At 53.8% G+C, this 230,686-nt stretch carries 191 protein-coding genes, 6 tRNA genes, 7 pseudogenes, 1 riboswitch and 1 other annotated feature (1 of these 206 running past the window's edge); of the genes and pseudogenes, 76 read left to right on the forward strand and 128 right to left on the reverse strand.

The window, feature by feature from the left end; genetic code table 11:
- Window positions 1–3 carry the start of a hypothetical protein gene (locus tag RHH53_RS00295; protein ID WP_206200573.1) on the reverse strand. 324 nt of this gene lie to the left of the window's left edge, so the window shows 3 of its 327 coding nt (coding positions 1–3); the start codon lies at window positions 1–3; its stop codon lies off the left edge, out of view.
- Between the two features lie 3 nt (window positions 4–6).
- On the reverse strand, window positions 7–555 hold the full coding sequence (locus RHH53_RS00300; protein WP_310743908.1) for a thioredoxin family protein: 549 nt from the start codon (window positions 553–555) through the stop codon (window positions 7–9).
- A 264-nt stretch (window positions 556–819) separates the two neighbouring features.
- Between RHH53_RS00300 and RHH53_RS00305 the strand changes: the two genes are divergently transcribed.
- Window positions 820–892 (forward strand) — tRNA-Val (locus tag RHH53_RS00305).
- 16 nt (window positions 893–908) lie between these two features.
- Here RHH53_RS00305 and RHH53_RS00310 read toward each other — a convergent pair.
- From RHH53_RS00310 to RHH53_RS00325, 4 genes are read right to left on the reverse strand one after another with little or no spacing between them, the layout of a single operon-like run.
- On the reverse strand, window positions 909–1,607 hold the full coding sequence (locus RHH53_RS00310; RefSeq protein ID WP_310743909.1) for an OB-fold-containig protein: 699 nt from the start codon (window positions 1,605–1,607) through the stop codon (window positions 909–911).
- A gap of 4 nt (window positions 1,608–1,611) precedes the next feature.
- Window positions 1,612–2,400 carry a TIGR03943 family putative permease subunit gene (locus RHH53_RS00315; protein WP_302678543.1) on the reverse strand — a complete coding sequence of 263 codons (789 nt, stop codon included), beginning with the start codon at window positions 2,398–2,400 and terminating at the stop codon, window positions 1,612–1,614.
- A 33-nt stretch (window positions 2,401–2,433) separates the two neighbouring features.
- Window positions 2,434–2,886 (reverse strand): diheme cytochrome c, encoded by a 453-nt coding sequence (locus RHH53_RS00320; protein WP_225901605.1) that lies wholly within the window; start codon window positions 2,884–2,886, stop codon window positions 2,434–2,436.
- Window positions 2,887–2,923: 37 nt separating this feature from the next.
- The gene (locus tag RHH53_RS00325) at window positions 2,924–3,298 is read right to left on the reverse strand and encodes a DUF4346 domain-containing protein (RefSeq protein ID WP_149817099.1); all 375 of its coding nucleotides are present in this window, start codon (window positions 3,296–3,298) and stop codon (window positions 2,924–2,926) included.
- A gap of 120 nt (window positions 3,299–3,418) precedes the next feature.
- Between RHH53_RS00325 and RHH53_RS00330 the strand changes: the two genes are divergently transcribed.
- A tRNA-Met gene (locus tag RHH53_RS00330) sits at window positions 3,419–3,491 on the forward strand.
- A gap of 19 nt (window positions 3,492–3,510) precedes the next feature.
- Here RHH53_RS00330 and RHH53_RS00335 read toward each other — a convergent pair.
- From RHH53_RS00335 to RHH53_RS00380, 10 genes are all read right to left on the reverse strand, one after another.
- Window positions 3,511–6,180 carry a DEAD/DEAH box helicase gene (locus RHH53_RS00335; RefSeq protein WP_310437797.1) on the reverse strand — a complete coding sequence of 890 codons (2,670 nt, stop codon included), beginning with the start codon at window positions 6,178–6,180 and terminating at the stop codon, window positions 3,511–3,513.
- Window positions 6,177–10,439, reverse strand: a complete 4,263-nt coding sequence (locus RHH53_RS00340; protein WP_310743910.1) for a response regulator — start codon at window positions 10,437–10,439, stop codon at window positions 6,177–6,179. The genes RHH53_RS00335 and RHH53_RS00340 overlap by 4 nt, the downstream gene beginning before the upstream one ends.
- 18 nt (window positions 10,440–10,457) lie before the next feature.
- Entirely contained in the window at window positions 10,458–13,625 is a 3,168-nt protein-coding gene (locus tag RHH53_RS00345) for a methyl-accepting chemotaxis protein (protein ID WP_310743911.1), read from the reverse strand.
- A gap of 199 nt (window positions 13,626–13,824) precedes the next feature.
- Window positions 13,825–14,355, reverse strand: coding sequence for a chemotaxis protein CheW (locus RHH53_RS00350; protein WP_149817107.1), 531 nt, complete (start codon window positions 14,353–14,355; stop codon window positions 13,825–13,827).
- 4 nt (window positions 14,356–14,359) lie between these two features.
- A complete protein-coding gene (locus tag RHH53_RS00355) occupies window positions 14,360–14,725 on the reverse strand; it encodes a response regulator transcription factor (protein ID WP_149817109.1) in 366 nt (121 codons plus the stop codon).
- Window positions 14,726–14,805: 80 nt separating this feature from the next.
- Window positions 14,806–15,996, reverse strand: a complete 1,191-nt coding sequence (locus tag RHH53_RS00360; protein WP_302676941.1) for a response regulator — start codon at window positions 15,994–15,996, stop codon at window positions 14,806–14,808.
- A 57-nt stretch (window positions 15,997–16,053) separates the two neighbouring features.
- Complete coding sequence (locus tag RHH53_RS00365; RefSeq protein WP_149817113.1) at window positions 16,054–16,689, reverse strand: MerR family transcriptional regulator; 636 nt, start codon at window positions 16,687–16,689, stop codon at window positions 16,054–16,056.
- Window positions 16,690–17,012: 323 nt separating this feature from the next.
- Window positions 17,013–18,335 carry a 3-phosphoshikimate 1-carboxyvinyltransferase gene (aroA, locus tag RHH53_RS00370; protein ID WP_310453070.1) on the reverse strand — a complete coding sequence of 441 codons (1,323 nt, stop codon included), beginning with the start codon at window positions 18,333–18,335 and terminating at the stop codon, window positions 17,013–17,015.
- 48 nt (window positions 18,336–18,383) lie between these two features.
- Entirely contained in the window at window positions 18,384–18,926 is a 543-nt protein-coding gene (locus RHH53_RS00375) for a hypothetical protein (RefSeq protein WP_302678547.1), read from the reverse strand.
- A gap of 14 nt (window positions 18,927–18,940) precedes the next feature.
- A complete protein-coding gene (locus tag RHH53_RS00380; protein ID WP_310437801.1) occupies window positions 18,941–19,792 on the reverse strand; it encodes a hypothetical protein in 852 nt (283 codons plus the stop codon).
- 73 nt (window positions 19,793–19,865) lie between these two features.
- Here RHH53_RS00380 and RHH53_RS00385 point away from each other — a divergent pair, with 73 nt between their 5' ends.
- Window positions 19,866–20,891, forward strand: a complete 1,026-nt coding sequence (locus RHH53_RS00385) for an alpha/beta fold hydrolase (RefSeq protein ID WP_310743912.1) — start codon at window positions 19,866–19,868, stop codon at window positions 20,889–20,891.
- A gap of 8 nt (window positions 20,892–20,899) precedes the next feature.
- Here RHH53_RS00385 and RHH53_RS00390 read toward each other — a convergent pair.
- The 3 genes from RHH53_RS00390 to RHH53_RS00400 form a co-directional block, all read right to left on the reverse strand.
- Window positions 20,900–20,971 (reverse strand) — tRNA-Cys (locus RHH53_RS00390).
- A gap of 59 nt (window positions 20,972–21,030) precedes the next feature.
- The gene (sir, locus tag RHH53_RS00395; RefSeq protein WP_302678550.1) at window positions 21,031–22,935 is read right to left on the reverse strand and encodes a sulfite reductase, ferredoxin dependent; all 1,905 of its coding nucleotides are present in this window, start codon (window positions 22,933–22,935) and stop codon (window positions 21,031–21,033) included.
- Window positions 22,936–23,043: 108 nt separating this feature from the next.
- A complete protein-coding gene (locus RHH53_RS00400; RefSeq protein ID WP_190278128.1) occupies window positions 23,044–23,214 on the reverse strand; it encodes a hypothetical protein in 171 nt (56 codons plus the stop codon).
- Window positions 23,215–23,372: 158 nt separating this feature from the next.
- On the opposite strand from RHH53_RS00400, the gene zds reads away from it, so the two are divergent.
- Together zds and RHH53_RS00410 are read left to right on the forward strand one after the other, a co-directional pair.
- On the forward strand, window positions 23,373–24,812 hold the full coding sequence (gene zds, locus RHH53_RS00405) for a 9,9'-di-cis-zeta-carotene desaturase (protein WP_310743913.1): 1,440 nt from the start codon (window positions 23,373–23,375) through the stop codon (window positions 24,810–24,812).
- Window positions 24,809–25,258 carry an SRPBCC family protein gene (locus RHH53_RS00410; RefSeq protein WP_206200587.1) on the forward strand — a complete coding sequence of 150 codons (450 nt, stop codon included), beginning with the start codon at window positions 24,809–24,811 and terminating at the stop codon, window positions 25,256–25,258. Before zds ends, RHH53_RS00410 begins: the two co-directional genes overlap by 4 nt.
- 7 nt (window positions 25,259–25,265) lie before the next feature.
- On the opposite strand, the gene RHH53_RS00415 is transcribed toward RHH53_RS00410, so the two are convergent.
- The 3 genes from RHH53_RS00415 to RHH53_RS00425 form a co-directional block, all read right to left on the reverse strand.
- Window positions 25,266–26,258, reverse strand: a complete 993-nt coding sequence (locus RHH53_RS00415; RefSeq protein ID WP_302676949.1) for an inorganic phosphate transporter — start codon at window positions 26,256–26,258, stop codon at window positions 25,266–25,268.
- 3 nt (window positions 26,259–26,261) lie between these two features.
- Window positions 26,262–27,644 (reverse strand): phosphomethylpyrimidine synthase, encoded by a 1,383-nt coding sequence (gene thiC / locus RHH53_RS00420; protein WP_302679175.1) that lies wholly within the window; start codon window positions 27,642–27,644, stop codon window positions 26,262–26,264.
- A 10-nt stretch (window positions 27,645–27,654) separates the two neighbouring features.
- Window positions 27,655–27,753: riboswitch (TPP riboswitch) on the reverse strand.
- A 42-nt stretch (window positions 27,754–27,795) separates the two neighbouring features.
- Complete coding sequence (locus RHH53_RS00425) at window positions 27,796–28,731, reverse strand: septal ring lytic transglycosylase RlpA family protein (RefSeq protein WP_310743914.1); 936 nt, start codon at window positions 28,729–28,731, stop codon at window positions 27,796–27,798.
- A 519-nt stretch (window positions 28,732–29,250) separates the two neighbouring features.
- On the opposite strand from RHH53_RS00425, the gene RHH53_RS00430 reads away from it, so the two are divergent.
- The 6 genes from RHH53_RS00430 to RHH53_RS00455 are packed head-to-tail and all read left to right on the forward strand — an operon-like array spanning window position 29,251 to window position 34,826.
- Entirely contained in the window at window positions 29,251–31,056 is a 1,806-nt protein-coding gene (locus tag RHH53_RS00430) for a DUF2339 domain-containing protein (RefSeq protein ID WP_310743915.1), read from the forward strand.
- On the forward strand, window positions 31,053–31,688 hold the full coding sequence (pdxH, locus tag RHH53_RS00435; protein ID WP_310743916.1) for a pyridoxamine 5'-phosphate oxidase: 636 nt from the start codon (window positions 31,053–31,055) through the stop codon (window positions 31,686–31,688). The genes RHH53_RS00430 and pdxH overlap by 4 nt, the downstream gene beginning before the upstream one ends.
- Before the next feature lie 35 nt (window positions 31,689–31,723).
- On the forward strand, window positions 31,724–32,026 hold the full coding sequence (locus tag RHH53_RS00440) for an urease subunit beta (protein WP_310743917.1): 303 nt from the start codon (window positions 31,724–31,726) through the stop codon (window positions 32,024–32,026).
- A gap of 33 nt (window positions 32,027–32,059) precedes the next feature.
- On the forward strand, window positions 32,060–32,815 hold the full coding sequence (locus tag RHH53_RS00445; RefSeq protein WP_310743918.1) for a HEAT repeat domain-containing protein: 756 nt from the start codon (window positions 32,060–32,062) through the stop codon (window positions 32,813–32,815).
- A gap of 12 nt (window positions 32,816–32,827) precedes the next feature.
- Window positions 32,828–33,625 (forward strand): ABC transporter ATP-binding protein, encoded by a 798-nt coding sequence (locus tag RHH53_RS00450; RefSeq protein ID WP_310743919.1) that lies wholly within the window; start codon window positions 32,828–32,830, stop codon window positions 33,623–33,625.
- 37 nt (window positions 33,626–33,662) lie between these two features.
- Entirely contained in the window at window positions 33,663–34,826 is a 1,164-nt protein-coding gene (locus tag RHH53_RS00455) for a glycosyltransferase family 4 protein (RefSeq protein WP_310743920.1), read from the forward strand.
- Here the strand turns inward: RHH53_RS00455 and prmA are convergent.
- The 9 genes from prmA to RHH53_RS00500 form a co-directional block, all read right to left on the reverse strand.
- Window positions 34,810–35,730, reverse strand: coding sequence for a 50S ribosomal protein L11 methyltransferase (prmA, locus tag RHH53_RS00460; RefSeq protein ID WP_310743921.1), 921 nt, complete (start codon window positions 35,728–35,730; stop codon window positions 34,810–34,812). The two genes, RHH53_RS00455 and prmA, sit on opposite strands and share 17 nt — an antisense overlap.
- Before the next feature lie 8 nt (window positions 35,731–35,738).
- On the reverse strand, window positions 35,739–37,322 hold the full coding sequence (gene serA, locus RHH53_RS00465) for a phosphoglycerate dehydrogenase (RefSeq protein WP_206200595.1): 1,584 nt from the start codon (window positions 37,320–37,322) through the stop codon (window positions 35,739–35,741).
- 145 nt (window positions 37,323–37,467) lie between these two features.
- Window positions 37,468–38,367 (reverse strand): J domain-containing protein, encoded by a 900-nt coding sequence (locus tag RHH53_RS00470; protein WP_206200596.1) that lies wholly within the window; start codon window positions 38,365–38,367, stop codon window positions 37,468–37,470.
- A 32-nt stretch (window positions 38,368–38,399) separates the two neighbouring features.
- Window positions 38,400–40,316: an RAMP superfamily CRISPR-associated protein gene (locus tag RHH53_RS00475; RefSeq protein ID WP_310743922.1), complete on the reverse strand. Its 1,917-nt coding sequence runs from the start codon at window positions 40,314–40,316 to the stop codon at window positions 38,400–38,402.
- Between the two features lie 12 nt (window positions 40,317–40,328).
- Window positions 40,329–40,718 carry a hypothetical protein gene (locus tag RHH53_RS00480; RefSeq protein ID WP_206200598.1) on the reverse strand — a complete coding sequence of 130 codons (390 nt, stop codon included), beginning with the start codon at window positions 40,716–40,718 and terminating at the stop codon, window positions 40,329–40,331.
- Between the two features lie 2 nt (window positions 40,719–40,720).
- Window positions 40,721–41,518 (reverse strand): type III-B CRISPR module RAMP protein Cmr4, encoded by a 798-nt coding sequence (gene cmr4 / locus RHH53_RS00485; RefSeq protein WP_302678557.1) that lies wholly within the window; start codon window positions 41,516–41,518, stop codon window positions 40,721–40,723.
- Between the two features lie 73 nt (window positions 41,519–41,591).
- Window positions 41,592–42,698, reverse strand: coding sequence for a type III-B CRISPR module-associated Cmr3 family protein (locus RHH53_RS00490; RefSeq protein ID WP_310743923.1), 1,107 nt, complete (start codon window positions 42,696–42,698; stop codon window positions 41,592–41,594).
- A gap of 78 nt (window positions 42,699–42,776) precedes the next feature.
- Complete coding sequence (gene cas10 / locus RHH53_RS00495; protein ID WP_310743924.1) at window positions 42,777–45,833, reverse strand: type III-B CRISPR-associated protein Cas10/Cmr2; 3,057 nt, start codon at window positions 45,831–45,833, stop codon at window positions 42,777–42,779.
- Between the two features lie 374 nt (window positions 45,834–46,207).
- Window positions 46,208–46,645: a hypothetical protein gene (locus tag RHH53_RS00500; RefSeq protein ID WP_206200602.1), complete on the reverse strand. Its 438-nt coding sequence runs from the start codon at window positions 46,643–46,645 to the stop codon at window positions 46,208–46,210.
- 197 nt (window positions 46,646–46,842) lie between these two features.
- Here RHH53_RS00500 and gshA point away from each other — a divergent pair, with 197 nt between their 5' ends.
- Both gshA and lpxB read left to right on the forward strand, forming a co-directional pair.
- On the forward strand, window positions 46,843–47,982 hold the full coding sequence (gshA, locus tag RHH53_RS00505; protein ID WP_310743925.1) for a glutamate--cysteine ligase: 1,140 nt from the start codon (window positions 46,843–46,845) through the stop codon (window positions 47,980–47,982).
- A gap of 2 nt (window positions 47,983–47,984) precedes the next feature.
- A complete protein-coding gene (gene lpxB / locus RHH53_RS00510) occupies window positions 47,985–49,172 on the forward strand; it encodes a lipid-A-disaccharide synthase (RefSeq protein WP_302678561.1) in 1,188 nt (395 codons plus the stop codon).
- A 50-nt stretch (window positions 49,173–49,222) separates the two neighbouring features.
- Here the strand turns inward: lpxB and RHH53_RS00515 are convergent, their stop codons facing one another.
- From RHH53_RS00515 to RHH53_RS00525, 3 genes are all read right to left on the reverse strand, one after another.
- Window positions 49,223–49,663: a Spy/CpxP family protein refolding chaperone gene (locus tag RHH53_RS00515; protein WP_310743926.1), complete on the reverse strand. Its 441-nt coding sequence runs from the start codon at window positions 49,661–49,663 to the stop codon at window positions 49,223–49,225.
- A gap of 71 nt (window positions 49,664–49,734) precedes the next feature.
- Window positions 49,735–50,055 carry a hypothetical protein gene (locus tag RHH53_RS00520; protein ID WP_206200606.1) on the reverse strand — a complete coding sequence of 107 codons (321 nt, stop codon included), beginning with the start codon at window positions 50,053–50,055 and terminating at the stop codon, window positions 49,735–49,737.
- Window positions 50,052–50,657 carry a sigma-70 family RNA polymerase sigma factor gene (locus RHH53_RS00525; RefSeq protein ID WP_149817174.1) on the reverse strand — a complete coding sequence of 202 codons (606 nt, stop codon included), beginning with the start codon at window positions 50,655–50,657 and terminating at the stop codon, window positions 50,052–50,054. Before RHH53_RS00525 ends, RHH53_RS00520 begins: the two co-directional genes overlap by 4 nt.
- 158 nt (window positions 50,658–50,815) lie before the next feature.
- Here RHH53_RS00525 and RHH53_RS00530 point away from each other — a divergent pair, with 158 nt between their 5' ends.
- The 3 genes from RHH53_RS00530 to RHH53_RS00540 all read left to right on the forward strand — a co-directional run bounded on the left by RHH53_RS00530 (window position 50,816) and on the right by RHH53_RS00540 (window position 53,080).
- Window positions 50,816–51,475, forward strand: a complete 660-nt coding sequence (locus RHH53_RS00530) for a MotA/TolQ/ExbB proton channel family protein (protein ID WP_206200607.1) — start codon at window positions 50,816–50,818, stop codon at window positions 51,473–51,475.
- 105 nt (window positions 51,476–51,580) lie between these two features.
- Window positions 51,581–51,982, forward strand: coding sequence for a DUF3110 domain-containing protein (locus RHH53_RS00535; protein WP_206200608.1), 402 nt, complete (start codon window positions 51,581–51,583; stop codon window positions 51,980–51,982).
- Complete coding sequence (locus tag RHH53_RS00540; RefSeq protein WP_310437812.1) at window positions 51,983–53,080, forward strand: glycosyltransferase family 2 protein; 1,098 nt, start codon at window positions 51,983–51,985, stop codon at window positions 53,078–53,080.
- A 60-nt stretch (window positions 53,081–53,140) separates the two neighbouring features.
- Here RHH53_RS00540 and RHH53_RS00545 read toward each other — a convergent pair whose 3' ends face one another.
- Complete coding sequence (locus RHH53_RS00545; RefSeq protein ID WP_302678564.1) at window positions 53,141–53,515, reverse strand: DUF4278 domain-containing protein; 375 nt, start codon at window positions 53,513–53,515, stop codon at window positions 53,141–53,143.
- 173 nt (window positions 53,516–53,688) lie between these two features.
- Here RHH53_RS00545 and RHH53_RS00550 point away from each other — a divergent pair, with 173 nt between their 5' ends.
- Window positions 53,689–56,007, forward strand: a complete 2,319-nt coding sequence (locus tag RHH53_RS00550) for an ATP-dependent helicase (protein WP_310743927.1) — start codon at window positions 53,689–53,691, stop codon at window positions 56,005–56,007.
- Here RHH53_RS00550 and RHH53_RS00555 read toward each other — a convergent pair.
- Window positions 55,988–56,626 (reverse strand): hypothetical protein, encoded by a 639-nt coding sequence (locus RHH53_RS00555; RefSeq protein WP_149817184.1) that lies wholly within the window; start codon window positions 56,624–56,626, stop codon window positions 55,988–55,990. The genes RHH53_RS00550 and RHH53_RS00555 overlap by 20 nt on opposite strands.
- A gap of 47 nt (window positions 56,627–56,673) precedes the next feature.
- On the reverse strand, window positions 56,674–57,366 hold the full coding sequence (locus tag RHH53_RS00560; RefSeq protein WP_302676970.1) for an HAD family phosphatase: 693 nt from the start codon (window positions 57,364–57,366) through the stop codon (window positions 56,674–56,676).
- A gap of 350 nt (window positions 57,367–57,716) precedes the next feature.
- Here RHH53_RS00560 and RHH53_RS00565 point away from each other — a divergent pair, with 350 nt between their 5' ends.
- Both RHH53_RS00565 and RHH53_RS00570 read left to right on the forward strand, forming a co-directional pair.
- Window positions 57,717–60,191 (forward strand): ATP-dependent Clp protease ATP-binding subunit, encoded by a 2,475-nt coding sequence (locus RHH53_RS00565; RefSeq protein ID WP_149817189.1) that lies wholly within the window; start codon window positions 57,717–57,719, stop codon window positions 60,189–60,191.
- Window positions 60,192–60,205: 14 nt separating this feature from the next.
- Window positions 60,206–61,927, forward strand: a complete 1,722-nt coding sequence (locus RHH53_RS00570) for a transglutaminase domain-containing protein (RefSeq protein WP_302678566.1) — start codon at window positions 60,206–60,208, stop codon at window positions 61,925–61,927.
- Between the two features lie 6 nt (window positions 61,928–61,933).
- Here the strand turns inward: RHH53_RS00570 and RHH53_RS00575 are convergent, their stop codons facing one another.
- Complete coding sequence (locus tag RHH53_RS00575) at window positions 61,934–62,089, reverse strand: hypothetical protein (protein ID WP_206201713.1); 156 nt, start codon at window positions 62,087–62,089, stop codon at window positions 61,934–61,936.
- A gap of 10 nt (window positions 62,090–62,099) precedes the next feature.
- Entirely contained in the window at window positions 62,100–63,911 is a 1,812-nt protein-coding gene (gene lepA / locus RHH53_RS00580) for a translation elongation factor 4 (protein WP_181496686.1), read from the reverse strand.
- A 103-nt stretch (window positions 63,912–64,014) separates the two neighbouring features.
- On the opposite strand from lepA, the gene RHH53_RS00585 reads away from it, so the two are divergent.
- Together RHH53_RS00585 and RHH53_RS00590 are read left to right on the forward strand one after the other, a co-directional pair.
- Window positions 64,015–64,088: transfer RNA gene (locus RHH53_RS00585), tRNA-Pro, on the forward strand.
- A gap of 87 nt (window positions 64,089–64,175) precedes the next feature.
- Window positions 64,176–65,537, forward strand: coding sequence for a TrkH family potassium uptake protein (locus RHH53_RS00590; RefSeq protein WP_206201554.1), 1,362 nt, complete (start codon window positions 64,176–64,178; stop codon window positions 65,535–65,537).
- On the opposite strand, the gene RHH53_RS00595 is transcribed toward RHH53_RS00590, so the two are convergent.
- Both RHH53_RS00595 and RHH53_RS00600 read right to left on the reverse strand, forming a co-directional pair.
- Window positions 65,534–66,610 carry an isocitrate/isopropylmalate dehydrogenase family protein gene (locus tag RHH53_RS00595; protein WP_206200615.1) on the reverse strand — a complete coding sequence of 359 codons (1,077 nt, stop codon included), beginning with the start codon at window positions 66,608–66,610 and terminating at the stop codon, window positions 65,534–65,536. The genes RHH53_RS00590 and RHH53_RS00595 overlap by 4 nt on opposite strands.
- A 198-nt stretch (window positions 66,611–66,808) precedes the next feature.
- The gene (locus tag RHH53_RS00600) at window positions 66,809–67,108 is read right to left on the reverse strand and encodes a 30S ribosomal protein PSRP-3 (RefSeq protein ID WP_149817201.1); all 300 of its coding nucleotides are present in this window, start codon (window positions 67,106–67,108) and stop codon (window positions 66,809–66,811) included.
- A gap of 91 nt (window positions 67,109–67,199) precedes the next feature.
- Here RHH53_RS00600 and RHH53_RS00605 point away from each other — a divergent pair, with 91 nt between their 5' ends.
- Complete coding sequence (locus RHH53_RS00605; protein ID WP_302678567.1) at window positions 67,200–67,997, forward strand: TIGR01548 family HAD-type hydrolase; 798 nt, start codon at window positions 67,200–67,202, stop codon at window positions 67,995–67,997.
- Here RHH53_RS00605 and rnhA read toward each other — a convergent pair.
- From rnhA to secE, 7 genes are all read right to left on the reverse strand, one after another.
- Complete coding sequence (rnhA, locus tag RHH53_RS00610; RefSeq protein WP_310453087.1) at window positions 67,930–68,409, reverse strand: ribonuclease HI; 480 nt, start codon at window positions 68,407–68,409, stop codon at window positions 67,930–67,932. The genes RHH53_RS00605 and rnhA overlap by 68 nt on opposite strands.
- A 79-nt stretch (window positions 68,410–68,488) precedes the next feature.
- Window positions 68,489–68,887 carry a 50S ribosomal protein L7/L12 gene (rplL, locus tag RHH53_RS00615; RefSeq protein WP_149817205.1) on the reverse strand — a complete coding sequence of 133 codons (399 nt, stop codon included), beginning with the start codon at window positions 68,885–68,887 and terminating at the stop codon, window positions 68,489–68,491.
- Between the two features lie 75 nt (window positions 68,888–68,962).
- Window positions 68,963–69,490 carry a 50S ribosomal protein L10 gene (gene rplJ, locus RHH53_RS00620; protein ID WP_149817208.1) on the reverse strand — a complete coding sequence of 176 codons (528 nt, stop codon included), beginning with the start codon at window positions 69,488–69,490 and terminating at the stop codon, window positions 68,963–68,965.
- Between the two features lie 18 nt (window positions 69,491–69,508).
- Window positions 69,509–69,641: a sequence feature (ribosomal protein L10 leader region), on the reverse strand.
- 27 nt (window positions 69,642–69,668) lie between these two features.
- A complete protein-coding gene (gene rplA / locus RHH53_RS00625; RefSeq protein WP_190278287.1) occupies window positions 69,669–70,385 on the reverse strand; it encodes a 50S ribosomal protein L1 in 717 nt (238 codons plus the stop codon).
- 84 nt (window positions 70,386–70,469) lie between these two features.
- Window positions 70,470–70,895: a 50S ribosomal protein L11 gene (gene rplK, locus RHH53_RS00630; RefSeq protein WP_206200619.1), complete on the reverse strand. Its 426-nt coding sequence runs from the start codon at window positions 70,893–70,895 to the stop codon at window positions 70,470–70,472.
- A gap of 14 nt (window positions 70,896–70,909) precedes the next feature.
- Window positions 70,910–71,593, reverse strand: a complete 684-nt coding sequence (gene nusG, locus RHH53_RS00635) for a transcription termination/antitermination protein NusG (protein ID WP_149817215.1) — start codon at window positions 71,591–71,593, stop codon at window positions 70,910–70,912.
- A 30-nt stretch (window positions 71,594–71,623) separates the two neighbouring features.
- The gene (gene secE, locus RHH53_RS00640) at window positions 71,624–71,839 is read right to left on the reverse strand and encodes a preprotein translocase subunit SecE (RefSeq protein WP_149817217.1); all 216 of its coding nucleotides are present in this window, start codon (window positions 71,837–71,839) and stop codon (window positions 71,624–71,626) included.
- Between the two features lie 95 nt (window positions 71,840–71,934).
- On the opposite strand from secE, the gene RHH53_RS00645 reads away from it, so the two are divergent.
- Complete coding sequence (locus RHH53_RS00645; protein ID WP_310743928.1) at window positions 71,935–72,816, forward strand: alpha/beta hydrolase; 882 nt, start codon at window positions 71,935–71,937, stop codon at window positions 72,814–72,816.
- 6 nt (window positions 72,817–72,822) lie between these two features.
- On the opposite strand, the gene RHH53_RS00650 is transcribed toward RHH53_RS00645, so the two are convergent.
- Entirely contained in the window at window positions 72,823–73,617 is a 795-nt protein-coding gene (locus RHH53_RS00650; protein ID WP_206200621.1) for a hypothetical protein, read from the reverse strand.
- 176 nt (window positions 73,618–73,793) lie between these two features.
- Between RHH53_RS00650 and RHH53_RS00655 the strand changes: the two genes are divergently transcribed.
- Window positions 73,794–76,802 (forward strand): glycoside hydrolase family 38 C-terminal domain-containing protein, encoded by a 3,009-nt coding sequence (locus tag RHH53_RS00655; RefSeq protein ID WP_310743929.1) that lies wholly within the window; start codon window positions 73,794–73,796, stop codon window positions 76,800–76,802.
- 157 nt (window positions 76,803–76,959) lie between these two features.
- Here RHH53_RS00655 and RHH53_RS00660 read toward each other — a convergent pair.
- From RHH53_RS00660 to pseF, 8 genes and pseudogenes are all read right to left on the reverse strand, one after another.
- Window positions 76,960–77,298 (reverse strand): annotated as a pseudogene (locus RHH53_RS00660) (transposase); the annotation flags it as partial.
- A gap of 68 nt (window positions 77,299–77,366) precedes the next feature.
- Complete coding sequence (pseI, locus tag RHH53_RS00665) at window positions 77,367–78,410, reverse strand: pseudaminic acid synthase (protein WP_315863522.1); 1,044 nt, start codon at window positions 78,408–78,410, stop codon at window positions 77,367–77,369.
- Window positions 78,391–79,116: a formyltransferase family protein gene (locus RHH53_RS00670; RefSeq protein ID WP_310743931.1), complete on the reverse strand. Its 726-nt coding sequence runs from the start codon at window positions 79,114–79,116 to the stop codon at window positions 78,391–78,393. Before RHH53_RS00670 ends, pseI begins: the two co-directional genes overlap by 20 nt.
- Entirely contained in the window at window positions 79,113–79,838 is a 726-nt protein-coding gene (locus RHH53_RS00675; protein ID WP_310453092.1) for a PIG-L family deacetylase, read from the reverse strand. The genes RHH53_RS00670 and RHH53_RS00675 overlap by 4 nt, the downstream gene beginning before the upstream one ends.
- Window positions 79,831–80,484, reverse strand: coding sequence for a formyltransferase family protein (locus RHH53_RS00680; RefSeq protein ID WP_310743932.1), 654 nt, complete (start codon window positions 80,482–80,484; stop codon window positions 79,831–79,833). Before RHH53_RS00680 ends, RHH53_RS00675 begins: the two co-directional genes overlap by 8 nt.
- Before the next feature lie 38 nt (window positions 80,485–80,522).
- Window positions 80,523–81,578 (reverse strand): UDP-2,4-diacetamido-2,4,6-trideoxy-beta-L-altropyranose hydrolase, encoded by a 1,056-nt coding sequence (gene pseG / locus RHH53_RS00685; RefSeq protein WP_310743933.1) that lies wholly within the window; start codon window positions 81,576–81,578, stop codon window positions 80,523–80,525.
- Window positions 81,579–81,779: 201 nt separating this feature from the next.
- Window positions 81,780–82,424, reverse strand: a complete 645-nt coding sequence (locus RHH53_RS00690) for a hypothetical protein (RefSeq protein WP_310743934.1) — start codon at window positions 82,422–82,424, stop codon at window positions 81,780–81,782.
- A gap of 79 nt (window positions 82,425–82,503) precedes the next feature.
- Window positions 82,504–83,211, reverse strand: coding sequence for a pseudaminic acid cytidylyltransferase (pseF, locus tag RHH53_RS00695; protein ID WP_206200628.1), 708 nt, complete (start codon window positions 83,209–83,211; stop codon window positions 82,504–82,506).
- Window positions 83,212–83,362: 151 nt separating this feature from the next.
- Here pseF and RHH53_RS00700 point away from each other — a divergent pair, with 151 nt between their 5' ends.
- Window positions 83,363–84,280: a histone deacetylase gene (locus RHH53_RS00700; RefSeq protein ID WP_310743935.1), complete on the forward strand. Its 918-nt coding sequence runs from the start codon at window positions 83,363–83,365 to the stop codon at window positions 84,278–84,280.
- On the opposite strand, the gene RHH53_RS00705 is transcribed toward RHH53_RS00700, so the two are convergent.
- The 5 genes from RHH53_RS00705 to RHH53_RS00725 are packed head-to-tail and all read right to left on the reverse strand — an operon-like array spanning window position 84,277 to window position 89,113.
- A complete protein-coding gene (locus RHH53_RS00705; protein ID WP_310743936.1) occupies window positions 84,277–85,131 on the reverse strand; it encodes a hypothetical protein in 855 nt (284 codons plus the stop codon). The genes RHH53_RS00700 and RHH53_RS00705 overlap by 4 nt on opposite strands.
- A gap of 55 nt (window positions 85,132–85,186) precedes the next feature.
- Window positions 85,187–85,996 carry a class I SAM-dependent methyltransferase gene (locus RHH53_RS00710; RefSeq protein WP_310743937.1) on the reverse strand — a complete coding sequence of 270 codons (810 nt, stop codon included), beginning with the start codon at window positions 85,994–85,996 and terminating at the stop codon, window positions 85,187–85,189.
- Window positions 85,997–86,027: 31 nt separating this feature from the next.
- Window positions 86,028–86,936 (reverse strand): glycosyltransferase family 2 protein, encoded by a 909-nt coding sequence (locus RHH53_RS00715; RefSeq protein WP_310743938.1) that lies wholly within the window; start codon window positions 86,934–86,936, stop codon window positions 86,028–86,030.
- A gap of 16 nt (window positions 86,937–86,952) precedes the next feature.
- Window positions 86,953–88,008 (reverse strand): glycosyltransferase family 2 protein, encoded by a 1,056-nt coding sequence (locus tag RHH53_RS00720; protein WP_310743939.1) that lies wholly within the window; start codon window positions 88,006–88,008, stop codon window positions 86,953–86,955.
- 25 nt (window positions 88,009–88,033) lie between these two features.
- Complete coding sequence (locus tag RHH53_RS00725) at window positions 88,034–89,113, reverse strand: hypothetical protein (RefSeq protein ID WP_310743940.1); 1,080 nt, start codon at window positions 89,111–89,113, stop codon at window positions 88,034–88,036.
- Between the two features lie 140 nt (window positions 89,114–89,253).
- On the opposite strand from RHH53_RS00725, the gene pseB reads away from it, so the two are divergent.
- The 6 genes and pseudogenes from pseB (at window position 89,254) to RHH53_RS00755 (ending at window position 96,207) form a co-directional block, all read left to right on the forward strand.
- Entirely contained in the window at window positions 89,254–90,282 is a 1,029-nt protein-coding gene (gene pseB, locus RHH53_RS00730) for a UDP-N-acetylglucosamine 4,6-dehydratase (inverting) (RefSeq protein WP_310743941.1), read from the forward strand.
- Entirely contained in the window at window positions 90,283–91,446 is a 1,164-nt protein-coding gene (pseC, locus tag RHH53_RS00735; RefSeq protein WP_310743942.1) for a UDP-4-amino-4,6-dideoxy-N-acetyl-beta-L-altrosamine transaminase, read from the forward strand.
- 163 nt (window positions 91,447–91,609) lie between these two features.
- A pseudogene (locus RHH53_RS00740) lies at window positions 91,610–91,714 on the forward strand (IS630 family transposase); the annotation flags it as partial.
- A gap of 102 nt (window positions 91,715–91,816) precedes the next feature.
- Window positions 91,817–93,559, forward strand: coding sequence for a M48 family metalloprotease (locus RHH53_RS00745; RefSeq protein WP_310743943.1), 1,743 nt, complete (start codon window positions 91,817–91,819; stop codon window positions 93,557–93,559).
- A 24-nt stretch (window positions 93,560–93,583) separates the two neighbouring features.
- The gene (locus RHH53_RS00750) at window positions 93,584–95,011 is read left to right on the forward strand and encodes a YdiU family protein (RefSeq protein WP_302678590.1); all 1,428 of its coding nucleotides are present in this window, start codon (window positions 93,584–93,586) and stop codon (window positions 95,009–95,011) included.
- Complete coding sequence (locus RHH53_RS00755; RefSeq protein ID WP_310743944.1) at window positions 95,008–96,207, forward strand: lipid-A-disaccharide synthase-related protein; 1,200 nt, start codon at window positions 95,008–95,010, stop codon at window positions 96,205–96,207. The genes RHH53_RS00750 and RHH53_RS00755 overlap by 4 nt, the downstream gene beginning before the upstream one ends.
- Before the next feature lie 67 nt (window positions 96,208–96,274).
- Here the strand turns inward: RHH53_RS00755 and psbC are convergent, their stop codons facing one another.
- The 3 genes from psbC to RHH53_RS00770 all read right to left on the reverse strand — a co-directional run bounded on the left by psbC (window position 96,275) and on the right by RHH53_RS00770 (window position 99,238).
- A complete protein-coding gene (gene psbC / locus RHH53_RS00760; RefSeq protein ID WP_190278038.1) occupies window positions 96,275–97,660 on the reverse strand; it encodes a photosystem II reaction center protein CP43 in 1,386 nt (461 codons plus the stop codon).
- Window positions 97,644–98,702, reverse strand: coding sequence for a photosystem II D2 protein (photosystem q(a) protein) (gene psbD, locus RHH53_RS00765; protein WP_206199695.1), 1,059 nt, complete (start codon window positions 98,700–98,702; stop codon window positions 97,644–97,646). The genes psbC and psbD overlap by 17 nt, the downstream gene beginning before the upstream one ends.
- A gap of 401 nt (window positions 98,703–99,103) precedes the next feature.
- On the reverse strand, window positions 99,104–99,238 hold the full coding sequence (locus RHH53_RS00770) for a hypothetical protein (protein WP_302678592.1): 135 nt from the start codon (window positions 99,236–99,238) through the stop codon (window positions 99,104–99,106).
- Between RHH53_RS00770 and rbfA the strand changes: the two genes are divergently transcribed.
- A complete protein-coding gene (rbfA, locus tag RHH53_RS00775; RefSeq protein ID WP_149820016.1) occupies window positions 99,237–99,623 on the forward strand; it encodes a 30S ribosome-binding factor RbfA in 387 nt (128 codons plus the stop codon). The two genes, RHH53_RS00770 and rbfA, sit on opposite strands and share 2 nt — an antisense overlap.
- Here rbfA and RHH53_RS00780 read toward each other — a convergent pair.
- The 3 genes from RHH53_RS00780 to RHH53_RS00790 form a co-directional block, all read right to left on the reverse strand.
- Window positions 99,620–100,507, reverse strand: coding sequence for a sulfite exporter TauE/SafE family protein (locus RHH53_RS00780; RefSeq protein ID WP_310743945.1), 888 nt, complete (start codon window positions 100,505–100,507; stop codon window positions 99,620–99,622). The two genes, rbfA and RHH53_RS00780, sit on opposite strands and share 4 nt — an antisense overlap.
- A gap of 3 nt (window positions 100,508–100,510) precedes the next feature.
- Entirely contained in the window at window positions 100,511–101,053 is a 543-nt protein-coding gene (locus RHH53_RS00785) for a rhodanese-like domain-containing protein (RefSeq protein ID WP_310743946.1), read from the reverse strand.
- Between the two features lie 63 nt (window positions 101,054–101,116).
- Window positions 101,117–101,815 (reverse strand): MBL fold metallo-hydrolase, encoded by a 699-nt coding sequence (locus tag RHH53_RS00790; protein WP_024124642.1) that lies wholly within the window; start codon window positions 101,813–101,815, stop codon window positions 101,117–101,119.
- Between the two features lie 187 nt (window positions 101,816–102,002).
- On the opposite strand from RHH53_RS00790, the gene RHH53_RS00795 reads away from it, so the two are divergent.
- From RHH53_RS00795 to RHH53_RS00815, 5 genes are all read left to right on the forward strand, one after another.
- Entirely contained in the window at window positions 102,003–103,466 is a 1,464-nt protein-coding gene (locus RHH53_RS00795; RefSeq protein WP_310743947.1) for an FAD-linked oxidase C-terminal domain-containing protein, read from the forward strand.
- A 4-nt stretch (window positions 103,467–103,470) separates the two neighbouring features.
- Window positions 103,471–104,487 (forward strand): cobalamin biosynthesis protein CobW, encoded by a 1,017-nt coding sequence (gene cobW / locus RHH53_RS00800; protein ID WP_302678595.1) that lies wholly within the window; start codon window positions 103,471–103,473, stop codon window positions 104,485–104,487.
- Between the two features lie 6 nt (window positions 104,488–104,493).
- Window positions 104,494–106,830, forward strand: coding sequence for an NAD-binding protein (locus RHH53_RS00805; protein WP_310743948.1), 2,337 nt, complete (start codon window positions 104,494–104,496; stop codon window positions 106,828–106,830).
- 276 nt (window positions 106,831–107,106) lie between these two features.
- Window positions 107,107–107,760 carry an FHA domain-containing protein gene (locus RHH53_RS00810; RefSeq protein WP_310437839.1) on the forward strand — a complete coding sequence of 218 codons (654 nt, stop codon included), beginning with the start codon at window positions 107,107–107,109 and terminating at the stop codon, window positions 107,758–107,760.
- Window positions 107,760–108,662 (forward strand): MnmC family methyltransferase, encoded by a 903-nt coding sequence (locus tag RHH53_RS00815; RefSeq protein WP_310743949.1) that lies wholly within the window; start codon window positions 107,760–107,762, stop codon window positions 108,660–108,662. Before RHH53_RS00810 ends, RHH53_RS00815 begins: the two co-directional genes overlap by 1 nt.
- On the opposite strand, the gene RHH53_RS00820 is transcribed toward RHH53_RS00815, so the two are convergent.
- Both RHH53_RS00820 and infC read right to left on the reverse strand, forming a co-directional pair.
- Entirely contained in the window at window positions 108,655–109,398 is a 744-nt protein-coding gene (locus RHH53_RS00820; protein WP_302677006.1) for a M50 family metallopeptidase, read from the reverse strand. The genes RHH53_RS00815 and RHH53_RS00820 overlap by 8 nt on opposite strands.
- 17 nt (window positions 109,399–109,415) lie before the next feature.
- On the reverse strand, window positions 109,416–109,910 hold the full coding sequence (gene infC / locus RHH53_RS00825) for a translation initiation factor IF-3 (RefSeq protein WP_225901679.1): 495 nt from the start codon (window positions 109,908–109,910) through the stop codon (window positions 109,416–109,418).
- 278 nt (window positions 109,911–110,188) lie between these two features.
- Here infC and RHH53_RS00830 point away from each other — a divergent pair, with 278 nt between their 5' ends.
- From RHH53_RS00830 to RHH53_RS00840, 3 genes are all read left to right on the forward strand, one after another.
- Window positions 110,189–111,397 (forward strand): efflux RND transporter periplasmic adaptor subunit, encoded by a 1,209-nt coding sequence (locus tag RHH53_RS00830; protein ID WP_310743950.1) that lies wholly within the window; start codon window positions 110,189–110,191, stop codon window positions 111,395–111,397.
- 6 nt (window positions 111,398–111,403) lie between these two features.
- The gene (locus RHH53_RS00835) at window positions 111,404–114,538 is read left to right on the forward strand and encodes an efflux RND transporter permease subunit (RefSeq protein WP_310453111.1); all 3,135 of its coding nucleotides are present in this window, start codon (window positions 111,404–111,406) and stop codon (window positions 114,536–114,538) included.
- A 63-nt stretch (window positions 114,539–114,601) separates the two neighbouring features.
- On the forward strand, window positions 114,602–117,037 hold the full coding sequence (locus RHH53_RS00840; RefSeq protein WP_310743951.1) for a DNA topoisomerase (ATP-hydrolyzing): 2,436 nt from the start codon (window positions 114,602–114,604) through the stop codon (window positions 117,035–117,037).
- On the opposite strand, the gene tilS is transcribed toward RHH53_RS00840, so the two are convergent.
- Window positions 116,958–117,992 carry a tRNA lysidine(34) synthetase TilS gene (gene tilS, locus RHH53_RS00845; protein ID WP_310743952.1) on the reverse strand — a complete coding sequence of 345 codons (1,035 nt, stop codon included), beginning with the start codon at window positions 117,990–117,992 and terminating at the stop codon, window positions 116,958–116,960. The genes RHH53_RS00840 and tilS overlap by 80 nt on opposite strands.
- A 13-nt stretch (window positions 117,993–118,005) precedes the next feature.
- Window positions 118,006–118,965 carry a c-type cytochrome biogenesis protein CcsB gene (gene ccsB / locus RHH53_RS00850; protein WP_206200653.1) on the reverse strand — a complete coding sequence of 320 codons (960 nt, stop codon included), beginning with the start codon at window positions 118,963–118,965 and terminating at the stop codon, window positions 118,006–118,008.
- A 183-nt stretch (window positions 118,966–119,148) separates the two neighbouring features.
- Here ccsB and RHH53_RS00855 point away from each other — a divergent pair, with 183 nt between their 5' ends.
- The gene (locus RHH53_RS00855) at window positions 119,149–119,931 is read left to right on the forward strand and encodes a YaaW family protein (protein ID WP_190278036.1); all 783 of its coding nucleotides are present in this window, start codon (window positions 119,149–119,151) and stop codon (window positions 119,929–119,931) included.
- Here RHH53_RS00855 and RHH53_RS00860 read toward each other — a convergent pair.
- From RHH53_RS00860 to RHH53_RS00875, 4 genes are all read right to left on the reverse strand, one after another.
- Entirely contained in the window at window positions 119,928–122,927 is a 3,000-nt protein-coding gene (locus RHH53_RS00860) for a DEAD/DEAH box helicase (protein WP_310743953.1), read from the reverse strand. The two genes, RHH53_RS00855 and RHH53_RS00860, sit on opposite strands and share 4 nt — an antisense overlap.
- 9 nt (window positions 122,928–122,936) lie before the next feature.
- The gene (locus RHH53_RS00865) at window positions 122,937–126,821 is read right to left on the reverse strand and encodes an EAL domain-containing protein (protein ID WP_310743954.1); all 3,885 of its coding nucleotides are present in this window, start codon (window positions 126,819–126,821) and stop codon (window positions 122,937–122,939) included.
- Between the two features lie 164 nt (window positions 126,822–126,985).
- A complete protein-coding gene (gene trmD, locus RHH53_RS00870; protein WP_206200656.1) occupies window positions 126,986–127,708 on the reverse strand; it encodes a tRNA (guanosine(37)-N1)-methyltransferase TrmD in 723 nt (240 codons plus the stop codon).
- Window positions 127,708–128,817 (reverse strand): S49 family peptidase, encoded by a 1,110-nt coding sequence (locus RHH53_RS00875; RefSeq protein WP_310743955.1) that lies wholly within the window; start codon window positions 128,815–128,817, stop codon window positions 127,708–127,710. Before RHH53_RS00875 ends, trmD begins: the two co-directional genes overlap by 1 nt.
- 159 nt (window positions 128,818–128,976) lie before the next feature.
- Between RHH53_RS00875 and pipX the strand changes: the two genes are divergently transcribed.
- Both pipX and gor read left to right on the forward strand, forming a co-directional pair.
- A complete protein-coding gene (pipX, locus tag RHH53_RS00880) occupies window positions 128,977–129,258 on the forward strand; it encodes a transcriptional coactivator PipX (RefSeq protein WP_225901608.1) in 282 nt (93 codons plus the stop codon).
- A gap of 47 nt (window positions 129,259–129,305) precedes the next feature.
- Window positions 129,306–130,691, forward strand: a complete 1,386-nt coding sequence (gene gor, locus RHH53_RS00885) for a glutathione-disulfide reductase (protein WP_310453881.1) — start codon at window positions 129,306–129,308, stop codon at window positions 130,689–130,691.
- On the opposite strand, the gene ctpA is transcribed toward gor, so the two are convergent.
- The 3 genes from ctpA to RHH53_RS00900 all read right to left on the reverse strand — a co-directional run bounded on the left by ctpA (window position 130,678) and on the right by RHH53_RS00900 (window position 134,284).
- Window positions 130,678–131,916, reverse strand: a complete 1,239-nt coding sequence (gene ctpA / locus RHH53_RS00890; protein ID WP_302678605.1) for a carboxyl-terminal processing protease CtpA — start codon at window positions 131,914–131,916, stop codon at window positions 130,678–130,680. The genes gor and ctpA overlap by 14 nt on opposite strands.
- 65 nt (window positions 131,917–131,981) lie before the next feature.
- The gene (gene truB / locus RHH53_RS00895) at window positions 131,982–132,845 is read right to left on the reverse strand and encodes a tRNA pseudouridine(55) synthase TruB (protein WP_302677018.1); all 864 of its coding nucleotides are present in this window, start codon (window positions 132,843–132,845) and stop codon (window positions 131,982–131,984) included.
- Entirely contained in the window at window positions 132,845–134,284 is a 1,440-nt protein-coding gene (locus RHH53_RS00900; RefSeq protein WP_310453120.1) for a TolC family protein, read from the reverse strand. The genes truB and RHH53_RS00900 overlap by 1 nt, the downstream gene beginning before the upstream one ends.
- Before the next feature lie 147 nt (window positions 134,285–134,431).
- Here RHH53_RS00900 and RHH53_RS00905 point away from each other — a divergent pair, with 147 nt between their 5' ends.
- The 5 genes from RHH53_RS00905 (at window position 134,432) to RHH53_RS00925 (ending at window position 141,557) form a co-directional block, all read left to right on the forward strand.
- Window positions 134,432–135,070, forward strand: a complete 639-nt coding sequence (locus tag RHH53_RS00905) for a class I SAM-dependent methyltransferase (RefSeq protein ID WP_206200662.1) — start codon at window positions 134,432–134,434, stop codon at window positions 135,068–135,070.
- 36 nt (window positions 135,071–135,106) lie between these two features.
- Complete coding sequence (gene gcvP / locus RHH53_RS00910; protein ID WP_310743956.1) at window positions 135,107–137,977, forward strand: aminomethyl-transferring glycine dehydrogenase; 2,871 nt, start codon at window positions 135,107–135,109, stop codon at window positions 137,975–137,977.
- A 96-nt stretch (window positions 137,978–138,073) separates the two neighbouring features.
- Window positions 138,074–139,525 (forward strand): cytochrome ubiquinol oxidase subunit I, encoded by a 1,452-nt coding sequence (locus RHH53_RS00915; RefSeq protein ID WP_310743957.1) that lies wholly within the window; start codon window positions 138,074–138,076, stop codon window positions 139,523–139,525.
- A gap of 11 nt (window positions 139,526–139,536) precedes the next feature.
- The gene (cydB, locus tag RHH53_RS00920; RefSeq protein ID WP_206200665.1) at window positions 139,537–140,550 is read left to right on the forward strand and encodes a cytochrome d ubiquinol oxidase subunit II; all 1,014 of its coding nucleotides are present in this window, start codon (window positions 139,537–139,539) and stop codon (window positions 140,548–140,550) included.
- A gap of 176 nt (window positions 140,551–140,726) precedes the next feature.
- The gene (locus RHH53_RS00925; protein ID WP_310437850.1) at window positions 140,727–141,557 is read left to right on the forward strand and encodes a Tab2/Atab2 family RNA-binding protein; all 831 of its coding nucleotides are present in this window, start codon (window positions 140,727–140,729) and stop codon (window positions 141,555–141,557) included.
- Window position 141,558: 1 nt separating this feature from the next.
- Here RHH53_RS00925 and RHH53_RS00930 read toward each other — a convergent pair whose 3' ends face one another.
- The 4 genes from RHH53_RS00930 to RHH53_RS00945 form a co-directional block, all read right to left on the reverse strand.
- Window positions 141,559–143,049, reverse strand: a complete 1,491-nt coding sequence (locus RHH53_RS00930) for a hypothetical protein (RefSeq protein WP_310743958.1) — start codon at window positions 143,047–143,049, stop codon at window positions 141,559–141,561.
- Window positions 143,050–143,058: 9 nt separating this feature from the next.
- Window positions 143,059–144,105, reverse strand: coding sequence for a PstS family phosphate ABC transporter substrate-binding protein (locus RHH53_RS00935; protein ID WP_302678611.1), 1,047 nt, complete (start codon window positions 144,103–144,105; stop codon window positions 143,059–143,061).
- Window positions 144,106–144,185: 80 nt separating this feature from the next.
- Window positions 144,186–145,550, reverse strand: a complete 1,365-nt coding sequence (locus tag RHH53_RS00940) for a glycosyltransferase family 2 protein (RefSeq protein ID WP_302678612.1) — start codon at window positions 145,548–145,550, stop codon at window positions 144,186–144,188.
- Window positions 145,471–146,478, reverse strand: a complete 1,008-nt coding sequence (locus tag RHH53_RS00945; protein WP_206200669.1) for a radical SAM protein — start codon at window positions 146,476–146,478, stop codon at window positions 145,471–145,473. Before RHH53_RS00945 ends, RHH53_RS00940 begins: the two co-directional genes overlap by 80 nt.
- A 344-nt stretch (window positions 146,479–146,822) precedes the next feature.
- Between RHH53_RS00945 and RHH53_RS00950 the strand changes: the two genes are divergently transcribed.
- From RHH53_RS00950 to RHH53_RS00965, 4 genes are all read left to right on the forward strand, one after another.
- Window positions 146,823–146,978 carry a Mo-dependent nitrogenase C-terminal domain-containing protein gene (locus RHH53_RS00950; RefSeq protein ID WP_255521475.1) on the forward strand — a complete coding sequence of 52 codons (156 nt, stop codon included), beginning with the start codon at window positions 146,823–146,825 and terminating at the stop codon, window positions 146,976–146,978.
- Window positions 146,942–147,046: a Mo-dependent nitrogenase C-terminal domain-containing protein gene (locus RHH53_RS00955; RefSeq protein ID WP_255521522.1), complete on the forward strand. Its 105-nt coding sequence runs from the start codon at window positions 146,942–146,944 to the stop codon at window positions 147,044–147,046. Before RHH53_RS00950 ends, RHH53_RS00955 begins: the two co-directional genes overlap by 37 nt.
- A 66-nt stretch (window positions 147,047–147,112) precedes the next feature.
- On the forward strand, window positions 147,113–149,902 hold the full coding sequence (gene secA, locus RHH53_RS00960) for a preprotein translocase subunit SecA (protein ID WP_310743959.1): 2,790 nt from the start codon (window positions 147,113–147,115) through the stop codon (window positions 149,900–149,902).
- Between the two features lie 102 nt (window positions 149,903–150,004).
- A complete protein-coding gene (locus RHH53_RS00965; protein WP_310743960.1) occupies window positions 150,005–151,738 on the forward strand; it encodes a phosphodiester glycosidase family protein in 1,734 nt (577 codons plus the stop codon).
- Here RHH53_RS00965 and RHH53_RS00970 read toward each other — a convergent pair.
- Both RHH53_RS00970 and RHH53_RS00975 read right to left on the reverse strand, forming a co-directional pair.
- Window positions 151,735–152,889, reverse strand: coding sequence for a M23 family metallopeptidase (locus RHH53_RS00970; RefSeq protein ID WP_206200672.1), 1,155 nt, complete (start codon window positions 152,887–152,889; stop codon window positions 151,735–151,737). The two genes, RHH53_RS00965 and RHH53_RS00970, sit on opposite strands and share 4 nt — an antisense overlap.
- A 45-nt stretch (window positions 152,890–152,934) precedes the next feature.
- Window positions 152,935–154,260 carry a cobyrinate a,c-diamide synthase gene (locus RHH53_RS00975; RefSeq protein ID WP_310743961.1) on the reverse strand — a complete coding sequence of 442 codons (1,326 nt, stop codon included), beginning with the start codon at window positions 154,258–154,260 and terminating at the stop codon, window positions 152,935–152,937.
- A gap of 156 nt (window positions 154,261–154,416) precedes the next feature.
- On the opposite strand from RHH53_RS00975, the gene RHH53_RS00980 reads away from it, so the two are divergent.
- Together RHH53_RS00980 and RHH53_RS00985 are read left to right on the forward strand one after the other, a co-directional pair.
- Entirely contained in the window at window positions 154,417–156,615 is a 2,199-nt protein-coding gene (locus RHH53_RS00980; protein WP_310743962.1) for a phosphoketolase, read from the forward strand.
- 6 nt (window positions 156,616–156,621) lie between these two features.
- Window positions 156,622–157,812 carry a Coenzyme F420 hydrogenase/dehydrogenase, beta subunit C-terminal domain gene (locus RHH53_RS00985; protein WP_310743963.1) on the forward strand — a complete coding sequence of 397 codons (1,191 nt, stop codon included), beginning with the start codon at window positions 156,622–156,624 and terminating at the stop codon, window positions 157,810–157,812.
- 74 nt (window positions 157,813–157,886) lie between these two features.
- Here RHH53_RS00985 and psbA (RHH53_RS00990) read toward each other — a convergent pair whose 3' ends face one another.
- On the reverse strand, window positions 157,887–158,969 hold the full coding sequence (gene psbA, locus RHH53_RS00990) for a photosystem II q(b) protein (protein ID WP_206200676.1): 1,083 nt from the start codon (window positions 158,967–158,969) through the stop codon (window positions 157,887–157,889).
- Window positions 158,970–159,281: 312 nt separating this feature from the next.
- Complete coding sequence (gene psbA, locus RHH53_RS00995; RefSeq protein WP_206200677.1) at window positions 159,282–160,364, reverse strand: photosystem II q(b) protein; 1,083 nt, start codon at window positions 160,362–160,364, stop codon at window positions 159,282–159,284.
- A 264-nt stretch (window positions 160,365–160,628) separates the two neighbouring features.
- Here psbA (RHH53_RS00995) and RHH53_RS01000 point away from each other — a divergent pair, with 264 nt between their 5' ends.
- Window positions 160,629–161,816 carry a TRC40/GET3/ArsA family transport-energizing ATPase gene (locus tag RHH53_RS01000; RefSeq protein ID WP_206200678.1) on the forward strand — a complete coding sequence of 396 codons (1,188 nt, stop codon included), beginning with the start codon at window positions 160,629–160,631 and terminating at the stop codon, window positions 161,814–161,816.
- 19 nt (window positions 161,817–161,835) lie between these two features.
- On the forward strand, window positions 161,836–162,537 hold the full coding sequence (locus tag RHH53_RS01005) for an ABC transporter ATP-binding protein (RefSeq protein WP_315863515.1): 702 nt from the start codon (window positions 161,836–161,838) through the stop codon (window positions 162,535–162,537).
- Here the strand turns inward: RHH53_RS01005 and RHH53_RS01010 are convergent.
- Both RHH53_RS01010 and purD read right to left on the reverse strand, forming a co-directional pair.
- Window positions 162,534–162,827 (reverse strand): DUF3082 domain-containing protein, encoded by a 294-nt coding sequence (locus RHH53_RS01010; protein ID WP_206200680.1) that lies wholly within the window; start codon window positions 162,825–162,827, stop codon window positions 162,534–162,536. The genes RHH53_RS01005 and RHH53_RS01010 overlap by 4 nt on opposite strands.
- Entirely contained in the window at window positions 162,824–164,128 is a 1,305-nt protein-coding gene (gene purD / locus RHH53_RS01015; RefSeq protein ID WP_310743964.1) for a phosphoribosylamine--glycine ligase, read from the reverse strand. The genes RHH53_RS01010 and purD overlap by 4 nt, the downstream gene beginning before the upstream one ends.
- A gap of 601 nt (window positions 164,129–164,729) precedes the next feature.
- Here purD and RHH53_RS01025 point away from each other — a divergent pair.
- Window positions 164,730–165,363: pseudogene (locus tag RHH53_RS01025) on the forward strand (transposase).
- Here the strand turns inward: RHH53_RS01025 and RHH53_RS13200 are convergent.
- From RHH53_RS13200 to RHH53_RS01110, 13 genes and pseudogenes are all read right to left on the reverse strand, one after another.
- Window positions 165,316–168,003: pseudogene (locus RHH53_RS13200) on the reverse strand (BPTD_3080 family restriction endonuclease); the annotation flags it as partial. The pseudogenes RHH53_RS01025 and RHH53_RS13200 overlap by 48 nt on opposite strands.
- Window positions 168,004–168,111: 108 nt before the next feature.
- Window positions 168,112–168,996, reverse strand: a complete 885-nt coding sequence (locus RHH53_RS01055) for a DUF3800 domain-containing protein (protein ID WP_310743969.1) — start codon at window positions 168,994–168,996, stop codon at window positions 168,112–168,114.
- A 2-nt stretch (window positions 168,997–168,998) separates the two neighbouring features.
- The gene (locus tag RHH53_RS01060; RefSeq protein WP_310743970.1) at window positions 168,999–170,216 is read right to left on the reverse strand and encodes a restriction endonuclease subunit S; all 1,218 of its coding nucleotides are present in this window, start codon (window positions 170,214–170,216) and stop codon (window positions 168,999–169,001) included.
- Window positions 170,209–170,544 (reverse strand): transposase, encoded by a 336-nt coding sequence (locus tag RHH53_RS01065; RefSeq protein ID WP_310743971.1) that lies wholly within the window; start codon window positions 170,542–170,544, stop codon window positions 170,209–170,211. Before RHH53_RS01065 ends, RHH53_RS01060 begins: the two co-directional genes overlap by 8 nt.
- Window positions 170,545–170,810: 266 nt before the next feature.
- Window positions 170,811–172,322: an N-6 DNA methylase gene (locus tag RHH53_RS01070; protein WP_310743972.1), complete on the reverse strand. Its 1,512-nt coding sequence runs from the start codon at window positions 172,320–172,322 to the stop codon at window positions 170,811–170,813.
- Window positions 172,319–174,793 (reverse strand): EcoAI/FtnUII family type I restriction enzme subunit R, encoded by a 2,475-nt coding sequence (gene hsdR / locus RHH53_RS01075; RefSeq protein ID WP_310743973.1) that lies wholly within the window; start codon window positions 174,791–174,793, stop codon window positions 172,319–172,321. The genes RHH53_RS01070 and hsdR overlap by 4 nt, the downstream gene beginning before the upstream one ends.
- Before the next feature lie 38 nt (window positions 174,794–174,831).
- Window positions 174,832–175,242, reverse strand: a pseudogene (locus tag RHH53_RS01080) (type III restriction endonuclease subunit R); the annotation flags it as partial.
- Between the two features lie 20 nt (window positions 175,243–175,262).
- Window positions 175,263–175,475, reverse strand: a complete 213-nt coding sequence (locus RHH53_RS01085) for a DUF2283 domain-containing protein (protein WP_310743975.1) — start codon at window positions 175,473–175,475, stop codon at window positions 175,263–175,265.
- Window positions 175,472–175,720 (reverse strand): DUF4258 domain-containing protein, encoded by a 249-nt coding sequence (locus tag RHH53_RS01090; RefSeq protein ID WP_310743976.1) that lies wholly within the window; start codon window positions 175,718–175,720, stop codon window positions 175,472–175,474. Before RHH53_RS01090 ends, RHH53_RS01085 begins: the two co-directional genes overlap by 4 nt.
- A pseudogene (locus RHH53_RS13205) lies at window positions 175,720–177,333 on the reverse strand (site-specific DNA-methyltransferase); the annotation flags it as partial. The gene RHH53_RS01090 and the pseudogene RHH53_RS13205, both read right to left, overlap by 1 nt.
- A 27-nt stretch (window positions 177,334–177,360) precedes the next feature.
- Window positions 177,361–178,422 (reverse strand): annotated as a pseudogene (locus RHH53_RS13210) (DUF559 domain-containing protein); the annotation flags it as partial.
- A 173-nt stretch (window positions 178,423–178,595) separates the two neighbouring features.
- Entirely contained in the window at window positions 178,596–179,498 is a 903-nt protein-coding gene (locus RHH53_RS01105; RefSeq protein WP_310743978.1) for a DNA methyltransferase, read from the reverse strand.
- Window positions 179,499–179,935: 437 nt separating this feature from the next.
- The gene (locus RHH53_RS01110; protein WP_310743979.1) at window positions 179,936–182,779 is read right to left on the reverse strand and encodes a UPF0182 family protein; all 2,844 of its coding nucleotides are present in this window, start codon (window positions 182,777–182,779) and stop codon (window positions 179,936–179,938) included.
- A 102-nt stretch (window positions 182,780–182,881) separates the two neighbouring features.
- Here RHH53_RS01110 and RHH53_RS01115 point away from each other — a divergent pair, with 102 nt between their 5' ends.
- Complete coding sequence (locus RHH53_RS01115) at window positions 182,882–183,421, forward strand: peroxiredoxin (protein WP_310453140.1); 540 nt, start codon at window positions 182,882–182,884, stop codon at window positions 183,419–183,421.
- Between the two features lie 4 nt (window positions 183,422–183,425).
- Here the strand turns inward: RHH53_RS01115 and RHH53_RS01120 are convergent, their stop codons facing one another.
- The gene (locus RHH53_RS01120; RefSeq protein WP_206200691.1) at window positions 183,426–184,271 is read right to left on the reverse strand and encodes a lipopolysaccharide assembly protein LapB; all 846 of its coding nucleotides are present in this window, start codon (window positions 184,269–184,271) and stop codon (window positions 183,426–183,428) included.
- Window positions 184,272–184,406: 135 nt separating this feature from the next.
- On the opposite strand from RHH53_RS01120, the gene RHH53_RS01125 reads away from it, so the two are divergent.
- The 3 genes from RHH53_RS01125 (at window position 184,407) to RHH53_RS01135 (ending at window position 186,189) form a co-directional block, all read left to right on the forward strand.
- Window positions 184,407–184,634 carry a hypothetical protein gene (locus RHH53_RS01125; RefSeq protein ID WP_206200692.1) on the forward strand — a complete coding sequence of 76 codons (228 nt, stop codon included), beginning with the start codon at window positions 184,407–184,409 and terminating at the stop codon, window positions 184,632–184,634.
- Between the two features lie 21 nt (window positions 184,635–184,655).
- Window positions 184,656–185,681: an ABC transporter permease gene (locus RHH53_RS01130; RefSeq protein WP_302677774.1), complete on the forward strand. Its 1,026-nt coding sequence runs from the start codon at window positions 184,656–184,658 to the stop codon at window positions 185,679–185,681.
- 70 nt (window positions 185,682–185,751) lie between these two features.
- Window positions 185,752–186,189: a peroxiredoxin gene (locus tag RHH53_RS01135; RefSeq protein WP_206200694.1), complete on the forward strand. Its 438-nt coding sequence runs from the start codon at window positions 185,752–185,754 to the stop codon at window positions 186,187–186,189.
- A 60-nt stretch (window positions 186,190–186,249) separates the two neighbouring features.
- On the opposite strand, the gene RHH53_RS01140 is transcribed toward RHH53_RS01135, so the two are convergent.
- Window positions 186,250–186,336 (reverse strand) — tRNA-Ser (locus RHH53_RS01140).
- A gap of 94 nt (window positions 186,337–186,430) precedes the next feature.
- Here RHH53_RS01140 and RHH53_RS01145 point away from each other — a divergent pair.
- Entirely contained in the window at window positions 186,431–187,114 is a 684-nt protein-coding gene (locus RHH53_RS01145; protein ID WP_310743980.1) for a class I SAM-dependent methyltransferase, read from the forward strand.
- A 34-nt stretch (window positions 187,115–187,148) separates the two neighbouring features.
- Here RHH53_RS01145 and RHH53_RS01150 read toward each other — a convergent pair whose 3' ends face one another.
- The 5 genes from RHH53_RS01150 to RHH53_RS01170 all read right to left on the reverse strand — a co-directional run bounded on the left by RHH53_RS01150 (window position 187,149) and on the right by RHH53_RS01170 (window position 193,494).
- Window positions 187,149–187,502, reverse strand: coding sequence for a hypothetical protein (locus RHH53_RS01150; RefSeq protein WP_310743981.1), 354 nt, complete (start codon window positions 187,500–187,502; stop codon window positions 187,149–187,151).
- Window positions 187,503–188,606: a cobalt-precorrin-5B (C(1))-methyltransferase CbiD gene (cbiD, locus tag RHH53_RS01155; protein WP_310743982.1), complete on the reverse strand. Its 1,104-nt coding sequence runs from the start codon at window positions 188,604–188,606 to the stop codon at window positions 187,503–187,505.
- 5 nt (window positions 188,607–188,611) lie between these two features.
- Window positions 188,612–189,292: a HEAT repeat domain-containing protein gene (locus tag RHH53_RS01160; RefSeq protein ID WP_302677043.1), complete on the reverse strand. Its 681-nt coding sequence runs from the start codon at window positions 189,290–189,292 to the stop codon at window positions 188,612–188,614.
- A 107-nt stretch (window positions 189,293–189,399) separates the two neighbouring features.
- On the reverse strand, window positions 189,400–191,838 hold the full coding sequence (gene ppsA, locus RHH53_RS01165; RefSeq protein WP_302678626.1) for a phosphoenolpyruvate synthase: 2,439 nt from the start codon (window positions 191,836–191,838) through the stop codon (window positions 189,400–189,402).
- Between the two features lie 360 nt (window positions 191,839–192,198).
- Window positions 192,199–193,494 (reverse strand): glutamate-5-semialdehyde dehydrogenase, encoded by a 1,296-nt coding sequence (locus tag RHH53_RS01170; RefSeq protein WP_302679139.1) that lies wholly within the window; start codon window positions 193,492–193,494, stop codon window positions 192,199–192,201.
- Between the two features lie 121 nt (window positions 193,495–193,615).
- Between RHH53_RS01170 and glgA the strand changes: the two genes are divergently transcribed.
- The 5 genes from glgA (at window position 193,616) to RHH53_RS01195 (ending at window position 199,671) form a co-directional block, all read left to right on the forward strand.
- A complete protein-coding gene (glgA, locus tag RHH53_RS01175; RefSeq protein ID WP_302678627.1) occupies window positions 193,616–195,040 on the forward strand; it encodes a glycogen synthase GlgA in 1,425 nt (474 codons plus the stop codon).
- 20 nt (window positions 195,041–195,060) lie between these two features.
- Complete coding sequence (locus tag RHH53_RS01180) at window positions 195,061–196,359, forward strand: recombinase family protein (RefSeq protein WP_206200702.1); 1,299 nt, start codon at window positions 195,061–195,063, stop codon at window positions 196,357–196,359.
- A gap of 136 nt (window positions 196,360–196,495) precedes the next feature.
- Window positions 196,496–197,554, forward strand: a complete 1,059-nt coding sequence (hrcA, locus tag RHH53_RS01185; RefSeq protein WP_206200703.1) for a heat-inducible transcriptional repressor HrcA — start codon at window positions 196,496–196,498, stop codon at window positions 197,552–197,554.
- Window positions 197,555–197,647: 93 nt separating this feature from the next.
- Entirely contained in the window at window positions 197,648–198,796 is a 1,149-nt protein-coding gene (carA, locus tag RHH53_RS01190; RefSeq protein WP_206200704.1) for a glutamine-hydrolyzing carbamoyl-phosphate synthase small subunit, read from the forward strand.
- A complete protein-coding gene (locus tag RHH53_RS01195) occupies window positions 198,793–199,671 on the forward strand; it encodes a carbohydrate ABC transporter permease (RefSeq protein WP_206200705.1) in 879 nt (292 codons plus the stop codon). Before carA ends, RHH53_RS01195 begins: the two co-directional genes overlap by 4 nt.
- On the opposite strand, the gene RHH53_RS01200 is transcribed toward RHH53_RS01195, so the two are convergent.
- The 8 genes from RHH53_RS01200 to RHH53_RS01235 all read right to left on the reverse strand — a co-directional run bounded on the left by RHH53_RS01200 (window position 199,664) and on the right by RHH53_RS01235 (window position 209,240).
- Window positions 199,664–201,691, reverse strand: a complete 2,028-nt coding sequence (locus tag RHH53_RS01200; RefSeq protein WP_310437900.1) for an IMS domain-containing protein — start codon at window positions 201,689–201,691, stop codon at window positions 199,664–199,666. The two genes, RHH53_RS01195 and RHH53_RS01200, sit on opposite strands and share 8 nt — an antisense overlap.
- A gap of 224 nt (window positions 201,692–201,915) precedes the next feature.
- The gene (locus tag RHH53_RS01205; RefSeq protein WP_302677050.1) at window positions 201,916–202,374 is read right to left on the reverse strand and encodes a hypothetical protein; all 459 of its coding nucleotides are present in this window, start codon (window positions 202,372–202,374) and stop codon (window positions 201,916–201,918) included.
- A gap of 25 nt (window positions 202,375–202,399) precedes the next feature.
- Window positions 202,400–202,930 (reverse strand): hypothetical protein, encoded by a 531-nt coding sequence (locus RHH53_RS01210; RefSeq protein WP_302677051.1) that lies wholly within the window; start codon window positions 202,928–202,930, stop codon window positions 202,400–202,402.
- A 42-nt stretch (window positions 202,931–202,972) separates the two neighbouring features.
- Complete coding sequence (locus RHH53_RS01215) at window positions 202,973–203,566, reverse strand: 2OG-Fe(II) oxygenase (RefSeq protein ID WP_310743983.1); 594 nt, start codon at window positions 203,564–203,566, stop codon at window positions 202,973–202,975.
- A 33-nt stretch (window positions 203,567–203,599) separates the two neighbouring features.
- Window positions 203,600–204,829 (reverse strand): LPS export ABC transporter periplasmic protein LptC, encoded by a 1,230-nt coding sequence (gene lptC / locus RHH53_RS01220; protein ID WP_302678631.1) that lies wholly within the window; start codon window positions 204,827–204,829, stop codon window positions 203,600–203,602.
- Window positions 204,816–205,511 carry an NYN domain-containing protein gene (locus RHH53_RS01225; protein WP_149821272.1) on the reverse strand — a complete coding sequence of 232 codons (696 nt, stop codon included), beginning with the start codon at window positions 205,509–205,511 and terminating at the stop codon, window positions 204,816–204,818. The genes lptC and RHH53_RS01225 overlap by 14 nt, the downstream gene beginning before the upstream one ends.
- A 65-nt stretch (window positions 205,512–205,576) precedes the next feature.
- Complete coding sequence (metG, locus tag RHH53_RS01230; protein WP_206200712.1) at window positions 205,577–207,166, reverse strand: methionine--tRNA ligase; 1,590 nt, start codon at window positions 207,164–207,166, stop codon at window positions 205,577–205,579.
- Between the two features lie 13 nt (window positions 207,167–207,179).
- Window positions 207,180–209,240 (reverse strand): hypothetical protein, encoded by a 2,061-nt coding sequence (locus RHH53_RS01235; protein WP_310743984.1) that lies wholly within the window; start codon window positions 209,238–209,240, stop codon window positions 207,180–207,182.
- A gap of 66 nt (window positions 209,241–209,306) precedes the next feature.
- On the opposite strand from RHH53_RS01235, the gene pxcA reads away from it, so the two are divergent.
- Window positions 209,307–210,692, forward strand: coding sequence for a proton extrusion protein PcxA (gene pxcA / locus RHH53_RS01240; RefSeq protein WP_310743985.1), 1,386 nt, complete (start codon window positions 209,307–209,309; stop codon window positions 210,690–210,692).
- Here the strand turns inward: pxcA and RHH53_RS01245 are convergent, their stop codons facing one another.
- Window positions 210,693–211,109 carry a heavy metal-responsive transcriptional regulator gene (locus tag RHH53_RS01245; RefSeq protein ID WP_302678636.1) on the reverse strand — a complete coding sequence of 139 codons (417 nt, stop codon included), beginning with the start codon at window positions 211,107–211,109 and terminating at the stop codon, window positions 210,693–210,695.
- A gap of 123 nt (window positions 211,110–211,232) precedes the next feature.
- Here RHH53_RS01245 and RHH53_RS01250 point away from each other — a divergent pair.
- Window positions 211,233–211,313, forward strand: a tRNA-Leu gene (locus RHH53_RS01250).
- Between the two features lie 4 nt (window positions 211,314–211,317).
- Here RHH53_RS01250 and cax read toward each other — a convergent pair.
- Window positions 211,318–212,388: a calcium/proton exchanger gene (gene cax / locus RHH53_RS01255; RefSeq protein WP_302678637.1), complete on the reverse strand. Its 1,071-nt coding sequence runs from the start codon at window positions 212,386–212,388 to the stop codon at window positions 211,318–211,320.
- Between the two features lie 12 nt (window positions 212,389–212,400).
- On the opposite strand from cax, the gene folB reads away from it, so the two are divergent.
- From folB to RHH53_RS01275, 4 genes are read left to right on the forward strand one after another with little or no spacing between them, the layout of a single operon-like run.
- Window positions 212,401–212,784, forward strand: a complete 384-nt coding sequence (gene folB, locus RHH53_RS01260; protein WP_255521478.1) for a dihydroneopterin aldolase — start codon at window positions 212,401–212,403, stop codon at window positions 212,782–212,784.
- Window positions 212,768–214,804: a thioredoxin domain-containing protein gene (locus RHH53_RS01265; protein ID WP_310743986.1), complete on the forward strand. Its 2,037-nt coding sequence runs from the start codon at window positions 212,768–212,770 to the stop codon at window positions 214,802–214,804. The genes folB and RHH53_RS01265 overlap by 17 nt, the downstream gene beginning before the upstream one ends.
- Window positions 214,797–215,873, forward strand: a complete 1,077-nt coding sequence (gcvT, locus tag RHH53_RS01270; RefSeq protein ID WP_310743987.1) for a glycine cleavage system aminomethyltransferase GcvT — start codon at window positions 214,797–214,799, stop codon at window positions 215,871–215,873. Before RHH53_RS01265 ends, gcvT begins: the two co-directional genes overlap by 8 nt.
- A gap of 49 nt (window positions 215,874–215,922) precedes the next feature.
- Window positions 215,923–216,465, forward strand: coding sequence for a hypothetical protein (locus RHH53_RS01275; RefSeq protein ID WP_206200717.1), 543 nt, complete (start codon window positions 215,923–215,925; stop codon window positions 216,463–216,465).
- Here RHH53_RS01275 and RHH53_RS01280 read toward each other — a convergent pair.
- The 9 genes from RHH53_RS01280 to RHH53_RS01320 form a co-directional block, all read right to left on the reverse strand.
- Window positions 216,462–216,929 carry an EVE domain-containing protein gene (locus RHH53_RS01280; protein WP_302677061.1) on the reverse strand — a complete coding sequence of 156 codons (468 nt, stop codon included), beginning with the start codon at window positions 216,927–216,929 and terminating at the stop codon, window positions 216,462–216,464. The two genes, RHH53_RS01275 and RHH53_RS01280, sit on opposite strands and share 4 nt — an antisense overlap.
- 23 nt (window positions 216,930–216,952) lie before the next feature.
- Window positions 216,953–217,900 carry an NAD(P)-dependent oxidoreductase gene (locus tag RHH53_RS01285; protein ID WP_302678640.1) on the reverse strand — a complete coding sequence of 316 codons (948 nt, stop codon included), beginning with the start codon at window positions 217,898–217,900 and terminating at the stop codon, window positions 216,953–216,955.
- Window positions 217,900–218,931, reverse strand: a complete 1,032-nt coding sequence (gene hemE, locus RHH53_RS01290; protein ID WP_206200720.1) for a uroporphyrinogen decarboxylase — start codon at window positions 218,929–218,931, stop codon at window positions 217,900–217,902. Before hemE ends, RHH53_RS01285 begins: the two co-directional genes overlap by 1 nt.
- Window positions 218,932–219,089: 158 nt before the next feature.
- Window positions 219,090–219,668, reverse strand: coding sequence for a hypothetical protein (locus tag RHH53_RS01295; RefSeq protein WP_302678641.1), 579 nt, complete (start codon window positions 219,666–219,668; stop codon window positions 219,090–219,092).
- Window positions 219,669–219,773: 105 nt separating this feature from the next.
- The gene (locus RHH53_RS01300) at window positions 219,774–220,373 is read right to left on the reverse strand and encodes a hypothetical protein (RefSeq protein ID WP_310743988.1); all 600 of its coding nucleotides are present in this window, start codon (window positions 220,371–220,373) and stop codon (window positions 219,774–219,776) included.
- A gap of 281 nt (window positions 220,374–220,654) precedes the next feature.
- Entirely contained in the window at window positions 220,655–222,358 is a 1,704-nt protein-coding gene (locus RHH53_RS01305; protein ID WP_302678643.1) for a R3H domain-containing nucleic acid-binding protein, read from the reverse strand.
- Window positions 222,351–223,379 (reverse strand): circadian clock protein LdpA, encoded by a 1,029-nt coding sequence (ldpA, locus tag RHH53_RS01310; RefSeq protein WP_310743989.1) that lies wholly within the window; start codon window positions 223,377–223,379, stop codon window positions 222,351–222,353. Before ldpA ends, RHH53_RS01305 begins: the two co-directional genes overlap by 8 nt.
- Window positions 223,380–223,398: 19 nt before the next feature.
- On the reverse strand, window positions 223,399–224,184 hold the full coding sequence (locus RHH53_RS01315; protein WP_310743990.1) for an RNA polymerase sigma factor SigF: 786 nt from the start codon (window positions 224,182–224,184) through the stop codon (window positions 223,399–223,401).
- A 233-nt stretch (window positions 224,185–224,417) separates the two neighbouring features.
- On the reverse strand, window positions 224,418–225,239 hold the full coding sequence (locus tag RHH53_RS01320; protein WP_206200726.1) for an undecaprenyl-diphosphate phosphatase: 822 nt from the start codon (window positions 225,237–225,239) through the stop codon (window positions 224,418–224,420).
- Window positions 225,240–225,373: 134 nt separating this feature from the next.
- Between RHH53_RS01320 and RHH53_RS01325 the strand changes: the two genes are divergently transcribed.
- The 3 genes from RHH53_RS01325 (at window position 225,374) to ftsH2 (ending at window position 230,582) form a co-directional block, all read left to right on the forward strand.
- The gene (locus tag RHH53_RS01325) at window positions 225,374–226,222 is read left to right on the forward strand and encodes a hypothetical protein (protein WP_310437910.1); all 849 of its coding nucleotides are present in this window, start codon (window positions 225,374–225,376) and stop codon (window positions 226,220–226,222) included.
- A 15-nt stretch (window positions 226,223–226,237) separates the two neighbouring features.
- Complete coding sequence (gene recG / locus RHH53_RS01330) at window positions 226,238–228,625, forward strand: ATP-dependent DNA helicase RecG (RefSeq protein ID WP_310453152.1); 2,388 nt, start codon at window positions 226,238–226,240, stop codon at window positions 228,623–228,625.
- A gap of 61 nt (window positions 228,626–228,686) precedes the next feature.
- Window positions 228,687–230,582: an ATP-dependent zinc metalloprotease FtsH2 gene (ftsH2, locus tag RHH53_RS01335; protein WP_206200729.1), complete on the forward strand. Its 1,896-nt coding sequence runs from the start codon at window positions 228,687–228,689 to the stop codon at window positions 230,580–230,582.
- Window positions 230,583–230,686 lie beyond the last annotated feature (104 nt).

A 230,686-nucleotide genomic window follows, 5' to 3' on the forward strand; every position in this document is an offset into this window, starting at 1 on the left:
CACAACCTAGCCCCCATGACTGCGGGGATCATCACTGCGTTGGCGGGCGAGGGGATTGGCCAATTGTGAAACTTCACCCGTTGATTGACCATAGGGGAGAGGAAGGTCATTACTAAGCGCTTCCAAATTTTTGGCCATCACTTCCTTGGGTTGCAGACCGATCGCCACCGCTTGGGGTTCCAAGTGCCGATTCAGAAAGACAAAATGGGGAATGCCATCCACATTAAAGCGCTCAATTTCCGGTAGCCACTTGGTGTTGTCCACATTCAGCATGACGAAGTTCAGGCGATCGCGATATTGCGCCTTTAATTCCGCCAAATCCTTGGCCATGGCGCGACAGGTGCTACACCAGTTGGCGTAAAACTCCAAAAGTGTCGGCTTGCCATTGACTTGAGCCTCCTCCCAAGGGGTGGCTTGGCGGGCTTGCTCGGCGAGGGTGAGGGGTTGATTGCTACTGCGCAGACCCGCCAATAGGGCAAGACTAATGAGAATGGCGACAACAGCAATCACAAAATTCCGTAACCGTTGACCACTGGCTGCCGTTGCTGCTCCCATAGGGCATTCCTTGCACGTCTTAACACGTTGATCCTAGCGGATTTTCTTCCCAAGAGTTGCCCCATGTTGACGTAACACAGCGCTTTTCACAGGGATTGAACGGCCTTGAAAGGTTCAAACTTCTTTGACACTCATCCCGCTAACGCTAGGCGTATAGCAGGAGATTCCCCGTTCACAGAGTCATAGAACAAGCTCCTATCCGCTTTGTGTACCGTTTTTTAGAAACAGGCTATACCTTATGCTATGATAGATATTCTGGAACTTGGGCGGTTAACTCAGTTGGTAGAGTATCTCGTTTACACCGAGGCTGTCGGGGGTTCGAGTCCCTCACCGCCCATCCTAAAATCAATGCCTCAGGAATCTTCGCTATCTTTGATCTGAGATTGCCGCTGCTGGCGTAACCATGTGGCTTCATCCAAGCTGTCTTTGGCCACGACGATGTACTCATTCTCTTGGTGATCAATAATTAAAATCTCCTGACCATGCTGGGGGGTGACCGTTGCCCAAGGGGGGAGCACTGCCGGCAGAATCAGCCGATTGCGATTGGCATCCAAAACACTCACTTGGCCAATACCAGTACCACTGCGGGGAATATGGGCAGAACTGACGTGGCCACTACACCCCAGCAGGCGATCGCGACTGGTATCTTCACTAAACTGCGCAAAAATTTGCCCCAAAGGCCGTGAACACAGCCCCCCAATTGTTAGCGCCAACAGCAGTGCCGCGATCGCAATCACCCCAGACCACACCACCCCCGGCCAACTGCCACTCAGGGTGTAAAAGAGAACATTAAAAAACCAGCCCAGCACGCCCAAAAGGCTAAAGTCTAAGGCGAGCAAGAGAATGAGGGGCGCTCTCCCCACCCCCAACCAATGCAAAATTGTCAGAAATGAGATGCCCTCCTCTAGATCGACCTCCACTTCCAAGGGATCGGCATCTCCCTCTAGCTCGACCTCTTCAGCGCCCACATCGCCAAAGATCACCGTCAAAAAGAGCAAGACCCCCATGCCCAAGACAATCCAGTAGGGAGTGTGAATCAAGTGAAATAGCATTGCCTTAGTACATAAAGGGATTTTCAGGCTCAGGAATCGGCGTTATCGTCTCAGCAACCAATACCAATTGGCGGCGGTCGTTGAGGGTTTCTGTGGTCATCCGACCTTCAACGCGAAACCACTGATCTTGGGGATAGGCTTGGCGCGATCGCCCCAATTTCACGGGCAGTCCCACAGGATAGGCATCCGCTGCACAACAGGTAATGACAAAACGGGTGAGCGTGAGATAAGTCTCTGGCAGTTGGGGACTATGAACCGCAAATCCCTCAATGCGAGCGGGCAACCCCCTATAGGCATCGGGTTCGGGATAGACATCAAGGGTGCGAATCCAGTCAATGAGCGTCCGCTCCTCAGGCCGTTGATTGAGGCGAAAGGCCACTGGACTATTGCGGGTCACTGTCAAGCCATCCTCGAGACCGCGATGAATGGCCGTGGCACTATTGAAAGGACGGGGCGTAATCACCAAACCCACGACTGCCGCGAAAATCAGAATACTGAGCGTCCAACGAGCCGGTAAGAGGGCAACATGCTGCACAGGTGTCACTCGCCCCCGCCATAACCGCCACCCTTGCCAACCACTCACAGCAACTAAAAGAAACCCAGCGGCGATCGCCAGCGCAAAATAGTTGGGGTGAATTAGTAACCCCAGTCGCCCCTGCCACCAATATCGAAGAAACAACATTCCCCAGAGGAGAAGTGCCCCAACCGTCCACCACTCTTGCTGTAGCCAGCGACGGCGCATCATCATGCGTTGGACACGCGGAGAATAGCGATTGGAGGAGCTAGAAAACATCGGGCGGTGGAAAATTCGCCATCCCTAAACATTCTAGGGGGAATCCTGCCACTGCGGGCTTAGCTCACGAAAGTTAAAGAGGGTGGCCTTGGGATGACATTGGGCACAACCATCGAGGGTGACGGGCTGCGGCACCGCAACACGGGGATGGAGGATACGAAAGAAGGGCGATCGCCCGACGCGAAAGGGAATTTGGGCATCGTTGGGCAGGGGTCGCGAATAGGTGCGCAAATAGTTCCACAGGGGAACCAGCTCTGGGCGGGGAATGGGTTCGAGGGTTGCGCCGTAGTGATTGGTATCTTGAATCAGTACCTGCCATGCCGGAGTGGGCAATGTTTCCGGGGGGACTGCGAGGTGACAACTGCCACAGCGCCGCAGATAGATTTGCGCTCCCAACTGGGCATTCAAGGGCAAAACATCGACGGTACCGCTCCAGTCGGGGGTGGCGATCGCTGCTAAGGCTGTACCCACTAGGGCACAGAGCATCAAAAGAACTGCCCCTACCCGCCAACGCCAGTGGTGTCTAATCTTGGATATACTCAAGCCCTTCATCCAAACAAAACTGTGCCCGCATCAGTTCACGACCGAGATAGGCCGCATGGTCAAACATCGTCACCAGTTGGCGATCCTTTTCAAAGAGTTCAATGCACAACTCCTTGGCTGTTCGACCGCTAAGTACTAGATCGGGTTCCCGCGTTACTTTCCCTTTGGTGGGAATGGGTTCTCCCGTATCGGGATCCACCGCTAAGCCCTTCTCATTGATGTCATTGGGATAGTGTTTCATCCAGATCAGTTCTTGCGCAGGGTCAATGTAGATAATGAAATACCCTGCCGGATCGAGATGAATAAATCGCTGCGATAGCTTGTTGTCAAGCGCCGTGCGTTCTGCTTTGCTCAACGCCTATCTTTCCTCTAATGGATCCACTCTATTATTGTACGGCGAACTCGACTGGAATCTGCGGGCCGAGCCTTGAGTTTTGGGACATTCGCGTTATAATGAGAATTGCGCAAAAATTTCGGCTCAGTAGCTCAGTGGTTAGAGCAGGGGACTCATAAGCCCAAGGTCGCAGGTTCAAATCCCGCCTGAGCCACTTCTTATGACGATTCAAACTATACGGTTGCTGCCTCTAGCTCGACTCCTTCTAGCAAGTCATTCACGGGGAAGCGATCGAGGAGGTAGCGTGCTTGCTGGGCGCTTTGGCGGAGTTGGGGACTGGTGTGGGGCGCATGGGGAATCTGGGAAAGAAAATCGAGGGTGCGCCGCAGCAACCGCACAATATCGCCGGCATCGAGATTGGTTTCAGTGCACAATTCATGCCACGGCGTGCCCAAGGCCCACTGCTCTACCAAGCCAATGAGATCCCACTCGTACCAGAGGGGAAAGATGATGTGATGGCGACGCTGCACCTGAAACAGTCGGCGGCGAATCGGACTAAGGGCGGCAAGGCGTTCTTCCACTTCACTGGGAATGGGGTAGTTGCACCAACTGTCGGAACGGGGCGTTTCAGTCACTAGAGCTGCGATCGCTGCCGCCAAGAGGTGGGGGGGCAAGTCATCGAGTTCACCAGAGGCCAAGGCCAGAGCCAACCACAGTTCATTTTCGCCGCGCAGAGCAGCGGCCATTTCCCCAAGGGGGGTGGGGGTTAGGTCGTTGAGGCCACCAAAGTCCTGCAGGGCAGCAATGAGGGCAAGAAATTGCTCCCAGTGGCGTTGGGACTGTTGCTGGAGCTTGTGCTGGCGATCGCGCAGTTCCGTTTGTAGCCGTTCTTCGCGACGAACTAAGCGTAGCAGCGAATGGACATTTTGCGGCAGACTGGCTTGGAGTTGCGTGAGTTTGGCCTCAAGGTCAGCGATTTTAGCGGCTTGAGCCGCCACTTCCGGCGCGGCTAAGACAGGTGGCAGATCCGGGAGGGTACCGAGGTAGTGATTCGCCTCATTGCAGGGATAACTTTCCCCTAGGCGCAGTTTCATTGCCTCTGGGGGCGGGGGGAGATTGCTACAGGGGGGGCGATCGGGATAGACAGCCAAAATGTCATCAATGCCAACGACCCGAAAGCGACCATCAGCCGCAAGGCACAGCCAGTGGGGCAACTGCCCGGAACCAGCAACGGGTTGACAGAGGACGGCGGCTAAGGGGGGATGGTCTCGCAGGGGGGATTTGATATGGAGCCATGTCCCCGGCGGCACCGCCATCATAAAGGGGAGGAGTTCTTGGGCACGTTCCTGCTCCGCCTGCTGTTCGAGGATTTTCAGGAGGCGTTGATCCTGTCGTAGCCGTTCCCGCAGCTTTTGATACTGCGCTAGTTGCTGCCGATCAATGCCTGTGAGGCGTTGTTGCACGGTTTGCAATTCCGTTTCCAGTTGGGCGATCGCCTGCCGTTGGGGCGTGAGTTGCAATGTGGCCAAGTATTGACCAAAACTGCGCTCCACCAATTCCCGCGCTTCTTCAAGGGTGTGGCGTTGGAGCAGGTTCAAGACCATGCCATAGCTGGGGGTAAATTGGCTAATGAGGGGATCCGGGGCGGCGGTGGCCAAAAATGCCGCTTCATGGGCGCCCTCAAAGGGGGTTTGCAGCGTCACCACATGACCCACGGTATCCATACCGCGGCGGCCGGCTCGCCCTGCCATTTGCAAAAATTCAGAGGCCGTCAGGAGGCGATGACCACTGTCGGTGCGCTTCGAAAGGGTGGAAATGACGGTGGTGCGCGCGGGCATATTGATCCCTGCGGCCAGCGTTTCCGTGGCAAAGACGAGTTTGATCAGGCCTTCTTGAAAGAGGGTTTCCACAAGGGTTTTCACCACGGGTAGCACCCCGGCATGGTGAGCGGCAATCCCTTGGTAGAGGGGGGCAATCATTTGCGGGGCAACAATGTCCTGATGTTGTGCCAAAAAGGCCTCGACCCGCTCCGCTAGTGCTTGCTGTTCTGCCTTGGTGAGGAGATTCATGCCCAGGACCTCTTGAACCGCTTGGTCACAGCCGCGCCGACTAAAGATAAAGTAAATGGCCGGCAGCATCTCCCGCTGTTGCAGTTGGCTGACCACGTAGCGGATGCTCAAAAAGTCCCGCTTGCCGCCGCGTCGCCGCAGTTCGGGCTGGCCGTGGAGCTTCGGGTTGAGGCGTTTGCGTTGGCCGTCCAAGAGGGGGAAGAGTCCCTTGCCGTTGCAAAAGTAAAAGTGCAGCGGTATCGGTCGCCAGTCGGAGTAGATCAGTTCAGCATCCCCATGGACGGATTGAATCCAGTCGGTGAGTTGTTCGCCGTTGGCGATCGTGGCGGAGAGGGCGACTAGTTGAATTTCCTTGGGGCAGTAGATGATCGATTCTTCCCAAACGGTGCCCCGCTGGCGATCGTTCATGTAGTGGCATTCATCGAGCACCACCACTTCAACCCCCGCAAGGGAGGTACCCACTTCGCCAATGGGAGTGCCGTAGAGCATATTGCGGAAAATTTCCGTCGTCATCACCAGAATCGGGGCATCGCGGTTAATCGAGACATCCCCGGTCAAGAGGCCGACCTGCTCTGCACCAAACTGCTGCTGAAAGTCACGCCACTTCTGGTTGGAGAGTGCCTTGAGGGGGGTGGTGTAAAAAACCCGCTGCTGCCGCGTCAGGGCACGGTGAATCGCATACTCACCAATGAGGGTTTTACCTGACCCCGTAGGAGCACAGACCACCACAGAGCGACCGGCATCAAGGGCAGCGATCGCCGCTTCTTGAAAGGCATCCAGTTCAAAGGGGAGTTGGGCAAGGAAGTCTGCTAGGGCCGGCGATCGCTCACTCATGGGGTAGGTGTCGGCTCCTGCTGCACCAGAACTTCACCCCTGAGGAGCCGTGCCGCCGCATCCAGTAATTGCTCCTCGAGATAGGGCTTGGTAAAGTAGCCCCGTGCCCCCAGTTGTGCGGCCATCTTGCGGTGGCGATCGGCGCCCCGTGAGGTCAGCATGGCGATCGGCAGATGGTTGAGTTTGGGATCTTTTTGAATCCGCGAGAGCAACTCCAAGCCATCCATGCGTGGCATCTCAATGTCACAAAAGACTAAGTCACAGGGCAAGCCCGAGCGCAGTTTTTCCCACGCATCTTGACCATCCCGTGCCTGCTCAACGCGGTAGCCTGCCCGCGTAAAGGTCATTGAGAGCAACTCCCGCACTGTAATCGAGTCGTCGATAATCAGCACCAAGGGTTCGGAGGCTTCCTCGGGTTCCGCAACATCCATGGTGTGACCAAAGCCACGCCAGTCGCGATCCATGCGTCCTAGGGACAGGTCAATAATTTCCAGCACGTCGGCGATCGCCATCGCGCGACCATCCCCTTGAACTGTGACTCCCGCTACCCCCACCGGCTTCGGCACCGGTCCAGACAACTGCTTAATCACGATTTCCTGTTCGCCGATGACCTGATCCACCTCCATGGCCACGAGATCATCGCCGCTGCGCAGCACAACAATTGAGACCATGCCATCGTCTTGGCTGCTCCCGCCATAGACATTGCTGCGGCTAATATTGCGGCTGTACTTGAGCAAGTCCCCAAGTTTACGCACTGGCAGCAGGCGATCGTGCCACGAGAGGACACGTTGACCATCTTCTAGGGTTTGGATGCGCTCTTGGGGAATATCCAGCATATCCTCCACACCGTCAATGGGGAAAGCAATGCGGCAGTGGTTATCAATGCAGCAGAGGGCTTTGGTAATGCTCAGCGTCAGCGGCAAGCGGATCGTAAAGGTGGTGCCTTTGCCCACCGTAGAGTCAATGTTAATCGTGCCGCGAATGTCCTCCAGATTTTTGCGCACCACATCCATCCCCACACCGCGACCGGCAAGGGCATCGGCTTGATCTTTGGTGCTAAATCCCGACTGAAAGAGGAAGGCATAGACCTCTTGGCGCGACAGGTTGGGGGCATCCGCCTCCTTCAGGAGACCCTTCTCGATTGCCTTGCGTTTTACCCGTTCTGGGTCAATCCCCGCCCCATCGTCACTGACGGAGATAATCGCTTGACTGCCTTGATAGAAGGCTCGCACGCGAATCAGGCCTTTTTCAGGTTTGCCCAATCGCCGCCGCTCTTCGGGGGGTTCAATACCGTGATAGACGGCGTTATTGATCAGGTGGGTCATCGGGTCAAAGAGCTTTTCGAGAATGCCCTTGTCAATGAGGGTATCTTCCCCTTCAATCTTCAGTTCCACCTGTTTGCCAATGGTACTGGCAACGCGGCGCACGGCACCCGGCAAGCGGACAGACATTTCACGGAAGGGCACCATTCGTGAGCGGCTCAACCCCTCTTGAACTTGGGTAGTGACTTGACGAAACTGCCGTGCCACCTGCTCCACTTCATCAATCACGTACTGGATGTCATCCGCTGCCTCCCGCACCCGCACGATCCGCTCAATCACCTCCTGAGAGAGGGTGTGGAAACCGGTAAAGCGATCCATTTCCAAGGCATCAAACTCGACCCCCGTGGCGTGGGTTCCCCGTTCCCCTTGGCCATTGGCTGCCCGTGCTGTCGTTACGCCCAACAGTGAACTCTCAAGGAGCGATCGCTCGTAGAGGTCTTGCATTTGTTGGCTGACATCCCCAAGTTGTTGGACTTGGTAGAGCAAGTTATCAAGAAACTGCCGCAGGCGTTCTTGGGTGTCTTCGAGGCTATTGCGGTTGACCACCAACTCCCCAACGAGGTTACTCAAGGTATCGAGGTGGCGTACGGGTACCCGCATGGTTTGCTCCACCAAGGCGCTACCTTTTGGCCCTGCCCCGGCTCGGCGAGGAGTGGCCGCCTTCGCACTACTCCCTGCGGGTTGGGGAATTAATTTCTCTAAATCGGCAAAACTATCATCCGCAGTCGAGGGGGCTGTTGTGGCCGGCGGTGGGGTGGGTGCCGTAGGGGTGGCTTGACCCAAGAGTTGCTCGAGATCCTCAAAGGCCGGTGGCGCCACCGTCTCTAAAAGCTGATCCAATTCGTTGAACGTGGCAGCCTCAGCTGGGGTTGTACTCGTTGCACTTTGCTCAATCAACCCCTCCAATTCCTCTAGGACGCTTTCGGGGGTGGCAGGCACAGTGGCATCATTCATCAGTGCCTCCAGTTCAGCCATGCTGGCAGCTTCAGGGGAGGGAATGGATTCCTCCACCACCGCTTCGGGTTCCGTCATGCCTGCAGCTTCAGGAGAGGTGAAGGAGGCTTCCATGAGGGATTCTCGCTCGGTAATGCTACTAGCAGTCTCAGGAGCGGGTACAATCTCCTCCACTAGGGGTTCGGGTTCAGCAATATTTGCCGCTGTGACTTCAGGCATACTTGGCTCAGCGATCGCCGGTGCCTCGGATAGCGTTTCTGCCCAAGGATCATCAGGGCTTGGCGGAGCAATAAATTCCGCGAGGGCTTCTTCCGCCGCATTATCCACAACCAAGTTTTCTAGGACATCGTTGAGACCCGGCACCTCTTCGAGGAACTCAGCCACATCCTCAGCAACATCACTGAGAGCAGGGATCTCAAAGTCCTCTTCTAAGGGAAGCAGATCGGGAGCCTCAGTGGTTTCCACCTCACCCAAAAAGTCTTCTAGGGAAGCAACTGCCTCATCAAGAGCGGCCATCTCTGAGGGGGCTTCCTCGGCGAATTGTTCAAGAAATGCATCCAGACCAAGTTCGGCGGGTTCTGCGGCTGCACTCTCCTCAAGAGGACGGTCAAGTGTCAAGGGCGCCTCAAGGGCCTCAGCCATACTTTCGGCGATCGCTGGCGGTGTGAGGTCATCGAGGGGGGCTTCCTCCACCTCCGCAGAGACCAGCTCACCCGAGAGTTCTTCAATTTCATCGAGAATGGCATCAAGGCGGGGTTCTGCCTCAGGCAACTCCTCAGCAGCGGTTATGTTCAAAAAGTCGGAAATCTCCTCATCAAAGGCCGCTTCATCCCCCAGCTCTAAACTGGCCAAATCCTCCTCAAGGGTGTCCTCCAGCCAGGCCGTCGGCAGCGCTGTGGCATCACTAAAAATGTCACTCAATTCTTGGAAATCAGTCCCACTCTCCTCACCAAAAACAGTGACACCATCGCCACCGCTGCTCATTGGCTCCATTGGCTCGGAAATCTCTTCTTCAGGCACCCTCACCTCTAGCGGAGCAACCTCAGAGGCCATTTCAAGGGGTTGCAGTGGTTCCTCAAGGGTGACGGGAGCTGATTCTAAGACCACAGGCTCTGGCGCTTCTGGAACAACAGCCGGCGCTTCCTCAATCACAGGGGGCTGAAGCGCCACTAAACTGTCACTGGGACGAATCGCACTGCCTTGACCATTGAGCACCAAGTCGCGAGCCGCCATAATCTCTTTAATCACCACGGGTGCCAAGGCCGTGAGGGGCTGAGCTGTGTTACTCACCGCCTGTTGGGCGATCGCCAGCAGTTCAACCCACTGGGGCAGCGCAAAGGTTTCCCCCAATTGACCCAAATTAGAACAGGCCTCCGCCAATTCTTGCCGCACTTGGGGCGAATCGGGTTGCTTAAAGAGTTGCAACATTGCCCGCAAGCGATCGGGCACCTCCGTTTGAAAGACTAAGCGGTAGCTGGAGTCAGCAACGGGTTGCACCGGCGGCTTAACAGGTTCGGCCACAGGGGGAGAAGGCGCAGCTACAGGGGGCGCCACCTCTGCTCCTTGGGTCAGGTGGCTCAAGTGGGCTTGCAGTTGATTGAAGACTGGCTCCACCCGATTCAGCGTTGCCGTTGCTGTCTCCTCCGTCAAACCAAAGGGGCCTTGCAATTCATCGAGGAGTTCCCGCAGCGCATCAAAGGCTTGCAAAAAGAGTTGCTCTAGGGTTTCATCCACCGTTACGGGGTGTTCCCGCAGAATTTTGAAGTAGTCCTCCAGCTTGTGGGCGGTGTGCTGAATGCTATGGAGTCCGAGCATAGCCGCTCCCCCTTTGACGGAGTGGGCTGCCCGAAACATTTCACTCATCGCCTCGGGGTCATTGACCACCTGCTGGAGATTCATCAAACTGTCTTCAATGGTGGTCAGGTGTTCCTGCGCCTCCTCAATGAAGTAGCCAAGAATGCGCTTTTGTTGATCGCTTTGCATAGCCCCCTCCCGGATTGCTTAGGCTTGATCTTCAGTATTTTCAACGCGGAACCGTTCCACCGATGCCTGCAAGTTGCGCGCCACACTCACTAGACCTTGCAACGAGTCAGACACCCGCTGTGCCTCCTGAGAGGTGGCCTGCGCTGTCAACTCAATGGATTGCATCACCTGAGCCATGGCTCGCGCCGATTCTGTTTGCTCGACCGTAGCGTTGGTAATCGAGCGCACAAGGGTATCAATTTGCGACGACACTTGGATGATGTCCTCAAGGGAGTGCTTGGCCTGTTCAGCCCGCTTCGTCCCCTCAATCACCTGCTGTGTCCCTTCTTCCATGGCGGTCATCACCGCGCCGGTTTCACTTTGAATTTGCAACACAATCTGCTCAATTTCTTTCGAGGCTTTGGCTGCGCGGTCTGCCAGTTGGCGCACCTCATCGGCGACCACCGCAAACCCCCGACCTGCTTCCCCAGCTCGTGCGGCCTCAATACTGGCGTTCAAGGCCAACAGGTTCGTGCGGTTGGCGATCGACGAGATCACACCGACAATCTTGGCAATCTCTTGGGAAGATTCCGCTAGGCGCTTCACCTTGCGGGTGGTCTCGGCCACCGTTTCCCGAATTTGCAAAATACCCGCCACTGTGCGTTCCACCGCCTCACCACCACGGAGGGCTGTTTCTGAAGCATTGCGTGCCACCTCATTAGCTTCTTGGGCACTTTCGGCCACCCGCTGAATCGCATTGGTCATCATCTGCACCGAGTTCAGGGTGACGGCTAGCTCCTCCGCTTGCCGCAGAGCATCTGCTGAGAGACTACGGGCAAAAGTTTCGTTTTCTGCCGCACCGCGACTCACCTGCTGGGCGGCAATTTTCACCTGTTGCACAATCGTCCGCAGGTTGTGAATTGTCAGGTTAAAGGAGTCGGCCACTGCGCCGAGCACGTCCGCTGTCACTTCCGCTTGTACGGTCAGGTCACCGCGGGCAGCCCCCTCCACATCATCGAGGAGTCGGATCACTTGGCGCTGTAAATCATCCCGCTGCCGCTCGTTTTCCTCTGCTTTTTTCTGGGCATCAGCAGTAATTTGCTGGATGGTATCCGTCATTTGGTTAAAGCTTTGTGCCAAGAGTCCCAGTTCATCGTTACTGGTGACCGGCACCCGCGCCGTCATATCACCGGCAATCACGGCATTACACTGTGCCTGCAAATCCGTACAGAAGCGCTTGATGCGGCTGACACTGCGCTGCCCCATGGCATAGACGGCCACCCCGGCGGTGAGACCAGCAGCAGTACCACTCACTAAAGGCGCAGGGCCGGAGGCACTAAAGCCTAAACTAACGGCACCCGCAGCCAAGGCGGAAAGGACACCACTGGTTACGGCTGAGGTAATGTTTTGCTGGCCAAAGGAACTCGTGGCCGTTGAGGTTGCTGGGACTGTTCTAGCCACAGGACTAGGACTACGGGAAGGTGTTGGCGCAGTAGCTGCTGGTGCTGCAACGGGTACTTGCTCGGTAAAGGCTGACAGATCCTGACTTGCTGCAGGGGGTGGGGTTTCAGCGCGGCTAGCAGTGCTTTGACTCAGGTCGAGGCTAAAATCGGCCAAGTCCTCAAGACTTTGCTGGCTGAGATCAAATTCATCCGGTAAAACTGCAAAGGTCTCGGTGCCGGCATCGGCCATCACGGTGGCATCTGAGCCAACAGCCCCCATACCATGCACTTGAGGATTGGCAATGGTCATTTCATCATCAAATCCCGCACCGGAGAGATCTGCATTGCCAAAGGAGAGATCCTCTAGATTAAAGTCGGCAATGGATTCAAAGGGTTCAGCACCACCAGAGCTCGCTTCCCCTTTCGCGATCGCTGGTGCCTCTGGCTCCCTAACGGTTTCACCTGCGGGAAACTCAGACATGGCGATCGTTTGCTCATCCTCAAAGGTAGCGGGGTCAAAGGCCTCAGGAGACAGGGGTTCTGCCACAATATCTGGGGCTTCAAAAGCCTCAAGGGAAACCGAAAAGTCGCCAAAGAGATCGTCTTCCTCCTCGGCTGCATCAGAGGAACTTAATTCCGGCTGCGGCAACAATTCAATGGCATCTGCCGCCTCATTGGTCAACAAATCACTGATACCAGCGGCAGAGGTAGAGACTTCAGGAACATTGGTCTCAATGGATTCCGTCAGATTTGGCAAGAGGCTCTCTTCAGGAATGCTGGCTGCTGGGGCTTCCTCAATATCGCCAAAGAGACTTTCTGCCGACATATTTGCCGCTAGGGATTCCTCAAGACCGGGAAAAAGGCTCTCTTCAGAAGCGTTGGCTTCTCCCGATTCTGTAAGCCCCCCAAAGAGACTCTCTTCAGATACGGCTACTTCAGCAGCAAAGGGATCATCAAATGTTTCGAGGGCGGGGGGCGTCATTTCTTGAAACGGAGCCGCAGTACTTTCTGATGTCTCACCATCAAAAATAGGTCTGGCTGGTTCGGACGGGGTCAAAGGAGAACTTCCCATGAGCATTGTGACATCATCATCACTGATGGACTCTGTACCTAGGGGCTGCACGGATTCGCCGATGGGAATTTCTGGAATGTCCGCGACTGGCTCCTCCAAAGAATTGGCCGAAAAGGCAAAGGGATCCTGAACCGCCGCATCTTCGTCGAAGGGATTAAAGGCACCCTGTTCTAAACTGGCGCCAAATTCTTCCTCAATGCCGCCCACCTCAAGATCGTCAAAGGGGTTACTTGTCCCTAAATCGCTACCAAAGTCATCAAAGTGATCAAGACTCAATTCCTCTGAAGGGTTTGCGGCTTGGGGTTCCACAATGGGTGGCGTGGTTTGCAAAAAGGTATTGTCCCCCTGCAGTTGGGTGTGATCTCCTTGCAGGGGGGGGTGGTGTTCGCCGCCGTTTTTGGCAGGTTCAGCAGCGGGAATCAAATCCTTAATCTTGGCAAGGCTCTCGTTGGCCAAGTTGATCAATTCTGGATCCGTTGTGGCATTGAGAACCGCATGGTACTGCTCTTGAGCCTCGCTGTAGCGTTGTTGACAGCAGTAAATGTGCCCCCGCAGCAGCCGCAGGTTTGGATCGCCCGGTCGGGTGCCCACCAACTGGTCAGTGATTTTGGCTGCTTCTTCATAGTTGCCTTGCACATAAGCGGCAACCGCTTTTTGATATTCTTGGGTGTGTTGGGTGCTGCTGGATGCCATGGGCTTACTCCCAGAATGGACGATGACGAGGGGCAGAGAATTCTTAGGGACTACATCAAGGAAGCTTTAATTACTAAAGTATGCGCCAATCCTTGGGAAAGATAGCACGGGGGTGTTAATTTTCCTAAAGTGACTGGTGTTGATGGGTTCCATCGTGACACTTGCGGGCGAGTGTCATTGAGATTCTACTTTTTCTAGTTTAGAGTCCCCAACGAGCACTGCGTAAAATGGCGAGGGGATCCAAGAGCTTAACAATGTCCTGTTGCTCGGCATCAAAAACCCATTCGCCACGGACAAAGGGAGCCATCTGATCGCTGACATGGGTCGCGGGCTTAATGGTGTCATTGTTGAGCCACTCCATGCCTCGGACTTGATGAACTGCTAGCCCTACCATTAACTCATCATCTTCAATGGCAATAATCGATAGCTCAGAGCGATCGGTATTCAAGGGGGTGTCATCGCCAAGAAACTTACCGGTATCCGCGACCCAAATCACCTGCCCTCGCAAGTTCAAAATCCCCAGTAGCAGATTGGAGGTATTGGGCACTGGCGTAATGCGATCGGGAGTCACGGCCACAACTTCGCGTACCCCAATAGCCGGTAGGGCTAGGGTATCACCGCTAGGGATGGTAAAGAGGATATGTAAATCCCCCTCTGGGGTTCTGAGGTCATCGATATTGCCACTTTCGATGGGGGCATTGGTTGCGAGTAAGTCTGAGCTACTAAACATTTTTTTAGCCTCGCAAGAGTTGCTTGATGGTGCCAACCAATTCTTTGGGGTCAAAGGGCTTCGTAATATACGCATCAGCCCCCTGTTTCATGCCCCAATAGCGATCAAACTCCTCACCTTTGGAGCTACAGATCACCACGGGAATGGATTGGGTGCGGGGGTCGGACTTAATTTGGCGACAGACTTCATACCCATTCATGCGGGGCATGACAATGTCGAGGACAACCACATCGGGCGTGCTCTGCTGCAATTGCTCCATGGCCTCGACACCATCGGTGGCAACGGTTACTTCAAAGCCTGTTTTCGCCAGCAATTCGCTGATCATTTCCCGCTGGGGTGGACTATCTTCGACAACTAAGACTTTACTCATAGGGGGTTACACGTAGAATTCAGGGTTTGCTTTATATTCTAAAAGCCTAAGAGGTTGACAGGTTGATGATAGCTAACCTGCTAACGGGGCGTCTCAAGGCCTGATTTTGGTTCTAGCACGTCGCCAAAGGACTCGTCTGTTAAGGAGGTCACAGGTGGCGCTGCACCAATGTAATGGTGCGTAATTGTTAACAATTCTTGAGTTGAAAAGGGCTTGCTGAGGTAATCAGTGGCACCGGCCACTTTGGCGCGCAGGCGATCGCTCCAACCAACGAGGCTAGTCAGCATAATAATCGGCGTATAACGGAAGCGAGGGGTGTGCCGTAGAAGGGTGCAAAATTCGTAGCCATCCAATTCGGGCATGGCAATATCGAGGAAAATCAGGTCGGGGTTGAGTTGGAAAATGAGACTCAAGGCCGTTAAGGGGTGGGCGATCGCCGTGGCTTCATAACCTGCGGCTTGCAGGGTGGATTCAACCACTTGACGGACAGTGGCGGCATCATCCACACACACGACCCGGGGCGATCGCCGCCAAGAGAGGGGGGGAAATGTACGGGTGTGGCCATTGGTTCCCCAAGAACTGACTTGTAAGTACCCTTGATGGAGATAGGGCAGCAGGAGTTTGCCCACCGTCACGCCATCTCGTCCCAGTTGCCGACTCAGACGGCGCAAGGTGATCCGCTCGCGCACGAAGGGTTCCAGTTGGCGAAACCACTGATCCGCTGGATCGTTGCCTGTGGGTTTAATATCCGTCAGTTCGAGGGATTGATCAAGGGAACGCAACTCTGGATGCAGTTTTTTCCATTCCCGCAGATGACTCAGGCTGTCATTGAGCAGCATTGTCAGGGAGAGATTGTGCCATTGGGGGGTGAGGGGACTCGCACTATAAAACTTGAACCAAGCGCGATTGAGGCTAACAACGTCAAAGAGACTCTCCCGCAGCAGCGCCCGCCACACGCTATGGATTTGATTGAGCTTGCAGTGATCGAGGAGCCACCACAGGCATTCGTATTCCACCCAACTGGCACCGGCTTTGCTTTCGATGAAGCTATCGGGACTCGGCCAAGGAATGCCCTGCCCATAGAGCAGATCCTGCAACCGCTCTAAACTGTGGCTGTGGCGATCGGCAATATACACTAGGTGGCCATGACTCAAAAAGAGAAGCCACGTATGACCGGCATCATCTTCGAGGTAGAGTTCCCCGGTGCGCTGGCCAAGGGCAAGGGTTTGGCACAGCGTGTAAATATCCGTATCGTTGAGGCATCCTTCCATGGCGCTATTATAGCGATCGCCAGCGGGCTGACCGCGACACCGGATAGTCAGTCTCAGTTAGCGCTGGGTATAGCTAGAGAGCAATTGCACCAGTTGCTTCACAAGGGCTTCCTGATCGCGATTGATCTGGGGAAAGTTAAAGTCATCGCGAATATGAACCTCAAAGCCCGGCACCACCTCAATGCGCTTCCAAGATTCTGGTTGCGGTGAATGGCTCGGGGGCGGTACCTCGCGGCGGCTGACACTGGGACTGACGCGCATGGGTTCCCCATAGCGATGCTCGGAGCGGTCTTGTACCTGTTGCAAAAAGGCCAAAGCTGGGTTGATCGGGGGTGGATTCAATTGCAGATGAACCCCTTGCTCAAGGAGTGCCCGCAGTTCTGGGGTGCTCATGCGATACACCAGCTTGTAAATGGCACCTGCGGTATAGCCCTCCATCAACAGCCGCCGCACCACCAGCAATTGCACCAGGTGGCGATAGCCGTAGCGCCCTTCGCGGCCAATGCGAGCGGGACGGTCAATCAATTTGCAGGAGGTGTAATGGCGCACCAGACGCGGGTTGACCTCTTCCAAAACACGGTTTTTGGAATCCTCCTGGGGGAGGTGCTGGGGTAAGAGTTCGTTGGCGATTTCCACCAACTCATCTAATGACCATTGATCCTGAACGTGGATGAAATCTTGAATTGTTGCCATGATGAGCAAACACAGCCTTTTTTGAACGAAAAAAACAAAGAAGTCAGTTAGAGAGGGATTTTCCTGTCCCAGATAGAGCGCAAGGGCGCCCCTAGAGCAGGAGTGAAACTATATTATCGTATTTTTTTGGTTCTGTATCATTTTGGGTCTAATTTAGTCTTACAATTATCAAGGAAAAGTAAACACCTGAATATTACAAGGCTACAGAGAATTCAACGCAACGTGAAGCTGCATTGTGACACCAAAACAATTTATTTGATTCTAGCATACAGCGTTTGGTGTTGAGTGAACTTGTCCCAAAAATTACTGGGATTTTTGTGTTGTCAAGCAATTTGTTGCAGAGTTGTTACAAATTCAGGATAGGAGACGGCTGCCGCACTGGCGTTGTGAATGTGGCTGGTTCCTGTGGCATTGAGGGCAGCGATCGCCAGACTCATGGCCATGCGATGATCGCCGTAGGTTTCCACATGGGTGCCTTGCAAGGGTACGCCCCCCTGAATATCGAGGCCATCACTGAGTTCAGTGACCTTAGCGCCCATTTTTTGCAATTCTGTGGCCACGGCCTTGAGGCGATCGCTTTCCTTCACCCGTAGTTCTGCTGCATCCCGAATTTCGGTGATCCCCTCGGCAAAGGCAGCAGCCACAGCCAAAATCGGAATCTCATCAATCAAGCGGGGAATCAATTCACCGCCAATACGGGTTCCCTTCAGCCTCGCCGATCGCACCCGCAGATCTGCAACGGGTTCGCCTGTGACGAGCCGCTCATTTTCAAGGGTAATCTCAGCCCCCATTGCCCAAAGCACGTCGAGAATGCCGGTGCGGGTGGGGTTAACTCCCACATTGGTCAGTACTAGTTCTGAATCAGGGGTAATGGAGGCTGCCACCAACCAAAAGGCGGCTGAACTGATGTCGCCGGGCACAATCACCTTCTGACCCTTTAAGACCGCAGGTCCTTCAAGACTCACCGTACAGGTGGCCTCATCCACGCTCAAACAGGCACCAAAGGCCTGAAGCATACGTTCACTGTGATCCCGTGAGCGGTGGGGTTCGCGAATAATGGTGGTGCCTTCGGTGTGGAGGGCGGCGAGCAATAGCGCTGATTTCACCTGAGCGGAGGCAATGGGACTGTAGTAGGTGATTGGCTCTAAGGGCTGCCCCAAAACGGCCAAGGGGGCACGGCTGTGGTGTTGACGCCCCCAAATCTGGGCACCCATCTGCATCAAGGGTGTGACGACCCGTGCCATGGGGCGCGATCGCAATGAGGCATCCCCAGTCATCGTAAAAAAGCGACCTGTTTGCGCTGCCAATACCCCCAACAACAACCGCATCGTTGTACCAGAGTTGCCGGCATTCAGGACATCCACGGGTTCTTGGAGATGGCCAATTCCCAAGCCTTGAACTGTGACTGCTGTGGCATTGAGATCTGAAATCTCGGCACCAAGGGCACGAAAACAGGCGGCGGTACTACAGGTATCTTCACCCACGAGCAGGCCTTCAATATGGGTAGTGCCCTCTGCCATTGCTCCCAACATCAGGGCACGGTGGGAAATGGATTTATCTCCCGGTACCTGGAGGGTGCCCTGCAGGGGATGGCCATCGGCCTGAATTTGCCAAGTGTCGTCGGATGTAATCTGAATAACCGCCATGGGATATTTGGATAAAACCGCGTTCTCGATTGTCCCACGTCTGTTGCGCTATAGCCCCATTGAGCGCTTCAGTTCCTCAAGGGCAGTTTGCAGTTCCAAGCGGCGAAACTCAGCTTCAATTGGGTCATTGAGGTCACTGCTCATGCGTGGTGGCGGTGGGGGCGGTGGTGGGGGCGCACTGGCGGTAGGCACACGGTTCATGATTTCTCGCCGGCGATCGCGAATCTTTTGCAGCAGCTGCTGGGTAACGGGGATTTGATTGAGGGCGTCGAGGCGTTGCGTCCACAATTGTTCCCCCCGTTGGCGCAATTCGGCCTCCCGTTGTCGTGCCAATTCGGCCAGATCAGGACGCTGAGCGGCCATAGCGGTGTGGGTACGATCGCGCCAGCGGCGAATCTCGGAAACAAGGCCTAAAATTTGCTGTTCGCAGGTATTGACTTCCTGTTGCAGCCGCAGTAGCCGCTCTTGGGTTTCCCGTTCTTGATCCTCTAGCTCAAGGAGCAGTAGATTGAGTTCAAGCTGCGGATTGGCACGAATAAAGTCCTCGAGTTTTTGCTCTAGGAATGCATTCAAGTCGCGGAAAAAGCTCATGAGTGCCCCTTTTTTTAAAAACTTTGGCCAACAGTGAGGGAGCGCACTTCCCCTTGACGCCGTAGCACCGCCCGCTGATTTTGAATCTGTACCAGTTGCCAGCCGTCGTTGCCAATTGTATCGCCCACACTCAAGCGCAGTGTTTGGCCATTGCTTTGAAAAAGAGCCACTGAGCGATCGCCCAGTTCGAGGATGCCAACTAAGGTATGTTGGGGGGGCGCCGGTGTAGGGGCAGGGGGTACCGGTGTGGCTGCCGGCGTAGGAGCTGTCACCGTTGGTAAATTGGGCAGGGTCACCGTTGGCGCGCTGGGGGCTTGGTAGACGGGAACGTAAATGCGTTCAACCGTCGGGGTGGGGGTTGAGGGGGTGGGAACCGAATTGCTGGCGATCGCTGGCGATGCAGGGGTTGGGGGGGCGGCCCGTTGGCTGAGCAGCTGAAGGGAGGTTTGCAGATACTCAGCGAAGGCAATGTCCGCAGGGCTGGTGGTTGTGGTCACCGTAGCGTCAGGGGCAACTGCAACTGGTTGGCGATTCAGACTGATCCAAAGGCCAACTCCTAGGACAAAGGAGGCAATGCCAACCCCCATCAAAAAGCGATCGCCCCAAGAAAAGGCCTGCTCTGGTTCCGATCGGTGCAGCCAGCGAGAAGGTTCCGCCGGTGGTGGGGGCGGAGGAGGAGTTGTCGCTTCAAAGGGGACGAGGAGGGAAGGTTCCGGTTCTAAAACCGCTGCTAGGGATTCTGGCTCATTGAGGTCGGCCTCCACAGCGGCAAAGACTTCATCCAGCAAGCGGTTGGCTTGGACATCTGTCAGACAGGTTTCCATGGTATAGGGGTCTGTCCTCTGCGGATCATCGCTCCGTGTCATCACCCATGCCTCACAATAATCACCAAAAACGCCCAACCTTGCCTATTTCTTTTACGATGGATGACTAAATTCTATGCAATCCCTCTCCTATTGGCCACCACTGCCGCTGCACTCTGGCGTGATCCACACGGTCTTTACTGCCTATGTCCAACGCTGGGGGTGCCTCTACCCTTGGCAACCGCAAACCAGCCATGTTTTCCATGGGGCGGCGGGCGTGCCCCTGTACGGTGAGGGGTATCGGCTTGGCCAAGCACGCGGAACCATCATTGCCACCTACGGCATTACGGGTGATCTCAAGAATCAATGGTACTTGCATACCCTTGCCCATTGGGCGATCGCCCGCCGCTTTGATGTGGTGCTCTTCGACTGGCGTGCCCATGGCCGCAGTGCTGAACTTTCTCCGGCGTTGACCAGTGATGGGCTTTACGAAGGCCAAGACTTTGTCGCGATCGCCCAACAGTGCCAAGAACTGGGCTATAGGCCGCCCTACTGGTTTGTTGGCTATTCCTTGGGGGGGCAGTTAGCCCTTTGGGGGGCGTGGTATGCCCAACAGCAAGGGACAAAAGAGATTGGGGGGGCGGCTGTGATTTGCCCCAACCTTGACTCCAACCGCTCCCTTGCCCACCTCGGCACGACTTTTTGGGGACGGCAATTTGAACGCGCCATCAGCCGTCAACTCCAACACTTAGCTCGCCACCTGCATCGCCTTCATCCTCAAATCTTTGATCTCAACACCGTTGCCCAGATTGACACCATTGCCGGTTTTGATGCCGCCCTCGTCATCGACCGCCTTGGCTTTGGCAGTGTGGCCGAGTATTACGCTGCCAGCAGTCCCTTGCCGCTGCTGCCGCAACTGACAATACCCCTATGGATTCTCTATGCCGCCGATGATCCCCTATTTGATCCCAATCTGGTGCCAGAACTCCTAGCCATTGCCGAGGCCAACCCTGCCCTCACCCTGCTGATGACAGAGCAAGGGGGTCACGTGGGCTTTACCAGCGATCGCAAGTGTCAACGCCTCTGGGGCGATCCCGACTACTGCTGGGGGATTCATCGGCTCTTGGATTGGCTAGCACAGCAGAGTTACACCAGAAGCTAAATGACCAAAGGCGGCACCCGGATTCGAACCGGGGGATAAAGGTTTTGCAGACCTCTGCCTTACCACTTGGCTATGCCGCCCTATTTGGCGATTTCTCATTATAGCCGATAGCGCTCTTCCCATCCTTGATTGTTTTAGCTTACTGACCAGATTGCTCAAGGTAACGCTGGATGGCTTCACGGGTCACTGCCGCCAGAGACATGCCCTTGGCCGCTGCTAATTCCTTAAGCTGCTGGTATTGATCGGCACGCACATCCACGCGGTAGCGCTTTGTCGCGGTAGCTGGAATATAGGTAGCGGCAAATTCCCGCAAGGCAGCCAAGCCGACGCGGTGGCAAAAGTCCCCAAAGGATTCGCCCTTGTGCCGGCGATCGCGATAAAAAACTAGCAATGGCTCTAGGGCTGTTTCCAGTTCGGCAATCGGTAACCGCTCAATATAGACCTCTGCTAAGCGGGTTTGATCGGGACTCCCCCCCACCCAAGTCTGATAGGCGCCGGGGACAATGCCAACAAAGCCCAATTCCGCCAAGTAGGGGCGGGCACAGCCATTGGGACACCCCGTCATCCGAATCACAAAGTGCTCTTCTTGGAGTCCCAGCCGATCCATGAGGCGACGAATCCGCTCCAGTACCCCCGGAATTGCCCGTTCCGACTCGGTAATGGCCAAGCCACAGGTAGGCAACGCCGGGCAGGCCATGCTATAGCGTTCGAGGGGATCAATGGCATTGACATCACGCACCCCGTGCTGCTCAAGGATGTGCTGAATTGCATCCTGTTGATCGGGAGAAACATCACACAGGAGCAGATTTTGGTGAGGCGTGACCCGCAGGGGGAGCTGAAAGTCTTTGACGATTTTCTTGAGGGCCGACTTGAGTTTGAAGTTCCCCTGATCAAGGATGCGGCCATTGGCAATGGAGAGGCCATAGAAGAATTTGCCATCTCCTTGGGGGTGCCAGCCCAAAAAGTCCTGATAGCGCCACGGCGGCAGCGGGCGAAAGGGTTCGAGGGGTTTGCCAAAGTATTCTTCCACCTTGGCCTTGAATTTTTCGACTCCCCAATCGTGGATCAGGTATTTCAAACGGGCGTGGCGCCGATTATAGCGATCGCCATAGTCCCGCTGGGTGGCCACGATCGCCTTCACCGCCTCATAGACATCTGCCGCTCGGACAAAGCCAATTTCATCAGCCATGCGGGCAAAGGTTTCTTCTTTGTTGTGGGTGCGCCCCAAACCACCACCGGCATAGATATTGAAGCCCTCAAGATGGCCTTGGGCATCTATAATCACCACCAGTGTCAAATCTTGGGAGAAGAGATCTACGGAGTTATCCCCCGGCACCGTGACACAGCACTTAAATTTGCGGGGCATATAGTGATCGCCGTAGATTGGCTCTTCGTTATTGGGAAAGATCGTGCCATTGCCATTGCGCTGCCGTGCCGCCTTGACATCGGGGTGCTCTTCGGCGGAGATCACCTTTTCACCATCGAGCCAAATCTCGTAGTAGGCACCGGTTTGTGGGGTCAGCAGATCGGCAATGCGGTGGGCATACTCATAGGCAAGGGCATATTCCGGGCGATCGCGAAAGGGGGCGGGTGGCGCCATGACATTGCGGTTCAAATCACCGCAGGCGCCCAATGTGGATCCCATGCTGCGAATAATGGCTGCGATCGCTGCTTTCAGATTCTTCTTGAGAATGCCGTGCAACTGGAATCCTTGCCGCGTTGTTGCCCGCAGGGTGTGGTTGCCATATTCATCCGCCAAGCGATCCAAGGTTAAATAAAGCTGCGGCGGAATATACCCTCCTGGACTGCGGGTACGCAGCATGAACTGGTAGTCTTTCTCCTGACCCTTGACGCGGTTATCGCGGTTGTCCTGCTGATAGGAGCCGTGGAACTTGAGGATCTGCACCCCCTCTTCGCTAAAACGATTCGTTGGTTCTAGCAGTTCTGTGGCTAGGGGTTCCCGCAGATGTTGGCTTTGTTCCTTGAGAGCCTCAATTTTTGAGCGTTTCAGGGCAGCATCAGCAGAGGGGGGCGAAGCAACCATAGTGTTCTTTTTTCCAGCAGGTGAAAGTAACTAAAATGACGACAGCCAAAAGTCCCTAATCTTGATCGGGAAAGTGAGCTATCTCATTTTAGCGAACCTGTGGAACGATTAACAGGAGGGTTCTTCCTTGGAGGCACAGTCCTTTTGCCAGCAGCGTTCGAGGTAAGCATCGTAATACTGCCGCCAGAACCGTTTGGGATTGAGGGTAAAGCCCGGACTAAATAGCCGTTGGTTCAAATACTGCCAGAGGGGAAAGGCGAGGACACGACGCGTAGCCATAAGCACACCGTGAGCGTGAGCGATTCAAAAACTTCAACTTACCTTGATCATAGACGAGGGTTCTGGGGGGCAAGGGTCTCTGCCAAGTTTCTTAACGCGCGAGAAACCGTCCGAGGGGCGAAAAATGTTAAAATCTGTAAAGTTTTCTGGGATCACCGATGCGGGTTGTCATTGTTGGTGCAGGATTAGCCGGCTTAGCCGCCGCAGTGGATTTGGTGGATGCCGGTCACAGTGTTGAAATCTATGAATCCCGTCCCTTTGTGGGGGGCAAAGTCAGCAGTTGGCAAGATGCCGATGGAAACCACATTGAGATGGGGCTGCATGTCTTCTTTTACAACTACGCCAATCTCTTCGAACTGATGACCAAGGTGGGGGCGATCGCCAACCTACTACCTAAGGAACATACCCACACCTTTATTAATCGCGGTGGTCAGGTGGGAGAACTGGATTTTCGCTTTCCCTTGGGTGCCCCCTTCAACGGTCTCAAGGCCTTCTTCACCACCAGTCAACTCTCTGCTGCCGATAAATTCTTTAATGCCATTGCCCTTGGCACCAGTCCTGTGGTGCGGGGTCTGGTGGACTATGAGGGGGCAATGCGCCAAATTCGCGCCTTAGATCGGGTCAGTTTTGCGGAGTGGTTTCGCCGCCATGGGGGCTCAGAAAACAGTCTCAAGCGCCTTTGGAATCCCATTTCCTATGCCCTTGGCTTCATTGATACCGAGCACATGTCTGCTCGCTGTATGCTGACGATCTTTATGATGTTTGCCGCCAAAACCACTGCCTCACGGCTCAATATGCTCAAGGGGTCACCGGCAGAGTACCTGCTCAAACCCTTGGTGAACTACCTTGAAGCGCGGGGGGCTAAGATTCATCTGCGGCGACGGGTGAAGGAAATTCGCTTTCGCGGCGAGGATCCGAGCACTTGGCAGGTGGAAGGGTTGGTGATTCCCCTAGGCGAAGAACTAGAAACAGTTACAGCGGATGCCTATCTGTGTGCCTGTGATGTGCCGGGGATTCAGCGCCTGATTCCGGCGGCGTGGCGATCGCACCCAACCTTTGACAACATCTTTAAGCTCGAGGCCGTGCCTGTGGCCACGGTACAACTGCGATTTGATGGCTGGGTTACGGAACTGCAAGACCCCAGTAAGCAAAAACAGGTGGCGGCAACGGGTATTGATAACCTGCTCTACACTGCCGATGCTGACTTTTCCTGCTTTGCGGATCTGGCCCTCACTAGTCCAGCGGACTACTATCGCGAAGGTCAAGGCTCCTTACTGCAAGTGGTGCTTACTCCCGGTGATCCCTTCATCAAAGCCAGCAATGAAGAAATTGCCCAACATGTGCTGCGCCAAGTCCATGAACTTTTCCCCTCGTCGCGCCATCTGAACATGACATGGTACAGTGTCGTCAAATTAGCGCAGTCCCTCTATCGCGAAGCCCCCGGCATGGATCCCTATCGTCCGCCCCAAAAAACACCCGTTCCTAACTTTTACTTGGCGGGCAGCTATACGCAGCAGGACTACATTGACAGCATGGAGGGCGCGACAATGTCCGGACGACAAGCCGCCCAAGCGATTTTGGCAGGAGGTCATGGATGAGTTGGTTAGAGCATACGGTTCAGATTGAAGTGGCAGCCGATGTCGATCGCGTCTGGGCACTGTGGTCGGATCTGGAGAAAATGCCCCTGTGGATGAAGTGGATTGAATCTGTGGTCATCACTGAAGAAGACCCTACCCTATCGCGCTGGACATTGACCACGGGCAACTGGCACTTTAGCTGGCGATCGCGCATTTGCCGCCAAGTGAAGCACCAAATGATTCAGTGGGAGTCCGTGGATGGGCTGCCCAATCGGGGTGCAATTCGCTTTTACGATCGCCATGGCAGCACCATTGTGAAGCTGTCGGTGTCCTATGCCATTCCGGGAATTTTGGGACAAATGATGGATCGCCTTTTCCTTGGCCGCGTAGTTGAAAGTACATTGCAAGCAGATCTCGAACGCTTTCGTGAATATGCCCAACAAATGCAGCCCACACAGGTTTCCTGAGGTTGACTCAAAGTTGGGATAGACCAAAAGAGATCGCGATCGCCAGCAGGGCTGCACCGGGAAACGTGAGTACCCATGCCATGAAAATTTGCGCCCACACTTGCCAGTTCACTTCCCCTTGATGGCGATAGCCAGCACCCGTAATCGCACCCACCACGACTTGTGTCGTACTGACGGGAAAGCCCACCAGACTTGCGGCTCCCACAGTCAAGGCGGCACTGAGATTCGCTAAGCAGCCACTCACAGGGTCAAGGGGTGTAATTTTCTCCCCCGTAGTGCGGATAATGCGTTCGCCGCCGCCATAGGTACCGATCGCGATCGCCAAGGCACAGGCAGCCATCACCCAGAAGGGCACACCCGCCTCCGGTGACAGTTGTCCCCAACTCACAAGGGCAAGGGTGATCACCCCCATTGTTTTCTGGGCATCGTTGGCACCGTGGGCAACGGCCATCAATGTTCCGGAGAGAATCTGCAACCGTTGCCAGTGCTCTGGGGGGAGTTCTCCTTGCCATTGCAACCACTTTTCGACTAGGGTCATCAAACCAAGGCCGATGGCGATCGCCACCAAGGGGGACACGACCATGGGAATCACCACCGCCTCAACAATCCCCTGCCAATAGATGATTTGTGGTGACACTTGAAAGAGGGCTGCCCCCACCAAGCCACCAATGAGGGCATGGGAAGAACTACTGGGTAAACCCCAATACCAAGTGAGCAAATTCCAGCCCATCGCGCCGAGGAGTGCGGCACTAATCACGCCAAACCAATGGGCACCCAAGGCACTGCTGTTGAGAATGCCGGCTTCAATTGTTAGCGCCACCCGCGTACTCAAGAAGGCACCACCAAAATTAGCCGCAGCAGCAAGGATGAGCGCCGATCGCAGGGAAAGGGCACGGGTGGCCACCACCGTTGCAATGGCATTGGCGGCATCATGGAAGCCATTGGTGACATCAAAAAGGAGGGCGATCGCAATCAACCCCCCCTTGAAATCAATGGCCATGCCCTAGGCAGAGGCACTCACTTGATCTTTGTCCTTGGCGAGGAATTTCTCCAGTTCGGCAAGGGCGTCGGCATCTACCTTCGTTTGCATGGGGCAGAACTTCGGCCCGCACATGGAGCAAAACTCAGCCGTTTTATAGATATCTGCCGGTAGGGTTTCGTCGTGGTATTCCCGTGCCCGATCCGGATCGAGAGCCAGTTCAAATTGGCGGTTCCAGTCAAAGTTATACCGTGCCCGCGACAGTTCATCATCGCGATCGCGCGCCCCCGGACGATGACGGGCAATATCCGCTGCGTGAGCCGCAATTTTGTAGGCAATCAAGCCATTGCGCACATCTTCAGCATTGGGTAAGCCAAGGTGCTCTTTGGGGGTTACATAGCAAAGCATGGCCGTGCCGTACCAACCCGCCATCGCCGCGCCAATGGCACTGGTAATGTGGTCATAGCCGGGGGCAATATCCGTGACCAAGGGCCCAAGGACATAGAAAGGAGCTTCAGAGCATTCTTCCATCTGCTTGCGCACATTGAATTCAATTTGATCCATGGGCACGTGGCCGGGGCCTTCCACCATCACTTGGACATCGTGTTCCCAAGCCTTGCGGGTGAGTTGACCGAGGGTTTTCAATTCCGCCAATTGAGCTTCATCAGAGGCATCATGGAGACACCCTGGCCGCAGCGAGTCCCCGAGGGAGAAGGAAACATCGTATTTTTTGAAGATCTCAATAATGTCGCGGAAGTGGGTGTAGAGGGGATTTTGTTTGTGGTGATACAGCATCCACTTGGCGAGAATGCCGCCGCCGCGCGACACAATCCCAGTGATGCGGTTTTTCACCAAAGGCAGATATTCAATGAGAATCCCCGCATGGATCGTCATGTAGTCCACCCCCTGCTGGGCGTGCTTTTCAATGACATGGAGAAAGTCATCGGGGGTAAGCCGCTCAACGCTACCGTGGACGCTTTCAAGGGCTTGATAGACGGGCACCGTTCCAATGGGTACGGGTGAGGCATTAATAATGGCGGTGCGAATGGCATCCAAATCCCCCCCACCCGTGGACAGATCCATCACCGTGTCGGCGCCGTATTTAATCGCTAGCCGTAGCTTTTCGAGTTCCTCCTCTAGACTGGAGGAGTTGGGAGAGGCACCAATGTTGGCATTGACTTTGCACTTGGCAGCAATCCCGATCGCCATCGGCTCGAGGTTGGGGTGATTGATATTGGCGGGAATAATCATCCGCCCACGGGCAACTTCATCGCGAATCAATTCCGCAGGCAGGTTTTCCCGCCGCGCCACATAGTGCATTTCTTCGGTGATAATCCCTTGGCGGGCATAATGCATTTGGGTAACATTGTCATGCCCTTTGCGGGCAGCAATCCATTCGCTACGCACCATTGATAGAATCCTCTCTAGACAGCTTCCCTGCGCCAGCATGATCTGGTTCAGGTTCTAAGGGTTTGCTCTCAGCCTGCTCTGACCGCAGACACCCCTAGCATGTCGTTCATTCTATCACTTTGCTTTTGGGGGGTGGGGATCAGTCTAATCAGTCTAAAACGTCAATGCGCACAGGGCCGACACCGACACCAATGAGGCCAATGGCAGCCGCAGCCCCCCGCGAGAGGTCAATTTCCCGTCCCCCCGTAAAAGGCCCGCGATCGTTAATGCGCACCACTACTGAGCGGCCATTCTGGAGATTTGTCACCCGTACCCGTGTCCCAAAGGGCAGTGTGCGATGAGCCGCCGTCAGGGCGTCCTGATCAAATCGCTCGCCATTGGCAGTGCGGGCACCATGGAAGCCGGGGCCATACCACGAGGCAATACCCGTCAACTGCATCCGAATCGGTCCCATGGCCACAACGGTATTTGGTCTACCCTCTACGCTGGTTAGGGCAGGGGCATTCCCCAGTTGGCGGCGGATCAGGTTAGCAATGCGCAGGGCGTTTTCATCATTGCGTTGTGAACTATTGGGAAGCGTGACTTGATGGTTCAGAGTCAGGAGAGGTTCTTTGTCGGCGTAGATGCGGTATTGCTGTTGTTGGGCATCCCAACCCACGCGCACAAGGTTGGCATCAAAGCCCTGTTCGTGGAGCTGATTGAGGCGAGCGGTGAGAATGGTTGCCTGTTGGGCTGCTTCTGAGAGGGTGGTTTGCTCTGGTATCCCGGCGCTGTTGGCGGCAGCGACTTTGACGCCCTCTGTAGCTGCTACCCGTTGACCCAAGAAGGTGAGTACGGGAATCCCCCGCAAATAGACGGTTACGGCTTCGCGGCCTTGCTGTTGGTGACGATGCAGACTGGCGATCGCCCGCGTTGCTGTTGGGGTCGTGGATTGACGTTCCCCCACTTTGGTGGCAACGACAGCGGAAGAGGGGGCTGAACCTGACTCTATGGCTGGTGTGGTTGTGGTTGCACGGCTACTGGAAAGGATTCCCAACACAGCCAACGTGCTTGTTGTCAGACCCACATAAAGCGTTTTTTTCATAGGCGTCCGTTAAAAAGGGCATCCATACGGCTGGACAGTAGGGCACCAACATCACACAGGGGTTACCCCTACTGGTGCCGTGTTCGCTCTCATCGCGGAACTGTTTCAACCTACCACGAAGGCCTAGAATCAAGCATCAGGGGCATTTTGTTCATGGTAAACATTTTGAAAAAGAATAAAAAAGCGCTGAAGGCGGTGAAACCTACGCAGACTGGCATATTAACGGAATTTACAGTTGACGAAAGAAAATAAGAAAATTTTATAAACTTTTAACAAATCGTTTTTAATTTCTGAAGATTTCTGTGACTCAGATCACCAAAAATAAAAATTTATCTAAAAGAGAAAATTTGCTTTTTGCGACCTTTTCTGTGTGCCATAGGACGATTTCTCACCCAATTTTGTTTCCCGTTTTACCCCTTTTGGGATGCGCCTCTAGCCACTTCATAAAGTGCATTGCCCAAGGAATGGCTCTCTCCTCTAGCGCATAAAACGGGGATATAGTCCGTAGGGAGCCGAACCATGGAAGATAGGGATGACTTGCGGCGTCGTCTTGAAAACTTAGAAGCCGCTGTGGCTGCCCTGCAGCGATCGCTCGAGATTCTGCAAAGAGCCATTCTCCGTGAAGACCTCTCCTCTTCTGGAGTCCCAGAACCCGCAACACCATCAACGCCACCTGAGGAACCGACGGCGATCGCTCCTGCCCCTGCGACTGAATTACAACCCCCAGCGCCTGAATCTCCAGCGGTGCCACCGTTACGCCCAGTGAGGCCTTCCCAAGCTGACTGGCTACAAAATTGGGAACTGTGGCTCAACCGTCTCGGCATCGGCCTGCTGCTGTTGGGGATTGGCTTCCTCTTTCGGTACGCCGTTGAATTGGGCTGGATTACCGATGCAGTTCTTGTGGCCATGGGCTTTGTCATTGGTACGGTGTTGATGGGGTTGGGCTGGCGGTTGCAGCAGCGAGCCATCTTTAGCCAGTTTTTGCAGGGGGGCGGTCTGGCGACCTATTACCTGACGATCTTTGCGGCCTATCAGGTTTTGACCGTCATGCCTTGGGGTGTGGCCTTCCCGTTGATGGTGTTAGTGACCCTAGGGGCATTTTTCATCTCGTTGCGCCAAAATCGAGCCATTTTTGCGGTGATTGGCGTGGTTGGCGGCTTAGCAACCCCTTTGCTGCTCTACAACACAGAGATGAGTCGTCCCTTGGCCTTGGCCAGTTATACGTTTTTAATTCTCTTGGGCAGTTGGGCAATTTACGCAGTGAAGGGCTGGCGATCGCTCCTGCTGTCAGCTTTTTGGTTGGGATGGCTGATGTTAACGGTGTCTATTACTGCTCAACGGCTTGATCGGGTCGTGGCATTACAGATCATTCTGGCGTTGACTTGGCTGGGCTTTACGGTATTACCCCCTTGGTATCAGGGACGCGATCGCGACAGGGCAGGGGAGCTGTATCGCCCTCAGGAGACTTCCCCACGGTCCTATGGTCAGACGATCGCCCTCTTTAATCCGCTGATTGCTTTGGGCTTAAGTGCCTTCCTCTGGGATTGGTCGGCAACGCTAACGGGGCGGGTGTTTGTTGTTTTTGGGGTGCTCTACCTTGGCACCAGTCTGTTCTGGCGACACTTGCCGCAATCTTGGCGCTGGGTCTATAGCTTGACGGGACTGGTGCTCATTGCCCTTGGCATTGTTGTTCGTTACTACAGCAATCGCTTTATCCTCGCACCGCTGGCGATCGAGGGGCTGATTTTGCATTATTTGAGCCAACACTATGCCTCGCGCACCCTGCGGGTTATTGCCCATCTTTGGTGGGGACTGCTCGGCCTTGGTTTTGTTGGGCAACTGCTGTTTACTGCCGCCGATCGCCCCCCGCTGTTGAATCTGGCTTTTTTCTCCCATTTGGTGGTGCTTGGCGCCGCAGCAGTCAGTATCCGTTTTTTGCCCCCACCCACCCGCCCCCTCTACTGGATATTGGGTCATGGAGTGACGATGATCTGGATGCAGCACGAACTGGCGCCCTTTGGTACGGGGGCAGCCACCCTTGTCTGGGGACTCTTTGGCGTCGGACTGCTGATCTATGGGTTGCGACGGGACACCTCAGCGGTGCGCACGGTGGCTTTAATCACGCTGATCATTACTTTGGTGCGGCTTTTCTTCGTTGATCTCATCCATCTTGCGCCGGTGTGGCGAGTACTCCTGTTTATGGGGTTTGGTTTGATTTTTTTGCTGCTGAGCTATTTTTTCCGCGCCCTGTGGCGGCGATCGCCCGTGGAATCCTCTAGGATCAGTGAAGAAAGCCCAACCAACAAGTCCGAAGAAACCCCATGACCCGCATTGCTGATCTGCGCCGTGATTACCGTCGTCAACGTCTTCTGGAAAGCGAAGCCGCGGCAGACCCGATCCAACAGTTTCGCCTTTGGTTTACTGAAGCCGTTAAAGCAGAACTACCGGAACCCAATGCGATGACACTGGCCACCATTGGCTTGGATGGTATGCCCGCTGCGCGAGTGGTTCTGCTCAAAGATGTGGACGATCGCGGGTTTGTCTTTTTTACGAACTATCGCAGTCGCAAAGGTCTAGAATTAGCCGCTCATCCCAAGGCTGCCCTTGTCTTTTGGTGGGCAGAGCTAGAACGGCAGGTGCGCATTGAAGGCACTGTTGAGCAAATTAGTGCAGCGGAGTCCGATGCCTACTTCCAGAGTCGTCCTTTGGGTAGCCGTTGGGGGGCATGGGCATCCCAGCAGAGTGAGGTTTTAGAATCCTACGCCGATTTGGAAGCCCGCCTTGCGGAAGTGGAAGCCCGCTATGGCGAAAATGTCCCTCGGCCAGAGCATTGGGGGGGCTATCGTGTTCTACCGACCCTGATTGAATTTTGGCAAGGGCGACCCAATCGCCTCCACGATCGCCTGTGCTATCGGCGCCAAGGAGACCACTGGCAGCGGGTGCGCCTCTACCCCTAGGATAGGGATATCTTTAGAGATTGGCTGAGATGCCCATGATTGCCGGTGAACTTATCCCCGCAGAGGGAACCATTGAACTCAATGCTGGCCGGCCAACGGTGACGTTAACGGTGGCCAATACGGGCGATCGCCCAATTCAGGGGGGATCTCACCACCACTTTTACGAAGTCAATCCAGCCCTCCAATTTGATCGTGAACAGGCACGAGGAATGCGCTTAGATATTGCCGCTGGCACCGCCATTCGTTTTGAGCCGGATGAGCGGGTGGTGCAACTGGTGGCCTTTGATGGCAGTCGCCAAATCTATGGCTTTCGCGGCGAAGTCAACGGTGCGCTCTAGTCGGGATTCCAAGCATCCTGTAGATTAAACAGTATGGATGACAATGATTTTCCCCTTCTCGACACTTCAGAAGATGCACTAGCGGCGCTGCCGAGTGAGGAGAGCGATCGCCCCGATCCCGAAGCCATGTTGCCCCTGCTGGCCTCCGCCGATGTGACGGAGCGGATGTTGGCGGCTCGCGCCTTTTGCGAATTGCAGGATGAACGCGCCACACCCTATCTCATCAATCTCCTGCAAGAACCCTGTCCCCTTGTCCGTGTCAGTGCCGCCTATGCCCTTGGCCGTAACCCCAGTTTGGCAGCGGTGGATGCCCTCATTCAGCAATTGGAGCGGGACTGGAATGGCTATGTCCGCAAAGGCATTGTTTGGGCATTGGGTAACTGTAGCGTGCGCTTTCCCTTGCCAGAAATTTATCGACGCACCCTTGATCCCTTGATTCGTGCCCTGCAAACAGATATTTCTGCCGTGCGTCTCTGGGCAGCGAGTTCCTTGGGTCAGGTGGCCGAAGCCAGTGAAGAGGCGGCGACGCTTGCCATTCCTGCCCTTGCCCTTGCCTTGGCTCAGGATGCAATTGCCGCTGTGCGCAGTAACTGTGCTTGGGCCTTGGGGCATGCCTGTCGCAAAATTCCCCTTGGGCCTCTTTACACGCAAGCCATTGATCAACTGATTGCTGCCCTGCAGGACAGTGATATGGGTGTCCAAGAAGATGCTAAAGCAGCCCTCTTTAAGCTGGGGGATGCACGGGGATTACAGGCGATCGCAGACCTGCAATTAGAAGCCTTTGGCTAGGGGATGCATCAAATGACTGAACCACTGGTAGAGCTGCGCGGTGTCTGCAAAGCCTTTGGCCATCAGCAGGTGCTCAATCATGTGGATTTGGCCATCTACCCCGATGATGCCTTAGTGATTCTAGGACCTTCGGGAACCGGTAAGTCAACCCTTTTGCGGATTATTGCCGGCCTAATCGCTCCCGATAAGGGTGAAGTGTATGTTGCAGGTGAGCGTCGCCAAGGGTTACGGCAAGAAGGTCTCTGTCGGATGCGCATGAGCATGGTCTTTCAGCAATCTGCCCTGTTTGATTCCTTAACAGTTGCTGAAAATGTTGGCTTTTACCTGTACCAGCATACGCGTTTGCCGGAGGCACGCATTCGGGAAATTGTTAGGGAAAAACTGGCGATGGTCGGCCTCGCTGGTATGGAAGACCTCTACCCAGCGCAGTTGTCTGGGGGAATGCGCAAGCGAGTCAGCTTTGCCCGCGCCATTGTGGATAATCCCGAAGATCCCAATGACAACCCCTACCTGCTGCTTTACGATGAGCCAACGGCAGGGCTAGATCCCATTGCCTCGACAGTGATTGAGGATTTGATTCGCGAATTGCGGGAGAAGACGGGGCATGCCTACGTTGTCGTTACCCACCAAAACAGTACCATTGAGCGCACGGGCGATCGCCTGATTCTCCTCTATCAAGGGCGCATTTGTTGGCAGGGCACCCATGCCGAAGCCCGCACGACCGATAATCCCTATTTACGGCAGTTTCTCAGCGGCGATGTCAATGGCCCCATTCGCATCATTGATCAGGTGGGTACCGCTACTCTATAAATAACGAAATAACGTAATAAATCAGGAATTAATAATTGTGACTTTACACATCGCGTGGCTTGGCAAAAAATCTCCCCCCTGCGGCAATGTCACCTATAGTCGTGAAATTACTAATGGGCTACTGGATCGCGGTTATCAGGTGAGCTTTCTGCATTTTGCCCAAGAGGATGAACAGGACGTTGAGAACGCAGGGGAGATGCCAGATGTGACGCTCCCTTGCCTCTATAAATCGCAAGTCTATACCCTGCCCTCCCTGCGAGCCAACAAAGTTCTGGTTGAATCCCTTAAAAAACTCAAACCCGATATTGTCCACGCCTCATTGACCCTGTCCCCCCTCGATTTCTTTCTGCCCGACATCTGCGAAGAGTTAAACATTCCCTTGGTTGCCACGTTTCATCCAGCCTACAGCGAAAAGTATCGTACCCTAACGGCGGGCACCGCCTTAATGACTTACCAACTGTATGCCCCCTTTTTGGCTCGCTATGACCGCGTGATTGTCTTTTCCCAATCGCAAAAGGAACTACTGATTCGTCTTGGGGTCGGTGCTGAGACGCTGCGGGTGATTCCCAATGGCGTCGATACGCGCAAATATACACCGGGACCTTCTACGGCCAAAGAGGACTTTAAGGCACGCTACCTCTATATCTATCAAGGCCGGATGGCTATTGAAAAAAATGTTGAAGCGCTGCTGCGCTCTTGGTGTGCAGCGGAAATGCCGGCGGATTGTAAGTTGCTGATGGTGGGTGGCGGTGCCCTGATGCCCTCCTTGATGGCCAATTATGGTCCGGATCAAAATATTCTCTGGCTGGGCTCGATCGTTAATGATCAAGAGCGGCTGCAAATTTTACGCGGCTGTGATGTGTTCATTTTGCCCTCACAAATTGAGGGGTTATCCCTGTCGCTCCTAGAGGCAATGGCCTGTGGCTTGGCCTGCTTGGCTACCGATGTGGGTGCTGATGGTGAAGTGCTCACTGGAGCAGGGATTGTCTTGAATCCCCAGTATGTAAAAACCCAGTTGCAAACGCTGCTGCCCATTTTTTATCAGCATCCGGAAATGATTCGCCTCTTGGGGGACAAAGCCCGCAAACGGGTGCTGGAGCACTATAGCCTCAGTCACAATTTGGATCGCCTCGAAGCCTGCTATCAAGAACTGATGGCTACCTATGCTTGGGCTCGCCATGGAGCTAAGGTGAAAACCTAGCTTTCGAATTTGGCAACCCCTCGAAACGGGCATTGAGACAACACCACTCCTGTCGTCGCCAGACACTGCCCAAGCTCCAGCCCTGCTGTTCCAGTTGGGCTGCTACGCGATCCGCTTGATCTAAAAGAATCCCACTGAAGATTCCCCACCCTTTAGGCTTCACGATCGCTGGCAAGTGGGGCAGCATCTCAATAATTACAGGAGCCAAAATATTACAGACAACCCCATCGGTGAGTTCTAGGACTTGCTCCCAGCTGCCTTGCCTGATAATCAACCGCTCAGGGTCAATGGCATTGAGCTTGGCATTGCGTTGAGTCGCGGTGACCGCTAAATCTGAGGTATCTACAGCATAGGCTTTGTGGGCACCAAGGAGTAGGCTGGCGATCGCCAGAATGCCGCTACCACAGCCAATATCAGCCATCACCGTGGGTGGCAGCGGCTCAAAGGTTTGATCCAATTGCATCTCTAGAGCCTCAAGGCAAAGCTGGGTGGTTTCATGGGTGCCGGTGCCAAAGGCCATGCCAGGATCCAGTTTGATCACCAAGCGGGTGTTGTCAAGGGGTGGGGTTTCCCAAGCGGGACAAATGAGCAGGCGATCGCCCACCGGTATTGGATGCCAATAGGCTTGCCAACTATGGGCCCAATCCTGTTCATTCACCAACTGCCAGTGGAGTTTTGGCGAGAGGTAGCCCTGCGCCACCACATCTTGCTCAATCCAAACCCCTAGGGCAGCAATGTCCAGTAGGGTCACCTGCTGCTGCGGCACATAGCCTTGGATCAACACCCGCCCCTGCTGTTGCTGGGTTGCCGTACCTTGACAGCCAAAGGATTGAAGGCGCCAATAGACCAGCTCTTCCGCCTCAGCTTGACAAGTGACGGTAATTTCCCACCAACGCTGTACCACAACCGTGCCTACAGATTCACGATATAGGCATCACGAATACCGGGGACTTTCAAGATTTCCTCCAAGAGGCCTTCGGGTAGGGGATCGTCCAAGCTAATCACCATCACCGCGTTACCGCGTACCATCTTGCGTCCCACTTGCATACTGGCAATGTTGACATTAAAGCTCCCTAACTGGGTGCCAATTTTACCAATAATGCCTGGCATATCGCGGTGTAGCGTCAGCAACATATAACGGGTTGGCGCCACACTAATGGGAAAGTCATCAATACTGGTGATGCGCAATTCACTGTGAGCCAGCAAGGCACCAGACACCGAGCGGGTTTCCGAGGGGCTTTTAGCAATCAACGCTAGGGATCCCGCATAGTCACGCTGTGATTCATCGCGGGTTTCGACCACGCGAATTCCCCGTTCTTTAGCTTCTAACCCAGCATTCACGTAGTTCACCCGTTCCCGCAGCGCTGGTGAGAGTAGCCCCTTCAAAGCAGCAATCACAATCGGTTGACTGTCATTGGTGGCCAATTCCCCTTGCAAACGGACTTCCAGAGACTCGACCCGACCACCCGCCAATTGCCCCACAAGATTACCAAGAGTTTCCGCCAACTGCATGTAGGGCGCCAGTTTCTCAAGAACCTCCGGACGCAGACCCGGAATATTTACCGCCGATCGCGCCGGCAACCCTAGGAGCACATCGCGAATCTGCTCGGCAACATCAATGGCCACATTCACCTGTGCTTCTTCCGTGGAAGCCCCCAAGTGAGGGGTCAAGATGGCTTCCATCCCCAAGGCACGCAGCGGAGACTCCGCCTCAAGGGGTTCAGTTTCAAAGACATCGAGGGCAGCCCCCGCCAGCTTACCCGTCTTGAGCGCCTCCACAAGCGCTGCCTCATCAATAATGCCCCCCCGCGCACAGTTAATGATGCGGGCTGTGGGCTTCATCTTGGCAATGGTTTTGGCGTTAATCAGATGCTGCGTTTCTGGGGTCTTCGGCAAGTGCAGCGTAATAAAGTCGGATTCCGCAAAGAGAACATCCAACTCCACGAGGCGGCAGCCCAGTTGTTCGGCGCGTTCCGTAGATAGATAGGGATCGTAAGCAAGAAGCTTCATGCCCATAGCACGGGCAACGGTGGCCACGTGGGAGCCGATTTTTCCTAGGCCAATAATGCCCAAGGTTTTCTTATAAATCTCTACGCCCGTAAAGCGTTTGCGATCCCATTGACCTGCTTTCACCGCAGCATTCGCATCGGGAATATGACGGGCAAGGGAGAGCATCATCGCCAAGGTGTGCTCCGCAGCAGCAATGGTGTTGCCCTCTGGGGAGTTGACCACCATGATCCCTTTACGGGTGGCCGCAGGCACATCGATGTTATCTACACCAACCCCTGCCCGACCAATAATCTTCAGTTGGTTGGCGGCCTCAATGACCTCCTTTGTGACCTTGGTTCCCGATCGAATCATCAGGGCATCGTACTCGGGAATGATTTTGATCAGTTCTGCCTCTGAGAGGCCAAGTTTGACATCGACTTGTGCCACTTGGGCAAGTAAATCAAGCCCCACCTGTTCAATGGGATCGGAAACCAGAACTTTGGGCATAGGTAAACACTAGGTATAATGCCAGAACAGTTATGCTATCACATTTTATTTCGCTAAGGGTAGGGGTAGAATGCGTTTCAGCAAAACTCTTCCTAATAGGGGGGCGATCGTTCCTCCCTTCCTGTTTTTCTTGGTTGCGCTCAGATTAGAATGGCTCACCCAGAAAGAGTTGCGACAGCAGTAGAACCACACCCGCTGCTGCAGCAATCTCTACACCGGCTGCAACTGTGCGCGCCCACTGCTCATCATCCTCTTTTTCTTTGATGGCCAAGAGCAGGAAAAACTGATCTTCATCACTTAAATTTTGAACAAAGGATTCTGAAAGCATTTCCAAGGGTAGAGTTTTGAAATAGTCAATCTGACGACGAATGTAACTAGATTGCTCCTGTAATCGTCGTTCTTTTTTCTGCGCAGCAGCGGCCTTTGCTGCTTCAGTTTCCTTTTTAATCTCACAAATAATTTTATATTTTCGGGGACTCACTGTTTTTGTCAGCATTGCCCCCAAGGTTCCCCAAAAGCAGAAGAAAGCCCACAGGTATCCCAGAAAGCCCAAAAGACCGCCTACACTCCCTACCAATAGGCCAACCAACAAGAGAATCCCCCCCTGAATAACGTTGCCCCATTTGGTTGCTGGATCGACTGTATCCAAGTCGTCAATCTTGAGGCCGTGGCAAGCTAGCTTTTGCCGCTGTTGTTGGTCAATAGCATTGATTGATTGCTGATACTGCCGTTGAATGGCCTGCCGCTCTGTCTCCAGTTTCCGAGCTACGGCTTCCATACGAGCGGGATCGAAAATGGAGCGGGCAGTTCTAACATCTGTTGCTGGTTGGGTAGGTGGGGGCGGGCGATCGCCCTGCTCCATGAGGTAGGCATAGGCTTCGTTGATTTGCTTGAAGTGCTCCTCGACGATTTGCCGCGCCTTTTTGGGGGTCTCAGGAGGCAGTTTATCAGGGTGGCACTCTTGGCAGAGGCGGCGATAGGCTGCTTTGATCTGCTCTTTGGAAGCACCCGGCTGCAAGCCAAGAATGTCGTAGTAGTCGGTCATGGCTCCTTAGGTATTTATTCAAGCTCAAAAGGTCAAGAAGATTTGAAAGGAAATAGTTGCAAACATCTTCCAGACTTATTCAAGTGTTTCAGAAACTCGAGGCGCGGATCTTTATTGACGCCAAAAATCGTAATAACTTGATAGTTCCCTAAGTCAGCCACCCAAACTGGCGAGGGTTTGCCAGTGGAACCACAGAGGTTTTTGTCGTAGTTACCATTCACCTTAAGGTTAGGGTCATGAAGAAGGGCAAGGCCGTAGGGCTTTTCTCCTTTGGAATCACCACTGCAAACGACGATACGGCAGTTTGCATCAATTGCTTCTGCCCATTGGTTGGTAGTAACAGTGCCAATGGATAATGGTTGAGTCGGGTTGATTGGGTGATTACTAAGCTGCCCTAAAGCTTCATAAAACCTTTGCAGTCGCTGTTGAAAAATTTCTTTGAATTCCTTGGCACTGCTGGGGAGTTTCCAAAAGGGATTATTGTTTTTAGGAATCAGATTAGAACCACGCCACCAGGGTGCTTGGCTACGGGTTTTACGAGAGTAGCAAGGGCGACGTGCCCCTTGACCAATGCCACCCAAGTGAAACATGAGCCACATCAAGTTGCTTGCCAGCTCTTTTAGCGTTTCTTTGTGGGCATCAGGAACTTCAGAAGAATAGTCTAATACCAGTGTCCCCTCTTCTTCTCCACAGGGATCGTTTTTACCTTGCTGATTAGGGCGTGCCTCAGGTTGGGTCACCCTCCCATTAATCACCCGTACCCGCAGGTAGCCATGTTTGGGTTGCGGCTGAATTGCACCAAAAATCATTCCTTCAAGGCTTTGGACTTCTGCTGGGGGCAACACCCCCCGCGCAAAGGCACGAAACCAGTATCGCAGCAGGGACTTAAAGGCTGTAGCTCGCACCTCGGCCTCTGGTTGCCCGCGCATCTGCCACGCTTGATTTCTAACGTTCCATTGCCATGACGTAGACGTACACTTTTGGCAACCGTGGATGAGTTGGCCTTGAACGGTAAAATCCACACTAAAGAAGCCACGCTCCACCTGTTTTTGGGGTTCGACTAAAACGCCGTAGCCTGCATTCACTTGCGAACCAATTCCTTGGGTCAGGCCGCGAATCAACCAGTTCTTGACCTGTTTAAGCATTTGAGGAGAGCAATGATTGGTAGGTTTAATACCAATAAGAAATGAAGCTTCTCGCAGGGAAAAGAACACGTTTGGGTTGGCAGCATACTTGAGGTTGCCATTATTCCATGACCAAAGGTTGTTGGCCATGTCCACTGCTAGTCCCCCGTTCTTTTGTTCAGGCAAGGGGTAGGCGTCGAGGAAAATAATTTTGCCAGCTTTTTCGCTAGAGTCCCTGCTGTCGAGATAACCAAAGTAACGCTGGCCGACCAGTTTATCCGCTTCAGCCCAAGGTACGCCTTCGTTTTGCATCACCTCCCGAATGGCTTGGGCACGAGCAACACCTCGTAAGGTACTGGAGGGAATATAGGGAATGCCTAGGTTATCAAAGGCAGGCAGAAGGATACTTTCAGGACCACGGTGGCCACCAACACGGATGCGCCATGGGCAGGTGACTGCAAAACAATTGTTTTTGCCGGCAATTTGGCGAGTGCGCTCTGTTAAGACCTGCAAACGTTGGCGATAGTCACCCTGCTCTGCCATTGTCATTAGTTCCACTTTCGTACCATCTTTGGCGGGGCTAGCGGGCGATCGCATCCAGCGCAGATACTCGACAAACCCTGCACTTCGATGGGGGGTGGGATTTGGATCAAGGGGATGTTCGAGCCATGGGGAAGGACGGGGTGGAGTGTTCCCGCCCTTTTGGGAACCACCACTATTGCCTCTGCCACCTTTACCACTACCGCTATTGCCAGCGTTTCCTGAGTTGGGACGCTGTGTTGCTTTATGCACTTGAGGTCGCTGTAATGCAGGGTTATTTGTCATGTTGTACTCCTCCTAGTCTGCATTGCCGATGTCAACGTAAAGGGCGGTTGTCCAGAAGCTAAATTCACGGGCAATTTGTAACCCTAAGCCGGTTAAGCCAAGGTAGGATTCTGTGTCAAGGTTCTTGAGGGTCTCCAAGCCTTTGTCATCCGCCAAATTCTGAACATGCGCTGTTTCTTCAAGGGCACGGAAAAAAGCTTTGACAACCTCTTTCTTCCCCTCTTGACTGAGAGCAGCTTCCTCCGCTTTTAGGCGCATCAGTCCCCAAGTGGCCAAGTAGGTGTAGAGTTCAACGGCTTGGCTTTTTTGCTCCCGCAGCCGAGTGTCGTCTTTTGTATCATTCCGCAGTTTACTCAAGGCTTCATAGACTGGCTGTGCCATTGTGCGTGGATCAAAGGCCATAGCTAACTCCCAAGGGTTACAAGTTGGACAAAGCCGCGACCAAGGCTTTCTTGACCACCAATTTGGAGAATTGGGTGGCTATCGAAAACATCCCGCAGATCGCTTTCCACTTTTTCTGCGGCGCCATTGAGTTGGGCAACCGTCCCCCACGGGAAGTACATCAATGTATCGGGGGGAATGGCTTCCTCGTAGCGAAAACCGCCTTCAACGGTTTTATGCTGATCGAGTTTCACCTTGACCTGTCGCCACAGGCTGGTTTCAATGAGGGTTTTGCAGTGCTGATCGGGTAGAACCAAGACCTGTTGAATTTGGGTTTGCTCGCGGATCGGAATCCACTCTTGCCATTTCTCCCAAGGCTTGAGCTGATCGCCTTTGAGGATCGCGTCCTTGAGATAAACAGGTTTGCTGGTGTCTAAACTGGTGCTGTAGGCAGCGACTGTTCCTGAGGACTGACCAGTGAGGCGTTGCCAACGATGCAGCAGCATGGGGCAGCTAATCCAGATCACGCCATGGCTGAGGGAGGGAACCGGTACCCACAGGAGTGAACCATCGCCGACCCACACTTGCCCTTGGGTAAGGTTGGTGTTTTCGCCGCCCATGACATCTTCAATGGTGTTGCCCCAAAGGCGGTTGCGGTCTTTGTCGGGGGTACTGGCACGCAAGCGACCCCGAATCGTGCTGGAGGGAATGTAGGGCAACTCTGTGTGGGACTCCCGCGCAATGCCGAGAAGGTTGCCCTCTTGGGTGGTGCCACCCGTGTGGAGGGGGGAGAGAAGGTAGAGGTAGGCAAGGTTAAACATTGTTGATCATCCAGTCTCTTTGAGGTCAACGTGTATCGGTGCTCACCTAATTTATCCATTCGTATTCGGGTGGTTATGCAGTGCCCCAGAGCAATTGGCCGTAGTGAAGTTTTTCAAAGGTGGTGCGAGCTTTGGGGGCTACACCGCCGAGGAGTTGTTGGGGCTGGGGAGAGGGAGGCTGAGCAAAGCGATAGATAGTTCCCGGCCTGACATAGGCACGCTGTGCGGAATAGCCCAATTGGGGTTGCCCATTGCGACGGGTAAAGGTACTGAGACCACCGGCTAAAAGGGGGCGATCGCCCACCACACCAATCAGATGCTCTTGCCAATCATGGGGATACAGTCCATAAACAGGTGCGTCAGCCACCACGGGCGCCAAGCCGGGAGTCAGCACGTAGGCTAGGGTTTCTTGACCGGTGCCTTGAAACCGCTCTAGGTCTGCAAAGGGAGGTTTCTTTAGGGCATGCACCTGGGCTTGATGACCCTCACCCCCAATGCGCACGACTCCCTCTAGATTGGCAACACTGATGCCGGCCACAAAGCCCCAGCCCGGATGCATCCGGTTGGCCACTTCCGTAAAGTAGCCGGCTTCGTCCTCCACATTGCGACTTTCGGTTTGCATTTTGATGTGGGGGAGGACTTGGGTTGACCACGGCAAATCATGGAAGTGCTCTTTGGCGTTGAGCTGATCCAGCTTTCCTTGGAGATAGAGGACAAGAGCATCCAAGCGCATGAGGGGAGCCGGTCGGCCTTGGGCTTGCTCATTCTCCCTGAGGGTCGGTTCCACAATAGGGCGTAACTTTCCCGGCAACGGATGGCGGACATCTTTCCAAGCAGGGTCGTCGGTGGCAGCGGGTTGAGTGCGGGCAAAACCCTTGACTTTACTGAGGTCGGCACGATCGTTGATGTCGGCTTCCTCGTTGCTTTTGTTGCCAATGCACACCAAATCTTTGGGCGTGTCTACCCAGACTTGGTTTTTGGCATCAATGAGGAAAGGCCCAAGAAACTCCAGATTTTGCGCGTAGGGATCACACAGGGAGCGTAAGGCTTGAAAGACCGTAATCGGCAAGGGCGGAAAGAGACTTTTTGCCCAAGAGCCTTCTCCCGGTTGAAAGGGTCGGGAGTCACGAAAAAGGAGGACATCTAGGGGATCTAGACGATACCAACTTAATTCAGTCATGATAATCAACCTCATGTGTCTTTCGTTATCCTTGAAGCAGAATAGTTTTGCCCAAATGAGTTTTAGAACTCTCTGCTTTCATCGATCGCCATCCTGATTACTCCCTGGGGGTACAAACCGTTTATCAATGAAGAAGGCCATGAGCCGCAACAGGTTGAGCAGGTCTTGCAGATCCGTTCCTAGCTGACCTTCATGCTGGAGTGCCCAGTCTTCCCATTGATTGCAACACCGACAAAGCTGCTCAATCAGTTCTGAAGGGATGTCTTTTTCGCGGCGATTGGCAATGCTAGCGATCGCCTTCTCAATGACCCGCTCTTTGCTCAACCAACAGTGTTGGGGCAACTCTGTCACGAGTCGGTACAGCAGCGGACTCACATCGTCATTTGCTTGCTCAAGTAGTCGGCTCCAGGCCTCTAGCAGTTCACCCTTCAACACTGCTTCGAGGACATTGCCAGACCCATAGAGCACCCGGAAACAGAGGCCATCTTTGCCGGGGAGTTTTTTCGCCCGTTCCTTTTCGGCTTGCCAGAGGTTTTCTAGAACCGTGGGCAGAGGAACACTCTTGTAGGCAATGACCACGCCCATACTCATTGTTGCCCCTTTGCCCATCGTAAACAGGCGACGCATGCCCAAGACCTTAGCCGCTGTACTGTCCTGAACCGTTTGCCAGTAGTCCCCGTGGGGTTCAAACTCCCCGGCTGGATCCGTACCGCCGCACCATGCTTGGCGTAGGAGATGAATCACCGAGAGGGCATCCTCTAGGGGCAAGACGGCCATGACATCATCGCCACCGCTATAGACCACACGGCCACAGTGACGTTGCTCCACTAAGTAGGGCACCAGACGATTCGAGAAATCCAGCAGGGCACGGTTGAGTCCCACATGGGTGGCAGGTCCCATGCGTTTGGGGGTCTGGTTGAGCAGTGTTTGCCACTCATCAGGGTTTTTGATGTAGCTCTTTCTTTGCTGAATGTCTTCAATAATTTCAATAATGTTTGTAGCAACATACTCACGATACTTCTTCAGGTTGCGACCGCGGACGTAGTTGCCCATGCTGTCGCCATCGGCCAAGAGAATACACCACCAGTCAGCAGGGGAGCGATCGCCCCAACCCACTCGTTTTTGGGTCTGATTCACCGCCCTCCGAAGTTCGGCCAGCTCCTGTTTACTGTCAAGACCTAAGGCTTCTGCCAACCACTTGGTCGAGAACATGACACCGTTGTAATTCCCTAGCTTGGCATCTACTTGGGGAATCTGGGTTGGGCGGCAAGTGGTGCTGTTAAAGCGAGCGTGATAGGGCTGTAAAGCCAGAGCGGCAGTAAATTCTTGCTTCAATTCTCGCCAATACCGCTTGACCTGATTGGGATACTTCACCATAAAGCGAGCGGCAGCGATACTGCTGGCATTGGGAAAGCGCACCAAGTTTTCATAGTCCTCCTCAGGGCACGCAACCCCCAAAGACTCAGCGACACCGCCATGTTTCCATGCCATTCGCTTGGTAACTTCAATCGCACTCAAGCGCTCACTGCCATTAAATAGCCCCGGAAAGGCTTGGCTCATCACATACCAAAACAGGCGCAGGGAACTCGCCGGCAGGCCATGCCCCTCGCGAAAAGGATCACGGTACAGCAAATTCGGGTGCAGGGCACTGTAGGCTCCAGAAATCGAGGAGCGCTCACCCGGCGAAGCGGGAAACTGCCAGTTGCGAGTGTTTTTGACAGCGGAGAGGGCTGACCCAAGGCGCTGTTGCAGCAATGGCCACCATGTACCCACGTTAATCGTGGCATACACCTTTTCCTCAACCTGAGTGGGCAGGGGATCCTCGGCTTTTGCTAACGTGGTTTGGGCGGTTTTCCAAGTTGGGTAGGTGGATGCTCCACGCTGGCAGGTTAGAGGTTGGGTTGGCTCCCCAAGGGGCAAAGCGATCCAGTAGCTTTCCCAAAAATTCTCTAATTGGGCTTGCCAAAGGGCATTCCACTCCCAGCGTCCTCCCTGCTGCCAACTGAGAAACTCTTTCTTTAACTCCTCTTGTTCTGCCGCAGGAAACTGTGTATCAATCCACGCTTCAATGTGAGCAATCCAGTGACAATCTTCATAGCCACTCCGTACCTTGGTTTTGATGGCTTCGCGCACATTTTTGCCAAGGTTGAGCCATGTTTCCCGCAAATGGTCTTGAAGCTCTTTGCCAATCGTGTCTTTGTCTTGTTCAGGAATGAGTGCCGTAATCACGTTGGGAAAACCCGCTGTCACCAAGCTGGAGGACGGCTGCTCTTGCGCCTCAACTGGTTTGGGAATACCAAATTCCGCAAAGTAGGGTTCAAAGTCTGGGTATTTTTGCAGCAGAAAGGCATCAATGATCGTTTGGTTGTAGAGATTGGGGGTAATCACAACATCAGGGCCATAGCGTTCGGCAAGGAACCAGCAGGCCTTGGCACTTAGGTAATGGAGTAGATAGGAGCCTGACCAAAAGTCCAGCAGCTTGCGTGAAGATTTAATGAATTCCTGAACCGGTGAAAAGGAAAACATCAACAGCCATGGGTGCTGCGGTTTATCCCCATTACTGGCGTTTCGGGGAAAGAGGGTGCCGGCAAGGGCAGCGGTAATCGAGGTGTGAGCTTCGAGGGGGCAGTCGGGAATGCGTGTGTCTGAGGGTAACAGCAAGACATCTTTGGCATAGACCGCTTGATCTTTGATGCGCTGATCGCCAGCAATGGCTTCGCCATAAAATCGCCAAAACCACCAGAAGACCTTTTCAGCATCGGTTTCTTGGCGAATCTTGCTCCAGATGGACTGCGCCTCAATTTCAGCTAAATTCTCATCGCTGAGACTCGCTGCAAAGGCAAAGTTCAAATCACTTTTGGCACCAGTAATCGGGTGACGAATTTCCACTTGGGTGATATTTGCAGTGGTTGTTGGGGGGGTGCTCATGCCGCGCTGAAAGCTCAGGCGATCGCTGGCCGAGGCAATATGGTCTGCGGTAATACCGCCGTGAGGATTCCACCAATTTTGCAAATCTTCGGCATGTTGATTCAGGCAAGACACCTGTTGCCATGGGCCTTTGAGAGCTTTGTTGCCGTACAACGCCTTGAGGTAGGGGTCGTGGAGGAGGGCAAAGAGTTTGCGTTCGTAGTACATGGATGGCCTTCCTAGAACAATTGACTCCACTGCGAATCGGCGACCGTGCGCCTTGGGCGATCGCAGCTAATGTTTTATCCAGTGTCGTGAGTTGGGATATGCAGTGGAAGCAAAATAAAAATTCTTTTGTAGTATTTACAGTTTTTTGTACTAGCTATAAGAATTGAAACATTTGGGTCTTGCTTCCGAGAGATCTGCCAAGTTGCCTCCAACCCTGATGCTTTCGTTGAATCCCTTAGCGTTTCTCAGGAAGCGGGTTTGAGCATTTTCTAGTATTTCAGATGAAAATGACAATCCCTACCTAGGGGCGGGGCATTCAGAAGCTCCCCACTGGCCTCAAACCCTGATTTTAAGGGGACTCACTGCAAACTAACCTAGAAGCGATCGCCCGCCTCAAGAACTTTTTCAAGTTCGTCTGCCACCTCAAGAACCACGCGGATACTGGTGTAAAGGGCTTCGGGGTCACAGTCAGCAGCAACCTTCGTACAAAATACAGCGATATACCTATTGTCAGCAAGGGGACGCAACTCCCAAGCGCCAATTTTCTTATTGGCATTTTCAATTAACAGATAATTGGCTATCTCTTGGTCAAGAAAGCCCTCGCAACTGTAGCCCACAGACCAGACATCCCGAATTTCATAGCTTCCCAGCTGCTGGGTTTTGGAGTCAATAAAGGCCTGTTGCGTTCGACCGTTGGATAGCTCAAAGACAACGCGGTAATCACCATCCTCATCCACTTGATAGCGGATTCCCAGGCGATCCAAAACGCGACTGACACGGACATCTGCTTCGACTCGCCGCTGACCAAACATCTTGAGATTCTCACTATAGGGGTGATTTGTGTCATTGATAATACAGGTTAACTGATCAGGTTTTGATCGCCACAGGGAGGGTTTTACGAATGTTCATATGTGCGGCAGGGACGCGGGCATGGTATTGTGGCTAAGTAGCTCAAAATTCCCACTTTCTGCGAGGGGGCTCGCTGACCCAAGTTAGCCAAAGGGATGCCATGTTGTCAAAGGGCTTTGAGGTTGAACTCTACACGGGTAAGCCCACGGGCGAGATTGTGGGACTGTCGGATCGCATTGTGAGGGACTTACCGGGGTTTGTGCGTGAACCCGATAGCCGCAATGTTGAATTTACAACCCCGCCGGTCTTTCTATATGACCAAGCCCTCTGTGACTTGCTGCGTCCTCGCTTTCGGCTGCGCGCTTATTTGCAATCCCTAGGGGATTTAACGCTGGTTCCCGGTAGCACCCTGAGTCTAGGGGACAGTCAACGCTTTTATCGCTCTGACCCCCAGAATCCCTATCACACCTACATTGAGCAAACCTATGGCACAAGGGTTGTCACCGCCAGTGTCCACATCAACATTGGCCTGCGGGATCCAGAAGAGTTGATCCGTGCCTGTCGGCTAGTGCGGCTGGAGGCGTCCCTGTTTCTGGCGCTCAGTGCTGCGTCGCCGTTTCTTGATGGCAAGGTAACGGGCTATCACTCCACCCGTTGGGCAATCTTTCCGAAGACCCCACCGCAAGTGCCCCTATTTACTAGCCATGCCCACTTCATTGAGTGGACAGAGCAGCAACTCCAACGCGGCACGATGCAAAATGTGCGGCACTTGTGGAGTGCTGTGCGCCCCAATGGCGATCGCCGACCCTATGATCTCAACCGCCTTGAACTGCGAATTTGTGATCTAGTTACGGATGCCATTTCCCTACTGGCGATGACCGCTCTTCTAGAGGCGCGGCTCCTGCAATTGCTGGATACCCCTGATCTTGACCCCCTGCGGTGGGGGGATGGCGAGATGTTGGCACAACTAGCCGATGAAAACGAGCAGATTGCTGCAAAAAACAGCCTAGAGGCCGTGCTGACCCACTGGCGCGATCGCCGGCAACTAACGGCAGCCGCTTGGGTAGCCGAACTCTACGAAGAGGTTTGGCCGATCGCCAAGGCACAGGGCTTTAGCTGCTTTCTGGCACCGATTAAGAAAATCCTGCGACAGGGAAACACCGCCCAGCAATGGCTGGCTCACTATGCAGCGGGGCAATCGATCCCTGAGATTATGGCCACCGCCGTACAGGAAATGGCCGCTACGGAACAGGAATTTGCCGATCAACTCTGTCAACCAGTGGCGGCAGTGCGGGGCTAGGCATGGCGCATTTGTTCATTAGCACCGGTGAAGTCTCTGGGGATTTGCAGGGCGCCCTGTTGGTCAAGGCACTCTATCGCCTCGCAGCAGAGCGGGGGATTCCCTTAGAAATTTCTGCCCTTGGGGGCGATCGCATGGCCGCTGCGGGGGCAAAGCTACTCTTTAATACCGGAGGAATTGGCTCCGTGGGGCTACTAGAAGCCCTGCCATTGATCAAGCCAACGATCGCGCTCCAACTCAAGGCTCGCCGCTATTTACGGCAGCATCCCCCTGATTTAGTGGTTTTAATTGACTACATTGGTGGCAATGTCGCCATGGGGCGGTTTATCCGCAAACATTTTTCTATTCCCATGGTTTACTACATCGCTCCCCAAGAGTGGGTCTGGTCCCATAGTTTGAAGGCCACTCGGCAAATTGTTGCCCTCAGCGATCGCCTGATTGCCATTTTTCCAGAAGAAGCCACCTATTACCGCCGTCATGGTGCCAATGTGGTCTGGGTGGGGCATCCCCTCTTGGATCGCATTGCTGCGGCTCCCAGTCGCGAAGTGGCACGCCAAAGTTTGGGCATTGCTGCCGATGAGCTGGCGATCGCCCTGTTGCCCTTGTCCCGCAAACAGGAAATCAAGTCCCTCTTGCCTCTAATTTTGGGGGCTGCCACAAATATCGCCAAAGCCTATCCCCACGCCCGCTTTTGGTTACCCCTTTCGCTGCGGCAGTATCGCTCAGCCATTGAAGCAGTTCTCAAGGAATATCCCATTCGCGTCACATTGGCGGAAGACTCCCTGCAAGTTCTAGCGGCCGCAGATCTGGCGATCGCTAAATCCGGCACGGTGAATTTAGAAACCGCGCTGTTGAATGTGCCTCAAGTCGTGATCTACCGCGTTCATCCCCTCAGTTTGTGGCTTTATCGGCGTTTCCTGAAGTTTGACCTCAAATTTGTCTCTCCCCCCAATTTACTCGTGAATAGAGACATCGTCCCCGAACTCCTGCAGGAACGAGCCACCGTTGCCAACATTACCGCTGCTGCCCTTGCGCTATTGGATCATCCTGAAAAACGCCTAGCCATGCAGGCAGGCTATGCCAAAATGCGAGCTGCGATGGGCACCCCCGGCGTGGTCGATCGCGCCGCCACCGAGATTCTTGATCTGCTGAGCAACAAAAAAGTGCAGGATCCGCTGTCCCGCACTTAGGGAAGTCATGAACTCCTTTAGAGCTTTAGAGCGTTGCCAAGTTTAATGGGTTACTGCTGGGGTTTCATGGGGCGATTGCCCGGCCGCCGCTGCTGCATTTGAGTGGCCAAGGCTTGTCGTTGCTGGGGTGTGAGAATGCTGCGCATCGCTAGCATGCTTTCAAAGCGCAGGGAAGCCAGTTGATTTTCCAGTTGACGCACTTGCTGATACTTGCTGCGGATTTGCTCCTCCGAGGCATTGCCACTCATCATTTGCCGCAGTTCTGCCTTGGCAGTGCGCAGTTGGTTGCGGGTTTGCTCCATTTGGCCTTGGTATTGTTGCTGCACGGCTTGTAAACGTTGCCGCTGTTCAGGTGTGAGGTTTAGGTTGTCCAGATTGGCTCTCCAGCGAGGTCCGCCATAACCGGGGTCAGCGACGCTCGGGGGAGCGATCGCCAGTAGGGGGCTGAGGCTACCACATATAAGAAGCGTGGCTAAAGATTTTTTCAACATAGCTGTGTTCTCCTTTGTCAAAACTTAACTTGTCAAAACTCAACAAAGAGTAAAAGTAGGGTGGACAGAATTTAGTCGAAGATGGCGGGTTCTGCGTCCTGAAACATTGCTTGCCAATTGGTGGTGATGAAGATAGCCACTGCATCCGGGGACGTCTGCTTTGCCACTTGAGTTGAGGGTTTGAGGAACCACACACTGGTGGCGGTGGCGATCACCCCAGCCCCCAAAAGAGACACGATTTGCCAGCGTCGCTTACTCAGTTGATGTTGATGCAAAGCCGCTTGGACAATGCGCTGCTCCAAATGGGGGTGGGGGGGCGGGGGCGTCCCCGCATAGGTTTGTAAAAATTTAACCAAGGGTGTATCCTCCACAGGTGGGGGTTCACGTTTCATAAAGTGATTCCAGCCTCCGTAAAGTAAGTCCGCAATGTGCCTCGGGCACGAAAGAGGCGGGATTTCACTGTACCCACGGGAATCCGCAGAATTTCAGCAATTTCTTTTTGGGGCAAGCCCTGCAGATCATGCAGGACCAAAACACTGCGGTACTCCAAGGGCAGGGTGGCTAAACCGCGCTGAACTAAATCTTCGTAATGCAATTGTCGTAGATCCAGTCCAGGAGTGAGTGGCTCACTTTGAGACAGGTATTGCTGATGTCGCGATTTGCGCGTTGCCAGTTGGCGGCGATAGTCGCAAGCCACATTCCAGGCAATCCGATAGAGCCATGTTGAAAACTTTGCCTCATGTTTGAGACCCTTTAGCCCCTTCCATGCCCGCAAGAAAACCTCCTGCACTAAATCATCAAGGGCAACCGCACCGCACAACTGAAACAGGAGCGATCGCACCCGTTGCTGATGCCGTTGATAGAGTTCCCGAAACCCATTTGGATGTCCGGAAAGGCACTGCTCAATAATCCGCCGATCGGGATCGATCACTTGGGGTCGGGTCACGATAGCCGTTGATGCCGTTGCCGCTGATAGGGGTAAAGATACACTCATGCGAGGTATCACTCCATTAACGTAATTATCTATTTAGACGGGGCATCGAAAAGAGCGGTTCAAGACCCTTGGCACCACGGTTCGCTAGAATTTGGTAAACAATTGCGGCTACTGGCTGGACTATACTAAACGTCGGATGCTCTGACAGGGAACTGATCGTGAATATCGCTGAAATTTTTAACCGTGGTGGCTTGGCCATGTGGCCACTACTGATTCTCTCGATCTTGACCTTAGGCACCATTTTTGAGCGGCTTTGGTTTTGGAGCATTGTTCTCCGAGGAGAGACGAAACTGGCCGAGCAGATTCTGGATGCCGCTCGCCACGATTGGCAAGAAGCCATTGAATTAGCAGCCAATGCCTGTGACCAACCGATTGGTCGCTTCCTCTATACCCCTTTACAACTGATTGACACCAACCCAGAAATCTTTCGCCTAGCCCTAGAAGCTGCGGCTGATGAGGAGCTGAGTGCCATGCGGCGGGGAGAAAAGGTCTTGGAAGCAACGATTACGATGGCACCTCTACTGGGTTTGTTGGGAACGGTGTTAGGTCTGATTAGTGCCCTCAGTTCTATTCGCTTGGGGGATATTGGCACACCTGCAACCATGGGCGTGGGTCTCGGGATTAGTGAGGCCTTGATTAGTACCGCCTCTGGCCTGGTGGTGGCAATCATTGCCCTTGCCTTTCAGCGGCTCTTTCAAGCGTTTCTCTTGCAGCAGGCACAAATTTTTCGCCGCACCGGCAATGAATTAGAACTCACCTATCGCCAAGCATGGCTAGAGCAGCGGATCAAAGGGGAACCTGAAAAAACATTGTTCTAACTCAAGCTATTTTTGCCCCTTTGACAGTTCTGAAGGGGAAAATCCTACGGGTAGGGGGAACCAAAATCGTTATAATCGCTGTTGAGATTTCATTAGCGAGGCATCATGCGCGTTTACGTGTTGCTCTACAACCCGGGGACTGAAAATGAGGGCATTCATTCTCTGCAACTGGGCGATCGCAACCTGATTCTGATGTTTGAAAGCGAAGACGATGCCAGTCGCTATGCCATGCTTTTAGAGGCACAGGATTTTCATCCCCCCAGCGTTGTCCCCATTGATGCCAAGGAAATTGAAGAATTTTGCGAATCCTCAGGCTACACCTGTCACTTGGTTCCCGAAGGATTTGTGCCGACAAACGATGCTGAGCGTCTTTTCTTGGCACCCCCTGAACGCAATGTCGAAGAAACCGACTGGGAACTAGAAAATCGCGTGCCCCCCGCTGCTGAGAGTGAGTTCTCCGAAAGTGAACTGAATCAGTTGCGCCAACAACTTGAAAAGCTGCTGTAGATGGTGCGGGTCTGTGCCTGTCTAATTGTCAAAAATGAGGCAGCCCATTTGGCACGCTGTCTGGGCAGTGTCCAGCCTTGGGTAGATGAGATCGTTGTGGTAGATACCGGTTCAACGGATGAGACGATCGCGATCGCCCGCCAGTTTACAGAGCGCATTTTTACCTTCCCTTGGCAGGATGATTTTGCCGCTGCCCGCAATTACTCTCTAGAGCAGGCCACGGGCGATTGGATTTTAGTGATTGATGCTGATGAGGTGCTCGTGACCTTGCGGGAGCCGCCTGTGCCCCTCGGCCAACAACTGGAGGGCAGCACTTTCAGTGCTTATCAACTCCTACGACGGGAAATCGGCACGGGGCAGCAATTTTCTGACTTTGCCATTGTGCGACTCTTTCGCAACCTGCCGACGCTGCGCTATCAGGGACGCTTCCATGAGCAGTTGGTTTCGACAGCCGCAGAACCGCTGACCATTGGTACTCTGGAAACGCTGCGTATTGACCACTATGGCTATCAACCCGCACAAATTCAAGCCAAGATGCGCGATCGCAACATCCCGATTTTGGAACGCATCCGCGCTAGTGAAGGTCTGCCTTTGAATCTCCTCTTTGCCTTGGCGGAGATGTACCACGCTGTGAATAACCCCACGGCTGCGGATGACTGCTACCAAGAACTTTTTGAGCGGCTCTTGCCCCATCTCCTCATCAGCCAACTGCCTGAGAATGCCCCTGGCGCCCTGCCCGAAATTCTGAATCAACTGGGGCGGCGTCTGCTGGCTATGGGGGATCACGAAACATTGCAACTCCTCTGTCAGCAAAGTCTGGTGTGGTTTCCCACCTATCCTCCCCTCAATGATTTGGCCGGGCGCTGGCTGATGGCTTTAGGATTTCCTTTGGGAGCAACGGCCTACTTTGAGTATTGCCTTGAACTGGGGCGCACCAATGGCTACAGCAAGCAGATGATTTTTCCCTTGGGCTATGTGCGGGAGATTGCAGCCGAACAACTAGGGCGTGCCTATGAAACCTTGGGCGATCGCGAGCGGGCGGCGGCGGCCTTTGCCCAAGCAACAGCTTTTCGCCAAGAAAGGGGCAATCACCAATAGAAAATAAAAAAGTGCCGCTGTTAGCAACGGCACCGCAGTTTGGGTTTCGGTGATCCAACCTTAGGCAAATTGCTGCCACTCTTCTTCCAGCAGACTGATGAGATCTTCGTTGCCCTGACTCCGAGCCACTTGCAGCCGCCGCTCAAGAGTTTTCAGAATTGCATGGCGATGGGCTTCGGCCAAGGAGTCACGCTTACGCTGGGGAAGTACTGAAGGGGCAGTACTCGTCGTCGGAGCGCTTGTGGTAACTGGTGTACCGTTCGTTTGGTAGGTCACCCCCCGCCAGCAGAGGACATGATTGGGTTGAGGAACCGGTTCAGCCGCTTTGTGCCCTACCCATTGCACCCCCCGGTAGAAACCCTTGGCACCCGATTCAACAAGGGGAATGTGCTGCTCAGAAGTTTCGTATTTAACGCCGCGATAGATTACTTGCATAATTAAATCAAGGCTTCTAGGTGAATACTATTGACTCGTTATCAAGCTTTAGGTGATCTGCGCTAGGAAACAACTTGCTTTTAACTTTCTGTATTCTATTATACGATTTTTCGATCTTCATTGGGTAGAAGCCGGTTTTTTTAACAAATCTTTAGCCCTTCCACAGTCCTCCTATGAACGTGTTGTCACTCCCCGCCAATGCCAGTCACCTTCTAAGGACGTTGCGTCCAGGTCAACGGGAAATTAGTGAATGGCAAGGGGGTCTCTTGGCGGTATCGGCAGTGCCCGGAGCAGGCAAATCCCATGGCATGGCCGTAGGAGCCGCGATCGCCATCGCTCGCGAAAAACTCCATCAGCAGCGGCAACTGGTCGTAGTCACCTATAGTCGTTCGGCAGCGGCCAATATCAAGGTGCGGATTCGCCAGTACCTGCGGGAAATGGGCTTGCCCCGCAATGGTTTTAGTGTGCAGACGCTCCACAGTTTGGCCTTGAAAATTGCCACCAGTCACCCCACAGCGGGTCTGCGTTGGAGTGGCGAGAATTTAATGAGTGAGCATGAGCAGCGACGCCTGTGTGTTACCTGTGTTAAGGAATGGGCGCGATCGCACCCCGATATTCTCGAGCAACTGATCCAAGGCTGCGATACCAGTCCCCTGAGTGACGTTGAACACGATGGTCGCAGAAGTGCGCTTTTGACTGACATCTTGGTGAAGTTGGCACAAACCGTTATTAGCAGTGCCCGCAGTATGGCGTTGACGCCCCATGATCTGCGGCAGTTGTCCCAGCAGTTGCGCTCCCAAAGTGCAGCCGCAGCAGAACCCTACCCCTTTTTAGAAATTGGTGCCGACCTTTTGGAACTGTACCAGCACCATTTAGCACAGCGAGAGCAAATTGACTATGATGAGATGATTTTGGCAGCGGTACAACTCCTAGAGGGCGATCGCCAGTGCCGCCAAGAATGGCAACAGCGGGTGTATGCCGTCTTTGAGGATGAGGCGCAGGACTCGACCCCCTTGCAATCGCGGTTACTGCGACTTCTCGCCGAGGACAACACCACAGGGCAAGTGAATTTTGTGCGGGTGGGGGATCCCAATCAAGCCATTAACTCCACATTTACGGCGGCAGACCCTCTCTTTTTTAATGAATTCTGTGACCAATGTGCCCAGCAGCAGGCCTTCTATAAAATGACCCAAGCGGGGCGATCCACTGAGTTGGTCATTCGATCGGCCAACTTTTTAGTGAACTGGGTCAATCATGCCCTCAAAGGCCAAGAACTGCCCTTTCGATCCCAAGCAATTCAGCCCGTCTCACCGACGGATCCGCAACCGGGGGCGAACCCACCCCCCTGGGGAGAAGGGGTAGAAATTGCCCGACCAGCAACCGTTTTCGAGACCGTGCGCGAGCTAGCAGCACGTATTTCTGAGGTTTTAGCAGAGTATCCTGAGGCCTCAATTGCGGTACTGGTGCGTACCAACCGCCAAGGGGAATTTGTCGCGGATCTGTTGCGATCGCCCGCTAGCTTCAGCATTAATACCGACCTTGCCGCTCAGGGGATTCCGATTCTCGATGTATCGGGCATTGAACGGCGATCGCAGGTGCCCAAGGAATTGCTGGACATTCTTTATTTTCTCCACTGTCCCTATTCTCCCGAAGCGGTCAAAGCAGCCCTGACTGTTCTTCAGGAGCGCAAACGCATTTCTGTCCAAAATTTGGATCGCTTAGCCGCCCAGCCAGAGGTGTTTCTCTACCCTGGTCCTTTAGACCCCCCTGCCGAGGAACCGGTACTCAAGGCACGGCACTACTGTCAACGTCTCCTCAAAGCCCGCCTAGAGCTATCTCTATTTCCTTTGATCACGTACTGCGCTCAGGAATTGGGCTATGATGCCGCTGAATTGGCCACCAGCGATCGCCTGATCTGCCACTTGGCACAGCAGGAACCAACGCAACTGTGGGAGCGTATCCATCCCCGTTGGCAGGAGTTGGTGGCGACGGATCGCTTTGACGCTGTTGAGATGGAAGACCTCCATAGCCGCTTGGTGCGATTGGGGCAAGTGACGATTATGACGATGCATCGCGCCAAGGGTCTGGATTGGGATGCCGTTTTTGTTCCCTTCTTAGAGGCAAGAACCCTCCCCGGTGAGAGCTGGGTGGCGGCCAATGCCAAGTTCCTCAGTCCAGAGGTGGATTTTACGGATGTGGTGCGATCGCAACTGCGAGCCTACGGCCATCAGCAACCCCTTCCTGACTGGCAAACCGCCTATCAAAAAGCCACAGAGGCCAAAGTTGCCGAGGAATACCGCCTGCTTTACGTGGCCATGACCCGTGCTAAGCGTTTACTGTGGCTCGCCGCCGCCCACCAAGCCCCCTTTAACTGGCAGACCTTTGACTGGCGAGGGTTTTATCAACTGCAAGACAGTGACCCTTGTCCTTTCTTACCTGCCCTAGAGCAGAAGCTAAAGAAACATGCCAAGGCTACTCGCGGCGATCGCTAAGGCTATCACGCCCCGGCAAGCGTTCCATGGCTGCCAAGACGGCCCGTTCTGCTGCCAGAATATCCCGCTCCGCGCCCCCCAAAAAGAGTCGGCCAAAGCTGCCCACGGCTGAAATCTGCAAGATATTAATGAGTGCTGCCTTTTCCGCTTCATTGGCGGCCAGTGCGGCATAGGCGGCAGGTTCCACTTCAAACACATAGAGGGTTTGCCCCGCCAAAATCATATTGCCCCGCCGCGAACGGTTAATTAGTTGGGTGTGGTGGGCATCAATATTGCGAATGACTTGACTCGAAATCACCCGTGGCCGCAAGCAATCCTGTACCCGAGCGCCAATGGCATCTAAAATTGCTTGCCCTGCTGCGCGTACTTCCCCCTGATTGCCCGAATGCACCTCCAATAGTCCGTAGAGTCGCTCGATAAACAAAACTCCCGGCCGCACCACCGCAGACTTCAAGGCAATATCCAAAAGGCGATTGACATCAATCCCCGGTGAAATCTCCACCCAGAGGGAGCAATCCCCCGGCAAAGGCAAAAACCCTTGAGCCACGGTTCCCAAGTAGGCCGCGTGTTGCGGTTGAATCGAGTCGAGATAGACATAACTGCGCAGATCAACGCCCAAGGTGGTGGATTCCTAACGCGCCAGTACCCATGATCGCCGAAAATGCCCTAGGACAATAGCCATTGCAGGCGTGGATCCGTAAAGTCCTCAATGCAGACCTCTGCTCCTGCGGCTTGCAGTGCCGTTTCCGATTGCGTTGTTAACACTCCCCAGCAGAGCATCCCTGCCCGCACCGCTGCCATCACCCCTGCCACGGCATCCTCAAAGACAAGACAATGCTGCGGCAACACCTGCAACCGCTCCGCCACTAGGAGATAGCATTCTGGATCGGGCTTGCCCCGCTGCACATCCTGCTCCATCACCACCGTATCGAAAAAGTTGCCCACCCCCTCGCAGGAGAGCACCAATTCCACATTGGCAGCACAGGCCGAGGTGCCTAAGCCCAAGCGATAGCCTTTTTCTTTAGCACTTTTGAGAAAGGGCAATAGCCCCAGCAACAGTTCCAAATGGGGTGCCAAGAGTTCCCGAAAGACAGCCTCTTTGCCCGCGCCCCAGCGTTCGACTTCCGCTTCAGTGACCGATCGCCCCAAGAGTTCTGGCAGGAGTTCGGCATTGCGTTTACCCCCCATTTGCCGCAACTGTTCCAAGTTAATCTGCTGCCGCAGTTCAGGGGTGCGATCGACATAGACCCGCCAAGCTTCAAGGTGGTAGGGCATAGTATGGCAGATGACCCCATCCATATCAAAAATCAGGGCACGCTGCGAGGGTTCAACGGCAAGAAACTGGGAAAAATTAGCCATTGGCGAAAAATTTGGGCATCAGCAAGTGTAGTCTATCGTCTTTTGAGACTAAAGAGGCTGGCCAATCGATCAATCGAATTTTGCTGCAGGCTAGTCCCCAAAATCTCAATTAAAATACGGGCAACCACACCTGCAAAAAAATGAGTCAACATCTACAGTAGGAGTACAGCCCTTTATCTAAGCTATAGGGTACGTCAAGGGACGTTGATCCTGTTTAAGAGTGGATTTGACGGTTCTGGGTCTGTTCCATCTTTTGGGAAGAGGGCTGTAAATTGGCATACAAAAACACGCCAAAGTGGACGTGTTAAGATGAGTGTTACCAGCACGCAGGAGCCATTAGGGGAAGGGTCATGTTTGAACGGTTTACAGAAAAAGCCATTAAAGTCATCATGCTGGCACAGGAAGAGGCTCGCCGCCTCGGCCACAACTTTGTCGGTACCGAACAAATTCTCCTCGGATTGATTGGTGAAGGCACCGGTGTGGCTGCGAAGGTGCTACGTTCCATGGGGGTGAACCTCAAGGATGCCCGCATCGAAGTGGAAAAAATTATTGGCCGTGGGTCTGGTTTTGTGGCGGTGGAGATTCCCTTTACCCCCCGTGCCAAGCGAGTGTTGGAACTCTCCCTCGAAGAAGCCCGCCAACTGGGACACAACTATATTGGTACTGAGCACCTTCTTTTGGGTCTGATTCGCGAAGGGGAAGGGGTAGCAGCACGGGTTCTTGAAAATCTCGGCGTTGACCTGTCGAAAGTGCGCACCCAAGTGATTCGCATGCTGGGTGAAACCGCCGAAGTGGCTGCCGGTGCCAGCCAAGGGCGTACCAAAACACCGACGCTGGACGAATTTGGTGCCAACCTCACCCAGATGGCCATTGATGGCAAGCTAGATCCCGTGGTGGGTCGGCAAAAAGAAATTGAGCGGGTGATTCAAATCCTTGGCCGCCGCACCAAAAATAATCCTGTGCTGATCGGTGAACCGGGGGTAGGTAAAACTGCTATTGCTGAAGGCCTTGCCCAACGCATTGCCAATAAAGATGTCCCCGATATTCTGGAAGACAAGCGGGTGGTCACCCTCGATATTGGCCTGTTGGTGGCGGGCACGAAGTACCGCGGTGAGTTTGAAGAGCGGCTGAAGAAGATCATGGATGAGATCCGCCAAGCCGGTAATGTGATCTTGGTGATTGACGAGGTACACACGTTGATTGGGGCTGGGGCCGCTGAGGGTGCCATTGATGCGGCGAATATCCTCAAACCCGCCCTAGCTCGTGGTGAGTTGCAGTGCATTGGTGCCACCACGTTGGATGAGTACCGCAAACACATTGAGCGGGATGCTGCCTTGGAGCGCCGCTTCCAACCGGTGATGGTGGGTGAACCCTCCGTTGAGGAAACCATTGAGATCCTCTACGGCCTGCGGGAACGCTACGAGAAGCACCACAAGCTGAAAATTTCCGATGAAGCCCTTGAGGCGGCAGCGAAGCTGTCTGATCGCTATATTAGCGATCGCTACCTGCCCGACAAAGCCATTGACCTCATTGACGAAGCTGGCTCACGGGTGCGCCTGATTAACTCGCAACTACCGCCTGCGGCCAAGGAATTGGATCGCGAATTGCGGCAAGTGCTCAAAGAAAAAGATGATGCTGTGCGTGCCCAAAACTTTGACAAAGCGGGTGAATTGCGCGATCGCGAGATGGAACTGAAAGCGCAAATCCGTGCCATTGCCCAGCAGAAAAAATCCGAAAGCGCCAATGGTGAAGAGGAAACCCCCGTCGTTACTGAAGAGGACATTGCCCACATTGTTGCCTCTTGGACAGGTGTGCCTGTCAGCAAGCTCACCGAAAGCGAATCGGAAAAACTGCTGCACATGGAGGAGACCCTGCACCAGCGGGTCATTGGCCAAGATGAAGCGGTGAAAGCCATCTCCCGTGCCATTCGCCGTGCCCGTGTCGGTCTAAAAAACCCCAACCGTCCCATTGCTAGCTTTATCTTCTCTGGGCCAACCGGTGTGGGTAAAACCGAGCTAACGAAAGCCTTGGCCGCCTACTTCTTTGGTTCTGAAGAGGCGATGATCCGCTTGGATATGTCCGAGTACATGGAGCGGCATACCGTCTCCAAGCTCATTGGTTCGCCCCCTGGCTATGTCGGCTACAACGAGGGCGGTCAACTGACCGAAGCCGTGCGGCGGCGTCCCTACACGGTGGTGCTCTTTGACGAAATCGAGAAAGCCCATCCCGATGTCTTTAACCTGCTGCTGCAAATCCTTGAGGATGGTCGCCTCACTGACTCTAAGGGGCGTACCGTTGACTTCAAGAACACCCTCTTGATCATGACCTCGAACATTGGCTCGAAGGTGATTGAGAAAGGCGCTGGCGGTCTTGGCTTTGAGTTTGGCACTGAGGATGCTGCTGAATCGCAATACAATCGCATTCGCTCCTTGGTGAATGAGGAACTGAAGCAGTACTTCCGTCCAGAGTTCCTCAACCGCGTGGATGAGATTATTGTCTTCCGCCAGCTGACCAAAGACGAGGTCAAGCAAATTGCTGACATCCTCTTGAAGGAAGTCTTCTCACGCCTGACCGAGAAAGGAATCACCCTAGAAGTGACGGATCGCTTCAAGGAGCGACTCATTGAAGAAGGCTACAATCCCAGCTACGGTGCGCGACCCCTGCGGCGGGCCATTATGCGCCTCTTAGAGGACACCTTGGCTGAGGAAATGCTCTCTGGCCGTATTCGTGAAGGGGATACTGCCCTCATTGATGTGGATGAATCAGGTCAAGTGAAGATCCAAGCTCAACCTCGGCGTGAGCTACTGCCCCAAGCGGTTGAGTAGGGTATTGACTTCCTATGCCAGACACACCGCAAGAGGTTTATGGGGACTCCCTCAGCTCCCGAGCGCTGGATCACGACTGGCGCACCATTTATCCCTTGGGTGCTTACCAAATCCACGGTCTGGCATGGGTCGATCCCCAAGCCCTGTGGCTACGTCAATTGCCCCGTTTGCCCTTTTGCCAAGCAACCCTTGGCGCCAGTTTTTTGGCCTTGGACCGGGTACGGGGCTTTATTTTGCTCATCAATGGCGAAAATGACCACAGTGAGATTCTCAATCCCTACGATCTAGAGCCATTTCTCGATGCCGATGGCCTCTGTCTCCATCGCGAAACCCTCTGGTTTTGCCGGGACACATGGCTCTATCGCTGTCATCTGCCTGACTGGCATGTAGAAAAGGTGTTGGCGTGCCGCTATCCCATTTACGGTGTGGCGGTGGATGACACAGGCATCTATGTGGCCTGTCAAAAATCGGGTTACATTCACTGTTTTGACGAGACGGGTCGAGAGCAGTATCGCCTCAGTGCGCCGGGCATTGGCTGTGAAAATTTAGCCCTTAAGGATGGCTATCTGTGGGTGAGCGATCGCTTAGAGCAATCCATCTATTGTCTCGATCACCAGAGTGGCCGTGTTGAATGGGTGGCCTTGACGCCCTTTGCCCAGCCAACGGCGTTTACCTTTGATGCGACGGGGCGACTGTGGGTGGCCTATGGCGGCGAAGAACCCTATTTGCGGGATAACCCCAACAACCGCGAAGCCCCCCTCGAAATTGATCATCGCGATATTTGCCTGATTCATCCTCTGCTCTATCAGACCCACAAAGAGCAGCATTACACGGTCTCCAATGGCTATCTGATTGAGATGGCCTACGTGGAGGAAATGTCTCCCCTTGATGCGCTGCACCTAGATAACCTAGAGTGGCGAATTGCTCTGCCCGCCAATTCCCTGCGCCAAAAATTGCTGCGGGTTGAACCCGTCGGTACCCCCTTTCACTTGGAAACCGTGGGTGATCAGCAGGTGGCGGTGTTTGATTTTCCTGAAGTGCGTCCCTACGAAGCCCGTCTTTTTGGTTGGCGTGCTTGGCTAGAAGTGAGAGGTATCAAGTACCATCTCAGCTTTGACGACATTGATGAGACGCTACCGCTGCCACCAGAATTTGCAGCACAGTATCTAGTGGATAACGATGAGTTGGCGATGGATCAACCCATTGTCCAGGAGGCGGCACGGCAAGCTGTGGGCACAGAGACCAATATCCTGCGTAAGATGCTCAAGATTCGTAACTATGTGTACGATCGCCTGAGCTATGCCATGCGACCCACGATTGAAACCCCCGATTTGGTTTTGAAACGGGGAACGGGGTCCTGTGGTGAGTACGTGGGGGTGCTCCTTGCCTTGGCGCGATTAAATGGCATTGCCTGCCGTACGGTGGGTCGCTACAAATGTCCCCCCCATCCCCAAAAGCGGGGCATTCCCCTCCAACCCACCTATAACCACGTTTGGTTGGAGTTTTATGTGCCGGGGGTTGGCTGGTTGCCCATGGAGTCCAATCCTGATGATGTCGTAGAGCGCGGCCCTTATCCAACGCGGTTCTTTATGGCACTGCCTTGGTACCACGTGGAAGCGGGTAAAGGGATTCGCTTTGAGAGCATGAATTATCGCGATCGCGGACTACGCCTTGGAGATTTAGCCCTCAATCATGTGCGCTTTACCATTCATAGTGAGCTGCCCCCAATTGCCTAAACAGTTCTAAGACAGGAGCACTCGCAGTAATCCCAAAGGAGCCGGCTGCCAATCGCCGCGCCAATCCAAAAGCTGTACTAACACCAAGTAGCCAATTCCCAATAACAGGGAAATGACACCGGTGACGATCGCCACCCATTTGCCCGATGACCGTTGAGACACCCTGAGCCTCCTATTCATTCTTGAGTCGCAATACTGCCATAAAGGCCTCTTGGGGGACATCCACCCGCCCGATCGCCTTCATCCGTTTTTTACCCGCTTTTTGTTTTTCGAGGAGCTTGCGTTTACGGGTCACATCGCCGCCGTAGCACTTGGCCAAGACATCTTTGCGTAAGGCGGGAATACTTTCACTGGCAATCACCCGTGAGCCAATGGCCGCTTGAATGGGAATTTTGAACTGGTGGCGTGGGATCAAATCCTTGAGTTTGCTGACAAGGGCACGTCCCACATAGTAGGCCTTATCGCGGTGAACAATCGCTGCCAAGGAATCCACTGGGTCGTTATTGATCAGGATATCCAGTTTCACCAGATCATTAGGACGGTAGCCAATCAGGTGGTATTCCATACTGGCATAGCCCCGCGATCGCGACTTCATTTCATCGAAAAAGTCCGTCACAATTTCCGCCAAGGGCATTTCATAGACCAATGTGGTGCGCCCTTGGGTGAGGTAGCGCATATCCTTAAAGATGCCCCGCCGCGACTGCGCCAACTCCATCAGCGTTCCCACATAGGTTTCGGGGGTAATCATTTCCAGTTGAACGTAGGGTTCCTCAATTTTTTCGCGGTATTGGGGTTCCGGTAGCAGGCTGGGGTTATCAATCGTCAGCACTTCCCCTTTGATGGTGGTGACGCGATAGACCACCGAAGGGGCGGTAATGATTAAGTCCAGATTGTATTCCCGCTCTAGCCGCTCTTGGATAATTTCCATGTGCAGCAGCCCCAAAAAGCCACAGCGGAACCCAAAGCCCATGGCACTGGAGGTTTCCGGCTCGTAGTGGAGCGAAGCATCGTTGAGCTTCAATTTTTCAAGGGCTTCCCGCAGATCCTCAAACTGATCGGCATCGGTGGGAAAAAGACCACAAAAGACCATCGGTTTGGCCTCGGTGTAACCCGGAAGAGGTTCCTTGGCTGGGTTTTGTGCCAATGTAATCGTGTCGCCGACACGAGCATCGCCAACGGCTTTAATGGCGGCTGCGAGGTAGCCCACTTCCCCGGCATGGAGACTGTCCACGGGTTTTTGGTTGGGGGCGAGGACGCCGAGTTCATCAATTTCGTATTCTTTGCCAGAGGCCATCAAGCGAATGCGATCGCCCTTGCGAACCACACCATCCATGACCCGAAAATAGACAATCACCCCTCGGTAGGCATCGTAGTAGCTATCAAAAATCAATGCCCGCAGGGGTTGATCTACCGTATCCCGAGGCGGCGGCACCAAATGCACAATCGATTCCAGAATTTCCTCAATGCCAATCCCTTCCTTGGCGGACGCTAGAACCGCTTGGGAGCAATCGAGACCAATAATCTCTTCGATTTCGGCCTTGACGCGATCGGGTTCAGCACCGGGTAGGTCAATTTTGTTGAGGACCGGAATAATCTCTAAATTATGCTCCAATGCCAGATAGACATTGGCCAGTGTTTGCGCTTCTACCCCTTGGGAGGCATCCACAACGAGGAGTGCCCCTTCACAGGCAGCCAGCGATCGCGACACCTCATAGGAAAAATCCACGTGGCCGGGGGTGTCAATCAAATTCAAAATATACGTTTCGCCATCGCGACTGGTGTAGGTCATGCGGGCAGCTTGCAGCTTAATCGTAATTCCCCGCTCCCGCTCCAGCTCCATATTGTCAAGAAACTGTTCCTTCATTTCACGGGGATCCACCGTGCCTGTAAATTGCAGCAGGCGATCGGCAAGGGTCGATTTGCCGTGATCAATGTGGGCAATGATCGAGAAATTGCGAATGTGGGAAACGGGGACGTCGGTCATACCAGCGAGGACAACCTTAACAAAATGAAAAACTCCTTTCTTGATTCTAAGCGTCCCTGTCCGATTGTGCTGAGAATTCGGTGGTAGGATAGAAATTAACTGCCGGGATGTAGCGCAGCTTGGTAGCGCATCTGCTTTGGGAGCAGAGGGTCGCAGGTTCAAATCCTGTCATCCCGATTCGGAACCGTAAACCTAGAACGATTGTTGCCCATACAATCCTGCGGTAGATTAGCCTCAGGCCTTTTGGATACGTATTCATTGATGCTGACGGTTCCACGGACAATTTGCCTTGGATTTTTGGCGGTGATTACGCTGGGGACGCTGCTGTTGTGGCTGCCTTGGTCCACTAGTAATGGGGAATGGAACCCCTTTATCGTTGCGCTATTTACCGCAACATCGGCCGTTTGTGTGACCGGCCACATTATTGTCGATACGGGAACCCACTTTTCTCCCTTTGGTCAACTGGTGATTCTGCTGTTGATCCAAGTGGGTGGTCTGGGGTACATGACGGCGACCACCTTTTTGATTATTTTGCTGGGACGCAAGTTTAACCTGCGGCAGAAGATAGCGGTACAGCAAGCCTTGGATCGGCGGGGCATGCAGGGGGCACGGCAATTGGTGCGCTCGATTTTGGGTCTCACGTTTCTCTTTGAACTGACGGGTGCCTTGTTGCTGTGGCTGATTTTTCGCCAAGACGTTAGTGATCCACGGGCACTGTGGCTGGCGGTGTTTCACAGTATCAGTGCTTGGAATAATGCCGGGTTTAGTCTGTTTAGTGACAGCTTGATGGGGTATCAAACCTCTGTGCCCCTGAATTTCGTGATTTCACTGCTGATTATTTTTGGCGGCATTGGCTATGAGGTGATCTTTGAATTTTATCTTTGGCTGCGGGAGCATCTGCGCCACTGGGGTAAACCCGCCTATCTAATCCGCAAGGCGAGCCAGATGACGTTTAGCCTCAATTTCAAAATTGTGACGAGTACAACGGCGATTCTCCTCATCTTGGGAACGGCGATGCTGTTTGCGACGGAGATGCGATCGCCAGAACGATTTGGTCTTTTTTCCTTTGATCAGAAGCTCCTCTTGGCCTGGTTTCAGTCGGTGACAGCGCGGACGGCGGGCTTTAATACCGTCAACATTGGTGAATTCAATAATGGCGGGCTATTTATTATGATTGCCCTGATGTTTATTGGTGGTAGCCCCGGTGGCACGGCAGGGGGCATTAAAACAACCACGTTGCGGATTTTGGCAGGGATTACCAAGTCAGCTCTGCAAGGGAAAGAGGTGGTGCTGCTCTACCGCCGTCAGGTGCCCCCCTCGCTGATCATGAAAGCGGTCGCTGTCGCCTTTGGCTCAATGTTTACGGTGCTGGTTTCCACTACCCTCATCGCGATCGCTGACCCCGAAGAGAATTTCATTAATATTCTCTTTGAAACCGTTTCCGCCTTTGCCACCGTTGGTCTCTCCACCGGTATTACCAGTGGGCTAACCGCCTTTTCCAAGTTGGTCTTGATTGTAACGATGTATGCCGGACGGGTGGGTATCCTGCTGCTGATGGCGGCAATTATCGGTGACCCCCAGCCTTCTAGTGTCCAATATCCTGAGGAAAACCTGCTGGTGGGTTAGGGGGCGGCGTACTCGGCAATGGCGGCAGCCATCTCTTGGGTACCCACGGGTTCTTTGCCCGCTGCAGCCAAATCATAGGTGACAAAGCGCCCCTCAGCAATGACTTTTTCCACAGCTGCCTGAAGACGCCGTGCCGCTTCCATTTCACCCAAGTGTTGCAACATCAACACACCAGAGAGAATCAATGCCGTAGGATTGGCTTTATTTTGGCCGGCATATTTAGGTGCTGAACCATGAATCGCCTCAAAAACGGCATATTCATCGCCAATATTGGCGCCGGGAGCCACCCCAAGGCCACCAATCATGCCTGCACAAAGGTCAGAAAGAATATCGCCGTAGAGGTTGGGCATCACCATCACATCATAGAGTTCAGGCTTCTGCATCAACTGCATGCACATGTTATCGACGATGCGATCCTCAAATTCAATTTCCGGATAGCGGCGGGCAATCTCACGGGCGCGCTCTAGGAAGAGGCCATCGGTAAATTTCATGATGTTGGCCTTGTGAACGGCGGTCACTTTCTGGCGATGGTTGGCCTTGGCATATTTGAAGGCAAACTCAATGATGCGATCGCTCCCCAGCACAGAAATCGGCTTGACACCAATGGCAGCATCCTCACGGATCGGCTTACCCGCTAGATCACTCAAAAAGGCACGGGCTTTGGCCGCCTCGGGACTGGTGTATTCAAACTCAATCCCGGCATAGAGGTCTTCGGTATTCTCGCGAACAATGACAAGGTCAATGTTTTGAAAATAGCTTTTCACCCCAACAATGGATTTAGCCGGCCGTAGGTTCGCATAGAGATTGAGCCGCTTGCGGATCTCAACATTCACAGAACGAAAGCCGGTACCCACGGGGGTGGTAATCGGCCCTTTGATGGCAGTTTTCGTGCTTTTGATCGCATCGAGAACGTGTTCGGGCAAGGGGGTACCATAGCGTTCCATCATGTCCACGCCGGCATCCACCACCACCCAATCAATTTTGACGCCCGTAGCATCAATGGCCGTGCGAGTGGCAGCGGCAACCTCAGGACCAATACCGTCGCCGCGAATTAAGGTAACAGCGTGGGACACGAGTTCTCTCTCCCTATGCAGAACTGAAAGACAAGGTATTAGGAGGGTATGATGCCGCTAAATGAGCTTCACCGTACGTAGCGTGTGAAACAAAATTGTCGCCAAGGCGATCGCGCCTGCAACAATGACAAAGTACAAAACAATTCCCATCATGTTTCTCCTCAACAGGTAGTGATTTACCTCGGAATTCAGAATACCCTAGGCTGTGCCTACAAAACTAACATCACTAAAGCGCTTTTGTGCCTCGCTGACGGGACGATTTTTGCCTTCCTCTTGCCAGTAGTTAATGATTTCGGTGGCACGGTTGAGGAGTTCAATCCGCTCGGCTTCCGTAATCCAAGATTTCTTCTCTAACTCCGCCTTCAGGAGTTCCCAAGCATCGGTGCGCGGCCAAAAGAAGTAGGAGGTGAGGGGGCTTGTCCCTTTGCCAACAATTTGATCGACAGCGATCGCCACGTCTTTTTCTAACCAAAGTACTCTCAGGGTAAAGCGGGACAATTCTAACCTCCTAAAACTCGTTTTTCACAAAAAGCCATCCTTTATAATAACCAATCAGGCCAACTGCATACAAGTTTCTGGAGAGCTGCCGTTGAGTCCCCCCTGTGCCTGTGTCTTTTTTGATATTGATGGGGTAATTCGCGATGTCAGTCGTTCCTATCGCCGTGCCCTAGCGGATACCGTCGAGCATTTTACGGGGGGTGCCTATCGTCCCAGTCAAAAGGAAATTGACAACCTCAAGGCGGAAGGCTGCTGGAATAACGACTGGGAAGGGTCGCGTGAACTCATTTATCGCTACTTTGAACGCCAAGGGAAACCCCGCTGCCAAGTGCCCTTGGATTACGAGCGCCTTGTAATCTTTTTTGAGGAGCGCTATAGCGGCCAAAATTGGTGCGGCTATATTCAAGATGAGCCACTGCTGGTGGATGTTGCCTATTTTCAGGCTCTTGATCAGGCACAAATCCGCTGGGGGTTTGTCAGTGGTGCGACGCGGGACTCGGCAGAATATGTTCTGAAACACCGCTTGGGTCTCGATCAGCCCCTTTTGATCGCCATGGAAGATGCCCCCGGCAAACCCGACCCCACAGGACTCCGCATGGCCTACCGTCAGGCCGCGGCTCAGGAAACCATTCCTGCCTTTTATGTGGGGGATACAGTGGCGGATATGCAGACCGTTGTCAATGCCCGCAAAGAACAAGCAACAACGCCGTGGATTGCCTTAGGGGTGATTCCTCCCCATGTCAAGCCCGAAGATCGGCAACGCTATGGCGATCGCTTGCGCTCAGCGGGAGCCAGTGCAGTTTTTGAACACACGCGCGACATTACCCCAGCGATGGTGGCAGCGTTCTTAGGGCAATTGGCTGCCCACGACTCAAACTGCGGGCAATAAGATCACAGCGTTCATTGCCGACATCGCCACTATGGCCACGCACATGGTGCCACTGGACTAAGGGATCATTGAGGGCATCTAGCTCCTGCCACAGGTCTTGGTTGAGAACAGGCTTTTTGGCGGCTGTTTTCCAGCCCCGCCGTTTCCAGTTGTGGATCCACTCCGTAATTCCCTTGAGGACATATTCGCTGTCGGTGTAAAGGGCGATCGCGCTCCCCGGAGCCAGTTGGCGCCATGCCTTGAGGGCTTCAATGGCCGCCTGCAATTCCATGCGATTATTTGTGGTCGCGGGGTGATGTCCTCCCAGTTCCTGCACAGAGCCGTCGGCAAAGTAAATGACCACGCCCCAGCCCCCCGATCCCGGATTGCCTTCGCAGGCACCATCGGTATAAATGGCACGAATCTCGGTCATGAGTCTCTATGCTCTCCAAAGGTTGCAAATAAAAAAGGGTGGCCACAAGACCACCCCCGAAACAAATGGATACCAAAGACTACTTGATGCTGACTTTGGCGCCGGCTTCCTCGAGTTCTTTCTTAGCGGCTTCGGCGTCTTCTTTGGTGGCACCTTCTTTCACGGGTTTGGGCGTGGATTCCACCACTTCCTTAGCTTCCTTGAGACCCAAGCCGGTCAAAGAGCGCACCACTTTGAGCACGGCAATCTTCTTGTCGGCGGGGACTTCTTCGAGAATGACATCGAAGGCGGTTTTCTCTTCGACTTCTTCTGCGGGAGCAGCAGCCCCACCACCCACAGGAGCGGCGACCATCATGCCACCGACCGGCGCAGCGGCACTGACACCAAAGGCCTCTTCAATTTGCTTGACCAGCTCAGCGGCTTCCAGCAGGGTCAAGGATTTCAACTTTTCGAGAATTTCATCGGTTGCAGCAGACATTGTCAACTCCTATCGTTTCAAGGTTGGAAAACAAGAACAGGTGGCTTCCCAAGGGAAACCGAAAACAGGATCGATCTATGCCGCACCTTTGTCGGCGATCGCCTGGGTTGCCCGCGCCAAGGAAGCAGGAACCTCCTTGATGCCAATGGCAATCTTCGCTGTGACGGCATTGAGGGCACCAGCAATCTGCGCCATGAGTTGTTCTTTTGAGGGCAGATCACCAATGGCCTTCACTTGCGCTTCATCAAGGGCCCGTCCCTCCATGACCCCACCGCGTAGGGTGGTTTTTTTCGTGGCCTTTTGGAATTCTTGGTAGGCCTTGATCGTGCCGCCAATGTCATCCTTGACCAAGAGGAACGCCGAAGGTCCCTTAAGGAATTGGGTCATGGGTTGCCAAGTGTCACTTTCTTTAACCGCCAATTCCATCAGCGTATTTTTAGTGACCTTGCAACTGGCATTACACTTGCGCAAGCGTTGCCGCAAATCCTTCATCTCAGCATCGGTGAGACCTTGGTAGTCAATCACCAGTGCCATTTGTGACTCGCTCAGGCGTTCCTTTAGCTCCGCCACAATTTCTTTTTTGTTTGCTAGCGTGCGTCCCACGCGCATCACCTCCTGTAGTCAGTGAAAGAAAAACCCCAGCAGTGGTGCCGGGGCGATCGCCCAATCCCAACGGATGGACTTCGCAAACCTCGGCAGGAAGATTATGTCTGAGCCAGACCCCTGCGGTCTTCGGTTTCAGTCTTGAGTTGTCCAGTATTGGGCAATAGACAAGTCCTCCTTAGGCGGCTTCGGCCAGTTTTAGCTCCCGCAGGGCGTTGATGTCCACTTGAATGCTCGGCCCCATGGTGGCGGCCACATAGACACTGCGCCAGTAGCGACCCTTGGCACCACTCGGGCGGTTGCGGTCAATACTCTCTTGTAGTGCCTTGAGGTTAACGAGCAAGTCTTCGGCGCTGAAGCTAGCTTTGCCAAAGAGCACATGGACAATCCCGGTGCGATCGGCGCGGAATTCCACTTTCCCCGCCTTGAACTCTTGAATCGCTTGGGGCAAGTCAAAGGTCACCGTACCGGCTTTGGGCGATGGCATGAGCCCCCGCGGACCCAAAATCCGACCCACTTTGGCCACTTGGGGCATCATATCGGGGGTGGCAATGAGCAGATCAAAGTCCATCCGCCCCTTTTGAATTTCGTCAATGAGTTCCTCTGAACCCACAACATCGGCACCGGCGGCACTGGCTTCAGTCACTTTTTCACCCCGGGCAATGACCGCGACGCGAATCGTTTGACCGGTGCCTTTGGGGAGCGCCACAGTGGTTCGCAATTGTTGGTCGGTATATTTGGGATCAATGCCCAAGCGGATGTGGGCTTCTGCCGATTCAGGAAATTTGGCTGTGGCCGTTTCCTTCAGCAGTTGCAAGGCCTCGAGGGGAGCGTAGGGACGATCCTCCACCTTGGCATAGAGTTCGCGCAGTCGTCGCGAGAGTTTACGCATCAGAATTTACCTCCACGGGGTACTAACGAAACGCAGTTTCTCCCCCAACACAACAACGGACTCAACAGGAACACACGAAGGAAAGCTTTAGTCGGCAATGGTCACGCCCATATTGCGAGCGGTGCCTTCGATAATCCGCATGGCCGCTTCAATATCGTTGGCATTGAGATCCGGCATTTTCTTCTCAGCAATTTCCCGCAGTTGGGCACGGGTGATCCTGCCCACTTTTTTCTTGTTGGGTTCGCCGGAGCCTTTTTCAATGCCCGCAGCTTTTTGAATCAGCACGGAAGCGGGCGGCGTTTTCAGAACAAAGGTGAAACTGCGATCTTCATAGACCGAAATTTCAACGGGAACCACCATCCCCACTTGATCGGCGGTGCGAGCATTGTACTCTTTGCAGAACATCATGATGTTCACACCGTGCTGACCAAGGGCTGGACCAATGGGGGGAGCAGGGTTGGCTTTACCCGCTTGAATGGCAAGTTTAATAACTGCGACGACCTTTTTCGCCATAGTGAGTTAGCGTCCTAATCTACTTTTTCCACTTGAGTCACTTCGAGTTCGACCGGCGTTTCGCGGCCAAAAATCGAGAGTAATGCTTTCAGTTTGCTGCGCTCAGCACTGACTTCAATCACCTCTCCCTCAAAGTCCTTAAAGGGACCATTGAGAACTTTGATCTTATCACCACTATTGAGATCAATGCGGTGAACCGGTTCTTGTTCTTGGGCTTTGCGGAAGATGCGATCCACTTCGGCCGGACTCAGGGGCATGGGCTTGACGTGACCGCGGCCGCGGCCTGTACTGCGGCGTTGCTCGGCACCCACAAAGTTAATCACATTGGGGGTGTTTTTAATCACCTGCCAAGCTTCATCATCAATTTGCCATTCACCCGTTTCGGGGGACTGCTGTGCCCGCACTTGGACAAGAACATAACCGGGAAAAACTTTTTCCTCAATGGTTTGCCGCGAGCCATCTTTTTTGATTTTGATGACGGGGGTTTGGGGAATTTCAATGCGAAAGATGCGATCGGCCACATCCAGCGTATGGAGCCGCTGCTCGATGGTGCTTTTCACTTTTTTTTCGCAGCCAGAGGCCACCTGCACGGCATACCAAAACCGTTTGACCTTACCCGCTTGATCCCCTTCGGCCACTTCAACGGTGTCGTCAAGAGGATCGTTCAGATCAGAATGATCAGTAAATTCACTCACCATAGGCGCGTACTCGTAGGAATCTTTGGCTGTCTAGAAAATCAGTGTGGCCAGCCAACGAAAGAGTTCATCCACTAGGTAGATGACCGCAGCCGAAAGGGAAACGATGAGAATGACTGCCGCAGATTCGCCAATCAGACGCTGGCGATCGGGCCACACCACTTTGCTGAGTTCTTCCTTGGTTTCGCGGAAAAACTCGGTTAGATTAAAGCCACTAGTGGGCTTTTCGCCTTCGGTACTCTTGGTCACGGCGGCACTCCTTAGGGCGGGGGCAGCCCGTTGCTACCCGTTTAATTCAGCGCGATTTATTATCATAGCAGGTTTCTTCTTTTTAGGAAATCCCGATGTTTGATTGCTTGCGATCGCGCACCCTCACGACGGCTATGGGTGAGGTGGCCTACGTTACCAATGATCTCGGCAATGTTAACCCTGCTCGGCCGCCTTTATTTTTTTGGCATGGCTTTGGCGGTGGCTCGAGCCGCTATGAATGGTCGGCAGTTTATGTGGCCTTTTCAGCCGAGTATCCCCTTTTTGCTTTGGATTTGCCCGGTTGGGGCGCCTCTGAGCATCGCGATCAACCCTATACGGTGGCGGCTTATGTGGATCATTTGCTAGAGTGCCTTGGTCAATTGACGGCAGAACCAGCGGTGGTGATCACGTCGTCACTGACGGCAGCCTTTGCCATCCAAGGGGCGATCGCCCATCCCCAACGCTTCCGTGGCCTGATTCTCACCTGCCCAACGGGGTTGAGTGATTTTGGTCAAGATTACCGCCAGACCCCCCTTGCCCAGATTGCCCGCCAGCCCTATGTGGATATCGCCTTTTATCGCCTCGGCGTGGCCAATTCCCTGAGTGTGCAGTCCTTTATGGCCAATCAACAGTTTGCTCGACCTAGCCGCATCAGCCCGGAAATGATTGCCACCTATACCCAAGTAGCGCAGTCGGCGGGGGCAGAATTTGCCGCGTTGGCCTTTGTGCGGGGTGATCTCTGCTGCGATCTCAGTCGCTTTTTACCCCATTTGACGGTGCCGACCTGTATCGTTTGGGGAGAGCAGGCAAAACTCCCTCCTGTGGCCGTGGGTCAACGCTTGGCACAGTTAAACCCCGAGGCGATTCGTGCCTTTGATGTGATGCCAGAGGTGGGACTAACGCCGCAGTTGGAGTGCCCTGCGGTGATGATTGGCTGGATTGATCGCTACCTTGGCCAGTTGCTGGCCTCCCCTTGAGGTGATCTAACGCTGGGCATTGGCAGTGGCGGGTAGGGTTGTGCCATAGACACGGGGGCGATCGCCCTGGGCCAATTGGGTGCTGCCTTGAGTATCCACTGCCCAAATGGTGGCTTTGGGGTTCCCCATGGTTTGGGTTTGAAAGAGTACCCGTTGCGGATCCGTTGTGCTCCAGCCCAAAAGGGTGGCAAAGTCGTATTCATCAGCGGTGGGATAAACCGTGGCCACATGACCCACCCCCGCCTGCCAAATCCATGCGCCATCGCTAATTAAATCAGTGGCAAACAAGCCGCCAAGCTGGCGCACCAAGAGACGATTACCGGTTTCTGACCAGCCAACTGGAACTAGTACTGCAATCAGACCTTGACCTTGGGGCACCTCTGCCAAAAATTCAGGCGGCATTTCCTTGAGGCTTTCAATGCGCTGCTGACTGCCGCTCTGGCGATCGCGAATTTCAAGAACGCTCACCAGTTGTTGCCGTTGCGCCTCGGGATCAGCCGTGAAGTAGAGGGTGGCCTGTGCCACATAGCGGCCATCGGGAGAGAGATATTGGGGCGTCTGCTGAGTCAAGCGGAGAGATTTCTTAGCCTTTAGAGCAGCGGCGTGGCCGTCGTCAATCCATTTCCAAGGGAGGGGGAAAGGACTCTGAAGCGGATCTGTGACTACTGTTTCTACGGGTTGATCGGGGGCTGAGGGTCGCTGGGCTTGGGCAGGCGTTACTGGGGCGATCGCAAGGGCTGTCAATATCCCACAGATTGAGGAGATGAAAAAGCCCCGCCACGGCGCAAATCGGGTTACCATGAGGTCACTCCTCTGAAATAAAGTTTGCTTATTTTATTGACAGTTTGGTTAAACGAGTGACGACGGCTCCTCACACCTCTAGCATAGCAATTGGCCTAGGCCGATCGCAGGAAAATTAACGAAGTTTTATGCTCTTGACAGAATTAGTCAAAAAATCTTGTGACTATTTGCAATCATTGGCAGTCATTGAGATTCATTCCCAGTGGTTTCCCCTCAGTTCCCCCTCGCTCAAAGATGCGGGGACGAGCCCCTATGCAGTGAATGCTAAAGGGCATTTGGCGTGGCCCAAGGGTCGGCACTCCCTCTGGTTGGGGCAGCGAATCACGGTACCCGCGACGGTTCAAGGCTATAGTGTGGCGGGTTTAACTCTACGCCTTGATCTCACGTGGTGGGCGGATCGGGCAACGGTGTATGTCAATGGTCAGGTGGTGCATCAGGGGGATTTATTTGATCATTCGGTGAGTCTGTGCCTAGGGGAGGCGGTGACCCCCGGCCAAGCGTGGGAGGTGGTGTTGCATCTTGTGAGTCCCGGCCACGATGACGGTGCTTTGGTGAGATCAGGCCTGCGGTTTGAATCGCCAACGGGAGTGGATCCCGACTTTATTGCCACTGAGTTGGACATTTTGGCGATCTTTGGTGAAACCCTCAACCTGCAACCCCTTGAACCCCTGCTGAAGGACGTTTTAGAAAGTCATGGACAGCGCCCCATCTTAGATCCGTTACTGGCGGAGATCCACGAGAAAATGCAGGCGATCGCTACCCCCTTGCGGCACTTCACCATGCACCTGTGTGGCCATGCCCATCTGGACTTGGCGTGGCTTTGGCCGATCGCCGAAACGTGGCAAGTGGCACAGTCCACTTTTCGATCTGTCTTGCAGCTGAAGGAACGCTATCCCGAACTCACCTTTACCCACTCCACTCCCGCCCTCTACGCCTATTTGCAGATCCATGCCCCAGAACTTTTTGGGCGGATTCAGGAAGCCGTGGCAGCGGGTTGGTGGGATGTAGCGGCAGGCCTTTGGGTCGAACCGGAACTGAATCTGATTAACGGTGAATCCATTGCCCGCCAGATTCTCTATGGCCAGCAGTACGTACAGGAGGCCTTTGGTGGCATTAGCCCCATTGCTTGGTTGCCCGATACCTTTGGCTTTCCGGAACGGCTCCCCAGTTTCTTGGCTCAGGGGGGCATTCGCTACTTTGTCACCCAAAAATTGCGCTGGAATGACACCACGCGCTTTCCCCACGGTTGGTTTGTCTGGCGGGATGTGGCGGGGGCGGCGGTGAATGCCCTGATGTCAGCACCCATTGGCGAGGGGATTGCTCCCGTGAAAATGGCTGCCTATGCCCAAGAGTGGTGGCAACAAACGGGAGCGCGGCGCAGTCTCTGGCTCCCCGGTGTCGGCGATCATGGTGGTGGACCAACGGCAGACATGTTAGAACGGGTGCGACGCTGGCAACACCTCGGTGGTATTGGGCCGCAGTGGCAATGGACAACCGTGCAGCAGTATCTGGAACAATTAACCCAAGAAACACCCCCTACAACCGCTTGGCAAGGGGAACTCTACTTGGAATTCCATCGCGGCTGCTACACCAGCCATGGTGATCAAAAGGCCGCCCACGATCGCGCCCAACGCCAACTGCAAGAGGCGGAACGCTGGTGTGCCCTCGCGGCAATCACAACTTCTTTTTCCTACCCCAAAGAAGAACTCAAAGCCTGTTGGCAACAACTTCTCTTTAACCAGTTTCATGATATTCTCCCTGGCTCCTCGATTCCAGAGGTCTATGCTGAGGTGGCGCCAACATGGCAGCAACTCCTGACCACGACAGAGACAGTCCTAAGGGAAGCACAAACAGCGCTGTGCCAGTCGATTGACGGCGGTGAACCGCCGGTGACAGAGGCAATTCCCGTTGTGATTTTCAATGGATTGGTGGGCGATCGCGCCGGGGTTGTCCACATTGACTTGGCGCAGCTACCGCAGGAGGTTCCCTCTTGGCGGGTTTATTGTCCACGGGGCGACTACGATTTACCAGCGCAGTTGAATGCTCCCCAAGGTTGCTTGACGTTTCGTACCCCTGAGGTGACGGGAATTGGCTACACGCTGCTGTGGCTCTGCCCGCGATCGCGCCCTGATACGTTACCAACCCCACCCTTGGGCTATGTCTTAGAAAATAACTATCTCCACGTTGAAATTGATCCGGCAACAGGGGAAATCACTAACCTGTATGACAAGTTGAATCATCGTCCCTGCTTGGGCGATCGCGGTAATCAACTGCAATTTTTCCGTGATCAGGGGCAATACTGGGATGCTTGGAACATTGACCCCAACTATGGGCAGCATCGACTGCCGGGGGCGACCCTAGAGGCTATTGAATGGGTGACGTGGCATCAACTGGAGCAGCGACTACGGGTCAGATGGCGCTTTCAGTCCTCGCAGATTCAGCAGGAGTATGTGTTGCAGTATCAAACCCCGTGGCTGCGCATTGATACGGTGATTGACTGGCAGGAGGAACATATTCTCCTCAAGGCGGCTTTTCCCTTGGCAATCAGTGCTGAGCAGATCACCTGTGAAACTCCCGGCGGCGTTACGCTGCGCCCGACCCTTCCCAATCCCCACCTCAGCGCCCATGAGCAAACAAAATGGGAGGTGCCCTTTTTAACGTGGGTGGATCTGAGTACCCCAGAGTATGGGGTGAGTCTTTTCAGCGACTGCAAGCATGGCCTTGATGCCCAAGCGAATCAACTGCGATTGACCCTGTTGCGATCGCCCACTTGGCCAGATCCGACGAGCGATCGCTGTCAGCACCGCTTTAGCTATGGTGTGTTTCCCCACAGTGACTCGTGGCAAGTGGCCGGTGTCCCGCAGCAGGCGGCTCAGTTTAATCAACCTCTGAGGGGAGAAATTGCCCCCGCCAACCCATCAGGATCATTACCGCCCCACGCTCAGCTTCTCCATTGGTCGGATGCCCGCATTCAATGCCTTGCCCTCAAACAACCAGAGGATGGACAGGGTTGGCAATTGCGAGTAGCAGAAGTGGCTGGGGAAGGGGGCACCTTGGAACTGCACTCAACGCTAATCCCATGGCAGATCAAAGCACCGCAAACACTCTTGGAGACGCCCACAGAGAATACCAACACAGTGACCCTCAGCCCATGGCAAATTCAAACCTTCCGACTACACCCTTGACCTACAATTGCGCCTTGAGGATTCTTGGCGATTCTCAGACAAATCTCCCTCACTCAAGCAGGGCAGCTTGTTGACATTACAGCACATCAATCGTCGGGAAAGCTGTTGAAACATGACTCAAGTCTAAACTATAGCTATTCCAATAAAGAATGAGATATCATCCAGCACAATACTTGCGAATCACCTCATCAATTGAACTGTTTGACCCTGCATACATCCGCGCTCGCTTCAGCGCACTAAAGTCGTGCTCAATCACATTCAAATCAGGAGAGTATTTCGGTAAAAATAACACCTCGTGACCCGCCGCTTTCACCACTGCCTGAATCACCCCTTTTGGATGAATCGGTACATTATCCATCATCAACAACGAACGTTTCTCTAACGCCGGCAAACAGTACTGACTCAGCCAGCTTACAAACCCTACCGCATTCAAATATCCGCAAAACAGCATTGGGGCGATGAAGTCTTTCTGGTGTCTATACCGTCCTGCTACTAATACCAATATCATCTAAAGAACCATATTATTTGCTTATTATGGCCAATACTACAACAGATAGTACAAACTCAGCCAATATGCTCCCATGAAACAGCCGTACCCCGCTCAATGGCCTGATTCACTCGCTTGCCCAGCAGTACCTCATAGTATTTAGGAGGCAACCCATACCCAGGGCGAATCGAACGAATACACTCTGGCGTAATCACTTCCCCTGCCACCATATCTTTGACAAAGTACAGTGAGCGGCGATACACCAGCGACTTTTTCTCCGCCTCCGTAGGCCCATAGTGCACCCGCCCCAGCGCTTGATAAGCCCGCTGCGTTTCCTCCACCAGCAGTTTCATTTCGTGGGGTTCCAAACTAAAGGCGGCATCTACCCCGCCCTCAGCACGACTCAGCGTAAAGTGCTTTTCAATGACCGTTGCCCCTAGAGCCACCGCCGCTACTGCGACACCGATGCCCAGCGTGTGATCCGATAGCCCCACTTCACAGCCAAAGAGTTCCCTTAGGTGCGGAATTGTCCGTAAGTTAGAATCCGTTGGACTCGCAGGATAAGTGCTAGTACATTTGAGCAAGACAATCTGATCATTGCCGGTTGCCCGAATTGTTCGCACCGCTTCATCCAGTTCCGCAAGAGTTGCCATCCCTGTAGACATAATGATGGGCTTGCCCGTTTGGGCGACCCGACGGATCAGTCCTAAGTCCACATTTTCAAAGGAAGCAATCTTATAGATTGGGCAATCCAACTCTTCAAGAAAATCAACTGCTGTTAGATCAAAAGGGGTGCTAAAGGCAATTAAACCCAGTTCTTGGGCACGCTTGAAGATGGGTTCGTGCCACTCCCAAGGGGTATAGGCTTTTTGGTAGAGATTGTAGAGATATTCCCCTTGCCAAAGACTGGTCTTGTCACTAATGAAAAAATCAGGTTTTTCACAGGAGATTGTGATTGTATCAGCCCTGTAGGTCTGAAGTTTGACGGCATGGGCGCCAGCTTTTGCTACAGCTTCAACAATAGCTAACGCTCTCTCTAAGGATTGATTATGATTACCCGACATTTCGGCAATGATGAAGGGAACAGTGGTTTGGAGTTTATTAATATTGATTTTGCTCATCATTATCTAACGTAGGAGACTTTACTTGCTCAATTTTAACTTGACTTTCAATATAACCATAGCGGAGGTGGGGTGAACGGAAAGAAATACGAAAATTACCAATTTCTAGGAAAGCTGGCGGATACCCCTCACCATCTAGCATTCGAATAAAGTTGTACAGACTTTCAAGAGATGATATTTGACTGATATCAATTCTGCTTTCATCGGGTTTGCGTCGCTTGAAGTAAGTAGGGGTTCCGATTTGGGGTGTGGGAGATGGATTTTTCTTTATAATCCTGATGATCATGTTCTCAATGATCTTACTAGCACGAATTAGTATCTCATCAGCAGTTCCGTGAAGGCTAAGTGGCTCCTTTAGGTAAATTGGTCCTCCATCCAATTCTTTAGTACACTGAATAGCAGAGATAAAAGTACTTTCAAATCCTTGCATAATTAAGTTCTGTAGCGGACTTCCTCCACGTCCAAAAGGAAGATCAGTCATATGAAAAATGACGACTTGAAAGTTCTCATAGATTTCTGCTGGAATTAATTTTGACCAATGGGGTACAAAGATCCAGCGAGGCGACAGCTCAGATAAATTATCATGGGTAAAATCTGATTCTTTTTGAATTAAATGTGTTTTAGCTTTGATTTTTCTTGAAATTGAATCGACTAAAAACTTATTTCTTTCTCTATTCGTAACAATCACAATACAGTCATTGCTCATCTTATGATTCTCCCAACCTGAAATGCTTCTGCACTAAAAAGACCCACGGATGAGCCACGAATATAGGCTAGGTACTTTACCACATCTATAGAGCGATAGTGAGGATATTGACGCATCTCTTTAGAATACATGTCCAATGCTCTCAACTTAAGGTCAAGTGCATTTTCAGTATCATTCACTTTCTCGGATAAATTCACAAAGTACTGCGGAATAAAAGTATTAGAAGCCGTTGGTGTATTCCATCCAGTGGCAGAGGGTACCTCAAAGAACAGAATCTGCTTTACCGAACTACCGGGCAAGGGGCGTACTGCTGTCATAACTGCTTCATGGGTAATACGGTGATCAATATTGAGATCGCCGTAGTGATGAGTATAGATTACTTCTGGACGAATGTCATCTATTACTCCCTCAATTACTTTCACAACATCCAGCAAGTCCACGCTGTCCATCCGATTATCTGGAAAGCCACCAAAGCGCACATCCCTACACCCTACCACTTCCCCAGCCCTTCGTGCTGTTTCCTTCAGTTGCTCCAGTGCCTCCTCCCATTCTTCAATATCTCGCTTGGCGCTCCGACTGGTTAGGCCTTCGGCCAAGATTAGAGTAGTCACTTTATCCCCGTGGGCAGCATGTAAAGCTATCGTGCCACCACAGCCAAGAATTTCATCATCAGGATGGGCAGCAACGACTAATACCGATCTTTTTCTAAAATAACTAGTCATTTTTCATTGAACTAAATTTTGATATTTTTAAGATGTAACGCTGGCCTTTGTAATCAAAAAAAGCAGGATACTTTTCATTATCTGCAATTCTAAAAAGGTTAAATTGCTCATGAAGCGTTTTCGATATATCCAAACGAGAATCCTCTGGTGTCCTCTTCCTATAATATGTTACCTCTCCTTTTTGAGGAATTCCCTTTTCTAAAATATCTGGATATGATTCGATAAATTTTTTACATAATTCTATTGTTTTCATTGCTTGCTTCTTCCTTATTTCATCAATAAGTTCATGCCCTTCTAATTCTATTTGGTCTCTTAAGTAAATCTCACCTGAGTCAACTTTCTCAGCTGCCCTAAACAAAGTGATTGGAATTATATTCTTGCCTTCTAAGATTTGCCAAGATACCGGAGACCATCCACGACCTTTTGGTAAATCACTTTCATGAACGACAACAGCTGAGGAAAATTGTTCAATATACCTACGAGCAACTATGCTCCAAAAAGATAATATAAAAAGAATATCACCCCCCTTCAGCGCATCCTGCCGATGCACCCAACTAATCTCATGCTCACCAGATAAATCCAATATCCACCTACTTAAGTAATCATTAATCCATGATTCTTTCTGAGACAAAATACTAATCTTCATAACCCACAACTAGTTTTTTTCAAAAATTTATCATTATTTTAACTATAGCTTATTATCTTAGCTGAACGGTAACATCCTTTTGCATCTACAAATTCACACCTCTTTCCCAGTCTTTCGAAACCACTTTTATCTTTGATCATTTGATTAAAGAATTCTAAAACAGCACAAAATGATAAATGGAAGCACAGTTTATGGAAGCCTTTCTCCCATAAAGCTTCACAGAACTCTATTTGATTATCAGAGGTCACTACAACAATTCCCGTCAAACCAAGGCACATTCGCTCCCATGTAATAGAACCTCCAGACCCCAAGTACCATGAGCACCTTAACATAATGTCGGGCATTTGATCTGTTTGAATATGCAACTGTCCTTCAGGGAAATACTGCATTTGCGATTCCACTTCCGCACGGTGAGGGTTGGCTCCACCAATCACCACTTCAGGGGCAAAATCCCCAATTTCCCGCAGGATTTGCAGGGCTCGGGTTGTGTAGTTCTGGGGATCCATCCCGCCAAAAAAGACCAGTACCTTACGTGGATCAAACGGTGGGCGTCCTTGTCGCTCCAATTTTTCGCGGGCAGCGATGAACTCTGATCTGAGGAGAGCGTACTCAGGCCCTAGCAACTGGCAACAGTGCGGAGGAACTAAGCCGACGTAGCGATCCCAGCGATGTGTATAGTTTTGATCCAGCAAGACATCACAATCATGGAAGCGGTTGGCAAGGTCATCAATGACAAAAATTTGCTTGACCACTGGGCGCAACTGCTGCTCCCACGCCTTATCAATGCCGTAGTGATCGACAACCAGCCAGTCAGGGGTTGCCTCTAGACTTTCGATAATTTGCTTGGTTTGTGCTGCATCCACTTGTTGAGGCACGCCTAGGTCAGCCGCTGTTGTGGGTTCAGCTCCCCTTGGCAGCTCATAGACCCTAAAGCCCTTTTTCTGCACAAGGGCGATGATATTGTTTGGATGGTTGCGACAAATGAAAATACAGGTTGCCCCTTGCTCACGCAGCGCTGTTGCCAATGTCATACACCGCATGATGTGGCCAGTGCCAATGTGGGTTGCCGAGTCGGCACGGAAAACAATGAGCATTTCCTAGCCCTCCTCCCTAGTTGAGTCTTCGCATCTCTGCATGGCAGATTGATCCCTTTAGCAGGGTCTTGACATCCCGACCCTCTTCACACTCTTTGATGAGACCAAAGACTTCATCTAGGGCTTGACCATAGCTCTGAATGATCTCCGGTGTATGCTCTGTGCAAACATATACGGCGTTGGTTGCCAAATAGCCTCGTGCTAGATTAGTAACTTTATTGATTTTAGCACTTTAATTGTCTCTCCTGTAGGATCACTTCCACCATAGGAAATCAGAATTTTCTTTCTATTATCTTGTACAGTACAGTCTTGATCACTATTCTTTACAGCAATAAAATGTGAATCAATTAGTGCATATCTTAAGCCTACTAATTGATGACAATTAGTTGATTTCTTTAGCAGATTTTTATCAAAAGGAATATCAATATCACTCAATACTATATCTGCATAGTGTTCTTTATTACGAAAATCATCAATCACAAGTATTTTGTATCCAGATTCAGCAACTCGTTGTTCCCACGAAATCCCCAAATTATAGCTATCTAGTACTACCCAATCAATTGACAAGTTTCTAATTGCTATTAATGTACATTCAGCATCAAGTAATTCTTTATTAAAGTTATTAGCAAATATATTACTTTTGGCCAGATTCCTATAAATGTTTCTCATACAAATATGATGAAAACCCTGTAAAAGATCGTGGCTAATTGACGAAAGAGAAACAATGTAGACACAAAAGCCATCTTCAAATAACTGTTTTGCTAAGGTTAAACAACGTCGTAAGTGTCCTAGGCCGATCTCTGAATTAGCCTCTACCCTAATCGCAATATTACCTAACCTTCGCATATAAATAATGTTTCCTGAACAATGGTATTAGTTCTGTTTTTCAAACAGCCTAGATAAGAAAAGCCCCAGTAGAAAACGACTACCATGAATCCTGCACCACTTCGGTAGAGTACAGTACTTTATACAGAAGTTCGGCACGCTGCCAATCCTCAAGGGTATCGACATCCACAACCCGCCACTGGGGAATGACAAGACCAATACCTTGCTGATGAATACTGATGTCTGCAAGCCATGCTTCAGTTTTGCCCCAGTAGAACTGACCTGCATCATAATAAGCAGGCTCTAAATCCTGAGTACGTTCTTGCTCATACTCTGGATAAAAAGGCTCCATCTGACCAGATGGATGTCGTCGTAAAGCTCGCTGTATGGGAGAAGGAAAGATCGTCACGGGAAAAACATAGGGAGCATTAGAACTCAGTAGCATGTTTAAGGCAGCTTTGAGATCATCAGCCTGTAGCAAAGGAACAGCGGGGTAAATACAGCACACTAGTTCAGGATGATAACCCTGCTCTTGCAATACTTGAATACCATGAGCAATGACTTGTGTGGTGCCTGCATAGTCATCAGCTAGGGAAGCTGGCCGCACAAAAGGAACCTCTGCACCCCATTGAGAAGCAATAATAGCAATCTCTGGGTCTTCAGTAGAAACAACGATGCGATCAAATAAGCAGGAGTCTTGAGCGATCGCGATCGCGTAAGCAATCATCGGCTTTCCACAGAAGTTACGGATGTTTTTGCGAGGAATTCGCTTGCTTCCTCCCCGCGCAGGAATAATCGCGACTTTCATTATGTTAGGGTTGCGGTATAGTTTGTCAGTAGTTTACTGGTTCTCTTTATGAGTCATCCTGCGCTCTACAATACCGATTTTTATGCGTGAACGCAAGAGCAGTGTCAAGCTCTTGTCAATAAGGCATGGGCAGATCTGGATGGATTAAATTATGTTTTCCCCTGTCTTTATCTATAGCGATCGCTTCCTCGAACACCGCTGCCGCCAGTTTCACTTTGAGCGACCCGAACGGTTAGTGGCCATCCGTCAGCACTTAGAGGCAGCATTTCCAGCAGCAGAATGGCGTGAACCTACACCTGTCGGAGAAGGATTAACTCCTTGGTTGGAAAAGGTACATAGTCGGGTGTATTTAGACCAATTAACGCGGATTGCAGCACAAGGGGGCGGCTGGCTAGATCCCGATACCTACCTCAATGACCAGAGCGATCGCGTGGCGCGGTTAGCAGTACAGGCGTGGCTCGATGGGGTAGATTTAGCTGTACAGCGGCAGCAACCGATTTTTGTTTTGGCACGCCCCCCCGGCCACCATGCGTTGCGGGAGCGGGGAATGGGCTTTTGCCTACTAGCGAATGCAGCCATTGCTGCCCACTATGCCCTCAGTCTGCCAAGGATAAGACGAGTCGCAATTCTCGATTGGGATGTCCACCACGGCAATGGTACCCAAGCACTGGTTCAAGATCATCCTCAGATTGCCTATTGTTCACTTCATGAGTTTCCTGCCTATCCCTATACAGGAGAGGGGAGCGATCGCGGGCACCACAACAACGTCCTCAACTTACCCATGCCCACAGGCTCCACTGGAGCGGCCTATCGCACTGCTTTTCAAGATCAAGTCATGCCCTTTTTGCAGCAATTTGGCGCAGATGTGCTCATCATCAGTGCGGGCTATGATGCCCACCGCGATGATCCCCTTTCTAGCATTGAATTACAGGAGGCAGACTATGGCTGGATGATGCACCAGTGCTTGCAGATCACTCACTGTATTGTCATTGGCTTGGAGGGAGGGTACAACCTTAATGCCTTGGGGCGATCAGTAGTCAGTGCTGTCGAGGTAGTTGCTCGCCTCTAAAATCGTCCAGAAAATAAAGCCATTACAGACTTAATAAAATCCTTAAGCCAAAGCCTAACCAAGCCCAAATGAGTTGCATAAATTGAATGTTCAATAACTCTAGCATTAATAAACCTAGGATTAATAAAAATACGTCCCCCTTTTTGTTTTATTTGCCTGTGAAGCTCAACATGTTCACATACTTCTTCGTTATTTTCATTTGTTCCACAATATAAAACATCTAGCAAAATATGTTTCTTATAAATTGCACATCCACCAAATGCGGAATCGACTTCTATCCAATCCTTGCATTTAGATATGTTTAACATTCGGCTATATACAGCAGAGGTTAAAGCTGTATACCTACTAGAGCCGTGGTTTATTAGGAATTGGTAACTCTTCCAGCAGTCATTGGGAGACCATAAATAATGACGCAATGCCCAAATGTCATAATAGGGTCCATTTTGGCAAGCACAACAAACATCCCAATCGCTTCTCTCGAAGCAACTAGAAATAGATTCTTGGGTTAGTTGGTCACCTACTTCATCTAGATCAATAACCATGACATAGTCAATATTCTCATACTTAGGTGATTCTTTTAGCTTCTGTAGGTATAAATTTCTGCAATAAGCAAGTCGTTGTGTTCTAAGAGGTATCTTTTCCTGTAGTCTTCCTAAGCTAATAAATTCGAAATTTGAAACCAGTTGTTTTAGTTTCAATAACTCAACAATAGTGTCATCTTCACTATCCGATTCAATAATTAACCATTTTGTATCAAAAGCAGATTTTAGATTCTTTTCTAGTTTTAATACTCTTTTTAAGATACTATTTCCAACGTTACGGACTGTTCCAGTGATTAACAGGTTTATCATTGCTGATCACCTTAGTTAGAATTTTTAAAGTTTGAATTAGTTTTCTTGAGGTTATTTAATCATTAAGCATTAAGTAATGATCAGGTAAAGTTCTTGACTGCATTAGTTTCTTGATTATTAAGAATGATGCAAGGCTGATAAATCTAGTTGTTAGAAGGTGAAAAGCAAGTCTATTCAAATTTTTACGAGTAAACATATGTATACCGTTTGAGCTATAAAAGTTCATATTAAGTAAATTTGCTAATTTAGCAAGAGTTTTTGCTTGAAAAAAGCTAATATGCTGGCCTGTTTTAAATACATAATACCACCAGCTGATTGGTGGAGGTGAATCTCCGGAAAAAAGCTCAGTTGTGAAAATAATTGTTTCGGCAGAACTCATTGCAATTGTTTCCTTCATGAAAGTTAATGGATCAACCAAATGTTCCATTACTTCAATAGCTATGACAGCCTTACAACACCCTAGCTCACTAGTATATTCAAAACCGCGTGCAAATAAATTTTGGCAGTACTTATCATTCCAATAGCAATCAAAACCAATATCACGCATTAAGCGAGTTAGTATACCATATCCACCAGCAATATCTAGATACCTGCCTTCCCCTCTTTCATTAAAAAGCCAGTATAAAATTGATGCAACTTTAGGAAGTAAAGATAAATTACGGATCAGAATTCCTGTATCTGCTTTACTTATGGCTGATGAATATGCTTCACCTAACCAAAAGGGATCATCAGCTTTTAGATAGCCACATGTTTTACAGAAGTAATATTTAGCAAAATACTTATCTAATACTTGATGAGAAAAGCAAAACTCTAGGCTACTCCCACAAATAGGACATATTTTATTAAGCTGATAATATGTACTCATTTTTACAATTACTACTCCCTAAGAACTTGATTTAAAAAATAAAACGATAAAGTTTTTCCTTCAATAGCCTAATTACACTCAATGGCGAGTGTATAAACTTACCACCAAAATGCTCATTGAAGGTATCATTGAAGGTATACTTATCTGCTTCTACATCAACAGCCACTTCACTTGGATGTTGAATCTCTCCTATTGGAAAAACGGGCAAGTTTGCATGAATATGACCTGCAGTCTTTGTATGAGTTGCATCAGAACCAAAACCAATATTACTTACAAGATTAACATTGGGTGTTGCCGTTAACCCGCCATGATACCAGACACAGGCCGTCCATTGATAGTCCCATGTATTAATCTCACTTGAATACACTCGATTAAAAATCTTACGCCAGTATCCCTCCTCAACAGAGTTAAAGTGAAGATTTTGCCACGCTGATGATTTGCTCCACGCCGGCCAAAATGAGATGTTTACGTCGTATTTAGACCATGCCCGTTTCCACGTAGCCCAACCCCAGCAGTGATTATATTTAGAGAAATAATAGCTAGCTTTTCCACGCCACTGCCCATCCTGAAAGTTGTTTCCCGTGATAACCCAAACTCGTTCGTCTTGTTCGTAGTATTCAAGCAATTCATCACAAAACCTAAAAAAGTCAGGATGGGGCAAACAGTCATCTTCTAGAATAATCCCCTTTTCTTCGTGCTCAAAAAACCAAGTAATAGCACTACTGACCGCTACCTTGCATCCTAGGTTCTTCTCTCTAAAAAGAGTTTTAACTTCACAAGGCCAATCTACTTGCGTAACAATCTCCCTGACCTGTCTAACTTTCTCTGCTTCACCGTCATAGTTAGGTCTAGGACCATCTGCAGCTATATATAACCTTCTGGGTTTCACTTGACAAATCGCTTCAAACACTTTTGCAGTGGTTTTGGGGCGATTAAACACTACAAGTAATACCGGGCTACTTATCATAGGTCAAGATTCGTAAATTCCGAATAAATTTTAAGATAAATCGAAATAAAATCAAATCAATGTAGCTTATCACGACTGCTAAACGAAATGTCAGCCTTTGCTTTGTAAGGTCATTGACACCCTTTATATCTACTAGAGATAGACCAGAACGGATAACACTCTTAATTTGGTTTCGGTAATTCTTAGTTTCTTCTATAAGGATAAAGATTTTTTTAAGGTAATGAATATAAGTACTTGTAGTTCTTTTATCGTAATCAATAGATATATTAGTGCAAACAGTAATAACCTTCATGTAGTCAGTGTACAGCCGCTTTGTCCTTTCGTAATCTGTTGCTCCCCACGCTTCCCAGTGACACCTATTAAGAACTGTATGAACAAACCAGTTTCTATTAATGAAGAAGCAATTATATTTTAATAGTAAATCAAAAAAATAAATGACTGGAAAATAAGCATTTTCAATATTTTCATTCCACAAACTGAAGTTTATCAGTTTAGGCCTGAAGAAAAGCCCAGTTAATATAAATCCATTATGTAAATAGCGAATTGAGTTTATGGTTCCACACGGTATTAAGGTATCTCGCTCAAATGGCTTACACACTACACAATGAAGAGAACCATCTTCTAAGTATGAATATCTTGGCACAAAAAATGAACCTATTTGTACATTTGTGTTATTTTCGTAGCTAGTTAAGTTATCTATGAAATTAATTATATCAATTAAGATGTTCGGCTGTAAGTAGTCATCATCAGTTAGGATGCACGCGAAGTCAGCAGAAGATTCAAAGACCATATCACGAATATTTAGGCTCATACCTTTGTTATAAGTATTAGTCCTTATATCAACTATTTCTGGTAATATATCGACTTGCCTTCTTATTTCATCGCAGCTAAAGTTCGGAGTACAGTCATCAACGACCACAACACTTACTTTGCCAGCCAATTCAAATTGTTTAACCTGAGTTGTTATAGACTGTATCGCTCTTACTAGTGTTTCTAGTCTTTTATATGATGGAATAAGAAACTCAAGTTTTTTCCTTGGATACATGGCTACACTATAGATAAACTTGCGGTTAATATTTAGAATTAAATAGCGATTTAATCCTAAAAAATAAATTAGATTTCAGCCTAAGTAGGATATTTAGAGATACTGCCGGTAAAAGCCTGATCATCTCAATAAAAAATATTGTCTTTAATATTTTAGCGATTGCTAACGAGTCCAATTCTAACCCTAATACATCACTTACAAATTGCTTTTTCTCGTAACTGTTTTCTGGAGGTAAGCTAGAGAATAATTCTTTCTTGATTTGATGCGATATCATTGCCACTTCATCTCTTGGCTTAATCACATCCAATGGATTTTGAGGATGAGAAAAATTGTAGTAGACTGGCTCTTTACCAAGTATAAAGTATTTAACTCCTATTTCTTCACAATAAAACAACTCACTACCACCTGTTGGTGATGTTGCATAAAGAAAATTGGAGACTAAGTCATAAAACCTATCTACAAACAGCGGACTTAGTGTTTCGCCTGCGCTGACTATTGGTATATTGTACTTTCTAAGCTTCTTATGGTAACCCTTTTTCACATCATGCATATGCATACATATAACAAATGGTTTATAGCGATCTTTTAATGATTCCAGATTGTGGAAGTACTCATCCCAATCATAATCTATGATCTCAATTCCATCATTGGAATGTGGATAAAAAATCAAAGTGCCTTTTGCTTTTTCCTTTAGATTATAACCAGCTATTTTTCTATACATCACCCATGGATGTGTTATATGAACTACCTTCTTAATTTGGTATCTTTCAATACTAATAACTCTCTGTTTATACCAAGATAGGTAGTAAGCAGCTTTATTGTTTATCTCATGTTCCTGAAGCTCCCCTGAAAGTGCTACACCATGATCTCCGTAGACCGGTATTGGTAATATATCAGGCCACTTTAACCATAAACGATAGCAACGACCAAAACTATAAAGCTCTGTAGGCCAAAATAGAGCAGGAAGTCTTGCAAAATTACTCTTAATTCTAGTATCTACTTTTTCCGAACAGATATATTCGAGATATGCATCATCAAAACCCTCGAAAGGATTTATATCCTCATAGTTTGGCCAAATTTTTTGAGGTTTGATAGGCTTCTTCATGCTTTATTTACGTTATGATAATTAAAATACCTCAATTTAACTGATTTTCAAGGCAGTTGTCAAGAGCAAGCTCGCCGTGGTCGCTCGACGGGATTTTTTGCGATTGATGGCTTGAAGCATAGTGGAGAGGATCTACAAGAATGCCTCAAGGATTAACGAAAGAGAGCAGCGTACTTGTGACGGGGGGCACAGGGTCGTTTGGCCGTGCGTTTGTCAAGGAGGTGTTGCGGCAGTTCCCTGATATTCGACGTCTTGTCATTTTCAGCCGTGACGAGCTAAAGCAGTTCGAGATGGCTCAGGAGTTCCCCTACCAAAAGTATCCAGGTATCCGCTACTTCATTGGCGATGTTAGGGATCGCGATCGCCTACGCCGGGCTCTGAACAAGGTCGATATTGTGGTTCATGCGGCTGCCCTGAAGCAAGTGCCGGCGGCTGAATATAACCCCATTGAGTTTATTCGCACCAATGTCATGGGGGCCGAAAACGTCATTCAAGCCTGCCTCGACACCGGTGTCAAGCAAGTCATTGCCCTCTCCACCGACAAGGCGGCTGCCCCCATCAACCTCTACGGGGCAACAAAGCTCTGTAGTGACAAACTCTTCATTGCTGCCAATAACTTTGCGGGTCGTGATCTGCGGTTCAGTGTGGTTCGCTACGGCAACGTTATGGGGTCACGGGGGTCAGTGATTCCTCTTTTCTTGAAAAAGCGCTGTGAGGGCTGCCTACCAATTACGGATCCAGCCATGACTCGCTTTAATATCTCCCTCCAAGAGGGGGTAGAAATGGTACTGTGGGCACTGCAGCACAGTTGGGGGGGCGAAATCTTTGTGCCGAAAATTCCCTCCTACCGCATTCTCGATGTTGCAGAGGCCATTTGCCCGGAATGTGAGCAACAGTTTGTGGGTATCCGTCCAGGGGAAAAGATCCACGAAGAGATGATTACCACTTCCGATTCTTACACCACGGTTGATTTAGGCCAGTACTATGCCATTTTGCCTATTCAAGGGCGCTTCACGCTAGAGGAGTACTGTGCCCAAACAGGGGCAACACGGGTTAAACCGGGCTTCAGCTATAATTCTGGCACCAACGATCGCTTCCTTAGCGTCGAGGAGCTGCGCACTCTGATTCGCCAACACGTTGACCCGAACTTTATCCCAGGCAGGGGCTAAATGGGCACAATTCCCTACGGTCGCCAAGACATTACGCCAGAGGATATTGCGGCTGTCGTTGACGTCCTGCAATCGGACTGGCTGACCCAAGGCCCCAAGGTTCCCGAGTTTGAAGCAGCACTGGCCAGTTGTTGTGGTGCACGGTATGCCGTTGTGGTTAGTAGTGCCACAGCAGCGCTTCACCTCGCCTGTATTGCAGCGGGGCTACAAGGGGGCGATCGCCTGTGGACCTCGCCGATTACCTTTGTTGCCTCGGCGAATTGTGGCCGCTACTGTGGTGCCACGGTGGATTTTGTTGATATTGACCCCCACACCTATAACCTGAGTGTTTCTGCCCTTGCCGACAAGCTAGCAATTGCCAAAAAGCAAAGGACGCTTCCCAAGGTTGTCATTCCTGTTCACCTCGCCGGACAATCCTGTGAGATGGCTGCCCTTGCTGAACTTGCACAGACCTATGGCTTTACCCTCATCGAAGATGCCTCCCATGCCCTTGGGGGTCACTACCGTGGCCGACCCATTGGCTGCTGTGAATTCTCGACGATGGCGGTTTTTAGCTTTCATCCCGTCAAGATTATCACCACGGGTGAGGGCGGTGCCATTCTCACCAATGATCCAGGCCTCTACCAGCAACTCATCCGTCTGCGCAGCCACGGGATTACCCGCGATCCCCAACACATGGTGAGCGACTCCCACGGCCCTTGGTATTACCAACAACTGGAACTGGGCTTTAACTACCGCATGACCGACCTGCAAGCGGCCCTCGGCCTACAGCAACTGCAACGCCTCGATCAGTTTGTCGAGCGGCGCCGTTTTTTAGCCCAACGCTACCATCAATCTCTTGCGGATTTGCCCCTCACGCTCCCCTTTCAGCATCCTGATACCCGCTCCAGTTGGCATCTCTACATCATTCGCCTGAAGCGAGACCAAATTCAAGCTTCCCATCGCGAAGTCTTTGAAGCCCTTCGTTCCCTTGGAATTGGGGTGAATCTCCACTACATTCCTGTGCATACCCAACCCTACTATCAGCAATTGGGCTTTCAATGGGGAGACTTTCCCAACGCCGAGGCCTACTACCAAGAAGCGATTAGCTTGCCTCTGTACTATGGACTGACCCTTGCCCAACAGGATCAAGTCATTCAGGCGCTCAAGCAAGTCTTGGCTTAAGACCGCAACGCAAACAGCCCCTCCCCTATGCGAAAGTAAGCCTGCATCAACCGCTCAAAGCGATCGCCCAAGTCCCGTTTTGACTCTGCTGGCGATCATCTCACCCTAGGGGCTTTTAAGGTTTGAGGCCTCTTGCCTTCAAGAATTGTAGGAGGTCACTCCTTTGAATGTGATTGAGCACGACTTCAGTGCGTTGAAGCGAGCGTGGATGTATGCAGGGTCAAACAATTCTATTGATGAAGTGATTCGCAATTATTGTGCTGAATAGCGTCTCATTCTTTATTGGAATAGCTATAATTCTAACGAAGACCCAATTCACCCATGCCTAGTGATTAGACTATAAAGCATCAGGTGGCTTGAGGACAGTTTCATGGTGAAAGATGGGTTACGCTACTGGCCGCTGGGTGTTGTTCTTCTTTTAGGAGTGGCTCTTGAACCGGTTAGAGCAGCAGAGATGTCCCTACCCCAAACGGGTGTAGCAGAGGAGGAGTTGATTGCTCTCATTAAAGAAGACCCCTTTGCCCAAGCTCGCCTGCCGCAATCTGAAGGCTCTGCTGTCGATCTATTGCCGCTGCCACCCCAGCCCCCCGCAGAAGTCGTTCCGCCTGTAGAATCCCCTGCTCCCCTACCCACGAGCACTGAGATCAAGGATGATTCAGCAGCCCCCTCTGTGGAACCTGCACCAAGAACGACTGACAATTCTTCAGAAGCTCCAACAACAGTGGAACTGACCGCAGAGCAAGCCGCACAGGAGGCGCGGTTAGCACTTCTACGGGAGGGCGATCGCCACTGGCAATTAGGAGACACCGTCACAGCCCAAACCTATTACCAAAAGGCCAAGGCTGACCTAGATTTGCCACCCCCCCGTGTCACCCCCCCCGCTGTACTGGAAATTAGTCAACTGCCCCCCGCTGCCCAAGTCTATTGGCGAGAAGTTCAAGGGGGTTCCCAACTCTACAGTGCCCAAGCCGTGCCCCTGCGGCTGTTGGTGGAGCAATTCCCAGAGTTTATCCCCGGCCAAGTGCGCTTCGCTGAGTTTCTAGCGCAGCAGGGTTCCCTCAAAGAGGCCTATGCCCATCTCGAAAAAGCCGCCAGCCTCTATCCTGATCAACCCGATATTCAACGTAGCCTCGTCACCCTCTACGATCGCCAGCAACAGTGGCTAGAAGCGGCCCTTGCCGCCCAACGTTTTGCCCTACTGAATCCTGACCACCCCGCCACACCCGAATTTCAGCAACTAGCCGCAGAGCGAATGCAACGGTTCCGTCGTCGCCTGCAGGGACAACTGCGCGAAGGCATGATTGTCGGCGCCCTCACTGGACTGGTGGGTGTGGCACTCACGGGCAATCCCTTACTATCCTTGGACTCGATTCAAATGATGGCCTTGATGATGCAGGGAGAATCTGCCCTAGGCCGTTCAGCAGCACAGCAAATTAGCCGCCAAGTCAAGCTCCTTGAGGATCCTGAGGTTCAAGCCTATGTCAATGAAGTGGGGCAACGCCTCGCCAAAGTGGCCGGTCGCAATGAGTTTGAGTATGAGTTTTTTGTGATAAAAGATAATGATCTCAATGCCTTTGCCCTGCCAGGAGGCAAGATTTTTATCAATTCCGGTGCAATTCTCAAAGCCAATACCGAGGCAGAACTTGCTGGCTTACTGGCTCACGAAATTGCCCACGCGGTGCTCTCCCACGGTTTTCGCTTGGTCACCCAAGGCACGGCCACTGCCAACTTGACGCGGTTATTACCTGCTGGTGGCTATGTGACAGGGATTCTCGTGACTAGCTATAGTCGAGAAATGGAGCGAGAGGCGGATATTTTGGGCACACGGATTCTGGCGAGGGCAGGCTATGCCGCTGATGGCCTACTTAACCTCATGCACACCCTCAAGAAGGAATACCGTCATCAGGAGCCACCGTTACCATGGTTTTCTACCCACCCGCCGACCAATGAGCGCATTCGCTATATCCGTGGTTTGATGCGCGATCGCGGGTACACCCCCTTTGCCTTTGAGGGGGTCGAACGCCATCAACAAATTCAAGCGCGCTTGCGTACCCTTGTGGATCCCCCCAATCCCAAAAAGTCCAAACGGGAAACTGCCAAGACGCCGCAATAGCTGAGTCCGCTTTGAATGTTCTGAATGTCTCGACATTGCTTTCAAACCCTTGAGTACGAACCCGCATTTCTCTCCCTAGGGGAAGAGTACTGGGACGAGGTACAGGCGGCAACCTTTCCGCAGCATATTCTGCGTTTTCGCAATGATGCCCTCTTACCCCTGATGGGTCTGAATCCCGCCAAGGTAACCGATGCTGACTTTATTGCGGCCTTTGGCCAGTTTCAGGGGCGTGAACCTTTTTTAGCGATGCGTTACCACGGCTACCAATTTGGGGAATACAATGCTCGCTTGGGGGATGGCCGAGGGTTTCTCTATGGTCAGTTTCGCGGTGTGGATGGTCAACTGTATGACCTTGGCACGAAAGGATCCGGCATCACACCCTATTCGCGGGGGGGAGATGGTCGGCTGACGCTCAAAGGCGGTGTCCGTGAGGTTTTGGCCAGTGAACTGCTGCATCGCTTGGGGGTGAGCACCTTTCGCAGTCTCAGTTTGGTGGAAACGGGAGAATCCCTCTGGCGGGGGGATGAGCCATCGCCGACGCGATCGAGTGTCTTAGTGCGCCTTGGCCGTTCCCATATTCGCTTTGGTACCTTTGAGCGGCTCCACTATCTGCGGCGACCGGACTTGATTCGACGGTTACTCGACCACGTCATTTACTACTACTACCCCCACTTGCTAGAGATCCCAGACCCCAAGGAACGGGATTGTACCTTTTATCGTGAGCTAGTGGCACGCACAGCGGATCTGGCGGCGCAGTGGTTGGTGGCGGGGTTTTGTCATGGGGTTTTGAACACCGATAATATGGCCATTACGGGCGAGAGCTTCGACTATGGTCCCTATGTCTTTTTGAAGCACTATGATTTGGGGTTTACAGCCGCCTACTTTGACTACTATGGCCGCTACGCCTACGGCAATCAACCAGCAATTTGTGCTTGGAATTTGGAGAAGCTGCAAATCCCTCTGTCTTCAGTAATGCCCCTTGAGGAAATGCAAGCTGCCCTAAAGACCTTTGGCGATCGCTGCCAAACCACCTACTTGAAACTCATGCTCAAACGCCTCGGTTGGGCAGACCTTCCTCTAGAAATTGGCCATCCCTTGGTGGCAGAAACCCAAGCTTTTCTCAGCCGCAGCACCATCAGTTATCCCCAATTCTTTGTCAGCCTACGGCAGGAATTCTCCCCTGAGTGGGCTGTAGATCCCAGTCATATCTTTCGTAACAGCTCAACCCTCACGCCAGCAGATCAGAAATTGCTAGAGGTTTGGAAAAGAACCTATTTTGAGCTACTTCAGCAAGCCAGCCCACGGCAGCGGGCGGCAATTCCCCAAACCCTACAGGCAGCCAATCCCCTTGTCATCCTCACGCGTTCCCAGATCGAACACATTTGGCAGGCCATTGATCAGGCGGATGATTGGTCACGATTTACTACAGCTCTTGAGTTGATGCAGGCATGAAGCGACTCCTTTGCCTGAGTAATGGCCACGGTGAGGATGCGATCGCTAGCTCGATTTTGCAGGCCTTGCGGCAGCGGTGTCCACACTTAGACCTAATGGCGTTGCCCTTGGTGGGCTTAGGGTCTGCCTATACGCGGCTGGGAATTCCTGTATTGCAGCCTAGAAAAATACTCCCCTCTGGGGGCTTTATCTACATGGATCTGCGACAGCTATGGCGAGATCTCAAGGCAGGTTTGCTGGGACTCTTGGGATCACAGATTCGCGCCATTCAAGCTTGGCAGCAATCGGGAGGACATCTGTTGGCGGTGGGGGATATTGTGCCCCTATTGCTGGCCTATGGCACAGGGGGAACCTATAGTTTTATCGGCACTGCTAAGTCTGACTACTACCTATATGACACGACGGGGCGTCCCTATCGTTGGGGCATGGGCTGGGCGGGGAGTGACTACCTGCCTTGGGAGCGATGGTTGTGGCGATCGCCCCGCTGTCGAGGCATTTTTGTCCGTGATGAGTTAACCGCTAAAGGGTTGCGGCAATTCGGTTACACGGTTCACTACTGTGGCAATCCCATGATGGACTTAGTGATGCCACCCCCTGAGCGATCGCCTTTTACGACTAGAACCATTGTGCTACTGCCGGGGTCTCGTGCCCCTGAGGCCTACCGCAATTGGCAACAGATCCTACGGGTACTGGCGCCCTATCCCGATCAGCCGCTGACCTGTCTTGCCGCTGTCAGTCCCAGCCTTGATTTACGGATGCTTGAGCAAAGCCTTGAGGGCTGGCAACCCATCGCCAGTGCATTACCCCAGACCAGCGCATGGCAGTTGGGTCAGCAACAACTGATTTTAAGTTCACATCACTTTCGTGAATTTCTGCATTGGGCAGAAGGGGGCATTGCCCTCGCCGGCACAGCCACAGAGCAGTGTGTGGGCTTAGGGAAACCCGTGATCACCTTTGCGGGTGCAGGCCCCCAGTTTACCCGTGAGTTTGCTAGTCGCCAAAAACGCCTTCTCGGAGACTCGATTTTCCTACTCGATGATCCTCAAGAGACCATCCCGACCCTTTGGCAGATTTGGGAAGATGCGACTTTACTTGCGCGAATTGCCGCCAATGGCAAAGAACGCATGGGCGACCCCGGAGCGAGCGATCGCATTGCTGAGCAACTGTTAAAAATACTCGGCATTGAGTCCTGCTAAAAAAAAGACCCCCATCCGTAGATGGGAGCCAAGGACGATTGAGTTTGGTTAGATGAAGTCAGTGACTCTAATCAAGGCTCGGCATCGAGAGTACAGGTTCAGACTCACGGTCAATCCCCTTCTCAAAACCAGCCGCCGCCGCACGGGCACGACCAGCATGCCACAGGTGACCCACTAGGAAGAAGAAGGCCAAGACAAAGTGGGACGTAGCCAGCCAAGAGCGGGGTGACACAAAGTTCACCGAGTTGATTTCAGTGGCCACACCACCCACGGAGTTCAAAGAACCCAGAGGGGCATGGGTCATGTACTCAGCGGCACGACGCTCTTGCCAAGGCTGAATGTCATTTTTGATCTTGTTCAGGTCAAGACCATTGGGACCGCGCAACGGCTCCAACCAAGGACCACGGAAATCCCAGAAGCGCATTGTTTCACCACCGAAGATGATTTCACCCGTAGGAGAGCGCATCAGGTATTTACCAAGACCAGTGGGGCCTTGAGCCGAACCGACGTTCGCACCCAATTTTTGGTCACGGATCAAGAAGGTCATTGCCTGAGCCTGAGAGGCCTCTGGACCCGTAGGACCATAGAATTCACTGGGATAGACCGTGTTGTTGAACCAGACAAAGCAGGTGGCAATGAAGCCCATCATGGACAGGGCGCCCAAGCTATAGGACAGATAGGCTTCCCCAGACCAGATAAAGGCACGGCGTGCCCAACCAAAGGGCGTCGTCAGAATGTGCCAGATACCACCAGCAATGCAGATCAAACCGATCCAAATGTGACCACCGACAACGTCCTCAAGGTTGTTGACGCTGACGATCCAGCCCTCACCGCCAAAGGGAGACTTCAGCAGGTAGCCAAAGATCACCGTGGGGTCAAGGGTGGGGTTGGTAATGACGCGGACATCGCCACCGCCGGGTGCCCAAGTGTCATAGAGGCCACCAAAGAACATGGCTTTGGCCACCAACAGCAGGGCACCAATACCGAGGACGATCAGGTGGAAACCGAGGATCGTCGTCATTTTGTTTTTATCTTTCCAGTCGTAGCCAAAGAAGGAGGAGTATTCCTCAAGGGTTTCAGGGCCACGAATGGCATGGTAAACCCCACCAAAGCCGAGAACAGCAGAGGAAATCAGGTGCACCACCCCGACCACAAAGAAGGGGAAGGTGTCCACGACTTCACCCCCAGGGCCAACGCCCCAACCAAGGGTGGCAATGTGGGGAATGAGGATCAGCCCTTGCTCGTACATTGGCTTCTCAGGAATGAAGTGAGCCAACTCGAACAGGGTCATGGCACCGGCCCAGAAAACGATCAGGCCAGCGTGGGCGACGTGAGCACCCAAGAGTTTGCCGGAGAGATTAATCAGACGAGCATTACCGGCCCACCACGCGAAACCGGAGGATTCTTGGTCGCGATTGGTGGCAAAAATCGAGTTACTAGAGAGCGTTACCACGGGGGAGTACCTCTTCTGGGAAGACAAAGTTTTCATGGGGTTGGTCTTGGGGCGCCATCCAAGCGCGAATGCCCTCGTTCAAGAGCAGGTTCTTGGTGTAGAAGGTCTCAAACTCAGGGTCTTCCGCTGCCCGAATCTCCTGCGAAATAAAGTCGTAAGACCGCAGGTTCAACGCCAGACCCACCACGCCAATCGCACTCATCCACAGCCCCGTCACGGGCACAAACAACATGAAAAAGTGCAACCAGCGCTTGTTCGAGAAGGCAATGCCAAAAATTTGGCTCCAGAACCGGTTGGCCGTCACCATCGAGTAGGTCTCTTCCGATTGGGTGGGGCTAAAGGCACGGAAGGTGCTGGCGCCTTCGCCATCTTGGAAGAGGGTGTTCTCCACTGTGGCACCGTGGATGGCACACAACAGGGCACCGCCGAGCACACCGGCCACCCCCATCATGTGGAAGGGGTTCAAAGTCCAGTTGTGGAACCCTTGGAAGAACAGCAGGAAGCGGAAGATGGCAGCCACGCCAAAGCTGGGGGCAAAGAACCAACTGGATTGCCCCAAGGGATACATCAAGAAGACGCTGACAAAAACGGCAATGGGGGCACTGAAGGCAATGGCGTTGTAGGGACGGATGCCCACCAAGCGAGCAATTTCAAATTGCCGCAGCATGAAGCCAATGAGGCCAAAGGCGCCGTGGAGGGCGATAAAGGTCCACAGACCGCCCAGTTGGCACCAGCGGGTGAAGTCCCCTTGGGCTTCGGGACCCCAGAGGAGCAGGAGGGAGTGCCCCATGCTGTTGGCGGGGGTGGAAACGGCAACGGTGAGGAAGTTGCAGCCTTCGAGGTAGCTGGAGGCGAGGCCGTGGGTGTACCAAGAGGTCACAAAGGTGGTACCGGTCAGCCAGCCCCCGAGGGCAAGGTAGGCGCAGGGAAACAGCAGGATGCCTGACCAGCCGACAAAGACAAATCTGTCACGCTTGAGCCAGTCGTCGAGGATGTCAAACCATCCCCGTTCTGCTGGCGCTCGTCCAATTGCGATCGTCATGGAATTAAATCCTCTTGCAGATATAGATGCCAGATTTAGAACCTTACAGTTGCTGGTAGGGCGTGATCGGCTCTCTAAAACTTAGGAGCGATCGCTCCAGCATCCTGTTAATTTGGCTTCATAAATTAAGAAACCCATCCCTCGCTAACGCTTGAGCTAGTAGGTGGTTTTACCTAGTTGCTGTTGGCGTTCACCAAGGGTAGGTTAAGCTTCCCATCAGCATTTGCTGCGGGAGAACTATATTAACGTGATAGCGGAATTCTTACGAAATATCAAGGTGATTGTTGCCTAGCTTCTCAGCTTTCTCATTTTTGAGCAGGGGTGGCAATCTGGCAAGAGAGCAAGAAATTCAGGCCTCAACTGGCAGAGAACGTCAGCAAGAAATGTTAACTTTTGTAACACTACTGCCAGCGGTTGCTGCCATAAAAGTCTTGGGCGATCGCCCACCCGCCAGAAACAGAGGGATAGCTGTCTTGATAAGATAGGAGACGTGCAGGATAGTCTTTGCCAACAACCGAGAAAAGGAGGCCCGCCATGGCGACCGAACGACGGGTGGCACGGGTAGCAGAATTAATCAAACGGGAAGTGAGCCAGTTGTTAATGTATGAAATCCGCGATGAGCGCGTGGGGGCGGGCATGGTCAGTGTCACCGATGTGGAAGTTTCCGGTGATTTGCAGCACGCCAAGATCTTCGTCAGTATCTACAGCACCGATGAGGTACGGCGCTCAACCATGGCCGGCTTGAAAGCGGCTTCAGGCTTTGTGCGACGGGAATTGGGGCAGCGCATTCGCCTGCGGCGGACACCGGAGGTCGTCTTTATTGAGGATCGATCGCTGGAACGGGGCAGTCGCGTTCTTTCGCTACTGAATCAAATTGGGCAACAGCAGAGTGCTGCAGAGACTCCTGAAACAGCGTCTTAGGTGCGGCTTGGTCTTGCGGGAACCGATGCAGTAAGGTAGTGCCTCGGCGGTAGGGAGGAGCTTTTGCTGCGCTGGGGAGGTGCCAGTAGGGTTTTCAGGATCACAAAGGCCGCAATGCCAATTAAGAAGTAACCAAAGCCCTGCTGAAGTCGCTTGGCAGAAATGCCGTGACTGAGATAGCTACCGATAACAGAACCGCTAGCGGCGGCTAAGGTGAGGGTCAGGGTTAAGTGGGGATCCAAGCTAACCGTGCCCAGATAGCCCCAAACCGCAGCCACGGAATTGGCGGTGATAATCAGCAGTGAGGTGCCGATCGCCTGCCGCATTGGAATTTTGCCCAATAAAACAAGGGCAGGCACAATGGCAAAGTCCCCACCAACCCCCACCAACCCCGTCAGAATACCCACACCAATGCCTTCGGTGGGTAGCCACAGCCAACAGTACTTACAGACTGGAGGAGCATAGAGCTGGCTCTCAAGGGAACGTTCCGGCGGGGTGAGTTCAGGGGCAGGGGGACGCTGTTGCCGCCGAATCATTAAAATAGCCGCCACCATCATGGCAACGGCAAAAAGTAAGAGTTGCACCGTATCGGTAATCCAAGGCAAGGCTGCCAGTCGCGCCCCGAGATAGGCACCCATCATGGTTGCCGAACCAAAAATCAGTGCCAGACGCAAATTAACGTAGCCGCGCCGCCACTGGGGAATGACTGCCAGTAAACTGACGCTGCCGACAATCACAAGCGTCATCGGGATCGCGACCTTGGTTTCAATGCCCATGACATAGACCAGCACTGGCAGGGCAAGGACAGAACCGCCGCCCCCCAATAGACCCAGACTCAAGCCGATGGCGATCGCCAGCCCATGCCCTATCCAGTAGCTCAGCATGGGTTATTTCACCTGTGGGCGATTGAAGGGCAGCAGTGCCAAAACCCGCGCTAGGGCACAGGTACCGGTGACACCGGCAAAGACCAAACCGGCACCGACAAAGCCCGACAGGAAGAAGAATCCCGGATTGACGGTAAAGCCCAAGATCACTCCCGTGAGAATCAGACTGCCGGCCACAATTTGCACCTGCCGCATCAGGCTGATGGGCGCACTAACCGCACCCGTGATCGGATAGCCCCCCTGTTTCCAGCGTTGAATGCCCCCTTCAAGGTTTTTCAGATTTGTGAACCCCCGACTGGCAAGGATTTCGCAGGCCATGCGCGATCGCCGGCCAGATTCACAGTAGAGCACCACCGGGGTGTCAGAATTACAGGCGGGTTCAAGTTCCTTCACATTGGCCAAAGGACAGAGCAGCGCTCCCGGAATGTGGGCATTGTTGTATTCGCTTGGCTCCCGCACATCAATGAGCAGTACCTGCTGGCGTTGCAGGGCAGCGTGCAGTTGAGCCGCAGAAATGAGGGGAGACTCAGTCGTTGCTGTGGTCATCGTCGTTGGTTCTCCAGTGGTTACTCAGGGTTGGCTAGACAGGGGCGATCAGGGGTCAAAGGACTAGACGGCGGCGGCAACCATGCCACACTGTTGGTTAGCGGGCACCGCTTCCATAATTTTCTTGGGATCCGGCAGGTTCAGGTTGGCCATGAACTCAATGAACTGCTGGCGATCGCGACCGACAAAGCGGGGATTAAAGCGTTTTTCTTCACCAATGGTGGAAACGGTGTGACCGCGATAGTCATGGCCGGGATAGACCAATGTGGTGTCTGGGAGCGTAAAGAGCCGCTGTGTTACCGCATCGTACATTGCGCCTGCATCGCCACTTTGGAAGTCAGTGCGCCCACAGCCACGGATAAACAGGGAATCCCCCGTCAGCAGGTGGGTACCATTCACGAGGAAGGCCATGTGGCTATCGGTGTGCCCCAAGGTGGCGATCGCCTGAATCGGAATGCTACCGACGTGAATCACTTCACCGTCTTTAATATAGCCATCGGCGCAGTCCACATGGGCATTTTCGGGCACAAGGGTTTTGCAGCCTGTGCGTTCGCGGACTTTGCCCGCCCCGGTAATGTGGTCGGCGTGGACATGGGTTTCGAGGCAGTAGCGCAGTTTCAACCCCAATTGCTCAATTAACTGCACATCCCGATCCACCTGTTCAAGGACGCTATCCACCAAGGCGGCCTCACCCGTGGCTTCATCGGCAATCAGGTAAGAATAGGTCCAAGTGTCGTAGTCAAAAAGTTGGCGAAACAGCATAACGGACTCCTTTATGGGGTATCGCGTGAGGGGAATCGTGCAGACTTAAAACGGTGACGACTTTAGCCTAGTCAATCTAAATATAATTTTATAACTATCTAGTAAATAAATGTCAAATGCCCCCTAGTCCCATTCCTGAGGCAACAGACCCATTTACGATAGGAGAAGGCGGTTTAGAGCACTGGGGATGTCCACACTACAGCAAATTACCCCTTGGCAGCGGGTCACAGAGGAGCTAACAGCCATTGTCGGCAAGGGGAGCGTCATCAGTGATGCAGCAGAAGCCCTTGTGTATGAGTGCGATGGGCTATCCATGTATCGGCAACGACCCAAACTGGTCGTGCTACCGCAAACCACTGCCCAAGTCTCTGCCATCCTCAAGGTGTGCGATCGCTACCGTATTCCCTTTGTTGCCCGCGGTTCAGGGACGGGGCTATCGGGGGGAGCCTTACCCCACACCGAGGGGATTCTCGTCGTCACCTCCCGCATGAACCAGATTCTAGAGATTGATCTGGCCAACCAGCAGGTGGTTGTGCAGCCAGGGGTAATCAATGCTTGGGTAACGCAAGCCGTTGCCGATCAGGGCTTTTACTATGCCCCGGATCCCTCCAGTCAAATTATTTGTTCCATTGGCGGCAATGTCGCTGAAAACTCTGGGGGCGTCCACTGCCTGAAGTATGGCGTGACCACGAATCATGTGCTGGGACTGACGGTGGTGTTGCCCAATGGTGAGATTGTTGAACTGGGGGGTGCGGCCCCAGAAATGCCCGGCTACGATCTCATGGGTGTCTTTGTTGGCTCCGAAGGGACGCTGGGAATTGCCACAGAAATTCGGCTGCGGATTCTCAAACAGGCGGAGGCGATCGCCGTGCTATTGGCGGACTTCACCACGATTGAAGCAGCGGGAGAAACGGTTTCCGCGATTATTCGGGCGGGGATTATTCCCGCTGGCATGGAAATCATGGACAACCTCAGTATCAATGCCGTTGAGGATGTGGTGGCCACCAATTGCTACCCCCGCGATGCTGGCGCCGTACTCCTAGTGGAAGTGGATGGCCTAGATGCCGAAGTGCCCATTTTGCAGGAGCGCGTCACACGCATTTGCTATGAACAGGGAGCACGCCATGTAACGGTTGCTACAGAAGCTGAAGATCGCCTCCGCCTTTGGAAGGGTCGCAAAGCGGCTTTTGCGGCTGCGGGTCGCCTCAGTCCTAATTATTTTGTCCAAGATGGGGTGATTCCTCGCAGTCAACTGGCCACCGTCCTCAAGGAAATTGAACAACTGAGTCAGCGCAGTGGCTATCGCATTGCCAATGTTTTCCACGCTGGGGATGGCAATCTGCATCCCTTGATTCTCTACGATCAGGCAGTGCCGGGCGCCCTTGCCGAGGTGGAGGCTCTAGGCGGTGAAATCCTCAAGCTCTGTGTGCGCTTGGGGGGCAGCATTTCCGGTGAACACGGGATTGGTAGCGATAAGGCCTGTTTCATGGGTGAGATGTTTAGCCCAGCAGATTTAGAAACGATGCAGCAGGTGCGCTCCGCTTTTGATCCCAAACGCCTTGCCAACCCCGAAAAGGTGTTTCCCACACCCCGAACCTGTGGCGAAGCCGCCCATCAACTTCAAGATTTTGCCGGTATTGAGGCCTTTTAGCAAAATGAGTGCAAAAATTCCAGTCACGATTATCACGGGTTTTCTAGGGAGCGGTAAAACCACCCTAATTCGGCAGTTGCTTCAGAATGCAGCGGGCAGGCGCATTGCCGTGATTGTGAATGAATTTGGTGATGTCGGTATTGATGGCGAACTTTTGCAGTCCTGTTGCGATCGCACAGCGGGCATCTGGGAACTCACCAATGGGTGCCTCTGTTGCACAGTGCAGGAGGAATTTTTGCCCACCATGCAAACCCTCTTGGCACAACGGCAGGAGATTGATCACATTGTCATTGAAACCTCTGGACTCGCCTTACCCAAGCCGCTCGTGATGGCTTTTCGTTGGCCGCAGGTGCGCCATGCCGCAACCGTCGATGGAGTGGTGACAGTGGTAGATGGCGTTGCCTTGGCAGCCGGTCAAGTGAGTGCTGATCTGGAGGCGCTCTTTGCCCAAAAGGCAGCCGATCCTAGCTTGGCGCATGAGGACACCCCCCTTGAGGAACTCTTTAACGATCAACTGGCCTGTGCCGACTTGGTCATCCTCAGCAAGGCGGATCAACTGACTCCCGATCAGGTAGAGCTGCTCATCGCTGAACTGCGCACTCAATTGCCCCCACGGATTAAGCTGCTGGCGGCTCACCAAGGACAGGTGCCGGCGGATCTGCTGCTGGGATTTAATGCAGCGGTGGAGGAAGACTTGGGGCAGCGACCCAGTCACCATGATTTTGAGGAGGATCATGAGCACGATGCAGAGATTCAAGCCATTTGTTTAGAGATGGGCAGTTGCGATCTTCAGCGCCTGCGGCAATCCCTCGAGCGCTTGCTGCAAGTACCTGACATTTACCGCATTAAGGGATTTGCGGCCATTGAGGGCAAACCCATGCGTCTGGTGGTGCAAGGGGTGGGTCAACGGTTAGACTTGTTTTACGATCGCCTGTGGCAAGTGGCAGAGCCACGCCAAACCCGTGTGGTGGTGATTGGTCGTCAGTTGGATCAACAGGAGCTGCTGTCCCATTTTGCCTAGGAAGCTATGGCCAGCCTTCAGGACATCATTGACCGCCAACTGCGCCAACTGTTGGGTAGCAGGGCAACGTGGTTCATTGATATCGGCGATCGCCACCTCAGCATCTGGGTTGAATCGACCACTTTAGAGCCAACAGATTTAGATCGCCTATCTAGGTGGGGCAAGACCCTTTGGCAGCAGTGGCAACGGGGTAGTGTTCTGATTTTTGCTGCTGAGCCTCGTCAACCGTTTCCCTACTGGTGGACATCTTGGTCTGTTGCCTCAGCCACACCGCAGGCCACTCAAATAGGTGAAACGACTGCGGGCGATCGCTTTATTATCTGCGGCCTTGGCAGTTTAGGGCAATTTTGTATCCAAAGTCTGCGCCGCTTTGCCGGTGAGCATTTGGCTCTAGAGATTCGTGCCATTGAACGCCACGCCAACATTGAGTGGGAAATTCCGCAGTTGACGGAGTTGCTCAGTGAACCTGTGATCATCGGTGATTGCCGGCAGGAGGCGGTTCTGAAAGTGGCTGGGATTGATCGCTGTCGTACCTTACTGGCGGTGACCAGTGATGAGGCCACCAATATTGCGACGGCGATTGTGGCTCGGCGCTTAAATCCCGATGTCCATCTTGTGGTGCGCTCTAGTCGCGATAATCTCAATGCCCTCCTAGAGAAAAAACTAGGGAGCTTTGTGGCGCTCAATCCTACCGAACTACCAGCTCCTGCCTTCGCCCTTGCAGCCCTTGAGGAAAATATCCTTGCTGCGTTTACGATTGAGGGGCAGCAGTTTCGCGTCTTTCAACAACCCATCACCGCCGACAGTCCTCTGGTGGGTACCCCTGTCCATCGCTGGCAACGCCGTCACCAACGCCTCATTAGTGTGCGCTCGTGCCATGCCCAATCCTCAATCTTCCAGCCAACGCGCCCCCACCGCCTCTTTAACCATTGGCCGCCGGATTTGTGCTTTGCGGTGGGCGATCGCCCGATTTGGATTGAACGGGTAGAAGTGGTGAAATCCTTGCCCATCCCTGACCCCAATCCCATCCAGCGCCGCATTCAGCAGGTGCGCCAACTGCCTGAGCAGGTAGAACAATTCTGGCAGTGGCTCCATGGCGATCGCTCTCGTGAGTTGATCTTCAATGGCCTTTGGATGGGCAGTGGTCTGTGGCTTGTGACCGCGATCTTGCTGCGCTACAACGTCCCCGAACTCACATGGCAAAAAGCCTTTGCTGCCGGGTTTATTCTCCTTTTGGGGGGCTTTGGCGATGTTTTTGGCGGGCTAGAAAACGATCCGATTCCCCCTTGGCTGCTGGTGGTCTGTATTTTGGTGGCGATCGTCAGCCTCCTCTTTATTGTCGGTGTCTTGGGACTTTTGGCGGAAAAGCTGCTGCAAGCGCGGTTTGACTTTCTCAAGAAACGTCCCCCCCTGCCCACGGCGGATCACGTGATTGTTGTTGGCTTAGATCGCATTGGTCAACAGGTGGTGCAAATCCTACGTGCCTTCCGTCAACCCCTTGTGCTACTGGTGGACAACCCAGAGCAAACTCAGCTTTTTGAAGACCTGCCCATGCTCCTTGGCAACATTCCAGAAAAGCTCCCCCAAGCCCATTTGGAGACCGCCAAAAGTGTGGTTCTCACCACTGCCGATGAAATGTTGAACCTAGAGGCAGCCCTCATTGCTCGTCAAGCCACGGAGCAGCGGGAATCCCCCATTGGGTTGGTCATTGGCATCTATGATCCCAGCCTCACTAATGATCTGCGGGATCTCCTACCGCGTGCCCGCCCCCTCTGTGCCTATGCCCTTGCTGCTGAGGCCTTTGCCGGTGCCGCCTTTGGCGAAACAATGTTGGGTCTGTTTCAAATTGACCAGCAGACGGTACTGATTGCCGATTACACCGTTACTACCGGCGACACCCTTGAGGGCAAGTTGATTGGTGAGGTGGCCTATGGTTATGCAGTCATCCCCATTTTCTACAATCGCCATGAGCAGTTTCTCGGCGGTGAGATCAGTCATCAGTTTTTGCCCAGTGATACGCTGCAACTCACGGTGGGCGATCGCCTGATTGTTTTAGCAACCATTGATGGCCTACGGCGCATTGAACAGGGCAAAATGGCGCCCCGCCGTCTCTGGCGGCTTTGGGTCGGTCATCCTCGCAACGCGGAAGCTGCCCTAGAAATTGGCAATCTGATCACCAAGATTACGGGTCTGCCCCTGCCGCGATCGCGCACCTTTATCCAGCAACTGCCTGCGACACTGACTCTTGGACTTTATGAACCCCAAGCCTTTCGCCTCGGTCAACAATTGCAAGCCCTCGCCCCCGTGCGCCTCTTTCCCTTAGTGGATCAGGAAACTGCGTAGGTGAAAATCGGCTTCACCTTTTCACCCCAACCGATGCCATGGGGGAGGGCTCATGCGTTTGTTGTGTTGGTTAGGACACTATGCGCCGTCAGCCCCTCTATCTTGAAGGCACAACCATTGGCACAGCGGCGTTAATGCCACACCGTAGGTTCTAGTTCCTGAGCCTCTTATTGATACGGGATGATCGTTGCCCTTAGCTTTTGTAGTATCTTTGGGAATTCTAGCCCTCAGGCTAAGATATTGATTAACAATCGTCAATTAATCTAAGTTGTTCCCATGAGTGGTAACCGTCAGCACCATCTACTCAACATTGAGGACGAAACGGGTAAGCGCACGATCCCTTTGGAGGCGGCAACCTACTCCATTGGCCGCGATGTCACCAATGCGATCGTGATTCATGGTCACGGTGTCTCACGGCAACACGCGCTGCTGCTGCGGATTCCTTCACCAAATGGCTATCGCTACCGCGTCGTGGATGGCAATGCTGATGGTAAGCCCAGTGCCAACGGTATCCTAGTGAATGGCCAGCGGGTGCAAAGTCATGAGCTAAAAGATGGAGATGAGATTAACTTTGGCGGTTCCGTTAAGGCGCACTATGCTACTGTGTCCATGGGGGAGGCGGAGTTTATTAAGTATTTGAAGAGCGTCAACTATCACAGCATTAAGGCCGTGCCCATGACCTCAACGATTACCCAAGCTGAGGAAGGTGCAGACGATAAAAAATCAGAAGAAGAAACAGAATTTAATGCCACGCCCCCATCGCTGCCAGCCAATGCTACCCCAGCGTCAGCACCCGCCCCTAAATCCTCTCCCCCTTGGTTACTGATTGTTGGCGGCATCGTCGTTGTTCTTTTGATCGCGGGAATTGGCGTTGTGATCATGAATCGACCACCTGCCCCCCAATCGGAAACTCCCACGCAAATGCAGTGATGGCCTATTCCCAAAACTTAGCTCCTGCCCTGAACTCAATCTGGCAGCCGCAACCAACGGCGGATGGCTCTTTTACGTTTTTTTCGCCAGAATTTCAGGAAACGTTCCATAGTCTTGGGGGAGCGCGTCAGGAAGCCTTTGAAAAGTTCGCGATCGCCACCGATTTGCCCCCCAAAGCCCAAGCGTCTCATCTGCGCCTTTTGGACATCTGCTATGGTTTGGGTTACAACACCGCCGCTGCGTTAGAGGTGATTTGGCAGCACAATCCCACCTGTCAAGTTACAGTTATTGGCTTAGAACTGGATCTGGGCGTTCCCCAAGCAGCCTTAGCAGTCATGCCCCCTTGGCCAGCATCGGTTCAAACGATTCTTGAAGGACTCGCTCAGCAACAGCAGGTGAGCACCCCCCACTGTGAGGCACAGCTTTTAATTGGGGATGCTCGCCAAACCATTCAAGAGCTTGTTCGCCAAGGATTCCAAGCAGATGCCATTTTTCTTGATCCCTTTTCACCCCAGCGCTGTCCGCAACTCTGGACAGTGGAATTTCTGCGTCTGGTGGCTCAGTGTCTGGCACCAACGGGGCATTTGGCCACCTATTGTCGTGCTGCTGCCGTTCGTGCCGCTTTGCAGGCGGCGGGTTTACACCTTGGAACGCTACCACTTGTTGCCCCCCAGCAGAGTCATGAGTGGGCACAGGGCACCGTGGCTCGCTGGCAAGCCGATCAGCTTATTCCGCTGTCGCTGATGGAGCAGGAACATTTGCAAACCCGCGCGGGTATTCCCTACCGCGATCCGCACCTGCGGGATAGTGCGGAGATGATTCGATCGCGCCGCCAAGCGGAGCAACAAACCGCTAACCGTGAATCCACCAGTCGTTGGCGACACCGCTGGGGCATTACTTAGGGCGGGTATAGGCCACCTTGAGACTCCACAGCAGCAACCCCAAGGTCATCACAGAAATCAGCGCCCCCCACAGCCAATAGGGGAGCCAGAGGTACCGTTGGAGAAGCCCTGTATCGGAAAGCTGCCCCCCCGGCATGGCATAGGTAAAGAGGTAGTCCACCTGCTGAAATGTGCTAATACAGGCTTGCACCCCAAGGAATTGAATCGAAATCCCCTTGAGCCAGCGATTGCCGCGATAGGCCACCAGCAGAATGGCAATCCCCACCAATGTCATGAAGACAATGCCAAAGAGCGATCGCACCCACAGCAGCACTGAGGCGAGAATAATGATTCCTAGGGCTTTGAGGCAAATATCTGTGGCGCGATGAGAGCGGCTCGACAAAATAAAGACACTGCCAGCGATCGCGGGTCCTAGAGGTCCGCCAATGGCGACTAAGCCATGTCCCAAATTGCCCAGCAGCACCTCGCCCCCGTAGCGCGCAAATCCTGAACCACTGGGATAGATGACTAATTCGCGAAAGTAGCCCCCCAACAGAATCGCCGTGAGGCCATGCCCCATCTCGTGGAACCATGTGGCCAAGATTGTAAAGGGATACAGCAGATAGTTCCCCAAGGGAATCTGCCAAAGAAGAATCGTGACAAGGGCGGCGATCGCTAGCAGCAGTGCCGAACGGGGTTTCTCAGGGTCTGAAATATCCAGCGGGGTAGATTTGGGGTCTGGACGATAGCCAAACATACGCTCCCCAGCATGGATTACCGCTTCGGTGCCAAAAACATGATCATATTGCGCCCCTCTTGCTTGGGTGCCTGCTGCACTTCGGCCACCGCTTGCAGGTCATTGGCCATACGGTTGAGGAGTTCTTCGGCTAGGTGGGCGTGTTGAATTTCCCGCCCGCGAAAGGTCACAGTGGCCTTCACCTTGTCTCCAGCCTTAAGGAAACGCTCGGCGCGGTTGATGCAAACGTTGTAATCGTGTTCTTCGATTTTGTAGCGCATCTTCACCTCTTTGACATCGGAGGTGTGCTGCTTTTTGCGGGCTTCCCGCGCCTTCTTTTCCTGCTCAAAGCGAAACTTGCCGTAGTCAATAATTTTGCAAACGGGTGGATCTGCCTTGTCACTGACGAGAACAAGGTCAAGTTCCTTTTCACGGGCGATCGCGATCGCCTCTTGAGACGACATAATCCCCAATTGGGAACCATCACTATCCACCACCCGCACCCGAGGAAAACGGATGCGCTCATTAATCATGGGTTGTTCTTGCTGTGTTTTCTTGGTAAGAGCCACTGGTACCTGTACTGTCGTTGATAAAGGTTGGTGCAAGGACTGTCCTAGGCTCTAAGGTGAGCCAGCAATGACCCCCTGCCCCTTGCTCTACATCTTAGCGGAGGATTGCCAATAGGAGCTATTCTCGATTTCGCCTAGATACACAGAAACTAATTATTAAAGCAGCACTCGCCATAGGGGCCTCTAGGCTAGACTGAAGGATGTTTATTGCCCACTCTGGGTGACATTGTAAGGTCTGAGGTATGGTGCAACGGCAACTGTTCACGTCAGCTCTCCTAGGCAGTCTTTGCTTCCTTGCTACCGCCTGTGGCCAACCAAAGGCAACGGCTCCCCCACCAGCGGCACGGGTGAAACTTGCGGCGGTTCAAACGGAAACCCTTTCGCAAACCGCTGTTTACAATGCCTCTTTGCAATCCCGTGAGTCGATCACGCTACAACCCCAAGTTTCGGGTCGAATCGCCCAAATCAATGTTCAAAACGGCCAGTTTGTCACTCAAGGCCAGCCCCTCATTCTTATTGACCCCTCAGAACAGCAAGCCGTTGTGGCCAGCAATTTAGCCGCAATTCAATCTGCCCAAGCCAATGTAGAGAATGCCCGCTCGGTCCTCCGCGCCCTTGAAGCCCAGCGCCGCTCCAATCTGGCCACCGTAGAGTTCAATCGGATTCAAGCGCAACGCTATACAGCACTCTTTGAAGAAGGGGCTGTTTCCAAAGAACAAGCGCAATCCTTCATCACCAGCTTTCGCACTGCCCAAGCAGCACTCCAACAAACCGAGGCGGATATTCGTGCCCAACAGGCTACCATTGCCCAGTTAGAAAAAGCTCTCTTGGCTGCCCAAGCCAATGCCCAGCAGCAGGCCGTTGTCCTGAATTGGTTTCAGGTGCGTGCTCCCTTTAGTGGTGTTGTCGGCAATATTCCCCCCAAAGTGGGCGATTTTGTAACGCCCCAAACCGACCTCCTTACCCTGACCTCAAATCAACCCCTAGAAGTCTATATCCAAGTGCCCATTGAGCAAATCCCCCGCATTCGGATGGGGACGCCGGTGGAATTAATAGACATGAATGGCAATGCCGTCGGTACGAGTTCTGTCTTTTTCATTGCCCCCAATACCACAAACAATACCCAAACCATTTTAGTGAAAGCGCTCTACGACAATACGCGGAATAATCTCCGTGCCGATCAACAAATTCAAGCCCGCATTATTCTCGATCAGCAACCGGGGATTTTGGTGCCGACCACGGCGGTATCCAATCTTGCCGGGCAAAACTTTGTCTTTGTGGCCGAAAAAGACGCCGAGGGCAAAATGATTGCCAAACAAAAGCCCATTCAAGTGGGGGCAATCCAAGGAAATAGATATCAAGTTTTTGAAGGCCTCAAACCGGGAGAGCAAATTGTTGTCTCGGGAATTCAGCGCTTGCGCGATGGTGTGCCCATTACTCCTGAGTCCTAAAAGAGCATGATTAGCGATTTTTTTATTAAGCGCCCGGTTTTTGCCACGGTTTGTTCTCTGCTGATTATTTTGGTGGGGACGATCGCGCTGCCAACGCTGCCCATTGAGTATTACCCTAACGTTACACCGCCAACAATTCAGGTGTCTGCCAACTATGCAGGTGCCAACGCTGAAACCGTTGAAACGAATGTCACCACGATCTTAGAAACGCAAATTAATGGCGTGGAGGGGATGGATTACATTGACTCCACCAGTGACAGCTTTGGCAACAGCAATATCACGATCACCTTCACTGAGGGCTATGACCAAAACATTGCAGCGGTGGATGTGAATAACTTAGTGGCATCAGTCACCTCCCAACTGCCACCAGAGGTCATCAACACTGGGGTAAATGTCAGCAAATCCACAAATCAGATTGTTTTGGCCTTAGCCCTATACCCAGAGGAGGGATACAACTACGACGCCACATTCATTAGTAACTACGCGACCCTCTACGTGGTGCAACCCCTGCAACGTCTGAACGGGGTAGGGCAGGTTCAGGTCTTTGGTCAACGCACCTATGCCATGCGGATTTGGCTTGATCCCAATCGCTTAGCCAGTCGCGGTCTGACGGCTCAGGATGTGGTGCGTGCCCTCTCCGATCAAAATGTCCAGGTGGGAGCCGGGATTATTGGTGCCCCCCCAGCACCAGAGGGACAGGAGTTTCAAATTTCCATTCAAGCCCAAAGTCGCTTGGCCTCAGAAGAAGAGTTTGCCGACATTATTATTCAGCGCGGCGACGATGGTTCTGTGATTCGCATTCGCGATGTCGGTCGCACCGAGCTAGGAGCACAAAACTACAACACCAACTTTCAGTTTGATGGCCGTGACGCCGTTGGGATTGGTATCTATCAACTCAGTGGTGCTAATGCCCTCGACATTGCCCGCGCTGTCGAAGCGGAGATGGCTGTTTTAGCTGAGAAATTTCCCCCCGGTCTGAAGTGGAGCGTGGGATTTAGCACCACGGATGCGGTACAGGAATCAATCAAAGAGGTGGTCATTACACTCATTGTGGCTATCATCCTTGTCATTGCCGTGATCTTTTTGTTCTTGCAGGATTGGCGTGCCACGATCATTCCCTCGATCACGATTCCCGTTTCCTTGGTGGGCACCTTTGCCTTTATGAAGGCTTTTGACTTCTCAATCAATAGCTTGACCATGTTTGGTCTGGTGTTGGCCACGGGGCTGGTGGTGGATGATGCCATTGTGGTCGTGGAAAATGTCACTCGCCTGATGGAAGACGAGGGCATGACCCCCCAAGAAGCTGCCAGTCGCTCGATGGAAGAGGTGACAGGGGCACTGATTGCCACCTCGTTGGTAATGATGGCGGTCTTTATCCCTGTGGCCTTTTTTCCGGGGGTCACTGGGCGGCTCTATCAGCAGTTTGCTTTGACGATTGTTTTTGCGATCGCCCTTTCTACGTTTAATGCTTTAACCCTCTCTCCCCCTTTGTGCGCCCTGCTCCTGCGGCGGGAACGCCCCCCGATGGCGAACTTTATTTTGTTTCGCTGGATTAACCGCTTTCTCGATACAATGCGACGGGGCTATGAACGCAACCTGACTGTGGTCGTGCGCCTAAAATACTGGGTGCTGGCAGGCTTTGTGGCACTGCTGGGGGTGACCTACGGGCTATTTCAGATTGTTCCCGGTGGCTTTGTCCCCCAAGAGGATCAAGGTTATTTTGTTACCCTTGTGCAATCGCCTCAGGGGGTGTCCCTCGAATACACGAGCAATATTGTCTTCAAAGCAGCGGACGCGATCGCCCAAAATCCAGTGGTCGAACATACCTTTGCTATTGGCGGCTTTAGCTTCTTCGGCATAGGTTCAGACAAGGGGATTATCTTTACGAGTCTCAAGCCCTGGTCACAGCGGCCAACCCTTGATCAGTTGCTGCCCCAGTTTCAGAAGGCCGTCGTGGGTGAACTCGGAGCAGTAGTGTTTTCATCCAATGTGCCGACCATTAACCTTGGTGGCAGCGGCCTTGGCGGCTTTGATATGCAGGTGATGGATCAGCAGGGTCTCGGCCTTGAAGCGCTTGCGAGTTCAGTGAACGAGCTAATCCTCAAAGCCAATGCAACCCCCGGCCTTGTGTCAGTGAATACCCCCTTTGCCATTAATGCCCCCCAGTTAAATGTAACGGTCGATCGCACCCGCGCCCTTGCCTTGGGGATTCCCCTCAAGGACATTTTTAATGCCATGCAGATTTACTTGGGGTCGTTATACGTTAACCAATTCACGATTTTTGCCCGCAGTTACCAAGTGATTGTGCAGGCGGATAAGCAGTTTCGCGCGAATCCCGATGACATCAACCGCATCTATGTACGCTCGGAGCAAAATGCGCTCATTCCCCTCAGTAATCTCGTCACGATTGAACAGGTCTCGGCACCGCCGATTATTTATCACCATAACTTGTTCCGTTCGGCGGAGGTGACTGGTCAAAATGTGCCACCCCTCAGTGATAGTCAAGCGATGATGACAATGGCATCCTTGGCTCAGGAGGTTCTCCCCAATGGCATCGGCTATAGCTGGACGGGGTTATCCCTAGAGTCCACCCGCTCCGCAGGCCAAGCACCGTTGATTTTTGGCCTTGGTCTCGTGTTTGTGTTCCTCGTGCTCTCGGCGCAGTACGAAAGCTATATTGACCCCTTGATCATTATCCTTTCGGTGCCTTTGGCGATCATGGGCGCTTTGTTGGCACAGTGGTTGCGGGGGCTGAGTAATGATGTATTTTGCCAAATTGGTTTGGTGATGCTGATTGGCCTCGCCAGTAAGAATGCAATTCTGATTGTGGAGTTTGCCAACCAAATTCGCGAAAGCAAGGGCACGTCCATTGTCAAGTCGGTGATCTATGCCGCCGAGGAACGGCTGCGCCCCATTTTGATGACGGCCATCTCCTTTATTCTGGGCATCTTCCCGCTGGTCATTGCTACGGGTGCTGGGGCAAAATCCCGTCACTCCTTGGGAACAAGTGTCACAGGCGGCATGCTTGCAGCCACATTTCTCAGTTTCTTTGTGGTGCCGATCATTTACATCCTCATTAAGGAACTAGTGGCGCGGCTGACCAAGGAGAAGCTTGAGGAAGCAACCCCAACGGAGTCTTAACTTACTTTACAATTCGCAAAACTCTTGTATCGTGGGGAATGATCCTTTGGCTCGCTCGTGATCATGCCCAAACAACTGGATTTGCTGACCTCTGGACAGGTGATCCCAACACCACTGCACAGTGAAATGCAACGCTCCTATCTGGAGTACGCCATGAGTGTGATTGTGGGGCGGGCACTACCAGATGTGCGGGATGGGCTAAAACCAGTGCATCGGCGGATTCTCTATGCCATGTATGAGTTGGGGTTGACGCCCGATCGCCCCTTTCGCAAGTGTGCACGGGTGGTGGGGGATGTGCTGGGGAAATATCACCCCCATGGGGATCAAGCGGTCTATGAGGCACTGGTGCGCTTGGTGCAGCCCTTTAGCAGTCGCTATCCCCTCTTGGCAGGGCATGGCAATTTTGGCTCCATTGATGATGATCCTGCGGCGGCAATGCGCTACACGGAAACGCGCTTGGCAGCGATCGCCCACCGCACGCTACTGGAGAATATCAGCGACGCCATTGTGGATTTTGTCCCCAACTTTGACAGTTCCCAAGAGGAGCCATTGGTGCTGCCGGCGCAACTGCCGATTTTGCTGTTGAATGGCGCAACGGGAATTGCTGTGGGCATGGCCACAAACATTCCACCCCACAATCTGGGGGAAGTGGTGGATGCTCTGATTGCGCTTATTGACCGTCCCCATCTCTCCCTAGAGGAACTGCTCACCCACCTGCCGGGACCGGACTTTCCCACGGGGGGTGTGATTGTGGATGGGGCAGCATTGCTGCGCGCCTACGCCACGGGTCGAGGGACGATCACCCTGCGGGGGGTGGCCACCCTTGAGGATATTCAGCCCGGACGCGGCCGCCACCGTCGCCAAGCCATTGTGGTGACAGAGCTACCCTATCAGGTGAATAAGGCGGCATGGATTGAGAAGGTGGCGGATTTGGTGAATCAAGGTCGCCTTGAGGGCATTGCCGATCTGCGGGACGAAAGCGATCGCGAGGGGCTGCGGGTGGTCATTGAACTGAAGCGGGATGCCTCAGCGGCACAACTCTTGGAGCAACTCTACCGCCTGACGGCCCTACAAGTAACCTATGGCATCAACTTGATGGCACTGGTGGGCAATCAACCCCGCCAACTCTCCCTCAAGGAGATTCTCAGTGAGTTTCTGCAATTTCGCGAGCAGACCCTGCTACGGCAATATCGCCATGATCTCGAAACGGCTCAAGCCCGCCAGCATGTGGTGACGGGACTCTTAATCGGCCTCAATGCCGTGGATCAGGTGATTGAGATTTTGCGATCGGCAGCGGATGGCAGTACTGCTCAGCGGGAATTGATGACCCGCTTGGGTTTGAGCGATCGCCAAGCCAGTGCCCTGATTGCCATGCCCCTACGCCGCCTCACTCAACAGGAGCGCCAAGACCTAGAACGGGAACAGGCGGAGCTACAAGCGCGGATTGCCCAGTTGGCAACCCTGATTAGCCAGCGTCCTGAGCGCCTCAAGGCACTGAAGAAAGAATTGCGGCAGTTAAAGAAAGCCTTTGCCGATCCCCGCCGCACTCAAATCCTCACGGCAGCGCCGCCGCCCCCCACCGCCGTGGAGACCAATGATCGTGACGATACGCCCCTCTGGGTCGAAGTGAATCATCGCGGTTACGGGCGCTGTCTGTCCCAGCGCAGTCGGGGGAGTCTCCAGTGGCAAACGTGGCTACCGTGGTCAGAGCCATTGCCCTTGGCCTTCTCGGTACAGGCTAGCGATCGCCTGTGGGTGTTTACGGAAAGTGGCAAGGTGTATCCATTGCCCGTAGAGCGATTACCCGTTACCAGCCGCCGTGAGAGCGATCGCGGGCAACCGCTGCTGACCCTCTTGCCGGAGTCGGCGCAAGGGGAAACCCTCCTGACAGTCGTGCCCAGTCAACCCCCAGCAGAGAAGCTGATTTTGCTGACGCGCCAAGGCCGCACTAAGGTCATTCCAATCTCAGATCTGCAAGACCTGAGCGGGCGGGGTCTGCAACTGATGAAACTCAAGGCGGGGGATGCCCTCGGTTGGGTACTGCCTGCGGATACGGATCACTTAGTGTTGGCCACCTCGCGGGGGCGGGTCTTTCACTTTTTCATCCCCGACATTCCCGCTTTGGGGCGGCTGAATCCAGGTCAAGCGGCGGTGCACCTCAGTGGGCAAGAAACCTTGGTGGGGGCGATCGCCCTGTCGGAACTGGAGAATGTGATCCTCGTTACCACTTCAGGCCTTGGTAAACAAGTGCCGCTGCCCCTAATGGAAGTTGTGCCCCTTGGTCATTTAGGCCAGTTGGCGATGCCTCTGCGGCAAAAAGCGGATCGCTTGGCGGGCATTGGCCGCGGCGGTAGCCCCCTGGCACTGGTGACGAACCAAGAGCGAGCCTGGATCACCAACGGCGAAGAGATCCCCATCCTCAATAAAGAGGCGGTAGGGGTGGCGATCGCTCCCCTTGATCCGCAGGAACAGATTCAGGCGGTGGTGCCGTTGGCCTGATCAGTTCAAGCCACTGACCACAGACCCGCAGGTGGTACCCCCCCGGCAGCGTTGAGGTTTGGCTGCCATTACCTGCCGTGATCAGAGGACGCACCGCTTCAATCAGGCTGAAATCAATGCCCCGTTTCAGGTGCTGACGCAAAAATCGCTGGATCAAGCGGCGTTGCAGCGCAAGGGGCAATTCCCGTAGGCGCAGCCGCTCCAAGGCAGGGGGATGCTCGCGGATCACGGTGGGGGCAAGACGCTCCACCTCAGCCTCGAAATAGGCGCGATCGCTAGCCAGCAGTTCAGCGGTTTGGGCAAGCACCTCTTCCACATTCGGATTAAAGTGCGCTTGCAGATAGGGAATTAACTCCAAACGCAGCCGATTGCGGCGATAGTTGAGATGGTGGTTCGTTGCATCCTGCCAGACGGGTAACCCGTAGGTTTGGCAAAAGGCAGCCGTTTCCGCTCGCGTCATCCCTAGGAGTGGACGTACTAACTGAATCGCACCCAAAGCACGGCTAGGTAAGAGGGTGGCTAGGCCATCGGGGCTGGTGCCGCGCAGTAGATGTAGTAGGAGACTTTCGGCGCGATCGCTCTGGGTGTGGGCGGTCACCACATGGGTGCAATCCAACGCCTTGGCCACGGTCTCAAAGACTTGGTAACGCCATGAACGGGCTGCGGCCTCAGTTTTCGGCAGCGGCGGCGCACTCACCACCTCACAGGGTAGATGCCATTGCTGCGCTAGCGCTTGGACAAAATTTGCATTGGCAGCGCTATCTGCCCGCCAGCGGTGATCACAGTGGACAGCCGCCAAAAACCACCGCCAGTAGGGCTGTAGATCCAATAGCAGGCGCGTTAAACAAACGGAATCTTGCCCCCCCGATAGAGCAATCAGAATTCGTGCCCCCCCAGGGAGCCATTGTTGGGTTTTTAAGGTGGTATGCAGGCGGGCGTGGTAGATGCCCCACACGGGCAAAAAACCGCTAGAAAAACCAACCGTAGGAGTGTAGACCTTTCCCCAGCAGGTTCACCCCCAAGTAGCACACCCAGACCACCCCAAAGCCAACGGTGGCGAGAATCGCCGGCTTGCGCCCCTGCCAATCACGGGTCATGCGGGCATGGAGATAAGCAGCATACACCAGCCAGACAATCAGTGCCCAAGTTTCTTTGGGATCCCAACTCCAAGGCGCCCCCCAAGCCTCATTTGCCCAGACCGCACCAGAGATAATGCCGATGGTTAGCAGTGGGAAGCCAAGACCAATCATGCGGTAGCTCAAGTTATCGAGGGTCTCAGCCAAGGTGAGGCGTTGCAAACTCAATTGCAGGGTGGGTTGGGTCAGTACCGTGGTGCCACCGCCCCCAGTCGAGGGTTCTAAGGAAGGTTCTGGCGCGCGACTGCGGAAGCTGCCTGTGCCCACAGAGCTGCCCTTAAGGCTGACGGGTTTGCCCCATGTGACCACTAGGAAGGCGATCGCCAGCAGTGACCCCACCATCAACGTGGCATAGCTGAGCATCATCACACTGACGTGCATCATTAACCAGTTGGACTTCAGGGCAGGCACCAGAGGCGCTGACTGCTGCATTTCCGGGGGGAGCGAGAGAGCCGCAAAAGCCGTAATTCCCATGGCAACGGGTGCAGTAACAACCCCCACAAGGCGCTGGCCACTGATGGACTCGGCGACAAAGTGCATGGCTGTCAAACCCCAGCACAGGAAAAAGAGGGATTCATAGAGATTGCTGATGGGAAAGTAGCCCCCCTCAATCCAACGCGCCGCCAGCAGGCCCGTAATACAGAGATTGGCGATCGCCATCCCCGTGCGACCCGCAGCCGTGAGAACAGGCCATTGGGGAAACGCTGCCCCACACCAGTAGAGCAACATCGTGATCAAAAGCACCGCAAAGGCACTGTTATCGAGCCAACCTTCTAGGGTTAATAAATCCATAGCTTTTTATTTTGCCAGCCTGCTACTCTTTTGTATTGTACTGTCCGAACCGTGCTTTTCTGGGATAGTGGCGCATCTCCCATTCTTGTGAAAAGGGCTGTACCACAATTTCAGCCTGAATCTCTATAATCAGGGGTGAAGAATCATCATGTTCTATTGTGCTGCTGCTGGAGCGAGAACCCCATGAACGAGCTACGGGCTGCGCTGGAATTGGCGACGGAGGAGGAGTTGCAAGACCTAACAGAAATTCTGTTTCGTCGTCGGCTCAATCCCTTGGACTATCTCACAACGCCGGATCCCATTGCCGTCCAAGCTCAGGATCGCCAAGCATGGCTCGATGATATTGAGGAGCGGTTTCGCTTTTTGGCGGCAGATGGTCTGACAGTACTCAAGGGCAAAGCACAGCAAATCAGCTATCGGCAAACGTTGATGCGGGTCTGTCGCTATCTGAAAATTAAGTTTTCCCCCAGTTGGACAGTCCCCGAACTGGAAATGGAAATCTTCTTGAATGTGTTGCAGCGGATGTGGAAAAAGCTGGGGGATGAGGATCGCAAGGTCTTGGCTGCCCAAATCCAAGATAGCTTGCCCGAACTGCGCAACGGCCACCCGATTTCTATGGAAACTGTACGCCTGATCCTAGAGGGAGGCGCGGCGATCGCCATCAGTTCTGTTGTCCGCTCCATGGTGGTGCAGCAGGTGGCTCGTCAATTTGCCATTCACTTTGCTGGGTACAAGCTCTCCATCACTCCCTTGGTGTCTCGGGGCGCTGCCGTGGGAGCCGCTAAATTTGCCCTCGGTCGCAGCGTCTTAGCCTTTGCCAGTACAGCTTTGTGGGTGTGGTTTATTGCCGACTTGGGTTGGCGTGCCATTTCCACCAACTATGCGCGCATTATTCCCACCATTTTCGCGATCGCCCAAATTCGCCTCCTACGCGGTGAGCAGGCATCCCAGTGGGCAATGGCCTAGAGTGTGATCATCCGCTCTTTGTCCAGGGTGAGCAGTTGCCGCAGTTGATCGAGGTTGAGTTCGGTTAACCACTGTTCGCCACTGCCCACAATCATGTCCGCAAGCGCTTTTTTCTGCTCAATTTGCTCGTGGATCTTTTCTTCAAGGGTACCCGTGCAGACAAATTTGTGGATTTGGACAGTGCGGGCTTGGCCAATGCGGAAGGCGCGATCGCTGGCCTGATTTTCAACCGCGGGGTTCCACCAGCGATCGTAGTGAAAGACATGATTGGCACGGGTGAGATTTAAGCCCACGCCCCCCGCTTTTAGGGAAAGAATAAAGACCGTGGGTGCCTCAGGATCGTGCTGAAAGCGTTCCACCATGAGTTCTCGCTGCGCTTTGGGGGTGCGTCCCGACAGGAAAAAGATCTCCTGCTGTAGTGCCTTTTCGAGATAGGTTTTCAGGTGGGTGCCAAATTCGGCAAATTGGGTAAAGACAAGAGCGCGATCGCCCACTTCCTGAAGCTCTTGCAACATTTCTATGAGGCGTTGCAACTTGCCCGAGCGATCGGGGGCATAGTCTTCCTGCTTGAGATACTGGGCGGGATGGTTACAGATTTGCTTGAGTTTGGTCAGCGTAGCCAAGATATGGCCGCGCCGCTGGATACCTTCACTATTTTCAATGGCAGCAAGGGAGTCTTCCACCACCGCAGTGTAAAGCTGCATCTGCTCTAGGGTGAGACCGCAATAGACCAGCATCTCCTGTTTTTCGGGCAGGTCTTGGATAATGCTGCGGTCAGTTTTCAGGCGCCGTAGAATGAAGGGCTGAACATAGGTGCGCAGGGCGTTGAGGGAGGTAGTGTCACCATAGCGTTCAATGGGTCGCACATAGCGGTGCTGAAAGTAGGTGCGATTGCCCAAGTACCCCGGATGCAGAAAGTCCATAATCGACCAGAGTTCAAGGAGACGATTTTCTAGGGGGGTTCCCGTCAGGGCAATGCGAAACTGGGCGGAGAGTTCCCGTGCCGCTTGGGACTGCTGGGTGTTGGCATTTTTGATGTTTTGGGCTTCATCGAGGACCAGATGCTGCCATGACACCTGTTGCAAGGTGGCGCGATCGCGCTGCAGGAGGGCATAACTGGTGAGAATCAGATCGTGAGTTTCGACGTTTTTCAGAAATGCCTTGCCCTTGGGGCGATCGCTGCCGTGGTGGACATAGGCACGCAATGTCGGTGCAAATTTTTGGCACTCCCGTAGCCAGTTGCCCAGTACCGAGGTGGGACAGATCAACAGTGTCGGTCGGTAGGCACGTCCTGCTTCCTTAAGGTGGAGCAAAAAGGCCAACAGTTGAATCGTTTTCCCTAAGCCCATATCATCGGCCAAGCAAGCCCCCAACCGCCAGCGTTCCAAGAAACTCAACCACGCCACCCCTCGCGCTTGGTAGGGACGCAGTTCACCACAAAATTCCTGCGGTGTCGGCACTGGATCAAGGGTTTGTTTACCCGTGAGGCCATCGAGTAGTGCCTGAAGGGCATCATTGGCGTCTAAACCAAGAATGGGTAACTTGGCCACCGTTACCGTATCCCCGGTGGCAATGCGCAGCGTATCGGCAAGGGAGAGCTGGGTCTTTTGGGGAGACTGGAGAAACTCTTGAGCGGCCTTGACCTCTTGGGGACGCAGCAGCACCCACTCACCATTGAGATAAACAAGGGGACTCTCTTGGCGGCGCAGTTGATCAAAATCTGCTTCCGAGAGGGGATGCTGCCCCAACTGTAATTGCCACTGAAACTGCATCAAGCTCTCAATACTCAAGCCGCTGGTGGCGGTGGGCGGCAATGAAGCAATCATCCTCAGACCCAAGCGATGCTGGGCGCTATTGCGGCGCAAACTCGGCGGCACAATAATTGCAACCCCCTGCTGCTCAAGGAGCGGAATGGCACTTTGCAAGAAGGCATAAACTTCCGTGGTTTGCAGCGTCAGACCCACAGGGGAGGGTTCTTGGAGACTGCGATCGAGGGGACGATAAATGCGTGAGGCCAAACCCAGTCCCCGCAGCAGGGTTTCTTGGGGCTGCCAGAGCACTTGTCCGTGATAGAGGAGGGACTCTTGCGTACATTGCCAAATCTCGGCTGCCGCCAGCATCGTTTCCGTTTCGCCCTCCGTTTGTAGGCCAAAGGCCAAGCGCCAATCACCCTCGGCAGTATCTGGGGGCACCAGTTGCAGTGCCAAGCGCCATTGGGGGCGCAGATCCAACTGCTCGCGGTAGGGTTCTTGCCAACGTTGGAGCCGTTCCACAAAAGAAGGCGGCAGTTCCGTTGCTTGCCCTGTTTTGAGGAAAGTCAGCCAGTGACTATGCTCCTTAGCCAAGCCCACTTTGGGTAACTCTAGGGTGGCAAGGGCAGTGTGGAGATAGCCCTGCAAGGTGTGGTGCAGAAAATCTGCCAATAGATCGGTGGCATGGGGCGGAAACCGCAGCGCCGTGGCATCAGTTTGATAACAGCGACATAAATGCGGCATCCGTTGGCTAAATTGCCGAAAGCGATCGCGATCGCCCCCATGGGTGAGCAGAATCCGCCACCCTTCAGCCGTAGGCAAGTATTGGCCGCGCACAATTAAATCCAGTAACCAGCGACTAACGTGCAGCCAATAGCGCAGATCATCGCCAATAGCAGCGCTTTCGCGACCCTGAAGACCCAGTTGATGTAGTTGCTCTAAAACCCCTGAGGCAGGAATCGCCCAACCCGGCACCTGCCAGAGAAACAGCGGTTCGCCGTTGACTTCCGCTAGGGGAGGCGGTAATAGGTGATGCTCCTGAATCTGTGCGGGCAAAGCAGCATAGGCAACACTCGGACTGGCCTTGACCAGCGGAGGTGTCTTCAGTTGGGTGGCATAGGGATAAACAGGCACAGCAGTCGGAACCCAAGGCGTGATTGCCTGAGTGAGCGATCGCCATTCTTCTGCCCATACAAAAAAGCGCGGCGTCGGCGTTGCCAGCCACGTCCCACGGAAAACAGCCATGCCAATATTTTAGTGGGCTTTCAAGAGGGATGCGAGTGCTTCAGCAGGCATGGGTCGGGCAAAGAGATACCCTTGACCATAATCACACCCCAGTCGCTGCAGGATGTGCAGTTGCTCGTGGGTTTCAATCCCTTCGGCAATAACGCGGTAGCCCAACTCCTGAGCAAGGACTAAAATCATCTTGGTAATTTTGAGGTTGCGCTGGTTGTCTTCCAATTGCTGGACAAAGGCGCGATCCACCTTGAGGTGGTGAATCGGTAGGCTGTGGAGATAACTCAGGCAGGAATAGCCCGTTCCAAAATCGTCAATACTAATTTCAATGTGGCGCTCCCGCAGTGACTCTAGGAGACTCAGCATTTCACTGCCCAATTCAAGGGCGATGCTTTCGGTGAGTTCTAGAACCAACTGTCCTCTGCCCAAGGGATACTGTTGCTGAATGCGGCTAAGGTGGTGGAGGAAACTGGGGTGCTTCAGTGTCTTGGCCGAGACATTCACACTCAGGATCAAGTTGGCTGCCCCTTGGAACTGCTGTTGCCACAACCAAAACTGTCGACAAGCCTGCTCCAAAACCCACTTGTCAAGGTCAACAATCAGCCCTGTATCCTCAGCAATTGAGATGAAAGCACCCGGCAGAATCAGTCCGCGTTCAGGATGTTGCCAACGCACTAGGCTCTCCATGCCCACCAGTTGTTGATCTGCCAAATTAAAAAAGGGCTGATAAAACAGCTGCAGTTCTCCATGGCTGAGGGCATGGCGCAGATCGTGTTCAAGGTGGAGGCGCTCTAGCACCTGTTCGTACATCTGGGCGTTAAAGATGGCGTAGCGTCTTGTGGAGTGGGCTTTCGCTTGATACAGGGCAATATCGGCATCCCTAAGGACAGCAAAAGCCGTTTTATACTCATTTTGGGCAAAGACGACACCAATACTACTGCTGAGGAAAATTTGCCGCTCCTCTACGACCAAGGGTTCTTGGAGGCAACGGGTAATTTGCTCGCAAAGAGCAATGGCACTCTCCAAGTTGGGTAAAGCGGTTGCCAAAATCACAAACTCATCTCCGCCGAGGCGAGCCACAATATGCCTATTTTCGATGAGACGCCGCAGCAAAGTGGCAAAGGCAATGAGCAGGCGATCGCCCACTGCATGGCCGAGGCTGTCATTGATCACCTTAAAGCGATCCACATCCAAAAACAGCACGGCATAGTGAAGCTCAGGATTCCTTTGAGCTGCGGCAATTGTGGCTGCCAACTGCTCCATGAAGTAGAGGCGGTTGGGCAACCCTGTCAGGGGATCGTGATAGGCCTCATGCTCTAGCTGCAATTGCACCTGTACCCGACTGGTGACATCGCGGGAACTGGTCTGCAACTGTTGCAATTGTCCCTGACTGTCGTAGCGGGGCTTGAAGAGGGTTTCTAGCCAGAGCAACTCCTGATTCGCTGTACAGGCTCGATGGGTGATGGGCCAAAACCGCTGCTGCTGAAGCATCTGTTGCAGTTCCTGCTTGACCCGCGATCGCTCATCGGGATGGCACAACTGCGTAAAATGCTGACCAATGAGCCTCCCAGAAGACCAATCCAATAGGGTTTCATAGGAGGGACTAACATACAAACACCGGCCTTCCCGATCTAAAAGGCACACAATATCGGTCATGTTTTCCGCCAGCAGTCGATAGCGTTCTTCGCTTTCGCGCAGCGCCAGTTCAGCAGCTTTGCGGTCTGTAATATCAATATGGGTACCCACCACCTTAGAGGGGCGACCTTGGGCATCCCGAATTAACACGGCATTGCTGTGGAACCAGCGGTAGGTTCCATCGTGGTGGCGCAGGCGAAAATCAATGTCATAGTCCGCTTCACCGCGCAGAAATTGCTCGTAGGCCGCAAGGGCGCGATCGCGATCCTCGGGATGGAGTTGCTCCTGCCAATCTGCGCAACTGAACGCTTCAGTCCTAGGCAGGTCGCCCAGCTGGGCTCTGTGGGTTGGCGAAACAAGCATGGTTCCCGTAGAGAGGTCATGAAAATAAAAGCCAATCTTGGAAGCACGGATAGCCACCTCTAGCTGGGCCTGCTGCTCCTTGAGGCGCTCTTCGGCCAAATGGCGCTCAGTGACATCCAACATCACGGTGTACCAGACCACGACCCCATTAGCCGCCAGTGTGGGCTGTCCGGCACCCTCTAGCCAGCGCACTTCGCCGCTGGTGGGATGAATAATGCGCCATTGCCAAAGCCATGGCGTCAAATTTGCCGCAGAATAGAGAACCGATTGCCATGTGGCTTCCCGATCCTCTGGATGTACCAGCTGCCACAAACTTTCACCATCCTCAGCAGCCACCGCCGCCGGGATGCCCCAAAGACGTTCGCACATTGGATTCAGATAAAATACCCGATTGCGACCATCGGGGTACTGTTCATAGCGAAACAGGGCACCAGGTAGGTGAAGAGCTGTCAAACGAAACCGTTCTTCACTCTTGCGCAATGCCGCGGCAAGACGGGAACGTTTAGCCAGTTCTTTGCGGGCTTGGGCGTATAGATTGGCCTGGTAAACCGCCACCTCCAGTTGGGTGGCAATGGTACGCATAAAATTGATTTCCACTTCTGACCACGCATGGGTTTGGTGCGGCACAAACAAACTCAGGCTGCCCCAAGGGCGCTCTTTAACAATCAAAGGCACCAGTAACCATGCCCCCGGCAATTGTTCCGCAAAGGCTCGATTCACTGCATCGGTCAGTTGGCAGGTGTCGGCGATGGCAACCACTTCTCCTGCCTTCAGCCGTGTGGCCAAGGGATTGTCCTGATCTGGGATTTCAAAGCCAAGAAACCGCGGCGCATTGGCATCGCTGTGATATTCAGCAACCGGCTGCCACACCTGCCTTTCCGGAAGGTAGCGAACCACACAGGCATCCCATCCCAGCCCTATTTCCACAATTTCCCGCACAGCGGTGTCAAAGATGGTTTCAAGGTCAAGGGAATTGCGGATGGCTTGGATGACACGATTGAGAGCCTGCTCGCGCAGTAGTTGATTTTTGAGCGTGGTCACATCTCGGCCAACGGATTGAATCCCACTGAGGGAACCATCAGCCGTAAAAACCCCTGAATTCAGCCACTGGATCCAGCGACTCCCTTTTTGGGGATGAGGTAGGCAACTTTCGCAGGTAAATAGGGGCGCAGCGGGTGTAAGCTGCATCACCTGCGCTTGGAAACAAACGGCATCTTCACAGCAGACCAACTCCCCTAAGGGGCGACCAATGACTTCAGCAGCAGAACAGTTAAAGAAGCGGCAAAAGGCCTCATTGGCAAATAGGATGGTGGTATCTGGGTGCAGGGATAGAAGAAAATCACCTTGGTCTTGGAAGATGCCGGAGTCACACTGCCTAGAATCAGGCTGCTGCTGACGAGAACAGGCAAGCCCTTGGGGCTGTATTTTCTGAGGTTGGTGCCCAGTAATGTCCTGAAACGTGAGCACAATGCACTGCAGATTGCCGCTGGGATCAACAATGGGGCGGGCGTGGATTGCTAGGGTTAATCGCCGATCGCTCAACAGCAGATCTACGGCCACAGAACAGGGTTCTAAACGCTGGTGGACTTGCCTATTGGGCAACTCTTCCTTGGGATAGGGGCGATCGCTACCGCAGTAGTAAACCTGCAGATTTGCCCAAATGTCGGCTGCCGCCGCTTGGGGATCCGTCACCGCCAAGAGTCTTTGGCCAAAGGGGTTAATGTAGCTAATTTCCCCCGCGGGATCAGCAAGAGCCACAGCAATTGGTAACGCCCCTAGGATTGCTGTTAGGTAGTGCCCCCCATCACTTTTCCCCATTCCATCTGACCGGTCGATCACTGAATCTGCACCGCCACTGGCATTGGGGGTGGCAGGCCTTAGGAAAGTGGGGAACAAACTATCCATAGGATTAATCGTAGGAAGTTACTGGGGCTCCTGACTAAAGCTAAGCGCAGCAGCTTTCTGATTACATATTCGTAATAATTACGATGGTACTTGCTATTATTTTTTTTTTTTTTGACATATAACTGATTTATAACTGATTTTCTTAAGAAGTATAAAGTAATTTCCTATTCTCCTTCCTTGGTTTTGAGTGTGGCTTCCCGCTGAGCCAGCCAGCGCGCATACAGATCTGGGCGGCGTTGGCGAGTGCGTTCAATTTGCTGTGCCCGCCGCCAAGCAGCAATTTCCCCATGGTGACCAGAAAGTAAGACCGGCGGTACCGTCCACCCTCGAAACTCTGCGGGTCGAGTGTAGTGGGGATAGTCCAATAAACCGTCCTCAAAACTGTCTTGATGCAGGGAAGCCGCTTTGCCCACCGTGCCGGGCAGCAGTCGCAGCACACCATTGAGAATCACCAGAGCTGGAATTTCCCCACAAGTGAGAACAAAGTCGCCAATGGAGATCTCTTGGGTCACCAAATGCTGGACGACCCGCTCATCCACGCCCTCATAGTGACCACAGAGAATCACTAGTTGATCTCGCTCCTGCGACCAATGCCAGAGGTGCTGTTGGGTCAGGGGTTGCCCTTGGGGGGTGACATAGATCACTTCACGGCGGGGCAAGGAGGGCAGCGATTCCACCGCCGCAAAGAGGGGTTCAGGCTTCATCACCATGCCCACACCCCCCCCGTAGGGTTCATCATCCACCCGCTGGTGCTTATCAGTACTAAAGTCACGCGGATTCGTCAGGACGACCTCGGCAATCCCGCGTGCCAAGGCTTTGGCCATTAAGCCACTGCCGAGGGGGGAGGCAAAGAACTCTGGAAAGAGGGTAATAATATCGAAACGCATTACTGGCGGTGGCAAGAGAGGGAACCATAGTAGGCAAGGGCGCGCAATTGGCTGAGGGCACACAGTTGCTCTTGTTTCCACACCTGCTGGGTTTCTGGTGCTGGGGGAGGTGACTGGACACCAAAGAGTTGATTGATCAAAGGGGAGCGATCGCGCCGAAAACGGACAAGGGCATATTCTCCTTCCTTGAGCTTGGCAGCACTAGCAAGGGCACTGAGGGTGTCTGGACGGCTGCGGGTGCTATCAATGAGGCGATAGCGCTGCGCCTGCTCGTTACTGAAAATCATTGCTCCCATTTTGTTGCGAATAACACTGGGATCAATGCCCCGTGCCTGCGCCACATGATTAATAAACTTGCTGTACTCCTGTTCAAGGCCGGCTTGGAAGACCTCAATTTCTTGGGGGGTGAGGCGACGGAAGGGATTGCCAATATCTTTGCTACGACCGGCGCTCAGTGTCCGTTCTTCAATACGGTTGGCAGTAACGCCTCCCATCAATAGGCCATTATCGAGACTGGTGGGGCGATCGTAGTAGAAAACACTAGGGCCGAGAATGCCAATACTGCCAATCATGCTGCCGTGATCAGCGTAGATCCGATCCGCTGTCACCATAGCCCAAACGCCACCGGAGGCAGAAATGCCCTCAATAAAGGCATAGACCGGTTTTTGGGTGGCTGCGCGGTAGCTTCTAATGCCTTCGGCGATCGCCTGCGAGCCAAAGATCGTGCCGCCGGGAGTGCTGATATTGACAAAGACAGCCTTAATCGTTTCGTCCTTAGCCGCCTCTGCCAACTGCCGCTGCACTTCATAGCCGTAGGTGACACCGACAAGGGGCGCAAAGAAGCTATCTTCTTCGTTTTGCGGGCTGCCGAGAATTGGCCCAGTAATGTCAATTCTGAGAATGCGATCGCGACTGCCCTCCTTGCCACTGACGTGCTCGTAGGGACTGGTTTCACTGGCGGGCGCCAACAAGACCCCGAGGAGGGCAAAGAAAATCGTGGCACTGAAGCCCACCACCCCCAATGTGAAAAAAAACGTTAGCGTGCCAAAAAAGATCACACCGCAGCGGTGAAACACACTGGGCCAAAAGGGGGGAAGGGAGCGCGTCATAGAGGAGGAAAGGGTTGAGTATAATCTGAAAAGTTTTTAGTCAAATGTTTTACTTATTTTAGCCGCCCCCTGCGGTTTTCTCCTGTTTTTGCCCCTCACAAGCCACCCTTGCCGTGTTGACCTGTCACGATCCTTTTGCGAGGTAGGTTCTCTCTACGAATGAAACCCTCGATGACCGCTGAGCAGTATCTCAATCACCCCACCTTTGGCTTGCTTTATGGGGTGTGCCCTATTGATGAGCATCGGCAACTTTTTACCACGTTGTATGCACAGCGGCTGTTCTTCATTGTCAGCCAACGGCCGGCAGGGATGGCGTTTGAGTCTATTAGTCGCACCGATGCGCGGATGCTCATTGAACAGCGGTTGCGATCGCTGCGCCGTCTTGGCAAAACTGCTGAATACCAAGCCCTACAAGCGATTCATCGCCAAGCCTTCATGTAACCCGATCCAGATTTCGCTAGACTGAGGCTAGGTTTTGGGGAGCAAGGATGAGCTACGACTATGACCTATTTGTGATTGGTGCCGGCTCCGGTGGCTTGGCGGCCTCAAAGCGGGCAGCTTCCTACGGCGCTAGGGTGGCCATTGCCGAAGGGGATAAAGTGGGTGGTACCTGTGTGATTCGGGGGTGTGTCCCTAAAAAGCTCATGGTCTATGGCTCCAAGTTTAGCCACCTCTTTGAAGACGCTGTCGGCTATGGCTGGCGCCCCGTTGCAGCCAAGTTGAACTGGGAGCGACTGATTCAAGCAGTGAACCAAGAGGTAAATCGCCTCAGTCAACTGCACATTAGCTACCTTGCCAAAGCCGGGGTCGAACTGCTGCCCTTTTTTGCCCGCTTTGCTGACCCCCACACCCTAGAACTCCTGGATCGCCAAGGACAGGTGCAACAGCGAGTGAGAGCGGCGAAAATCTTAATTGCTGTCGGGGGCGAAGCGATTAAGCCCAATGTGCCGGGCATTGAACACAGCATTACCTCGCGGGAGATGTTTTTGTTGCCCAAGCAGCCAAAGCGCATGGCTATCCTTGGGGGCGGCTACATCAGTGTTGAGTTTGCCGGCATTATGCAGGGACTTGGCACGGAGGTCATTCACTTTCTGCGGGGCGATCGCCCCCTGCGCGGCTTTGATCAAGACATTCAAGATGGTGTCTATGAGGGGATGATTCGCCACGGCATTGATGTCCGTCCCCAGTGCCACATTACGGGCTTGAAGCTCACCAAGAAGGGCAATATCCGCATTCGCTACGAACAGCAGGGGCAAGCCTGTGAAACTAAAGTTGATATGGTGCTGTGTGCCGTGGGGCGTGCGCCCAACTTGCAGGGGCTAGGTCTTGATCAGGCGGGGGTGCATCTTACGGCCAATAGTCAAGGGATTGTCGCCATTGCTGTGGATGAATACTACCGCACCAATCAAGAACACATTTTTGCTGTCGGGGACTGCACTAACCGCGTCAACCTCACTCCCGTAGCCATTGCCGAAGGACGCGCCTTTGCTGATACGCAATTTGGTAATCTACCGCGCACCCTCAGCTATGAGAATATTCCCTCGGCGGTGTTTTCCCAGCCGGAGGCGGCTTCGGTGGGGCTGTCTGAGGCGCAGGCCAAGGCGAAATTGGGGGAAGAGAATGTGACAATCTACCGTGCGGCCTTTCGCCCGATGTACCACAGTCTCACGGGTCGAGATGAAAAGGTGATCGTCAAATTGGTGGTGGAGAAAAATACGGAGTGGGTGCTCGGTGCCCACATGGTGGGGGATCATGCGGCTGAGATTATTCAAGGGATCGCGATCGCCCTCAAAATGGGCGCCACCAAGAAGGACTTTGATGCCACGATGGGCATTCATCCCTCGACGGCGGAGGAGTTTGTCACCCTGCGTTAGTGGCCACTTGCACCGGACTGTGGAGCAGCTCTAGGGCCGCCAGATATTGGGGATCTGCTGCTGTACCCATAGCCATGAGACTCTCGGGAGCATCGAGAACCCGCCGATCTGGCTCAATCCCCACTTTGTTGATGTTGTGGTGATTAGGGGTTTCGTAGTGGGCAATGGTAACCGCAAGGCCAGAGCCATCACTGAGGTTAAAGAGGGACTGAATCGAGCCTTTACCAAAGGTGCGATCGCCCACCAGTCGAGCACGGCCATGATCTTGCAGGGCACCGGCTAAAATCTCACTGGCACTGGCGGTTCCGCCATTCACGAGGACGACGAGCGGATCATGGGTGAGGGCACCGCCACTGGCATTGAGGCTATCCACAATCCCTTGGCGATCGACGGTATAGACAATGACCCCCGAATCCAACCACAGTTGAGCAATTTCCACCCCCGCCTGCAACAGTCCCCCCGGATTATTGCGCAGATCAAGAATGTACTCCTCCGCTCCCTGCTGCTCTAGCATTTGAATGGCTTTGCGCATTTCTGTGGCCGCCATAGCGCTAAATTGACCAAGGCGAATATAGCCAATGGTGTGTCCCTGCACTTGGCGAACCTCAGCCATAACCGGATTAATCTCAATGTGTCCCCGTTTCAGGGTGATTTCTTGAGGAGCTTCACTGCCCCGTTGTAACAACAAATGCACAGCAGAACCGGCGGCTCCCCGCATTCTTTCGGCGGCTTCATCAAGGCTGAGCTGGGTGGTGGAGACGCCATCAATGGCAAGAATGCGATCGCGGGGTTGAATCCCCACTTGGGCAGCAGGGGAGCCATCAATGGGAGCAATCACTTCGAGGACACCGGTTTCAGGGTCAGTGCTAATTTGCAAGCCGACACCAGTGAGTTCCCCAGCCGTGGTGGTTTGCAGGCTACGAAATTGGGCGGGGCGCAGTAGCCGTGTAAAGGGATCCTCTAGGCTCGCCAACATGGTTTGAATGGCCTCATAGGTCGCCTCGCGATTGGGTAGGGGACGTTTCAGCGCCTTTTCGCGCACCAGCCACCAGTTTTGGCCATTAAAAGAGGGATCTACGTAGGCTTGGTTGACAATGCGCCATGCCTCATTAAAGAGTTTTTGTTCCTCCGTTAGGGCGATCGCCGAGTCAGTGGGGAAAATGCCCCAGACTCCCACCAAGACCACCAAACAACAAATGAGACGTTGCAGCCAACGAACCCCCATTCCTTCACCTGCTGATTGCTTCTTTTTCCTAAGCTAGCACTAGAAAAATGTTTCGGAAGACACCGTTATGCCTTGAGAACCACCTTGGGATGCAGGCGATCGCCCCCACTCACTCCGATCCCCACACAGGTAGCGGCAAAGGTGACGCCCACGAACCTCTCCGCCGGCGGTAGCCCCTCACCAATCACGGCGCGGCCATGATACCAGTCGTTGAGTTGTACTTCATTGAGTTCAAGCCACGGTAGATGTGAGAGAACCGCTTGGGGCGGGCGCAGTGGTAAATGCTCTGGCGAAATGCTTTCTAGGGAATGGCTCTCCTCAATCCTCAGGCCACCACTTTCAATCCGTTGCAGGGCTGCCAGCGTTCCCCCTACCCCCAGTGCCGCCCCCAAATCGCGGGCAAGGGCGCGAATATAGGTGCCACCGCCACAGGTAATGCGCAGGGTCAATACTGGGTAGCATCCTGCTTGCCAATCTAAGACATCAATGCTGTACACCTCAACGATCCGCGGCGGCACGCTCACGACTTCACCCGCACGGGCACGGGCATAGAGCCGCTGGCCATCCACTTGAATCGCACTATAGGCGGGGGGATATTGCTCAATCTGGCCAATGAATTGGGGAAGCTGTTCCTCAATGGCCTCAAGGGTGAGGTGACTGGCAGATTGTTCTTGGCAAATGTCACCCGTAATGTCATCCGTGGTTGTGGTGATGCCAAAGCGCACCGTGCCAATATAGGCCTTGCGATCGCTCAAATAGGGGAGGAGTCGCGTCGCTGCACCAAGGGCGATCGGCAGCACCCCTGTGGCCATTGGATCTAATGTGCCCCCATGACCGATGCGTTTGAGCCGCAGCCGCTTTCGCAGTTCGTTAATGCAGTCGTGGGAAGTGCAGCCGGGGGGTTTATTGAGATTCAAAAAACCAAACATCAAGGCGTTGCCGTCAAGGGTAAGCCACTCACAAAGCGTTGCAGGGCAGCGATCGCTCGGTTGTAGTCAATGGTAGAACTCAACAGGTTGCTCTGGGCTTGAATCAGAGCCGTTTCTGCATTGCTCACCTCCGCTTGGGTGCCAATCCCTGCTTGGAAGCGCAGACGGGCAAGGCGCAGTCCCTCCGTGGCTTGGCGCACTGCCACTTCATTGGTGCGGATATTTTCCTGACTGGATTTGAGCGTGTAGTAGGCCTGCTCCACTTGAAAGCGAATTAAGTTGCGAAAGGCGGCATACTGGGCTTCAGCGATCGCGGCAGCGCTTTCCTGCTGGGCGGCACTGGCACGGGAGACCCCGCCATCAAAGAGGGTCAGGTTCATTTGACCCCCAACCGTATATCCCCAACGGGGTGCCCTCCCATCTGTGAGGCTATCAAGGGTGTTAAAACTTCCGCCGGCCACCAACTGCGGCCCTAGATTCCCCAAGGCCACCCGGCGCTGCTGCAGTGCTGCATTTCGTTGTGTCAGTTGCTGTTCCAATTCCACACGATTCCGAAACGCCAAGGCAATGCTCTCCTCAAGGGAGAGTTTCCATTCCCCAACTACCCGAATGGGGTCAGCCGCCCGCACATTGGCTTTGTCATTGAGACTGAGCAGCTGTGCCAGTTGGCGTTGAGCCGTTTGCAGTTGGCTTTGGGCTTGCACGAGTTGCTGTTGGTTATTGGCCAGTTGCACCTGTGCTGTGAGGACATCGAATTGCGTGCCTAAGCCAGCCCGTTCGCGGGCGATCGCATCCCGTAGACTAATTTGCGAGTTTTGTACCGCTGCTTCACCAATGCGCACCAGCGCCTCCGCCTGTTGAATGTTGTAGTAGGCATTGGTGACATCCTGCCGCAGTTGTTCAAATTCTCGCTGCAGATCCAGTTCGGCATTGCGCACCTGTTCCTGTGCTGCTTTGATACTGCCATCCCGTTGGCCAGAGGTGAAAATGTTGTAGCCCAGTTGCACCGTGCTGGTCCAAGTATTGCTGGTGGGATTGGCCTGCAAGGGGGGTGGTAGTTGGGCATTTTGCAGGCGAATCGCCGCTGAATCCGTGCGACTAATCCCCAATTGCAAGGAGATGCTGGGATAGAGAGCCGCCTCCGCTTGGCGCAGAACCGCCCGACTTTGTTGCAGTTGCGCCTCAAGGATTTGCAGTTGGCGATTATTCCGCCGCGCCAGTTCAATCGCTTCGTTGAGGGTAATGGGGCGATCCAAATCAATTTTTACTTGATCGGGACGACTCGGGAGATAGAGGGGATCGGGATTGGGATTGAAGGGCAGGAGATCGGTGGCCGTAGGGTTGGGTTGGGCGATCGCCCCCCCGCTCATGGTGATCAAGACCGCCACAAGGCTCCCCAGCAGCAGACTGCTTTGTTGGCAGATGGATGGTTGACCCATGCTCACTCCCGACACCGTTACAACTACGGATTCTTGCTACCACATAAGACTATAACAGTCCTTTCTCAAGGAATCGTTACCCAAAAGGCGGTACACTGACACTGAACTGGTTCCAATTCTGCAAAATTCAAGGCTTGATCCAGCGCTGTGGCAACCATTTTACGCACTTGGAGCTATCAATATCCGTGGCTCTACGACACCATTAGTGCCCTCGCAGCAATAACGGTGGGGGGGAGCGATCGCCTGCATCGGTTGGCTTGGCAAGATTTGGACTTACCCCGCAGTGCCGTGGTTTTAGATCTTTGCTGTGCCCATGGCGTGGTGACTCAAGCCTTAACTCAAGCTTTTGATCAGGTCACGGGACTAGATGCTTCCCCGAAGGCGATCGCCCGTGCTCGGCAGCGCGTGCCCCAAGCCACCTATGTGGAAGCCTTTGCGGAGAAGATGCCCTTTGCCGATGCCACCTTTGATCTGGTACACACCAGCATGGCGCTGCATGAAATGACTGCGGAACAACTGCGTGCCATTGTGGCGGAAGTGTGGCGGGTTCTCAAGCCCGGTGGCTGGTTTGCCCTGATTGATTTTCATCGTCCCCAAGTGCCTCTCTTTTGGCCGGGGATGGCTCTTTTTTTCTGGCTCTTTGAAACGGAAACCGCTTGGCAACTGCTGCAAACGGACTTAGCTGAGCAGCTACGGTTACAGGGCTTCACTGTCGAGCGGCAGACCTACCACCTCGGGCGCAGCTTGCAGGTGCTCCATGCCCGCAAACCCTGCCCAAAGAATTAAGATATATGAACGATTTACAACACGAGTGCGATAGCGATGGTAAGTTCACTGCCCCAACTGGAGATCAACTTAGAGACCGATGCCGAATTTGTCGCGCGGCACATTGGCATTACGCCCACCGATCTACCCAAAATGTTGAGCCTGTTGGGGTATGGCAGCCTCAAGGAGCTGATCACTGCCGTCATTCCCCCGGAAATTCGCTTGCAACGCCCTCTCGCTCTGGGTGAAGGTCTCAGTGAAACAGCAGCCCTGCAAAAATTACGCACCCTTGCCCAGCAAAACCAAGTTTGGCGCAGCTACATCGGCATGGGCTATTACAACTGCATTACGCCAGCGGTGATTCAGCGCAACATTCTGGAAAACCCCGGCTGGTACACCCAGTACACCCCTTACCAAGCGGAAATTGCCCAAGGACGCCTCGAAGCCCTCCTCAACTTTCAAACCCTTGTCAGCGATCTAACGGGCTTGCCCATTGCCAATGCCTCTCTCCTTGATGAGGCGACGGCTGCCGCTGAAGCCATGACGCTGAGCTTGAATGCCTGCCGTCAAAAGGGAGCCAACCGCTTCTTGGTGGCGCAGGATAGCCATCCCCAAACCCTAGCAGTGCTGCGCACCCGTGCCCTGCCCCTTGGCATTGAGATTGTACCCATTGACTCGATCGCCAGTGAATTGCCTTGGGAGAATGCCTTTGGCCTGCTCTTGCAATATCCCGCCAGCGATGGTGCGGTGCGATCGCCCGAAGCCCTGATTGCCGCTGCCCATGAACGGGGACTCTTGGTGACGGTGGCCACTGATTTGCTGGCCTTGACATTGCTGACACCGCCGGGAGAATTGGGGGCAGATATTGCCGTCGGCAGCTCCCAGCGTTTTGGTGTGCCCTTGGGCTATGGGGGGCCTCACGCCGCCTTCTTTGCCATCCGGGAAGACTTTAAGCGGCAATTACCCGGACGACTAGTGGGGGTTTCCCACGATGCTCTCGGTCAAAAAGCATTGCGCCTTGCCCTGCAAACCCGTGAACAGCACATCCGCCGCGAAAAGGCCACCAGTAACATCTGCACTGCCCAAGTTCTCCTCGCGGTTGTTGCCAGTATGTACGCCGTCTATCATGGAGCCGCGGGGCTGCGGCAAATCGCTGAGCGCATCCATCAACGGGCAGTGACCCTAGCAGCAGGCTTAGCAGCAGCGGGCTATCCACTCTACCATTCTGAGTTTTTTGACACCCTACGCATTGGCTTGGGGAACCTGCCAGTACAGGTGCTCAAGGAGCGGGCAGCAGCGGCGCAAATCAACCTGCGTTACTTTGAGGATGGCAGTGTCGGCATCAGCCTCGATGAGACCACCACCGAGCAAGATGTGGCGGATTTGCTGGCGCTCTTTGGCACAAGTCCTGCGGCAGTTGCCGCGGGCGATCGCCTACCGCCAACCCTAAAACGCCAATCTGCTTACCTGCAGCACCCCGTCTTTCAGGACTACCACAGCGAACACGCCCTGCTGCGCTACATTCACCGCCTTCAGGCCAAGGATCTCTCCCTCACCACCTCGATGATTCCCCTTGGCTCCTGCACCATGAAGCTCAATGCCACGGCGGAAATGCTGCCCATCAGTTGGCCAGAATTCAATCAACTGCATCCCTTTGCCCCGGCTGAGCAAGCCCAAGGCTATCAGCAGCTGTTCCGTGAGCTAGAGGCAATGCTGGCAGAAATTACCGGCTTTGATGCCATTTCCCTACAACCCAATGCCGGTTCCCAAGGGGAATATGCGGGACTCCTAGTGATTCGCCAGTACCACCACAGCTGCGGCGAAAGCCAGCGCAATGTGTGTTTGATTCCCACCTCTGCCCATGGCACCAACCCTGCCAGTGCGGTCATGGCTGGCATGCAGGTGGTGGCAGTCAATTGCGATGCCCAAGGCAATATTGATGTGGCGGATCTGGCGGCCAAGGCCGAAACCTATGGCGATCGCCTAGCGGCCTTGATGATCACCTATCCCTCGACCCACGGTGTCTTTGAAACGGGAATTCGCCAAATTTGTGAGATCATCCATCGCTACGGCGGTCAAGTCTATATGGATGGTGCCAATATGAATGCCCAAGTGGGGCTGTGCCGTCCGGCGGACTTTGGTGCCGATGTCTGCCATCTCAACCTCCACAAAACCTTTTGTATTCCCCACGGCGGCGGTGGGCCGGGGGTGGGACCCATCGGGGTCAAGGCGCATTTAGCCCCCTTCTTGCCAACCACGCAGCTGATTCCCCAAGGATCGGAAATTGGCCCGGTGACTGCCGCCCCTTGGGGCAGTGCCAGTATTTTGCCGATTTCGTGGATGTACATTACCCTGATGGGGGGGGTGGGGTTGACACGCGCCACCGCAATTGCCATCCTCAATGCTAACTACATTGCCAAACGCCTTGAACCCTACTACCCGGTTCTTTACAAAGGTGCCCACGGTTTGGTGGCTCACGAGTGTATTCTCGATCTGCGTCCGCTGAAAAAATCCGCGGGAATTGAGGTAGAAGATATTGCCAAGCGGCTGATGGACTATGGCTTCCATGCCCCCACCATTTCTTGGCCGGTGCCGGGCACGCTGATGATTGAACCGACAGAAAGTGAAACCAAGGCGGAATTGGATCGCTTTTGTGAGGCGATGATTGCCATTCGCGCCGAAATTGCTGAAATTGAGGCGGGCGTCAGCGATCGCCAGCAAAACCCCCTGAAAAATGCCCCCCATCCCGCCCTGATGCTGGCCACAGAGCCATGGCCTTACCCCTATTCACGGCAAGTGGCTGCCTACCCCGCCCCTTGGCTGCGGGAGTACAAATTTTGGCCAGCGGTTGCCCGCATTGACAATGCCTATGGCGATCGCCACCTCGTGTGTAGTTGCTCAGTGCCCATCACTTCACCAGAGTCTTAAGCAAAGCTGAAATTTTTGCAGCGGTTCGCCATTCTCCTTGTCACCGCTCAAAGGGGGTTGCTAAAAGTAAGGCAGATCAGCCCCTAGGGTGGCGTTATGACCTTGGCTAGTCTCGATACCATTGTTCTCTCCCGTTGGCAATTTGCCCTCACGGCCATTTTCCATATGCTCTGGCCGGTCTTGACGACGGGCATGAGTATTTACCTCGTGGTCATTGAGGGGCTATGGCTGAAAACCAAGAACCTGACCTACTATCACCATGCTCGCTTTTGGTCAAAGCTGTACATCCTCAACTTTGGTATTGGCGTGGCTTCGGGGTTGCCCATGGCCTTTCAATTTGGCCTCAACTGGGCACCCTTCTCGGAAGCAGTGGGGGATTTCTTCGGCACTGTCTTGGGGTTTGAGGGCACCATGGCCTTCATGCTGGAAGCCAGCTTCTTGGGCATTATGATTTTTGGCTGGCAACGGGTACCGCCAGTGATGCACTGGATTTCGACCATCTGTGTCGCCTTTGGTGCGAACCTCTCCACCTTCTGGATTCTCTCGGCCAACTCATGGCTCCAGACACCAGCGGGGGGCGTCTTTGTCGAGGGTAAGTTCCGCGTTCAAGACTACTTCCAAGCCATTGCCAACCCCTTCATGGTCAAGAGTTTTTTCCACATGTTCTTTGCCACCCTAGAAACCTCGCTGTTTGTTATTGGCGGCATTAGTGCTTGGTATCTACTGCAAAATCGCCTGCCCAATTTCTTCACGAAATCCCTGAAGGTGGTGTTGGTGATGGCCTTGGTGATTGCACCGCTACAGGTGTTTGTTGGCCACCTCAGTGCTGAGCAGGTCTATCATTACCAACCCGCCAAATTAGCCGCCATGGAAGCCCTGTGGGAAACAATACCCGCAGGCACCCCTGCCGATTGGAGTGTGATTGCCTTACCCAATGAGGCCGCCCAAGCAAATACCTTGGAACTGAAAATTCCCGGCCTGCTGAGCTACCTACTGGAGTTGAAACCGCAGTTAGACACACCGATCTTGGGCTTGAAGGAGTGGAACGCTAGCGATCGCCCCCATTTGATTGGCCTGATTTACTATTCTTTTCGCCTGATGGTGGCCATTGGTCTGTACCTCGCGGCTCTCGCGATCGTCACCGTTTTTGTCTGGTGGCGCACAGGCCTCGAGGGCGATCGCCTACGCAATTACCAGTGGCTCTGGTGGGGCTGGATCTTTGCAGGACCCTTGGGATACCTTGCCGTCGAAGCCGGTTGGATTGTCCGCTGTGTCGGGCGTCAACCGTGGATTGTCTATGGCCAGTTGCGGACGGCAGAAGTGGCCTCCAATTTACCGCCCCAAGTGGTGCTCTTTTCCCTTAGTGGCTTGGTTGCCCTGTACACCATTTTCTTCTTTGCTGCCCTCTTCTTTGGCAGTCGCATCATCCAAAAAGGCCCCAATGTTGCCTTGCCGGTGCCGGGGCTGCACAATGCTGAACAACTGGAAATCCGCATCAAACTAGCAGAGCACCAACCGGATCGCCGTCCCCTAGAAACTCAACAATAAGGGAGTACACCATGGAACCGAATCCCCTTGCACCCTTGGAGCACTTTTTGCCGCAGGTATGGTTTTTTATCCTAGGGTTGTTTCTCTTTCTCTACATTCTCCTAGATGGGTTTGACCTGGGCATTGGCATTCTTTCTCTCACCAGCAGTAACGAACGGCGCCGCAATATCCTCATGACCAGCCTTGGCAATGTTTGGGATGCCAATGAAACATGGCTGGTGCTGATGGGGGGGTCGCTGTTTGGTGCTTTTCCCTTGGCCTATGCCACCATCCTCAATGCCCTTTACCTACCCGCAGTGATTATGGTGGTGGGGCTAATTTTGCGGGCAGTGTCCTTTGAGTTTCGCGAGAATGCCAATAATAAACGGGTGTGGAACCTTGCCTTTGGCATTGGCAGTTTTTTGGCTGCCTTGGGGCAGGGCTTTGCGGTGGGCACTGTTTTTGAGGGCATCAAAGTAGATGCTGCGGGTCACTTTGCTGGAGGCATGTGGGATTGGTTGACGTGGCACTCGGTGTTAGTGGCACTGACGCTGATTCAGGGCTATGTGCTGATTGGGTCAACCTATCTGATTTACAAAACCACGGGTGAGTTGCAGCAAACCCACTACCGCACGGCCACGATTGCAGCTTGGACAACGTTTATCGGTGCTGTGTTGATTACCATTAGCGCCCCCATTTTCCATGAGCACCTGCGTGCCCAACTGTTTCAGCCACCGCTGTTCTACATTTTTGCCGCCATTCCCATTTTGGGTATCTTGCTGATTTTTCTATTGCTGCGTAGTTTACAAAAACGGGAAGAAGTCATGCCCTTAGTGTGGACGTTTTTACTGTTTCTCCTGTCATTTATTGGCTTGGGCTTTGTCATTTTTCCAAACATCATTCCCCCCAGCGTCACCATTTACGAAGCCGCTGCCTCTCCTAGCGCTCAAGTCTTTATGCTGATTTTCGTCGCTTTCTTAATTCCAATTATGCTGGCCTACAATCTCTACAATTACTTAGTGTTTCGTGGCAAAGTTGTGGCCTAGGTATTGAAAAAATTCAGGCCTAAAACACCCTAGCAGAGGAGGCAAAACAAGGCACAATAGCAACAGATAGCCTTTTTCTCTCGCTTGAGGACGCATCAGCAGAATTAGCGGCAAGCTTAGCGGCTTTCAATGGTTGTGAAAAGGCTGTTAACTTCCTTTGCTGCTCATTTCCGTCCATGTCCTGTTGGCAAGTTGACCTTTACCGTCGGCCGTTGCGTACCCCCAGTGGTCTTGATCTGTGGGAACTTGTGATTTGTGACCCTGAGGAAAATTTTTACTACACGGCTTTTTGCCCAGAACCCCTCGTGAGCAGTTCATGGCTGGCCACAGAGTTTAAAAGTTGCGGGCAGCCCCTGCCGCAGCGAGTGCAGGTTTTTCGTCCCCAGAGTTTAGGCCTCGTGGAAGTGGCTTGCCAAGAACTCAACCTTCCCCTCGAAGCCACCCGCCGCACCCCGGCTCTAAAGCACTACCTGTGCCAACGCACTCAGGAATACCAAAGCCTGAAAACCTACACCGGTGAAGCCTACGATCCCTTGGCCATTGAGCAGCCGCCGCCATTGCCCCTGCCCGATGATATTTGGGGAGATTCTTGGCAGTTTGCAGCAATTACTCCCCCCGACTTGGCACAACTGATGCAATATCCGCTGCGGATTCTGGCCTTTGAGATGGCAATGTTGCCAGAGTCTTTGGGGCTGGCTCCCGATACGTTGATTCCGGGAATTATTCTCTATGGCGGTCGCAAGTCCCTGAAGCTAGCGCGGTGGTTCCAAGAGCAACTGCCCTATCGTTTGGAGTTTGTGCCGGGGCAACCCTGTGGGGTGGTGTTGCACAGCGGCTTGCGCGATCGCTGGGTCTTTTTGACGTTTGAAGATACTGACATTGCTCGGGCAGGGGAAGTGTTTCGCGATCGCCTGCGCTCCACTCAGGGTCTGCACTTTCTTCTCATTCAACCGACTCCCAATGACACCACCTACACGGCTCTCTGGCTGCTCCAACCTCTTGAATAGCCTAAGGTTTGAGCCGTCCCTGTTCTAAGCTTTCCTGCAGGGCACGGGTTTCATCCAAAACCGTTTCAATGCCTTCAAGGTGGGTCTGCCGCACAAAATTAATTTTGATTTCCTCTAGCCACATCACCAACAGATCTTGAATCACCTTGCCCACCTGTTCCTCTTGGAGTTCGGCAGTCAGGGTTTGGCCAAATTTTTGCGCCAGTTGACTCACCAGTAATGCGCCTTCGCGGGGTGGATTGCCTTGGTGTTTGCTCGCTTGCTCCAATAGCAGAAAGAGGCGATCGCTAATCTCCTTGGCAAGGGATTGGTGCCAGTGGCGCGGTAAGGCCTCAAGGGATGGAATTTCCAATAGCCGCCGATAGGGGGGCGCTTGCCGCAGGACTTGATCGACACTGTAAGCCACTAAGCCTTCCACTTCTGGTCGCAGTTGGGGGATCACGCGGTAAATGACTACCTGCACAACTAAGGCTGCCAGTTCCCCCAGTTCATCAATGTCATTGAGCGTCTTGCTCCCTTGGCCGCCAGAGACACGCGGTAGCCAGCGACTCAATTGGCCGCGACGGATTGCTTTTTGCAGTTGGGTGAGGACTTGCAGGACAACCACTTCCGAAATATCGGTGGCGATCGCTGCCACAACCCCCTGCGACGCCTGCCGCTCAAGGGTATCAAGGCAGATAATCTCCGCTTGATCCAAGCGAATGGTCACTGGGATAATCCGCAGCCATGCCCACGTCGGTGCCAACCACCAAAAGGGAAAAAAGAGGAGCACATCATACCAGCGCCAAAACATGGCATCTCGCCAGTGATAAGCGCGATACTGGCGACTCAGCCAAAACGTCCGCCCCAAAAATTCAACAAAGAACAGGAGAGTGAAGGGAAGATCAATGGCATCAAAGCGGTCAATAAAATTTCCATCCTCACCGTAGCGGCGCCAATAGTTGGTAGCCATCAGGGGAATGATCTGCGCCTCAAACCAAGCAAGGCTGGTCTGCCAGTCCCGTTCATTGATGTACTCCGGACTCCAAAAGCGCTCAAAGGACTGTTTAGAGGAGGCATTGCGATCGCCAAAGACCCGCAACCGCATCAGGTTCTTGATTCGCTCAAGGGTGCCGGTTTTATTGGCAAGGGCAAAGGGGTCGGTGTCCACCATAGTTTTACTCTGCTCGCGCAACTGAGCTAGGAGTGCTTGCGTCGCCGCGGCATCCACCCCTTCAGTGGTAATCGTTTGCCGGAGTTGGTTGACCGTGTTGATGTACCGCTCCGTCGTCCGGTGGGGTTCGATTCCCTTAATGGGGTCATAAAGGGCAGTCATCGGCAAGGGCTGGGGCAGATAAATCACCCGCTGAATCAGGGGAATGCGGACCTTTCCCAAAAGCCAGAAGTCCCGTAGGGGAATATAGGTGAGATCAAAGAGCACCAACAGAAAATTGGCGCTGGCAATGGCCACCATGATCCGCTCATAGGTTCGATTCAATGGTTTATCAAACATCTGGCTCCCCTAGCGCAAGCGGACATAGCCGGCTTTTTCAATTGCGGCTTGACCCTGATCCGTTAATAACAGGTCTGCATAGGCACGACCGGCTTGGGCATCCGGGCTATTGTCATCCTTAGTAATGACAAACAGACGACGGGTGAGGGGGTAACTGCCCTCCTGAAAGGCGCGATAGTTCAGCGTATTCCGTCGCTGTGGACATTGAGACGGATCCACATAGGGCTCCTGATAGGGGGGAACATACTGATTGGGCTGCCGTCCCAAGGGCAAGGGTCGCACACTACACTGACCAACAATTTCCGGTGCCGAGGCATAGTAAATGCCGCCGGGGGTCGCCCCCACCCGCCGTAGGGCATCTGTGGTATCCCGCACCATCACCACCTTGGGACTGAATGGCTGGTTCCCCAAGACATCTTGGACGAAAAACTCTACCGTTCCGCCATCTTCCAGCCGCCGTGAAAAGGGAGTAATGGCTAGATTCGGACCGCCCACTTGGCTCCAGTTCGTGAGTTTTCCGGTATAAATATCAACCACTTGCTGTACCGTGAGGCCAGGAATCTGGAGGTTGGGATTGACAGCGATCGCGATGCCATCGATCGCCACCGGTAGTTCCAGCAATTTTATCCCTTGGCTCTGCGCCTGCTGCCGCTCCTGTGGATTGAGGGAGCGCGAGGACTGGGCAAAGGCAAGTTGATTATTGAGAACCATGCGAATGCCACTGCCCGAGCCTGGCGTGCCGGTGGGGGGGTTGGTGTAGCGCAGGCGAAAATTGGGCCAAGCTAACTGAATCAGGGGATCGACATCGCGGCGAATCGGTGCCCACGTCGTACTGCCCCCGTATTGAAACGTACCACTGGGAACATTGCTGACATCGCTGAAATTCGCAGCCGCCATCTCTGGCGTACTCTGGGGCACCCCCAAGTTTTCAGTCACCTGTTCAAGGGGATTTTGATTGCCCAGTAACCGAATCACGAGCACCGCCCCCACCCCCAATAGACCACAGGTGAGGACAAGAGACACCAGCAAAGGCAGCAGGTTGCTATTGCGAGACATGGCAAAACCAGTCAAAACTCTGACCCTAGCCTAGCTCAAGGTTGTCCCCACACTGATCTTTTTTTAGCCAATGTTTAGGTTTAGACGCCGTGGTGCAGGGTTTTTACCCACTTGAGACGCTTCGCCCGTACGGCCATACGCAGCGTCGTCGTACTCACCACTGGTAACCAATGGAGCATATAGAGGGTTCCCCGCAAACTTTGCCAAAAGAGTTGCCAGATGCTCACCGATTGTGCCTGCGGAATGCCCCGCAACATCCCCACCATCGAAATCGTAAAGCTCAGTGTCGTCAGGGGTACTAGCATCGGGCTGCGGTGACGCAGTAGAGCCATCAGCAGGTCGGGAATTGTGGCCGTGGGAATGGCGTATTTGATCAAAAACCAGCAGAGCACATCCCAACTTTTTTGCCAGCCAAGGCGATTGCGCAGCAGCGGTTGCCAGTAGTCCAAGTAGCTTTGATAGCCCCCTTCAGCCCAGCGGTTGCGTTGGTGCCACAGCGCCACGAGTGTGGTCACCCCCTCCTCCTGTACCGCTGGATTCATCAGCACGTCAATCTGCCAGCCATGGAGATGCAGCTTCAGACTGAGATCCAGATCGTCAGTAATGGTTTCTTCATTCCAGCCGCCACAGCGCTCTAGAGCTTGCCGCCGCACAAATTGGCCATTGCCCCGCAATTCCCCCATACCCCCGCAGGCGACCCGCTGCTGTTGATAGTAGGCATCGAGGATCATTTCTGCCGCTTGGCCTTGGGTCAGCAAATTGATGTCGGCATTACTAATTGCTTTGCGCACTTGCACCGCGCCAACGCTGGCCACCTGAAAGCGGTTGACCACCTCTTGCAATAAATCTTGGGGTACCGTGGCATCGGCATCAAAGACACCAATAATCTCCCCCCGCGTCAGGGGCAGGACTTGATTGAGGGCACCGGACTTACCCCCGCCCGCCCCCGGCAGCCGCCGCAGCACTTTGAGGTGAGGATATTGCTTTTGTAGTTCACTCAAAATATCGGGGGTGCGATCGCTACTGTTGTCATCAATAATCCACACCTCGTAGTGGGGATAATCCAAGCGGCAAAGGTTTTTGACGAGGCGACCAATCACCGCCTCTTCATTTTTCGCCGCTACCACCAAAGACACCATCGGCTGCACACTTTCTGCCGTCTCCAACGCAGGTAGCGTTTGTGGCTTGGCTCGCCAGTAGCGCAGTGTTTGCAAGCTCATTAGCAGCGTTAGGGCATAGATCAGCCAAATGCCACCCACAATCAGATGCAGGGCGATCGTGCTCCCCCAAATCAGAGAAAGCGCTAGGAAAGCCTTGCGACGGCGACCCTCAGAACGCGGTTGTAATGGAGGACTCTCTGGGGCATCAACCCACTCCGACAGGAGTTCGTCGAGGGGATCGGCTTCGTTGTAGAAACTGTTTTCGGGCCAGGAATTCTCCGGCATAGGTCACCTGATTGAGAAACCAGTACTTATCCACTCCCTTAAAGAAGCTGGGAATGAGATAACACCACACTGTGCAGCCTTCGCAGACGGAGAGTCGGCCTTGGGAGCGGCGATACTCCTCTACCACCTCGGAGGACTTGTACAGCTCGTACAGGCGACCGTTGATGGGGACTCCCTTCTGCGCAAAGTGGTAGCAGGGTAGAAGCAACTCATCATTGGGGGAAATGGCAATCACCGCATCCACCGCCTTGCAACGGGGATTTTGGGTATTGTTTCCCCCCGCACGGATGAGGGCTAATGCTGCCTTATTGTAACCAACATTGTTATACTTCTTCGCATTTTGTTCAATGTGGTCGGCAATTTCAGGGGTGGGGTTCTTCTTGTCGTTGTAGTGTTCATGGGCGGTAAAAGCGGGATTCAACCAAACCCGTACCCCTAGACTTTGGGCAAATTCGGCCACCTCACCAATCCGTTCATAATTTTGAGCAGTGACGGTGTGATTCAGCACTGGATATTCACCAAGCTCAAGGGCAATTTTGACGGACTCCACCAACGTGTCAAAAATTTTCACGCCCCGCGACTGATCATGGGTGGCCGCATCAGGCCCATCGAGGGAGAAGTTCAAGAAATCCACCAAGCCCTGAATTTCCCTAGCACGGCGGGGATAGAGAATCGTGTTGGTCGTCATGCTGGTGATGAAACCCAGACGCTTGGCTTCACGGTAGATGGCTGGGGCATCGGCACGCAGCAGCGGTTCACCCCCCGTAAAGTCCACATATTTGACCCCCAAACGTTTCAAATCGCGGAGATTGGTTTGGATGGCGCTAAAATCAGCTTCTTTGCCCGGTTCCAGTGCCCAAATGTCGCAAAAGTGGCAGCGGGCGTTACAGCGGTAGGTCAGGTAGTAGTTAGCAACCAGTGGACGCATTGAGTCTCTTCCTTAACGAATTCAAGCAAGGCCAAAATGAATAAAGCAGTCAATGAGTTTATGCAAGCAATTGAAAAATTTCTAGACAAAACTTCATCAGAGTTTGAGTTGCTGAACAGTTTAGCACTCTGCTGAGCTGAGGAATGGAGATCTATCCCTGAAGCGGCTGCAAGTTTAGCAATGCTTATTATTGATAAATATTTTTTATATTAAAAGCGTATTGCTATTTGCCTAAATTATCTTTTACCGTGAGGGTATGCGCAATTGTGAGGATAGCCCCATGAATCAACGCCTTGCCCAACGCACGTCTACTTCATTTAACGACCAAAATCCGTCAGTGGCTAATGACTTATCCGATCACAACGCCAGCGATCGCCCACCGCATTTGCCGCCTTATTCCAGCCCAATCTCCCTTTGCCCGCACCCTCTGCTTCTTGGGTCGGCCAGTCATCACCATTCCCCTCTGTGTAAACTCAATCCCTTTTATGAAGAAGTCGTGATGCTGCGGTTTCGTGCCCTCACCGACCTCAGCAATGTCTGGCAAGAGGACATCAGCCAATACGTCTAGGCAGCGAGGAACTTGCAGTTGCTATACGATTAAAATGTATAGCTTTGTATCCATGGTGCCCGTCCCATGCTGAAAGCCCTCTTTGGCGATCCCAATCAGCGCAAGATTAAAAAGTATCAGCCCCTTGTGGTCGAAATTAACCTGCTGGAGGAACAAGTTCAGGCTCTCAGCGATAGTGAGCTACAGGCAAAAACGGCTGAGTTTCGGCAGCGACTCGACAATGGCGAGACCCTCGATGATTTACTGCCCGAGGCCTTTGCTGTGGTGCGCGAAGCCTCACGACGGGTACTGGGGATGCGCCACTTTGATGTCCAGCTCATCGGTGGCATGATTCTCCACGATGGCCAGATTGCCGAAATGAAAACGGGGGAAGGGAAAACCCTCGTGGCCACGCTGCCGGCCTACCTGAATGCCCTGACGGGGAAAGGGGTGCACATTGTTACAGTCAACGACTATCTGGCACGGCGGGATGCGGAATGGATGGGGCAGGTGCATCGCTTTCTGGGTCTGACGGTCGGGCTGATTCAGCAGCACATGGCTCCCCAAGAGCGGCAGAAAAGCTATGCCTGCGATATCACCTATGCCACCAACAGCGAAATTGGCTTTGACTACCTGCGGGACAATATGGCTACGTCCATGGCTGAGGTGGTGCAGCGTCCCTTCAACTACTGCATCATTGACGAGGTGGATTCGGTACTGATTGACGAAGCCCGCACGCCCCTGATTATTTCAGGTCAAGTGGAGCGTCCCACCGAGAAGTACCTCAAGGCGGCTGAAGTTGCCCGCCTCCTGAAAAAGGACGAGCACTACGAGGTGGATGAAAAGGCTCGTAATGTCCTCATGACCGATGAGGGGTTTATCGAAGCTGAAAAACTATTGGGGGTGAGCGATCTCTATGACCCCCAAGACCCTTGGGCACACTATATCTTTAATGCCATCAAGGCCAAGGAACTCTTCCAGCGGGATGTGAACTACATCGTCCGCAATGGTGAAGTGGTGATTGTCGATGAATTCACGGGACGAGTCATGGTGGGTCGCCGCTGGAGTGATGGCCTGCATCAGGCGATTGAAGCCAAGGAAGGCCTAGAGATTCAAAATGAGTCCCAAACCCTCGCCACAATTACCTACCAAAATCTCTTTTTGCTCTATCCCAAGTTGGCGGGGATGACGGGGACAGCCAAGACGGAAGAGGCGGAATTTGAGAAAATTTACAAGCTGGAAGTGACGGTAGTGCCCACCAATCGCCCCAGCCAGCGGCGGGACTTTCCCGATGTGGTCTATAAAACGGAGCGGGGTAAATGGCTGGCCGTGGCCTCTGAATGTGCCGAGGTTCACGCTACGGGTCGCCCAGTGCTCGTGGGTACCACCAGTGTTGAAAAGTCGGAGCTACTGTCGCAACTGCTGCGGGAGTTGGAAATTCCCCATAACCTGCTGAATGCCAAACCTGAAAATGTGGAGCGAGAGTCGGAGATCATTGCCCAAGCCGGCCGCAAGGGCGCAGTGACGATCTCAACCAACATGGCAGGCCGCGGCACCGACATTATCTTGGGGGGGAATGCCGACTACATGGCACGCCTCAAGGTGCGGGAATACTTTATGCCTCGCATTGTCATGCCCCCCAGTGACGACCCGATGATGCTGTTGGGGCTGAAAATGGATCGTGGCGGTGGCCAAGGCTTTAGTCAGGCGGCGCAGAAAAACTGGAAAGCTTCACCGGGACTCTTCCCCTGCGAAATTAGTAAGGAGGCGGAAAAGCTGCTGCGCCATGCGGTGGATGTGGCAGTTAAGACCTATGGTGAGCGCAGTCTGCCGGAGTTGCAGGCGGAGGATATGCTGGCGATCGCCTCGGAGAAAGCACCGACCCAAGACCCTGTGATTCAAGCCCTGCGGGATGCCTTTAACCGTATCCGCGAAGAATATGAGGTGGTCACCAAGAAAGAACATGAAGAAGTGGTCGCCCTCGGTGGTTTGCACGTGATTGGGACAGAACGCCATGAATCGCGGCGGATTGACAACCAGTTGCGGGGACGGGCAGGACGCCAAGGTGACCCCGGATCCACGCGCTTTTTCCTGAGCTTGGAGGATAACCTACTGCGCATCTTTGGGGGCGATCGCGTCGCCAGTATCATGAATGCCTTGCGCGTTGACGAGGATATGCCCATTGAGTCGGGACTCCTTACCCGCAGCTTGGAAAATGCCCAGCGCAAGGTGGAAACCTACTACTATGACATCCGTAAGCAGGTCTTTGAATACGACGAGGTGATGAATAACCAGCGGCGTGCCATCTATGCTGAGCGGCGGCGGGTGCTGGAAGGGGAAGACCTCAAGGATCGGGTGCTGGAGTACGCCGAAAAAACCATGGACGACATCATTGCCGCCTATGTCAATCCCGATCTGCCGCCAGAGGAATGGGATTTAGAGGGCTTGGTGGCCAAAGTACAGGAATTTGTCTATTTGCTGTCGGATCTGCGCCCTGAGCATCTGGCTCATCTCAGCGTACCGGAGATGCAGGCCTTTTTGCATGAGCAAGTGCGCACCGCCTACGAGCAAAAAGAAGCAGAAATTGAGCGCATTCAAAGGGGTCTGATGCGACAAGCGGAGCGGTTCTTTATCCTACAACAGATTGACCTGCTGTGGCGGGAGCACCTACAACAAATGGATGCCCTGCGGGAGTCGGTCGGCCTACGGGGCTATGGTCAAGAGGATCCCTTGGTGGAGTACAAACGGGAGGGCTATGAACTGTTCTTGGACATGATGGTGATGATTCGCCGCAATGTCGTGTATTCTCTCTTCCAGTTCCAGCCCCAAGTGGCACCGCCCCCAGAGGAGGTGTCCTCGTCCTCAGATCAGGCCTAGCCGAGTTGCCCAAAATTGATCCTTGTTGCTCTGGAGCAATCTGTAGCGCTACGGGGTCAACTATACTGGCAGAGTTTCAGTGGGCAGGGTGTGGCGTTAAGCGTGTTGGCAAGATCGGCTTCTCGGGTTGTTGGCAGTGGGATTGCACTTGCGATCGCTAGCTCCAGCGCCAATATCGCATTACCTCAGGAAATTCAAGGCGATCGCCTGAACTTAAATGGCCGCGACTACCCCGTGGCTTGGCAGCAGTGGCGCGATAACCAAAATCAACTGCGCATAGGGATTAGCGATGGTGGCCTTGCCAATCGCTTCGGGGTTCTTCTTGGGGATACTACAGACCCGTTTCAGCAACCAGTGGCTTGGTTTCAGCCGCAATTTAGCCCCTTGGCGGTGCGCTTTAGCCCCAACGGCATGTATCGCTACTTGGACATTACACCGTGGATTGAGCAATATCAGTGGCAGGTGCAACCCCAAGGGAATACGCTCCAGATCAGTACCCCCCCGGCACAGATTCTCAGTTGGCGGCAGGGACGACAACCGTGGGGCGATCGCTGGGTCTTTGAATTAGACCGCCCCACCCCTTGGCAAATCAATCGGCTCACCTTTAGCCGCACAGGTCTTACCCCTCGCGATCTCAGCCTGACGATTGAGGCGACGGGACAATTGGCCACGATTCCCAATGTCAAAATTACCGCTACCCCCAATCGCACAGTACTGGAAACACAAATTCCTGGCACGGCTCGCCCAGTGGCCTCAATGCTGCTCAATCCACCGCGTCTGGTGATTGATTTTCGCAGGGATGCGCCCCCCCCGCGTACGATTCAATGGGCACCGGGACTGCGCTGGCAACAGCAAACCGTGACCCTCGGCAATCACCAGTTTCCAGTAGATTTGCTGGTCATCAATCCGCAACAGCCGGGGCTGCGTCTGCGTTCCCTCGGCATGACCCCCACAACCTTGGTGGGCTTAGCAACGGTGCCCGAACTGGCTCAACGCTGGCAAGCCGCCGCCGCCATTAATGCTGGATTCTTTAATCGCGATCGCCAAGCTCCCTTGGGGGCCATTCGCAGTGAGGGCAACTGGCTCTCAGGCCCGATTCTCAATCGCGGTGCCATTGGCTGGGACGATCGCGGCCAGATGGTTGTCGGTCGCCTGAGTTTGCAGCAGCGGGTGAGGACGCCGGCCGGTACGGTGCCCATTGTCACGTTCAATTCTGGCTATGTCCAAGCCGGTCTTGGCCTTTATACCCCCAGTTGGGGCGCGAGCTACCAAGGGAAAACGGGCAGTGAAGTGGTGATTACGGTGCGCAATCAGCAGGTGGTGGGGCAGCAACCGATCCATAACAATCAAGCGATTCCTATTCCCGCAGATGGCTTTCTACTGGTGGCGCGTAACTTTAATTCCGCCTTGGCCAACTTCCCACCGGGAGCTTCCGTGCAACTGGAAACCACGGCTGTGCCCGCTGTGTTTAATAGCATTCCCAATATTGTTGGTGCAGGTCCCCTACTGGTGGATCAGGGGCGAGTGGTCTTGAATGCGGCACTGGAGCAATTTGGAGCAGGTTTAGATGCGCAGGCAGCCCCCCGCAGTGCCATGGGCAACCGCAGTGATGGCAGCATTGTCTGGGTCACCACCCACAACCGTATTGGGGGTATGGGGCCAACCCTCGCCGAATGGGCACAAATTGTGCGGCAGTTGGGCTTGATCAATGCCGTCAATCTGGATGGTGGCAGTTCCACGGCTCTCTACATTGGTGGGGTCTTGGTGGATCGCCATTCGGTGACAACAACGCGGGTCAATAATGCCATTGGGGTCTTTTGGCAGCCAACCCCCTAAAGATAGGCCAAGGGATCGCTGGGTTCGCCATTGAGGCGCACTTCAAAGTGGAGGTGGGGGCCTGTTGAGAGTCCCGTCGAGCCAACTTCAGCAATGGGCTGCCCCTGTTGCACGAATTCACCTTCTCGTACGAGCAATCGCTGGGCATGGGCATAGAGGGTCGTCATGCCGCCGCCATGATCCAAAATCACGGTTTGGCCGTAGCCCCCTGACCAACCGGCAAAGATCACGGTGCCTGCTTCAGCAGCAAAGATGAGGGTGCCAAAATCTGCCCCAAAATCCACCCCAGCATGAAATCGCCGTGTGCCTAAAATTGGGTGAATCCGCCAACCAAAGGGACTGGTCAGCGGTGCTTGAATGGGGTAGGCAAGACGACCACTGCGGGGAAGGGGTGGGGCGCCCCTAGGGACATAACCGAGGCGTTGGTTAATGAGCTGCTGAATGGCGGCACTATCACGGGCGAGTTGGGCTTCAATGGAGGCAAGGGCTTGGCGATCGCTCCGTAGGCGAGCAATGAGTTGCCGTTGGTTTGCAGCTTCGCGCTCATAGATGGCCTGTTGCTGTTGCAGTTGTTGGCGTAGGGCTTGAATGAAGCGCTGTTGCACTTGAATTTGTCGCTCCTGCTGCTGAAGTCGCTGGCGATCGCGAACCAAGGCGGCCAAGTGCTGGCGATCGCGCTCATAGACCTGACGCAGACGCCCCTGCTGCTCAAACCAATCGTTAAGGGTTTCCGCCTCAAAGACCATTGCCCACTGCGGAATCTCGCGGTAGCGTTGGAGCCGCCGCAGGCGATCGCTAATCACGGCCACACTGGCTTCGTAGCGCTGGCTGAGGGTTTGTTGCTGTTCCTTGAGGTCTTTGAGCAGTTTTTCCGCTGCTTGCAGGCGATCGCTGGCCGCCATTAATTGCTGCGTTGTTGTGTCCACATTGGTTTCCAAACTCTCAAGGCGATCGCTCGCCGCTGCCTCAAGGCGTTCGAGTTGTTGACGCTGCTGACCCACCGCCTGCTGGTGCTGCTGATGTTGTTGGATCACCCGCTGCCAATACGCCAAGTTTTGGGAGGGCGCCGTTGCCCAAGCCACTAAAGTGGCGCTGAGGGTCACAAGTACCCCAAGGCAAACGTAGAGGCTATAGCGGTATCGCATCGGCATTGAGCGCCCTCAAATACTGCAAACATTACGTTGCCGTGAGTGGCATTATCCAACCTTTGCTGCCTGCTGCAGAAAGCGAATCGCCCACTGTGGATGGCCGCCCCAATGGAGATGGAGATAACTGGCGTGGAGTTGAGAACTGCCCCAGCCCTCGGCTTGACCGTCCAATTGCCACAGCGGCGTTGGCGGCGGCACACTCAAACAGGAATAGTGAAATTCATGGCCTTGAACCGTCTCTCCTGCCCGCAGACACACCGTTGTTTGTAAAGCCGTGGCTTGGCGATAGCCGAGGGTGAGTTTTTTACCCATGTGGGCAACCGTCGGCAAGTATCCCACCAAAGGATAGTAGTGTCCCTCGCAGGTTTGGATGCCTTGGCTGAGGTACATGAGGCCACCACACTCGGCATAGAGAGCTAAGCCCCCTTCAATGGCCTGCCGCAGTGATTCAAGAAACGAGTGATTCGCCGCTAGCTCTGGGGCAAACACCTCTGGAAAGCCACCCCCCAAGATCAACCCCTGTAGACCGGTGGGCAAGGGGGCATCCCGCAGGGGTGAGACCGGAATTAACGTTGCCCCTAAAGCGTGGAGCAGATCAAGGGTGTCAGCGTAGTAAAACTGAAAGGCGGCATCTTGGGCAACGCCAAGGGTGACTGGGGTCAGGGGGGAAACGCTAAAAGGGGGGGCTGCGGGGGTGGGGGCTGGGGCAAGGAGTGGCGTGAGGCGCTCCCAGTCAAAACAGGTGTTTCCTAAATGGGCAAGGCGATCGCCGAGGTGCTGAAATTCCCCTGATTCGTGGGGCGGCACTAAGCCGAGGTGGCGACTGGGGAGTGCCAAGGCCTGATCGCGATAGATGATGCCGAGAATGGGCACCCCAAGGGGGGCAAGGGCAGCTTCTAACATTTGCCGATGGCGATCGCTGGCCACCCGATTCAAGACCACGCCAGCAATCTGGAGGGAGGGATCATAGTGGCAAAAGCCATAGACCAAGGCCGCCACGGAAGCTGCCTGTTTTTGCACATCCAAAACCAGTAGGATGGGAGCCTGCAAGAGTTGGGCAATGTGTGCCGTACTGCCCTCATGGCTGCCCCCTCGGCCATCAAATAGCCCCATCACTCCCTCAATGAGCACTGCATCCATCCCCTGACTGTAATAGCCCACACAGGCGCGGACATAGTCAGCACTGGTCAAGACCACGTCAAGGTTACGGCAAGGCCGGCCACTGATAGCACTGTGAAACAGGGGATCAATGTAGTCAGGCCCCACCTTAAATGTTTGGACGCGCTGCCCCCGTGCCGTTAAGGCTGCATTCAAGGCCAAAGCAACCGTTGTTTTGCCGACACCACTGCGATCGCCCGCTATCACCAATGCCATCGTTAATCCCGTTCCCCAAGAAAAATCAATCTATGGCCACAATCCATCGCAATGCCTGCATTTCAGGGAGATTCCCTGCCCCAGCCGCCGTGAGAGCGCCCCCCACCCCTGTAAGATAGGAGACTAAGCGTGCAGTCAACAGTTGGGTCAGGGTCTATGACAGCGGTAACTTCGGTGCCCAGTTTCTGTGAAGGAATCCAGTATTTTGGCGACGATTGGCCAGACTGGGATCGCTATGGTCAAACACCGCTTCTGAATGCCCAACAGCCTGCCCTTACCGACTTAGACGCCACCGAGGCCGCTTATCAAACGCTGCTCTATGCCGATGCCCTCCGCTATCTGATCTTACAGATGACCGGCAGTAAAGCCTCAGGTCACCCCGGCGGGTTTGCCAGCCAAGCGGAAGCCTATGCCGCCCTAGTGATGTTGGGGCACAAGAATATCATCACGGAAGTGGGGCACCATGCCCCCGGCTTCTATGCCGCCATGTTCTTGGATCGCTCCCTCGAAAAGATGGGCATTTATACGGTTCAAGACCTGCGCGATCGCTTCCGCGAAAAACATGGCCTTCTGGGTCATCTCTCTGGCTATATTCCGGGGATTCTTGCCCCCGCCGGCCCCCTCGGACAGGGGCAGCACTTTGCCATGGCCGCTGCTTGGTTGCACCGCCAGACCCTCTTTCCCTTCACCTTAGGCGATGGCGGTCTGGGGGAACCCTACGTCATGAGCAGTATGGCCCACTTCCACACGGCTTTCCCAGAGGTCACCAACTTCCTGCCTGTCCTCGTGTGGAATGGCTTTAGCCAAGAGCACCACAGCATGGTCTCCCGCAAAACCAATCCCGAAATGATGGCCTACTGGCACGGCAATGGCTTCCAAGAGGTGGTGCTGGTGGATGCCAAGGACTTTGATGATAGCGACCAAGAGGGGGATTACGTTGATAGCACGCTCTTTTCCTTTGGTCAGCGATTGGCCTTCATGCAGGCGGTGCTCAAGGGGGTACAGGAGGCGGCGCGATCGGCTCTCTCCGGCAAGTTAACGGTCTTTATCCTCAAGCAACTGAAAGGCGCCGGCGTGCATGCCAAGGGGGCAAAATCCCATAACCTCTATGCCCAGCACACCCTCGACAACCCCGATATTGTCAATGCCCTGAAAGCCCGTGCCCTGTCTCCCGCTGCTTGGGAACTGGTGCGCCAAAACTGTGTTGCTGCGGCCGGTGGGCCTGCGGCAGAGGTGGTGGTCACTGAGCAGGTCTTAGATTTACCGCCCCTTGGGGAGATTTCCCTTGAGGCCTATGCCTTGGGGGAAAACAAAGTAGCCACAACGGCGATGGGGCGCATGGTGGCAGAAGTGGGACAGCGCGATCGCCGCTATCTGGTCACGAATGCCGATGGCAATGAGGCCTCTGGCATTGGCAACATCAACCAAGCCCTGAAGATCATTCACCCGACCACGGATCCCCTCTACAATCAAGTGCCCAATGGCCAAGTCTATGAACCCCTCAGCGAAGATGCCTGTGCCGGTCTAGCGGCAGGGCTTTGCTTGATGGGCAGCCGCAGTCTTTGGTGCTCCTATGAGTCCTTTGCCATTAATGGTCTCCCCATTTGGCAAACCGTCACCCAAGCCATGGCAGAGCTGCGCCGTCCGACGCCAGCCACAGTAACCCTCTTTACCGCCGGTGCCCTTGAGCAGGGGCGCAATGGCTGGACGCACCAACGCCCAGAAATCGAAGCCTACTACGCTGCCCTATTGCGCAATGGCAATGTCTTTGTCCTCTTTCCGCCGGATGCCAACAGCATTCAAGTGTGCTACCGCTGGGCACTCACAGCACAAAACAAGGGGATTGCCATCTTTGCCAGTAAAACACCGCTGCCGGTGCGCACCACGTTTGCCCAAACCGAACAGGCCCTTGATGAGGGCGCAGTAACCCTCTACGAGTCTGCTAGTGGTCGTGCCACATTGGTACTGGCGGTGCTAGGGGATATGATTTTGCAGCCCGTGTATAATGCCCTACCCCAGTTGGAACAGCTCGGCTATCGGGTGCGCATTGTCTCGGTCATTAACCCCCGCCGCCTATATCGGCCTACGGATGTGGCTTGGCAAACCTGTGCCGAACCCGATGGTGGCTTTGCCGATGAGGCCACCTTCCAACGACTTTTTGGTGGTGATGCCCTTTTGGGAGTCACGGGTGGGCCTGCGGCACTGTTGGAGCCAATTCTTTTGCGTGCCACCTGTCCCCGCGATGTCTTGGCTTGGCAACGGGGAGAAACGACGGCTAGCCCCGCCGAACTCATGGCCTACAATGGCCTCACTCCCGAAGCGATTTGCGATCGCGCCCGTTCACTGCTGAAGTAAGTGCCCATGACTGCTGCCCATCAAAAAGCCCGTGCCCTCAAGCCCGGCAGCCCTCGCCCCGCCAAAGCCCTCTGTAGCGAGTGTGGTCTTTGCGACACCTACTATATCCACTACGTCAAAGAGGCCTGTGCCTTCCTCAATCAGCAGTTTGAGACTCTCGAGCAACAAAGTCATGGCCGTGCCCGTGATCTTGACAATTGGGATGAGTGCTACTTTGGCGTTCACCAGCAGATGATGGCGGCTCGCAAAACCGAACCCATTGCGGGGGCGCAGTGGACGGGCATCGTCAGCAGTATTGCCATTGCCATGCTGGAGTCGGGGTGGGTTGAAGGGGTGGTCTGCGTTCAAAATAGCGAGAGCGATCGCTTTACCCCCAAGCCCGTGATTGCCCGCAGCCGTGAAGAGATTCTCGCTGCTCGCGTCAATAAACCGACCCTGTCTCCCAATCTATCGGTTCTCGAGCAGGTGGAACAATCTGGACTCAGGCGGCTGTTGGTGATTGGGGTTGGCTGTCAAATTCAGGCGCTGCGAGCCGTACAGGACAAACTGGGTCTTGAAAAGCTCTACGTCCTAGGCACTCCCTGCGTGGACAATGTCACCCGTGCCGGTCTGCAAAAATTCTTAGAAACCACCAGCCGATCGCCCGCAACCGTCATTTACTACGAGTTCATGCAAGACTTTCGGGTGCATTTCAAGCACAGCGACGGCTCCACGGAAACCGTGCCCTTCTTTGGCCTCAAGACCAATCAACTCAAGGATGTCTTTGCCCCCTCCTGCATGAGTTGCTTTGACTACGTGAATGGCCTTGCCGATCTGGTCGTGGGCTACATGGGCGCCCCCTTTGGTTGGCAGTGGCTGGTGGTGCGCAACGAGCTTGGCCAAGAAATGCTTGACCTCGTGCGCGATCAGTTAGACATTCAGCCTGTTACGAGTGCCGGCGATCGCCACGCTGCCGTGCAACAAAGCATTCCTGCCTACGATAAAGGCGTCACGCTCCCCATGTGGGCGGCGAAACTAGTCGGCCTAGTAATTGAGCGCATTGGTCCCAAAGGGCTTGAATATGCCCGCTTTTCCATTGACTCCCACTTCACCCGCAACTATCTCTATGTGCGGCGCAACTATCCCCAAAAACTGGCCGCTCACGTGCCCGCCTTTGCCAAAAAAATTGTTGATCAGTATCAACTCCCTGCCCAATAATCGCGACAAAAAAAGCCCCCCCTATGGGGAGCGATATTTGGACTTATCACTAGAGCGGTTTAGGAGCGACCTGTTTAGGCTTCAATGCTTGGGGCAATCATCGCCACAGGAGCCGATTCACCGCTTGCCAAGTCGAGGGGGAAGTTGTGGGCATTGCGTTCGTGCATCACCTCAATACCAATGTTGGCGCGGTTGATGATGTCGGCCCAAGTATTGATGACATTCCCTTGCGCATCCACAACGGAGTGGTTGAAGTTGAAGCCATTGAGGTTAAAGGCCATCGTGCTAATGCCAAGGGCAGCAAACCAGATGCCCACCACTGGCCAAGCAGCGAGGAAGAAGTGCAGCGAGCGGCTATTGTTGAAACTGGCGTATTGGAAGATCAGCCGACCAAAGTAACCGTGAGCTGCCACGATGTTGTAGGTTTCTTCCTCTTGACCAAACTTGTAGCCATAGTTGGTGGATTCGGTTTCGGTGGTTTCACGGATCAGGCTGGAGGTCACCAGAGAACCGTGCATAGCGGCAAACAGGGCACCACCAAAGACACCCGCCACACCCAGCATGTGGAAGGGGTGCATGAGGATGTTGTGCTCCGCTTGGAACACAATCATGAAGTTAAACGTACCGGAAATGCCCAGCATCAGGCCATCGGAAAAGCTGCCTTGACCAATGGGGTAGATCAACAGCACAGCCGTTGCCGCTGCCACGGGAGCCGAGAAGGCCACGGGAATCCAAGGCCGCATCCCCAGACGGTAGCTGAGTTCCCATTCCCGACCCATGTAGCAGAAAATGCCGATCAGGAAGTGGAAAACAATCAGTTGATAAGGACCACCGTTGTAGAGCCACTCATCGAGGGAAGCAGCATCCCAGATCGGGTAGAGGTGTAGCCCAATGGCATTAGAGGAGGGCACCACTGCCGCTGTAATGAGGTTGTTGCCATAGAGCAAGGAGCCAGAGACAGGCTCACGGATACCATCAATATCCACGGGGGGTGCCGCAATAAAAGCAATGACAAAGCAAATCGTTGCGGCAAGGAGCGTCGGGATCATGATCACCCCAAACCAGCCAATATAAAGGCGGTTTTCTGTGCTGGTAATCCAATCACAAAAACGCTCCCACAGATTCGCTGTCTGACGACGTTGCAGAACTGTAGTCATAGTCGTTATGAATCCATGAATAACAACAGAACTTAAGCAGCAGCAATGAACGCTGCAAGCTCCTATTTATTGATTATATGGTTATATTTCTGAGCGGCAAGGGGTTTGAGGTCGGCTTTTATAGAATCAAAAGACCTTTGTCTATCCATTGACTTTTATCAATCTTTTAGATTGACTTTGGGCGGGTAGCAGCGTCTCTGAGACGTGGTTTCTTACCGTGTTGAGCGTGTTAATGCCTGTGGGCTATAACGCAATAAAAAACCGCCCCTAGTGCAGGAGCGGCTGTGTCAAAGTTCAGCAGATGAGTGTTGCTTAGCTGTTGATGCTGGGAGCAATCATGGCCACAGGAGCAGATTCAGCGCTAGCCAAGTCGAGGGGGAAGTTGTGAGCATTACGCTCGTGCATCACTTCCATACCCAAGTTGGCACGGTTGATGATGTCAGCCCAGGTGTTGATCACGTTGCCCTTGGCATCAATGACCGAGTGGTTGAAGTTAAACCCGTTGAGGTTGAAGGCCATCGTGCTGATACCCAGAGCGGTGAACCAAACCCCGACCACCGGCCAAGCGGCGAGGAAGAAGTGCAGCGCACGGCTGTTGTTGAAGCTGGCGTATTGGAAGATCAAGCGACCAAAGTAACCGTGGGCAGCCACGATGTTGTAGGTTTCTTCCTCTTGACCGAATTTGTAGCCGTAGTTGGTGGATTCCGTTTCGGTGGTTTCACGGATCAGGCTGGAGGTCACCAGAGAACCGTGCATGGCGGAGAACAGTGCGCCACCAAAGACACCGGCCACACCCAATTGGTGGAAGGGGTGCATTAGGATGTTGTGCTCCGCTTGGAACACAATCATGAAGTTGAAGGTACCGGAGATACCGAGGGGCATCCCGTCAGAGAAGCTGCCTTGACCAATGGGGTAGATCAAGAAGACCGCAAAGGCAGAGGCCAAGGGAGCGGAGTAGGCCACGCAAATCCAAGGCCGCATACCGAGGCGGTAGCTGAGTTCCCACTGGCGCCCCATGTAGCAGGAGGCACCCAACAGGAAGTGGAAGACAATCAACTGGTAGGGGCCACCGTTGTAGAGCCACTCATCGAGGGAAGCAGCTTCCCAAATGGGGTAGAAGTGCAAGCCAATGGCGTTGCTGGTGGGCACCACTGCACCAGTGATGATGTTGTTGCCATAGAGCAAGGAGCCAGAAACAGGCTCACGAATGCCATCGATGTCCACAGGGGGAGCAGCGATGAAAGCAATCACAAAGCAAATGGTTGCGGCCAGCAGGGTGGGGATCATAATCACACCGAACCAGCCCACATAGAGGCGGTTATCGGTGCTGGTCACCCAGTTACAAAACCGCTCCCACAAATTCGCGCTTTCGCGACGTTGGAGAGTTGTGGTCATAGTCGTGATAAGTCCAAATATATTTCCCGTTACAAACCCTTGAAAACAGTTATAAACTGCAAGGGCTTAAGCATTAACTTAATATTTGCCCCAAGGGATCGGGGAGAGGCCTAAATTATTGTTAATAAAGCTAAATAAGCAGTTGTATTTATTTATTTTTCTTAATGATTTTATTTTCATTGATTGCGAGCGATCGCCCCCCCCTGAGGACAAGCTCAAGGGTTAAGATATTTTAAGCAACCGTGTTTAGGGCAGGGCCTTCCCATGCGCGTAATTTTAATGACTGGCAAAGGTGGCGTTGGTAAAACCTCAGTGGCGGCAGCAACGGGGTTACGCTGTGCTGAGTTGGGGTACAAAACGCTGGTGCTGAGCACCGATCCCGCCCACTCCCTTGCTGATAGTTTTGACCTTGAATTGGGGCATGTCCCTGTGCCCGTCGCCGAAAATCTCTGGGGAGCGGAACTCGATGCTCTCATGGAACTGGAGGACAACTGGGGTGCGGTGAAGCGCTACATTACCCAAGTCTTGCAGGCGCGCGGGCTAGAGGGCGTTCAAGCTGAAGAATTGGCGATTTTGCCGGGGATGGATGAAATTTTTGCCCTTGTGCGCATGAAACGCCACTATGACGAAGGCCAATACGATGTCTTAATTATTGACTCTGCCCCCACAGGTACGGCACTGCGGCTGTTGAGTCTACCCGAGGTGAGCGGCTGGTACATGCGCCGCTTCTATAAACCCCTACAGCGGATGTCCGTGGCCTTGCGACCGATTGTGGAGCCAATTTTCAAGCCCTTGGTGGGGTTCTCTTTGCCCGATCAAGAGGTGATGGATGCGCCCTATGAATTCTATGAGCAGATTGAAGCCCTCGAAAAAGTCCTCACCGACAACACGCAAACCTCAGTGCGCTTGGTCACCAATCCAGAAAAGATGGTGATTAAGGAGTCGCTGCGCGCCCATGCCTATCTTAGCCTCTATAACGTGGCCACCGACTTAGTCATTGCAAACCGTATTCTGCCGAACACGGTACAGGATCCCTTCTTTGCCCGCTGGAAAGAAATGCAGCAGCAATACCGTCAAGAAATTCACGACAATTTCCGCCCGCTACCGGTGAAGGAAGTGCCCCTGTTTGCTGAGGAACTCTGTGGTTTGGCGGCACTGCACCGCCTGAAGGAGACCCTCTACGCTGATGAAGATCCAGCTCAGGTTTATTACCAAGAGCAAACGATTCGGGTGGTGCCCAGTGATGGCCAGTACAGCCTTGAACTCTATCTACCGGGGGTACCCAAGGAAAAAATTGAACTGAACAAGACGGCAGATGAGTTGAATATCCGCATTGGTAACCATCGTCGTAATATGGTGCTCCCCCAAGGATTAGCAGCACTGCAACCGGTGGGCGCGAAAATGGAGGCGGACTACCTGAAAATCCGCTTTGCTAGTGCCACCAGTAGCTAATTCGGCTAATCAATGACTGATGAGACTTGCCACTGTGACAACAACTGGGCTGGCGATCGCCACCACCAATCTGACTAAAGTTTATCGTTCTGGCCATGACGAGACCCCTGTTCTTCAGGGCATTAACCTGCAAATCCAGCGCGGTCATATCCATCTGCTAATGGGACCTTCGGGGTCAGGGAAAACCACCCTGCTCTCGATTTTGGCTGGCATTCTTGCCCCCACCAGTGGCCAAGTGGTTGTCTTAGGCCAAGAGATTACGCAACTGTCCAAGGCTGCACTGGCGAAATTTCGCTTGCAAAATATTGGCTTTGTCTTTCAGAGTTTTAATCTTTTCCCCGCCTTGACCGCGCTGGAAAATGTGGAACTGGCGCTCAATCTCAAGGGAATCAAAGGCAAACAGGCCAAGGAACAGGCGGCAGCCCGTCTAGAGGAAGTGGAGTTGGGTCATCGCCTCGACTTTGTGCCCGCAAATCTTTCTGGGGGTCAGAAACAGCGGGTGGCCATTGCGCGTGCCCTAGCGGGTGAGCCGCAGATCATTTTTGCCGATGAACCGACGGCTTCCTTGGATTCCCAAAATGGCCAACAGGTGATCAAAATTCTCTACAAGCTAGCAAAGCAAAAAGGCTGCACAGTGTTGATTGTTACCCATGATCCACGGATTACAGCCATTGCCGATCGCATCACCAAAATCGAAGATGGCAAAATTAGCGACGGTTAAGCCTGCTCCCGTTGTACCCAGCGTTCCCAAAGCAGTTGCAGCGTCAGCGCCACCAGACCCACGGCAATAATGCTAAAGACCCCCGTTGCGAGGGTACACAAGCCCACCACAAGGGTGCGCACGGCCACGGCCAAGCTATAAACCAGTTGATTGTGGTAGCTCACTGCGTGAGTGGCAAAGACGTAGGCGATCGCCCCTGTTAGCCGATAAAGGAGAATCCCAAGCGTGCCAGCAATCAGCGCACCAGTTAAACAGCGTAATGGGTTAGTTTTTGGGGGGAGGAGGGTCATGGATGGTATTCACCTTTGTGAGCCGATGATTCCAGAATACGGTAGCCAATGTCACGACGATAGTAGCAGTCGGCAAATTCAATGGCGCTGACGCCCGCATAGGCCTTGGCTTGAGCCGTGGCAAAATCAGGAGCCAAAGCGGTAATGTTCAATACCCGACCGCCATTGGTGTACCATTGCCCCTCTTGCCAGCGCGTTCCAGCATGGAAAACGAGAACCCCTTGGGCGATCGCTGCGGGAATACCCTGAATCACATCCCCCTTGCGGTAACTCCCCGGATAGCCCCCCGCCGCCATCACGACGGATAGAGCTACCTCATTGCGCCATTGCAACGCTCCCAAACTGGCTAAGCGTCTCTCGACACAGGCCAAGAGCACCTCAATCAGAGGGGTTTCCAAGAGGGGGAGGACGACTTGGGTTTCAGGATCACCAAAGCGACAGTTAAATTCCACCACGTAGGGATCCCCTGCGGACGTCACCATCAGACCGGCATAGAGCACCCCACAGTAGTGGATTCCCCGATCCTGCAACGCCCCAAGGGCAGGTTCAAGAATCGTCTGTTGAATTCGTTGCATTAACTCTGGTGTCACCCAAGGGACAGGGGCATAGACCCCCATTCCTCCAGTATTTGAACCTGTGTCCCCTTCGCCAATGCGCTTGTGGTCTTGGGCGGGCAGCAGCGGCAGAATGGTTTTGCCATCCGTAACGGCGAGTACGGAGACCTCTTGCCCCTCTAGTACTGATTCAATGACCACCTGTTGACCAGCGGCACCAAATTCACCCCCAAAAATCCGCTCGAGGGCAGCGATCGCCTCCCCTTCTGTGGCCGCTACCGTCACCCCTTTACCTGCCGCTAAACCATCGGCCTTAATGACAATGGGTGCCCCTTGGGCTTGAACATAACGAGAGGCCGCCTCATAATTGTCAAACACTGCTGCTTTGGCCGTAGGAATCTGAGCCGCCTGCATGAGCGCCTTTGCCCAAGCTTTACTGGCTTCAATTTGTGCGCCGGCCTTGACCGGCCCAAACACAGGGATGTTCAACGCCTGTAGGTGATCGGCCAAACCCACTGCCAAGGGAACCTCTGGCCCGACAACCACTAAATCAACGTTATTCTCTTTGGCAAATTCACCAATACCCGTGAGGTCGGTGGCTGCAATGGCCACATTCTCACACCGCTCCAGGCTGGCTGTGCCCCCATTCCCCGGCAGACAATAGACCTGTGTCACGCGAGGAGAATCGAGTAATTTCCAAGCGATCGCGTGCTCTCGACCACCACTGCCAACGACAACGACCTTCACAGATGCACTCCAAAAAGATAAGCCATATTTTGAAATCAATCTTCAGGAGACTATCAAGTTTATCAGTCAATAGGCAACGTTCTCTCCAAAGGTAAAATGATTGGCTTATTCCTTTGCAGAAGTATTGAACAACAGTTTGAAGAGGTAGGAAAAAGAGAAGAAATATTGTATTCTTCCCTTAAAAGATTAAAAAACAGTCAATTTACTATGGCATCTTTTGGAGCTATTGTCAAGTCTATTCTCAGGCGCCTCAGCCCTTGCGACTATCCCGTCCTGAACTCACAACTGCTCTTCAAAATCTGGCTGACGTACATTTTGGACGCCAGCTTAAACAGTATGAGAGCCTTGTTTTATCGGCTCAATCAGTCAGGAATAACAGCCGTTTTCACAAGGATGACGAGAAACAGTAGTCTGGCTATGGCGTAAAGTTACGTCCTATCAAGATATTGACCCGAATAGGAAACGGCTGTTCAGGTAGATATAGCTATTTCGAAAGGGAGTGAGATATTTTCAAGAGGGATAGGCTATACTCAAAGCGTCATGAATGTTACTCAAGAACATGAGCTATAGCTTGGACTGACGAGAGCGGGTTGTCTCCTACATCAAGCAAGGTGGCAAAATCAGTGAAGCGACTCAAATCTTTCAGGTCAGTCGCGCCACCATCCATCGCTGGCTGAAGCGAGAGGACTTAGCGCTCACGGTTGTCCCCCGTCGTCCTTGGAAACTGGATTGGGCGGCCTTAGCAGCGGATGTTGCTACCCATCCCGATGACCGTTTAATCGACCGTGCCCAGCGATCGAGTGGAGTCTGAGTATGGGTGGTCAGCGCGAGGCCAACGAATTGATGGAGAGTGAGTGGGGAAGCGTCAGAAAAGAGAGAGTTTAGTCGCAGGACGGTATAGATACCAGAAAGACTTCATCGCCCCAATGCTGTTTTCAGGATATTTGAATGCGTTATGTGAGTTGGTTGAGTCAGTACTGTTTGCCGGCGTTAAAGAGACCGTCGTTGTTTTAAAGAGACCGTCGTTGTTGATGATGGATAATGCACCGATTCATCCCCAAGGGGGGATGCAGGCAGTGGTGAAAGCGGCGGGTCACGCGGTGTTATTTTTACCGAAATACTCTCCTGATTTGAATGTGATTGAGCACGACTTCAGTGTGTTGAAGCGAGCGCGGATGTATGCAGGGTCAAACAGTTCGATTGATGAGGTGATTCGCAAGTATTGTGCTGGATAATGTCTCATTCTTTATTGGAATAGCTATATCCTGAATCTCACCGGGCGTCTTCGCTACTTCCGCGCGCCATCGCCCGAAGCCGCCGTGCGCGTTCACAGCTTCGCACCACTCTGCAAGATACTGACGCTTCACCTTGTCCTGCTCCGTATCCTGACCCTTTGTTTCTAGAATCAGATGATCACCGTTCTTCAGCCGCACCAAGAAATCAGGCCGGTACTTGCGCACCACACCGCGATAAACGTAGAGCACTTCGAAGCCTAGGTGGTCATTCTTGACCCAGGCAGCCACCGCGTCACTGCTATCGAGCGCGAAGGCGTCGGACGCTTCCCATGTGCTGTCGTAGACGCAGACGTTGATATGGGATTTCTCCGTGCGCTCGCAGGGCTTGCCCGTGTACCAAGTGCGCATCTCGCCTGTGGAACGGATGGGATAATCGCGGTCGAAGACCGGCTCCAGCCGCCCGGTGGTTTCCTGCCGCACCGCCTCCCATATATGCTGCACCACCCGCGACAGGTTCAGCGTGATGATCAGCCGTCGGCGCAATTCGTCCTGATAAAAAAGCGGTGGCGTAATATGAATACGGTCGGAGCGGATGAATTGCTCGACGATGCGAATCAATTGCGCCAATAATACTTCGCGGCTGCCTTTCCAAGCGGTCTGCATTTGGTCAAAGACATCGCGCACCGTCTCGAAAATGATGCGTTGGGTGCGGAATTTCCCCGCCAGCCGCTCCAACTTGATGCGGTTGATCCGGGTGACGTCTGGCTTGCCTTCGAGGATCGGCGCCAGCTCGGCGACCTTCGCTGTCTGCGCCGCGTCCAGTTCCAATGGTCGCACCTTCGACCAGTCCAAGGTCAGCGTCGGTTGAAAGACGCGCTCGATGCGCACCACATTCGGCCAGCGGATCTCGAGCTGTGCCTTGGCCGGGTCTGGCTCAACGGCGGTCTTGGGCGTGGGCGGCGGTGGCGGGTCGTTCTCGCCGCCTTCGTGGGGCAAGAAGGTGAAGGGCACGCCGAAGATGTTGACGTATTCCGGCTCGAACAGCCCCGTTTCCGGGTTGACTTCGTACGAAGTGCGCCGCAAGCCGCGACCGACCACCTGCTCGCACGGCAGCTGCGACGTGAACGCCCGCAGTCCCATGATGTGCGTCACCGTCTTGGCATCCCAGCCCTCGGAGAGCATGCCGACGGAGATGACGTTTTGGATTCTCTCGCCCGGCTGTCCCACCTTGCCCACCGTGTCCACCATCTGGCGCAAGCGCTGGCCTGCTGGGCCTTGGTGAGTTTTGCGTTTTGAGTTGCTGGTTTTGCGTTTTCTGCCGTTGCCTCGACCCCTTCTTCATCTTCGACAAACTGACCACTCGAAACGAAAAACTCTTCTTTCGCTTCCGCCTCATCGAGCACCTTCGAGTCGATATGCAGGATGCGCTCTGGGTCGCACAGTTCATCGATGTGGATGCGCCGCGAATCGAAGGCGTGCTTCACGCGCGCCGCGGTCTCGGTGCGGTTGCAGACGGTGATCATCACCGGCGGAACGGGCACTCCGGCTGTCTTCCATGCCTTCCACGTCTCGCACCAATCGTAGCCTAAAAGGTAGTAGGCGTTCAGCACTAGGTCGGGCAGCGGCTCCTCCGGCTGCGCCTTGCAGTTTAAGTCGTTCTTCACGTCCGGGTAGTTGTAGATGTGGTAAAGGTGCGACTTGTAGGTTTTAGCGTCGGGGACAGCATCGTCGCGCACCACCACGCGCGGGGTCTTGACTAGGCCAGACTCGATGGCGTCATTCAAGCCGAAGTCGCTAACGATCCAGTCGAAGAGCGCCTCTTCGCTGCTCTTTTTGCCCGAAGGCGTGAAGGGAGTAGCGGAAAAATCATAGCACCTGAGGATGCCCCGCGAGCGGTGCAGGCGATCCAGCCCACCGATCCACACCGTGGCCTCCGCGGCGCTATCCTTGAGATCCCGCTGCCGCAAATACTTTCCTTCCGCCTCCCAGTTCACACGCTAGGCGTGGTGAGCCTCGTCGTTGATGACCAGAAGGTTGCGCGCATTGGCCATCTCGCCCAGCACCTCGCGGGTATAGGCCTCGTCGCTTTTGACCCCGCGTTTGTCCACAGACTTGCGTTTCTTGATCTGTTCTTCGCTCTCCCAGGCGAGGGCGTGCCAGTTGCGCACCAGCACTTTGCCTTGGCGCAATTTCTCGAGCAAGGACGAGGGCTTCGTAGTAATTGCCGTCCGCGGCGGGGTAAAGCACTTCCAGACGCTTTTTGACCGTCAGCCCCGGGGCGATGACCAGCACGTTTTTGGAGAAACGGGCATCCTGCGGGTTGGCCACCTTGTTCAGGACCTGCCAAGCGATGACCAAGGCCATGACGATGGTCTTGCCCGAACCGGTGGCCATCTTGCAGCATTGGCGGATGTACTCGCCGCCATCGCCGGGGATTTCGATGCCGGTGCGCTCAGCGGGGGCGGCCTCGGTCAGCTAGATGAGCGTCTCCACCGCCTCCAGCTGGCAGAAGAAGAAGCGCCGCCGGTCAAAGTTTTCGGGGTCGGTCCAATGTTCCAGCAGCCGCTTGGTGATGCTGGTGACGCCCGGATAGCCCGCCTCGCGCCAAGCCTTGTCCTCGTCTTCCACCATCTGGGTCAAGCGGGAGATGCTCTGGGTGTAGTAACCGTTGCCCCGCCATATTCGTGCTCACCCGAGAAGGCCATAGCTGCACTATCTCGTCGTAGAGCGTAACGCAGATGCGCCGACTCATGAACTATCTGTGAACAGGCTGAGCTGCCCATCATCGATGTTCAAAGCGAGCTTTACCTTGTTGTATGGGCTACCATTCTGGTCGGGGAAGGCCCAAAGGTTGAACTTCCGGTGGAGTCCGAATTTCTGCTGCCACGGCGGTTGCTGCAGATCGCGGTACCAGCGGACAATCATCTCCCCGAGCTCGCGCTTTGTAGGCCGGGAGGAGCCCGCCACCAGCGCCATTTGGGTCGCGCCGAGCAAGAGGTCGCACAGTTGCAAAAGATCTTCCTTGGCGGAGTCGCGAAGCTCCAGATCCATATTTAGGAAAGGATAACTCGGCGATTGGCTCAACAACGAATCTAGCTCCGCACGAGAGGGCAGATACTGTTCGAAGTTATCAGTCAAGTCACAATCCGGTCTGGTTGCGCGATCTTTGGCATCGGAGATGAAGTGAACGATCAGGTCATCCAGATTCTGGGGGCCAAGGTGCCAGGCGATACCTGCCTTGAGAGCCATCGCGGTGAAGCGGTTATAGGCATGAAAATCTCTGGCAAAGCGCTTGTGCTCATAGCGGGGGCTGTGGCGGTCCACGGCAAGCGTTGAAAAGAAGACACGGTCGGATAAGCCTTTCTCAAAATGCCGCATCCATTCTCGTGCCACGCGGGCCTTCGCACTCCAGCAACCATCAAAGTTCTTGGGCAAATCGGAGAAATGGATTTCACCGCTGTAGTCTTCCTGCATGCGAAAATCTTGCAAAGCAACCCGGACCTCATTGAGGTGTTGCGTTTGAACGAAGAGCAAGCCGATCAGAAGCCAGCGCTTGTTTGGCATACTTTCGTCATGGAAGACGTGGTATTCGGCAGTTCGTCGGATGGGTTGGCCCCAGAGATTTCGTTGCATTCTTATAGCTCTCCCCGAAATGCTTTGTCCAGAATTGACTGTTCCAGGCGCGTGAGCTCGGCCTCGGTGGCCGATTGCCCCGTCTTGAGCGCCCGGATGCGCTCCTGCACCGCCTCCAAGTACGTCACGATGCGGCGTTGCTCGGAGAGAGGGGGGAGGGGCACCGATTGTTCCATGAAATCGCGGATGCGGAGATTGCGAAGGCCAGATGTCGTATCTTGCGCTCCCAGATAAAGAGAACGGGCTATTGGGCTATGTAGGTAGAAGAGCAGGAACCAAGGTTCCAATAACTCTTTTTCAGGCCTGAGCCGGAGCATGAAGTTTGAGAATAAGTAAGTCCTACCGTCATGTGGGTCTTCAAAAATAGCTGGCCAGCCCACTAAATGGGGGCTACCACTTGACTTATTAATTAGAATGTCGCCCGCCTCTAGTTTGTAAGCCCAAATCTGCTTTGATCTGATAGCTCTAACGGAAGCTTTCTGAGGCATAAGAACCATGCCATGGATCTCCGTTGAACGGACAACCGGAAATCCTTTGCTTGAATCAGGGGCCTCCGGTCCCCAAATCCCCGTCTTATGCCTACACACCTCCCCCAGCCTCACCCACCGCCAGCCTTTGGGGAGGTCTTGGCCGGGGCGGGGGAAGGTGTCGGCAAGGACGGATTGCCAGAGACGTTCTGCGTCCTCCAGGGCCTCCTGGTGCAGCCGCCGCGCCTCCCGCACCCGCGCCATCAGCTCCTCAATCCGCGCCACGATGCGGCGCTGCTCAGAGAGAGGGGGGAGGGGAATGGGATGTGCTTTTAAATGCCTCACCAACACATTTTTTACTGTGGCCTCTGGTATTTCTCGAACCAGTCCCTGAATAGAGAACGAAATGGCCAACTCTAGCCACTTTGCATAGCAACTTTTATTCTTCACCCCAATCTTGGCGACCCGCTGATTTAGTAGCGCCCTCGGTCCCTGCCATGTTGCAACTTTAAAGCTGCCCGTTAGACCTACGAGAAGATCTCCAGGCTCAACAACGGGTAAGCGCTCGCAGCTCCCACTATAATAAGCCTCTGTCGTCTGCTTATCAATGTCGCCGATCTTTATAACGGGCATTCCCAGACCGCACGTGTTGAAGTCGGAGGCTTTGAATGCGAACCCGCTTATTATGTCACACACCTTCCCCAATCTCACCCAGCGCCAGCCTTCTGGGAGTTTGTAGGGACCTTCAGTCATGGTTGTCCTCTGGTTTGAAGAGTTGATCCCATAGGTCGTCGTTTGCGATCCGGTGCGGATTTTCCCGGTCCAGGTACCAGCGTAAGGGGTTTTCGGCAATGTATTGGCGGATTCGGTTCAGGGATTCGTCGTTGCGGATGATGTGTTCGTAATAATTGCGTTGCCAGACAGGGGCACCGGGCATGTCCCGCAGGGCGTTGATGCGTTTGGTCGTGATGGATTTGAATTGGCCGATGATGGCGCCGATGGAACATGGCGCGGGTCCCCGTGGTGGGTATTCTGTAGGGGCAACGCGGCGGGCCGTTGTGGGGGCGACGCGCATCATCATCCCCCACAATCCAAATGATGCCGTGCAAATGGTTTGGCATCACCACAAATTCATCATCGTGCAATCGCACATACGGGCGGATTTGCGCGGTATTGAACCATTCCTCGCGCACAATTTCGCCCCACGGGTTCAACCGCATTTCGCCGTCCACCACCTCGCCGAATAGAGGCGCCCAGTCCTGTGTGACGATGGTGATGAAATACGCCCCCGGTTGGGTGTAATCGTATCCCTTCAGGCGGATGGATCGCCGATGGTGCTTTTCGGGATCAAAGGGCATGGCTGTTTTCCCCCGTGGCGTTGTTGCCCAAAAGGTCGTCTAATTCCTCGATGATCGCCAGAATCTCCCGTTCGCGTTCCAAAAGCCCGACCACAATCTCCATCGGCGACGGAAGCGCCTCGGCCTCCTTGCGGTTCGGGTTGCGGGCGGTGAGGTCATAGCCGCGTTCTTTTACCTCTTCCACAGGCACAATCCAGGCGTTTTCCGAGAGGCAGGCTTCCCGTGGCCCCTTGCCCTGGCGGTAGGCGTCCCATGCGGCCCAAAGCCGGCGGGCCTCGGCAAAGTGCTCGTCCTGGATGGGGCTTCCCTTGCTGAATTTCTTGAGGCCTTCCGGGAGAGGGAGTTCGTAATACCAAATCTCCTTCGTGGGTCCCGGTCGCTCAAAAAAGAGAAGGGCGGTCTTGACATCCGAATACGGCGCGAAGGTGCCCGGCGGCAGGCTCACGACGGTGTGCAGGTGGAACTGCTCAAGAAGGTTCTGCTTGACAGCGGCAAAGGCGCCGCCCCGGAAGAGCGTGCCTTCGGGCACGACCATGCCGCAGCGGGCGCCGTCCCGGGGCTTGAGCTTCTTCATGATGTGCTGGAGGAAGAGCAGCTCGGTGGCGGTGGCCTGGACGGGGAAGTTGGCCTGGATATGCCGGCCTTCCGTGCCGCCGAAGGGGGGATTGGTGAGCACCACATCGTAGCGCTCGGAGACGGCGCGGATGTTCTCTTCTAAGGTGTTTCGGCGGACGATGCGAGGCGCCGTGATGCCGTGGAGGACCATGTTCATAAGCCCTAGAAGAGCGGGGAGGGGTTTTTTCTCCTGGCCGAAGAAAGTGCGTTCCTGAAGCGTCTTATGGTCCTCGATGGTACGTTCTTGAGGCTTCATGTACAGGTAAGCCTGGGCAAGAAAGCCACAGGAGCCACAGGCGGGGTCGTAGACGGTTTCGCCGATCTTTGGCGCAATGAGGTCCACGATGAAACGCACCACCGGGCGCGGTGTGTAGAACTCGCCGGCCATGCGGTTTTCACTGCCCAGCCTTCGCAGCAGCTCTTCGTAGACCTGCGAGACGGTAAAGATGTCGTCCTGATTATGGAAGTCAATGCCATTGATGATTTGGAGGACATCTTTCAGGTTGTAGCCTGAAGCGCAGACGATTACGTTGCGTTCGGCGAAGACGCTGCGGATCGTCTCCCGCAGGGGGTCGCCACCCAGGCTTTGGAGGTAGGGGATGAGCCGGCCGTGAACAAACTCCAGCAGGCGATCGGCGGGCCAATCTTTCGTGGCCCACTGGGACCAGCGGCGCTCCCCGTCGAGGATGCGCGTATAGGGGCGGCCGGCGAGCTGGGCTTGGGTCTCCCACTCTTCCTCTTGGGCATCGAGGAAACGGAGGAAGAGCAGCCACGCCAGGTGCTCGATGTACTCCATGATGCCGCCGCAATTGTTGTCGCGGCGTAAGATGTCGCAAGCGCGCCAGATTTCGTTGGCGAGGGTTTCGCGTGTTTGGGGCCCGTTCATGCCACTGCCTCCTCAGCGTAGATCTTTTCTTTCATGGTTTGCATGGCGCGGCGAAGCTGATTCAGGTCGCCGAACCAACGGCTAATTTTGGTTGCTCCGCCCCATTCCAGAAAGGGTGAAACGCCAAAGATTTCCGGTTCCAGCTGCTCGATGCCACCTACCCGGTACTTCTCCAGCAGCTCGAGGATGACTTTTCTGGCCCCTTCCTTATGGGCGTTGATGAACGCCTGCTCGCGATTGCGGAAAGCCTCAGCCCGTTCCCTGCGCGTCCGGATAGGACGACCAAAGGCGATGTGGCAGAGAAGATCGAAGGCGTCGGCCTCCGGCTGACCCAGCACCTCGGCAAGGATTTCCGGGTGAATGCTGGACTGGCGGAGCTCCGCGAGGAAGGACTGGCGCCGGCCGCTGTCCACCCAGATGTCGCGGAGCCTCTGACGGTTAGGGGCGTCCGCCCGGATGCGCTGTCGGGTGTAGTTCCGATACTGCTCCAGCGTAAGCTGGTCGCGCGTTTCCTCGATGAGGAACACCGCCTCGTCGGCAATGGTGACCTCAAGCCCTTCCACGCGGATCTTACCGATCTTTTTCGAGGCCGGCTTGAGCGGCACGTCCACGTGCAGCGTTTCGTCGTGGAACACCTGCCCCTGCACGGCCGCCGTGAGTGAGCCCGTGGAGGGTTCCGGCAGTGGAAGAGGCGGACGATCCCATTCATCGAAGAGGCGCGTGGCGCCGGTGTAATCGATGATGCGAAACCAGTACTTGTCAGTGGAAGGGTCGAGCCGGCTTCCCCGGCCCACGATTTGCTTGAAGAGTGTGGGCGAAGCTAGGGTTTTCATAAAGACGATGTTGCGGCAAGATGGAACGTCCACACCGGTGGAAAGAAGCTCAGCGGTGGTGGCGACCACCGGCGCCGGCTTATCCGAGTCCGCGAAGGCTTCGAGTGCCCGCCGCCCCTCCTCGCCCTCTTCCGATATGATAGGCACGGCGTAGTTGGAAAGTCCGGTTTCGGGACCGAATTCGTCCTGCAAGAGCCGAGCCACCAGCCGCGCGTGCTCCATGTCGACGCAGAAGACCATGGTCTTTTCCATCTTGCCAAAGCGGCGCAAAAGCCCTGCCAGGTGGGAGACCATTGCCCTGGTGCGGTCAGGAAGAGAAATCTCCCGCTCGAACTGGGGCGTGGTGTAAAACTCCCGTGGCTCGACGTCGTCGGGGATGAAGACCTCGGCTCCTTGCTCAATGGCGTCCTGGAGGTGCAGGCCCGTGGCGTCCACGGTAGTGCGCACCCTGTGGATCTTATACGTGGCGAGAAAGCCGTCCTCAATACCCTGGCCCAGACTGTACTGGTAGGCGGGCGGCCTCCAGGTGCCACGCTCGGGGTGGTCCGGATCAATGGCAATCTCTGGTTCCTCTGCGCAGAAGTAAGCATAGGTGTCAACGTTCTCGTCCTGTTTGGGCGTGGCGGTCATGCCGAGTTGCATGGCGGTGCCGAAGTGATCAAGGATCTTCCGCCAGGTCCCAAAACCCGAACGGTGGCACTCGTCGATGATAACGAGATCAAAGAAGTCTCGCGGAAATTTCTCGAAGAGGCGTTTACCCGCCTCATCCGGGCTCCACAGCGTCTGATAGATCCCAAAGTAGAGGTCCCGCATCAAGTTGGCCGGATGTCCTTCGATCTTGAAACGCGGCTCGCTCGTTCCATCGGCGAACGGTGCGAAGGTATTGTATGCCTGGTCGCGCAGCACGACGCGATCCGCTAGGAACAGAACGCGCCCGGGGCGGTCGGAATGCCGGCGCTGGAGCCAACCCGATTGAACGAGCTTCCAAACGATCTGGAAGGCGACAAAGGTCTTGCCGGTTCCAGTGGCCATCGTCAGCAGGACGCGCTTCTGGCCACGCATAAGGCGCTTGATGACTTCGCGGATGGCCACTTCCTGGAAGTAGAACGGTATTTTCCCGCACAGGTTTTCCGGGCAGTATGGATGAAGGAGTGGATTGTTCCGCTTGACTACGCCGTATTCCTCTGGGCGCTCGGCGACGCGCGACGCATCTGGGCTTCCCTGATTCTGTTGCCACCTCTCCCACAGCTCACCGGGAGTCGGGAATTGCTTAAGATCCTTGGTTGAGTTCGTAAAGAAGTCGAATTCGACGATCTGGTGGCCGTTCGTGGCGTAGGCGAACGGGATCCCTAGATCCCTGACGTAGCGCTTGGCTTGTTCAAGCCCAGCTTCGGCCGCTTCCCCCTCGGACTTGGCTTCGACAACGGCGATGGGAAAAGAATCCGAAAGACGCAAAAGATAGTCCACCTTGCGGACCTCGCCCCTGCGAATCCGATTGCCCACCAAGATGACGCGCCCCTGCGTATACTGCTGATCCCGCTGGTAGTAGTGCTCCCTTGTGATTTGTGTATCGGCCCACCCTGCGGCTTTCAGTTTTGGATCGATGAGCGTCGCCCGCGTATCCGCCTCGTTTTTCATGCGGCAGCCTCCACTACGTGAAGGAGATCGTCCGCCGGCTCTCCGCCATCACGGGGAATCTCGATGCCCACGCGCCCGGCAGCGGGCGCTTCGGTGAGCCAGATGAGCGTTTCTACCGCCTCCAGTTGGCAGAAGAAAAAGCGGCGCGCCTCGAACTCTTCCGGATCGCGCCAGTGCTCCAGCAGCCGCCTGGTGATGCTGGTGACGCCCAGATAGCCCGCCTCGCGCCAGGCCTTGACGCGCGGTCGGATCTGGTTGACCAGCGGAATCTTGACGAAGATGCCCGGGTCATCGAAGGCTTTTGAGCCGGGCGTCGCCACCACGTACCCCGCCGGGCGGCGACCCTCCACCAATTCGAAAGTGCGCGTCTCGCGGTCGTAACGCCAGTGCCGCTGCGGCTCCTCGTAGGGCGAGTTGATGATCAGGCGGTCAATGGTAGCGCGAGGCATAGCGGTGGTTTCCTCCGGTTTCAACCTGCTTCGGGCACCGTTTCGAACTGCAGCCGCCGCAGATCTAGGTCCGGCGCCCGCTTTGACAGGTACAACATCTCAATGCCGACTACGCGATCCTGCTCATCGTAATCCACAAAAACACCCGGCGAGACTTCTTCGGTGCGGCTCGCGGGCGCATCACTCAAAGTCAGGTAGAGGGCGTCGGCCTGTTGGTCCACTTTAAGCTTCATGGGAGAGTCCTCCTGCGATCAAAGAATGCGGTCACGACGAATGGCGGTGTTCTCTTCGTGTTGACGATTACGCACAACACCCGGTCGCCAAACTCTGGAATCCGGGCAAGGCGATGTTCCAGGTCCGGATCCACCCGATCGGCTTCGGTCGCCTCTGGCGCATTCAGGGCGCGTTCCAGCCAAGCAAGTGCAATCTGCCGCTTTTGCAAGGCGTCTCGGTCGTGTTCCGTGAGCACGTACTCCATCAGCCTGTCCCATTCAAGACAACGATCTTCAAACTCTCGATCCCCCGGTCGTCCACGATCTTGACCGCGATGCGCTTGTGCTCGCCCGGCTCGAATGGCAGCGACACCGTGCCGCGATAAGCCTCAATCAGTTCCTCGTCGATCTCGGCCTTGAGATTGCGCGCCAGTTTCGCCCAGCCTTCGACCTCGCCCGCCATCGGGAAGAAGACTTGACGCGGGTGGAGGCTGCGCCCATCATAGTCGGTATCCAGCATCCAGACAGCGATTTTGTCCGCGCCGCCCGATTCGATCCCGCCGGTCTTGGTGTTGTAGTAGTCGAAGCCGTGCACGGAGACGACGAACTTGCCCTTGTCCTCGCCCGTGGTGATGCGCTCGACGTGCACATCGGGTTGGCCGATGAGCCAGAAGGATTTGTTGCTGGCGCGCTTCTTCTTGAGGTCGTCGGTGAGCAGGTCAGCGTTCATCTGCACCTTCAGAAACTGCATCCCCGCGAGTTCCGGCTTCATCTCGTCGATGTCCTTGGCGGCTTCCGGGTCGAACTGGAAGGCGGCAAAGACCAGCAATTTCGGTTTTGGCACGAGCGTCCGCGCCTCTTCCCAAGCATGTTCCACCTAGCGCTACTCCAGCGGGGCATGTTCGAGTCCGAAGGAAACGACCACGCGCATCGGGCTGTCGGCCGGGCCGGTCTCGCGCACCGAATCGGCACCTTCGTCGCTGGGGCGCGTCTCGCCGTCGGCGTGCAAAAAGCGGCAGCCGGGCAGCGGCTCTAGGCGCGCGAAGCGGATGTACTGCCCCGCCTTGCCGCGGATGCCGGCGCGCAGCAGTTCGTCGCGCCATTCGGCCTGGCGCAGCGTCTCGCCCGAGCGGGCGATGGATGTGTCGGCTGGTTGGGATCTGGCTTCGAGAATCTCCTCCGGCGACTTGACCGCCGGCGCGGGCACGGCCTCCACCGTGAACGGGCCAGTGACGCGCACCTTCTTGCGGTCCACCAAGGGCTGGTCGTAAAGGGTTTCCTGCGGCGCGTGGCGGGCGATCGCCTCATCCATGGCCTTTTGCATTGCGCGGCGGGCGACGTGGAAGGCGTCGAAGGGCTTGCGGGCCGCTTCGAGCCAGTCGGCAGGGAACTCAAAGGGCACCTCCCACTCCACCAGCTCATTGACCTTGACCGCTTGGCCGGCGGGCATAGTGAAGGTGGCGCTGTCCGGCGCGGCAAAATCCACGAAATGCCCGGCCCGGCCGCCTTGCGTGACCTTGAAACGGGGATAGCCCTCACCCCCGGCCCACCTGCCCCCGTCAGGGGGTCTCCCAGCGGGAGAGGGGAGACGGAGCGCGGCGTTGAGGTCTGCCAGCGCCTGTTCGATCGCCGGGTGCATGCGCGCGTAGATGCCGTCGATCTCCGGGTTGTTGGCGATGGACTTGAGTGTCACATGCGGCACGGTCTTGTACTTGAAGCCGCTGCCCACCCCCTCTTCGGGATGCGCCAGCTCGTAGTAGTCGAAGACCGCGGTCATCAGGCGCTGGCGGGCGAGGGTGAGCGCCACGCGCGAGGTGTCGCAGGTGATCCAGCGCCGGCCCCACTGCTCGGCCACATAGGCCGTCGTGCCGCTGCCGCAGTTGTGTACGGCGCAGACTTCCGTTATAAACGAGTGAGCGTCCTCTACTTCTAAATCGTAAACCTCTTCCTCGGACAAGTCTCTAACCACCTCCACAAGGCGCACGGGAACGCGGTCGGGACCGTGGAACAGGATGTCTCCCTCTTGTATCTGCTCTGCCTCCATCCACTGGGCATACTCTGGCGAAAGTTGCTCTTTACACGCCTGTTCAATAGCAGTGCAAACCCCTTCGAGATTATGCTCTACTTCTGGGGCGGGAACACGCAGCACTTTTAGATTCAGCGCGTGCATGAACTCATCGCGGACACGGTCATGTTCCATGGCGGCCGGAGTGCCATGAGCCATGGCGCCGTCCACTTCTACCACTAAGGCAGCTTCACGGCAATAGAAATCGGCGATATAGGGGCCAATAGGGTGCTGACGTCTGAAGGTAAAGCCCAACCCATTGCCTCGCAAGACTTTCCAAAGTTTCCGTTCAGGCGGAGTCATTTCCTTGCGGAGTATTTTGCTTCTGCCGCGCAGCGCCTTGGGAATACCTGACCAGTCGGAATGTCCACCCAGGCTGTGCGGTCGTCTGTGGGCCAACACCCTGTGATCGGGCGTAAGCCATAGGGTTTGCCCGCTAAGGTCGTGCCGGATGCCGATCATCACGCCGCGATACATTCGCCGTATCGTGCGCACGACGCGATGGGGCAAGCCGTCATGCGCCAGCAGGTAGTCGCCGGGCTGGATGTCTTCGATGGCGATGAGGGTAGCCCCCCTGTCATCCCCCCGCGTGCGGGGGGATAGGGCTTCTCCCTCCCCACGTGTGGGGAGGGTCGGGGAGGAGCCGCAAACCCACACCCTCGTCCCCTTCCGCACACAGGTCGGGTCAAACACCAAGTCGCCAAGGTCGGTGGTCAGCGGCAGTATCATTCCAAAGGTTGTCAATCTGCTGGAGAGGAAAATCATCAAAGCATTGCTTGTATCTTGGAATGTTGCCGGTGTCGTATAGTCTGCAAGCGGTAATAAGGCGTTGCATTCCCTCCCTATGTGTGCGCCAGCTTTTCCTTTGTGCGGATATGATCCTTCCTGAGAACTCAAAGTCATAGGTGCAAGACTCGGTGTAACCAGAAGACTTGAGGTCACCCAAAGCCAGCCTCTTTGATCCTTCAATTTGGTCAAGCTCGGTTGACAATGCACGAATTGGTTTTACCTCTCCACTCGGCAACTCTACGAATCCAAACCAGGATTCATCAAGACTCTTCTCCGTGTAAAGCTGCCTATATTTCACGCCCTCCCTGTTTTTCGCATACCAAATTAATGATATCGTGAACTCTCGGTAATTCTCCAAACCCAAGAGGCGATGTTTTGCGGAAAGATATTTGTCTTACAAAATTCCCCGCCCCGAACACCTCATCCATCAACTCCCGCACGTGGTGCACGTTCTCGTCACTGATCTGCACGAAGATGCTGCCGCTCTCGGTCAAGAGTTCCCGCGCCAGAAGCAGCCGGTCGCGAAGATACGTGAGGTAGGAGTGGATGCCCAGCTCCCAAGTATCGCGGAAGGCGCGGATGCCCAGCTCCCAAGTATCGCGGAAGGCGCGGATCTGCTCCGGCTCGCTAGTTAAGTCCTCGTCCTTGCCGTCCTTCACGTCGCGTTTGTTGACGAAGGGCTGGAAGTTGGAGCCGTAGCGGATGCCGTAGGGCGGGTCAATGTAGATCATCTGCACCTTGCCGGCCATGCCCTCCTTTTCCAGCAGCGAGTTCATCACCAGCAGCGAGTCGCCGGCGATGAGGCGGTTGCTCCAGTCGTGCTTGTGTTGGTAGAACTCGACGACCTTGTGCAAGGGTTCTTGGCGCTCGACCTCGAACAACCCCAGTTGCACCGGTTCCTGTTGCCCATTTTTCTTGCGCACCGCCTCGATAATTGTGCGCGGGTCAATGCGCTCGTGGACGTGCAGGGAGACGGTAGGAACTTCAAACGAGGTATGCTCGGCTTTGCCCGCCCAGACCAGTTGCGGGTCGAGGTGCGGGTCGTAGGCGTAGCGCTTTTTCTGCTGTCCGGTGTCGGGGTCGGTTTCGGGCGTGACCAGCCCAACGGGCGGGTTGTTGACGCGCGCTTTGTCCCGATGCTCGTAGGGTGCGATCGGACGCTTGGTCTCGGTCTTCTTTTTTCGGGCCATCAAGTCCTGTCTGCAGATTGGTGGTTTTGAAAGCTAAACAGTAATTAAACTGCAATAGTAGATACGTATGCAAGGACTTAATTTGTAACGATAAACAGCATAGAGACCCCATACTTAACCTGCTATCTAAGCAAAATACCCAAACAGAACAATGGCCTGAGTATCGAAAGTGGGTGCGCTTTTACCTGCATTTCTGCAACAAGTATGGGTCGGATTCTGGCAGCCTGCACTAGCTTCCAAGAGACAGACGGTGAAATAACAGGCCGAAGCCCAGTAGTCGATTGGTTATTACAGACCCCTCCTCTCGCCATTTAGTCAACCAAGGGGAAAAGCCCACTCCGAAACCATGGAATCTGTCACTGCTGATGAGAAATCAGGTGCTCCCATTACGGAAGTAATACCAATTAAACTATCTTTCAACGTTTCTGCGATGAAAGTTAATCAGGAAACAGTTTTTGCAAAGCCTCCTCTAGGGTAGGTGCCATCACAATCCGCTGATTGTCCATAACAATGACCCGTGCCAAGGTGGGCAGTTGATTTTGATCGGCTTCGAGGTAAATGGGTTCGACGTAGAGGAGCGATCGCTCGATGGGGATAATGAGGAGATTTCCCTGCACCGATCTTGACCCTTGGCGATTCCAGAGGGAAATTTGCTGTGAAATCATTGGGTCTTGATTGATCCGCGCCTCCATTTGTTCAGGGCCAAAGACCAGTTCTTGCTTGGGAAAGACGTACAGCAGGAGCTTGCCATAGTTTTGACCATCGGAGCGAGCCGCTAGCCAACCAATGAGGTTGGGACGATTCACGGGCGTAAAAGGAACAAGCAGAATAAACTCCTCAGTGTAGCCAATGGGCAGCTTGGTAATCAGATAGTAAGGGGCAACGGCTTGGGGCTTTTCGCGGTAAATCTCCTTGGGAATTTGCCAGAGGTCTTCGCGGTTGTAAAAGACCACGGGATCCGTCATGTGGTATTTCAGGAGTTGTTCCGACTGCACCTGCATCAAATCAATGGGATAGCGAATGTGGCGGTAGAGGCGGTGGGGCATGGCACTCAGGGGATGAAAGAGGGTTGGAAAAACCCGCTGCCACGTGCGAATTATGACATCGTCGGGTTCCACCACATAAAACGTGACATCGCCGTTATAGGCATCCACCACCACTTTGACAGAGTTGCGAATGTAGTTAAAGGAGTGCTCGCCGGGATCGCCATAGGGATAGTAGCGACTGACGGTATAGGCATCAATAATCCAGTAGAGATAGCTCACCCCTGTGGCGCTAGGACTGGCAGCAATGTCCTGTTCAGAGCGTGGATCGGCGACCACAAGGTAGGGTTCACTGTCAAAACGTAAAAAGGGGGCGATCGCCCGCACCCGCTCTTGAATTAAGCGACGAAAAAGTACCCGTGAGTCCGGTCGTAAATTGGGGGTCAACAGCAGTTGCCAGTCACCAAAATAGACACCGTAGACCAAGCGCCGCCACCAACTGGCAATGGGAACCCCCCCCGTACCGTCGTAGTGGTTATAGACATTTTCGGCGCCACGGGGAAAATCCAGCTCTGGAACCGCCGAAGGGGCAAAGACATAGGTATGGGTAAGTTCACCGTAGTAGATCCGGGGGTAGAAAAAGGGAATGCTTTCACGGATTTGCGGCGGATCGACCAGTAGCTCACCCGTATCGCCAATATCGCGGACAAAGTATTTGGGCAGACCATTGGCTTCGGCGGTATTCACGGGACTCATGGTGAAGCCATAGCCGTGGGTAAAGACCAAGTGCTCGTTAATCCAAGTACGGGCAAAGCGCTGAACCGCACTGTAGTCCACTTCGCGAGCGGCAATGAGGACTTGGCGAATTTCTGATTGGTCTTGCTCAGGGGATAGTTTGAGATAGTAGCGATCCAAAAAGGCCGCTGGAAACCGATAGTAGGAGCGCAGTTGTTGCAGTTGCCGGTTCGTTTCTAAAAGGGGGCGGGTATCCCAAAGGCGGATATTGCGGGTGGTGGCGGCGTTGGCAGCAATGATCTCGGCGTTGAGGTTATTTTCCGGCTGAAAGGGTTCGACCCGCATTTTTTCAAGGTTAAAGCCTTCGCGGGTGTGGGTAATGGTGCGTTGAATGTAGGGGAGTTCCCGTTGCAGTTGATTGGGTTGAACAATGGCCGCTTCAATGGCTGTGGGCAGGAGCCAATCGGCAATCAGGATGACCACTAAATAGCCCAATGTAAAGCCAAAGAGGCCGGGGGCGATCGGTCCTAGCCGCCGCTGCCCTTCGCCGCCCCGTCGAATCGCTGACCAAGCCAGTAAACAGGCGACGCCAAAAGCCGAGGCTGAAAGCCAACCATAGAGGGGTAAGCGTACAGTGACGTCGGTATAGCCGGCGCCAAAGGCAGCCCCATTGGTCGAATAAAGAAGTTTGTAGCGTTCTAGCCAGAAGCTAAAGGCCACTGTGGCAAAGACAAAGGCACTTAAGCCCTGTAAATGCCGCCGTTGCGATCGCACGAAGCCGAGGAATTTGCCATGACTGAGACTTTCATTGGCAAGGAGATAACCCAAGGCCGTTCCCCCTAAGCCGACAACACTGAGGTTCACCAGCCATAGGCGCAACAGTTCCCACAGGGGGATTTCAAACAGGTAAAAGCTAATGGAATGGCGAAATAGCGGTTCCGTATGGGGATCACTGGCGGCAAACAGTCCCTTGAGCACCACCGGCCAGCTCAGGCAGGCGATCGCCCCCATGGCAACGCTCAAGAGAATTGCAACCCCCTGAAAGAGGCGCAGGGGAAACCACAACCCCAGTACCAATGCCGCCAAACTCGGCACGAGTAGCCAAGGATTCTGCACCACTAGAAGTGATAGCTCTGCCACCCGCCAGACACTCAATTGCGGCAGCAGAGGGCTGTTAAAGGTGATTTCTGAACGTTGTTGCCACAGTTGCAGCGCGATCGCCCCAATGTGGTAAGTAGCAACAATTAGCAGCCAAATGAGACCACTGGCACACAACAAAAGCCGCCACAGCCCCAGCCCCCGATAGGTACTCTGGGCGGTCAGGGTGGGATCGAGGGTCACGGTGCGTTGCCGCAGGAGCCAGTGTTGCTGCCAGCCATAGAACAGTGCCGATGCCCCCGCAACCGCCAGAAACAGTAAAGCTTGGACACTCCAGCGCTGCCAGACCACCGCCAAATAGCCCAGTTGATCAAACCAGAGGCTTTCGGCAATGAAGCGACACAAGCCAACCCCAAGGGCGATCGCTAGAACCAGACCACCCAGCCAGCGCAGCCAGCGGGGCATCAACTGTACAAGAGGGAGTGACGGCATCAACCTCGAAAAATCGTTAAAACTACGGTACAGTGCAGCTAGATGCTTTCCTAAGGCCAGTTTAGCGATTTAACTATGTTCTTGCGCTCACTACTTGTTGCCCTTTTGAGTTTGATTCTGTTTCTGAGCCCATCAGTTCCCAGTTGGGCTCTCGGGGGTGAATTGCCGCCCCTCAATGCCCCAGCACCCGACTTTTCTCTTCCCAGCAGTGTCGATGGCCAGCCCATTTCCCTGAAGGATTATCGCGGCAAGTGGGTGGTGCTGTACTTCTACCCCAAGGACTTTACCGCTGGCTGTACCCTCGAAGCCCAACGCTTTCAGCGGGATATTGAGCAATTTCATGCCCACAATGCTGAAGTCATTGGCGTCAGTGCCGACTCCGTGGACTCCCATGAAGATTTCTGTGACAGTGAAGGCTTGACCTTTCCCCTCCTCTCTGACCCCGATGGCCGCGTCAGCAAGGCCTATGGCTCTTGGTTGGGGTTTGTCTCGCTGCGCCACAGTTTCATCATCGATCCTGAGGGGATATTGCGCGAGCGGTTTGTCAAAGTGAATCCCGCGATCCACAGTCAGGAGGTACTGGCTCGCCTAGAGGAACTGCAACAGCAAGTTTAGGCCTCTATTGCTGTGGCGGGGGTTCAGGGGTTGCTGGAGATTCCTTTTGCACCTGCTGCGCTGCCTGCTGAATGGCATCTTTATATTTGGCGGGTGCAAGTTCCACGGCTTTGGCATACAGAGGCGCAGCTTCTGTCTTTTTCCCCTGTTCCGTCAGTGCCATCGCTTGGGCAAGCACCGGGCGAAAATCGTTGGGGTTTTCTTTGCCCAGATTTTGGAAGAGGGTCAGCGCCTCATCGTAGCGTTTTTGCGCCATATAGACATCGCCAAGGAGAAGTTGTACCGCCGTGACATCGACGCTCCCTGGTTGGACTTTGTTGGCTTGCTCTGCCCCTTGCAGGGTCTCTTCAATGAGGCCAATGGCCGCTTGGGGGCGATTTTCCTTCAAGTAGAGATCCACTAAAGCCCGCAGGGCATTGAGATTGCCGGGGGATTTGGCCAGAACCCCTTGAAAGGTTTGGGCAGCCCCCTCGCGATCGCCCGTTTGCTGCTGTGCCTGTCCCAGCAGAATCGCATAATCGGTTTGTTCGGGGCGTTGAGCAGCTAAGCGGCGCAGGGGGTCAATGACGCTAGCAATTTCTCCTTTGCCCAGTTGAATCAGTTGCAGCCGAGCCAGCACCAACCCTTCTAAGGCTGTGGCATTGTTGGGTTCACGCTCCAGCACCAGTTGGTAGCCTTTTTCTTGGGCTTGCAGTTCGGCAACTTTGTCAGTGGCGGCAGGACTGGTCACGGGGCTTGGCGTGGGTTGCGCTGGGCTAAAGGCACTGCTGAGCAGGGGCATCACCGAAATGGCAATGAAAGGAACCACGCCCAACAGCAAAACCAAAAGGGTGAGCCACTTCTTGCGCATTGTGCCTCCTTGAGGGTGCCCAGCATTTCCAGTGCCAGTATGATTCTAGCCTAGGAGCCGAGGGGAATCACGGCCAATTTTCAGGTCGGCCACCTTCCCCCTGTTAAAATTTGAGCAATTCCTCGGAGAGCTGCCATGGGTGAACTAACGCCAGAAACCATCAATTGTGCAGAGGCCTGTGTCAATGGCTGTGTCTTGGGCGATCGCTGTCCCAACCGTGAGTACATTGCTGCCGCCACCAAGTTTATGAATGATACGCCCCTCGATCAAATTCTGCAAATTGCAGCGGATAGCTATCCCAAACGTCTTTTGGCCGCGATTGAGCGCGATCGCCAGCGAGCGGCGAACCCACCCCAAGAATAGCTATTTCCAGATGCTGTGATCATGTCTCGTCTGCGTGCATTGCAGGGGTACCTGCTCCTGCGGCTTTTACTTGCGCCGCTGATGCTGTGGACGATTGTCACCGTCGTCTTTTTGCTGCTGCGAGCCACGCCGGGGGATCCCGTGGATGCGATTTTAGGTCCCCGTGCCCCGGTGGCTGTCAAGGAAGCCTTGCGAGAACAATTGGGCTTGGCTCAACCCCTGTGGCAGCAATACTTGACTTACTTAGGGCAACTCCTGCGATTTGATCTGGGAACCTCCCTCACCAGTCAAGGGGAAGCCGTCACGAGTATCATTGCTCAGCATTTCCCTGCAACGGCAGAATTAGGCCTTGCGAGTCTGGCGATCGCCTTTGGTTTAGGGGTGCTCATTGGCAGTCTGGCTGCGGTCAAATCTGGCACTGCTTGGGATATCGGAGGGCGTCTCTTTGGCATCATCACCTATGCCTTGCCCCTCTTTTGGCTGGGGATGCTTTTGCAACTGCTCTTTGCGGTGAATCTGCGTTGGCTTCCCTTGGGTACCCGCTACCCAATCACGGAAACACCCCCCCAAGGTCCCACAGGGCTGTACCTGCTGGATGCGCTCCTGAATGGTAATCTCCACCAACTGGGAACTGCTTTTAGTTACTTGCTCCTGCCTGCGTTGACGCTGGCGATCGTCCTCAGTGGTATCTTTGAGCGCATTGTGCGGGTGAATCTCAAGCAAACCCTAGTGGCCGATTATGTGGAAGCCGCCCGTGCCCGTGGTATCCCTGAGCATCGGATTCTCATTCACCATGCCCTCAAGAATGCCTTGATTCCAGTGATCACGGTTTTGGGGCTGACCCTTGCCAGCCTCTTGGGGGGAGCCGTGTTGACAGAGGTGACGTTTTCTTGGCCGGGGCTGGGTCAGCGACTCTACGAGGCCATTGCTCTGCGGGACTATCCAACCGTACAGGGCATTGTGGTTTTCTTTGCCGTGATTGTGGTTGCCGCCAGTATTCTCATTGACTTGCTCAATGCTTGGATTGACCCCCGCATCCACTACTAACTTTTTGGCATCTGCCGATAAAATAAAGAACAAGCACGTAATAAAACTTAACATTAGGAGGTTATCCCCCATGGCTTTAGCCGTTGGTACACCCGCCCCTGCCTTTACTGCCAAAGACACCCATGGCAATACGGTGTCCCTCAGCGACTTTGCGGGCAAAACTGTGGTGCTCTACTTCTACCCTAAGGATGACACCCCCGGCTGCACCAAAGAGGCTTGTAGCTTCCGTGACAACTATGCCGCCTATCAGGGCAAAGAGATTGTCGTTTTGGGGGTGAGTACCGATGACGAAACCTCGCACCAAAAGTTCACTGAAAAATACAACCTCCCCTTTCCCCTCTTGGCAGATGTGGACAAATCCATTATCAAGGCCTACGACGTGGATGGTGGCGGCTACGCCAAGCGAGTCACCTATGTCATTGATGGCAATGGCATTATTTCCCACGTCTATACCAGTGTGAAAACCGATACCCACGCCACCGACATTTTGGCAGATCTTGGTCTGTAAGGGTTTCCAAGAGTGATGTTTCGGCGGCTAGAGCAGTTCTAGCTGCCTTTTTTCATCCAACGGAGAGAGAGGGATTCGAACCCTCGGTGACATCACTGCCACACTCGATTTCAAGTCGAGCGCATTCGACCACTCTGCCATCTCTCCCAGTATCCTATATTGTAACCTCAGCTAGGATAAGGTAGAGCCACAAGAAGTCGCTGCCGGAAATACTCCCATGAGTTTTAGTCCAGAGTACCTAATGACAACAGAAGCCTTAGCCCATAACCAGAAAAGAATGGACGGCTATTTTGGGGATTTTTTTGGCCTGATGCGGAAGGCACTCGTTGCTGGTGGCTCAGAGCTGGGGTTAGGAATGACCCTATTTTCTCTAGCCGTAAGTATTCGCGCTACTCGGATCATTGAAATTGGACGTTTTAAGGGCTTTTCAACTCTCTGTCTAGCAAGTGCCCTACGATTCATTGATATTGGCTGGCAAGAACCACAACAACATAAGCAGCGACCTGACATCAATTACAACGAATTTGAAGCGCCGAAAAAACGACAACTGCTTTCAATTGATCCATTTCCAACCAAGGAAGCTGAGGAATTAATTCTTGAAGCAAATCTTGAAAACTATGTTGAATTTATTAATACCCGTTCAGATGAAGTCACGATTGACGGTTTAGTTGATCTCATTTTTATTGATGGCGATCATAGTTATGAGGGGTGCAAAGCGGATGTTTTTAATTATGTGCCTTGGCATTTACGACCGGGTGGCTACTTTATTTTGCACGATTACTATGGCTGGTATGATGCTGAAGGTAATAATAACTCACCCGTGAAGCAAGTTATCGATGAATTGATTGGAGAGGAACTATTTGAGCATATCTTAATTGATACTGGCTATCAATCTTTTACCGTCTTTAGAAACTCCAATCCTTAGTAGACTACTTTTCTTAGCTTCTATGAGATCAACCCTAACTCTGAGATAGATATTCGTTAATGTTCAGTTCATCACTAACATTGATATTGGGATTTTCCTCATCGGGATAGAATACAATTTCTAATCGCACTCTACCCTTATGCCAACCCGTCTTATCGAGCATCATAACTCTTGCTGAGCAACTTCTAACTAATGGTGGAATCAATCTAGCATCATTAAAAATAAGCTTTAGAAATTCTTCTGGATAAGTAATATCAGTATTACGGTGTTTGTAAATAATTCTTGAGTTATCATCTTCATTCGGGATAAAACGAATGACCTCTTCGCGATCAAGAACATGGCAGTTTGTACTCATAAGTGCTGGTACACATTTTATTGAGTCTTTCACTTAGTATAGCCTAATCCTTGTCAAAATTAGGTTTCCTGCCTCGCTGATGGCAACAATTTGGCGATCGCGCCCAAACAAAGCACATCCCACCTGTAATGACCGCCCCATGGGAGCAGCACAATGGGCATGGATATAGGTAATGGCGCGCTCATCAATGCGGTTGGCAATGTGGCTGAGAATCTCAGGCAAGGCTTGGGGAGCCATTGTTGCTAAAAATTTGAGGGCAGCTTCAACCGTTGGTGCTTGCCACACCTGATGCAGAATCTCTGGGTCTAAACCTGCAAGGGCACAAAAGGCGGTGAGAATTTCTTGGCGAGCATCCGCAAGGTGGTGATGGGTATGGAAAATGCCGCCAGCGAGTTTAATTAATTTGCCGTGGTAGCCCAAGAGGAGCAACTGTTGAACCTTGTGTTGAGCAGCGGCCACCAGCATTGGCCCTAGCCAATTGGCAGTTTTTACACACAGGGAAGGGGGAATCTGGAGTTGCTGCGCCACCTGAAGGCCGTTCTCGCCAATACAAAAGACGAGGATGGGAGATTTTGCTGCCTTCTGGGCTAAGTCCTCGCGATAGCGATCCAGTTGCTCCGAGGCTGTGAGGGGTTGGGCTAAGGCAGTGGTTCCCAGTAGGGAGAGTCCCTCAACAATGCCAAAAGCCGCATTCGAGGTGCGCTCTGCCAAATCTCGCCCTTGGGGCAGGAGAATCGTGACGGCGATCGCCCGCTCCTTAGGACAATAGAGCAACAGGTTAGTGGTTAACAACAAGCGGGCATAGCGGTAGATAGCTGCCTCGCCCGTGGCGCGATCGCGCCCCACCCCAAAGCCTCCCTCAATGTGAATTTTGGGAGCCGTTACAGGGTCTTGCCAGCGCACCCAAGCCCAGATCGGGGTATGGCGGGTGAGATCAAGGGGATCACTGGGTTCACTGTAGGTAATGGCTAAGGCCTGTTGGGCATCTAAGCATGCCCCTTGGGCAATCCTAAAGGTTTCACAGCGGTTGGGGCGCAGCAGCGCAAGGGTGATTTCCTTAGGACAGGTTCCTTCCGTAAGGCAACGCAATGCCGCCACCGCCGCCGCCGCCGCAAAAACTGGTAGCGTATAACCCACGGGTGTTAAGTAGTTAACTGAGCCAAACTAGTGCGAGCCGCTTCGGCAACCGCTTCCGCAGAATCAGTGGTCAACTGTTCCAGCAGGGGGCGAGTCTCTGGAGTGCCAATTTGGCCAAGGGCGATCGCTAGGCGATGGCGGACTTGCCAATCGGGATACTCGACAAACTGCCGCAGCTGGACAATGCTTTCTGGTTGTTTCAGTTCACCCAAGGAACCAATGGCGGCTAATTTCACCAATTCTTGGGGATTATTGAGGGCTTCCGTGAGCAGCCCAACAGCAGCAGGATTGCCTAGGGCACCCAAGGCGGCAATGATACTAAACTGCAACAGCCAATCATCGGTACTGTGGTAGGCCGTTTCTAAATCTTCAAGGGCAAAGGGAACTTGTAGGGCAGCCATCGCATCCGCTGCAGCAGCACGGACATCCGTTTCGCTGTCATGGAGCAGGCGATCGCGCAACAGGTCATGGGCTTGATTGAGATTGACGTGCCCAAGGCTGGCAATTTGACTCACCGCAGCGTAGCGGACACGGGAATTTTCATCTTGGCTGAGGGGTTGAATGAGCCGAAAGGCATCGTTGGGGTCAAGGCTACGCAGTTGATTGATGCCCCGCAGGCGATCGCCCACATCCGCTGAGGTAATGAGTTCCTGAATTGCTGCTGTGTCCACGCCAATATTCTCCACCTGATTCCTTTGATCCTACTGGGTTGCGTCACCCACAGAAAAGGGCAGAGCGATCGCGGCTTCAATTCTCTGCCCTCAGCTTAGGCGTTGTCACTGGGTTGTGCACTCTAGGCCTGTTTTTCAGCCTCAGCAATTTGCAGCATCGTCTTCAGGACGGAGTCGGGGTTGAGGCTAATGGAGTCAATCCCTTGCGCTACCAAGAATTGAGCAAACTCAGGATAGTCACTGGGGGCTTGACCACAGATGCCAATTTTGCGCCCCTTGGCCTTCGCCGTTTGAATCGCTTGCGCCACCATGCGTTTGACCGCTTCATTGCGTTCATCAAACAGGTGCGCCACCAAGGCCGAATCGCGATCCAACCCCAGTGTGAGTTGCGTCAGGTCATTGGAGCCAATGGAGAAGCCATCAAAGACCTCGGCAAAGGCATCCGCCAACACCACGTTGCTGGGGAGTTCGCACATCACATAGACTTGCAGACCATTTTCCCCTTGCTTCAGCCCATGTTTGGCCATCTCTGCCAGTACTCGCCGTCCTTCCTCTGGGGTACGACAGAAGGGAATCATCAGAATCACGTTCGTCAGCCCCATCTCATCGCGGACTTTCTTCATGGCGCGGCATTCAAGGGCAAAGCCTTCGGCATAGTTGGGGTCGTAGTAACGGGAGGCGCCCCGCCAGCCAATCATTGGGTTTTCTTCATGGGGTTCAAACTGGCGACCGCCCAAGAGGTTGGCGTACTCATTGCTTTTGAAGTCGGACATGCGCACGACCACAGGCTTGGGATAAAAGGCGGCAGCGATCGCCCCAATCCCCTGAGCCAACTTATCGACAAAGTATTCCGCCTTGTCGGTGTAGTTTTGAGTCAGCTCGGCAATTTTCAGCTTCGCCACCTCATCGGTCAACTCATCGTAGTGGAGCAATGCCAAGGGATGGGTCTGAATGTGGTTAGCAATAATGAACTCCATACGTGCCAACCCCACCCCATCATTGGGAATTGCCGCCAAGCTGAAGGCTTCCTCGGGGTTACCCACATTCATCAGGATTTGGGTGCGGGTTCGCGGCAGATTTTCCAGAGCCACTTCCTCCACATGGAAGGGCAGCAATCCCTGATAGACGTGCCCCTCTTCCCCTTCTGCACAGGAAACTGTGACCTCAACACCATTGGGGATGGTTTCGGTGGCATCGCCACAACCGACAATGGCAGGAATGCCCAACTCACGGGCAATAATCGCCGCATGGCAGGTGCGTCCCCCCTGATCGGTGACAATGGCACTGGCTTTTTTCATGATGGGCTCCCAATCAGGATCCGTGCGGTGGGTCACCAGCACTTCCCCCGCTTGGAACTGATCGATATTGCGGACATTGAGAATGACGCGGGCACGGCCTTGGCCAATCATTTCGCCAACTGCCCGACCTGTGGCAAGGAGCGTTCCTTTTTCTTTGAGATGGTAGCTGCGCAGCACGTTCGTGGCTTTTTGGGATTGGACGGTTTCGGGGCGCGCCTGCACGATAAAGAGTTCACCTGTGAGGCCATCCTTTGCCCACTCAATATCCATCGGGGTGTAGGTTCCCCGCAGAGCAGAGTAGTGCTCCTCAATGAGGCAGGCCCAGCGGGCTAGGGTGAGGATTTCTTCGTCGCTGAGGGCAAATTGTTTCCGCAGGGGCTCAGGCACGGGTTCATTGCGGGTGAGCTTCGTCCCGCCAAGGGCATAAACCATGCGAATTTCTTTGGTGCCGAGGGCTTTTTTCAAGATGGGTTTATAGCCCGCCTTCAAGGTTGGCTTAAAGACCAAGTATTCATCGGGGTTGACGGCGCCTTGAACAACGTTTTCACCCAAGCCATAGGCGGCCGTGATCAGGGCAGTGTCCTTAAAGCCCGTTTCTGTGTCAATGGAGAACATCACCCCAGAGCAGGCCAAGTCGGAGCGCACCATTTTTTGCACCCCCACCGACAGGGCCACATTGAAGTGGTCAAAGCCTTTGATCTGGCGGTAGGAGATCGCCCGATCCGTAAAGAGTGAGGCAAAGCAGCGATGACAGGCGTCGAGAACGCCCTTGAGACCATGGACATTGAGGTAGGTTTCCTGCTGACCGGCAAAGCTAGCATCGGGCAAATCTTCAGCGGTGGCACTGGAGCGAACCGCCACGTCCGTATTCGGGCCATAGCGATCGCACATTTTTTGGTAGGCGGCAGCAATCGCATCCGTCACTTCTTGGGGAAACGGCGTGTGCAAAATTAGCGAGCGAATCGCTTGCCCCACGCGGTGGAGTTCTGTGACATCCTCGACATCGAGACCTTCAAGGAGCCGCCGCAGTTGGGTATCAAGATTTCCCGCTTGGATAAAGTAACGGTAGGCATAGGCTGTGGTCGCAAAACCATCGGGGACATTAATGCCTTTGGGCGTCAGTTGTTGGAGCATTTCCCCCAAGGAAGCGTTTTTGCCCCCCACTAGGGGCAGGTCTTTGCAGCTCAAGGAATTCAGTTCTAAAACAAACGCTGTTTCCCGATGGGTCACTTCACTGGTTGGTCTAGGGATGGATTGAGTCATTGTTATGCTCCCAAACATTAAGTTTCATTGATTAAATTGCCGTTTGCTGTCCCTCTGGGGATGCAACAGCAGTGCTTGAGCCGTTAAAGTTTTGAGTGTCTTTGGCTCCCTTTGCTATCGTGAATCTGTGAATCACCTAACTGCACGCAATTCCCAAGTCAGACTTGTCCGTTGCCAAACGCAGGCTGCTCCTTTGCTCAGACACTGGGTAAAGCACGCAACACATTTCCAACGGAGACTGGATAGGCAAAGTTTGCAGCGGTCATCATCTGCACGGTGGTTAAATCACTATTGCCCTATATCTCCATTCTGAAACAGAAAAATTGGCTGTGTTTGTTGCTTAACAATCCCTTAAATTCGTTAGGATTCCAAATCACGATGGGTAAAGGGTTTGGCATTGGCGCCGCTATAGGTTGCCACAATGTGGCCATTCCCCACCAGTTGGTATTTGTAGGTAACTAATCCCTCTAGCCCCACCGGGCCTCGCGGCGGTAGTTTGTGGGTACTGATACCGACTTCAGCGCCAAAGCCATAGCGGAAGCCATCGGCAAAGCGGGTGGAGCAATTGTGAAAAACGCCAGCGGCATCCACCTCTTGCAGAAAACGGGCGGCGGCGGCAGCATCCTCGGTAACAATGGCTTCAGTGTGCCCCGATCCATAGGTGGCAATGTGATCCAGCGCGGCATCGAGATCGGGAACAACTTTGATAGAGAGGATCAAATCGCAGTATTCTGTCGCCCAGTCGGCTTCACTGGCAGGGGTCATGGGCACAAGGTGGCAGGCGATCGCATCCCCCCGCAATTCCACCCCTGCTTTCTCAAGGGCAGCAGCCACTTTGAGTAAAAAGGCCTCGGCAATGCCCCGATGGACAAGAAGCGTCTCAATGGCGTTACAGGCAGCCGGGTACTGGGTTTTGGCGTCGAGGGTAATGGCGATCGCCTTCTCCAGATCCGCAGCGACATCCACATAGAGATGACACAGACCATCGGCGTGCCCCAGCACAGGAATCCGCGTGTTGTTCTGGATATAACGTACAAATTCATTGGAACCCCGCGGAATGATCAGATCAACCCATTGATCCAGTTGCAGCAATTCCGTAATTTCTGCCCGCCGCATCAGGAGGGCGATCGCCCCAGCGGGCACTGCCGACTTCTCTAGCCCTCTGTGAATGGCCTGCATAATCGCTTGGCACGAGCGACTCGCCTCCTGTCCTCCCTTGAGAATGGCGCCATTCCCCGATTTAATTGCCAAGGAAGCAATTTGCACGACGGCATCGGGACGCGCTTCAAAAATTACCCCCAGCACCCCCAAAGGGCAGGTGACGCGACTGAGAATTAAGCCTGTATCCAATTCGCGATGGAGTTGGCGCTGACCTAGAGGATCCGCAAGGGTCGCCACTTGACGCACCCCGGCGATCGCCGCCGCTAGTTTACTGGGACTCAGTTCCAACCGCGCATAAAGAGAAGGATTGAGCTGATTGGCCTTGGCCTGCTCACAGTCGGCAGCATTGGCCGCCAGAATCTCCTCCCGCGCCGCTTCAAGGGCACAGGCCACCTGCTCTAGGGCATCATTGCGGGCAGTGGCATCCAGCTGAGCCAACAGACGCGCCTGCTCATGAACTTCTTTGACCCGTTGCACGAGGGGAGAATCTGCCATAGGGGTTGCCAATTCCAAAGACGTATAAGAGCGATCGTACGCCAAATTGTCCCGCACTTGTGGTAGGTTAACGGCAATTGCGTTGCCCTAGAATTGGCCAAAAAACAGGTTCAGGAGGATCATGCGAATTCTATTTGTTGCTGCTGAGGCGGCACCGCTGGCGAAAGTGGGGGGCATGGGAGATGTGGTGGGTTCCCTGCCCAAGGTGTTACGCCGCATGGGACATGATGTGCGCATCTTTATGCCCTACTATGGCTTCTTGCCCGACAAGGTGGAGATTCCCAAGGATCCCATCTGGATTGGCCATGCCATGTTTCAGACGTTCCATGTCTATGAAACGGTGTTGCCGGGGTCGGATGTTCCCCTTTACCTGTTTGGCCATCCCTGCTTTAATCCCCGCCGCATCTACTACGGGGAGGATGAGGACTGGCGGTTCACCTTCTTTGCCAATGGGGCAGCAGAATTTGCTTGGAACTACTGGAAACCCCAGATTATCCATTGCCACGATTGGCACACGGGAATGATCCCAGTGTGGATGCATCAGGATCCCGACATCACCACTGTGTTCACCATTCACAACTTGGCCTATCAAGGGCCCTGGCGGTGGCGCCTCGAGCAAATTACTTGGTGTCCGTGGTACATGCAGGGGCACAATACGATGGCAGCAGCACTGCAGTATGCCGATCGCGTCAATACGGTTTCGCCTACCTACGCCGAACAGATTAAAACCCCCGAATATGGTGAGAAATTGGAAGGGCTGCTGTCGTTTATTAGTGGCAAGCTCTCCGGCATTCTCAATGGCATTGATACAGAGGTCTTTGATCCCAGTACCGATCGCGCCCTTGTGCAAAACTACACCGTAGATACCCTTGAGCGGCGTAAGGCCAACAAAATTGCGCTCCAAGAGGAACTGGGGTTGGAGGTGAATTCCGGTGCTTTCTTGGTGGGGATGGTCACCCGCTTGGTGGAGCAAAAGGGGTTGGATCTGTTGATTCAGGTGCTGGATCGCTTTTTGGCCTACACCGATAGCCAGTTTGTCCTCTTGGGAACGGGCGATCGCTACTACGAAACCCAAATGTGGCAAATTGCCTCACGGTTTCCGGGGCGCTGTAGTGTCCAGTTGCTCTACAGTGATGTCCTGTCGCGGCGGATCTATGGCGGTGCCGATGCCTTCATCATGCCGAGTCGCTTTGAACCCTGTGGCATTGCTCAGATGATTGCCCTGCGCTATGGCTGTGTGCCGATTGTCCGTCGCACGGGTGGCCTTGTGGATACCGTCTCTCACCATGATCCAGAGCGGCAAACGGGAACGGGCTACTGCTTTGACCGCTATGAACCCCTTGACTTCTACACCTGTCTAGTGCGGGCGTGGGAAGGGTATCGCTACAAACGGGAGTGGCACACCCTCCAGCAGCGGGGTATGCGCGAGGACTTTAGCTGGACAAAATCAGCACTAGCCTACAATGCCCTCTATAACTCCATTTATGGCTTGCCGCCGGAGACCATGCCCAATCCTAGTCCAACCCTAGTACCGGCAACGACCTGATCCTCAGGACGATGTAATGTGTGGTCATTATTGCCTACGAGTACATTGATCCCCTCTGGCAGCCCCTCCCCGATCCCCAAGGGTGGGGGCAGGAGATTGACCACTGGGTACTGGATGTGGAGGCTGCTCGGCCGCAGTTGCGGTACTGGTTGCAGCGGTTAGCACCGGGCTATTGGCTGTTGCACCAATTAAGTGCCCTTGGCCAAACGGTGATGGAAGTGAGCGATCGCCTGCGGCAACTGGAGGCAGCGGGTATTATGGTGATTGCCCTAGCCGAAGGCTACGTGAGCGATCGCCCCCCCAGCGGAGATCAGCTGCTATCCCTTTGGGATCAAGTAAAGCAGCAACTCCATCACCACACTCTCTGCCATGGCCATGCCCGCAATCGCCTCAAGCACCGTCCGCCGCCGGGTCGTGCTCCCTATGGCTATCGCCGGGGCAAAGAGCACTATGTCATTGATCGAGCGGCAGCCGTTGTCGTCAAGGATTTTGTCGAGCATTTTCTCCTCTATGGCTCCCTCAGTGCAGCGGTGCGCTTTATTGCCACCACCCACCACAAGCAGATTAGCGTAGCGACCGGTCGGCGCTGGTTGACCCACCCCGTCTATCGCGGCCATCTCTACTACCAAGGGAAAACGGTGATTCCTCAGACCCATGCCCCCCTGATTGCCCCCGATGAAGCGGCTCAGGTGGATCGGCTGTTGCGACGCCAACGCTCTCTGCCTCGTCGCAGTGCTAGTGCCCCCCATCCTCTGGCGGGATTGGTGATTTGCCGCCAATGTCAGCAACGCTTTGGCCGGACTCAGGTGCAGCCTTACCGCCAACCGAGCCAATATGCCTACTTGCGTCCCCTGCACTGTCCCCTCTCCCCCAAATGTCGCAGCATTCCCTACGACGCGGCCTTGGCTGCTGTGATTGATCAAATTGCTGAGCGCCTGCCGCCCGCGATCGCCCAACTGTCGCTGCCGCCGCCACCGTTGACGGCTCAACTGCAAGCAATTGAAACCCAACTGCACCGCCTTGCCGAACTAGAAGCCCAAGGCCTCTTGGATCCCGAAACCGCTCAACTGCGCCGCTATAAACTGGCTGGGGAACGGGCACAAATTGAGGCACAGCAGGCCCAATTGCCCCCTAGTAATCTTTTGCAACTGGCGGTGACCCTTGGTCAGCCGCAATTTTGGTACCAACTCTCGGCAGCAGAGCAACGGTTCTATCTACGGGAGTTTTTACATGCCATAGCGGTCACCAGCCGCCCGCCACAGCCTTGGTCGATCCATCTGCAATTTATTTGGGAATCCCCCATTGGCAGTACTGCTTAGCCATTTCTAGCTGAGTTTTTAGTCACAAAAGACCAATCGCCATAGCCGCAAGTTGCAACTCAGAATTGCTGAAATACAAAGGCTAGTTTATAGATAGATAAAAAACACAGATAACAAGTCACAGGTGTAAGGGGTTATGACGATTGAACTCAGCGATCGCCAAAAGCAAATTCTTGGCGCCACGATTAACCATTACATTGCCACGGCAGAACCCGTCGGCTCAAAAGCGATCGCCACGGAATACAACCTCAACGTCAGCCCGGCCACGGTGCGCAATACGATGCTGCTCCTCGAAAAAAGTGGCCTGCTTTACCAACCCCACACCTCCGCAGGGCGGGTGCCCTCTGATTCTGGCTATCGCGTCTATGTGGATGAACTGATCCAGCCCATTCCCGATGTGGCTCGCAAAGCCGAGAGTCTCTTGAGTGAGCGGTTTATCTGGGGGCAACAACGCCTTGAGGTGATCTTGCGGCAAGCGGCGCAGTTGCTTTCGGATCTCAGTGGTTACATTACCCTGATTACGCTCCCCAATCGTTTGGAGCGGCAGATTCGGGTGATTCAACTGGTCGCCTTGGATTCCCAGCAGGTGATGGTGATTCTTGTGCTCGATACCTACGAAACCCAGTCGGCACTGATCCAATTGGGGCAAGGGGAAGAAGACCCTGAGCTACGGGAGCGCACCCTCCAGGTACTGACCAACTTCCTCAATCATCAGTTGCAGGGGCGATCGCTGGTGGAACTCAGTGCCATTGACTGGCAAAAACTGGATTTGGAGTTTCAGACCTACAGTCAGCAGCTTCAGACCCTACTGCGGCAGTTGAGCGATCGCTACAGCCACCAAGGCACTTCCTTTGTCATCAGTGGTCTTGCCGATGTTCTCCAGCAGCCAGAGTTTTCCCAAGTGGAGCAGGTGCAAATGCTACTGCATCTTCTCGAAGACCAACAGGATCAACTGGCTCCCTTGATCAGTGGCGATAGCCAAGCCCCCTCGCAGGTGCAAATCCGCATTGGCAGTGAAAATACCTTAGCGCCGATGCAGTCCTGTACACTGGTTTATTCCTGCTATTGCTATGGGGACTCCCCCGTGGGCAGTATTGGCATTCTAGGGCCGACGCGGATGCCCTATGCACGGATTATTCCCCTAGTGGCCACAGCGGCAGATTATCTAACTGAACAGGTGAGTCGCCGCAAGTAAGAAAATCAAAACATCCGAGAATTCTTGTGCAGTCAACGGCCGGCTTTATCATGCACAATAAACTATTGGGCTTTCCCAGTTGGAGATATTGAAATGCCGACACCCGCCTTGCTGGTTCTTGCCGATGGTTCAGTCTTTCGCGGTTTTTCCTTTGGGGCACCGGGAACAGCCATTGGCGAAGTGGTCTTTAATACCGGCATGACGGGTTATCAAGAGGTACTCACTGACCCAAGCTATTGTGGTCAAATCGTGACATTCACCTACCCTGAGTTGGGCAATACTGGAACCACGCCCGAAGACGATGAATCCGATCGCCCCCAAGTGCGCGGTGCGGTTGCTCGCCATATCTGTGACATTCCCAGTAACTGGCGATCGCAACAATCCTTACCTGATTACCTCAAAGCCCATCGCATTCCCGCCATTTACGGGATTGACACCCGCGCCCTCACCCGCAAAATTCGTACTGTCGGTGCCATGAATGGCGGCATCTCCACGGAAATCCTTGATCCCGTTGAACTGCTGCAAAAAGTCCTTGCCGCTCCCAGTATGCAGGGACAAAATCTAGCCAAGGTGGTGACCACCCGCACCCCCTATGAGTGGACAGAACCGACGCCCCCGGCTTGGGAATTTCGTCCCCAAACAGCCACCGAAGAGCCACCCTTGACGGTTGTGGCCATTGACTTTGGCGTGAAGCGCAACATTCTCCGTCGCTTGGCTAGTTATGGTTGCCGTGTGATTGTTGTGCCGGCGGATACCCCAGCGGAAACGATTCTCAGCTATGACCCCGATGGCATTTTCCTCTCCAATGGCCCCGGCGACCCTGCGGCGGTTCAGGAAGGCATTGAAACCGCACGCAAATTACTGGCGGCTCAGCGTCCCATGTTTGGCATTTGTCTGGGGCATCAGTTGTTGGGACTTTCTTTGGGGGCGGAAACCTTCAAACTGAAATTTGGTCACCGCGGGTTGAACCAGCCCGCTGGCCTGACCCGGCAAGTGGAAATTACCAGCCAAAACCACGGCTTTGCCATTACTGAAGAATCCCTTGCCCAAACCCCCGTTGAGATTACCCACTTTAACCTCAATGACAAAACCGTTGCCGGTCTGAAGCACCAAACATTGCCGATTTTCTCAGTGCAGTACCACCCTGAGGCCAGCCCCGGCCCCCACGATGCTGATTATCTCTTTGGCGACTTTGTGGCGCAAATGCGTGCCTATCGTCAACAACACCCCCGCAGCCAATGAAAGGGCGATCGCTCACCCCCTATCTCTTTCTTGCCCCTGCCTTGGGGTTACTCACACTGACGGTCTTTTGGCCAGCCCTACAGGCCTTTTTCCTTAGTTTCACCCGCTATGAGATGGATCTCCTGAGTCCGCCTGTGTGGGTGGGATGGGCCAACTTTGCGCAATTGTGGCGTGATGGTGTTTTCTGGAAAACCTTGGCCAATACTTTCCTCTATTTAGTGGTCGTGGTGCCGATTCTGGCGATCGCCCCCCTGCTGTTGGCGATTCTGGTCAATCAACCCCTGCGGGGCATCCACTGGTTTCGTGCTGCCTACTACAGCCCCGTGATTATCTCAATGGTGGTGGCGGGGATTGCTTGGCGCTGGCTCTATGCCCCCAATGGCCTCTTCAATCAACTGGTACAGGGTCTGCATCTGCGGGACACCCCGATTCCTTGGCTGACAAGTCCCCAACTCGCCCTCTTTAGTGTCATGGCCGTCACGATTTGGAAAGGCTTGGGCTACTACATGGTGATCTATCTGGCGGGACTTCAGGGGATTAGTGGTGAACTCTACGAAGCGGCAGCACTCGATGGCAGTGACGGCTGGCGACAGCATTGGGATATTACCCTACCGCTGATGCGTCCCTATATTCTTTTGGTGAGCATTATCTCAGCAATTTCTGCCACGAAGGTCTTTGAAGAGGTCTATGTCATGACCCAAGGGGGGCCCCTCAATAGCTCCAAGACCATTGTTTATTATATCTACGAGAATGCCTTTCAGCGCTTAGAGATAAACTACGCCTGTACGATGGGACTGGTCTTATTCCTATTTATCCTGTCGTTGTCTCTCTTGAATCTCAAGTTTGGCCGACAGGTGGAAATGCCCCTTAGCTAACCACCTGCATGCGTTGAATCAACCATTGATTGCCGCGACGGGTAAAGGTGTAAATGACGCGGTAGGGATCGCTATAGGAAATATCATTGCGTAGGGTTCCCTGTTCATAAAAACGGGCATCCTCATTGACTTCCACCAATACATCCACGCGATCGCTGCCTCGGGGACGGACTTCCTTCACTTCTAGGTTCCGCAGGGTATAGACCCAATGGCTACCCTCGGATTTTAAGCTCTGTGCCCGCGATCGCCAGCGGCTGAGTTCTGGCTCCGCCAAAATCGTTGCTAGTTTGTCCATCTCAAATGCCGTGCCAAGGGCTTGGGCTTTAATTTGCTGCCACGTGCGGAGGCGATCGCGTGCCATCTCCGGCGTTAAGGTGGTGGCTAAGGTCGTTGGTTGTGGCGTTGGGGTTGGCGTTGCCACAGGAGTTGGCGTCGGGGTCACTGGCGGTGGTGGTGGTGGGGCTTCAGCCGTTTTGGCTGGCCAATAGACTTTTGCCAAGGCGCCTAACCCAACAAGAACAACCCCTGCACCCATCCAAAACCAAGTCTGACGTTTTTTGTGGTGACTGGTTGGAGGGCGGCGCCGTTTGCGAGTGGATGCTGGGGGCGTGTCGGTCTCCGTTGCGGTTGAAGAGCGGGTAGCAGCCGCTGCCGAAAAGCCTTGACCCAGCCCAGTATGATACTCCAAGGGCAACGTTTCCGCTGTGAAGGAGACGGGCGGCGGCACGGCCACCGTTGGTCTAATGACTTCGGGGAGGGCAGAGGCAGTGGTGCTGGGCGGTTCAGGGGCAAAGGAGTCGTCACTGAGAGCCTCTAAGTAGGTTTGGATATCGGGATCCGCAAAGTAGGCATCCAAGGCCACCGGCGTTTCCCCCAAATCCCGAAAAGCAGGATAAATTTCTTCCCGTAGCCATTGCTCTGTGTAGTAGTACAGGCCCGGCAGCAGATCGCTGGAGTCATGGGAATGACGGCGGATAAAGGCGAGACTCTGCTGATCTTGAGATTTATCGAGAGCGGCCAAGGCCTCAGCAGGTTGTCCCAACAGCAGTAAACAACTGGCCAGTTCGAGGTAGATGTCTTGATTGGGGGAGAGTCGCTCTAGTAAATTCTTGGCACGGCGAATATAGCTCGGCTGAAGTTCCTGTACGCCCCGTGCCACCAGCGCATGCACTGCCAGATAGGTCGCTACTGCTGAGGGACGGCGGGATTCTCGTTCAAAGAGTTCCTGTTGCTCTGCTACGGTGAGATGGCTGCGCAGTTGCAAAATAAATTTGAGAAAATCCTCAACCCCTAGGCCAGAGTGATCATCATGACGACCTTCAATGCCCCCGCGATCGCTGAGCATCTCCCGCAGCAATAAAATACCCCGCTGCCGATTCACACTATCGGATAGAGGCAGTGCCAGTAACTCCAGAATGCGGTAGGGACGCAGCCGATGCAGTTCCGTCTGCAACTGCTCCTGGAGGTCGGGAAACAGGTTCGCCCGCTGAAGTACCTCTAGACCGGCTTCGAGGCGAGAGGCGGCTGCTTGGTAGGACTGCCGCTGCCATTCCTCGCGTCCCAATTCCAAATAGGCCAAAGCCACAGTCAGCGTAATGTCAGCAACGGCGGCAGAGGAAGTATAGGGGCGGTTGAGATCAAAAGCATCCTCCTTTAGGAATTGTTCTCCCAGTTTGACCACTTGGGAGTAGTTCCCCAGTTCATAGAGCAGGAGGAGCGCCCCCGAAAATTGCTGATCACTAATTTCAAGGTGGGGAGCGGTGGCATCGGGATCCAACTGGGCAATCAAATCATTGGGGTCAACGGCACAGCAGTGGCGATCGTAGGCATGGCGCTGCTCAGGTTCTCGCAAAACCGCATAGGCTTGCTCAATGAGTTCACGACGGGTGGCAACGGTGGTGGGGGAGTGTTGATGGGTGGGCAGTTGCAACAGCCGATCCTGAAACGCTTGCTCGATTTGCTCCGGCGTTGCCTGAATTGGCACACCCAGCACTTGGTAATAGTCGAGGGGAATGCGCACCTGAACCCAAACCTCTAGAGATAAACCAGTCCATCAACCGCAACACGTGCCTTGATTTAGGAAGAACAGGGAACCCCTCCAAAAATGGCTAAGGGTTTAGAAATGACACCAGAACCCTTTGGGAATAACCCTACAGAGGATTCCCAGAAAAAAGGGAGCATCAAACATTCTAGGATATCACAATTTTTGCCCCTCAGTGCGAGTTTGCGCAGAGATTGGCTGGCTTAGCCGCGCACTTTTGCTGTAAAGCCAGAGGCCTTAAATTGCTCCAACTGCAAAGGTGTTGGTTGGTCGTAGGGCACGCTAATGCGAATTTCAAAATCGCTAATGCCGGGTGGAATCACATCAATTGCCCCAACCCGTGTGCGGTTTTGCAACACTGGATTGCCATTGGCATCGTAGATGCGGCCAAAGACATCGGCATCCACCACTGTTTTGCCGGATTTATTCTCTGCTTTGCCAGTAATCAGGTAGCAGTTGGCCTTGAGGGTCGTGCCCCCGGGTGTGACTGAACCTTCACCAATTTCTGGCGGGCATTCGTGGTAACTGAGGTCAAAGAGCCGCACTTGAATAGCGGCGATCGCCGGCAGCGGGGCGATACTTGACCAGCACAGGACACTCAGGAGCAAACACACCACTCCTCGACGCAGATATGCCACAAACCGATTCGCACTCATGGTCATCGCTCAGCACTTCAACACGCCCCTATTATCCCACAGTGGTCAAAATCCACAGATCAACCGCTCCCAATAGCAGCGTAAAGACGGCCAAAATACCGTACATCCAAGGCTGAGCAAGGGGCTTAATCACCTCTGTGGGCAATCCCGTATGAGCTTCAATGGCACGCATCATTTGGGCAAACCCCGCCACTCGCATCGGCAGAAGATACCCCTGACCTGTGGCAGTGACTAGATAATAGACCAAGCCCCCTTGGCTGGTACTGCGGGGCTGAAGCCCTTGAATCTCTGACCAAGCCAGTTGCCACTGCCGCCGCAGGAAGGGGGGCACCCAACCGGGATAGGTGAGGCAAATCCCTTGCGCGTCCAGTTCTACCCGCTGACTCAGTGCCCCCCAGAGCAAAATGCCCCCACAGGCGATCGCCCCCCAAAGCAGCAGGGGTGAAACAGGCGCCGCCGTCTGTGCCGCCAAAAAGGGGAGAGGAAGTGTGAGTGCGCCATAGAGGGCAATGAGCGTTCCAGAAATCAGGGGCGAGGTTTTGAAGCGCAGAGGTTCAGTCATGGTTGTTGCTGAGTTATTGCCTCAAGGGTTCATGATCATCCATCAATAGAATAGCCAAGTGGCAAAGGCATATTTAGTCCCCTGCACCACGGGCAAAGCCGCATGGGGATGGGTGTAGTAGGCAGGGAAAACAACAACATCCCCCGTCCGTGGGGTGACCTTCACCCCTTGGCGATCGAAATAGGTTTCTCCCCCCTGAAAGTCCTCGTTGAGATAGCCCACTAAACTCACATCCCGTGTTGGGATACCTTGCGCCAGTTCCATTTGCCGACTGGCCAGCAGCAGGTTGTCCACATGGCGGCGATAGCCCTCGCCCACGCGATAGCGCAGGATCGAGAAGTTCTCAATTTCAGGAAAGCGAATGCCATAGTGCTGGTAGAGAACAATCTGAATCGTTTGTGTGGCTTGAAGCAGAATCTGCCGCATTGTCGCCTGTTGGGGATCTTGGGGATCAAAGCGGAGCAAACTGCCGCCGCGCACTGAGCGATCGACCGTCCCCATGAGAATTTGTGCATCCTCAAACCCCACCTTCTCAGCCGTAGCAATCACCTGCTGACACTGGTGAGCCGGAATCAAACGCTGAAAAAGGAGAATCTCACCCCCCAAGTCAAGAATTTGCAATGGTGCAGCACTCATAGGGCAAAGATTGTTGCTATCTCTACCATCGGTTTAGGGGAGGCGTAGTTGCAGCGGTACTTCACTTTGGACATTGCCACTGACAATCACCTCTTGGCGATCGAGCCACCCCTTTGCCCGCTGTCCCTGAATTTGAATGCGGGGATTGCGCTGGCGGTAAAAGACGCCCCCTTGGGCTTCCACTTCCTGTTGAGGAATCCGCCAAATCAGTTGAGCCGTGCGCAGGTGGGCATTGGGGCGCTGAATTTCCACTTGACCGCTGGCTTCCACCCGCTCTTGGGGAATCCACCAATTGAGGCGTTGGGCACGCAGTTGTGCCTGTTGAGGTTGGCTATTGATCTGGGCATTGTCAAAGATGGCGCGGTTTTCAGCCATCAGGAAGACACCACGATTGGCCTGCCCTTGAATGCCTTGAGTGGAGGACTGCACCCGCACCGGGCGATCGCTCACCAATTGCTGCTGCGGAATCAACCAGCGTACCGTTTCTCCTTCAACCCGTAGGGCAGGGTTGGGAAGCTGCACTTGAACACCCCCCTCAAGGGTAACTACCTGATCGCTAATCGACCAGATGGCCCTTTGGGCTTGCAGCCGCTGCCCTTGGCGATCGCCCGCCACACCGCGGACGGTGACCCCCCCTTGACCAATCACCCCTGCCAACAGTCGATTGGGTTGCTGCTGCCACACTAGACTCTCCGTACTGAGTCGCAAATCCTTGGCCTCCTTGGCTGACGAGGTCACCTGAACGGCATTGAGGGCACGCAGTTCTTGGCGTTGGCTATCGGCTTCGAGGCGCTTAGCAGTAACAGTGACTTGGGGATAGCGGGCTTGCAAGTTTTTCTGGGCAATGAGAACGCCGCGATCGCCCTGCCAGACCAATTGATCGGCCACAATCGTCCCCTTTTGCTGGAGATCAGTGACGGTGGTGCGGCCTTCAATCCAGAGTTGTCCATCCCGCTGCCGCACATTGACTGCCTTAGCTTGCACCTTGTAAGCAGTTTTGCCCTCTGCCTTTAATTCCCCCGTCAGGTTTTGAATCTCCAATTGCTGGCGATCGTCATCGCGATAGCGCGCTCCCGCCGCTTGTAATAACCAGAGAAGTTCACCTTTGGCATTGGTTTGCCGTAGGGTCAGATTTTGCAGCTTGACATCCCCCGTGATTTCTGGTTCTGGTGAGGGTTCCTCGCCCACCCATTGATCCACCCAGCCGCAGCCTGTCAAGGCCAGTACAAGGCAAAGGGGGAGGAGGGGTCTAGGCAGAGGCATTGTTGTCTAGGTTCTCTAGGGTCTCGGGTGACTTATTGGGCGCAGCTTCATCTTTCCCTTCGGCGGTATCTTGCTCCCAATGGGGAGTCACAATGGGGGGCGGCGTCAGGCTACCCGTGACGGGGCGATAGGTATAGGTTGGGCGGGGTGCTTTTTGGATTTCTTCGCGGATGCTTTCGAGATCAATGTAGCGATCGGCAACGTTAATCAGGCTATCGCTCGTCATCGATCGCAAGCTCACCACCTCGACCCGTGCCCCCCGATAACTCACAGCATCCACCGCATAGGCCAAATCCCCATCGCCGCTAACCAAGATGGCCGTATCATAGCAGCCCACCAGTGCCATCATATCGACGGCAATTTCCACATCAAGGTTGGCCTTTTTCGAGCCATCCGGCAGCTGCACCAGTTCCTTGGAGACGACACGGTAGCCATTGCGGCGCATCCACAGCAAAAACCCCTGCTGTTTTTCATTGGTGGGGTCAACCCCTGTATAGAAGAAGGAGCGAAAGAGACGGGAACCTTGGGTCAAGTAGCAGAGGAGTTTTGAATAGTCAATTTCAATGCCCAGTTGCAGTGCTGCATAGAAGAGGTTGGAGCCATCAATAAAAATGGCAACGCGCCCGCGATTTTGTAACACCTGTTCTGGCGTGTAAATAGCTGAAGACGAAGATGTAACCATGTAGAAATCATCTCAAAAAAAGTGTGTTATCGAAATATGAAGTCATACCTCTAGCGTATCGCGCGTCAAGGGGAATCGGCGACAGTTGCAGGCAGCGACAGTTTTTGGAAAATCGGCTCTGGATTGGCCAGAGGTTGTGACGCAGGTAAAACACCCCACTGGGCTTGGCGATCGCCCAAAAGGTCGGGGTCAACTGATCCGTTAAATTTAATACTATAGCCCAACTGCCCATAGATAGCCTCACTCAGTTGGGGGATAATCGGGGCAAGGACATAGGCCACAAGGCGCACTGACTCCAATACACAGTAGAGAATCTCCGCCACCGCTTGCGTTTCCCCAGCCTTATAGCGTTGCCACGGTGCCTCTTCATCAAGGAACTTATTCCCCGCCCGTGCCAGCGTCAGTGCCTGTTGACACACCTCATGGAAGGCCAGTTGCCGATACCCTTGGCCATAGGTTTGGCAGAGGTGCTCCGCCAGTTGCCGCAGGGGATGCTCGCGCGGAATCGCTGACCCTTGGACATTGGGTACTTTCCCATCGGTATATTTCCAAGCCATTTTCAGCGTGCGATTGAGCAAATTGCCCAGATCATTGGCCAGATCCGCATTGAGGATATTGACAAAGCGGGTCTCGCTAAAGTCACCATCGCGGCCAAACTCCACCTCTTTCATGAAGTAGTAACGCACGGCATCGGCACCGTATTGCGCCACCAAGGCAAAGGGATCAAGGGTATTCCCCAGACTTTTGCCCATTTTTTGACCATCCTTGGTGAGAAAGCCATGGACAAAGATCTGCTCTGGCAGTGGCAAACCCGCCGACATTAACATTGCCGGCCAAGAAATGGCATGGAAGCGAAGAATATCCTTGCCAATAATGTGCAGATCAATCGGCCACCAAGTTTTGAGGGCATTGGCTAAGGTTGGCTCATCTTCTGGTTCCAAGAGGGCAGTGACATAGCCCAAGAGGGCATCAAACCAGACATAGAGGGTCTGATCTGGATCCGTGGGCACGGGAAACCCCCATGCCAGATTCACCCGCGAAATGGAAAAGTCCTGCAGCCCCCGCTCAATAAAACTCAGCACCTCATTGCGACGGCTAGGGGGCTGGACAAAGTCAGGATGTTCAGCGTAGTAGTCCAAGAGCGCCGGCTGATACTTCGAGAGGCGGAAAAAATAGTTGCGCTCATCTCGCCATTCCACCGTCCGATTCACGTGGATCGGGCAGCGCCGACCCTCAAGCAGTTCGCGTTCCTCCTTGAATTCTTCGCACTCGACACAGTACCAACCCTGCTGCTGACCGAGGTAAATGTCGCCGTTGTCCCATACCCGCTGAAAAAACTCGTTGACAATGGCGTGGTGGCGAGGACTGGTGGTGCGGCTAAAGCGATCGTAGTGGATATTCAATTGTTGCCACAGGGCTTGAAAACCAGCGGCAATCTCATCGCAGTGGGCTTGGGGACTGAGACCCCGCTGTTGGGCGGTGCGCTCAATTTTTTGGCCATGCTCATCGGTACCGGTAATGAACCGCACCTGATAGCCCTGCAAACGATAGAAGCGAGCAAGCACATCGGCAGCAATGGTTGTGTAGGCACTGCCAATGTGGGGAAGGGCATTGACGTAGTACAGGGGGGTAGTGAGTGAAAAGTGCGGTGACAAGCAGTGTTTCTCCCTAGGAGGACGAGCAAATCGCGTTATTTATCATAGTGCCATCGGTAACAGCTTGGAGGCGATCGCCCACCGCCAGATCCACCCAAGGACTCAGGGGGCCTTCTTGCTCACTGCCATTGGCAGCCAAGTCACTGTGGCAAAGGAATAGGCGATCGCTCACCCGTGAACATAGATCCACCAGTAAATGCTCCAGACGTTCTGACTCCAATTGCCACACCCGTGCACTGGGACTCGCCGCCCCCTGCCGCAAAAAGATCGGCGCCTGCCAAAGACATTGCAAGCCGCCATCCTGCCAACGCGGACTGCCGACATCTAACCAAAAATGCCAGCGATGAGCCAGTTGGGCACTGCGATATTGAAATGTGGTTGCTAGTAAGACCCCTTGGGGCTGCCGCAGGGGTGGAGCGGGATCAGCGGTTACAATTCCCCGCCGCAGTAGGGCGATCCATTCCCGTAGTCGCTCAGCCGTTGGCGTAGCTCGGTGTTCTGGGAGGTGATCATAAATTTGCCAGTAGGCGGCTGTGCCCTCAAGGAGCGATCGCAGGGGAGCCAATTCACTGGCTGTCAGGTTGTGTGGCCAGAGATAGCGTTGAATCGCCGCCTCTAGGAGATACACAGGCATTTGGCTAGGATCTAGTGTGCTCAGCCAATGACGCAAGTTCTCATAGGCGTCCGTGGCACGATGACCAAAGCGATCCCAATGGCTGTACTGGGTTGTACTCAGCAGTTCGGCTTTCTCCAGACCCGGCTGAAAACAATAGCAAGAGAGCAAGCCTGCCCGCACAGGATCAATCGCTCGCGGCAGCAAAACCGTTAACATCTCCGCAACCGCCGTTGCCTCTGGGATCATTCCCGTTCGCGGATAAACAAACAGCAACAGCGTCAAAAGGGCACGCACAAAGGGGGATTGAATCAGAGGGCGCTGCTCATTCCAGATCACCAAGGGAATGTCGCGTTTTTTTAACTCAGTGCTAAAGACATGGCGGGCAACGCTATCTAAACCGGGGGCAAGGATGGCGATCTCGTTTGGTTGCACCATCCCTTGATGAATGGCGGTGGCGATCGTTGCAACCACTTCCTGCAACAGTTGCATCCGCGAAGTGGTCTGAATAGCCGCGATGTTTTCGGGCAGCGTAGCTTGGGGCGTAGTGAGGCGTTCTTGAATCTCAGTTTGGAGAGGGGTGTTGCCAAAAATCGTTTCGGCAGGGCAGGGTTGCTCAATGACGGTGGCTTGGTTTTTCAGGCTGAGAAACGCATCGGGATCAGCTCCCAGACCGAGACGGACAGCGCCAATGGGTTGGTGAGTCAGGACAATCTTGATCCCCTGTTGGTTGAAGCGGGCGATCAAATCCGCCATCACCGCTGGATAGTTGTGGGTGTTGTCAGCCAAAAGACACTGAAACCGTTGCCCCAAGGAGGCTTGGTATCGAGGATGGTCAAGGAGAACTCGGCCAAATAAATCCGTGGTAATGCCGTAGGTGAGAAGGCTGTGGGCAGTACACCAACTTTGCCACTGTTTCAGGGCAGTGACGATCGCCCCCACGGTTTCTGAAGGCATCTCAAGCTGATGATCCCAAATGAGTTGGGGTAGATCATCGAGGCTGAGGCGGGCAAAGGCAGCCAATTGAAAAATATCAAGCAGATGGCGAGTGGCGCGATCGCGATTTTCACTGAGGACAGCAAACGTCTGGTTGGCAAGCCAAGGCTGCCACAACCGCTGTGCCCACACCAACTCCGTTTCTGGTTTCAGACGCAAAGGGGGATGCGGATCGACGGCCTTCGTCTGCACCAGAAGCGGCCAAAAAAGTTCCACCTCATCCTGCATGAAGCCCACTGGCGTGGTGATGTAAGGTCTGTAGCCACTGCCCAACTGTGACTCAATTTCCCGTTGGATGGCTTGGCGGCCTTCTACGCTATCCGTCAAAAAGAGGAGCGATCGCTCACGGGGAATCACGGACTTGTCCTGCCCGACCCACTGGGCAAATTCCCTTACCAGTGCACAGGTCTTGCCACTGCGACTACCGCCACTGATCCACTGCAACACCGCCAACAAAGCCCGCAAAGCCAATTTGCTACGATTCTATCTATCCTATCGATTTATTGCTGCTGCGGTAAGAGAACAATAGCAATGTCCAGCAACCCCTTTATTCGCCTCAGAGACTGGATCAAGCGTGCAGAGCAGTGGTATCGCACAACTCCGAACCGCGCCCTACAGGAAGCCTATGAAGCCGCTCTGAAAATTCGCGCCATCGAACTGGAACACTTTGACGGTCAACCGATTAGTCTCCTCAATCTACCCGTGGGAGAAGTCTCTAGCTACTTCGAGACAGAGCTAAAACAACTGCTAAAAACCATTCGTATGCGGATGATGGAGTTTCGCGCCAGCCGTCAAATTTTGCCCCTTGCTCCCCCCCAAAGCCCCCCCACTCCTGTCAACGATAGTGTCAATGGTGCAACGGCAACCTATACGGTGACGGCTACCGTCAGTAGCACGACCGAGGAACCCAGCGTTTATGAAAAGCTGCGGGTGATTGATGCCACCCTCAACCGCTATAAACGGCAGCGTGAAAAGGAACTCAATGCCCTTGCCCGTCCCAGCCTCAGTCGCCAAGATCCCCAACAACGCCAGCAGGCGGCTGCCCTCGACAAAATTGAGGATGATTCCCTTTATCTTTCCGAATATATCAGTGATGATCTCACCGATGATTCCAAGCTGGACAGCAGCAGCTTTATTCCGCGCTCGATTTTGCGCACCGCCGATCGCTTTCGCCGTGAACTCAATTCTGATGAAACCACCGAAGCTGAAGTCGTTCGTGATTTTCGCACCTCAAAGCTGCGCACCCGTCTGGCGGTTCGTTTTATGCTCTTGCTGGTGATTTTGCCCCTGTTGACCCAGCAAATTTCCAAGGCACTCATTGTCAGCCCCCTCGTCAACCACTTTAAGGCGGTGGGGCAAATTGAACGCATCATTAACTCCCAACTGGAGGACAACATTCTCGATGAACTGGCTCGCTTTGAAAATAAAATTCGCTTTGAAAGTCTGGTGAGCAATGTTCCTGTTTCTGCAGAGGAAATTCAAGCCCGCATCCGCGAGAAGGCGATCGAGCTATCCACGGAATACCAAAAGCAACTGATTGAACCCCTGAAAAACATCCTTTCCGATGCCTTGGGGTTTACCGTCTTTCTGGTGCTGGTTTTCACAGGTCAGCGGCAACTGGCCATTGTCAAGGTCTTTTTGGATGAAGTGGTTTATGGCCTCAGTGACAGTGCCAAAGCCTTTATCATTATCCTATTTACGGATGTCTTTGTCGGATACCACTCCCCCCACGGCTGGGAAGTGTTGGTGAACAATACCCTCGAGCACTTTGGCTTTCCGCGCAATGAGGACTTTATCAACATGTTTATTGCCACCTTTCCGGTGATGCTCGATACGGTATTTAAGTATTGGATTTTCCGCTATCTCAACCAGATTTCCCCTTCGGCAGTGGCCACCTACAAGAATATGAACGAGTAGTTAGGAGCACACCACTGGCTGGAGAATGGGACAGATCCTGCCCTCTTGGAGTTGCGCGGGCGATCGCCAGCCGGAGAGGAGGCCTTGCAATTCCTGTTTAAGAATCTGCAACTGCTGAATTTGTGCCTCAATGGCCGCCAATTTTTCCTCTAACTTTTCCTTGATGTGATCACAGGGAATCTCACCGCGATCGTATACCTCAAGCAAGGCTTTGATGTCGCTCAGGGTGAGGCCAAGGGACTGGGCACGTTTGATAAAACTTAGGCGAGCAAAAACATCCTCAGCAAAGAGGCGATAGCCCCCACTGGTTCTGCCAACAGTTCGCAACAGCCCCAATTCCTCGTAATAGCGAATGGTCTTGACGGGCAGGCCACTACTGTGGGCAACGGTACCAATCAAGTAGGCAGCTGCATTCATGGCAGTTCTCCCAAGATCAGCAAGACAGCGATTTTAGAGAAGGGCACTTTAATTTTCTGCCATCGAGAGGCCAGATCACCACTTTCAGAAATTCAGCCATCTGCGCTATAATCATAAAGCTACGCGGATGTGGCGGAATTGGTATACGCGCACGTTTGAGGGGCGTGTGGCTTTGCCTTGCGAGTTCGAGTCTCGCCATCCGCATTGTTTATGGGTGAATAAAGAAGGCGATCGCCAGCACGAGGTAAGTCATTATCAGCAGGACGCCCTCTAGCCAATTGCTGCGCCCATCACTACTAATGGAGTTAGTGATCGCGACAGCAGCCACAACTGCCAGTAGCTCAAAGAGGTTAAAGCTCAGGTTCATCTCCCGTTGTCCCAAGAGCCAGCCCACCAGCACAAGCACCGGCGCCACAAAAAGGATAATCTGCAGGCTAGACCCAATCGCCACCGCCACTGCCCCTTCCATACGATTATTGAGGGCAAACTTGATACAGGTGATGAACTCAACCACACTGCTGAAAATGGGAATGAGAAACACGCCTGTAAACAATTGGGTCAACCCGATTTCACTAATGCTGTCCTGCAAACTATCCACGAGGATGTCGGAAACAAAGACTAGCAAAATCGTACCCACCAGCAGAATGGCAAGGGGCACCTTGAGATTGACAGTGGGGGAGGGTTCCTGACCAGCGATCGTCTCATCCATCAGGTAGAGGTGACGATGGGTTTTCATGGAAAAGAGCAACATCAGACCGTAAAAAATCAGCAGCAAAATCGCCGACGCATAGGAGAAGTGATCAATCAAGTGAAGCGGCACACTGGGTGCCGCCGCCTGAATCGCGGTCGGGGTCATCAGCACAATCACCGATAGGGTGAGGGCAGAGGCATTAATGCGTGCCACAGGTGCTGAGAACTGCTGCTCTGGAAATCGGATGCCCCCAACAACAATGGCCAGACCCAATCCCAAAAGCAAATTGGCAATAATGGCACCGCTGAGACTGGCTTTTACCACCTCTGCCAGACCCTGACGCAGGGCGACAATGGCGATAATCATCTCAGTGACATTGCCAAAGGTGGCATTCAAGAGTCCGCCAAGGGCAGGGCCAATGACTTCGGCGATCGCCTCTGTGGAATTGGCAATCCCAGCCGCAAGGGGCACAATGGCGAGACCACTGAGGATAAAGCTCACCATTGGCGGCATTTTGACGATAAAGTTAAGGAGGGCAAGGGGCACAAAAATCAGTAGGCCCAGCAGAATTTTTTCCTGTGTTGTCATGGATCGATCCCCTTGAGCGAATCATCAACTGACTGTCTCCACCTCTCGGGAATTCGCTACTACGGCTATACGGGCGCCCTACCAGAGGAACAAATTCTCGGCCAGTGGTTTGAGATTGATATTAAGCTCTGGTTGGATATGGCACAAGCGGCGGCCAGCGATCGCCTTGAGGACACCCTTGACTATCGCCCCCTCTTGCAAGCCATCGAGCAGTTAATGCAGCAGCAACGCTTTCACTTAATTGAGACCCTAGCAGCAGCAATTATGAAACTGTGCCTAGCGCCCCCCCAAGTGCAGCGAGCTGCTGTGCGTGTAACCAAACTTGCCCCCCCCGTGCCCAATTTTACGGGTCAAATTAGTGTTGAAATGGTGCGCTGCCATGCCGAATCGCCTTAGCCAGTGCCAAAGTCTCTATTTGCGCAAGCATGCCGAAAACCCCATTGACTGGTGGCCGTGGTGTGATGAAGCCCTTGCCAAAGCAGCGGCAGAGGATCGGGTGATTTTTCTCTCGATTGGTTACTCCAGTTGCCACTGGTGCACTGTCATGGAGGGGGAAGCCTTTTCGGATCTGGAGATTGCCGCCTATCTCAATGCCCATTTCCTGCCGATTAAGGTGGATCGCGAGGAGCGACCCGATCTGGACAGTATTTACATGCAGGCACTGCAACTGATGACGGGTCAAGGAGGCTGGCCGCTCAATGTATTCCTGACGCCGCAGGATCGCCGTCCCTTTTATGGTGGTACCTACTTTCCTGTGCAGCCGCGCTATGGCCGTCCGGGCTTTTTACAGGTGTTGCAGGCGGTGCGCCGCTTCTATGACCAAGAAAAGGACAAGCTCGCTGCCCAACAGGCCACGCTCTGGCAATATCTCGCTCCCCCCCCTGAGATGGGAGAAGCCGTCCCCTTGACTGAAGAACTCCTAAGGGCAGGGATTCGCCAAGTGACGCCGATTTTGCGCGATCGCCCCCAAGGCACCTGCTTCCCCATGATGCCCTATGCCCAAATGCTCCTACAGGGGCTGGCGTTCAGTCCCGATCCCCCAGAACTGTTGCAGCTGTGTCAGTTGCGGGGACACAACCTCTTGCGGGGGGGGATCTATGACCATGTGGGCGGTGGTTGGCATCGCTACACCGTGGATCCCCAATGGACAGTGCCCCACTTTGAAAAAATGCTCTACGACAATGGCCAAATTGTGACCTATCTAGCGCGGCTGTGGCAGCAGGGCGATCGCGCCCCCCAGATTCCCGCTGCAATTGCCCAAACGATTCAATGGCTTGATCGCGAAATGACGGCCCCTGAGGGCTACTTCTATGCAGCACAGGATGCCGATAGCTTTATCAGTGCCAATGATCCTGAACCCGAGGAGGGCGCCTTTTATTGCTGGCAATATGCAGAGCTAGAGCAGACCCTAACCCCAACGGAATTGGCACAACTGCAAGCCCACTTTGACATCTCTCCCAGGGGCAACTTCGAGGGCAAGATTGTGCTCAAGCAAGTGCGCCCGCCGGCGAATCCTGAGGTGCTAGCACCGATTCTGCGTAAACTCTTTGCTCGCCGCTATGGTGCCGATACGCCCATGGATCAACCCTTTCCCGTGGCCACGGATAATGCAACCGCAAAGGGACAGGCTTGGCCGGGACGGATTCCGCCGGTCACTGATACAAAAATGATTTTGGCTTGGAATAGCCTGATGATCACTGGCTTAGCAACGGCAGCCCAAGTCTGGAGAGAGCGCACCTACTGGCAGCGAGCGGCTAAAGCGGCACAATGGCTCCACGAGCATCAATATCAAGAAGGCAAACTCTACCGCCTCAACTATGGCGGCACCGTGGCCGAAGTGGCGCAGGCCGAGGATTGTGCCTACTGGATCCAAGCCCTGCTTGCCCTGCATCAAGCCAGTTTAGCGGTGGGGGAGGCGGCTCAGCCGTGGTTGGAATTGGCCACGCAGTATCAAACCCTCTTTGATCAGGAATTGGCGGCAACAGAGGGGGGCTACTACAATGCACCGGAGCGCGCCGATTTGATTGTGCGCCAGCGGGAAGGTCTCGATAATGCTACACCTTCTGCGAATGGGGTGGCGATCGCCAACTTGGTGCAACTCTTTTTGCTTACAGAGAATCCTGCCTACCTCGAACAGGCAGAAAAGGGATTGCGTTTCTTTAGCCCGTTGATGAAGGAGTCTCCCCAGAGTTGTCCGAGCCTTTTGGCGGCGTTGCAGTGGTATCTGCGTCCTGTCTGTGTGCAAGCGCGGCCTGATCAGGTTACAACCCTCTGGGAGCGCTACTTGCCAACGGCTGTCCTCAAAGTTCGCGATGACCTCGAGCCAGTCGCCCTTGTCTGTGAAGGCTTGCGCTGCCGCGAACCGGCACTGACCCCCACCCAACTACAACAACAACTGGATAATCTCTATGGCTGAAGCGTTGCGTCGTACGCCCCTCTATTCCCTGCATCAAGGGGCACGGTTTACCCCCTTTGGCGAGTGGGAGATGCCCTTGCAGTACAGCAGCATTTTGCAGGAACACCAAGCGGTGCGGCAGCGGGTGGGGATGTTTGATATTTCCCACATGGGCAAGTTTCTGCTGCGCGGTTCTGAGGCGATCGCGTCACTCCAAGAACGGGTACCCACCAATCTCAGTCGTCTCCAGCCCGGCCAAGCGAAATACACCGTTCTCCTGAATGAGGCCGGGGGCATTGTCGATGATGTCATTCTCTACATAGGCGAGGGTCAAGTGCGTTGTATTGTCAATGCAGCCACCACTGCCAAGGACTGGGCATGGTTGCAGACGTATTTACCCGCCAGTATTGAGTTCATTGATGAGTCAGCGACACAGGTACTGATTGCCCTTCAAGGCCCTGCCGCGACAGCGACCTTAGCTCCCCTGTGCGATCGCCCCCTAAATGACCTCAAGGCCTATCGCCATGCTCAAGTGAACCTGTTGGAACAGCCCGCTTGGATTGCGCGTACGGGCTACACCGGCGAAGACGGTTGGGAAATTCTTGTGGCACCAGAATTGGGGCAACAGTTGTGGCAAACCCTGCTGGCGGCGGGTGTGACTCCCTGTGGCTTGGGGGCGCGGGATACCCTGCGCTTGGAGGCGGCCATGCTCCTTTACGGCCAAGACATGGATGAGCAAACCACTCCCCTAGAGGCGGGTCTCGATTGGCTGATTGATTGGCAAAAGCCCGATTTTGTGGGTCGTGCGGCTCTCTTAGCCCAAAAGCAGCAGGGGATTGAGCGGCAATTGGTGGGGTTAGAACTGGTGGGCAAAGGCATCGCTCGCCACGGCTATCCTATCTATGCGGGGGCACAGGCTGTGGGGGAGGTTACCAGTGGCACCCTATCTCCCACCTTGGGGAAGGCGATCGCCCTTGGCTATGTCTTTCCAGAGTTTGCCCACATCGGTCGTGAACTGGCGATACAGGTGCGCGATCGCCAAGTCCCAGCCGTGGTGGTTCCTCGCCCGTTCTATCGCCGTCCTCGGTAGCCGCTGCAATTCCGCTAAAATTTGATTCATCAGTCGTAAAGTGCAACGAATGCTGGAAATTTGCCCTCGCTGTGGTGCTCGTTTAGGAAAGCCCTTGTCCTCTGGCCGCCAAGTGTGTAGTGCCTGCGGTTGGAGTACAGTGGTTATTGAGCGATCGCCGCCACCGCCCCCCACGGGATTGTCTCTCCTTCTCAGTCAAATCAGGCGGCTGATCAAGCGTTTTTTCCAGTATCTAGGAGGACAACTGCAACGCTTGTGGCGATCGCTGACCGCTCGTTCGCAGCAGCAAAAGCCCCGCCGCAATCTCTGGGAAAGCCTCGTCACCAAGCTCAAACACCTCGAGGAAAAAATTCCCACCGGTGATCCCAGTAAGGAGTGGCTGACTCCTGAAGAGGCCTTTCAACTCTTGGGCGGCAACCCAGATAACCCCAACTCCAAGGTGAGTACCCTCGATGGCAAGCGGCGGATTGGCTTATCGGCCTTTCGGCGACTGGTGAATACCGCCGAATATGCGGATTTTGGCTTTCAATACTCTAGCGATCGCCACCTGAAAAATTTACCCTATTTGCGCCGTCTGCCTCGCCAACCCTAGGGCGATCGCAAACCGAGAATAATCTGCCACTCCTGTTCGGTGACCGGTTGTACCGAGAGACGGCAGCCCTTTTGCAACAGCAGCATCCCCTCTAGGCCGGGCGTTTGCCGCAGTTCTGGAAGTGTAATTGGCGGTGAAAAATCGCGGCGATACTGAATATCCACCATGAACCAGCGGGGATTGTCAGGCGTACTTTTGGGGTCAAAGTAGCGACTGTCCGGATCCCAAGCAAAGTGGTCGGGATAGGCGGCCTTGACGACTTCGGCAATGCCCATGATGGCTGGTGGGTTGGCATTACTGTGGTAAAAGAGCACGCGATCGCCCACCTGCATGTGATCGCGGATAAAATTGCGAGCTTGGTAGTTGCGTACCCCTTCCCAACAGGTGGTTTGTTGTGGGGCTGCCTGCAAATCCTGCCAAGAAAAAACGCTTGGCTCCGACTTCAGTAACCAAATCCCTGCCATCAAAGATTCCGCAATGGTTAAGTTTAGAGGTCTGCCGTGCCCAAGCTACAGCGTAGCAAATCCTCAACGGTTGCACAGTAGGGAGTTAGCCCCAAGGTTTGAGGATTAAGCACGGTGTCATAGGTGAAGTTACGATAGTTCAAGCAAAAATAATCCCACGGCGACATCTGCACTCGAAATACCCGCACAAAGAAGTTGATCACTGGCAGCGTCAAGGGGACTTGCAAATAGATGGGCAGCTTTGCCGCAGCGCACAACTGCGCCAACATCTCATTGACAGTAATTGGCGGGTTACCCAGAGCCACCCGACGCGGTACGGGATACTCAGGATGCTGCAACAGGTAGAGAACCACTTGGGCAATATCGCGGGCATGGACAAAGTGAAAACTGGCATCAGCACGGAAAAAGCGAGCCAACCACAGCCACTTGAGCACTTCGCGCATGCCCTCAGTGATGAACGAGGGTCGCTTGCCATCGGCGCCACCACCAAAGACCATCGTGGGAAACAGTTCAATCACGCGATCGCCCACCGGCAACTGCTCAATGGCATGGAGACACTCATACTTAGAGCGAATATAATCCGTTCCCAAGGTGCCTGCTTCCGGCAGCGGTTCCATTTGATGATTGAGGATACTTGCCGTTGAAAAATAAAAGACCCGCTGGCAGCGTTGCGGATCCAGTTGCTTGAGGAGATGGCAGGTTTGCTCGTAGTTGATGGCAAAGACATTGTTCCCTCCCCAAGCGGTTGCCGTTAGGATTGCAAGATCGAGGGTGGGCAGTAGCGGTTCCAAGGGGGTCAAATCCATGAGATCCGCCTGAATCACGTTCACCCCGGCTCTTTGGTGAGGATCAATCTGCAACCGTGCTGGATGCCGCACCAGCAAAAAGAGTTCATGATCCGTCTCTTGGATCAGCGCCTCAGCGATGTACTGGCCAATGCAACCACTGGCACCCGTGATTAAGATGCGCATTAGCCGAGGGACTTCACCAGATCAAAGAGAAAACCCACATTCTCCTCAGGGGTTCCTTGGAGAACGCCATGGCCAAGGTTAAAGATATATTTGCCCTTGCGACCCGCTTCGATAATGGCTAGCGCTCGTTCCTTGAGCACTGGCTGGGGGGCAAAGAGCGTAACGGGGTCTAAATTCCCCTGCAGACCGACACTGGCAGGAAACTGCTGGCGAATCGTGCCGATGTCCACAGTCCAGTCAAGGCTGACAATATCTGCCCCAGTTGCTGCCATGCGATCGACCACTGCGGCACTGCCATTGATATAGAGGATGATTGGCACATCGGGATAGACGGCTTTGACCTGCTGAACCACCTGCTTTTGGTAGGGGAAGGCAAAGGTATCGTAGTCCTGACGGCTGAGTTGACCCGCCCACGAATCAAACAGTTGCACCACTTGGGCACCACAGTCAATTTGATAGCACAGGTAGTCGGCAATGGCAGTGGCCAAATGGTTTAAGAACTTGTGGAGCAACTCTGGCTCACGGTAGGCCATAGTTTTGATTTCAATGTAGTCCTTGGAGCTTTTGCCCTCAATGGCATAGGCGGCAAGTGTCCAAGGGGCACCGGCAAACCCCAGCACCGTGGCGCGATCGCCCACCTCTTGGCGCAGGGTCGAGAGAATTGGACGAATAAAAGGACAGGCCACTTCCGGTTCCAAGGGATGGAGTTGTTGCACCTGCTCAAGGGTACGGATGGGTGGATCAATGATCGGCCCTTTACTCTCGACAATGTCAAAGGGAATACCAATCCCCGGCAAGGGCGTGAGAATATCCGAAAAGAGAATCACACCGTCGGGGGCAAAGGCACGAAAGGGTTGGAGTGAAATTTCAATGGCCAGTTCGGGGATTTCCGATCGCTCACGAAACGAGGGATAGCGATCGCGCAGGTCACGGTAGACCTTCATGTAGCGTCCAGCTTGCCGCATCAACCAAATGGGGGGACGCTCAACGCTTTCACCACGGGCAGCACGTAGGAGTAAAGGGGTGGTCATCCTAAAATGTGTAATTCCAATCGTTTTCAATGGCTCTGGAAGACTCGCTCAGCAAGCCCTATTGAAGTCAGGTGTTGCCTGCGATTCACAGAGTTTAACCCTACAATCATACCCTAGGGGGCGATCGCTCCCACACCTCAGAGGAGAATTCCCTTGCTTTACCACGCGCGGGGCTGAAACTGCGGGTCGTTGAGAATTGCCACGCCATCCCCCGACTGTGCCAACACAAATAGACCCTGCCGATAGGCATAGTGAGCCACCTCAGGCGGCACAATCATCCCCGCCACGGCTCCCAAGAGTTTTGTGCCCCGATACTGATGAGCCAAACGGCGAAATTTGGCAATCCGCTCTAGGTGTTCATCCACATCACTTTGGCTGAGCTTGGTTTTCACCTCAACGAGAACGGCTTCATCGGTGTTAACGACCAACAGATCAATCTCTAGGCTCTCATTCCCATCTTGGAGGATCACATCGCTGTAGAGTTGGGAGACAGCAATCCCCCGACTCTGAAATAAGCGCAGCACGGCTGGACGTACCTGCCATTCCACAAATTCCCCAAGACGGTTACCCAGTTTGCCAATCTGTTGGTTAAGTTGGCGAGCTTCTTCTCGCAGTAACCGTTCAGTCTCTTGAAAACGCCGCTCAGTTTCTTGAAATCGGCGTTCTGTTTCCTTTTGAGCTTCCAGCAGCTCTCCCAATAACCGCCAAACATCCTCAGGGGTATGGGCTTGTGTCATGATCTTGGTCGGGTTTTCTAGGCTACAGCTAACCCTCTCATCATAGCCTAGGAGGCGCTCAGAGAATTTCCATCATAAACTGCGCAAGGGCACTGCCACTGTGCTTTACCACGCGCGGGGCTGAAACTGCAGGTCGTTGAGAATTGCCACGCCATCTCCCGACTGTGCCAACACAAATAGACTCTGCCGATAGGCATAGCGAGCCACCTCAGGCGGCACAATCATCCCCGCCACGGCTCCCAAGAGTTTTGTGCCCCGATACTGATGAGCCAAACGGCGAAATTTGGCAATCCGCTCTAGGTGTTCATCCACATCACTTTGGCTGAGTTTAGTTTTCACCTCAACGAGAACGGCTTCATCGGTGTTAACGACCAACAGATCAATCTCTAGGCTCTCATTCCCATCTTGGAGGATCACATCGCTGTAGAGTTGGGAGACAGCAATCCCCCGACTCTGAAATAAGCGCAGCACGGCTGGACGTACTTGCCATTCCACAAATTCCCCAAGGCCGTTGCCCAATTTACCAATCTGTTGGTTGAGCTGCCGTGCTTCTTCCCGTAGTAAGCGCTCAGTCTCTTGGAAACGTCGGTCAGTTTCTTGAAAACGCCGCTCAGTCTCCTGAAATCGACGTTCTGTTTCCTTTTGAGCTTCCAGTAACTCCCCCAATAACCGCCAAACATCTTCAGGGGTATATGCTTGTGTCATTGACTTGATTGAGGATTGCCGACAGATTCCGATATTTTCTGTACGATCATAGCCTAGGGAATAGAACCCATGAATGATCCACTACTCGCACAATTTCTAAACCTCAGCCGCTGACAAACAGGAACCTGCATTCATGCCCAAACTATACTTACTGCGCCCAAGATGAGGCCACCCGTGTCATTTTTGGCATCCCCAAGCAGGCCATCGCCCTTGGCGCTGTGCAGGATGTTTTGCCCATTGGGCGCAGAGGTGCCTTTTTGCAGGCGCCGGTAAATCCCTAATTAGCGTGATAGATTCGGGTAAATCCGCAGCCGCCGATTCGGCTCTTCACCAAAGCTACAGGAGGTCAACTGGTAGTGCTCAATCAACTCGTGTTGCATTCGCCGAATGTTGGCCGATCGCGGGAGTAGCTCCACTGCTTGCCCCTTGGGAATAACAATTTCTTCCACAGCTAAGCGCGCCTCCTCAAGGGCTTCCAATTCGTCATCACTGCCCGTTGGACTAAAGAGGGAAAGATCTGCTGACTCGGCTGGACTGGGGTCTTCAATGCCAAGCAAATGCCGTAACCCCCGCACAATTTGCGCCATACTATTTGTCTTAATGGCATGGACGGGGAGATGGTGAATATGGGCAAGGTGCCGCAGCTTGCTTTCCCCCTTGAGATGGGAGCGGAGCGTCAAAATCACATCCGCTTGATCAATATCCTTAGTGACAATAATGGGTAGGTTGAGAGTGCGAATGGCTTGCTCTAAATGATGGCGGCTGACGGCATAGGGAAAGACGTGGAGGGGGAGTTCTTCGCCATTCGGCCCAACCGTGGGGGTATCCAATGTGGCTTCGAGCAGTTGGGCAAAGTTGGCTCGCAGAGGTTCTTTGTTGGCATCGACGACGGGTAGCATCTGGCCACTCTCACGCCAAGAGGGACGCTGAGGCACAGATTTGACCTCCGATCGCTGGGAAGGAGGCTCAGGACGACTAATCACCACTGAGCCATCGGCAGCAACACTGCGAATTTCAGGTGAGGGTTGGCGACCCCGCAGTAGGAGATCCACACTGGCGGCCACATCGAGATGCACAACCCAGCGATCGCGCTCCAGCATTTCCACGGCTATTTGAAAAGTGGGTGGAGCTTTGCGTTCAAGAACACTCTTTTGGGTGCCCCGCCGCCGCGCTTCTTCATCCCCAAGGGTGACCGATTGAATGCCCCCCACCAAATCCGCGAGGGTCGGGTTTTTCATCAGGTTCTCAATTTGGTTGCCGTGGGCAGTACCAATCAGTTGTACGCCTCGCTCCGCAATGGTGCGTGCTGCTAGTGCCTCTAGTTCGGTGCCAATCTCATCAATGACAATCACTTGGGGCATGTGGTTTTCCACCGCCTCAATCATCACCTGATGCTGAAGTTCCGGGCGAGCCACCTGCATTCGTCGTGCCTTGCCAATCGCTGGATGGGGAATATCACCGTCGCCCGCAATTTCATTAGAGGTGTCAATAATCACTACCCGTTTGTGCAACTCATCGGCCAAGACGCGGGCAATTTCCCGTAGTGCCGTTGTTTTACCAACACCGGGGCGACCTAAAAGCAAAATAGACTGGCCACTTTCCACCAAGTCGCGAATCATACCAATCGTGCCAAAGACGGCTCGCCCCACCCGGCAGGTCAAGCCAATAATCGTTCCTTGGCGATTGCGCAGGGCACTAATGCGGTGCAGCGTACGCTCAATGCCAGCGCGATTGTCACCACTAAACTCACCCACCCGATCCACGGCATATTGCAACATCTCACGGCTGACGGGCGTCTCGGCAAGGTATTGGGTGCTGTGGATAAACCGTGCTTCCGGCAATCGCCCCAAATCGAGAACGATTTCTAAGAGTTCTTCCCGCTGTGGATGATCGGTGAGGGACTGTCCAAGGGGCGGCGGTAGGATCGCCAATAATTGATCGAGATCGTCAGTGACTTGGCGTTGTCCAGCAGTCAATTCAACCATAGGGTACAGAGGGTGACGGGACAGATTTCAAAGGAGACACAAGGGTAGCTGCTTCAGCAACAGCCGCTGCAAGGACGGCAGGAACAGTTTGCCAGGGTTGGTCGGCGATCGCGTGGAAAGGGGCAAGGCGTTTGCGAGCATAACTACCATAGGCAACACCAGCAATTCCCTGTGGATCTAGCAATCCCATTGCCCTGAGTTTAGCAACCGTATGGCCATTTGTGCCGCCCGCCAACTGCACAAATCCGGGTAAATTTGCCCCTAAAATGGCTTGACCCAATTGAATGGTGGCTCGTGTTGCACCATCGCCAATATCGCCACTCATGGGACGACCATCCGCCTGCCAAATGAGGGCACACTGCAACGGTTGAATCTGCCCATTGATCCAGCGCAAATAGTCAATTACTCCCTCGCCTTGGGGACAACTGATGGCTAGCACCTGTAAATAGCGCACCCAAGGCCGCACTCGCTGCCAAAGCTCGTGAAAGGCGCTGTAGCGTTGGGGTTGAGTATGAATTTCGAGGGCTTGGATCGTGCCCGCCTGAATCAGGGGCGTGAGCTGCTCAAAGACTGCGGGTTGCTCATCGGTGCGAATCAAACCCAAGGGGCACAGGGGTAAACAGCGGCCACAACCATAACAGCGATCGCGCACCACCCCCTGCACCTGTTCATCAAAGCGAATGGCGGCAGCAGGACAAATGCGTTCACAGGGGCGATCGCACCTTGGGGGACAGCGACTCGGATCAAACGTGGCCTTACGAAAATGCGGGTCAGCCCCATCATTAATACTCACCATCAGCAGGGGGCGAGTGGCCCCAAGGCTTGCCGCAACTGTCAAAGCGTGATTAGCCGCGTAAATCACGGCAGGGTCGGCGGCCACATCAATACAATCAGCCCCTGCCAGTGCATAGGCCAACGTCAAGTTATAAATTTGGGCAACATCTTGGAAACTGGCACCGTTAATGAGTTTGAACCAACGATGTGCCGCTAAAGCCGCTAGGGGGGCAGCAAAATTAACCATAAATATATTTTATGCGTTTTCAGGATTCAGCGTCGTCGTGACTCATCATCCGTTGTAGGGCTTGCAGGCCTTTTTTAATCTGGCGAGAAACTGTGACCGCACTTAGACCCAAGAGTTCAGCAGTTTCTTTTTGACTCAAATCGTGCAAAAAGACAAATTCCAGAATCTGACAGGTGCGGGCTTCTAGTTTTTGCAGACACTGCTGCAAACGAATGCGATCTTCTTGGGCGAGTTGAAAACTTTGGTACCGTTGATCGGGCACGATGTCCCCTAGGCAAACACTGTCCTCTTCCCCTTCGAGGGCGGGGGCATCTAGGCTGACCGGGGTGGTGTGGTAGTTGGCAAATTTTGCCGCTTGCCATTCTTCAAGGGGAACATCGAGCGCTTGGGCAATTTCGTTATCGGTGGGGGGGCGATGCAGTTGTTGGCGGAGTTCTTGAATCACCCGCTTTCCTTGGCTTTGGAGGGCTTGCCAACGGCGGGGGACGCGAATTTGTGGACTTTTGTCGCGCAAATAATGTTGAATTTCACCGCGAATGTAGGGAATGGCAAAGGAACTAAAGGCCACGCCCTTACTGGGATCAAAGCGTTCAATGGCGTGAATGAGGCCAAGGGTGCCCACTTGCATCAGGTCGTCAAAGCTTTCTTGGGTGCACTGTACCCAGCGATGGGCTTCCTTGCGTACCAGTCCCATGTTCAACTCGACAAGGCGATTCCGCAATTCGCGTGCAGGGTTGTCTTGGTATGCCTGCAACAGCGAGAGGGTGGAATGCTTGAGGTCAGTATTGGCTGTCGTGCTGAACATAGAACACACCGTACCTTAAATCCCCCACAGCTTCAAAATGAGCAGATCAATGAGCACATCCTACGGTCTTCTTGGGTTATTGAACAACAACTTAAATAGATACCTGAACTAGATATCAACTGCGACTATGAAATCGCCTATTCTTACGATTCCACATCTAGTATGGCAAGGCATCCGTAGTTTCCCTGTGATCTCGACCACAGGTTAGGTTAAATTTTGCTAAATGTTGTTCCTTAGGTTCGCAGACTACCGAGGGCGATCGCGCCCCACAATGCAGTTCCCAAGCCAATGCGATACCAGATAAAGACCCAAGTGGAATGGCGTTGCAGGAATCGCAGCAGCCAAGCGATCGCCAAATAGGAAAAAACCATGCTCGAGAGTGTGGCAATCACAAGAGGAATAAACAGCGTCCCCTCATCAAAAACATCTTTGGCTTGAACAAGGGTGGCGATCGTCAGTGTGGGAATGCCCAACAGAAAAGAAAAGCGCGCCGCTGTTTGCCGCTCCAGCCCTAAAAATAAAGCTGTCGTTAGCGTGGAGCCTGAACGCGAAGCCCCCGGCAGCAGGGCAATCATCTGGCCACAACCCACTAGAAAGCCATCTAAAATGCCAATGTCTTGATAGGTGCGTTTGCGGGAACCCCATTTTTCTGCGAATCCCAAAAGAATTGCCATGGCGATCGCCATCGTGGCAATGATCTGAGGCCGATCCAACTCAACTTTGGCCCATTTCAGAAGAAGTCCTGCCGCTAGTGCGGGAATCGTGCCCACCGTGATCCCAACCAACAGTTTCCATTCTTCCCGCTGCCAATCCCGCTGTTGCCATGCCTGCCAAGCCCCTTGGACAATTTGGCGAATATCCTGCCAGAAATAGCCAAAAACCGCGATCACGCTACCAAATTGCATCGCATCTAGGGCAGTTTTATGCCAGACACTTTTCCACCCCAAGAGGTCACTAAAGAGAATCAAGTGAGCGGTACTGCTAATGGGCAAGAACTCTGTAATACCTTGCACGAAGCCGAGGATGACTGCTTGCAGCCAGAGAATAATATCCACGTTTCTGTCTCACCTTTGCAACCCCACTATCTTGCCATGAGTCGGTGAACAGGCTATCCTCGCCAAGATGTTGTAATAGATTGTAGAAACAGTCTTCTTAAACGCAGCAGCACTGTTTTGCCAGTTAGGCGTGTATGTCGGGTAACTTAGAAGCCGTTGAGCGGGAAATTTTAGGGTTACAGGGGATGCTATTGGCCGCCTTGGCGGAAATGCGTCAGCTTTATGATGTTTATCTAGAAATGCTCGCCCCCATTGCCCGCCAGCAGTTGATCACCGTCAGTTATCAGGTGTGCACTCAAGTCTTTCCAGAGAAATTTTTGACCCTTGAAGACCCAGAGCGACAGGATCTTCAGCGTCAGATTGTTGAACTGGCGATCGCCTTGGAAACCACGATTTTAGGCCTACAGCCCCGTCGCCAAGAAGACTCAACTGCAAAGCAAGAGGCGACGAATGGGGAAGAAAACGCAACCAAGGAACAGGAACCCCCCTCCCTATCGGAGCAATTGAGCCAAGTTCTTTATCAAAGTTCGCTCAAGATGAACCATCTACTGCAACGGGCGGCTATCTTACCGCCTGCCCCAATCGCGGTCATTTTAGAGATTGCCAGTAAGGCGGAAAATCGTCCCCTTGGGCGGATTCCCCATTTGTTGACGATGATGCTAGATGAGCAGAAACTACAAGAGGAGGGCGAAGAGGAGCGAGACACCAGTGAGTCCCCAAGGGAATCTTCCAGTCATCACCCCATGGCAGCCATTTACCTGCAACTTGAGGAACTGGAGTTTCAGCATCCTCCCCTCGGCAATCAGCGCAGTCAAATTCGCCAACTGGAAGCACGTCTGGCCACCCTCCAGAAGCAACTGCATAAAAAACAGCGGCAATATCTGGTTCTCAAGGCCAGTCGGGCATGGTGGCAAACGTGGAAAGCCAATGAAGCCGCAGACGCGACCGCCAGTGTCCCCGAAGCAATGGATGGTGAGCAATAGGGAAGGAGGCCTGCTGTGTCCCTTGACTGGCCACGCCTACAACGCGCCCTTGCCATTGAAACGGAGCGGGGTTTTTGCAACCTTCAGGGCAATACCTATAGGTTTAATGAGTATTTACACGCAGCGTTAACGCAAGCCCCTCTGCAACAACTCCCCCTTCAGGTGCGCGATCGCTGGCAGGAAACGGCGGCAGCCTATGCCCACTACAACGATCTCTCCCCCAGCCAACGACAACACCTCGTGGTGAAAACGCGCCAACTGCTCCACGATGTCCACAAACAACTCACGAGTCCACCCCCGCGCCCCCGTCCCCTCGATCAAGCGCTCAAAACAGTGAATGGGATTGGTGAGCGCACTGCGGCGAAACTGGAAAAACTTGGGCTTTATACGGTTGCGGATCTCATTTACTACTTCCCCCGCGATCACATTGACTATGCCCGCCAAGTGCCGATTCGGCAACTCCAAGCTGGGGAGACCGTCACCCTTGTGGGTAAAGTCCGCCGTTGCAACTGTTTTACCAGTCCCCGCAATGCCAAGCTGACGATTTTAGAAATTGTTCTTCAAGATCGCACCGGGCAAATTCGCCTGAGTCGCTTCTATGCGGGTGCCCGCTATGCCCAACGGGGGTGGCAAGAGCAGCAAAAACGCCTCTATGCCCCACAGACCATCGTTGCTGCCTCTGGCCTCGTGAAACTGACGAAGTATGGCCTTACCCTTGAAGATCCGCAGTTGGAAGTGCTGGATCATGCTGGGGCAGAAATAGACTCCCTCACGATTGGCCGTATTGTGCCGGTCTATCCCTTAACGGAGGGAGTATCTCCCGATGTGATTCGCCGTGCGGTCGATCGCGTTCTGCCCTTGGTGCAGGGCTATCCTGATCCCCTACCGCAGGCGCTGCGCCAACGTCATCAACTCATGCCCTTAGACATGGCGCTGCGGCACATTCACTTTCCCGCGGATCAAAGGCGACTGAGTCTGGCACGGCGGCGGCTGATTTTTGATGAATTTTTCTACCTGCAACTGGGATTGCTCCAACGGCGGCGCCAGCAGCAACAGCAGGCCAGTGCCCCCCTCAACCCCCAAGGGGAACTGATTGAGCAGTTTTACCAGGGGCTGCCCTTTCAACTCACAGGGGCGCAGCAGCGGGTGGTGGCGGAAATTTTGGCGGATTTAGAGCGCCCGATTCCCATGAATCGCCTTGTCCAAGGGGATGTGGGATCCGGCAAAACCGTTGTCGCTGTGATTGCGCTATTGGCGGCTGTGCAGTCGGGTTACCAAGCAGCTCTGATGGCACCCACAGAGGTTCTGGCGGAGCAGCACTACCGCAAGCTCTTGGAATGGCTCACCCCTTTGCATGTGCCGGTGGAATTGCTCACAGGATCGATACGTACAGCCAAGCGCCGCCAGATTCTGGATCAATTGGCAACGGGGGAATTGCCGGTGCTGGTGGGCACCCATGCTCTGATCCAAGAGGGGGTGACGTTTCAGCGCCTCGGTCTCGTGGTGATTGATGAACAGCACCGCTTTGGGGTGGCACAACGGGCAAAGCTGCAAGCCAAGGGACTCCTGCCCCACGTGTTGACTATGACGGCGACACCGATTCCCCGCACGCTTGCCTTGACCCTCCATGGGGATTTGGATGTGAGTCAAATTGATGAATTGCCCCCCGGTCGGCAGCCGATTCAAACAACCGTCTTGGGACGGGGCGATCGCTCCTGCGCCTATGATTTAATCCGCCGTGAAGTGGCCCAAGGGCGGCAAGCGTATATTGTCCTGCCTTTGGTTGAGGAATCGGAAAAACTGGATCTGAAATCCGCCATTGCCGAGCACGAGCGATTACAAACGGAGATTTTTCCCAATTTTCGCGTCGGGCTGCTCCACGGTCGCATGGCATCGAGTGACAAGGATGCCACGATTCAAGCCTTTGCCAAGGGGGAATTGGATATTCTGGTGGCTACCACGGTGGTCGAGGTGGGGGTGGATGTCCCCAATGCCACGGTGATGCTCATTGAACATGCTGAACGCTTTGGCCTATCCCAACTCCATCAACTGCGGGGGCGGGTGGGGCGGGGTGCCCAACAGTCCTATTGTCTGCTGCTCAATAGTTCTCGCAATGATGCTGCCAAGCAACGGCTGAATGTGCTGGCGCAGTCTCAGGATGGCTTCTTTATTGCAGAGATGGATCTGCGGCTGCGCGGTCCGGGGGAGGTTTTGGGGACGCGGCAATCGGGATTACCGGACTTTGCCCTCGCTAGCCTTGTTGAGGATCAAGATTGCCTAGAGGCGGCGCGATCGGCGGCCAGTGAACTGATCGCCCAGGATCCTGAGTTACGGGGCTATCCTCTGCTGCAAGCAGTTCTCCAGCAACGGCGCGATCGCCTGCTTGAGGGCATGATGAACTAATACTCCCCCTTTGGGAGGGATATGTTAAATTTAGTTAAGAACCTGATAAAAAGCGCCGCCAATGAAAGTCTCTTGGAAAACAGTTCTCCTTTGGTCAATCCCCCTACTGCTCATGGGGGTTCTCCTCTGGCAGGGGGCGAGCAACTTTATGCTCAATCAAAGTCAGCCTCCTCTGAATACTGCCAGTACGCGCATGAGCTATGGGCGATTCCTCAACTATTTAGATGCGGGTCGCATTAGTAAAGTGGACATTTTCGATAATGGTCGCACCGCCATTGTGGATGTCTCTGATCCAGAATTGATTAACGGTCGTCCCCTGCGGGTACGGGTAGATATGCCGGGGACGGCTCCAGAAGTCATTAGTAAACTGCGGGAGCAGCACATAGAAATTGATGTCCATCCCGCTCGCAATGATGGTGCCCTGTGGGGACTCTTGGGTAATTTACTCTTCCCCGTCTTGCTCTTGGGGGGACTCTTTTTCCTCTTCCGCCGCTCCAGCAACGTGCCCGGAGGACCAGGTCAGGCGATGAACTTCGGTAAGTCTCGCGCCCGCTTCCAAATGGAGGCCAAAACGGGTGTCATGTTTGACGATGTTGCTGGTGTCGATGAAGCCAAGGAAGAACTACAAGAGGTGGTCACCTTCCTGAAGAAGCCCGAGAAATTTACAGCGGTGGGTGCTCGCATTCCCAAAGGGGTTCTCCTAGTAGGTCCCCCCGGCACGGGGAAAACGATGCTCGCCAAGGCGATCGCGGGTGAGGCAGGGGTACCCTTCTTCTCCATCTCGGGTTCAGAATTTGTCGAGATGTTTGTTGGTGTTGGTGCCTCCCGCGTCCGGGACTTGTTCCGCAAGGCCAAGGAAAATGCTCCCTGTCTCATCTTTATTGATGAAATTGATGCTGTGGGTCGCCAACGCGGGGCTGGCATTGGCGGCGGTAACGATGAGCGGGAGCAAACCCTCAACCAACTGCTGACCGAAATGGATGGCTTTGAGGGGAATACCGGCATCATTGTGATTGCGGCAACCAACCGCCCGGATGTCTTGGATGCGGCTCTCCTGCGTCCGGGTCGTTTTGACCGACAGGTGGTGGTGGATGCGCCGGATATTAAGGGTCGCTTGGCGATTCTCAAGGTGCATGCCCGCAACAAGAAATTGGCGCCCGAAGTTTCCCTTGAGGCGATCGCTCGCCGTACCCCCGGCTTTACGGGTGCCGATTTGGCCAACCTCCTCAATGAAGCGGCGATTCTCACGGCCCGGCGGCGGAAACCCGCCATCACCATGCTGGAAATTGACGATGCCGTGGACCGGGTTGTTGCTGGTATGGAGGGCACACCGCTGATTGACGGCAAGAGCAAGCGCCTCATCGCCTACCACGAAGTGGGTCATGCCATTGTCGGTACGCTGCTCAAGGATCACGATCCTGTGCAAAAAGTGACATTAGTGCCTCGTGGTCAAGCCCGTGGCCTGACTTGGTTCATGCCTTCAGAGGATTCCGGATTGATCTCGCGATCGCAACTGATGGCGCGGATGGCTGGTGCCTTGGGCGGTCGGGCTGCTGAATACGTCGTCTTTGGCGATGCTGAAGTCACGACTGGTGCTGGCAATGACCTGCAGCAAGTGACAGCGATGGCACGGCAAATGGTGACCCGCTTTGGTATGTCAGATCTAGGACCTCTCTCCTTGGAAACCCAAAACGGTGAAGTGTTCTTGGGGCGGGACTTGGTGTCTCGAACAGAATACTCCGAAGAAATTGCGGCTCGCATTGATGCCCAAGTGCGGGAGTTGGTGCAGCACAGCTACGAACTTGCCATCAAGATTATCCGGGACAATCGCGTGGTCATTGACCGCCTCGTCGATCTCCTAGTAGAGAAAGAAACCATTGATGGTGAAGAGTTCCGGCAAATTGTTGCTGAATACACCGTTGTTCCCGATAAAGAGCGCTTTGTACCGCAGCTTTAGATAAGCTAAATTAGTAGATTCAATCGCCCTAACCCCTCTCCCAGTGCGGATGAGGGGGATTTTATTTTGACTGCTTTTCCTCTGTAAATTCTATGCTCAACTAA

It is taken from the genome of Thermosynechococcus sp. PKX82, from assembly GCF_031583255.1.
Taxonomy (GTDB): domain Bacteria; phylum Cyanobacteriota; class Cyanobacteriia; order Thermosynechococcales; family Thermosynechococcaceae; genus Thermosynechococcus.

What these genes read in the sequence shown, in the direction of transcription:
- RHH53_RS00300 (WP_310743908.1), bottom strand. Translation starts at nt 555, where the DNA reads ATGGGAGCAGCAACGGCAGCCAGTGGTCAACGGTTACGGAATTTTGTG.
- RHH53_RS00310 (WP_310743909.1), bottom strand. Translation starts at nt 1,607, where the DNA reads ATGCTATTTCACTTGATTCACACTCCCTACTGGATTGTCTTGGGCATG.
- RHH53_RS00315 (WP_302678543.1), bottom strand. Translation starts at nt 2,400, where the DNA reads ATGTTTTCTAGCTCCTCCAATCGCTATTCTCCGCGTGTCCAACGCATG.
- RHH53_RS00320 (WP_225901605.1), bottom strand. Translation starts at nt 2,886, where the DNA reads ATGCTCTGTGCCCTAGTGGGTACAGCCTTAGCAGCGATCGCCACCCCC.
- RHH53_RS00335 (WP_310437797.1), bottom strand. Translation starts at nt 6,180, where the DNA reads ATGAGTGAGCGATCGCCGGCCCTAGCAGACTTCCTTGCCCAACTCCCC.
- RHH53_RS00340 (WP_310743910.1), bottom strand. Translation starts at nt 10,439, where the DNA reads ATGCAAAGCGATCAACAAAAGCGCATTCTTGGCTACTTCATTGAGGAG.
- RHH53_RS00345 (WP_310743911.1), bottom strand. Translation starts at nt 13,625, where the DNA reads ATGGCATCCAGCAGCACCCAACACACCCAAGAATATCAAAAAGCGGTT.
- RHH53_RS00350 (WP_149817107.1), bottom strand. Translation starts at nt 14,355, where the DNA reads ATGTTTAGTAGCTCAGACTTACTCGCAACCAATGCCCCCATCGAAAGT.
- RHH53_RS00355 (WP_149817109.1), bottom strand. Translation starts at nt 14,725, where the DNA reads ATGAGTAAAGTCTTAGTTGTCGAAGATAGTCCACCCCAGCGGGAAATG.
- RHH53_RS00360 (WP_302676941.1), bottom strand. Translation starts at nt 15,996, where the DNA reads ATGGAAGGATGCCTCAACGATACGGATATTTACACGCTGTGCCAAACC.
- RHH53_RS00365 (WP_149817113.1), bottom strand. Translation starts at nt 16,689, where the DNA reads ATGGCAACAATTCAAGATTTCATCCACGTTCAGGATCAATGGTCATTA.
- aroA (WP_310453070.1), bottom strand. Translation starts at nt 18,335, where the DNA reads ATGGCGGTTATTCAGATTACATCCGACGACACTTGGCAAATTCAGGCC.
- RHH53_RS00375 (WP_302678547.1), bottom strand. Translation starts at nt 18,926, where the DNA reads ATGAGCTTTTTCCGCGACTTGAATGCATTCCTAGAGCAAAAACTCGAG.
- RHH53_RS00380 (WP_310437801.1), bottom strand. Translation starts at nt 19,792, where the DNA reads ATGACACGGAGCGATGATCCGCAGAGGACAGACCCCTATACCATGGAA.
- RHH53_RS00385 (WP_310743912.1), top strand. Translation starts at nt 19,866, where the DNA reads ATGCAATCCCTCTCCTATTGGCCACCACTGCCGCTGCACTCTGGCGTG.
- sir (WP_302678550.1), bottom strand. Translation starts at nt 22,935, where the DNA reads ATGGTTGCTTCGCCCCCCTCTGCTGATGCTGCCCTGAAACGCTCAAAA.
- RHH53_RS00400 (WP_190278128.1), bottom strand. Translation starts at nt 23,214, where the DNA reads ATGGCTACGCGTCGTGTCCTCGCCTTTCCCCTCTGGCAGTATTTGAAC.
- zds (WP_310743913.1), top strand. Translation starts at nt 23,373, where the DNA reads ATGCGGGTTGTCATTGTTGGTGCAGGATTAGCCGGCTTAGCCGCCGCA.
- RHH53_RS00410 (WP_206200587.1), top strand. Translation starts at nt 24,809, where the DNA reads ATGAGTTGGTTAGAGCATACGGTTCAGATTGAAGTGGCAGCCGATGTC.
- RHH53_RS00415 (WP_302676949.1), bottom strand. Translation starts at nt 26,258, where the DNA reads ATGGCCATTGATTTCAAGGGGGGGTTGATTGCGATCGCCCTCCTTTTT.
- RHH53_RS00425 (WP_310743914.1), bottom strand. Translation starts at nt 28,731, where the DNA reads ATGAAAAAAACGCTTTATGTGGGTCTGACAACAAGCACGTTGGCTGTG.
- RHH53_RS00430 (WP_310743915.1), top strand. Translation starts at nt 29,251, where the DNA reads ATGGAAGATAGGGATGACTTGCGGCGTCGTCTTGAAAACTTAGAAGCC.
- pdxH (WP_310743916.1), top strand. Translation starts at nt 31,053, where the DNA reads ATGACCCGCATTGCTGATCTGCGCCGTGATTACCGTCGTCAACGTCTT.
- RHH53_RS00440 (WP_310743917.1), top strand. Translation starts at nt 31,724, where the DNA reads ATGATTGCCGGTGAACTTATCCCCGCAGAGGGAACCATTGAACTCAAT.
- RHH53_RS00445 (WP_310743918.1), top strand. Translation starts at nt 32,060, where the DNA reads ATGGATGACAATGATTTTCCCCTTCTCGACACTTCAGAAGATGCACTA.
- RHH53_RS00450 (WP_310743919.1), top strand. Translation starts at nt 32,828, where the DNA reads ATGACTGAACCACTGGTAGAGCTGCGCGGTGTCTGCAAAGCCTTTGGC.
- serA (WP_206200595.1), bottom strand. Translation starts at nt 37,322, where the DNA reads ATGCCCAAAGTTCTGGTTTCCGATCCCATTGAACAGGTGGGGCTTGAT.
- RHH53_RS00470 (WP_206200596.1), bottom strand. Translation starts at nt 38,367, where the DNA reads ATGACCGACTACTACGACATTCTTGGCTTGCAGCCGGGTGCTTCCAAA.
- RHH53_RS00475 (WP_310743922.1), bottom strand. Translation starts at nt 40,316, where the DNA reads ATGACAAATAACCCTGCATTACAGCGACCTCAAGTGCATAAAGCAACA.
- RHH53_RS00480 (WP_206200598.1), bottom strand. Translation starts at nt 40,718, where the DNA reads ATGGCCTTTGATCCACGCACAATGGCACAGCCAGTCTATGAAGCCTTG.
- cmr4 (WP_302678557.1), bottom strand. Translation starts at nt 41,518, where the DNA reads ATGTTTAACCTTGCCTACCTCTACCTTCTCTCCCCCCTCCACACGGGT.
- RHH53_RS00490 (WP_310743923.1), bottom strand. Translation starts at nt 42,698, where the DNA reads ATGACTGAATTAAGTTGGTATCGTCTAGATCCCCTAGATGTCCTCCTT.
- cas10 (WP_310743924.1), bottom strand. Translation starts at nt 45,833, where the DNA reads ATGTACTACGAACGCAAACTCTTTGCCCTCCTCCACGACCCCTACCTC.
- RHH53_RS00500 (WP_206200602.1), bottom strand. Translation starts at nt 46,645, where the DNA reads ATGTTTGGTCAGCGGCGAGTCGAAGCAGATGTCCGTGTCAGTCGCGTT.
- gshA (WP_310743925.1), top strand. Translation starts at nt 46,843, where the DNA reads ATGTTGTCAAAGGGCTTTGAGGTTGAACTCTACACGGGTAAGCCCACG.
- lpxB (WP_302678561.1), top strand. Translation starts at nt 47,985, where the DNA reads ATGGCGCATTTGTTCATTAGCACCGGTGAAGTCTCTGGGGATTTGCAG.
- RHH53_RS00515 (WP_310743926.1), bottom strand. Translation starts at nt 49,663, where the DNA reads ATGTTGAAAAAATCTTTAGCCACGCTTCTTATATGTGGTAGCCTCAGC.
- RHH53_RS00520 (WP_206200606.1), bottom strand. Translation starts at nt 50,055, where the DNA reads ATGAAACGTGAACCCCCACCTGTGGAGGATACACCCTTGGTTAAATTT.
- RHH53_RS00525 (WP_149817174.1), bottom strand. Translation starts at nt 50,657, where the DNA reads ATGAGTGTATCTTTACCCCTATCAGCGGCAACGGCATCAACGGCTATC.
- RHH53_RS00535 (WP_206200608.1), top strand. Translation starts at nt 51,581, where the DNA reads ATGCGCGTTTACGTGTTGCTCTACAACCCGGGGACTGAAAATGAGGGC.
- RHH53_RS00540 (WP_310437812.1), top strand. Translation starts at nt 51,983, where the DNA reads ATGGTGCGGGTCTGTGCCTGTCTAATTGTCAAAAATGAGGCAGCCCAT.
- RHH53_RS00545 (WP_302678564.1), bottom strand. Translation starts at nt 53,515, where the DNA reads ATGCAAGTAATCTATCGCGGCGTTAAATACGAAACTTCTGAGCAGCAC.
- RHH53_RS00550 (WP_310743927.1), top strand. Translation starts at nt 53,689, where the DNA reads ATGAACGTGTTGTCACTCCCCGCCAATGCCAGTCACCTTCTAAGGACG.
- RHH53_RS00560 (WP_302676970.1), bottom strand. Translation starts at nt 57,366, where the DNA reads ATGGCTAATTTTTCCCAGTTTCTTGCCGTTGAACCCTCGCAGCGTGCC.
- RHH53_RS00565 (WP_149817189.1), top strand. Translation starts at nt 57,717, where the DNA reads ATGTTTGAACGGTTTACAGAAAAAGCCATTAAAGTCATCATGCTGGCA.
- RHH53_RS00570 (WP_302678566.1), top strand. Translation starts at nt 60,206, where the DNA reads ATGCCAGACACACCGCAAGAGGTTTATGGGGACTCCCTCAGCTCCCGA.
- lepA (WP_181496686.1), bottom strand. Translation starts at nt 63,911, where the DNA reads ATGACCGACGTCCCCGTTTCCCACATTCGCAATTTCTCGATCATTGCC.
- rnhA (WP_310453087.1), bottom strand. Translation starts at nt 68,409, where the DNA reads ATGACCGAGATTCGTGCCATTTATACCGATGGTGCCTGCGAAGGCAAT.
- rplL (WP_149817205.1), bottom strand. Translation starts at nt 68,887, where the DNA reads ATGTCTGCTGCAACCGATGAAATTCTCGAAAAGTTGAAATCCTTGACC.
- rplK (WP_206200619.1), bottom strand. Translation starts at nt 70,895, where the DNA reads ATGGCGAAAAAGGTCGTCGCAGTTATTAAACTTGCCATTCAAGCGGGT.
- nusG (WP_149817215.1), bottom strand. Translation starts at nt 71,593, where the DNA reads ATGGTGAGTGAATTTACTGATCATTCTGATCTGAACGATCCTCTTGAC.
- RHH53_RS00645 (WP_310743928.1), top strand. Translation starts at nt 71,935, where the DNA reads ATGTTTGATTGCTTGCGATCGCGCACCCTCACGACGGCTATGGGTGAG.
- RHH53_RS00650 (WP_206200621.1), bottom strand. Translation starts at nt 73,617, where the DNA reads ATGGTAACCCGATTTGCGCCGTGGCGGGGCTTTTTCATCTCCTCAATC.
- pseI (WP_315863522.1), bottom strand. Translation starts at nt 78,410, where the DNA reads ATGAGCAAAATCAATATTAATAAACTCCAAACCACTGTTCCCTTCATC.
- RHH53_RS00670 (WP_310743931.1), bottom strand. Translation starts at nt 79,116, where the DNA reads ATGAGCAATGACTGTATTGTGATTGTTACGAATAGAGAAAGAAATAAG.
- RHH53_RS00675 (WP_310453092.1), bottom strand. Translation starts at nt 79,838, where the DNA reads ATGACTAGTTATTTTAGAAAAAGATCGGTATTAGTCGTTGCTGCCCAT.
- RHH53_RS00680 (WP_310743932.1), bottom strand. Translation starts at nt 80,484, where the DNA reads ATGAAGATTAGTATTTTGTCTCAGAAAGAATCATGGATTAATGATTAC.
- pseG (WP_310743933.1), bottom strand. Translation starts at nt 81,578, where the DNA reads ATGCTCATTGTTTTCCGTGCCGACTCGGCAACCCACATTGGCACTGGC.
- RHH53_RS00690 (WP_310743934.1), bottom strand. Translation starts at nt 82,424, where the DNA reads ATGCGAAGGTTAGGTAATATTGCGATTAGGGTAGAGGCTAATTCAGAG.
- pseF (WP_206200628.1), bottom strand. Translation starts at nt 83,211, where the DNA reads ATGAAAGTCGCGATTATTCCTGCGCGGGGAGGAAGCAAGCGAATTCCT.
- RHH53_RS00700 (WP_310743935.1), top strand. Translation starts at nt 83,363, where the DNA reads ATGTTTTCCCCTGTCTTTATCTATAGCGATCGCTTCCTCGAACACCGC.
- RHH53_RS00705 (WP_310743936.1), bottom strand. Translation starts at nt 85,131, where the DNA reads ATGATAAACCTGTTAATCACTGGAACAGTCCGTAACGTTGGAAATAGT.
- RHH53_RS00710 (WP_310743937.1), bottom strand. Translation starts at nt 85,996, where the DNA reads ATGAGTACATATTATCAGCTTAATAAAATATGTCCTATTTGTGGGAGT.
- RHH53_RS00720 (WP_310743939.1), bottom strand. Translation starts at nt 88,008, where the DNA reads ATGTATCCAAGGAAAAAACTTGAGTTTCTTATTCCATCATATAAAAGA.
- RHH53_RS00725 (WP_310743940.1), bottom strand. Translation starts at nt 89,113, where the DNA reads ATGAAGAAGCCTATCAAACCTCAAAAAATTTGGCCAAACTATGAGGAT.
- pseB (WP_310743941.1), top strand. Translation starts at nt 89,254, where the DNA reads ATGCCTCAAGGATTAACGAAAGAGAGCAGCGTACTTGTGACGGGGGGC.
- pseC (WP_310743942.1), top strand. Translation starts at nt 90,283, where the DNA reads ATGGGCACAATTCCCTACGGTCGCCAAGACATTACGCCAGAGGATATT.
- RHH53_RS00745 (WP_310743943.1), top strand. Translation starts at nt 91,817, where the DNA reads ATGGTGAAAGATGGGTTACGCTACTGGCCGCTGGGTGTTGTTCTTCTT.
- RHH53_RS00750 (WP_302678590.1), top strand. Translation starts at nt 93,584, where the DNA reads ATGTCTCGACATTGCTTTCAAACCCTTGAGTACGAACCCGCATTTCTC.
- RHH53_RS00755 (WP_310743944.1), top strand. Translation starts at nt 95,008, where the DNA reads ATGAAGCGACTCCTTTGCCTGAGTAATGGCCACGGTGAGGATGCGATC.
- psbD (WP_206199695.1), bottom strand. Translation starts at nt 98,702, where the DNA reads ATGACGATCGCAATTGGACGAGCGCCAGCAGAACGGGGATGGTTTGAC.
- rbfA (WP_149820016.1), top strand. Translation starts at nt 99,237, where the DNA reads ATGGCGACCGAACGACGGGTGGCACGGGTAGCAGAATTAATCAAACGG.
- RHH53_RS00770 (WP_302678592.1), bottom strand. Translation starts at nt 99,238, where the DNA reads ATGGCGGGCCTCCTTTTCTCGGTTGTTGGCAAAGACTATCCTGCACGT.
- RHH53_RS00780 (WP_310743945.1), bottom strand. Translation starts at nt 100,507, where the DNA reads ATGCTGAGCTACTGGATAGGGCATGGGCTGGCGATCGCCATCGGCTTG.
- RHH53_RS00785 (WP_310743946.1), bottom strand. Translation starts at nt 101,053, where the DNA reads ATGACCACAGCAACGACTGAGTCTCCCCTCATTTCTGCGGCTCAACTG.
- RHH53_RS00790 (WP_024124642.1), bottom strand. Translation starts at nt 101,815, where the DNA reads ATGCTGTTTCGCCAACTTTTTGACTACGACACTTGGACCTATTCTTAC.
- RHH53_RS00795 (WP_310743947.1), top strand. Translation starts at nt 102,003, where the DNA reads ATGTCCACACTACAGCAAATTACCCCTTGGCAGCGGGTCACAGAGGAG.
- cobW (WP_302678595.1), top strand. Translation starts at nt 103,471, where the DNA reads ATGAGTGCAAAAATTCCAGTCACGATTATCACGGGTTTTCTAGGGAGC.
- RHH53_RS00805 (WP_310743948.1), top strand. Translation starts at nt 104,494, where the DNA reads ATGGCCAGCCTTCAGGACATCATTGACCGCCAACTGCGCCAACTGTTG.
- RHH53_RS00810 (WP_310437839.1), top strand. Translation starts at nt 107,107, where the DNA reads ATGAGTGGTAACCGTCAGCACCATCTACTCAACATTGAGGACGAAACG.
- RHH53_RS00815 (WP_310743949.1), top strand. Translation starts at nt 107,760, where the DNA reads ATGGCCTATTCCCAAAACTTAGCTCCTGCCCTGAACTCAATCTGGCAG.
- RHH53_RS00820 (WP_302677006.1), bottom strand. Translation starts at nt 109,398, where the DNA reads ATGTTTGGCTATCGTCCAGACCCCAAATCTACCCCGCTGGATATTTCA.
- infC (WP_225901679.1), bottom strand. Translation starts at nt 109,910, where the DNA reads ATGATTAATGAGCGCATCCGTTTTCCTCGGGTGCGGGTGGTGGATAGT.
- RHH53_RS00830 (WP_310743950.1), top strand. Translation starts at nt 110,189, where the DNA reads ATGGTGCAACGGCAACTGTTCACGTCAGCTCTCCTAGGCAGTCTTTGC.
- RHH53_RS00835 (WP_310453111.1), top strand. Translation starts at nt 111,404, where the DNA reads ATGATTAGCGATTTTTTTATTAAGCGCCCGGTTTTTGCCACGGTTTGT.
- RHH53_RS00840 (WP_310743951.1), top strand. Translation starts at nt 114,602, where the DNA reads ATGCCCAAACAACTGGATTTGCTGACCTCTGGACAGGTGATCCCAACA.
- ccsB (WP_206200653.1), bottom strand. Translation starts at nt 118,965, where the DNA reads ATGGATTTATTAACCCTAGAAGGTTGGCTCGATAACAGTGCCTTTGCG.
- RHH53_RS00855 (WP_190278036.1), top strand. Translation starts at nt 119,149, where the DNA reads ATGAACGAGCTACGGGCTGCGCTGGAATTGGCGACGGAGGAGGAGTTG.
- RHH53_RS00860 (WP_310743953.1), bottom strand. Translation starts at nt 122,927, where the DNA reads ATGGCTGTTTTCCGTGGGACGTGGCTGGCAACGCCGACGCCGCGCTTT.
- RHH53_RS00865 (WP_310743954.1), bottom strand. Translation starts at nt 126,821, where the DNA reads ATGGATAGTTTGTTCCCCACTTTCCTAAGGCCTGCCACCCCCAATGCC.
- trmD (WP_206200656.1), bottom strand. Translation starts at nt 127,708, where the DNA reads ATGCGTTTCGATATTATTACCCTCTTTCCAGAGTTCTTTGCCTCCCCC.
- RHH53_RS00875 (WP_310743955.1), bottom strand. Translation starts at nt 128,817, where the DNA reads ATGACGCGCTCCCTTCCCCCCTTTTGGCCCAGTGTGTTTCACCGCTGC.
- pipX (WP_225901608.1), top strand. Translation starts at nt 128,977, where the DNA reads ATGAAACCCTCGATGACCGCTGAGCAGTATCTCAATCACCCCACCTTT.
- gor (WP_310453881.1), top strand. Translation starts at nt 129,306, where the DNA reads ATGAGCTACGACTATGACCTATTTGTGATTGGTGCCGGCTCCGGTGGC.
- ctpA (WP_302678605.1), bottom strand. Translation starts at nt 131,916, where the DNA reads ATGGGGGTTCGTTGGCTGCAACGTCTCATTTGTTGTTTGGTGGTCTTG.
- truB (WP_302677018.1), bottom strand. Translation starts at nt 132,845, where the DNA reads ATGTTTGGTTTTTTGAATCTCAATAAACCCCCCGGCTGCACTTCCCAC.
- RHH53_RS00900 (WP_310453120.1), bottom strand. Translation starts at nt 134,284, where the DNA reads ATGGGTCAACCATCCATCTGCCAACAAAGCAGTCTGCTGCTGGGGAGC.
- gcvP (WP_310743956.1), top strand. Translation starts at nt 135,107, where the DNA reads ATGGTAAGTTCACTGCCCCAACTGGAGATCAACTTAGAGACCGATGCC.
- RHH53_RS00915 (WP_310743957.1), top strand. Translation starts at nt 138,074, where the DNA reads ATGACCTTGGCTAGTCTCGATACCATTGTTCTCTCCCGTTGGCAATTT.
- cydB (WP_206200665.1), top strand. Translation starts at nt 139,537, where the DNA reads ATGGAACCGAATCCCCTTGCACCCTTGGAGCACTTTTTGCCGCAGGTA.
- RHH53_RS00925 (WP_310437850.1), top strand. Translation starts at nt 140,727, where the DNA reads ATGTCCTGTTGGCAAGTTGACCTTTACCGTCGGCCGTTGCGTACCCCC.
- RHH53_RS00930 (WP_310743958.1), bottom strand. Translation starts at nt 143,049, where the DNA reads ATGTTTGATAAACCATTGAATCGAACCTATGAGCGGATCATGGTGGCC.
- RHH53_RS00935 (WP_302678611.1), bottom strand. Translation starts at nt 144,105, where the DNA reads ATGTCTCGCAATAGCAACCTGCTGCCTTTGCTGGTGTCTCTTGTCCTC.
- RHH53_RS00940 (WP_302678612.1), bottom strand. Translation starts at nt 145,550, where the DNA reads ATGCCGGAGAATTCCTGGCCCGAAAACAGTTTCTACAACGAAGCCGAT.
- RHH53_RS00945 (WP_206200669.1), bottom strand. Translation starts at nt 146,478, where the DNA reads ATGCGTCCACTGGTTGCTAACTACTACCTGACCTACCGCTGTAACGCC.
- RHH53_RS00950 (WP_255521475.1), top strand. Translation starts at nt 146,823, where the DNA reads ATGACTTATCCGATCACAACGCCAGCGATCGCCCACCGCATTTGCCGC.
- secA (WP_310743959.1), top strand. Translation starts at nt 147,113, where the DNA reads ATGCTGAAAGCCCTCTTTGGCGATCCCAATCAGCGCAAGATTAAAAAG.
- RHH53_RS00970 (WP_206200672.1), bottom strand. Translation starts at nt 152,889, where the DNA reads ATGCCGATGCGATACCGCTATAGCCTCTACGTTTGCCTTGGGGTACTT.
- RHH53_RS00975 (WP_310743961.1), bottom strand. Translation starts at nt 154,260, where the DNA reads ATGGCATTGGTGATAGCGGGCGATCGCAGTGGTGTCGGCAAAACAACG.
- RHH53_RS00980 (WP_310743962.1), top strand. Translation starts at nt 154,417, where the DNA reads ATGACAGCGGTAACTTCGGTGCCCAGTTTCTGTGAAGGAATCCAGTAT.
- RHH53_RS00985 (WP_310743963.1), top strand. Translation starts at nt 156,622, where the DNA reads ATGACTGCTGCCCATCAAAAAGCCCGTGCCCTCAAGCCCGGCAGCCCT.
- psbA (WP_206200676.1), bottom strand. Translation starts at nt 158,969, where the DNA reads ATGACTACAGTTCTGCAACGTCGTCAGACAGCGAATCTGTGGGAGCGT.
- psbA (WP_206200677.1), bottom strand. Translation starts at nt 160,364, where the DNA reads ATGACCACAACTCTCCAACGTCGCGAAAGCGCGAATTTGTGGGAGCGG.
- RHH53_RS01000 (WP_206200678.1), top strand. Translation starts at nt 160,629, where the DNA reads ATGCGCGTAATTTTAATGACTGGCAAAGGTGGCGTTGGTAAAACCTCA.
- RHH53_RS01005 (WP_315863515.1), top strand. Translation starts at nt 161,836, where the DNA reads ATGAGACTTGCCACTGTGACAACAACTGGGCTGGCGATCGCCACCACC.
- RHH53_RS01010 (WP_206200680.1), bottom strand. Translation starts at nt 162,827, where the DNA reads ATGACCCTCCTCCCCCCAAAAACTAACCCATTACGCTGTTTAACTGGT.
- RHH53_RS01055 (WP_310743969.1), bottom strand. Translation starts at nt 168,996, where the DNA reads ATGCAACGAAATCTCTGGGGCCAACCCATCCGACGAACTGCCGAATAC.
- RHH53_RS01060 (WP_310743970.1), bottom strand. Translation starts at nt 170,216, where the DNA reads ATGACTGAAGGTCCCTACAAACTCCCAGAAGGCTGGCGCTGGGTGAGA.
- RHH53_RS01065 (WP_310743971.1), bottom strand. Translation starts at nt 170,544, where the DNA reads ATGATGATGCGCGTCGCCCCCACAACGGCCCGCCGCGTTGCCCCTACA.
- RHH53_RS01070 (WP_310743972.1), bottom strand. Translation starts at nt 172,322, where the DNA reads ATGAACGGGCCCCAAACACGCGAAACCCTCGCCAACGAAATCTGGCGC.
- hsdR (WP_310743973.1), bottom strand. Translation starts at nt 174,793, where the DNA reads ATGAAAAACGAGGCGGATACGCGGGCGACGCTCATCGATCCAAAACTG.
- RHH53_RS01085 (WP_310743975.1), bottom strand. Translation starts at nt 175,475, where the DNA reads ATGAAGCTTAAAGTGGACCAACAGGCCGACGCCCTCTACCTGACTTTG.
- RHH53_RS01090 (WP_310743976.1), bottom strand. Translation starts at nt 175,720, where the DNA reads ATGGAGTACGTGCTCACGGAACACGACCGAGACGCCTTGCAAAAGCGG.
- RHH53_RS01105 (WP_310743978.1), bottom strand. Translation starts at nt 179,498, where the DNA reads ATGGCCCGAAAAAAGAAGACCGAGACCAAGCGTCCGATCGCACCCTAC.
- RHH53_RS01110 (WP_310743979.1), bottom strand. Translation starts at nt 182,779, where the DNA reads ATGCCCCGCTGGCTGCGCTGGCTGGGTGGTCTGGTTCTAGCGATCGCC.
- RHH53_RS01115 (WP_310453140.1), top strand. Translation starts at nt 182,882, where the DNA reads ATGTTCTTGCGCTCACTACTTGTTGCCCTTTTGAGTTTGATTCTGTTT.
- RHH53_RS01120 (WP_206200691.1), bottom strand. Translation starts at nt 184,271, where the DNA reads ATGCGCAAGAAGTGGCTCACCCTTTTGGTTTTGCTGTTGGGCGTGGTT.
- RHH53_RS01125 (WP_206200692.1), top strand. Translation starts at nt 184,407, where the DNA reads ATGGGTGAACTAACGCCAGAAACCATCAATTGTGCAGAGGCCTGTGTC.
- RHH53_RS01130 (WP_302677774.1), top strand. Translation starts at nt 184,656, where the DNA reads ATGTCTCGTCTGCGTGCATTGCAGGGGTACCTGCTCCTGCGGCTTTTA.
- RHH53_RS01135 (WP_206200694.1), top strand. Translation starts at nt 185,752, where the DNA reads ATGGCTTTAGCCGTTGGTACACCCGCCCCTGCCTTTACTGCCAAAGAC.
- RHH53_RS01145 (WP_310743980.1), top strand. Translation starts at nt 186,431, where the DNA reads ATGACAACAGAAGCCTTAGCCCATAACCAGAAAAGAATGGACGGCTAT.
- ppsA (WP_302678626.1), bottom strand. Translation starts at nt 191,838, where the DNA reads ATGACTCAATCCATCCCTAGACCAACCAGTGAAGTGACCCATCGGGAA.
- RHH53_RS01170 (WP_302679139.1), bottom strand. Translation starts at nt 193,494, where the DNA reads ATGGCAGATTCTCCCCTCGTGCAACGGGTCAAAGAAGTTCATGAGCAG.
- glgA (WP_302678627.1), top strand. Translation starts at nt 193,616, where the DNA reads ATGCGAATTCTATTTGTTGCTGCTGAGGCGGCACCGCTGGCGAAAGTG.
- hrcA (WP_206200703.1), top strand. Translation starts at nt 196,496, where the DNA reads ATGACGATTGAACTCAGCGATCGCCAAAAGCAAATTCTTGGCGCCACG.
- carA (WP_206200704.1), top strand. Translation starts at nt 197,648, where the DNA reads ATGCCGACACCCGCCTTGCTGGTTCTTGCCGATGGTTCAGTCTTTCGC.
- RHH53_RS01195 (WP_206200705.1), top strand. Translation starts at nt 198,793, where the DNA reads ATGAAAGGGCGATCGCTCACCCCCTATCTCTTTCTTGCCCCTGCCTTG.
- RHH53_RS01205 (WP_302677050.1), bottom strand. Translation starts at nt 202,374, where the DNA reads ATGACCATGAGTGCGAATCGGTTTGTGGCATATCTGCGTCGAGGAGTG.
- RHH53_RS01210 (WP_302677051.1), bottom strand. Translation starts at nt 202,930, where the DNA reads ATGACTGAACCTCTGCGCTTCAAAACCTCGCCCCTGATTTCTGGAACG.
- RHH53_RS01215 (WP_310743983.1), bottom strand. Translation starts at nt 203,566, where the DNA reads ATGAGTGCTGCACCATTGCAAATTCTTGACTTGGGGGGTGAGATTCTC.
- lptC (WP_302678631.1), bottom strand. Translation starts at nt 204,829, where the DNA reads ATGCCTCTGCCTAGACCCCTCCTCCCCCTTTGCCTTGTACTGGCCTTG.
- RHH53_RS01225 (WP_149821272.1), bottom strand. Translation starts at nt 205,511, where the DNA reads ATGGTTACATCTTCGTCTTCAGCTATTTACACGCCAGAACAGGTGTTA.
- pxcA (WP_310743985.1), top strand. Translation starts at nt 209,307, where the DNA reads ATGTCCAGCAACCCCTTTATTCGCCTCAGAGACTGGATCAAGCGTGCA.
- RHH53_RS01245 (WP_302678636.1), bottom strand. Translation starts at nt 211,109, where the DNA reads ATGAATGCAGCTGCCTACTTGATTGGTACCGTTGCCCACAGTAGTGGC.
- cax (WP_302678637.1), bottom strand. Translation starts at nt 212,388, where the DNA reads ATGACAACACAGGAAAAAATTCTGCTGGGCCTACTGATTTTTGTGCCC.
- RHH53_RS01265 (WP_310743986.1), top strand. Translation starts at nt 212,768, where the DNA reads ATGCCGAATCGCCTTAGCCAGTGCCAAAGTCTCTATTTGCGCAAGCAT.
- gcvT (WP_310743987.1), top strand. Translation starts at nt 214,797, where the DNA reads ATGGCTGAAGCGTTGCGTCGTACGCCCCTCTATTCCCTGCATCAAGGG.
- RHH53_RS01275 (WP_206200717.1), top strand. Translation starts at nt 215,923, where the DNA reads ATGCTGGAAATTTGCCCTCGCTGTGGTGCTCGTTTAGGAAAGCCCTTG.
- RHH53_RS01280 (WP_302677061.1), bottom strand. Translation starts at nt 216,929, where the DNA reads ATGGCAGGGATTTGGTTACTGAAGTCGGAGCCAAGCGTTTTTTCTTGG.
- RHH53_RS01285 (WP_302678640.1), bottom strand. Translation starts at nt 217,900, where the DNA reads ATGCGCATCTTAATCACGGGTGCCAGTGGTTGCATTGGCCAGTACATC.
- hemE (WP_206200720.1), bottom strand. Translation starts at nt 218,931, where the DNA reads ATGACCACCCCTTTACTCCTACGTGCTGCCCGTGGTGAAAGCGTTGAG.
- RHH53_RS01295 (WP_302678641.1), bottom strand. Translation starts at nt 219,668, where the DNA reads ATGACACAAGCCCATACCCCTGAGGATGTTTGGCGGTTATTGGGAGAG.
- RHH53_RS01300 (WP_310743988.1), bottom strand. Translation starts at nt 220,373, where the DNA reads ATGACACAAGCATATACCCCTGAAGATGTTTGGCGGTTATTGGGGGAG.
- RHH53_RS01305 (WP_302678643.1), bottom strand. Translation starts at nt 222,358, where the DNA reads ATGGTTGAATTGACTGCTGGACAACGCCAAGTCACTGACGATCTCGAT.
- ldpA (WP_310743989.1), bottom strand. Translation starts at nt 223,379, where the DNA reads ATGGTTAATTTTGCTGCCCCCCTAGCGGCTTTAGCGGCACATCGTTGG.
- RHH53_RS01315 (WP_310743990.1), bottom strand. Translation starts at nt 224,184, where the DNA reads ATGTTCAGCACGACAGCCAATACTGACCTCAAGCATTCCACCCTCTCG.
- RHH53_RS01325 (WP_310437910.1), top strand. Translation starts at nt 225,374, where the DNA reads ATGTCGGGTAACTTAGAAGCCGTTGAGCGGGAAATTTTAGGGTTACAG.
- ftsH2 (WP_206200729.1), top strand. Translation starts at nt 228,687, where the DNA reads ATGAAAGTCTCTTGGAAAACAGTTCTCCTTTGGTCAATCCCCCTACTG.